Source organism: Streptomyces sp. NPDC030820, assembly GCF_055572075.1.
Genome location: NZ_JBVIEB010000006.1, coordinates 1 through 223,948, shown reverse-complemented (window position 1 = coordinate 223,948; position 223,948 = coordinate 1). Strand labels below are relative to the sequence as shown.

At 71.9% G+C, this 223,948-nt stretch carries 216 protein-coding genes, 1 tRNA gene and 13 pseudogenes (1 of these 230 cut by a window edge); 106 read left to right on the top strand and 124 right to left on the bottom strand.

Annotated elements, in window-relative coordinates:
- From ACZ418_RS18625 to betA, 8 genes are all read right to left on the bottom strand, one after another.
- On the bottom strand, nt 1-132 hold the 5' portion of the coding sequence (locus tag ACZ418_RS18625; protein WP_468363723.1) for a bifunctional methylenetetrahydrofolate dehydrogenase/methenyltetrahydrofolate cyclohydrolase. 729 nt of this gene lie to the left of the window's left edge; the window shows 132 of its 861 coding nt (coding positions 1-132); it begins with the start codon at nt 130-132; its stop codon lies beyond the left edge, outside the window.
- Between the two features lie 21 nt (nt 133-153).
- Nucleotides 154-2,592 (bottom strand): GcvT family protein, encoded by a 2,439-nt coding sequence (locus ACZ418_RS18620; protein ID WP_468363720.1) that lies wholly within the window; start codon nt 2,590-2,592, stop codon nt 154-156.
- A 207-nt stretch (nt 2,593-2,799) separates the two neighbouring features.
- On the bottom strand, nt 2,800-3,765 hold the full coding sequence (locus ACZ418_RS18615; protein WP_468363718.1) for an ABC transporter substrate-binding protein: 966 nt from the start codon (nt 3,763-3,765) through the stop codon (nt 2,800-2,802).
- A 13-nt stretch (nt 3,766-3,778) separates the two neighbouring features.
- On the bottom strand, nt 3,779-5,755 hold the full coding sequence (locus ACZ418_RS18610; protein ID WP_468363715.1) for an ABC transporter permease: 1,977 nt from the start codon (nt 5,753-5,755) through the stop codon (nt 3,779-3,781).
- Complete coding sequence (locus tag ACZ418_RS18605) at nt 5,755-6,846, bottom strand: quaternary amine ABC transporter ATP-binding protein (protein ID WP_468363712.1); 1,092 nt, start codon at nt 6,844-6,846, stop codon at nt 5,755-5,757. The genes ACZ418_RS18610 and ACZ418_RS18605 overlap by 1 nt, the downstream gene beginning before the upstream one ends.
- A gap of 19 nt (nt 6,847-6,865) precedes the next feature.
- Nucleotides 6,866-8,335 carry an aldehyde dehydrogenase family protein gene (locus ACZ418_RS18600; RefSeq protein ID WP_468363709.1) on the bottom strand — a complete coding sequence of 490 codons (1,470 nt, stop codon included), beginning with the start codon at nt 8,333-8,335 and terminating at the stop codon, nt 6,866-6,868.
- Between the two features lie 140 nt (nt 8,336-8,475).
- The gene (locus ACZ418_RS18595) at nt 8,476-9,312 is read right to left on the bottom strand and encodes a methylenetetrahydrofolate reductase (protein ID WP_468363706.1); all 837 of its coding nucleotides are present in this window, start codon (nt 9,310-9,312) and stop codon (nt 8,476-8,478) included.
- Nucleotides 9,313-9,315: 3 nt separating this feature from the next.
- Nucleotides 9,316-10,986, bottom strand: a complete 1,671-nt coding sequence (gene betA / locus ACZ418_RS18590; protein WP_468363704.1) for a choline dehydrogenase — start codon at nt 10,984-10,986, stop codon at nt 9,316-9,318.
- A gap of 150 nt (nt 10,987-11,136) precedes the next feature.
- Here betA and ACZ418_RS18585 point away from each other — a divergent pair, with 150 nt between their 5' ends.
- Nucleotides 11,137-11,934 carry an IclR family transcriptional regulator gene (locus ACZ418_RS18585; protein ID WP_468363701.1) on the top strand — a complete coding sequence of 266 codons (798 nt, stop codon included), beginning with the start codon at nt 11,137-11,139 and terminating at the stop codon, nt 11,932-11,934.
- Between the two features lie 86 nt (nt 11,935-12,020).
- Here the strand turns inward: ACZ418_RS18585 and ACZ418_RS18580 are convergent, their stop codons facing one another.
- The 9 genes from ACZ418_RS18580 to ACZ418_RS18540 form a co-directional block, all read right to left on the bottom strand.
- Nucleotides 12,021-13,154 (bottom strand): aromatic ring-hydroxylating oxygenase subunit alpha, encoded by a 1,134-nt coding sequence (locus ACZ418_RS18580; protein WP_468363698.1) that lies wholly within the window; start codon nt 13,152-13,154, stop codon nt 12,021-12,023.
- Between the two features lie 129 nt (nt 13,155-13,283).
- On the bottom strand, nt 13,284-14,447 hold the full coding sequence (locus ACZ418_RS18575) for an NAD(P)/FAD-dependent oxidoreductase (RefSeq protein ID WP_468363696.1): 1,164 nt from the start codon (nt 14,445-14,447) through the stop codon (nt 13,284-13,286).
- Nucleotides 14,444-14,806: a bifunctional 3-phenylpropionate/cinnamic acid dioxygenase ferredoxin subunit gene (locus tag ACZ418_RS18570; protein WP_351801421.1), complete on the bottom strand. Its 363-nt coding sequence runs from the start codon at nt 14,804-14,806 to the stop codon at nt 14,444-14,446. Before ACZ418_RS18570 ends, ACZ418_RS18575 begins: the two co-directional genes overlap by 4 nt.
- Nucleotides 14,807-15,063: 257 nt before the next feature.
- A complete protein-coding gene (locus tag ACZ418_RS18565) occupies nt 15,064-15,696 on the bottom strand; it encodes an MBL fold metallo-hydrolase (RefSeq protein WP_468363693.1) in 633 nt (210 codons plus the stop codon).
- Nucleotides 15,696-16,781 (bottom strand): S-(hydroxymethyl)mycothiol dehydrogenase, encoded by a 1,086-nt coding sequence (locus tag ACZ418_RS18560; RefSeq protein ID WP_468363691.1) that lies wholly within the window; start codon nt 16,779-16,781, stop codon nt 15,696-15,698. The genes ACZ418_RS18565 and ACZ418_RS18560 overlap by 1 nt, the downstream gene beginning before the upstream one ends.
- Before the next feature lie 211 nt (nt 16,782-16,992).
- Nucleotides 16,993-17,418, bottom strand: a complete 426-nt coding sequence (locus tag ACZ418_RS18555; RefSeq protein WP_468363688.1) for a CBS domain-containing protein — start codon at nt 17,416-17,418, stop codon at nt 16,993-16,995.
- A gap of 35 nt (nt 17,419-17,453) precedes the next feature.
- Entirely contained in the window at nt 17,454-17,756 is a 303-nt protein-coding gene (locus tag ACZ418_RS18550) for a DUF5133 domain-containing protein (RefSeq protein ID WP_468364383.1), read from the bottom strand.
- A gap of 146 nt (nt 17,757-17,902) precedes the next feature.
- Nucleotides 17,903-18,205, bottom strand: coding sequence for a hypothetical protein (locus ACZ418_RS18545; protein WP_468363685.1), 303 nt, complete (start codon nt 18,203-18,205; stop codon nt 17,903-17,905).
- Between the two features lie 95 nt (nt 18,206-18,300).
- Nucleotides 18,301-19,422 carry a CapA family protein gene (locus ACZ418_RS18540; protein ID WP_468363682.1) on the bottom strand — a complete coding sequence of 374 codons (1,122 nt, stop codon included), beginning with the start codon at nt 19,420-19,422 and terminating at the stop codon, nt 18,301-18,303.
- A gap of 266 nt (nt 19,423-19,688) precedes the next feature.
- Here ACZ418_RS18540 and ACZ418_RS18535 point away from each other — a divergent pair, with 266 nt between their 5' ends.
- Both ACZ418_RS18535 and ACZ418_RS18530 read left to right on the top strand, forming a co-directional pair.
- On the top strand, nt 19,689-20,723 hold the full coding sequence (locus tag ACZ418_RS18535; RefSeq protein ID WP_468363680.1) for a sphingomyelin phosphodiesterase: 1,035 nt from the start codon (nt 19,689-19,691) through the stop codon (nt 20,721-20,723).
- A gap of 123 nt (nt 20,724-20,846) precedes the next feature.
- Complete coding sequence (locus ACZ418_RS18530; protein ID WP_468363677.1) at nt 20,847-21,617, top strand: helix-turn-helix transcriptional regulator; 771 nt, start codon at nt 20,847-20,849, stop codon at nt 21,615-21,617.
- A gap of 146 nt (nt 21,618-21,763) precedes the next feature.
- Here the strand turns inward: ACZ418_RS18530 and ACZ418_RS18525 are convergent, their stop codons facing one another.
- The 4 genes from ACZ418_RS18525 to ACZ418_RS18510 form a co-directional block, all read right to left on the bottom strand.
- Nucleotides 21,764-22,627, bottom strand: a complete 864-nt coding sequence (locus tag ACZ418_RS18525) for an LLM class flavin-dependent oxidoreductase (RefSeq protein ID WP_468363675.1) — start codon at nt 22,625-22,627, stop codon at nt 21,764-21,766.
- Between the two features lie 57 nt (nt 22,628-22,684).
- Nucleotides 22,685-22,960 carry a hypothetical protein gene (locus ACZ418_RS18520; protein ID WP_468363672.1) on the bottom strand — a complete coding sequence of 92 codons (276 nt, stop codon included), beginning with the start codon at nt 22,958-22,960 and terminating at the stop codon, nt 22,685-22,687.
- A gap of 46 nt (nt 22,961-23,006) precedes the next feature.
- Complete coding sequence (locus ACZ418_RS18515) at nt 23,007-23,501, bottom strand: CBS domain-containing protein (RefSeq protein ID WP_468363669.1); 495 nt, start codon at nt 23,499-23,501, stop codon at nt 23,007-23,009.
- A 197-nt stretch (nt 23,502-23,698) separates the two neighbouring features.
- Nucleotides 23,699-24,328, bottom strand: coding sequence for an MBL fold metallo-hydrolase (locus ACZ418_RS18510; RefSeq protein WP_468363666.1), 630 nt, complete (start codon nt 24,326-24,328; stop codon nt 23,699-23,701).
- Between the two features lie 290 nt (nt 24,329-24,618).
- On the opposite strand from ACZ418_RS18510, the gene ACZ418_RS18505 reads away from it, so the two are divergent.
- Nucleotides 24,619-24,909, top strand: a complete 291-nt coding sequence (locus ACZ418_RS18505; protein WP_468363664.1) for a DUF1876 domain-containing protein — start codon at nt 24,619-24,621, stop codon at nt 24,907-24,909.
- 47 nt (nt 24,910-24,956) lie between these two features.
- Nucleotides 24,957-25,877, top strand: a complete 921-nt coding sequence (locus ACZ418_RS18500) for a pyridoxamine 5'-phosphate oxidase family protein (protein WP_468363661.1) — start codon at nt 24,957-24,959, stop codon at nt 25,875-25,877.
- Between the two features lie 198 nt (nt 25,878-26,075).
- On the opposite strand, the gene ACZ418_RS18495 is transcribed toward ACZ418_RS18500, so the two are convergent.
- Nucleotides 26,076-26,753: an ArsR/SmtB family transcription factor gene (locus ACZ418_RS18495; protein WP_468363658.1), complete on the bottom strand. Its 678-nt coding sequence runs from the start codon at nt 26,751-26,753 to the stop codon at nt 26,076-26,078.
- A gap of 75 nt (nt 26,754-26,828) precedes the next feature.
- Here ACZ418_RS18495 and ACZ418_RS18490 point away from each other — a divergent pair, with 75 nt between their 5' ends.
- A complete protein-coding gene (locus ACZ418_RS18490; RefSeq protein ID WP_468363656.1) occupies nt 26,829-28,199 on the top strand; it encodes an MBL fold metallo-hydrolase in 1,371 nt (456 codons plus the stop codon).
- Nucleotides 28,196-29,458 (top strand): MFS transporter, encoded by a 1,263-nt coding sequence (locus ACZ418_RS18485; RefSeq protein ID WP_468363654.1) that lies wholly within the window; start codon nt 28,196-28,198, stop codon nt 29,456-29,458. Before ACZ418_RS18490 ends, ACZ418_RS18485 begins: the two co-directional genes overlap by 4 nt.
- A 24-nt stretch (nt 29,459-29,482) precedes the next feature.
- Here ACZ418_RS18485 and ACZ418_RS18480 read toward each other — a convergent pair whose 3' ends face one another.
- The 5 genes from ACZ418_RS18480 to ACZ418_RS18460 form a co-directional block, all read right to left on the bottom strand.
- Nucleotides 29,483-30,880 carry an FAD-binding oxidoreductase gene (locus tag ACZ418_RS18480; protein WP_468363651.1) on the bottom strand — a complete coding sequence of 466 codons (1,398 nt, stop codon included), beginning with the start codon at nt 30,878-30,880 and terminating at the stop codon, nt 29,483-29,485.
- A 223-nt stretch (nt 30,881-31,103) separates the two neighbouring features.
- Nucleotides 31,104-33,851, bottom strand: a complete 2,748-nt coding sequence (locus tag ACZ418_RS18475) for an alkaline phosphatase family protein (protein ID WP_468363648.1) — start codon at nt 33,849-33,851, stop codon at nt 31,104-31,106.
- Between the two features lie 5 nt (nt 33,852-33,856).
- Nucleotides 33,857-35,215 carry an ABC transporter permease gene (locus ACZ418_RS18470; protein ID WP_468363646.1) on the bottom strand — a complete coding sequence of 453 codons (1,359 nt, stop codon included), beginning with the start codon at nt 35,213-35,215 and terminating at the stop codon, nt 33,857-33,859.
- The gene (locus tag ACZ418_RS18465) at nt 35,212-36,216 is read right to left on the bottom strand and encodes an ABC transporter ATP-binding protein (protein WP_468363644.1); all 1,005 of its coding nucleotides are present in this window, start codon (nt 36,214-36,216) and stop codon (nt 35,212-35,214) included. The genes ACZ418_RS18470 and ACZ418_RS18465 overlap by 4 nt, the downstream gene beginning before the upstream one ends.
- 176 nt (nt 36,217-36,392) lie before the next feature.
- The gene (locus ACZ418_RS18460) at nt 36,393-37,373 is read right to left on the bottom strand and encodes an asparaginase (protein WP_468363642.1); all 981 of its coding nucleotides are present in this window, start codon (nt 37,371-37,373) and stop codon (nt 36,393-36,395) included.
- 1,100 nt (nt 37,374-38,473) lie between these two features.
- Here ACZ418_RS18460 and ACZ418_RS18455 point away from each other — a divergent pair.
- A complete protein-coding gene (locus ACZ418_RS18455) occupies nt 38,474-38,650 on the top strand; it encodes a hypothetical protein (RefSeq protein ID WP_468363640.1) in 177 nt (58 codons plus the stop codon).
- Here the strand turns inward: ACZ418_RS18455 and ACZ418_RS18450 are convergent.
- Nucleotides 38,647-38,955 (bottom strand): hypothetical protein, encoded by a 309-nt coding sequence (locus ACZ418_RS18450; protein ID WP_468363637.1) that lies wholly within the window; start codon nt 38,953-38,955, stop codon nt 38,647-38,649. The genes ACZ418_RS18455 and ACZ418_RS18450 overlap by 4 nt on opposite strands.
- Before the next feature lie 228 nt (nt 38,956-39,183).
- Between ACZ418_RS18450 and ACZ418_RS18445 the strand changes: the two genes are divergently transcribed.
- Both ACZ418_RS18445 and ACZ418_RS18440 read left to right on the top strand, forming a co-directional pair.
- The gene (locus ACZ418_RS18445) at nt 39,184-39,663 is read left to right on the top strand and encodes an HIT family protein (protein ID WP_468363635.1); all 480 of its coding nucleotides are present in this window, start codon (nt 39,184-39,186) and stop codon (nt 39,661-39,663) included.
- A 169-nt stretch (nt 39,664-39,832) separates the two neighbouring features.
- Nucleotides 39,833-40,741: a TolB-like translocation protein gene (locus ACZ418_RS18440; RefSeq protein WP_468363633.1), complete on the top strand. Its 909-nt coding sequence runs from the start codon at nt 39,833-39,835 to the stop codon at nt 40,739-40,741.
- A gap of 48 nt (nt 40,742-40,789) precedes the next feature.
- Here ACZ418_RS18440 and ACZ418_RS18435 read toward each other — a convergent pair whose 3' ends face one another.
- A complete protein-coding gene (locus tag ACZ418_RS18435) occupies nt 40,790-41,374 on the bottom strand; it encodes a hypothetical protein (RefSeq protein ID WP_468363629.1) in 585 nt (194 codons plus the stop codon).
- A gap of 86 nt (nt 41,375-41,460) precedes the next feature.
- Between ACZ418_RS18435 and ACZ418_RS18430 the strand changes: the two genes are divergently transcribed.
- Nucleotides 41,461-42,114, top strand: coding sequence for a M15 family metallopeptidase (locus tag ACZ418_RS18430; RefSeq protein WP_468363627.1), 654 nt, complete (start codon nt 41,461-41,463; stop codon nt 42,112-42,114).
- A gap of 193 nt (nt 42,115-42,307) precedes the next feature.
- Here ACZ418_RS18430 and ACZ418_RS18425 read toward each other — a convergent pair whose 3' ends face one another.
- The 4 genes from ACZ418_RS18425 to ACZ418_RS18410 form a co-directional block, all read right to left on the bottom strand.
- Entirely contained in the window at nt 42,308-44,482 is a 2,175-nt protein-coding gene (locus ACZ418_RS18425) for an FUSC family protein (protein ID WP_468363624.1), read from the bottom strand.
- A gap of 73 nt (nt 44,483-44,555) precedes the next feature.
- A complete protein-coding gene (locus tag ACZ418_RS18420) occupies nt 44,556-45,413 on the bottom strand; it encodes a 5-oxoprolinase subunit C family protein (protein WP_468363621.1) in 858 nt (285 codons plus the stop codon).
- Entirely contained in the window at nt 45,410-46,057 is a 648-nt protein-coding gene (locus ACZ418_RS18415; protein ID WP_468363618.1) for a 5-oxoprolinase subunit B family protein, read from the bottom strand. The genes ACZ418_RS18420 and ACZ418_RS18415 overlap by 4 nt, the downstream gene beginning before the upstream one ends.
- Nucleotides 46,054-46,806 carry a LamB/YcsF family protein gene (locus ACZ418_RS18410; protein ID WP_468363615.1) on the bottom strand — a complete coding sequence of 251 codons (753 nt, stop codon included), beginning with the start codon at nt 46,804-46,806 and terminating at the stop codon, nt 46,054-46,056. The genes ACZ418_RS18415 and ACZ418_RS18410 overlap by 4 nt, the downstream gene beginning before the upstream one ends.
- Before the next feature lie 103 nt (nt 46,807-46,909).
- Between ACZ418_RS18410 and ACZ418_RS18405 the strand changes: the two genes are divergently transcribed.
- Complete coding sequence (locus ACZ418_RS18405) at nt 46,910-47,032, top strand: hypothetical protein (RefSeq protein ID WP_468363613.1); 123 nt, start codon at nt 46,910-46,912, stop codon at nt 47,030-47,032.
- A 448-nt stretch (nt 47,033-47,480) separates the two neighbouring features.
- On the opposite strand, the gene ACZ418_RS18400 is transcribed toward ACZ418_RS18405, so the two are convergent.
- Nucleotides 47,481-47,819, bottom strand: coding sequence for a GNAT family N-acetyltransferase (locus tag ACZ418_RS18400; RefSeq protein WP_468363610.1), 339 nt, complete (start codon nt 47,817-47,819; stop codon nt 47,481-47,483).
- 42 nt (nt 47,820-47,861) lie between these two features.
- Nucleotides 47,862-48,851, bottom strand: a complete 990-nt coding sequence (locus ACZ418_RS18395) for a pirin family protein (RefSeq protein WP_468363608.1) — start codon at nt 48,849-48,851, stop codon at nt 47,862-47,864.
- Between the two features lie 410 nt (nt 48,852-49,261).
- Here ACZ418_RS18395 and ACZ418_RS18390 point away from each other — a divergent pair, with 410 nt between their 5' ends.
- Nucleotides 49,262-50,440 (top strand): MFS transporter, encoded by a 1,179-nt coding sequence (locus ACZ418_RS18390; protein WP_468364380.1) that lies wholly within the window; start codon nt 49,262-49,264, stop codon nt 50,438-50,440.
- Nucleotides 50,441-50,500: 60 nt separating this feature from the next.
- Complete coding sequence (locus tag ACZ418_RS18385; protein WP_468363605.1) at nt 50,501-51,424, top strand: LysR family transcriptional regulator; 924 nt, start codon at nt 50,501-50,503, stop codon at nt 51,422-51,424.
- Here ACZ418_RS18385 and ACZ418_RS18380 read toward each other — a convergent pair.
- From ACZ418_RS18380 to ACZ418_RS18370, 3 genes and pseudogenes are all read right to left on the bottom strand, one after another.
- Nucleotides 51,417-52,412 carry an NADPH:quinone reductase gene (locus ACZ418_RS18380; RefSeq protein ID WP_468363602.1) on the bottom strand — a complete coding sequence of 332 codons (996 nt, stop codon included), beginning with the start codon at nt 52,410-52,412 and terminating at the stop codon, nt 51,417-51,419. The genes ACZ418_RS18385 and ACZ418_RS18380 overlap by 8 nt on opposite strands.
- An 89-nt stretch (nt 52,413-52,501) precedes the next feature.
- Nucleotides 52,502-52,687, bottom strand: a pseudogene (locus ACZ418_RS18375) (MBL fold metallo-hydrolase); the annotation flags it as partial.
- 93 nt (nt 52,688-52,780) lie between these two features.
- A complete protein-coding gene (locus ACZ418_RS18370; RefSeq protein ID WP_468363599.1) occupies nt 52,781-53,971 on the bottom strand; it encodes an acyl-CoA dehydrogenase family protein in 1,191 nt (396 codons plus the stop codon).
- A gap of 547 nt (nt 53,972-54,518) precedes the next feature.
- On the opposite strand from ACZ418_RS18370, the gene ACZ418_RS18365 reads away from it, so the two are divergent.
- Complete coding sequence (locus tag ACZ418_RS18365; RefSeq protein ID WP_468363596.1) at nt 54,519-54,905, top strand: DUF2267 domain-containing protein; 387 nt, start codon at nt 54,519-54,521, stop codon at nt 54,903-54,905.
- A 46-nt stretch (nt 54,906-54,951) separates the two neighbouring features.
- Here ACZ418_RS18365 and ACZ418_RS18360 read toward each other — a convergent pair whose 3' ends face one another.
- Complete coding sequence (locus ACZ418_RS18360; protein ID WP_468363594.1) at nt 54,952-55,608, bottom strand: dienelactone hydrolase family protein; 657 nt, start codon at nt 55,606-55,608, stop codon at nt 54,952-54,954.
- 134 nt (nt 55,609-55,742) lie between these two features.
- Here ACZ418_RS18360 and ACZ418_RS18355 point away from each other — a divergent pair, with 134 nt between their 5' ends.
- Entirely contained in the window at nt 55,743-56,330 is a 588-nt protein-coding gene (locus ACZ418_RS18355) for a hypothetical protein (RefSeq protein ID WP_468363591.1), read from the top strand.
- Here the strand turns inward: ACZ418_RS18355 and ACZ418_RS18350 are convergent.
- Nucleotides 56,297-56,407: pseudogene (locus ACZ418_RS18350) on the bottom strand (acyl-CoA dehydrogenase family protein); the annotation flags it as partial. The gene ACZ418_RS18355 and the pseudogene ACZ418_RS18350 sit on opposite strands and share 34 nt — an antisense overlap.
- Nucleotides 56,408-56,722: 315 nt before the next feature.
- On the opposite strand from ACZ418_RS18350, the gene ACZ418_RS18345 reads away from it, so the two are divergent.
- Nucleotides 56,723-57,832, top strand: a complete 1,110-nt coding sequence (locus ACZ418_RS18345) for a hypothetical protein (RefSeq protein WP_468363589.1) — start codon at nt 56,723-56,725, stop codon at nt 57,830-57,832.
- Here the strand turns inward: ACZ418_RS18345 and ACZ418_RS18340 are convergent.
- Nucleotides 57,752-58,000: a hypothetical protein gene (locus ACZ418_RS18340; RefSeq protein ID WP_468363586.1), complete on the bottom strand. Its 249-nt coding sequence runs from the start codon at nt 57,998-58,000 to the stop codon at nt 57,752-57,754. The genes ACZ418_RS18345 and ACZ418_RS18340 overlap by 81 nt on opposite strands.
- Between ACZ418_RS18340 and ACZ418_RS18335 the strand changes: the two genes are divergently transcribed.
- Nucleotides 57,902-58,201, top strand: a complete 300-nt coding sequence (locus ACZ418_RS18335) for a substrate-binding domain-containing protein (RefSeq protein ID WP_468364378.1) — start codon at nt 57,902-57,904, stop codon at nt 58,199-58,201. The genes ACZ418_RS18340 and ACZ418_RS18335 overlap by 99 nt on opposite strands.
- Before the next feature lie 11 nt (nt 58,202-58,212).
- On the opposite strand, the gene ACZ418_RS18330 is transcribed toward ACZ418_RS18335, so the two are convergent.
- The 4 genes and pseudogenes from ACZ418_RS18330 to ACZ418_RS18315 form a co-directional block, all read right to left on the bottom strand.
- Entirely contained in the window at nt 58,213-59,499 is a 1,287-nt protein-coding gene (locus ACZ418_RS18330; protein WP_468363584.1) for a phosphodiester glycosidase family protein, read from the bottom strand.
- Between the two features lie 136 nt (nt 59,500-59,635).
- Nucleotides 59,636-59,740, bottom strand: a pseudogene (locus tag ACZ418_RS18325) (GNAT family N-acetyltransferase); the annotation flags it as partial.
- Between the two features lie 165 nt (nt 59,741-59,905).
- Complete coding sequence (locus ACZ418_RS18320) at nt 59,906-62,098, bottom strand: MMPL family transporter (protein WP_468363581.1); 2,193 nt, start codon at nt 62,096-62,098, stop codon at nt 59,906-59,908.
- Between the two features lie 234 nt (nt 62,099-62,332).
- Entirely contained in the window at nt 62,333-62,986 is a 654-nt protein-coding gene (locus ACZ418_RS18315) for a maleylpyruvate isomerase N-terminal domain-containing protein (protein WP_468363579.1), read from the bottom strand.
- 272 nt (nt 62,987-63,258) lie between these two features.
- On the opposite strand from ACZ418_RS18315, the gene ACZ418_RS18310 reads away from it, so the two are divergent.
- The 3 genes from ACZ418_RS18310 to ACZ418_RS18300 all read left to right on the top strand — a co-directional run bounded on the left by ACZ418_RS18310 (nt 63,259) and on the right by ACZ418_RS18300 (nt 65,872).
- On the top strand, nt 63,259-63,693 hold the full coding sequence (locus ACZ418_RS18310) for a septal ring lytic transglycosylase RlpA family protein (RefSeq protein WP_468363577.1): 435 nt from the start codon (nt 63,259-63,261) through the stop codon (nt 63,691-63,693).
- A gap of 89 nt (nt 63,694-63,782) precedes the next feature.
- The gene (locus tag ACZ418_RS18305; RefSeq protein ID WP_468363575.1) at nt 63,783-64,931 is read left to right on the top strand and encodes a glycoside hydrolase family 19 protein; all 1,149 of its coding nucleotides are present in this window, start codon (nt 63,783-63,785) and stop codon (nt 64,929-64,931) included.
- Nucleotides 64,932-65,089: 158 nt separating this feature from the next.
- Complete coding sequence (locus ACZ418_RS18300) at nt 65,090-65,872, top strand: hypothetical protein (protein ID WP_468363573.1); 783 nt, start codon at nt 65,090-65,092, stop codon at nt 65,870-65,872.
- 103 nt (nt 65,873-65,975) lie between these two features.
- Here the strand turns inward: ACZ418_RS18300 and ACZ418_RS18295 are convergent, their stop codons facing one another.
- The gene (locus ACZ418_RS18295) at nt 65,976-66,827 is read right to left on the bottom strand and encodes a helix-turn-helix transcriptional regulator (RefSeq protein ID WP_468363570.1); all 852 of its coding nucleotides are present in this window, start codon (nt 66,825-66,827) and stop codon (nt 65,976-65,978) included.
- A gap of 87 nt (nt 66,828-66,914) precedes the next feature.
- On the opposite strand from ACZ418_RS18295, the gene ACZ418_RS18290 reads away from it, so the two are divergent.
- Nucleotides 66,915-67,706, top strand: a complete 792-nt coding sequence (locus ACZ418_RS18290) for an SDR family NAD(P)-dependent oxidoreductase (protein WP_468363567.1) — start codon at nt 66,915-66,917, stop codon at nt 67,704-67,706.
- A gap of 13 nt (nt 67,707-67,719) precedes the next feature.
- Here the strand turns inward: ACZ418_RS18290 and ACZ418_RS18285 are convergent, their stop codons facing one another.
- Nucleotides 67,720-68,592 (bottom strand): SGNH/GDSL hydrolase family protein, encoded by an 873-nt coding sequence (locus ACZ418_RS18285; protein WP_468363564.1) that lies wholly within the window; start codon nt 68,590-68,592, stop codon nt 67,720-67,722.
- 362 nt (nt 68,593-68,954) lie between these two features.
- Between ACZ418_RS18285 and ACZ418_RS18280 the strand changes: the two genes are divergently transcribed.
- On the top strand, nt 68,955-69,950 hold the full coding sequence (locus tag ACZ418_RS18280) for an NAD-dependent epimerase/dehydratase family protein (protein ID WP_468363561.1): 996 nt from the start codon (nt 68,955-68,957) through the stop codon (nt 69,948-69,950).
- Nucleotides 69,951-70,610: 660 nt separating this feature from the next.
- Here ACZ418_RS18280 and ACZ418_RS18275 read toward each other — a convergent pair.
- Both ACZ418_RS18275 and ACZ418_RS18270 read right to left on the bottom strand, forming a co-directional pair.
- A complete protein-coding gene (locus ACZ418_RS18275; protein ID WP_468363558.1) occupies nt 70,611-71,720 on the bottom strand; it encodes a sensor histidine kinase in 1,110 nt (369 codons plus the stop codon).
- A 2-nt stretch (nt 71,721-71,722) separates the two neighbouring features.
- Nucleotides 71,723-72,454 (bottom strand): response regulator transcription factor, encoded by a 732-nt coding sequence (locus ACZ418_RS18270; RefSeq protein WP_468363555.1) that lies wholly within the window; start codon nt 72,452-72,454, stop codon nt 71,723-71,725.
- A gap of 111 nt (nt 72,455-72,565) precedes the next feature.
- Here ACZ418_RS18270 and ACZ418_RS18265 point away from each other — a divergent pair, with 111 nt between their 5' ends.
- From ACZ418_RS18265 to ACZ418_RS18255, 3 genes are read left to right on the top strand one after another with little or no spacing between them, the layout of a single operon-like run.
- Nucleotides 72,566-73,258 (top strand): glycosyltransferase family 2 protein, encoded by a 693-nt coding sequence (locus tag ACZ418_RS18265; protein ID WP_468363552.1) that lies wholly within the window; start codon nt 72,566-72,568, stop codon nt 73,256-73,258.
- The gene (locus ACZ418_RS18260; protein ID WP_468363550.1) at nt 73,255-73,869 is read left to right on the top strand and encodes a TIGR04282 family arsenosugar biosynthesis glycosyltransferase; all 615 of its coding nucleotides are present in this window, start codon (nt 73,255-73,257) and stop codon (nt 73,867-73,869) included. The genes ACZ418_RS18265 and ACZ418_RS18260 overlap by 4 nt, the downstream gene beginning before the upstream one ends.
- Entirely contained in the window at nt 73,869-74,621 is a 753-nt protein-coding gene (locus ACZ418_RS18255; RefSeq protein ID WP_468363548.1) for a class I SAM-dependent methyltransferase, read from the top strand. Before ACZ418_RS18260 ends, ACZ418_RS18255 begins: the two co-directional genes overlap by 1 nt.
- 313 nt (nt 74,622-74,934) lie before the next feature.
- On the opposite strand, the gene ACZ418_RS18250 is transcribed toward ACZ418_RS18255, so the two are convergent.
- Nucleotides 74,935-76,167 (bottom strand): molybdopterin-dependent oxidoreductase, encoded by a 1,233-nt coding sequence (locus tag ACZ418_RS18250; protein WP_468363545.1) that lies wholly within the window; start codon nt 76,165-76,167, stop codon nt 74,935-74,937.
- Nucleotides 76,168-76,280: 113 nt separating this feature from the next.
- Here ACZ418_RS18250 and ACZ418_RS18245 point away from each other — a divergent pair, with 113 nt between their 5' ends.
- Nucleotides 76,281-77,615 carry a hypothetical protein gene (locus ACZ418_RS18245; RefSeq protein WP_468363543.1) on the top strand — a complete coding sequence of 445 codons (1,335 nt, stop codon included), beginning with the start codon at nt 76,281-76,283 and terminating at the stop codon, nt 77,613-77,615.
- Between the two features lie 221 nt (nt 77,616-77,836).
- Here the strand turns inward: ACZ418_RS18245 and ACZ418_RS18240 are convergent, their stop codons facing one another.
- On the bottom strand, nt 77,837-79,327 hold the full coding sequence (locus tag ACZ418_RS18240; RefSeq protein WP_468363540.1) for a long-chain-fatty-acid--CoA ligase: 1,491 nt from the start codon (nt 79,325-79,327) through the stop codon (nt 77,837-77,839).
- A gap of 160 nt (nt 79,328-79,487) precedes the next feature.
- On the opposite strand from ACZ418_RS18240, the gene ACZ418_RS18235 reads away from it, so the two are divergent.
- Nucleotides 79,488-80,654, top strand: coding sequence for a PucR family transcriptional regulator (locus tag ACZ418_RS18235; RefSeq protein WP_468363538.1), 1,167 nt, complete (start codon nt 79,488-79,490; stop codon nt 80,652-80,654).
- Nucleotides 80,655-80,692: 38 nt separating this feature from the next.
- Here the strand turns inward: ACZ418_RS18235 and ACZ418_RS18230 are convergent, their stop codons facing one another.
- The 3 genes from ACZ418_RS18230 to ACZ418_RS18220 all read right to left on the bottom strand — a co-directional run bounded on the left by ACZ418_RS18230 (nt 80,693) and on the right by ACZ418_RS18220 (nt 83,005).
- Nucleotides 80,693-81,436 (bottom strand): class I SAM-dependent methyltransferase, encoded by a 744-nt coding sequence (locus ACZ418_RS18230; RefSeq protein WP_468363536.1) that lies wholly within the window; start codon nt 81,434-81,436, stop codon nt 80,693-80,695.
- A gap of 268 nt (nt 81,437-81,704) precedes the next feature.
- Entirely contained in the window at nt 81,705-82,247 is a 543-nt protein-coding gene (locus ACZ418_RS18225; protein WP_468363533.1) for an NADPH-dependent FMN reductase, read from the bottom strand.
- A 92-nt stretch (nt 82,248-82,339) separates the two neighbouring features.
- Nucleotides 82,340-83,005 (bottom strand): ScbR family autoregulator-binding transcription factor, encoded by a 666-nt coding sequence (locus tag ACZ418_RS18220; protein WP_468363530.1) that lies wholly within the window; start codon nt 83,003-83,005, stop codon nt 82,340-82,342.
- Between the two features lie 161 nt (nt 83,006-83,166).
- Between ACZ418_RS18220 and ACZ418_RS18215 the strand changes: the two genes are divergently transcribed.
- The 4 genes from ACZ418_RS18215 to ACZ418_RS18200 all read left to right on the top strand — a co-directional run bounded on the left by ACZ418_RS18215 (nt 83,167) and on the right by ACZ418_RS18200 (nt 86,526).
- On the top strand, nt 83,167-84,141 hold the full coding sequence (locus ACZ418_RS18215) for a TIGR01777 family oxidoreductase (protein WP_468363529.1): 975 nt from the start codon (nt 83,167-83,169) through the stop codon (nt 84,139-84,141).
- A gap of 70 nt (nt 84,142-84,211) precedes the next feature.
- Nucleotides 84,212-85,126 carry a TIGR01777 family oxidoreductase gene (locus ACZ418_RS18210; protein ID WP_468363527.1) on the top strand — a complete coding sequence of 305 codons (915 nt, stop codon included), beginning with the start codon at nt 84,212-84,214 and terminating at the stop codon, nt 85,124-85,126.
- Between the two features lie 150 nt (nt 85,127-85,276).
- Nucleotides 85,277-86,146: a class II glutamine amidotransferase gene (locus tag ACZ418_RS18205; protein WP_468363524.1), complete on the top strand. Its 870-nt coding sequence runs from the start codon at nt 85,277-85,279 to the stop codon at nt 86,144-86,146.
- A 146-nt stretch (nt 86,147-86,292) separates the two neighbouring features.
- Nucleotides 86,293-86,526, top strand: a complete 234-nt coding sequence (locus tag ACZ418_RS18200; RefSeq protein WP_451004570.1) for a hypothetical protein — start codon at nt 86,293-86,295, stop codon at nt 86,524-86,526.
- A gap of 187 nt (nt 86,527-86,713) precedes the next feature.
- Here the strand turns inward: ACZ418_RS18200 and ACZ418_RS18195 are convergent, their stop codons facing one another.
- The 3 genes and pseudogenes from ACZ418_RS18195 to ACZ418_RS18185 all read right to left on the bottom strand — a co-directional run.
- Nucleotides 86,714-88,420 (bottom strand): LCP family protein, encoded by a 1,707-nt coding sequence (locus ACZ418_RS18195; RefSeq protein ID WP_468363521.1) that lies wholly within the window; start codon nt 88,418-88,420, stop codon nt 86,714-86,716.
- Nucleotides 88,421-88,741: 321 nt separating this feature from the next.
- Nucleotides 88,742-89,104 (bottom strand): ArsR/SmtB family transcription factor, encoded by a 363-nt coding sequence (locus tag ACZ418_RS18190; protein WP_468363517.1) that lies wholly within the window; start codon nt 89,102-89,104, stop codon nt 88,742-88,744.
- Between the two features lie 609 nt (nt 89,105-89,713).
- Nucleotides 89,714-90,271: pseudogene (locus ACZ418_RS18185) on the bottom strand (TerD family protein); the annotation flags it as partial.
- A gap of 255 nt (nt 90,272-90,526) precedes the next feature.
- On the opposite strand from ACZ418_RS18185, the gene ACZ418_RS18180 reads away from it, so the two are divergent.
- From ACZ418_RS18180 to ACZ418_RS18170, 3 genes and pseudogenes are all read left to right on the top strand, one after another.
- The gene (locus ACZ418_RS18180; protein WP_388629641.1) at nt 90,527-90,793 is read left to right on the top strand and encodes a GlsB/YeaQ/YmgE family stress response membrane protein; all 267 of its coding nucleotides are present in this window, start codon (nt 90,527-90,529) and stop codon (nt 90,791-90,793) included.
- Nucleotides 90,794-90,905: 112 nt separating this feature from the next.
- Entirely contained in the window at nt 90,906-91,289 is a 384-nt protein-coding gene (locus tag ACZ418_RS18175) for a BlaI/MecI/CopY family transcriptional regulator (RefSeq protein ID WP_468363514.1), read from the top strand.
- Nucleotides 91,290-91,763, top strand: a pseudogene (locus ACZ418_RS18170) (M48 family metalloprotease); the annotation flags it as partial.
- Nucleotides 91,764-91,890: 127 nt separating this feature from the next.
- Here the strand turns inward: ACZ418_RS18170 and ACZ418_RS18165 are convergent.
- Nucleotides 91,891-92,763, bottom strand: coding sequence for a trypsin-like serine protease (locus ACZ418_RS18165; RefSeq protein ID WP_468363512.1), 873 nt, complete (start codon nt 92,761-92,763; stop codon nt 91,891-91,893).
- 97 nt (nt 92,764-92,860) lie between these two features.
- Nucleotides 92,861-93,292: pseudogene (locus tag ACZ418_RS18160) on the bottom strand (MmyB family transcriptional regulator); the annotation flags it as partial.
- A 274-nt stretch (nt 93,293-93,566) separates the two neighbouring features.
- On the opposite strand from ACZ418_RS18160, the gene ACZ418_RS18155 reads away from it, so the two are divergent.
- Nucleotides 93,567-93,977 (top strand): hypothetical protein, encoded by a 411-nt coding sequence (locus ACZ418_RS18155; RefSeq protein ID WP_468363509.1) that lies wholly within the window; start codon nt 93,567-93,569, stop codon nt 93,975-93,977.
- A gap of 62 nt (nt 93,978-94,039) precedes the next feature.
- Here ACZ418_RS18155 and ACZ418_RS18150 read toward each other — a convergent pair whose 3' ends face one another.
- Complete coding sequence (locus ACZ418_RS18150; RefSeq protein ID WP_468363506.1) at nt 94,040-95,326, bottom strand: COG1361 family protein; 1,287 nt, start codon at nt 95,324-95,326, stop codon at nt 94,040-94,042.
- Between the two features lie 539 nt (nt 95,327-95,865).
- Nucleotides 95,866-96,468: an Rv1733c family protein gene (locus ACZ418_RS18145; RefSeq protein WP_468363503.1), complete on the bottom strand. Its 603-nt coding sequence runs from the start codon at nt 96,466-96,468 to the stop codon at nt 95,866-95,868.
- 407 nt (nt 96,469-96,875) lie between these two features.
- On the opposite strand from ACZ418_RS18145, the gene ACZ418_RS18140 reads away from it, so the two are divergent.
- Nucleotides 96,876-97,388, top strand: coding sequence for a pyridoxamine 5'-phosphate oxidase family protein (locus ACZ418_RS18140; protein WP_468363500.1), 513 nt, complete (start codon nt 96,876-96,878; stop codon nt 97,386-97,388).
- A 297-nt stretch (nt 97,389-97,685) separates the two neighbouring features.
- On the top strand, nt 97,686-98,498 hold the full coding sequence (locus tag ACZ418_RS18135; protein ID WP_468363497.1) for a serine hydrolase: 813 nt from the start codon (nt 97,686-97,688) through the stop codon (nt 98,496-98,498).
- A gap of 4 nt (nt 98,499-98,502) precedes the next feature.
- On the opposite strand, the gene ACZ418_RS18130 is transcribed toward ACZ418_RS18135, so the two are convergent.
- A complete protein-coding gene (locus ACZ418_RS18130; protein ID WP_468363494.1) occupies nt 98,503-98,625 on the bottom strand; it encodes a hypothetical protein in 123 nt (40 codons plus the stop codon).
- 456 nt (nt 98,626-99,081) lie between these two features.
- On the opposite strand from ACZ418_RS18130, the gene ACZ418_RS18125 reads away from it, so the two are divergent.
- Nucleotides 99,082-99,312: a response regulator transcription factor gene (locus ACZ418_RS18125; protein WP_388629609.1), complete on the top strand. Its 231-nt coding sequence runs from the start codon at nt 99,082-99,084 to the stop codon at nt 99,310-99,312.
- A gap of 31 nt (nt 99,313-99,343) precedes the next feature.
- Here ACZ418_RS18125 and ACZ418_RS18120 read toward each other — a convergent pair whose 3' ends face one another.
- A complete protein-coding gene (locus ACZ418_RS18120) occupies nt 99,344-101,149 on the bottom strand; it encodes an alkaline phosphatase family protein (protein WP_468363490.1) in 1,806 nt (601 codons plus the stop codon).
- 247 nt (nt 101,150-101,396) lie between these two features.
- Between ACZ418_RS18120 and ACZ418_RS18115 the strand changes: the two genes are divergently transcribed.
- Both ACZ418_RS18115 and ACZ418_RS18110 read left to right on the top strand, forming a co-directional pair.
- Complete coding sequence (locus ACZ418_RS18115) at nt 101,397-101,810, top strand: SRPBCC family protein (RefSeq protein ID WP_468363487.1); 414 nt, start codon at nt 101,397-101,399, stop codon at nt 101,808-101,810.
- A 42-nt stretch (nt 101,811-101,852) separates the two neighbouring features.
- Nucleotides 101,853-102,083, top strand: coding sequence for a hypothetical protein (locus tag ACZ418_RS18110; RefSeq protein WP_468363484.1), 231 nt, complete (start codon nt 101,853-101,855; stop codon nt 102,081-102,083).
- Nucleotides 102,084-102,137: 54 nt separating this feature from the next.
- Here the strand turns inward: ACZ418_RS18110 and ACZ418_RS18105 are convergent.
- A pseudogene (locus tag ACZ418_RS18105) lies at nt 102,138-102,450 on the bottom strand (sugar phosphate isomerase/epimerase family protein); the annotation flags it as partial.
- A gap of 327 nt (nt 102,451-102,777) precedes the next feature.
- Between ACZ418_RS18105 and ACZ418_RS18100 the strand changes: the two are divergent.
- The 8 genes from ACZ418_RS18100 (at nt 102,778) to hypA (ending at nt 109,359) form a co-directional block, all read left to right on the top strand.
- Nucleotides 102,778-104,322 (top strand): hypothetical protein, encoded by a 1,545-nt coding sequence (locus ACZ418_RS18100; protein ID WP_468363482.1) that lies wholly within the window; start codon nt 102,778-102,780, stop codon nt 104,320-104,322.
- A gap of 144 nt (nt 104,323-104,466) precedes the next feature.
- A complete protein-coding gene (locus ACZ418_RS18095) occupies nt 104,467-105,555 on the top strand; it encodes an NADH-quinone oxidoreductase subunit B family protein (RefSeq protein ID WP_468363479.1) in 1,089 nt (362 codons plus the stop codon).
- A 63-nt stretch (nt 105,556-105,618) separates the two neighbouring features.
- Nucleotides 105,619-107,412 (top strand): nickel-dependent hydrogenase large subunit, encoded by a 1,794-nt coding sequence (locus ACZ418_RS18090; protein ID WP_468363477.1) that lies wholly within the window; start codon nt 105,619-105,621, stop codon nt 107,410-107,412.
- A complete protein-coding gene (locus ACZ418_RS18085) occupies nt 107,405-107,965 on the top strand; it encodes a NifU family protein (protein WP_468363474.1) in 561 nt (186 codons plus the stop codon). The genes ACZ418_RS18090 and ACZ418_RS18085 overlap by 8 nt, the downstream gene beginning before the upstream one ends.
- Nucleotides 107,962-108,558: a DUF5947 family protein gene (locus ACZ418_RS18080; protein WP_468363471.1), complete on the top strand. Its 597-nt coding sequence runs from the start codon at nt 107,962-107,964 to the stop codon at nt 108,556-108,558. Before ACZ418_RS18085 ends, ACZ418_RS18080 begins: the two co-directional genes overlap by 4 nt.
- 21 nt (nt 108,559-108,579) lie before the next feature.
- Nucleotides 108,580-108,786 carry a hypothetical protein gene (locus tag ACZ418_RS18075; RefSeq protein WP_468363468.1) on the top strand — a complete coding sequence of 69 codons (207 nt, stop codon included), beginning with the start codon at nt 108,580-108,582 and terminating at the stop codon, nt 108,784-108,786.
- A 32-nt stretch (nt 108,787-108,818) separates the two neighbouring features.
- A complete protein-coding gene (locus ACZ418_RS18070; RefSeq protein WP_468363465.1) occupies nt 108,819-108,995 on the top strand; it encodes a hypothetical protein in 177 nt (58 codons plus the stop codon).
- A gap of 7 nt (nt 108,996-109,002) precedes the next feature.
- A complete protein-coding gene (gene hypA, locus ACZ418_RS18065; RefSeq protein ID WP_468363462.1) occupies nt 109,003-109,359 on the top strand; it encodes a hydrogenase maturation nickel metallochaperone HypA in 357 nt (118 codons plus the stop codon).
- Between the two features lie 40 nt (nt 109,360-109,399).
- Here hypA and hypE read toward each other — a convergent pair whose 3' ends face one another.
- The 9 genes from hypE to ACZ418_RS18020 all read right to left on the bottom strand — a co-directional run bounded on the left by hypE (nt 109,400) and on the right by ACZ418_RS18020 (nt 118,532).
- On the bottom strand, nt 109,400-110,473 hold the full coding sequence (hypE, locus tag ACZ418_RS18060) for a hydrogenase expression/formation protein HypE (protein WP_468363459.1): 1,074 nt from the start codon (nt 110,471-110,473) through the stop codon (nt 109,400-109,402).
- Complete coding sequence (hypD, locus tag ACZ418_RS18055) at nt 110,466-111,626, bottom strand: hydrogenase formation protein HypD (protein WP_468363456.1); 1,161 nt, start codon at nt 111,624-111,626, stop codon at nt 110,466-110,468. Before hypD ends, hypE begins: the two co-directional genes overlap by 8 nt.
- The gene (locus tag ACZ418_RS18050) at nt 111,623-111,913 is read right to left on the bottom strand and encodes a HypC/HybG/HupF family hydrogenase formation chaperone (RefSeq protein ID WP_351622536.1); all 291 of its coding nucleotides are present in this window, start codon (nt 111,911-111,913) and stop codon (nt 111,623-111,625) included. The genes hypD and ACZ418_RS18050 overlap by 4 nt, the downstream gene beginning before the upstream one ends.
- Nucleotides 111,914-111,916: 3 nt before the next feature.
- Nucleotides 111,917-114,262 carry a carbamoyltransferase HypF gene (hypF, locus tag ACZ418_RS18045; RefSeq protein ID WP_468363452.1) on the bottom strand — a complete coding sequence of 782 codons (2,346 nt, stop codon included), beginning with the start codon at nt 114,260-114,262 and terminating at the stop codon, nt 111,917-111,919.
- The gene (gene hypB, locus ACZ418_RS18040) at nt 114,259-114,981 is read right to left on the bottom strand and encodes a hydrogenase nickel incorporation protein HypB (protein ID WP_468363450.1); all 723 of its coding nucleotides are present in this window, start codon (nt 114,979-114,981) and stop codon (nt 114,259-114,261) included. Before hypB ends, hypF begins: the two co-directional genes overlap by 4 nt.
- A gap of 73 nt (nt 114,982-115,054) precedes the next feature.
- Nucleotides 115,055-115,621: a hydrogenase maturation protease gene (locus ACZ418_RS18035; RefSeq protein WP_468363447.1), complete on the bottom strand. Its 567-nt coding sequence runs from the start codon at nt 115,619-115,621 to the stop codon at nt 115,055-115,057.
- Nucleotides 115,618-117,327: an enoyl-CoA hydratase-related protein gene (locus ACZ418_RS18030; protein WP_468363445.1), complete on the bottom strand. Its 1,710-nt coding sequence runs from the start codon at nt 117,325-117,327 to the stop codon at nt 115,618-115,620. The genes ACZ418_RS18035 and ACZ418_RS18030 overlap by 4 nt, the downstream gene beginning before the upstream one ends.
- A 66-nt stretch (nt 117,328-117,393) precedes the next feature.
- On the bottom strand, nt 117,394-117,762 hold the full coding sequence (locus ACZ418_RS18025) for a hypothetical protein (RefSeq protein WP_468363442.1): 369 nt from the start codon (nt 117,760-117,762) through the stop codon (nt 117,394-117,396).
- Nucleotides 117,763-117,998: 236 nt separating this feature from the next.
- Nucleotides 117,999-118,532, bottom strand: coding sequence for a hypothetical protein (locus ACZ418_RS18020; RefSeq protein WP_468363439.1), 534 nt, complete (start codon nt 118,530-118,532; stop codon nt 117,999-118,001).
- 257 nt (nt 118,533-118,789) lie between these two features.
- Between ACZ418_RS18020 and ACZ418_RS18015 the strand changes: the two genes are divergently transcribed.
- The 3 genes from ACZ418_RS18015 (at nt 118,790) to ACZ418_RS18005 (ending at nt 120,239) form a co-directional block, all read left to right on the top strand.
- The gene (locus ACZ418_RS18015) at nt 118,790-119,254 is read left to right on the top strand and encodes a DUF1360 domain-containing protein (RefSeq protein ID WP_468363436.1); all 465 of its coding nucleotides are present in this window, start codon (nt 118,790-118,792) and stop codon (nt 119,252-119,254) included.
- Nucleotides 119,236-119,679 (top strand): DUF2267 domain-containing protein, encoded by a 444-nt coding sequence (locus ACZ418_RS18010; protein ID WP_468363433.1) that lies wholly within the window; start codon nt 119,236-119,238, stop codon nt 119,677-119,679. Before ACZ418_RS18015 ends, ACZ418_RS18010 begins: the two co-directional genes overlap by 19 nt.
- A gap of 191 nt (nt 119,680-119,870) precedes the next feature.
- Nucleotides 119,871-120,239: an ANTAR domain-containing protein gene (locus ACZ418_RS18005; RefSeq protein WP_468363430.1), complete on the top strand. Its 369-nt coding sequence runs from the start codon at nt 119,871-119,873 to the stop codon at nt 120,237-120,239.
- 18 nt (nt 120,240-120,257) lie between these two features.
- Here the strand turns inward: ACZ418_RS18005 and ACZ418_RS18000 are convergent, their stop codons facing one another.
- Nucleotides 120,258-120,407, bottom strand: coding sequence for a hypothetical protein (locus ACZ418_RS18000; RefSeq protein WP_468363428.1), 150 nt, complete (start codon nt 120,405-120,407; stop codon nt 120,258-120,260).
- Nucleotides 120,408-120,708: 301 nt separating this feature from the next.
- Between ACZ418_RS18000 and ACZ418_RS17995 the strand changes: the two genes are divergently transcribed.
- On the top strand, nt 120,709-121,875 hold the full coding sequence (locus ACZ418_RS17995) for an AI-2E family transporter (protein ID WP_468363425.1): 1,167 nt from the start codon (nt 120,709-120,711) through the stop codon (nt 121,873-121,875).
- Nucleotides 121,876-121,960: 85 nt separating this feature from the next.
- Here the strand turns inward: ACZ418_RS17995 and ACZ418_RS17990 are convergent, their stop codons facing one another.
- Nucleotides 121,961-122,518: a TetR/AcrR family transcriptional regulator gene (locus ACZ418_RS17990; RefSeq protein ID WP_468363422.1), complete on the bottom strand. Its 558-nt coding sequence runs from the start codon at nt 122,516-122,518 to the stop codon at nt 121,961-121,963.
- A gap of 114 nt (nt 122,519-122,632) precedes the next feature.
- Between ACZ418_RS17990 and ACZ418_RS17985 the strand changes: the two genes are divergently transcribed.
- The gene (locus ACZ418_RS17985; RefSeq protein ID WP_468363420.1) at nt 122,633-123,790 is read left to right on the top strand and encodes an FAD-dependent monooxygenase; all 1,158 of its coding nucleotides are present in this window, start codon (nt 122,633-122,635) and stop codon (nt 123,788-123,790) included.
- A 291-nt stretch (nt 123,791-124,081) separates the two neighbouring features.
- Here ACZ418_RS17985 and ACZ418_RS17980 read toward each other — a convergent pair whose 3' ends face one another.
- From ACZ418_RS17980 to ACZ418_RS17965, 4 genes are all read right to left on the bottom strand, one after another.
- Nucleotides 124,082-124,927, bottom strand: coding sequence for a lysozyme (locus tag ACZ418_RS17980; protein ID WP_468363417.1), 846 nt, complete (start codon nt 124,925-124,927; stop codon nt 124,082-124,084).
- A gap of 151 nt (nt 124,928-125,078) precedes the next feature.
- Nucleotides 125,079-126,935, bottom strand: a complete 1,857-nt coding sequence (locus ACZ418_RS17975) for a M1 family metallopeptidase (protein WP_468363415.1) — start codon at nt 126,933-126,935, stop codon at nt 125,079-125,081.
- A 223-nt stretch (nt 126,936-127,158) separates the two neighbouring features.
- The gene (locus ACZ418_RS17970) at nt 127,159-127,815 is read right to left on the bottom strand and encodes a maltokinase N-terminal cap-like domain-containing protein (RefSeq protein WP_468363412.1); all 657 of its coding nucleotides are present in this window, start codon (nt 127,813-127,815) and stop codon (nt 127,159-127,161) included.
- 253 nt (nt 127,816-128,068) lie between these two features.
- Nucleotides 128,069-128,689 (bottom strand): hypothetical protein, encoded by a 621-nt coding sequence (locus tag ACZ418_RS17965; protein WP_468363409.1) that lies wholly within the window; start codon nt 128,687-128,689, stop codon nt 128,069-128,071.
- A gap of 147 nt (nt 128,690-128,836) precedes the next feature.
- On the opposite strand from ACZ418_RS17965, the gene ACZ418_RS17960 reads away from it, so the two are divergent.
- Nucleotides 128,837-129,754 carry an SGNH/GDSL hydrolase family protein gene (locus ACZ418_RS17960; protein WP_468363406.1) on the top strand — a complete coding sequence of 306 codons (918 nt, stop codon included), beginning with the start codon at nt 128,837-128,839 and terminating at the stop codon, nt 129,752-129,754.
- Between the two features lie 775 nt (nt 129,755-130,529).
- Here ACZ418_RS17960 and pgm read toward each other — a convergent pair.
- Nucleotides 130,530-132,170, bottom strand: coding sequence for a phosphoglucomutase (alpha-D-glucose-1,6-bisphosphate-dependent) (pgm, locus tag ACZ418_RS17955; protein ID WP_468363404.1), 1,641 nt, complete (start codon nt 132,168-132,170; stop codon nt 130,530-130,532).
- Between the two features lie 159 nt (nt 132,171-132,329).
- On the opposite strand from pgm, the gene ACZ418_RS17950 reads away from it, so the two are divergent.
- Entirely contained in the window at nt 132,330-132,950 is a 621-nt protein-coding gene (locus tag ACZ418_RS17950; RefSeq protein ID WP_468363402.1) for a DUF4328 domain-containing protein, read from the top strand.
- 10 nt (nt 132,951-132,960) lie between these two features.
- Here ACZ418_RS17950 and ACZ418_RS17945 read toward each other — a convergent pair whose 3' ends face one another.
- Together ACZ418_RS17945 and ACZ418_RS17940 are read right to left on the bottom strand one after the other, a co-directional pair.
- Complete coding sequence (locus tag ACZ418_RS17945) at nt 132,961-133,803, bottom strand: chitosanase (RefSeq protein WP_468363399.1); 843 nt, start codon at nt 133,801-133,803, stop codon at nt 132,961-132,963.
- Between the two features lie 164 nt (nt 133,804-133,967).
- A pseudogene (locus ACZ418_RS17940) lies at nt 133,968-135,397 on the bottom strand (MFS transporter).
- Nucleotides 135,398-135,637: 240 nt separating this feature from the next.
- On the opposite strand from ACZ418_RS17940, the gene mgrA reads away from it, so the two are divergent.
- The 3 genes from mgrA to ACZ418_RS17925 all read left to right on the top strand — a co-directional run bounded on the left by mgrA (nt 135,638) and on the right by ACZ418_RS17925 (nt 137,711).
- Nucleotides 135,638-136,681 (top strand): L-glyceraldehyde 3-phosphate reductase, encoded by a 1,044-nt coding sequence (gene mgrA, locus ACZ418_RS17935; protein ID WP_468363396.1) that lies wholly within the window; start codon nt 135,638-135,640, stop codon nt 136,679-136,681.
- Between the two features lie 160 nt (nt 136,682-136,841).
- Entirely contained in the window at nt 136,842-137,024 is a 183-nt protein-coding gene (locus tag ACZ418_RS17930; RefSeq protein ID WP_468363393.1) for a hypothetical protein, read from the top strand.
- Nucleotides 137,025-137,090: 66 nt separating this feature from the next.
- The gene (locus tag ACZ418_RS17925) at nt 137,091-137,711 is read left to right on the top strand and encodes a DedA family protein (RefSeq protein WP_468363391.1); all 621 of its coding nucleotides are present in this window, start codon (nt 137,091-137,093) and stop codon (nt 137,709-137,711) included.
- 19 nt (nt 137,712-137,730) lie between these two features.
- Here the strand turns inward: ACZ418_RS17925 and ACZ418_RS17920 are convergent, their stop codons facing one another.
- Complete coding sequence (locus ACZ418_RS17920; protein WP_468363388.1) at nt 137,731-138,918, bottom strand: ANTAR domain-containing protein; 1,188 nt, start codon at nt 138,916-138,918, stop codon at nt 137,731-137,733.
- A 339-nt stretch (nt 138,919-139,257) separates the two neighbouring features.
- Between ACZ418_RS17920 and ACZ418_RS17915 the strand changes: the two genes are divergently transcribed.
- From ACZ418_RS17915 to ACZ418_RS17895, 5 genes are all read left to right on the top strand, one after another.
- Nucleotides 139,258-139,449, top strand: coding sequence for a CsbD family protein (locus tag ACZ418_RS17915; RefSeq protein WP_468364375.1), 192 nt, complete (start codon nt 139,258-139,260; stop codon nt 139,447-139,449).
- Between the two features lie 200 nt (nt 139,450-139,649).
- On the top strand, nt 139,650-140,096 hold the full coding sequence (locus tag ACZ418_RS17910; RefSeq protein ID WP_468363385.1) for an ATP-binding protein: 447 nt from the start codon (nt 139,650-139,652) through the stop codon (nt 140,094-140,096).
- 305 nt (nt 140,097-140,401) lie between these two features.
- Nucleotides 140,402-141,418 (top strand): 4Fe-4S dicluster domain-containing protein, encoded by a 1,017-nt coding sequence (locus ACZ418_RS17905; protein WP_468363382.1) that lies wholly within the window; start codon nt 140,402-140,404, stop codon nt 141,416-141,418.
- Nucleotides 141,415-142,440, top strand: coding sequence for an NrfD/PsrC family molybdoenzyme membrane anchor subunit (nrfD, locus tag ACZ418_RS17900; protein WP_468363379.1), 1,026 nt, complete (start codon nt 141,415-141,417; stop codon nt 142,438-142,440). The genes ACZ418_RS17905 and nrfD overlap by 4 nt, the downstream gene beginning before the upstream one ends.
- A gap of 179 nt (nt 142,441-142,619) precedes the next feature.
- Complete coding sequence (locus ACZ418_RS17895; RefSeq protein WP_468363377.1) at nt 142,620-144,137, top strand: MFS transporter; 1,518 nt, start codon at nt 142,620-142,622, stop codon at nt 144,135-144,137.
- Nucleotides 144,138-144,434: 297 nt separating this feature from the next.
- On the opposite strand, the gene ACZ418_RS17890 is transcribed toward ACZ418_RS17895, so the two are convergent.
- Nucleotides 144,435-145,115, bottom strand: a complete 681-nt coding sequence (locus ACZ418_RS17890) for a haloacid dehalogenase type II (protein ID WP_468363374.1) — start codon at nt 145,113-145,115, stop codon at nt 144,435-144,437.
- A gap of 259 nt (nt 145,116-145,374) precedes the next feature.
- On the opposite strand from ACZ418_RS17890, the gene fdh reads away from it, so the two are divergent.
- Entirely contained in the window at nt 145,375-148,635 is a 3,261-nt protein-coding gene (gene fdh / locus ACZ418_RS17885; protein WP_468363372.1) for a formate dehydrogenase, read from the top strand.
- Between the two features lie 5 nt (nt 148,636-148,640).
- Here fdh and selD read toward each other — a convergent pair whose 3' ends face one another.
- Entirely contained in the window at nt 148,641-149,660 is a 1,020-nt protein-coding gene (selD, locus tag ACZ418_RS17880; protein WP_468363370.1) for a selenide, water dikinase SelD, read from the bottom strand.
- A gap of 37 nt (nt 149,661-149,697) precedes the next feature.
- Here selD and ACZ418_RS17875 point away from each other — a divergent pair.
- Nucleotides 149,698-149,790, top strand: a tRNA-Sec gene (locus tag ACZ418_RS17875).
- Between the two features lie 35 nt (nt 149,791-149,825).
- Here ACZ418_RS17875 and ACZ418_RS17870 read toward each other — a convergent pair.
- The 7 genes and pseudogenes from ACZ418_RS17870 to ACZ418_RS17840 form a co-directional block, all read right to left on the bottom strand.
- Nucleotides 149,826-151,568, bottom strand: a pseudogene (locus ACZ418_RS17870) (SelB domain-containing protein); the annotation flags it as partial.
- Entirely contained in the window at nt 151,568-152,857 is a 1,290-nt protein-coding gene (gene selA, locus ACZ418_RS17865) for an L-seryl-tRNA(Sec) selenium transferase (protein ID WP_468364372.1), read from the bottom strand. The pseudogene ACZ418_RS17870 and the gene selA, both read right to left, overlap by 1 nt.
- Nucleotides 152,833-153,243, bottom strand: coding sequence for a hypothetical protein (locus ACZ418_RS17860; protein WP_468364409.1), 411 nt, complete (start codon nt 153,241-153,243; stop codon nt 152,833-152,835). Before ACZ418_RS17860 ends, selA begins: the two co-directional genes overlap by 25 nt.
- A gap of 219 nt (nt 153,244-153,462) precedes the next feature.
- Nucleotides 153,463-154,503, bottom strand: coding sequence for an MASE1 domain-containing protein (locus tag ACZ418_RS17855; RefSeq protein ID WP_468363367.1), 1,041 nt, complete (start codon nt 154,501-154,503; stop codon nt 153,463-153,465).
- A 133-nt stretch (nt 154,504-154,636) separates the two neighbouring features.
- A complete protein-coding gene (locus tag ACZ418_RS17850) occupies nt 154,637-155,467 on the bottom strand; it encodes a PP2C family protein-serine/threonine phosphatase (protein ID WP_468363364.1) in 831 nt (276 codons plus the stop codon).
- A 120-nt stretch (nt 155,468-155,587) separates the two neighbouring features.
- Nucleotides 155,588-155,908 (bottom strand): hypothetical protein, encoded by a 321-nt coding sequence (locus tag ACZ418_RS17845; RefSeq protein ID WP_468363362.1) that lies wholly within the window; start codon nt 155,906-155,908, stop codon nt 155,588-155,590.
- A gap of 402 nt (nt 155,909-156,310) precedes the next feature.
- The gene (locus tag ACZ418_RS17840; protein ID WP_468363359.1) at nt 156,311-157,531 is read right to left on the bottom strand and encodes a hypothetical protein; all 1,221 of its coding nucleotides are present in this window, start codon (nt 157,529-157,531) and stop codon (nt 156,311-156,313) included.
- Between the two features lie 184 nt (nt 157,532-157,715).
- Between ACZ418_RS17840 and ACZ418_RS17835 the strand changes: the two genes are divergently transcribed.
- The gene (locus ACZ418_RS17835; protein ID WP_468363357.1) at nt 157,716-159,161 is read left to right on the top strand and encodes a glyceraldehyde-3-phosphate dehydrogenase; all 1,446 of its coding nucleotides are present in this window, start codon (nt 157,716-157,718) and stop codon (nt 159,159-159,161) included.
- Between the two features lie 74 nt (nt 159,162-159,235).
- On the opposite strand, the gene ACZ418_RS17830 is transcribed toward ACZ418_RS17835, so the two are convergent.
- The 3 genes from ACZ418_RS17830 to proS form a co-directional block, all read right to left on the bottom strand.
- Nucleotides 159,236-161,197 carry a collagenase gene (locus ACZ418_RS17830; RefSeq protein ID WP_468363354.1) on the bottom strand — a complete coding sequence of 654 codons (1,962 nt, stop codon included), beginning with the start codon at nt 161,195-161,197 and terminating at the stop codon, nt 159,236-159,238.
- A gap of 148 nt (nt 161,198-161,345) precedes the next feature.
- Nucleotides 161,346-162,299, bottom strand: a complete 954-nt coding sequence (locus ACZ418_RS17825) for a LysR family transcriptional regulator (protein WP_468363351.1) — start codon at nt 162,297-162,299, stop codon at nt 161,346-161,348.
- Nucleotides 162,300-162,750: 451 nt separating this feature from the next.
- Nucleotides 162,751-164,163, bottom strand: coding sequence for a proline--tRNA ligase (gene proS / locus ACZ418_RS17820; protein WP_468363348.1), 1,413 nt, complete (start codon nt 164,161-164,163; stop codon nt 162,751-162,753).
- 51 nt (nt 164,164-164,214) lie between these two features.
- Between proS and ACZ418_RS17815 the strand changes: the two genes are divergently transcribed.
- From ACZ418_RS17815 to ACZ418_RS17805, 3 genes are all read left to right on the top strand, one after another.
- Nucleotides 164,215-164,502 carry a hypothetical protein gene (locus ACZ418_RS17815; RefSeq protein ID WP_468363346.1) on the top strand — a complete coding sequence of 96 codons (288 nt, stop codon included), beginning with the start codon at nt 164,215-164,217 and terminating at the stop codon, nt 164,500-164,502.
- A gap of 95 nt (nt 164,503-164,597) precedes the next feature.
- Entirely contained in the window at nt 164,598-165,167 is a 570-nt protein-coding gene (locus ACZ418_RS17810) for a TetR/AcrR family transcriptional regulator (RefSeq protein WP_468363344.1), read from the top strand.
- A gap of 24 nt (nt 165,168-165,191) precedes the next feature.
- A complete protein-coding gene (locus tag ACZ418_RS17805; protein ID WP_468363342.1) occupies nt 165,192-166,358 on the top strand; it encodes a GDSL-type esterase/lipase family protein in 1,167 nt (388 codons plus the stop codon).
- A gap of 15 nt (nt 166,359-166,373) precedes the next feature.
- On the opposite strand, the gene ACZ418_RS17800 is transcribed toward ACZ418_RS17805, so the two are convergent.
- Entirely contained in the window at nt 166,374-167,108 is a 735-nt protein-coding gene (locus ACZ418_RS17800) for a class F sortase (RefSeq protein ID WP_468363340.1), read from the bottom strand.
- Nucleotides 167,109-167,312: 204 nt separating this feature from the next.
- On the bottom strand, nt 167,313-167,438 hold the full coding sequence (locus ACZ418_RS17795) for a hypothetical protein (protein WP_468363338.1): 126 nt from the start codon (nt 167,436-167,438) through the stop codon (nt 167,313-167,315).
- A 6-nt stretch (nt 167,439-167,444) separates the two neighbouring features.
- On the opposite strand from ACZ418_RS17795, the gene ACZ418_RS17790 reads away from it, so the two are divergent.
- The gene (locus ACZ418_RS17790) at nt 167,445-168,155 is read left to right on the top strand and encodes a hypothetical protein (protein ID WP_468363336.1); all 711 of its coding nucleotides are present in this window, start codon (nt 167,445-167,447) and stop codon (nt 168,153-168,155) included.
- A gap of 340 nt (nt 168,156-168,495) precedes the next feature.
- Nucleotides 168,496-169,398, top strand: a complete 903-nt coding sequence (locus ACZ418_RS17785) for an SCO6745 family protein (RefSeq protein ID WP_468363334.1) — start codon at nt 168,496-168,498, stop codon at nt 169,396-169,398.
- Between the two features lie 226 nt (nt 169,399-169,624).
- Here the strand turns inward: ACZ418_RS17785 and ACZ418_RS17780 are convergent.
- Nucleotides 169,625-170,260, bottom strand: a pseudogene (locus tag ACZ418_RS17780) (cyclodityrosine synthase); the annotation flags it as partial.
- Between the two features lie 248 nt (nt 170,261-170,508).
- Here ACZ418_RS17780 and ACZ418_RS17775 point away from each other — a divergent pair.
- The 4 genes from ACZ418_RS17775 (at nt 170,509) to ACZ418_RS17760 (ending at nt 173,661) form a co-directional block, all read left to right on the top strand.
- Complete coding sequence (locus ACZ418_RS17775; protein ID WP_468364369.1) at nt 170,509-171,351, top strand: fructosamine kinase family protein; 843 nt, start codon at nt 170,509-170,511, stop codon at nt 171,349-171,351.
- Between the two features lie 180 nt (nt 171,352-171,531).
- Entirely contained in the window at nt 171,532-171,723 is a 192-nt protein-coding gene (gene tgmA / locus ACZ418_RS17770; protein ID WP_020938095.1) for a putative ATP-grasp-modified RiPP, read from the top strand.
- 16 nt (nt 171,724-171,739) lie between these two features.
- Complete coding sequence (tgmB, locus tag ACZ418_RS17765) at nt 171,740-172,723, top strand: ATP-grasp ribosomal peptide maturase (RefSeq protein ID WP_468363331.1); 984 nt, start codon at nt 171,740-171,742, stop codon at nt 172,721-172,723.
- Between the two features lie 35 nt (nt 172,724-172,758).
- Nucleotides 172,759-173,661, top strand: coding sequence for a Gfo/Idh/MocA family protein (locus ACZ418_RS17760; RefSeq protein ID WP_468363329.1), 903 nt, complete (start codon nt 172,759-172,761; stop codon nt 173,659-173,661).
- A gap of 34 nt (nt 173,662-173,695) precedes the next feature.
- On the opposite strand, the gene ACZ418_RS17755 is transcribed toward ACZ418_RS17760, so the two are convergent.
- Nucleotides 173,696-174,604: a GNAT family N-acetyltransferase gene (locus ACZ418_RS17755; protein WP_468363327.1), complete on the bottom strand. Its 909-nt coding sequence runs from the start codon at nt 174,602-174,604 to the stop codon at nt 173,696-173,698.
- A 263-nt stretch (nt 174,605-174,867) separates the two neighbouring features.
- Here ACZ418_RS17755 and ACZ418_RS17750 point away from each other — a divergent pair, with 263 nt between their 5' ends.
- Nucleotides 174,868-175,974 (top strand): PP2C family protein-serine/threonine phosphatase, encoded by a 1,107-nt coding sequence (locus ACZ418_RS17750; RefSeq protein ID WP_468363325.1) that lies wholly within the window; start codon nt 174,868-174,870, stop codon nt 175,972-175,974.
- Between the two features lie 27 nt (nt 175,975-176,001).
- Here the strand turns inward: ACZ418_RS17750 and ACZ418_RS17745 are convergent, their stop codons facing one another.
- On the bottom strand, nt 176,002-176,442 hold the full coding sequence (locus tag ACZ418_RS17745; protein ID WP_468363323.1) for an Lrp/AsnC family transcriptional regulator: 441 nt from the start codon (nt 176,440-176,442) through the stop codon (nt 176,002-176,004).
- Between the two features lie 37 nt (nt 176,443-176,479).
- Complete coding sequence (locus ACZ418_RS17740) at nt 176,480-177,829, bottom strand: transaminase (protein WP_468363321.1); 1,350 nt, start codon at nt 177,827-177,829, stop codon at nt 176,480-176,482.
- Between the two features lie 209 nt (nt 177,830-178,038).
- Between ACZ418_RS17740 and ACZ418_RS17735 the strand changes: the two genes are divergently transcribed.
- On the top strand, nt 178,039-178,506 hold the full coding sequence (locus ACZ418_RS17735) for a hypothetical protein (RefSeq protein ID WP_468363319.1): 468 nt from the start codon (nt 178,039-178,041) through the stop codon (nt 178,504-178,506).
- A gap of 4 nt (nt 178,507-178,510) precedes the next feature.
- Here ACZ418_RS17735 and ACZ418_RS17730 read toward each other — a convergent pair whose 3' ends face one another.
- On the bottom strand, nt 178,511-178,741 hold the full coding sequence (locus tag ACZ418_RS17730) for a hypothetical protein (RefSeq protein ID WP_468363317.1): 231 nt from the start codon (nt 178,739-178,741) through the stop codon (nt 178,511-178,513).
- A gap of 246 nt (nt 178,742-178,987) precedes the next feature.
- Between ACZ418_RS17730 and ACZ418_RS17725 the strand changes: the two genes are divergently transcribed.
- Complete coding sequence (locus ACZ418_RS17725) at nt 178,988-180,238, top strand: serine hydrolase domain-containing protein (protein ID WP_468363315.1); 1,251 nt, start codon at nt 178,988-178,990, stop codon at nt 180,236-180,238.
- Nucleotides 180,239-180,353: 115 nt separating this feature from the next.
- On the opposite strand, the gene ACZ418_RS17720 is transcribed toward ACZ418_RS17725, so the two are convergent.
- Both ACZ418_RS17720 and ACZ418_RS17715 read right to left on the bottom strand, forming a co-directional pair.
- A complete protein-coding gene (locus ACZ418_RS17720; RefSeq protein ID WP_468363313.1) occupies nt 180,354-181,910 on the bottom strand; it encodes a helix-turn-helix domain-containing protein in 1,557 nt (518 codons plus the stop codon).
- 274 nt (nt 181,911-182,184) lie between these two features.
- Nucleotides 182,185-182,364, bottom strand: coding sequence for a hypothetical protein (locus ACZ418_RS17715; protein WP_468363311.1), 180 nt, complete (start codon nt 182,362-182,364; stop codon nt 182,185-182,187).
- 30 nt (nt 182,365-182,394) lie between these two features.
- Here ACZ418_RS17715 and ACZ418_RS17710 point away from each other — a divergent pair, with 30 nt between their 5' ends.
- The 3 genes from ACZ418_RS17710 (at nt 182,395) to ACZ418_RS17700 (ending at nt 185,241) form a co-directional block, all read left to right on the top strand.
- On the top strand, nt 182,395-183,015 hold the full coding sequence (locus tag ACZ418_RS17710; protein WP_468363309.1) for an L-threonylcarbamoyladenylate synthase: 621 nt from the start codon (nt 182,395-182,397) through the stop codon (nt 183,013-183,015).
- 117 nt (nt 183,016-183,132) lie between these two features.
- Nucleotides 183,133-183,888, top strand: a complete 756-nt coding sequence (locus tag ACZ418_RS17705) for a dienelactone hydrolase family protein (protein WP_468363307.1) — start codon at nt 183,133-183,135, stop codon at nt 183,886-183,888.
- A gap of 153 nt (nt 183,889-184,041) precedes the next feature.
- A complete protein-coding gene (locus ACZ418_RS17700) occupies nt 184,042-185,241 on the top strand; it encodes a glycoside hydrolase family 64 protein (protein ID WP_468363305.1) in 1,200 nt (399 codons plus the stop codon).
- A gap of 71 nt (nt 185,242-185,312) precedes the next feature.
- Here the strand turns inward: ACZ418_RS17700 and ACZ418_RS17695 are convergent, their stop codons facing one another.
- Nucleotides 185,313-187,715 carry a M4 family metallopeptidase gene (locus tag ACZ418_RS17695; protein WP_468363304.1) on the bottom strand — a complete coding sequence of 801 codons (2,403 nt, stop codon included), beginning with the start codon at nt 187,713-187,715 and terminating at the stop codon, nt 185,313-185,315.
- Between the two features lie 356 nt (nt 187,716-188,071).
- Nucleotides 188,072-188,257, bottom strand: a complete 186-nt coding sequence (locus ACZ418_RS17690; RefSeq protein ID WP_468364366.1) for a DUF1905 domain-containing protein — start codon at nt 188,255-188,257, stop codon at nt 188,072-188,074.
- Between the two features lie 201 nt (nt 188,258-188,458).
- Here ACZ418_RS17690 and ACZ418_RS17685 point away from each other — a divergent pair.
- Nucleotides 188,459-189,488 (top strand): annotated as a pseudogene (locus ACZ418_RS17685) (LLM class flavin-dependent oxidoreductase).
- Between the two features lie 431 nt (nt 189,489-189,919).
- Here the strand turns inward: ACZ418_RS17685 and ACZ418_RS17680 are convergent.
- Nucleotides 189,920-190,165 carry a hypothetical protein gene (locus ACZ418_RS17680; RefSeq protein WP_468363302.1) on the bottom strand — a complete coding sequence of 82 codons (246 nt, stop codon included), beginning with the start codon at nt 190,163-190,165 and terminating at the stop codon, nt 189,920-189,922.
- A complete protein-coding gene (locus ACZ418_RS17675; RefSeq protein WP_468363300.1) occupies nt 190,120-190,341 on the bottom strand; it encodes a hypothetical protein in 222 nt (73 codons plus the stop codon). Before ACZ418_RS17675 ends, ACZ418_RS17680 begins: the two co-directional genes overlap by 46 nt.
- Before the next feature lie 154 nt (nt 190,342-190,495).
- Between ACZ418_RS17675 and ACZ418_RS17670 the strand changes: the two genes are divergently transcribed.
- Nucleotides 190,496-191,665 carry a helix-turn-helix domain-containing protein gene (locus ACZ418_RS17670; protein WP_468363298.1) on the top strand — a complete coding sequence of 390 codons (1,170 nt, stop codon included), beginning with the start codon at nt 190,496-190,498 and terminating at the stop codon, nt 191,663-191,665.
- A 2-nt stretch (nt 191,666-191,667) separates the two neighbouring features.
- Here the strand turns inward: ACZ418_RS17670 and ACZ418_RS17665 are convergent, their stop codons facing one another.
- Nucleotides 191,668-191,973, bottom strand: a complete 306-nt coding sequence (locus tag ACZ418_RS17665; protein ID WP_468363296.1) for a hypothetical protein — start codon at nt 191,971-191,973, stop codon at nt 191,668-191,670.
- A gap of 193 nt (nt 191,974-192,166) precedes the next feature.
- On the opposite strand from ACZ418_RS17665, the gene ACZ418_RS17660 reads away from it, so the two are divergent.
- Nucleotides 192,167-192,940 carry a TRADD-N-associated membrane domain-containing protein gene (locus tag ACZ418_RS17660; protein WP_468363294.1) on the top strand — a complete coding sequence of 258 codons (774 nt, stop codon included), beginning with the start codon at nt 192,167-192,169 and terminating at the stop codon, nt 192,938-192,940.
- A gap of 383 nt (nt 192,941-193,323) precedes the next feature.
- Here ACZ418_RS17660 and ACZ418_RS17655 read toward each other — a convergent pair whose 3' ends face one another.
- Nucleotides 193,324-194,319: a TauD/TfdA dioxygenase family protein gene (locus tag ACZ418_RS17655; protein ID WP_468363292.1), complete on the bottom strand. Its 996-nt coding sequence runs from the start codon at nt 194,317-194,319 to the stop codon at nt 193,324-193,326.
- Nucleotides 194,320-194,418: 99 nt separating this feature from the next.
- Nucleotides 194,419-194,945, bottom strand: a pseudogene (locus ACZ418_RS17650) (LacI family DNA-binding transcriptional regulator); the annotation flags it as partial.
- A 94-nt stretch (nt 194,946-195,039) separates the two neighbouring features.
- Here ACZ418_RS17650 and ACZ418_RS17645 point away from each other — a divergent pair.
- The gene (locus ACZ418_RS17645; RefSeq protein WP_468363290.1) at nt 195,040-195,870 is read left to right on the top strand and encodes an aldo/keto reductase; all 831 of its coding nucleotides are present in this window, start codon (nt 195,040-195,042) and stop codon (nt 195,868-195,870) included.
- A gap of 14 nt (nt 195,871-195,884) precedes the next feature.
- On the opposite strand, the gene ACZ418_RS17640 is transcribed toward ACZ418_RS17645, so the two are convergent.
- On the bottom strand, nt 195,885-196,760 hold the full coding sequence (locus tag ACZ418_RS17640) for a helix-turn-helix domain-containing protein (protein ID WP_468363288.1): 876 nt from the start codon (nt 196,758-196,760) through the stop codon (nt 195,885-195,887).
- 162 nt (nt 196,761-196,922) lie between these two features.
- Here ACZ418_RS17640 and ACZ418_RS17635 point away from each other — a divergent pair, with 162 nt between their 5' ends.
- From ACZ418_RS17635 to ACZ418_RS17620, 4 genes are all read left to right on the top strand, one after another.
- A complete protein-coding gene (locus tag ACZ418_RS17635) occupies nt 196,923-197,786 on the top strand; it encodes an oxidoreductase (protein WP_468363286.1) in 864 nt (287 codons plus the stop codon).
- Nucleotides 197,787-197,842: 56 nt separating this feature from the next.
- Nucleotides 197,843-198,451, top strand: a complete 609-nt coding sequence (locus ACZ418_RS17630) for a DNA polymerase ligase N-terminal domain-containing protein (protein ID WP_468363284.1) — start codon at nt 197,843-197,845, stop codon at nt 198,449-198,451.
- Nucleotides 198,452-198,457: 6 nt separating this feature from the next.
- The gene (gene ligD / locus ACZ418_RS17625) at nt 198,458-199,468 is read left to right on the top strand and encodes a non-homologous end-joining DNA ligase (protein ID WP_468363282.1); all 1,011 of its coding nucleotides are present in this window, start codon (nt 198,458-198,460) and stop codon (nt 199,466-199,468) included.
- 107 nt (nt 199,469-199,575) lie between these two features.
- On the top strand, nt 199,576-200,010 hold the full coding sequence (locus ACZ418_RS17620) for a cupin domain-containing protein (protein ID WP_468363280.1): 435 nt from the start codon (nt 199,576-199,578) through the stop codon (nt 200,008-200,010).
- A gap of 164 nt (nt 200,011-200,174) precedes the next feature.
- Here ACZ418_RS17620 and ACZ418_RS17615 read toward each other — a convergent pair whose 3' ends face one another.
- From ACZ418_RS17615 to ACZ418_RS17605, 3 genes are all read right to left on the bottom strand, one after another.
- On the bottom strand, nt 200,175-200,642 hold the full coding sequence (locus ACZ418_RS17615; RefSeq protein WP_468363278.1) for a peroxiredoxin: 468 nt from the start codon (nt 200,640-200,642) through the stop codon (nt 200,175-200,177).
- Nucleotides 200,639-201,019, bottom strand: a complete 381-nt coding sequence (locus ACZ418_RS17610; protein ID WP_468363276.1) for a DoxX family protein — start codon at nt 201,017-201,019, stop codon at nt 200,639-200,641. Before ACZ418_RS17610 ends, ACZ418_RS17615 begins: the two co-directional genes overlap by 4 nt.
- An 80-nt stretch (nt 201,020-201,099) precedes the next feature.
- Nucleotides 201,100-201,624 carry a MarR family winged helix-turn-helix transcriptional regulator gene (locus tag ACZ418_RS17605; protein WP_468363274.1) on the bottom strand — a complete coding sequence of 175 codons (525 nt, stop codon included), beginning with the start codon at nt 201,622-201,624 and terminating at the stop codon, nt 201,100-201,102.
- Between the two features lie 173 nt (nt 201,625-201,797).
- Here ACZ418_RS17605 and ACZ418_RS17600 point away from each other — a divergent pair, with 173 nt between their 5' ends.
- The 3 genes from ACZ418_RS17600 to ACZ418_RS17590 all read left to right on the top strand — a co-directional run bounded on the left by ACZ418_RS17600 (nt 201,798) and on the right by ACZ418_RS17590 (nt 203,949).
- A complete protein-coding gene (locus tag ACZ418_RS17600; protein WP_468363272.1) occupies nt 201,798-202,085 on the top strand; it encodes a putative quinol monooxygenase in 288 nt (95 codons plus the stop codon).
- Nucleotides 202,086-202,319: 234 nt separating this feature from the next.
- A complete protein-coding gene (locus ACZ418_RS17595) occupies nt 202,320-202,961 on the top strand; it encodes an SH3 domain-containing protein (RefSeq protein WP_468363270.1) in 642 nt (213 codons plus the stop codon).
- 187 nt (nt 202,962-203,148) lie between these two features.
- Entirely contained in the window at nt 203,149-203,949 is an 801-nt protein-coding gene (locus ACZ418_RS17590; protein WP_468363268.1) for an XRE family transcriptional regulator, read from the top strand.
- 135 nt (nt 203,950-204,084) lie between these two features.
- On the opposite strand, the gene ACZ418_RS17585 is transcribed toward ACZ418_RS17590, so the two are convergent.
- Complete coding sequence (locus tag ACZ418_RS17585; protein ID WP_468363266.1) at nt 204,085-204,969, bottom strand: LysR family transcriptional regulator; 885 nt, start codon at nt 204,967-204,969, stop codon at nt 204,085-204,087.
- A gap of 161 nt (nt 204,970-205,130) precedes the next feature.
- On the opposite strand from ACZ418_RS17585, the gene ACZ418_RS17580 reads away from it, so the two are divergent.
- The 3 genes from ACZ418_RS17580 to ACZ418_RS17570 all read left to right on the top strand — a co-directional run bounded on the left by ACZ418_RS17580 (nt 205,131) and on the right by ACZ418_RS17570 (nt 208,104).
- A complete protein-coding gene (locus tag ACZ418_RS17580) occupies nt 205,131-205,943 on the top strand; it encodes an EamA family transporter (protein ID WP_468364363.1) in 813 nt (270 codons plus the stop codon).
- A gap of 125 nt (nt 205,944-206,068) precedes the next feature.
- Nucleotides 206,069-206,827, top strand: a complete 759-nt coding sequence (locus tag ACZ418_RS17575; RefSeq protein ID WP_468363264.1) for an IclR family transcriptional regulator — start codon at nt 206,069-206,071, stop codon at nt 206,825-206,827.
- A 95-nt stretch (nt 206,828-206,922) separates the two neighbouring features.
- Nucleotides 206,923-208,104 carry a PP2C family protein-serine/threonine phosphatase gene (locus ACZ418_RS17570; RefSeq protein WP_468363262.1) on the top strand — a complete coding sequence of 394 codons (1,182 nt, stop codon included), beginning with the start codon at nt 206,923-206,925 and terminating at the stop codon, nt 208,102-208,104.
- Here ACZ418_RS17570 and ACZ418_RS17565 read toward each other — a convergent pair.
- Nucleotides 208,064-208,495 carry an ATP-binding protein gene (locus ACZ418_RS17565; protein WP_468363260.1) on the bottom strand — a complete coding sequence of 144 codons (432 nt, stop codon included), beginning with the start codon at nt 208,493-208,495 and terminating at the stop codon, nt 208,064-208,066. The genes ACZ418_RS17570 and ACZ418_RS17565 overlap by 41 nt on opposite strands.
- A 174-nt stretch (nt 208,496-208,669) precedes the next feature.
- On the opposite strand from ACZ418_RS17565, the gene ACZ418_RS17560 reads away from it, so the two are divergent.
- From ACZ418_RS17560 to hemC, 6 genes are all read left to right on the top strand, one after another.
- Entirely contained in the window at nt 208,670-209,437 is a 768-nt protein-coding gene (locus ACZ418_RS17560) for an IclR family transcriptional regulator (protein WP_468363258.1), read from the top strand.
- 41 nt (nt 209,438-209,478) lie between these two features.
- Nucleotides 209,479-210,993: a glycerol kinase GlpK gene (gene glpK, locus ACZ418_RS17555; RefSeq protein ID WP_468363256.1), complete on the top strand. Its 1,515-nt coding sequence runs from the start codon at nt 209,479-209,481 to the stop codon at nt 210,991-210,993.
- Nucleotides 210,994-211,338: 345 nt separating this feature from the next.
- Nucleotides 211,339-212,319: an ATP-dependent DNA ligase gene (locus ACZ418_RS17550; protein WP_468364360.1), complete on the top strand. Its 981-nt coding sequence runs from the start codon at nt 211,339-211,341 to the stop codon at nt 212,317-212,319.
- Between the two features lie 106 nt (nt 212,320-212,425).
- Nucleotides 212,426-212,944, top strand: coding sequence for a hypothetical protein (locus ACZ418_RS17545; protein ID WP_468363254.1), 519 nt, complete (start codon nt 212,426-212,428; stop codon nt 212,942-212,944).
- On the top strand, nt 212,941-213,417 hold the full coding sequence (locus tag ACZ418_RS17540; protein WP_468363252.1) for a GNAT family N-acetyltransferase: 477 nt from the start codon (nt 212,941-212,943) through the stop codon (nt 213,415-213,417). Before ACZ418_RS17545 ends, ACZ418_RS17540 begins: the two co-directional genes overlap by 4 nt.
- A 154-nt stretch (nt 213,418-213,571) precedes the next feature.
- Nucleotides 213,572-214,507, top strand: a complete 936-nt coding sequence (hemC, locus tag ACZ418_RS17535) for a hydroxymethylbilane synthase (protein WP_468363250.1) — start codon at nt 213,572-213,574, stop codon at nt 214,505-214,507.
- A 30-nt stretch (nt 214,508-214,537) separates the two neighbouring features.
- Here the strand turns inward: hemC and ACZ418_RS17530 are convergent, their stop codons facing one another.
- The 4 genes and pseudogenes from ACZ418_RS17530 to ACZ418_RS17515 form a co-directional block, all read right to left on the bottom strand.
- Complete coding sequence (locus ACZ418_RS17530; RefSeq protein WP_468363248.1) at nt 214,538-215,065, bottom strand: hypothetical protein; 528 nt, start codon at nt 215,063-215,065, stop codon at nt 214,538-214,540.
- A gap of 190 nt (nt 215,066-215,255) precedes the next feature.
- Nucleotides 215,256-216,116: an ABC transporter permease gene (locus tag ACZ418_RS17525; RefSeq protein WP_468363246.1), complete on the bottom strand. Its 861-nt coding sequence runs from the start codon at nt 216,114-216,116 to the stop codon at nt 215,256-215,258.
- Nucleotides 216,076-216,573 (bottom strand): annotated as a pseudogene (locus ACZ418_RS17520) (ATP-binding cassette domain-containing protein); the annotation flags it as partial. The pseudogene ACZ418_RS17520 and the gene ACZ418_RS17525, both read right to left, overlap by 41 nt.
- Before the next feature lie 76 nt (nt 216,574-216,649).
- Nucleotides 216,650-217,135: a MarR family winged helix-turn-helix transcriptional regulator gene (locus ACZ418_RS17515; RefSeq protein ID WP_468363244.1), complete on the bottom strand. Its 486-nt coding sequence runs from the start codon at nt 217,133-217,135 to the stop codon at nt 216,650-216,652.
- 250 nt (nt 217,136-217,385) lie between these two features.
- Between ACZ418_RS17515 and ACZ418_RS17510 the strand changes: the two genes are divergently transcribed.
- Nucleotides 217,386-218,177 carry an RNA polymerase sigma factor SigF gene (locus ACZ418_RS17510; protein WP_468363242.1) on the top strand — a complete coding sequence of 264 codons (792 nt, stop codon included), beginning with the start codon at nt 217,386-217,388 and terminating at the stop codon, nt 218,175-218,177.
- Between the two features lie 44 nt (nt 218,178-218,221).
- Here the strand turns inward: ACZ418_RS17510 and ACZ418_RS17505 are convergent, their stop codons facing one another.
- Nucleotides 218,222-218,536, bottom strand: coding sequence for an ANTAR domain-containing protein (locus ACZ418_RS17505; protein ID WP_468363240.1), 315 nt, complete (start codon nt 218,534-218,536; stop codon nt 218,222-218,224).
- Between the two features lie 128 nt (nt 218,537-218,664).
- Between ACZ418_RS17505 and ACZ418_RS17500 the strand changes: the two genes are divergently transcribed.
- Nucleotides 218,665-219,474: a VOC family protein gene (locus ACZ418_RS17500; protein WP_468363238.1), complete on the top strand. Its 810-nt coding sequence runs from the start codon at nt 218,665-218,667 to the stop codon at nt 219,472-219,474.
- Nucleotides 219,475-219,487: 13 nt separating this feature from the next.
- Here the strand turns inward: ACZ418_RS17500 and glgX are convergent, their stop codons facing one another.
- Together glgX and ACZ418_RS17490 are read right to left on the bottom strand one after the other, a co-directional pair.
- A complete protein-coding gene (gene glgX, locus ACZ418_RS17495; protein ID WP_468363236.1) occupies nt 219,488-221,632 on the bottom strand; it encodes a glycogen debranching protein GlgX in 2,145 nt (714 codons plus the stop codon).
- Nucleotides 221,629-222,183: a pep a2 gene (locus ACZ418_RS17490; RefSeq protein WP_468363234.1), complete on the bottom strand. Its 555-nt coding sequence runs from the start codon at nt 222,181-222,183 to the stop codon at nt 221,629-221,631. The genes glgX and ACZ418_RS17490 overlap by 4 nt, the downstream gene beginning before the upstream one ends.
- Before the next feature lie 327 nt (nt 222,184-222,510).
- Here ACZ418_RS17490 and ACZ418_RS17485 point away from each other — a divergent pair, with 327 nt between their 5' ends.
- Nucleotides 222,511-222,810: a DUF5133 domain-containing protein gene (locus ACZ418_RS17485; protein ID WP_468363232.1), complete on the top strand. Its 300-nt coding sequence runs from the start codon at nt 222,511-222,513 to the stop codon at nt 222,808-222,810.
- Nucleotides 222,811-222,917: 107 nt separating this feature from the next.
- Nucleotides 222,918-223,948, top strand: a 1,031-nt coding sequence (locus ACZ418_RS17480; RefSeq protein WP_468363230.1) for a maltotransferase domain-containing protein, incomplete at its 3' end; no start/stop codon positions are given.

Sequence of the window (223,948 nt, the reverse complement as noted above, 5' to 3'; positions counted from 1 at the left end):
GTCGTCGCCGACGAGGACGGTACCGAGGCCGGGCGGCCGGCCGGTCAGGGCCGTCAACTTGGCCACGCGCTCGGCGAGTTCACGACGGATGGTGGCGGCGGTCGCCTTGCCGTCGAGGAGTTGTGCGGTCACGTGCGGTACTCCCTCGAACGCTCAGCCGCGAAGGCGGGACATGGTCGGGTCGAACAACGGCTCCTCGGCGACGACCGCCTCGATCCGCTGGTCGAAGTAGCCGATGTGCACGGTCGTACCGGGTTCGGCCAGTTCCGCCGGGAGCCACGCGTAGGCGATCCCCTTGCCGATCGTGTAGCCGTACGCGGCGCTGGTGACATAGCCGACGGCACGGTCACCGTCGTACACGGGCTCCTTGCCCATGACGACCGATCGCGGGTCGTCGATGGTGAGGCAGCTCAGCCTGCGCCGCACGTCGGTCTTGCGCCGCTCCAGCGCGGCCTTGCCGACGAAGTCGCCCTTGTCGAGCTTGACGGCGAAGCCGACGCCCGCCTCGTACGGGTCGTGCTCGTAGGTCATGTCGGTGCCGAAGGAGCGGTAGCCCTTCTCCAGGCGCAGGCTGTTGAAGGCGCCGCGGCCGGCGATGATGCCGCCGAGCGGTTCGGCGGCGGCCCACAGGGTGTCCCACAGCTTCAGGCCCTGGTCGGCGGTCGTGTACAGCTCCCAGCCCAGCTCTCCGACGTACGACAGGCGCATCGCCGTGACCGGGACGCTGCCGATGTAGGCGCGCTTGGCGCGGAAGTACTTCAGGCCGTCACCCGAGAAGTCCTCGTCGGTCAGGGGCTGCAGCACCTCCCGGGCGAGCGGGCCCCACAGGCCGATGCAGCAGGTGCCGGCGGTGATGTCGCGGACCTGGACGCGGCCATCGGCGGGCAGGTGGCGGGTGAACCAGTCGAGGTCGAGGTTGCCGTTGGCGCCGACCTGGAAGAGGTCGCGGGCGAGGCGGGCGACGGTGATGTCACTGCGGATGCCGCCGTCGTGGTCGAGGAGCAGGGTGTACGTCACCGAGCCGACGGACTTGGCGACCTTGCCGGTGACCAGGCCCTCCAGGAAGTCGGCGGCTCCGGGGCCGCTGACCTCCAGGCGCTTGAGGGCGGTCATGTCGTACATCGCGACCTTCTCGCGGGTGACCTGGGCCTCGGCGCCGACGATAGGCGACCAGTAGCGGGCGGCCCAGTCGTTGGGGGTGGGGATGTCGCGGCCTTCGACCAGGGACGCGTTGGCCTCGTACCACTGGGGGCGCTCCCAGCCGTTCGCCTCCAGGAAGAACGCGCCGTGCTCCTGCTGGCGGGCGTAGAAGGGGCTGGTGCGGATCGGGCGCGGCTTCCCGGCCGGCTGGAGGGGGTGGAGGATGTCGTAGACCTCGACGAAGTTCTGGCAGTCGCGGGCCAGGACGTACTCGGGGGAGAGCTGGTGCGGCTCGAAGCGGTTGACGTCGCACTCGTGCAGGTCGAAGGAGGAGCAGTAGCCGTCGACCAGCCATTCGGCGACGGCCCGGCCGACGCCCGCGGAGTGGGTGACCCACACGGCCTCGGCGACCCAGAAGCCCTTGACGTCCGGGGACTCGCCGAGCAGCGGGTAGCCGTCGGTGGTGAAGGAGAACAGGCCGTTGATGCCCTCCTCGACCTTGGCCTCCTTGGTCGCCGGCAGCAGGGACTGGGTCTCGGTCCAGGCGTCCTCGAAGTCCTCCTCGGTGAACTTCAGGACCGAGGGCATCTCCTCGGCCTCGTCCACGGAGAGGATGTCGTCGGCGGAGACCGGCATCGGGCGGTGGCCGTAGTAGCCGATGCCGAGACCGTCGAAGCGGTCGCGGTAGTAGAGGTCGGCGTCCTGGTGGCGCAGGATCGGGCGGATGGCCTCCTCGGTCTGGCCGGCGAGCGCGGGGACCGGGCCGGTCCAGGCGAGCTGGTGGGCGAGCGGGGTGAGCGGCAGGTTCATGCCGACCATGCGGGCGATCTTCGGGCCCCAGATGCCGGCGCAGCACACGACGATGTCGGCTTCGATGTCGCCCTGGTCGGTCACCACCGCGGTGACGCGGCCCTCGCTCTGCCGCACGTCGAGGACCTCGTGGCGGGCGAGGAAGCGCACGCCGCGCTCGCCGGCCCGGCGGATCTGGGCCTCGACGGCCAGGACGGCCTTGGCGAGGCCGTCGGTGGGGACCAGGAGGCCGCCCAGGACCTTGTCGCGGTTCACCAGCGGGTGCTTCTCCACGCACTCGTCCGGGGTCAGCAGGCGCGCCTCGATGCCCCAGGCGGTGATCCAGCCGTGGCGCCGCCGGAGTTCGGCGAGCCGCTCCGGGCTGGTCGCCACCTCGAGGCCGCCGACCTGGAGGAAGCAGGGCTTGCCGTCCACCTCGAGGGAACAGAACTTCTCGACCGTGTACCGGGCCAGCTCCGTCATGGTCTTCGAGGCGTTCGTCTGGAAGACCAGGCCCGGGGCGTGCGAGCTGGAGCCCCCGGTGGCCGGGAGGGGGCCCTGGTCGACCACGGTCACCTCGGTCCAGCCGCGTGCGGAGATCTCGTCCGCCAGGGCGGCTCCCACGACGCCCGCTCCGATGATGACCACTCGGGGTCCCGCCATCGCCCAACCTCCGAACTTGAGACCGGTTCAGTTGCTTGTTGCGCAACGTGATTCAGGTTGCGCAACTCAATGTGCCTGTCGCCATGGAGGGTGTCAAGGGGTCGGTGACGTCGGAAAACGGCCCGGAACACGCCAATGCCCGGCGGGCGGTGCGCACAGGTGCACACCGCCCGCCGGGCATCCTCAGCCGGCCTTCCCGACCCCGTGCTACTTCAGCCAGGCGTCGACCTTGTCGCGGTTGGCGTCGACCCACTTCTTGGCCGCCGCGTCGTCCGACATCTTGTCCACGGCGATGTACTTGGCCACGGTGTTCTGGTCGTCGTTCGTCCACTGGAAGTTCTTCACCAGCTTGTACGCAGGGCTGCCGGACTTGGCGAACCGCGCACTGACGATCTTGTCCAGGTCGTAGACGGGATAGTCACAGGCGACCTTCGCCGCGTCGGCGTCGCAGCCCTTCGTGTACGCGGGCAGGTTGACCTTCACCAGCGGCACTTCCGACATGAACCACTGCGGTTCGTAGAAGTAGCCGATCACCCATTGCTTGTTCTTCTCGGCGGTGCGGTAGGCCTGGATGAGCGCGGTCTCGCTGCCCGCGTACACCACTTTGAAGTTCAGCTTCAGGTTCTTGACCAGGGCGGCGTCGTTGGTGACGTACGACGGGTCGCCGTCGAGCAGCTGGCCCTTGCCGCCCGACTCCGAGGTCTTGAATTTGTCGGCGTACTTGTTGAGGTTCTTCCAGTCGGTGATGTCCGGATGGGCCTTGGCCAGCCACGGCGGCACGAACCAGCCGATGACGCCCTTGTTGCCCGTGGAGCCCGCCTCCGCGGCGGTCTTCTGCTCGGTGATGTACTTCTTCTTCAGATCGTCGTGGCCCCAGTTCTCCAGGACGGCGTCGACCTCACCTGTCCCGAAGCCCTGCCAGGCGATCTCCTCCTTCAGGTCCTTCTTCTGGACCGTACAGCCGAGGTCGTGCTGCGCCACGTACGCGACGACCGCCGCGTCCGCCTCGTAGCCGACCCACGGGTTGACGGCCAGGTTGAAGGTGCCGCACTTGCCGCCCGAGGACTTCGCGCCGGCGGACGTGCTGTCGCCGACCTTCGCTCCCGAGCAGGCCGTGAGGGTGAGGCCGAGGACGGCCAGGCCGGCCGCTCCGGCTCGCCAGTGTCTTGCCATGGTGTCGTGCTCCTTATGCCCTGGTGCGTCGCGCCGCAGCCTGAGTGATCCGGTCGAACATGACTCCCAGCAGTACGATGGCGAGCCCCGCCGCCAGCCCCTTGCCGTACAGCTGTCCCTGCGAGAATCCGGCCACGACGTCGTAGCCGAGGGCGCCTGCCCCTACCAGGCCGCCCACCACAACCATCGACAGCACATAGATCAGACCCTGGTTGGTCGCGAGGGTCAGAGCACTGCGTGCCATCGGCAGTTGGACCTTGGTGATGATCTGCCAGGTGTTGCACCCGGCGGAGGTGGCCGCCTCCACGGTTGACTCGGACACGTTCCGCACACCGTCCGCGATGATCTTGATAGCGACGGGCGCCGCGTAGACGACGGCCGCGACGATCGCGGTGAACCGGGTGGCGCCGAAGAGGGCCAGGAACGGCACGAGATAGACGAACGGCGGCATGACCTGTGCGGCGTCCAGGCTGGGCCGCACTATCCGGTCCACGAGCCCGCTGCGCCCCATCCACACACCGAAGACGACGCCGAACAGCATCACCAGCACCGTGGCCACGGCGGTCGAGGCGAGGGTCGTCATGCTGTCCGACCACAGCCCGGTGCCGACGAGCAGCCCGACGCACACGGCGGCCGTCACCGCGGCAAGCCGGCCTCCGAGCACCGCGCCGAGCGCGACCAGGGTGATGCCGACGAGCCACCACGGGGAGTCCGTGAGCAGTGTCTGGAACGGGTTCAGCAGACCGTTGGTAATGACGTCCCGGATGCCGTTGGTCAGTCCCGAGAGGTGGTCCTGCAGCCAGGTGGTCGTCGTGTCGGCCGCGCTCGCGATGTGACTGCCGGTGCTGCCGTTGCCGGGGAACTCGGCCGCCCAGACGTACGTGTGCGACAGGTAGACCAGCACGGCGGCCGCGATCCCGCCCGCCACCAGCAATGGACGGCGCCACTTCCTCAGGCGGTCACCGCTGCGCCGGGCCGCGTCGGCGCGTGCTGCCGCCGCGGTGGTGACCCGGTCGAGCACGATGGCCATGACGACGATGGCCAGGCCCGCGTTGAAGGCCGTACCGACGTCGAGCGACTGCAGGGCCTGTACGACGGTCTTGCCGAGGCCGGGAGCGTCGATCAGGGCGGCGATGGTCACCATGGCCAGGGCGGCCATGATGGTCTGGTTGACGCCCATGACCACGGTGCGCTTCGACATCGGCAGCAGCACCTTCAGCAGCTGCTGCGACCGTGTGGTGCCGAGCGAGTCCGCGGCCTCGACGGTGGTCTCGGGCACCGAGCGGATGGCGTGCGCGGTGATGCGGATGGCGGGCGGTGCCGCGTAGATCACCGTGGTGATCACGGCGGAGGCACCGCCGATGAGGAAGATCAGGGTCAGTGGGGCGAGGTAGACGAAGGTCGGCATCGTCTGCATGAAGTCCAGGAAGGGCGTCATGATCCGGTTGAACCGGTCGGAGAGACCGGCCCACACGCCCAGCGGGATGCCGATGAGCAGGGCCACGAGTACCGCCGACAGGGTCAGCGCGAGGGTGTCCATGCTCTCCTGCCACAGGCCCTGCAGCCCGAAGAAGGTGAAGCCCGCGACCGCCAGCAGCGCGACCCGCCAGTTGCCCACGGCCCAGGAGACATAGCCGGTGAGTCCGACGACGCCGAGCCAGCCGATCTGCGGGACCGGGCGGGTGCCGGTGGGCTGGGAGATCAGCGACTGGACGAAGGTCACCAGGTTGTCGATGACCAGCCGGATCTCGTTGAAGAAGTACAGGAAGACCGGGTTGGAGTTGCGGTTGGCCCCGATGCTGTCGTTGACGTCGTTCAGCCAGCGGTGCAGGCCGGTGAGGTCGGCCGCGGCGAGGGTCAGCGTCTGCCGGCCGCGCAGCACGGCGAAGAGCACCAGCCAGGCCAGCAGGATCGCCGCCACCACCATGGGGCGGCTGACCTTCTCACGTATCGTCGCGACCGGCGCGGTCACGTCGGCGGCGACGGCCATCACGCACCGCCTTCCTGTCCGGCGACGACGGCGAGGATCTCCTCGTCGCCGACGATGCCGAGCAGCTTGCCGTTCTCGACGACCTTGACCGGCTTGTGGGCGGCCAGCACGGTACGGGTCGCCTCGCGCACCACGACGTCCGGCCCCAGCTCGGGCCCGTCCAGAGCGTCTTCGGGCTCCACCGGGCGCATGATCCAGCGCAGGGTGAGGACATCACCGCGCGCCACGTCCTTGACGAAGTCGCGTACGTAGTCGTCCGCCGGGGCGCCGACCAGTTCGTCACCGGTGCCGCACTGGACCATCTTGCCGTCGCGCATGATCAGGATGCGGTCGCCGAGCTTCAGGGCCTCGGAGAGGTCGTGGGTGATGAACACCATGGTCTTGCCGACCTCGTGGTGCAGACGGATGACCTCGCTCTGCATGTCGCGGCGGATCAGCGGGTCGAGCGCGGAGAACGGCTCGTCGAAGAAGAGGACGTCGGGGTCTCCGGCCAGGGCGCGGGCGAGACCGACGCGCTGCTGCATACCGCCGGAGAGCTGGTCGGGGTAGGAGTTCTCGTATCCGGCCAGGCCCACCAGTTCGACGGTCTCCAGCGCGCGCTTGGTGCGCTGGGCCTTGCTCATGCCGCGTATCTCCAGCCCGAACGCCACGTTGTCGACGACCTTGCGGTGCGGCAGCAGGCCGAAGTGCTGGAAGACCATGGAGAACTTGCTGCGCCGCAGTTCGCGCAGCCGGCGGGCGTCGGCGTCACGGATGTCCTCGCCCTCGAAGACGACTTCTCCGGCGGTGGGTTCGATCAGCCGGGTCAGACATCGCACCAGGGTGGACTTGCCCGAGCCGGACAGGCCCATGACGACGAAGACCTCGCCGGGCGACACCTCGAAGTCGACGTCACGTACGGCGGCGGTGCAGCCGGTGCGGTCCATGAGCTCGCGGCGGGTGAGTCCGCACAACTCCTCGGAGCCCGGCACCTCGTCGGCCTTCGGCCCGAACACCTTCCACAGCCGGCGCACGGAGATGACCGGGGTGCGGTCCTTGGGATGCTGGGACGTGTCGCGCCGCTGCGACACCTCGGTCTGTGCTGGGGTCATGATCGACTTCTTTCGGCGTTCAGCCGCGGAACCAGTGCTGCGGCCGGGGTTGGATGTTCTGCCAGACGTGCTTGGGCTCTCGGTACTCGTCCAGGCCGGTCGGTCCCAGCTCACGGCCCACGCCCGAGTGCCCGAAGCCACCCCATTCCGCCTGCGGCACATAGGGGTGGTAGTCGTTGATCCACACGGTGCCGTGGCGCAGCCTGCGGGCCACCCGCTGGGCCTTGCCCGCGTCCTGCGTCCAGACGGCACCGGCGAGGCCGTACTCCGTGTCGTTGGCGATGCGGACGGCGTCGTCCTCGTCGTGGAAGCGTTCGACGGTGAGCACGGGTCCGAAGGACTCCTCGTGCACCACGCGCATGTCCTGCCGGCACTCGTCGAGGACGGTGGGCGGGTAGTAGAAGCCGTCCGCGAGCGCGGGGTCGTCGGGGCGCGCACCTCCGCAGCGCAGTACGGCGCCCTCGGCCAGGCCAGCGGCGACGTACGCCTCGACCTTCTCGCGGTGCTGTGCGGAGATCAGCGGCCCGGTCTCGGCGTCGGGGTCGAAGGGTCCGCCGAGGCGGATGAGCCGGGCGCGGCGTACGACCTCGTCGACGAAGGCGTCGTGGATCGAGTCCTCGACGATCAGCCGGGCGCCGGCCGAGCAGACCTGCCCGGAGTGCAGGAAGACGGCGGTGAGCGCGAAGTCGACGGCGGTGGCGAAGTCGGCGTCGGCGAAGACCACGTTCGGGTTCTTGCCGCCGAGTTCCAGCGCGACCTTCTTCACCGTCGCCGCGGCGGTGGCCATGATGTGCCGCCCGGTCTGCAGACCTCCGGTGAACGACACCATGTCGACGGCCGGCTGCTCGGCGAGCGGCGCGCCCGCCTCGGCTCCGGCGCCGAGCACCAGATTGGCGGCGCCGGCCGGAAGGCCCGCCTCCTGAAGGGCCTTCATCAGCAGGACGGAGGTGGAGGGCGTCAGCTCGCTGGGCTTGAGGACGACGGTGTTGCCCGCGAGAAGAGCCGGGGCGACCTTCCAACTTGCCTGCAGCAGCGGGTAGTTCCAGGGCGTGATCAATCCGCACACCCCGACGGGCTCGTAGGTGACCCGGCTGAGGGCGTCGTCGCGGCCGGTGTCGACCACCCGTCCCGCGCTGGTGCCGGCGATGCCGCCGTAGTAGCGGAAGCAGGCGACGACGTCGGCGATGTCGTACTCGCTCTCGACCAGGCGCTTGCCGGTGTCGAGGGACTCGGCGCGGGCGAACTCCTTGGCGTCGCGCTCGATGATGTCGGCGGTGCGCAGCAGCAGCGCGCCGCGCTCACGCTCGGGGGTACGGGGCCAGGGGCCCTCGTCGAAGGCGCGTCGGGCGGCGGCGATCGCCGCCTCGGTGTCGGGGCGAGTCGCCTCCGGGACCGTCGCGACCAGCGTGCCGTCCGCGGGACAGCGGATCTCCCGGTGGCCACCGGCCACCGCAGCGCGCCATTCTCCGTCCACGTACAGATCTGTCACGGCCGCGCCCTTCGAAGGAATTCGTTGCGCATTGTGCACTGCATTGCTTGTGGTGGAACACCCTGGCCGAATCGGCCGAGACCCGTCAAGGGGGCGGTGTATCTCGATTTGGCCGCCGCCGCGTCGCTCGCCCGCGCGCGTCAGCCGCCCAGCCGGTCCAGTGCCGCACGGCGCCAGCCCTCCGTCTCGGCGATCTGGTTGAAGGTGAAGAGGTGCAGGCCGGCCACCGCGGCCGCGGATCCGGTGATCGCCTCCGCGCCGCGGCTGAGCAGCCGCTCGGGAGCGTATCCGCCGGGTGTGGCGAACCGCAGGAACCAGGAGGGATGCCGGGTGAGGAAGCGGGTCGACTCCCCCACCCCGATCTTCGTCGCCATCGACAGCAGCTTCGCCCGCTGGACGGGCCCGGCGACGCCCACGTACACCGGCAGGGTGATGGCGCGGCGCCGGATCCTGGTGATCCAGTCGCCGAGCACGCGCGGGTCGAAGCACAGGTTGCTGACGATGTACGTGGCGTGCGTCCGCTTGTCCCACATCGACTGGATGGTGATGTCGTCGTGGATGAGCGGATGGCTCTCCGGATAGCCGGTTATGCCCAGGTCGGCGAAGGGTCTGCCCAGGTCGCTCAGCCCGCGCAGCACCGGCAGCGCTCCGGCGTACGGCCCGGCCGGCGGATCGGCGTCACCGGCCGGCACGAAGACGTCGTCGACACCCGCCGCACGCAGCCGCTCGGCAACGTCCTTCAGGTGTACGTCGTCCCGCAGCAGCCGTGCGGGCACGTGCGGGACCACGCGGTAACCGTGTGCCGCGAGCCGCTCGGTCAGACCGAGGGTCGGCTCCAGCCCCTTGACCGGCGACGCCGTGACCGTGACCACGACGTCGCGGGGCACATGGGCGAGGACCTTCTCCTCGGTCGCCTTCGCCGGCAGCACCTCGTAGCGGACCCGGGTGAGCAGCGCCCGCAGGGCCTCGGCGCCCATGGCTCACCCGGCCTGCTTCTGGGCGTCGCGGTGCCGGTAGTACGCGGCCTTGGAGGGCTCCAGCGGCTCCTTGCCGAGGATGAGGTCGGCCGCCTTCTCGGCGATCATCATCACCGGCGCGTAGATGTTGCCGTTGGTGACGTACGGCATCACCGACGCGTCCACCACGCGCAGCCCGTCCAGTCCGTGCACCCGCATGCTCAGCGGGTCGACGACGGACATCTCGTCGGTGCCCATCTTGCAGGTGCACGACGGGTGCAGGGCGGTCTCGCCCTCCTTGGCGACCCAGGCGAGGATCTCCTCGTCGGTCTCCACGGAGGTCCCGGGCGAGATCTCGCCGGCGTTGTAGGGGGCGAGCGCGGGCTGGTTGAGGATCCTGCGGGCGACGCGGATCGCCTCGACCCACTCCCGGCGGTCCTGCTCGGTGGAGAGGTAGTTGAAGCGCAGCGCCGGCTTGACCCGCGGATCCCGGCTCTTGATCTTCACCGACCCGATGGCGTCCGAGTACATGGGCCCGACGTGCACCTGGTAGCCGTGGCCGCCGGACGGCGAGGAGCCGTCGTAGCGGACGGCGACCGGCAGGAAGTGGAACATCAGGTTGGGGTAGTCCACGTCCTCGTTGCTGCGCGCGAAGCCGCCCGCCTCGAAGTGGTTGGTGGCCGCGGGGCCCTTGCGGAACAGCCACTGCAGTCCGATGAAGGGGGCACGCCACTTCGCCATGTACGGCTGCATGGACACGGGCTGCTTGCAGCCGTACTGGACGTAGACCTCCAGGTGGTCCTGCATGTTCTCGCCGACGCCCGGCAGGTCGTGGACGACGTCGATGCCGAGGGCGGACAGCTCGGCGGCGTTGCCGACACCGGAGAGCTGCAGCAGCTGCGGGGAGTTGATCGCACCGCCGCACAGGATGACCTCGCCGGCGCGGACCTGCTGGGGCGCGCCCCTGCCGCGCCGGTACTCGACGCCGACGGCCCGCTTGCCCTCGAAGAGCACCCGGGTGACGAGGGCACGCGTCTTCACCGTGAGGTTCGGCCGCTTCATCGCGGGCTTGAGGTAGGCCTTGGAGGCCGACAGCCGACGCCCGCGGTGGACGTTGCGGTCGAACTTGGCGAACCCTTCCTGCCGGTAGCCGTTGACGTCGTCCGTCGGCGCGTAGCCCGCCTCCTGGGTGGCCTTGAGGAAGGCGGTGAAGAGCGGGTTGGTCGCGGGGCCGCGCTCCAGGACGAGGGGTCCGTCATGGCCGCGGAACTCGTCGTCCGGGTCGGCCGCCAGACAGTTCTCCATCCGGCGGAAGTACGGCAGACAGTGGGCGTAGTCCCAGGTCTCCATGCCGGCATCGGCCGCCCAGCGCTCGTAGTCCATGGGGTTGCCGCGCTGGAAGATCATGCCGTTGATGCTGCTGGAGCCGCCGAGCACCTTGCCGCGCGCATGATAGATGCGGCGGCCGCCCATGTGGGGCTCGGGCTCGGACTCGTACTTCCAGTCGTAGAAGCGGCTGCCTATGGGGTAGGTCAGCGCCGCGGGCATGTGGATGAAGACGTCCCAGGGGTAGTCCGAGCGGCCCGCCTCCAGGACGAGCACCCGGTTTGCGGGGTCGGCCGAGAGCCGGTTCGCCAGTGCGCTGCCGGCCGATCCACCGCCGACGATGACGAAGTCGTACTGCAGGGGAGCCATGGTGCCTCGTCTCGCTCGCGTCGTTGATGTGCGGGCATGCTAGTACGGGTATCGCTATACGCACTAGGTTGCGAACCACGCAACTTGTAAGAACTTTGTTCAGAGCGCGTTACTTGCAAGAACGTTGTTTACTGCGCGTATAGTTTCGCTATGAGCAACTACAGTCCGGATACCGAAACGAACGGTTCCCCGCCCGGCGGTGTGCAGTCCGTCGACCGTGCCATCAGCGTCCTGGAGATCCTGGCCCAGCGCGGCGAGGCCGGCGTGAGCGAGGTGGCCGCCGAGATCGATGTGCACAAGTCGACGGCGTTCCGGCTGCTCGGCGCCCTGGAGGCACGCGGCCTCGTGGAGCAGTCGGGCGAGCGCGGCAAGTACCGGCTGGGCTTCGGCATCGTACGCCTGGCGGGCGCCGTCACGGGACGCATCGACATCACCCAGCAGGGCCGGCCGGTGTGCGAGCGCCTGGCCGAGGAGATCGGCGAGACGGTCAACATCGCCGTGATGCAGGAGCGCTACGCGATCAACCTCTACCAGGTGCGCGGCCAGTCCGCCGTCACCGCCCACAACTGGGTCGGCCAGCTGACCCCGCTGCACGCCACCTCGAGCGGCAAGATCATGCTGGCCCACCTGCCCGCCAGGGAACGCGCTTCCCTGCTGACCGAGACCGGTCTGAAGAAGCTGACCCCGCACACGATCTCCGCGAAGGCGAAGCTGGAGAAGAACCTCGCCGAGGCCCGGGAGCGCGGTTACGCCTGGACGCTGGAGGAGCTGGAGATCGGGCTGCACGCCATGGCCGCCCCGATCCGTGACCGGGAGGGCCAGGTCATCGCGTCGATCAGCGCCTCCGGGCCCTCCTACCGGTTCACCGAGGAGCGCATGCACGAGCTGGCTCCGGTGCTGGTCAAGGGTGCGGAGGAGATCAGCCACCGGATGGGGTACCTCGGCTGAGCGCACGGAGCACCACGCCGTACGGCCCGCGTACGCCCCCCGCGCGGGCCACGGGCGCTCCTCCCTGGCGGCACACCGCCCCCGCGTCACTCCGGCTGCAGCGCGCCGAGACGCTCGTTCACCCAGTCGTGGAAGGCACCGATGTGGTGCTCACTGGGCACGAGCACCCCGCCCTTGGCGTACAGCCGTGAGCTCATCCCGGGCTGGGTGCGTTCGCAGGCGTCGAAGTCCTGGCGGTTGACCCGGTCGAACAGCTCCACGGACCGGCTGACGTCCTTGCCGCTCTCCACGACGTGCGGAAGGTAGAGCCAGTCGCACTCGACGATCGTGCGGTCTACGGCCACCGGGTACATCCGGTGGAAGATCACATGGTCGGGCACGAGGTTGATGAACACCTGCGGCTTGACGGTGATCGCGTAGTACCGGCGGTCCTGCTCCTCGGACACCCCCGGAATGCGGTCCAGGCCCTCGGAGCCGTCGACGGTGAAGCCCTGGATCTCCGCGCCGAACTCGGCGCCGTGGCCGACGTAGTACTGGGCGGCGTAGCCGTCGGCGAACTCGGGCAGCACCTCGGTGAGTTCGGGATGGATCGTGGCGCAGTGGTAGCACTCCATGAAGTTCTCGATGATGAGCTTCCAGTTCGCCTTGACGTCGTAGACGATCCGCTTGCCCACCGAGAGGTTCGCGATGTCGTAGTGGTCGATCGACGCGGTGTCGCCCAGCCGCTCGACCACCGCCCCCATCACGTCCTCCTCGAAGGAGGGCGGGTTCTCCGCCAGGCAGACCCAGACGTAGCCGAGCCATTCGCGGACGGCCACGCTCACCAGGCCGTACTCGGTGCGGCCGACATCGGGCATCTTGGTCAGGTTGGGCGCCGCGACGAGCTTGCCGTTCAGGTCGTAGGTCCAGGCGTGGTACGGGCACTGGAAGGCCCGCTTGACCTCGCCCGTCTCCTCGGTGCAGAGCTTGGCCCCGCGGTGCCGGCAGACGTTGAAGTAGGCACGGATCGCGTTGTCCCGGGCCCGGGTGACGAGGATGCTCTCGCGGCCCACGTCCACGGTGCGGAAGGCACCCGGCTTGGCCAGCTCGGAGGAGCGAGCGACGCAGAACCACATCGTCTCGAAGATGCGCTCCTGTTCCTGGGCGAAGATGCCGGGGTCCGTGTAGGCGGAGCCGGGGAGAGTGGCGATCAGGCTGTCCGGCAGGCTGGTCGAGGTCACGGTGCACTCCTCGGGAAACGTCGTGGATCGATAGGTCACGCGCCGGGAAGAGCGACTTCGGGCGGCGTTGTGTATGAAGCAACACTGCGTTTCATGTGCAACGCAGAATGAGTTGCCGCAGGGGCGGTGTCAAGACGTGGCGGCGGCGAACTGCTTGCGCCGGCGGGTGAACAGCCGCGGCTGGTTCATGCCCAGCACGGCGACCGGCCGATCGCCCCTGCGGTAGACGGCCAGAAAACTGCGGTCGTCGGTCGAGCCCTCCTCGACCGTCACGCTGTCGGCCCCGGCGGCGTGGCCGACGAACTGGATCTTCACGCCGTACTGATCGGACCAGAAGTAGGGCGGCCGGGGCACCCCCGGCTCCGTCGCACCGTGGGCGAGCAGCACGGCGACGGCGGCGTCCGGCCGTTCCAGCGCGCCGGTCCAGTGCTCGACCCTGCGGTGGGCCCCGGTGTGCGGGTCGTACCAGTTGGCGCAGTCGCCCACGGCGACCACCCCGGCCACACTCGTGCGGCCGTCGGCTCCGCACTTCACGCCGTTGTCGAGTGCGACGCCGGAGCCCTCCAGCCACTCGACACAGGGGCGCGCCCCCACACCGACGACGACGGTGTCGGCGGGGATGCTGCGGCCGTCCTCCAGCAGCACGGCGTCGACCCGGCGCTCCCCGCTCAGCCCCTTGACCCCGACGCCGCACAGCAGCCGTACGCCGTGATCTGTGTGGAGGGCGGAGACGACCTTGCCCATGGCCTCGCCGAGCGGTCCGGCCAGCGGTGTCGCAGCCGCCTCGACGACGGTCACGTCGAGGCCGAGGGCGTACGCCGTGGAGGCCACCTCGGCGCCGATGAAACCGCCGCCGATCACCACCAGCCGTCCACCCCGGGCCAGGTCGTCCCGCAGGGCGCGGGCGTCATCGAGCGTGCGCAGCACATGGACGCCGGCGAGACCCTCGGTGCCGGACAGGGTGCGGGCGGCGGCGCCGGTCGCGATGACCACGCCGTCGGCGCGTATCTCCCGGCCGTCGGCGAGCCGGATCGCCCGCTCGCTGCGGTCGAGTCCGGTGGCGCGGGTGCCGAGCACCCACTCCGCCTGGAGCTCCTCGTCGTCCCTCTCCAGCGCCAGTTCCGCTTCGCCGATGGCACCGGCCAGGAACTCCTTGGACAACGGCGGCCTGTCGTACGGGCGGTGGAGCTCGTCGCCGACGACGACCAGCCGGCCGTCGTACCCCCGTTTCCGCAGCGAGCGCGCGGCCGACAGACCGGCCAGCGACGCGCCCACCACGGCGACGGTCCTCACGCGGGGCCTCCGGCCAGGCGGGCGGCGACGCACGGCGGCAGGTTCGGTGCCTCGGTGGACAGCCGCACGTAGACCATGCCGTCCTCGACGACGACCTCGTGGGTGCGGACCGGGAGCTTGGCCGGCGGTGCGTCCACGGCTCCGGTCCTCAGGTCGAACTTGGAGGCGTGCAGGGGGCATTCCACCTCACAGCCCTCCAGCCAGCCGTCGGCGAGCGACGCGTCCTGGTGGGTGCAGGTGTCGTCGATGGCGAAGAGCTCGCCGTCGTCGGTGTGGAACACCGAGACCGGCGGGTCGATGTCGAGCCGGTGGGCCTCGCCCCGCGGAAGATCCGCGAGTCGGCACGCGGGAATCATCATGACACCTCGGTGCGTATAGCGAAACGGATTGCGATTAGCGCAACGTCAGTCTGCTGGCCGCTCCGAAGGCTTGTCAAGGCATCCACAGGGCCCTTTGCGCGGTGTCCGCCGACCGGTTTCCGGGCATGCCGGAGCGACCTCGAAGGCGCAGGTCAGCAGGAGGATGAGGGGTGGTCGAGCAGGTGCGACGACGGCCCTGCCGCCGGTGCCGTCCACGTCGGTCCGTCACCGGGGCAGGGCCGCTGTTCGCCGGGCGGTCAGAAGCCGCGCTCGATCCACTCCTGAAGGTGCGGCGCCTCGGCGCCGATGGTGGTGGTGTCGCCGTGGCCGGTGTGCACGACGGTGTCGTCCGGCAGGGCGAGGAGGCGTTCCCTGAGGGAACGGATGATGGTCGGGAAGTCGCTGTACGACCGTCCTGTGGCCCCCGGCCCGCCGGCGAACAGCGTGTCGCCGCTGAACAGCGCGGACAGGCGCGGGGCGTACAGACAGACGGCGCCCGGGGCATGTCCCGGGGTGTGCAGTACGGCCAGCTCCACTCCGGCGACGGTGAGGCGCTGCCCGTCGGTCAGCTCGCCGTCGGGCGCCCGGTCGGGATGGGTCTGTTTCCACAGCGGCAGATCGTCGGCGTGCAGCAGGACCGGGGCGCCGGTCCGGGCGGCGAGGTCGGGTGCGGCGTCGATGTGGTCGTTGTGCGCGTGGGTGCACACGATCGCCCGCAGGGTGCGACCGCCGAGGGCACGGGCGATGGCATCGGCATCATGGGCGGCGTCGATCACGACCGCCTCGGTGTCGTCGCCCACGATCCACACGTTGTTGTCGACGTCCCAGGTGCCGCCGTCCAGCGAGAACGTCCCCGAGGTGACGAGACGCTCGATACGGGCACCCGCCATCAGAAGACCACCACCGAACGCAGCACGTCGCCGCCGTGCATCCGCTCGAAGGCCTTCTCGACCTCGTCCAGCGCGATGGTCTCGGTGACGAAGGCGTCCAGGTCGAGACGTCCCTGCAGATAGAGGTCGATGAGCATCGGGAAGTCCCGGGAGGGCAGACAGTCGCCGTACCAGGACGACTTGAGGGCACCGCCCCGGCCGAAGACGTCCAGCAGGGGCAGTTCGAGCTTCATCTCGGGGGTGGGGACGCCGACGAGGACGACGGTGCCGGCGAGGTCGCGGGCGTAGAAGGCCTGCTTGTACGTCTCCGGGCGGCCGACGGCCTCGATCACGACATCGGCGCCGAAGCCACCGGTCAGCTCCCGCACCGCGTCGACCGCGTCGGCCTCCTTGGAGTTGACGGTGTGGGTCGCGCCCAGCTTCTTCGCGGTGTCCAGCTTGCGGTCGTCGATGTCCACGGCGATGATCCTCGCCGCGCCCGCCAGCTTCGAGCCGACGACCGCCGCGGCGCCGACACCGCCGCACCCGATCACGGCGACGCTGTCCCCGCGACCGACGTTCCCGGTGTTGATGGCCGCACCGATGCCCGCCATCACGCCGCAGCCGAGCAGCCCGGCGGCAGCGGGCGAGGCGGCCCGGTCGACCTTGGTGCACTGGCCGGCCGCGACGAGCGTCTTCTCGGCGAAGGCGCCGATGCCGAGCGCAGGCGAGAGCTCCGTACCGTCCGCCAGGGTCATCTTCTGCTTCGCGTTGTGCGTGTTGAAGCAGTACCAGGGCCGCCCGCGCAGACAGGCCCGGCACTGGCCGCACACGGCACGCCAGTTGAGGATCACGAAGTCACCTGGCGCCACCTCGGTGACCCCCTCGCCGACCGCCTCGACCACACCCGCGGCCTCGTGCCCCAGCAGGAAGGGGAAGTCGTCGCTGATACCGCCCTCGCGGTAGTGCAGATCGGTGTGGCAGACCCCGCAGGCCTCGATCTTGACCAGCGCCTCGCCCGGGCCGGGGTCGGGCACGACGATCGTTTCCAGACTGACAGGGGCGCCCTTGCTCCGCGCGACGACACCACGGACCTGCTGAGACATGGCCACTCCTCGGCTCACAGCGGATCGAGATGTTGCCTATTACGGCACACCTCTCACGTTTCGCAACACAGCATCGCGGAGGCCGAAGCAGCGGTCAAGGATCCGTCAGCCGTCAAAGGCTTCGCCGACGGCTCGGCCGGCCGACTCCGGTGACCGGAGTCGGCGTTCGGAGCCGAACCGTCGGCGACGGGATGTCGAGTCTCCTACACGATCAGGCGGGGGCGTACACCCGATGGACGAACTCCGCGAGCTGGTCGTCACCGAGGTGCCGGGCGATGTCGGTCTCGCTGATCATTCCGATCATGCGCTTGTTCTCGACCACCGGAAGGCGCTTGATCTGGTGCCCCTCCATCTCCCGCAGGGCCTCCGAGATGTCGGCAGCGGCATCGATCCAGCGCGGGGTGCCCTCGCACAGGTCACCACACGTCATCCGCGCGGGGTCGCGACCGGAGGCGATGCACTTCACCACGATGTCGCGGTCGGTGATGATGCCGCACATCCGGTCACCGTTGTCGGGGTCGCTGACCGGAAGTGCGCCCACCTCGTGGTCCCGCATCATCTGCGCGGCCCGGTCCAGCGTCTCGTGCCGGGGTATCCACTGGGCGCCCGGGCTCATGATGTCCTTCGCTGTCGTCATCGCTCGTCCCTTCACGGCGGTGCCGGTGCGAGCAGTCAGCCCGCCCGGGAATCCTGGGTCGTCGGAGCGGACCGACGCGAGCGCCGGCCGGCGGAGGCCGCACGCACCCGCCCTGTCCGCTCCCTCAGATAGGTGACCAGGTCGGTGCGCAGATAGCGCCGGGCGGCGGCGGCCGCCTCCCGCGGGTTGCGCTCGCCCATCAGCACGCACAGCGTGTAGCCCGAGTCCTCGAAGGCGGCACGCGACGCGAGATCGGCGGGTGCCGCCACGGCGGCGCGCTCGCACACCCGGTAGCGTCGCAGCAGGCGGCGGACTTCGGACTTCGCCGGTAGCAGCATGGTGAGTTCACCACCCAGGGGACTCGGCGGACTTCCGGTGGTGGCGCCGATGCCGCGGCGCACGAACACATCCATCGGCCGAACATGGCCTTCAGCCATGGTGCCCGAGGTGCGCGGCGCTGTCTTGTTGGCCTTTCAATCGGCGTTCAGGCCCGTGCTCCCGGTCCCGTGATGCCGCCGAGCCCGGTCGTGTCCTGCGTCCTGCGCCACCAGGGAACGCGGCGGTGACGGTGGCGGCGGGCGCCGCCCGCGACCGTCATCGCCAGGCCCAGGCAGAAGACGAGCGCCAGCGCGAGGCCCGAACTGAACAGCGCGAGGCCGTTCATCGTGGCGATGTCGTGGCCGAGGACGGAAACGGTGTAATCGGGCCCGCCGGAGAGGTTGTCGATGATCGCCAGGGCCGTGAAGGCACCCGTGCCCGCGAGCAGGAGCAGTCCGAGGAACAGCATCCGAGTCATCTCCTCAGGAAGCGTCTGCCGACCCGGGTACCCGCAACTCTCCGGCTCACCCTCACTGCACCGCGTGACGTCCGGCGCCGCGTGCTTCACCGGTCCGCGCCCGCCAACCCCGCCACGACACTGAGCGTGCCGTCGGCCTCCATGCCGATGTGCAGGCCGTGGCAGATCCGGTCGAGGGTCGAGCACAGCCACGCACGGTCCCAGTCCTCGGCCGGCTCCAGCCGCATCCGCCGCGCCTGCCAGGGGACCATCCGCAGGCCGGTCGGGCATCCCGTGTCCGCCTCCACCGAGACGAGGTAGCCGAGCCGGAGGTCGTCGCGGTACTCCTCGTAGCCCGAGATGCCCTCGTAGTCGTCGATGAAGTCGCCGCAGCCGTAGAGGATCAACCGGTCCCGGTACACCTCGACGGGGCGGGGGTGGTGGGAAGAGTGCCCGTGGACGATGTCGACGCCGCCGTCGATCAGGGCGCGCGCGAAGCGCGTCTGCTCGCGGGGGACGAGATAGCCCCAGTTGGTGCCCCAGTGCACCGACACGACCACGATGTCGCCCGGTCGTTTGTCCCGCCGCACCCGCTGGACGGCCGCCTCGGCCGCCGACGCCGACAGCTCGCGGACGTAGGCGACACCGGAACGGTCCGTTGTCGCGGCCCAGTCGGGCGGGATGCCGCTGGACAGCGCTCCGAGGGCGAAGACCAGAATGCGGCGGCCGGGACCCACAGGGACTGCCGCGGGCGCGCAGGCCTCGTCGGCGTCGCGCCCCGCGCCCACCGCTCGCAGGCCTGCACCGGCGAGTGAGTCCAGGGTTTCCTCCAGGCCCGGCCGGCCGAAGTCCAGCACATGGTTGTTGGACAGGACGCACACATCGGGCCGGGCCACCGTCAGGGCGGGCAGGTTGGCCGGGTGCATCCGGTAGTGCACCGCCTTGCCCGGCGCGAAGGCGTCGCTGCGCGTGACAGCCGTCTCCAGATTCACGATCCGGGCATCCGGCGCGACCTCCTCCAGCAGCCGCAGCACCTCGCCCCACGGCCAGGCGGGGGGAACCGGCGCGGGGATCGGACCGTTGACCGCCTCGACCAGTTCCACATACGTCCGCGCATCCGTGACGTAACCCTCGCGCAGCTCCGGGCTTCCGGGGTGCGGAAGGATCTGGTCGACGCCGCGCCCGAGCATCACGTCACCGCACAGAAACAGCGTCACCACGCGGCCCATACACCCACCCTAGGCGACCCTGGGCGGCGTCTTCCCGGACCGGCCCAACGCAGAGTCTGTGTGAACAGGCGTGACCCGAGCAGAAGGCCCTGGCCGGTCGGATTCACTCCGCCACAGGGTGAACTTGTCCAGACACCTCTTCTCCATGAGGCGATCGAAAGAAGTTCCCTCGGCCGTACCGGCAAGCACCCTAGAGTCGCACTGTCATGTACGCGACCGGACAACAGGTCGCGATCCGGGGACTTCCCACATCACCAGGAGAGCGCATGGTCTCGCGTCGTACAGCTACCGCCCTCACCTCCGCAGCGGCAACCCTGCTGCTCGGCTTCAGCGGCTATACGGCCCCCACCGCGAGCGCGGGCACCGGCACCGGCCTCTCGGTGTTCGCCTGGAACGTCGATCTCGGCACCGCGATCGTCGACAGCACCCAGAACGAGAAGGCGGCGCAGCGCACCCCGACCATCGAGTCGATCATCCGCAAGCACAGCGCGGACGTGGTGGTCCTGGACGAGGACTTCAACAACAGCTCGACCGCGGACATCACCAGCAAGCTCGCCGACCTCTACCCGTACCACACCCCCGTCGTCGGCCAGACCTGTTCCGGTGGCGGCTGGACGGGCATCAGCGGTGACTGCTCCAACTCCTGGTTCGTCATCAACGGCGGCACCATGATCCTCTCCAAGTATCCGATCGCCGCCCAGTACGCCCACGTCTTCGTCAACTCCACCTACGGCACCTGGGACTACCACGCCAACAAGGGCGCGGCGCTGGTGCAGATCGAGAAGGACGGTGTGAAGAGCTGGCTGGTCGGCACCCATCTGCAGGCCGACGAGTCCGACACCTCCACGGACACCACGCAGTCCACCCGGCTCGCCCAGCTCGGCGAGATCCGCACCTGGGTGGACGGCATCGTCGGTTCGACCGCGCCGGTGCTGATCGGGGGAGACCTGAACGTGGAGTACTACGGCGGCCGGTCGCGCGGTGACTACGCGGGCGCCCAGACCGCGGTGAACGGTGTGCTCGGCACTCCGGCCACCGACTCCGGTCAGACCCTGCGGACCATGGACTGCCCGGTCTCCGCCTGGTGCCAGTACATGTCCGGCATCGAGTCCTTCCCCAAGGACTACCGGGACGACCTCGACTACCTCGGCTATCTCAACGCCCCGGGCCGCCCGACGCCGGCCGCGATGTCCACCGTCAAGGTGGACTTCGACCCCCAGTCCGGCTGGACGACGGGCCAGACCGACACCAACGCTCCCAGCGACCACTACCCGGTCGAGGCGACGTTCCAGCTCGGCTGACCCCGCGCGAGCCCGACCGGCCGGACAGCGGAGACCCCCTGGGACACCATGCCCCGGGGGGGCTCTCCGGACAGCGGAGCAGGAGGCCCCCAGCAATAGGCATTTGGTCGATACACTGCCGGGATGGGTCTGGATCATGCTTCGCTGACCTCCCTGGCCGCCCTCGGTGACGACACGCGCCGCCGCATGTTCGAGTTCATCCGGCAGGCGCGGCAACCGGTGACACGCGAGGAGGTCGCCGACAGCCTGGGCATGTCCCGCAAACTCGCCGCCTTCCACCTGGACAAGCTGGTGACAGCGGGGCTGCTGCGGACCGGCGTCGAATCGTCCGCGGGTATCCGCAAGGTGGGCCGGCGGCCCAAGGTGTACGCACCGGTGGCCGAGGCGATCGCCGTACACATCCCCGAGCGCCGTTACGAGATGCTGGCGGACGTCCTCACCGAAGCCGTACTGACCGAGACGCGGGGGGAATCGGCCCGCGATGCCGCACTGCGGGTCGCCCGTCGGCGAGGGGAGACGCTGGGCGGTACCGAACGCGCGCGCGTACGCCCCGGGCGACTGGGCGCCGAGCGAGGACTGAGCCTGGCCGCGCAAACGCTGGAGGACTTCGGCTACGAGCCGGAGCGCACCGCACCCACCCTGGTGCGACTGCGCAACTGCCCCTTCCACCCACTGGCCGCCCGGGCGCCGGACCTGATCTGCCGCGTCAACCAGGCCTTCCTCGCCGGCTATCTGCATGGCCTGGGAAGCGACAGGACCACGGCGGTGCTGGCCCCACGGCCCGACTGGTGCTGTGTCGAACTGCGCGGGGAGGGTACGGCCGCGGACACGCCGGCAACGGAGTCCGTCCAGGAGCGGTCGGGCGACCCCACGTCACCGTCCAGCGGGGAGTAGGCCGAACTCACAGGCCAAAGCCGGTCGTTCGGACGTAGGTTGTGCGGCGTGTGATCCATGCCTTGACACGCCGGCATCGTCACCAGCGCCCGCAGCAGCCGTGCCTTCCTGCGCCGCAACATCACCTATCTGGTCCATGAGACGGCTCAGAACTGCGGCGGGCCCGCCTCGATGCGGCGCAGCACCGGTGCCAGACGGTCCAGGTCGGGGCCGGTCTGGACCTGTCGCTCGTCCCACCAGGTCGCGCCGGCGTCGTACAGCGGACCGATCACGTCCCTGGCCTTGGCCGGGTCCGGGGGCGTGGCGCCGCCGAGCACGAACTCGAAAGGGCGCCCGGTTCCGGCCGTACGCTGCTTGCGCACATAGCCGATCAGCTCCCGTACCTCCGCCGCATCCGGCACATGCCCGTGCCGGGCCGTCTCGAAGAGCGGCACCGCGCCGTCCCACCGCGCCGCTCGGCGCATGGGCGGGCGGCGCGGCCAGAACCCGCCGATCCACACCGGCGGACCGGGCCGCTGCACCGTGACGGGCAGCAGCGTCACGTCCCGCACCGCGTAGTGCGGGCCGTGGTGGTTCACCGGCTCGCCGGACCAGAACCGGCGCAACAGTTCCAGTCCCTCGTCCAGCCGCTCGGCGAGGAGGCGCGGATCGGTGGCGTCGCCGAAGCTGCCGTACTCGTCCTCGATCGGGCCTCCCAGGCCCGCGGCGAAGATCACCCGGCCGCCGCTGAGGTGGTCCAAGGTGGCCACCTGGCGGGCGAGTTGCTGCGGTCGGTAACGCGGGACCGGCGTCAGCAGGGTGCCCAGCCGGATCCGGGAGGTCGCCAGCGCGGCGGCGGTCAGCAGCATCCAGGGGTCCCCGAAGGGACGGCCCTGGTGCTGTCGGTGCAGGACGTGATCCCAGACGAACAGCCCGTCCCAGCCCGCCTCTTCGGCGGCAGCCGCCACGGTGGCGACGTTACGGGGATCGGCGAAGTCGCCGAAGTTGGGGATGTTGATGGAAAACCGCATCCCAGCAGCATGCGCACCCGGCGGCGCGGGGGCAATCGGATTTACGCCCGCGCTTCCTCAGAGTTGGGGGACGGTGGAGCCGCCGCCTGCCTTGACCGCTTCCACGGCTGCCTGGTGCAGTTGCCGGCTGTGCACCTCGGAGCGGCAGGGCACGGGACTGCCGGTGAGGGTGAACCATTCGGAGGTGCCCGTGTACTGGACCGCCACGTCGGCCTCGTTGCCGTCCCAGGTGGTGTGGACGGTCAGGTCGCCGACGAGGATCCCCGCTTCGTCGGTTCGTGCGCCCCCCTGGCCGGTGAAGACCCCGGGGGTCGTCCATGATGCCCAGACCATGACGTCAGCCTTCCTCTGCGAGTGAGCGGAGAAATGAGCGGATCCACTACGGGATGGGGATTCCGCGTTCCTGTGGTGCGCGGCGCGGCGGCAACCCGTCGAGGGTGGCCCGTGCGGGACTCCGGCTGGCGGTCTCGGCGCGGCTGTGCAGGCCCGCGGCGGCGGCCACGTAGTCCCGGGCCGTGAGCAGGCCGACCAGCCGCCCGTGCGGATCCGTGACCGGCAGGGCGTCGAGGCGTTCCTCGGTCATCACGGCTGCCGCGTGCAGAGCCGTTTCCTCGGGGTGGACCGTCACTGTCCGGCGGGCGTGCACGAGCTCGCGCACCTTGCGGCGGGACAGCGTCGCAGCCGCGGCAGCACAGGCCACGGCGAGTTCGGCGCGGTCCAGGACTCCGGCACAGCAGCCGTCCCCACGGACCACCGGGAGCTGACGCTGCTCGGACCTCTCCATGACCTCCCAGGCCATCAGCACACTCTCGTCCTCACCGATCGCGTACGGGGCGGCATCCATCAGGCTCCGCACCGCGAGTCGCTCGTTCACGATCGCCTCCTCGTGCCGGGCGTCCGGCCCCGGTGGACCCCCTCGGACGGCACCAGTGTCGCGCCCCATGCGCTTTCACGCTCGCCGGACAGGCGGCGCCTGTCATGGGGCCGTACGGCCCCTGCGCGGGCCACTGGCCCCACGGTCGGCGCCGGGGTACGGGGCCACTCGGTCGGCGCGGGGGATCATGGGCACGGTCAGCGCGCTGGGTGGCGTGTGGAGAGGACGTACGTACGGCCCTCTCGGCCCCACTCCCCGTACTCCGGGGTCAGACCGGCGTCCATCGCCCGGAGGCAGGGGCGGCCGATGTGCGCGTAGACCAGGTGTCCGACCCGGTTCCGGGCCGCTTCCGCGCCGACGTCCCGCACGGGTGCGTGCCCGCCCACTCCGCCGCGGAAGCGGATGGGACGGTCCCAGGACGAGGCTTCGGCGAACATCAGGTCCGCATCCGCCGCCCAGACCGGGAAGGTCCAGAACTCCGGCGCCCACACGACGGCCCCCGGCTCTCCCTCGATGCGGTAACCGCAGGTGGGATGGGAGGTGTGGGCAACCGGTAGCGCGCGGATGCGCAGCTCGCCGAGGTCCAGGTCCGTCATGCGCGGCACCAGCCCGCGCTCGGCGGCCAGACGCCGCAGGGCCGAGCGCAGTTCCGCGTGCTCGTCGGTCACGAGCCAGGCGTCCAGCGGGCCCGCGGGCGGCTCCGCACCGGGCCCGCCGTCGAACGCGACGCGCACGCGGCCGTAGGCGACCAGCAGGCCGGCCGGTGCGAAACGCGGGGACGCCATGGCGCCCACACCCAGCAGCGTGAGCCGGAACCGACGCGGCATACCCGTCACCTCCCGGGAACATGGCCCGTTCATCGTCTCAGGCGGGCGGCAGCCGTGAACCCGGGCCGTCCGGCGACGTGCGGGGTCGTCCGACGGCACGGTTCGCCCATGGGACCGCCGGCGGCGCAGACGGACCGAGCGGTCTTCCGGTCGGTCCGTCTGCGCCGGACGTCGGTCGCTCAGGGACGTTCGGCCCCGTGACCGACGGCCTTCGCCGGTCGATGCTGGGACGGAGGGGGGAACCGACCAGCGGCTCGCGGAGGCCGGGACGAGGGCCCAGGAGGAACGTCATGTCGCACACCGCGCAGTGGAAGGTCCGCCTCGACCTCTTCGAGGACGACGACGGAACGACGAAGGCACATGTGGTGCTGGACACCGGCACCTCCGCGCTCTCCGCCCATGGAAGCGCGCGCTGCCATCCGGCGGACGTGAACGTGCCGGAGATCGGCGACGAACTGGCGGCAGGCCGGGCCATGATCGACCTCGCCCATCAGCTGCTGAGCACCGCCGAACGGGACATGCAGGGAGTGCAGGCGCCCCGGCAGGGCACCCGACGCCAACCCTCTGCACAGCCCGTGTGAGTCCGTGGGAGCACGCACAGCACGACTGTGCGGAGAGGGCGGCGATCATGCGAGCTCACCTCGGTGACCAGCTCATCGTGGAGCGTCCGGCGACCGGTGCCGGCAGGCGCGACGGCGAGATCGTCGGACTCCACCACGAGGACGGAACACCGCCTTACGACGTGCGCTGGTCGGACACCGACGAAGTGACCCTTGTGTTCCCCGGACCCGACGCACACATCCGTCCTCTGCACCACGAGCGGACCGCGGCCACGCACGAGCCACGACAGGACACGGTTGACATGGCCGCCGGGTCCCCCGCCGCCTCACCGCGACGGGCGGCCGACCCCGGCGACATCGGGCGGCGCGTGGCCGTCGAACGCAGGAGGCAGGGCCTCAGCCGCGAGGAGACCGCCGGCCGCGCCCGGATGTCGCCCGACTATCTGGCGTACCTCGAGGAACGGCCCGCCGACCCGACCCTGGCGACGCTCGTCCGACTGGCCGACGCACTGGGCACCACGGTCGCCGCGCTGCGCGGCGGAGGCATCGATCTCCCGCCCGGTCAGGGCCGCGCACTGCTCCGTCCCGAGCTGCGCGACCTCGCCCCGGAGGAATGCCGCACGCTGCTCTCCACCCACGGCGTGGGACGCGTCTCGGTGTCGACATCCGACGGGCGCCCGGCAGTCGTCCCGGTCAACTACGACGTCGTCGACGACGCCATCGTCTTCCGGACCGCCCCCGATTCCGTGGCCGCGGCGGCCGCCGAACGGGAGGTCGCCTTCGAGGTCGATCATCTGGACGAGGCCCTGAGCCAGGGCTGGAGCGTCCTCGCCGTCGGCCCGGCGAGCGTCGTGACGGACCCGGACGCGGTGCGGCGACTCACCCGGCAGGCCCACACCACGCCATGGCCGGGTGGACACCGCGAGATGTGGGTGTCGATCCGGCCCACGAGCCTCACGGGCCGACGGATCGGTCCGGCCGAGCGGTAGACGTCCGTTCACCGGCTGCTCGCGGTGGCCGCGACGGCGGACAGGACGGCGAGCGCGAGGATGCCGCCGGTCAGGGCCAGACGGGGCGGCCGACGGCGGAGCCCCGGCCCACGCGCCGGTGCCGGGTTCGGTACGGCGACGCGTGGGCGCCGTAGGCCCGTCCGCCGGCCCACCCGGGATACGACGGTGGTGCCCCGCTCACATCGGTTCCGCCACGTGCACGGGCATCTCGGCCAGGCGCCATTCGAGCATGCCGTCGTTGAGGCGGATGGCGCGTCGCCCGCGGTCGGTCAGGAGTCGGACCGCGTCGTAGGCGAGGACGCAGTACTCGCCACGGCAGTAGACGACGATCTCGGCGTCCTCGGGCAACTCGTCGATGCGGTCGGCCAGTTCGTGGACGGGGATGGAGATCGCGCCGGGGATGTGCCCGGCCCGGTACTCCTCCACCGGCCGCACATCGAGCACCACCACATCGCCCGCTGCGACGCGGGCGCGGAGTTCCTCGCGGTTGACCTCCACGGCGCCGTCGTCGCCGAGATAGGCGTCGCGGGCGGCCGGCACGGCGGCCTGGTGGCGCTCGGCGACCTTGCGCAGCAGCGCGAACAGCCGGGCCACGTCGTCGCCGGCGAGCCGGTAGTGGATGCGCACGCCCTCCCGGCGGGTGGCGACGAATCCGGCCTGCTTGAGCGTCTGCAGATGCGCCGACGCGGTCGTCAGGTTCAGCCCGGCCGCCTTCGCGAGGGCGTCGACGGTCCGCTCGCCCTGGGCGAGCAGATCGAGCAGTTCCAGACGTTTTCCGCTGGCGAGCGCCTTGCCGCTGGCCGCGAACGCGTCGTACAGCTCCGCCTTGGAGCCGGTTGCCGTGGTCTCCGCCATGCATCCTCCATACATCCATGGAATATCGTAGAGGATGCATGGGTGATACGAGTACCCGAATTTGGAGGAACGGCCATGGGCTTCGCAGAGGACCATCTGATTCCGCTGGTGGACGAAGGACTGGGCAACAGCGCCTACCTCGTCGACCTGGGCGACGGCCGTGCCCTGGCCGTCGACGCGAGCCGCGATCTGCGCGCCCTGCACGCCGCCGCCACCCAGCGCGGACTGCGCGTCGCGTTCGCGGCCGACACCCATCTGCACGCCGACTTCCTCTCCGGTGCCGTCCAGCTCGGCCACGACCACGGCGCCGCCGTCCTCGCTTCCGCCGCCGGCCGCCGTACCTTCCCGCACCAGGGCCTCGCGGACGGCGACGAGGTGGACCTGGGCGGGCTGACGCTGCAGGCCCTGGCCACCCCCGGGCACACCGACGAACATCTGTCCTTCCTGCTGCTGGACGGCGGCCGCCCGCTCGGGGTGTTCACCGGCGGCTCGCTGATCGTGAACTCCGCCGCGCGCACCGACCTGCTCGGCGCCGAACGCACCGAGGGACTGGCCCGCGCCCAGTACCGCTCGCTGCATCGGCTGACCCTGCTGCCGGACGAGACCGCGGTATGGCCCACGCACGGAGCCGGATCGTTCTGCTCGGCCCCGCCCGGCGCCGAGCGCACCACCACCATCGGCACGGAGAAGCGGACCAACCCGCTGCTCGCCGCTCCCGACGAGGACGCCTTCGTGTCCCGGCTGATCGCGAACCTCGGCAGCTACCCCGCCTACTTCGACCGGCTCGCCGAGCTCAACCGGCGCGGCCCCGCCGTCCTGACCACCCCACCGACGCTGCCCGCGCTGGACACCGAGCAGGTGCGCACGCTGCTCGCCGACGGCGGCCATGTGGTCGACGTCCGTCCAGCCGCCCGGTACGCCGCCGCACACATACCGGGGTCGATCTCCATCCCGCTGCGTGGCCAGTTCGCCACCTGGCTGGGCTGGCTGCTGCCCGGCGAGGAGCCCATCGTCTTCGTCACCGGGGAGGGCCAGGATCTGTCGGAGATCGTCTGGCAGGCGTACAAGATCGGTTACGAGCGGCTCACCGGCCGTCTCTCGGGAGGCATGTCCGCCTGGCAGGAGGCCGGCCTGCCCACCTCGGCCACCGCGTTCGTTACCCCCGACCAGGCGCCGGCCGCCCCGTACCTCGACGTCCGGCAGACAGCCGAGTACACCGCCGGACACGTCCCCGGCGCCGTCCACCTCGAACTCGGCGCCCTCGCCGCCCACACCGACGAGGTCCCCGGGGGCGCGGTGGTGGCCTGCGGGCACGGGGAGCGCGCCATGACCGCTGCCAGTGTCCTGGAGCGCGCCGGCCACACCGACCTGACCGTGCTGAACGGCAGCCCTGGCGACTACGCCGCCGCCCACGGCCGCCGGCTCACCGCTGGCGCCGCCCGGTGAGTGCGGCCACCGAGTCCGCGGCCGGGCCTGTTCAGCTGGGACTTCGCGAGAACTGGCTGCAGTTCACGCTGCTCGTCATCGTGAACGTCTGCGTGGGCGGCCTCGTCGGCCTGGAACGCACGACCGTCCCGCTCATCGGCGCCCGCACCTTCGGCCTGACCGATGACCTGGCCGTCTTCTCCTTCATCATCGCCTTCGGACTGACGAAGGCCCTCACCAACCTCGCCGCGGGCGCGCTGACGGCCCGCTTCCGCCGCAAGCAGCTCCTGGTGACGGGCTGGCTCATCGGCATCCCCGTCCCGTTCGCCCTCGCCTGGGCACCGTCCTGGGGCTGGATCGTCGCCGCGAACGTACTGCTCGGCCTCAATCAGGGCCTGACCTGGTCGATGACGGTCAACATGAAGATCGACCTGGTCGGACCCGCCCGGCGAGGGCTGGCCATGGGCCTGAACGAGGCGGCCGGTTACACCGCCGTCGGCACCACCGCCCTGGTCACCGGCTATCTCGCCACCGCGTACGGCCTGCGCCCGGTCCCGGAACTCATCGGTGTGGTCTTCGTCGCCGCCGGGCTCGGCCTCGCCCTGATCGTGCGGGACACCGCCGCGCACGTCGCCCTCGAACTCTCCCAGCACGCCAAGCCCCTGGCCTCCGGCGAGAGCACCGCCCTGGCCGCGATCTTCGCCCGGACCTCCTGGCACCACCGGTCCCTGCGCGGCGCCAGCCAGGCCGGCCTGGTCAACAACCTCAACGACGGCCTGACCTGGGGCGTCTTCCCCCTGCTCTTCACCGACCACGGTCTCGGCCTCGCCGCTGTCGGCCTCATCAAGGGCCTGTACCCCATCCTCTGGGGCCTCGGCCAGATCCCCACCGGCCACCTGTCCGACCGGGTCGGCCGCAAGCCGCTCATCGTGGCCGGCATGCTGACCCAGGCCGGCGGATTCGTCCTCGCCCTCGTCCTGTTGGACACCCCGCTCCTGGCGGGCGTCCTCTCGGCCGTCGCGCTCGGACTCGGCACCGCCATGGTCTACCCGGCCCTGATCGCCTGCGTCTCCGACCACGCGCACCCCGTCTGGCGGACGGGCGCGCTGGGCACCTACCGCTTCTGGCGCGACATCGGCTACGCCGTGGGCGCCCTCGTCGCGGGCATCCTCGCCGACGCCCTCGGCCTGAACGCCACCGTCGTCGCCGCCGCCGCGCTCACCGCCGGCTCCGGCCTGCTCGCCGCCCGCTGGATCAGCGAACACGACGGCGCCCGCTGACGCGGCTCGCGGTGTGCGCGCCGGTCAGTCCGGAGCCGGTGGGATGTTCTGGGTGGCGTGGAACAGGTTGTCCGGGTCGTAGGCACGCTTGACCGCGGCCAGGCGGTCGTAGTGGCCGCGATAGGTGGTCCGGACCCGTTCCTGGCTCTCCCCGGGGCCGATGAAGTTGACGTAGGAGCCGCCCATGGAGTGCGGGTGCAGGTCGGTCCAGTAGTCGACGCACCACTGCCGGATCACCTCGGCGTTGGCGGGGTCCGGGTCGATGCCGGCGACGATGCCGGACCAGACGGCGTCCCGGTAGGCCCAGGCCGTGCCGTCCGCGTCGGCCTGGTGGGCGGCCCCGTCCACCGGATACAGGTGCATGGTCGACAGGCCGGTCGGAATGTTCTGGCCGTACTTGTGGTGGACGTCGATCGCGGCGTCGGAGACGGTCTGGAAGAAGTCGCCGCGCCAGTACCACTGCAGTCCCTCGGGAAGCAGCCCGTCGAACATGGTCTGCAAGGCGGGATAGGGCATCGGGGTGGCGAAGTGGAAGGCCGGCGGCGCCGGCTCGTTCACCACGGCGAACATCTCCGCCAGGCGCTCGTCGGAGAGGTCGCCCGTGTAGCACCAGATCACCGCGCACATCTTCTGCCCGTGGATCGGCTCGGGGAAGGGCGGGCCGGGCGGTACGACGAGGAGGGCGAAGAACCCGTAGAGCTCGTCCGGCGCGGCAGGCAGGAACTCCCGGTACCAGCGCAGCACTTCGGGCGTGCGGTCGACCGGCCACACCGTCACGGCGACCCCGACCGTGGACGCCGGGTGCAGCCCGAAGGCGAACGACGTCACCACCCCGAAGTTGCCGCCGCCACCGCGCAGCGCCCAGAACAGGTCCGGGTGACTCTCCCGGGAAGCGGTGACATAGCTGCCGTCGGCGAGGACGACGTCGGCCGACAACAGGCTGTCGATCGTCAGGCCGTACCTGCGGGTGAGATAACCGTGGCCGCCGCCCAGGGTGAGGCCGCTGACGCCGGTGGTCGACACGATCCCGGCCGGCACGGCACGCCCGAAGGCGTGTGTCGCATGGTCGAGGTCACCGAGCAGGCTGCCTCCGCCCACCTGGACGGTGTCCGTCTCCGGGTCCACCCTGGTCCAGCGCATCGGCGTCAGGTCGAGGACGAGTCCGTCGTCGACCAGGCACAGACCCGGGCCGCTGTGGCCGCCGCCGCGCACGGCCAGCTCGACTCCGGTGTCCCGGGCGAAGGAGATCACCGTCTGCACGTCCGCCACGTCCACGCACTGGGCGAAGGCGGCCGGCCGCCGGTCGATCATGGCGTTGTAGATGCTGCGGGCCGCGTCGTAGCCGGGGTCCTGCGGTGTGATCAGGGATCCCCGCAGTGCCTGGCGCAGACCGCCGACAGCCGTTTCGTCGATGGTGTTCATGGCCGAGTGCCTTCTGAGAGGTACGAATCCTGCCGATTGTTTCCTCCCTCACCGGTGAGCTGCGGCAAGCTTCACCGGGGGTGCGGTGGGACATCGCCGGCGAAACCACCCATTTGCCAGGCTATGCCCGAAGCGCTCACTCGGCAGACCTGCACCATCCGCCGCGGTCAGGACCCCCGGCAGGCGTACAGCCTGCCAGGGGTCCCCGACGGATCGGACTGCGTCAGCCGTCGGACTCCGACGACGGGATGTAGGCACCCGGCACGTCGTTCGGTGCGTAGATCTTCTTCTCACCGGGGTACGGCGTGCTCCAGTTGTGCGTCTGATACCACGTGAGGTGGTTCATCTGGGCGGGGTTGGCGAAGTCGGCCGTGGCGTGGGAGCCGGTCAGGCGCTGCTTCGACTTCCAGCTGTCCCACTCTGCGGCGAGCTGCTGCATGTCCGCCGGGACCTTGGCCGCCGGGACGGCCGCCGCCTTCGGGTCCTGCGCCGCCGGGGTGTCGACACCGCAGGAAGGCGGGGTCTTCAGGCCGTCGGTCAGCGAGGTCCGGTTGGGCAGCGCCTTGAACGGCGTGTAGTCCGGGCGCTGGGTGAACGCCCCGCGCATCGGGCTGGCCGCGCTGTCCTTCTGGTTCATCGGGTGGATCCCGAGGATCTGCTCGATGGTGCGGATCATCGTGATCTGCGAGTAGTAGTGGTTGTCAACGGTGCCGTGCTGGGCCCAGGGGCTGATGACCTGGATCGGGGCACGGTGGCCGTCGACGTGGTCGAGGCCGGCCTGGGAGTCGTCCTCGACGACGAAGATCGCCGAGTCCTTCCAGTACTTGCTGTGCGAGATCTCGTCGACCATCTTGCCGACCGCGAGGTCGTTGTCCGCCACTTCGGCCGCCGGGCTCGCCGGACCACCGGTGTGGTCGTTGGAGAGCCAGAACATGTTCAGGTTGGCCGGACCGTTCTTCTCGAAGTCCTGCTTCCAGATCTGGTACTTGTAGACGTCCGGGACGTCGAGGTCGAACATCGGGAAGCCGGGCACCGAGACGGAGTTGAGCGACGGAATCGCCGAACCCGTCTGGATGGGGTACGCGGTGGGCTGGCCGGTCGCGTCCATGGTCTTGGCGTCGCAGTACAGGTTCTGCCAGGTCGCGCCGGACGGCTTGTTCTCGATCGACTGGAACTCGCCGAAGTCCCGCACGGTCTTCCCGGCCGCCTGCGCACCGGTCCAGATGAAGCCGGACTTCTGGTGGCCGAGAGCGTCGTTCTCGGTGTCGTAGCTGCGCTGGTACTCACCGGCCGAGGACTCGGTGTACTCCGGGTCGTCGGCCTGCATCAGCCAGTTGTGGCCCTCGGCGGAGTTGGTGCCGATGTCGTACGTGTTGTCGTACAGGCCGAACTGCTTGGCCAGGGCGTGCTGGTTCGGCGTCACGTTCTCGCCGAACTGCGTGAGCGACGGGTCGCCGTTGCCCTGCGGCATGTCACCGAAGACCTGGTCGTAGGTCCGGTTCTCCTTGACGATCAGGAAGACGTGCTTGATCGTCGAGGGGTCGCCGAGCCGCTGCGGGACCGGCACCGGCCGCGCCTTGCTCCCGCCCGTGGTCATCGAGACCGAGCCGGGGGTCCAGCCGTTCTGCTGGAAGACCTTGGCCGTCTCGGACCTGATGACGCTGTCGTCCGGCAGAGTGAACCGCTGCACGCTCGACGTCGTGTCATGGGTGCCGTGGCCTGCGGGGTTGTTCGGGCGACGGGCGTCGATACCACGGGTGTTGGAGACCAGCACCTGGTTGCCGACGGTCGTGATCTCCGCGGGGAAGTAGTCCGTCGGGAGCAGGCCGACGTAACTCACCGGCTCCAGCGGGCTCTTGTACCGGTAGACGGCGACCGCGTTGGCGCGGCCGAGGGTCACCAGCAGGCGGCCGTCGTCGGTGAGCGTCACCGCGTTGGGCTCGTAGCCCACCGACGCCTCCGGCCACGGCCGGGTGTCGATGGTCTGCACGACCTTGTTCTTGTCGGTGTCGATGACCGACACGTTGTTGCTGGCCGTGTTGGTGACGAACAGCGCCTTGCCCTTGGCGTACAGGGCGGTCGGGTGCAGACCGACGTCGATGCTCGACGGGTCCGCGGTCGGGTTCGCCAGGTCGATGACGCTGACCGTGCCGCTGGTGGTGGCACCGGTCTTCGGGTCGGCCGGTACCTGGGTGCCGTACGAGTTGATGGTCGTGTCGCCGGCCTTGGCCGGACGGCCGCCCTCGTTGCTGACGTAGAGCTTGTCGCCGACCTGGACCATGTCACGCGGGGCGTTGCCGACGTTCCAGCTCTGCTTGACGGCGCCGGTCGCCGCGTCGAGGGCGACCACCCGGTTCTGGCCGTTGACCGCGGAGTACACGGTGGAGCCGTCGGCGGAGAACACCGCCTCGCCGACCAGGGCGCGCTTGGATCCGTCAGCCGGGATCTTGATGGAGGTCGGGTTGGCGACCGTGCCGTCCGGATTGACCGTGAACTTCGTGCAGCCGTCGGCCTGGCCCAGCCACAGCTGCTTGCCGTCGGGCGAGTACGTGGGGCCTTCCTGGCCCACGGAGTTGCTGCTGAGGCGCGGGGTCGACGAGGCGGCGGTGCCGACGACCTGCTGCACCTTCCAGTTCTTCACGTCGACGATGGCCAGCGCGCTGCCACCGTCGGTGACCGAGGCCGCTATGTGGGTGCCGTCCGGGCTGGGCGAGGACGACATGATCTTGCCGTTGTTGATGACGAGGCGGTCGCCGTACGGGGCGAGGTACTGGTCGCTGGAGATGACCTGGCCGCGATCGGTCGTCTGGCCGACCTGGTCGGTGCCGAACTGGTGGGTCTGGGCGTAACCGACGCCGGCGGTGACGGCGAGGACGACCGCTGTGGCGCCTGCGGTGAGGGCGCTCCGGCGCCCGATTCGTCTACCGCGAAACTCCGTCTCCACAGGCCGGCGGTGGCGTGTTACCTGCATGGAGGTCATCCTTTCGAGGTGCTGAGAAGTTCGACGTTGCCGTCGAACTGCCAAAGGGGGTTCGGTGCGTCGCCGGTCGGGGTCCGCACCAGGAAGTAGCCGTTCACTTCCTTCGGTCCGTCGCCGTCGGCGACGAACCGCCCGTCCGAGGTGACGTCGAGTTGGTAGACGGCCGTCCCGGTGGCCTCGACGCCAGGCAGATGCCAGGAGATGACGCAGCGCCAGTCGTTGCCGGGTCCCTCGGCGGCGACCCTGACGCTGCCCTTGTCGCAAGTCGCCGCGGCCTTCAGTTGCGCTTCGGTGACGTCCGGGCGGTTGAGCTGCTTGGTCTGAATGCGATAGAGGTGGGCGAACTCCGTGGCGAGAGAGCGCTGCACCTTGTCCTGCGAGATCCCGGAGCCCGTGGCCCCGGTCGCCGACGCGACGACGGCGACGGTCGCGCCGGCCAGTCCGACGAGCGGCAGGAGACCGACGGCGACCGCGCGACGCCCCGAGCCGTCGGCGGTGAGATTCGTGAAGTCGCGCCGCAGGAACAGCAGGTACGCCAACGTTGTCGCCAGCACGGCCCACAGCAGGCTGACCACGACGCCGATCAGGAGCGGGCCGAGCTGTGCCGGGCTGGTGAACAGGCCGTTCCAGGCGATGAAGGCGTAGCCGGGCAGGGCGAGGCGTACGGCGACCGGGAGCGGCAGCATCTGTGCGACCTGCATCGCGAGCGCGACGACCGCGGGCAGCAGCAGCCCCATCGGGGACCGCCCCAGCGCCACGGACCCGAGGAGTCCGATCGCGGCGAGGGCCAGGGTCGGGGCGAGTACGCACACCCAGGCGAGGGCGACCTTGCCCGCGGCGTCCGTCGGCGTCAACTGGTGGCCGTCGAGACCGACCAGCGGCCGGTTGCCGACGGTCACCAGACCGCCGGCCGCGCTGGAACAGGCCAGCCCGGCCACGAGCAGCAGGATGACGGTGAGGCTGGCCAGCGCCTTCGCCGCGAAGATCCGCCGCGGCGAGCGGACCGCCACCAGCAGGTGCCGCCAGGTGCCGAGCCGGTCCTCGGAGGCGAACACGTCACCGGCGACCACCGAGGTCAGCAGCGGCAGCGCCCAGGTGCCCGCGAAGCCGAGCATCACCAGCGGTCCGGCCCACCCCGTGGCGAGCATCCAGCGGCCGAAGAGGGTGTCGGAGGGGAGTGTGCTCTGCCGGCTCACCGCGGCGACGAAGAGCGCCGGGACGATCCAGCAGGCGAGCACCAGCAGGCGGATCCGCCATTGCGAGACGAGCTTGACCAGTTCGAAGCGGTAGCCGCGGGCCACCGAGACACGGCGGGCGCCGGTGGACCGGTCGGGGGCGGGGGCGGTCGCGGTCATCGGCCGGCCTCCTGCTGCTGGGCGCCGGCTTCCTGCTGCTGCTCGGCGCCGGGCCCCGTACCTTCCGTGGCGGTCTCCTGATGCTCGGTCAGGGCCAGGAACGCGGCCTCCAACGGGGACACCACGGGGGCGAGTTCCCGCAATACGGTGCCCGACTGGACGAGCCGCACCACGAGTTCGTCGAGGGCCGGCATCAGGGCGCGTACGACGAGCACCTCGTCGCTGCCGGGGCGTCCGTCGTCGACGAGGTGGATCCCGGGCGTGTCGGCGGCGAGCCGGCGGGCGGTCTGCGGATCGGAGGCGATCAGCCGGTAGTCGAGTTCACGGTTCTCGGCGGCCAGTTTGCGCAACGGACCGGAGAACACGACGCGTCCGGTGGCGAGGATGGTGACCTCGGAACACAGTGCCTCCAGGTCGTCCATGCGGTGGCTCGACAGCACGACGCTGGTGCCCTCCGCCGCGAGCCGGGCGAGGACGCCGTGGACGTGCTTCTTGCCGGCCGGGTCGAGGCCGTTGGACGGCTCGTCGAGCACGAGCAGCCGGGGCTTGGTGAGCAAGGCGGCGGCGAGCCCGAGCCGTTGCCGCATGCCCAGGGAGAAGCCCCGGATCCGGTCGTCGGCGACGTCGGTGAGTCCGACCTGGCCGATGACGTCGTCGATGCCCGCCGTGCGCGGGTCCTGACCGCGCAGAGCGGCGAGCGCGGCGAGGTTCTGCCTGGCGGTGAGCGACGGGTAGAGGCCGGGGCCGTCCACGAACCCGGCGACACCGTCGGGAGCGGCGAACGTCCTGCCCACCGGCGCACCGAGGATCTCCAGGCGGCCGCCGTCGGCAACGGCCAGCCCGAGCAGGAGCCCGAGGAGCGTCGTCTTGCCGGCGCCGTTCGGGCCGACCAGCCCGTGGATCTGTCCCTGCGCCACATCGAGGTCGATGCCGTCGAGTGCGACGACATCACCGAAGCACTTGGTGATCCCGCGAGCCCGGATCGCGAGCAGTGAGTCCATGAGCCCCTTCTTTCGAAAGCCTCATGGACCCTAGGGAGAGCACACCGTCCGCACAGGAATCGCCAGTCGAACGCTCAAGGAACGGAAGACAACAGCCGTCCGCCGCGTCCACAGACGAAAGGCCGCGCAGGCGCCCTTGCCGCCCGGCGCAGCCGACACACCGTCAGTGACACGTGTCAGAACACCGCTCGCACCTCGCCCACCTCCTGCCCCCGGCCCAGCACCGGCGTACGACCGACGCGGTCCACGACGGGTGCCGAGACGCCCAGCAGGCGCAGCGCACGGGCCAGGACGGGGCCCAGGGCTCGCACTCCACCGTCCTCGATCTTGAGGGCCAGGGCACGGCCGTCGGGCAGGGCGAGGGCCTGTACCGCTTCCGCGCCCACCTTCGACAGGACGCCCGGCATCTCCGTCATGAGCCAGGTGTCGTGGCGGTGGGTGCCGGCGACGTACTCGGGGTGGGCGCGCATGGCGTCGGCGACCCGCCGTTCGGGGGTGCCGGGTGCGGCGAGGACGAAGGAGCGGAAGGCACGGGCGAGGCCGGTCAGACTGATCGCCAGCAGCGGCGCCCCGCAGCCGTCCACACCGACGGCGGCCACCGGTTCACCGGCCGCCTCCTCCACGACCGTGCGGATGACGCGCTGGAGCGGATGGTCCGGGTCGAGGTAGGACTCCAGCGGCCAGCCCCGTAGCGCGGCGGCAGCCAGCATCGCCGTGTGTTTGCCGGAGCAGTTCATGGCCACGCGGTCACGCCGACCGCCGGCCGCCAGATAGGCCTCCTGCTCCTGCTGGTCCAGCGGGAGGGCGGGCGGGCACTGGAGGTGCTCCGGGGTCAGCCCGTGCTCGTCGAGCATCGCCCGCACCAGGTCGCGATGGAACGGCTCGCCGGAGTGGCTCGCGGCAGCCAAGGCCAGCCGTTCTCCCCGGAGGCCGAGGCCGGCCCGCAGCATGCCCGCCGCCTGCATCGGCTTGTTGGCGGAACGCGGGAAGACGGGGGACGTCACATCGCCGATCGCCCACTCCACCGAGCCGTCCGCGGCGAGGAGCACCACGCTGCCCCGGTGCCGCCCTTCGACGAATCCGGAGCGGACGACCTCGGCGAGGACCGGGGCACTCGGCGCGCTCTCGATGGGGTCGGCTATGGCGGACTGGGACATCGGCGGTCACCTTCCGGACGGGTACAGGGTTCGACCCCGCCCGGCCGTCCCGGGATCGCCGGACACGCCGGCCGGACGAGAGGGTCGCTCCGCACCGTACTCGCGCCCGAGAGGTGCGCCACAGTAGGCCTCACGCCCATGAGCATGTCCCGGCGCACCGTCGAGCTCGGGGCGACCGGCTTTCCCGTCGGCACGAAGTGCGAGAAGTGGACCTACTCCCCGCACGACACCACCACCCACGACCTGGGCTTACTCTGCCATCCGTCCTGGGTCACCGTCTGGCGGCTGCCCGGTGAACGACGGTTGGCGCGCGGGTGCGATCGAGGCAGGCCGAGTCGCTCATCCAGCGCTACGACCCGCGCGGCCGCTTCGTCCGACCGCCACGACCTGTCACCCCGTCAGGCGGACGCCCTCCTGGCCGTCGAAGGCGGCGACAAAGCCTGCGCGGCTGGGACCTGCCCCCGCACGGCGTGGAGTCTGTGGCCGTCAGCGACGACGCGGACGTGGTGGTGGTCGCGGGCATGGACGGCTCCGTGCGGGTGCCGGGTGTCACCGTCCGCACGATCAGCGAACCGTGTCGACAACTACGACCGGTGGTGGGGCGCCGCGCTGACGCTCGTCGCCGACGGGCAACGGGTGGCATCCTTCGACGGTTACTGGTGGCTGCTACGCGTCTGGGACTTGCGAACCGGGGAACTCCTGGGCGCCATGGACCGGCTGAGCCAGCGCTTCGCGTTCAGCCCGGGCGGACGGTTCGCGCTCTCCGCCTGTCCACCGACTCGAGATGCGGCCTGCAGAAGTGGCTGCTCGACGGCAACCGATGCCTGCGCACCCTCGACAGCGCCACTGGCGGCTACGCCTCGGCGAGCGCGGACGGCCGGATCGCCCTGCGCCCCGGGACCGCGTCCGGCCTCATCGCGGAGGCCCGCACAGCCACCGCCGCCTGAACCGCGCGGCCGCACTCCTCGACAGTGGCCGCAACGCCGACACCTGGGACCGGCTCCAGACCATCCGTGCCCTGCCCGGCTACCGGCGGCACCCGCGGCTGTTGCCCATGTGGCGCCGAGCCGGCGCGGCCGGCCGCCGAGGTGCGAAGGACGGTGGTGTGTGCCGACGGCCGGCACGCGGTCGCCACGGACGTACGCGGCATCCACCTGGACCAGTCGGCCCACCGGCGGTCTGCGGATGCCGTCCACGGCGTGGCCCTGTCCGCGGACGGCTGCCACGCCGTGTCGTTCGACAATGTGGGCACGGTGCTGTGCTGGGACCTTGACTAGCACTCGGCTTCGGAGAACCCCTCGTCATAGCCCGCGTAGTAATTGTCCTCGAAGTTCTCGTCGGGGAAGCTTTCGTATGCTGAAGGATCCGGATCTCGGCACGCCTTGCCATCAATGTAGCCCTCCGTCCAGCCGGGCCCCTCGTCCTTGCTCGGGCTGATGCCGACAGGTTCGCCTCGCGGCGCGGCTACCACTGTTGTCGCGGGGGAAGGGGCCGCAAACGCCTGCGCGGCCATACCTGGAGAGAATACGAGGAGCGCAAGGGTCATCGGAGCGGCCCAAATGATCGATCGCTTGGCATGCACGACTGTTCTCCTTTCTCGTGGAATTGCCGGGGCAACCACTCAGAAAGCAAGTGCTGAACATTGAACAAGCCTGCGGCGTATTTGAATTGGGGCGGCCGATCACACGCTCCGGAGGGTCACACTCGCGCCATATCTTGAATGCGCCTTTTCATCACTGTCTCACCCCCATCAGGGTTACGCCATCCGGGTGATGCCCCTGCCTGTACGGGCAGGCCGTAGGTTGGGGCCATGAGTGATGACTGGCGCACGGACCGGATCGGGGCTGCTCTGCGGGGCGAGAACCCGACGGTGCTACGGCGGCTTCGGGCGGGGTTCGCGGTGATCGGCGACGTGCAGTTCCTGCCGGGCTACTCGGTCCTGCTGGTGGACGAGCCAGGTGTTCAGCGGCTGTCCGATCTGCCCCGGGCCAAGCGGCTGGCGTTCCTGTCCGACATGGACCGGCTCGGAGAGGCCGTGGAACGGGCCTGCCGACGGCTGGATCCCGCCTTCCGCAGGGTGAACCTGGAGATCCTCGGCAACACGGACCCGTTTCTGCACGCCCACGTCTGGCCCCGGTTCGAGTGGGAGTCTCCCGAGGTGGTGGGCAAGCCCGTATGGCTGTATCCGCCGGACCGGTGGCGGGACGAGCGGTTCGGGCTCGGTCCGCAGCACGACGAACTGCGGGGTGCGATCGGGGGTGAGCTGGACTTGCTGGCGTCCATGTCCTGAGCGTGTGCGCCATGCGTGGCCACCTCGTCGGCCTTGGCCGTGCAGCTGTCGCCGCGGTCTGGCGTGTTACGCCCCTGTGACACCGAACTGACAGTTCCAAGATCAGGCCCTGTCAAGCTCGACTTCACCGAACGACCTGACCAGTCCATGTTCCTGGGGGAATCTGCTCATGACCACACGCACCCGCACCACGGCGGCCGCCATCGCCGTGGCCGCAGCCGTCACCGGCACGGCGCTGCTGGGCGTCTCCGGCGCCGCCTCGGCCGCGACGAGCGCCTCGCACGGCACCCTGACCGTCAGCAACGGCACCAAGTACGTGCTGATCGGCGGCCACAAGGTGAACTTCGGGGTGCCCGTCCGGGACCTCGCCTGGTCCCCGGACGGCAAGAAGGCCGCCTTCGTGGACGACTCCGGCAACCTGGACATCGCCAACCCGGACGGCAGCGGGCGCGTGGTCGTCGCGAAGAATCCCGGCAACCAGAACTGGTCCCACCCGACCTGGCAGGTGACCGCGAAGGACACCCGGTACAACATCCCCGCCAAGGACAACCTCATCTTCGCGGCGCGCGCGGACGGTGTGTCCCGCCTGAAGTACATCTCCGCCAAGGCCGTCCACGGCACGCCCAGGACGCTGTCCCTGAACAGCGACCCGGGTCCGGGCGGTGCGCTGCCGCAGACCGGCAACGTCTGGCCCAACGCGGCCGGTCACTACGGCACCTCGGTCTACGCCAACGACCACACCGGTGCGGTCTACATCCGTGACGACTACCTGCGCCAGCAGGGCGGCAAGCTCACCCAGGGCTCCCAGCCGGCGCTGTCCCCGAACGAGGAGGAGGTCGTCTTCGTGCGCTCGGTCGCCGGCCACGACCATGTGCTCGTGGAGGACTTCATGCACGGCAACCACATCAAGGACCTCACCCCGCACGCCACGACCGACTACACCGAGCCGGCCTGGTCCCCCGACGGCAAGACCCTCGCGGTGCGCACCCCGTCCGGCACGGTGACCCTGCCGGCCGACGGCTCGGGTCATCCGGCCAAGGTCACCTCGACGGTCGGCCTGGCGGCGTACCGCCCCTGACGTCGTACGACGGGACGGGCCGGGCGCGTCCGGGCCAGGGAGTGCGGGTCACTTCGCGGTCCGGGCGAGCTCGGCCCGCAGTTCGTCCAGGTGCGCGTCGGCGGTGTCGTGCGGCAGGAACTCCACGACGTCGAGAAACCGGAAGAGCACCCGGCTGCCGGTGACGGCGTACTCGTACTCGCCGAAGCCCACCACCGCGCCCAACGAGCCCCGGACGGCGCCCCGCACCACATGCGAGGTCATGTCGTCCGGTTCCGCCGCCGACATGCCGCGCCGGGCGTTGGGCCGGGCCAGATAGGGGCACACCATCGAGGCGTACAGCATGCACGCACGGTGGCCCGGTCCTTCGAGGGTCGGCGCAAGATTGCGGTAGGGCCGTCCGGCGGCCAGTGCCTCACCGATCGCCGCGCTCTCCGCGGCCCCCACCACACGCCACACGGGTCCCTGCGGCATGGCCTGGTTGCACACCGAGCACAGACGCTTCCGCGCGCATGCGGCACTGCGTTCGTAGTCGGTCAGCGCGAACTGCGGCTCCTCCCCTTCCCAGGGGGTGATCGCCGGGACCGGATACCCACGGGCGTCACGGGGCCGGGCCTCGACCGCCGCCGGCATGGGGACACTCTCGAATCGCACAGGCCATGACTACCAGGACCAACGGCCTTTGGCCAAGGCGGCACAGGTGGCCACCTGTTGCGGGGACGATCGGCGAGGATCAGTGCATGAAAAGGATCGTGCTGATGTCGGATCCGAGGGTCGCGGCCGTCCCCGTGACCGACTGCGGTGAACCGCTCGTCGACGTCCGGCTGCGGGACTCCCTCGCCGTGGATGCGCGCAGGGCCGAACCGTCAGGGGCGTTCGCGCATCTGCGGGAAGGGGTGCTGATCCGTCTTCTCAGGGCTCAGCAGTTGCTCCCGGGCGGCCTGCGCCTGCTGTTCGTCGAGGGATACCGGCCGCCCGCGCTGCAGCGGCGGTACTTCGAGCGGTACTCCGCCACGTTGCGGTCCGCTCACCCGGACTGGTCGGCGGAGCGGGTGCGCGAGGCCGCGAGCCGGTATGTGTCGCCGCCGGAGATCGCGCCGCACAGCGCCGGCGCCGCGGTGGACCTCACGCTCGTCGACGCCGAGGGCCGGGAACTCGACATGGGGACGCGGGTGAACGCCAACCCGGAGGAGAGCGACGGCGCTTGTTACACCGACGCGGCCACGATCGGCCCCGAAGCGCGGGCCAACCGGCGTGTGCTCGGTACGGTGCTCAGTGCCGTCGGCCTGGTCAACTATCCGACCGAATGGTGGCATTGGTCCTACGGCGACCGTTACTGGGCTCTGTCCACCGAAGCCGGCAGTGCGCTGTACGGGCCACGGGAACTCGGATGAGCCTCGGGGGTGCTGCTCCAAGGCCGACCGCGCAGCGCCATGTCCAGGTAGCTCACGGCGTTCAACGCGGTGGTGCCGGCGGCCCCGGCGGCACAGCCGCGCGCGATGGTGCTGAACATGTCGCTCCGGGTCCCCGTCGTCGACGTGGGCCAAACGGCGCCGCCCTCGGCCGCGGCGGGATCGGGCGGCCCGGTCACGGCGTGGGTGGACCTTGTCCGGGCTCCGGGCTGCCGCGTGCGATCCGGGTCAGGTCGGTCATGAGCGAGTCCAGCCAGGACACGGTCGCGTAGTACCGGCGCGGCGCGCCGGGCGGCTCTGTGACGGGCCCGACGCGCCCCGGATCGACCAGCGGAATCGGCCCGGTCGGGGTGTCCGCTCCCGGGTCCAGGGCCGCCGAGATCAGCAGCATCCGACCGGCCACCCGGTCCCCCAGCCCGCCGAGGGAATCGGCCGCCACGGGGCCGAGGCCGGTGAGCGGCGGCGCCAACAGCCGTTCGGAGCCCCACAGGGTGTGGTGTCCGGCCATCAGCGTGGCCTGCCAGTCCACGCTGCGCCGGGTGGGCCGGCGCGCCGGGCCGCCGAACGGTGTCGGCTCGCACTGGAACTGCGCGAACGCGGACTCGGCGAGGACGACCGCGCGCTGCAACGACCGGTGTCCACACGCCCCGGACGGCGCGGCCACGGCACCGCCGCCCGCCACCGAGGCGCTGGTCGCCACCACGATCTCGGCCGCCCTGCGCAGGAGTTCCGCCGCCGCGTAGCGCAGTTCGTCATGGGCGCCGCGCGGCCAGGCCAGCAGTCCGAAGACGGCGCCGATCGCGCTGCCGACCAGCACGTCCAGCATCCTGACCTCCGCCAGCCGCCAGGTCGGCGGGGCCAGCTGGGCGAAGACCAGGGCCACGAGCACGGTGAACAGGCCCTGGGCCCAGCCGACGCCCTTGACCGGCCCCACCGTGAAGGCGAACAGCATCCACACCGGCAGTACGACGGCGTAGACGGCGGTGTCGGTGCCGGCCAGGCTCAGTGCCCCTGCGGTGACGAGAGCCCCGGCCAGGGTGCCCGCGAGTGCCAGACGGATGGTGTGCCAGGTCTCGTCCATGGTGGTCCGGGTGAGGGTGAGCGTCGCCAGCATGGCCCAGAATCCATGGGGCAGCGTGTCCACTCCGGCCACGAGCCGGGCCGCGGTCAGCGCCAGGGCGATACGGACCGCGTTCTGGAAGAACACCGAGCGGCGCCCGGCGTGGCCGCGGAGGCGGTGCCACCACAGGATCGGCGCCCATGTGCCGGCGTACCAGAAGCGGCCTTGCGAGATCTCCACCGCTGCATGCCTTCCGCGTACGGCGAGATCGGCCGCTGTGGCCATGGCGAGCGCGGCGTCGGCGATCTCCAGCACGGCGGCGTGCCGGCGCAGCACGGCGGGCGGGAAGTCCGGTGCGCCGGCACATCCGGGGGCCGGGCCCGCGGACACGGCCGACAGGTGCGCGCGTGCCCTCACCAGGTCCTCGTACGGGGCCACCGGCGACGGCCCGGTCCCCAGACAGTCGGCGGTCGCAGTGGCCAGCCGGGCGACGGCCCGCAGTACGGCGGTCACCTCGGGGCCCGGCTGCCCGCCGGGCGGGACGGGCAGCTGCGCCAGGCGGCTGAGGAGGGTGCGCGTGGCGAGACCGGTGTGGGCGAGGGCGCGGTCGCGCAGGCCTGGCCCGGCCGGGCGTTCCGCCTCCGGCACGGTCAGGGACCGCAGGGACCGACTGGCCTCCCCGGCCGCCCGGATGTCGGGGTCGGTCAGGGTGTACGGCGGTGCGGCGAGGAGGGTCGCGCCGTGGGCGGCGGTCCGCACGGCGTGGGCGGCCCGTTCCCGGTACGACGGCGGGCTGGGCTCGGGGAAGATCAGCGCCTCGGCGACGATGAAGAGGACGAGTCCGGTGCTGGTCCCGATCAGGCGCTCGCCGAGCGTGTCGGGGGCGTACGGGGGGAACGACGGGAGGATGTAGAGGAGTTGCAGGCCCGGAGCCGCCCCTGCCGGCCGTGGCCCGCCCACGGCGGCGAAGGCCAGCGCGAAGCCGACCGCCAGCATGCCGACGACGGCGCTCCAGGTCCGTACGGACAGACAGGTGCCCACGACGACCAGCAACCAGCACACCGGAAGCAGGCGGAGGACCGTCGCGGCCCGCTGCCGGCCTGTGCCCGGGATCTTGGCGAGTCCGCCCAGTGCCACGGACGCGAACAGGGCGTAGGTGGCCGCCACAGGACGGTCGAGGCCGTAGCGGAAGAGGTAGAAGCCGGCCGCGGCGACCAACGTGACGCGTACCGCCCGGCGGCCCGAGACGGCGTAGTCCGCCGGATTCCGGCGGGCTGGGACACCACCCACCCCTACAGAATCACCCACCTCCGGAGTCCCGGCACTCCGCCGCCGGGCGCGGCGGAGAGCGGCAGCGGGCGGGTCACCCCAGGGTGAAGCGGATCGGCGTACCGGCCGCGGCCTGCGCGGCAGCCGCAAGGGCGGCCTCGGCGACGACGCCGATCACCGGGTAGCCGCCGGTGGTCGGGTGATCGTGCAGGAAGACCACCGGGCGCCCGTCCGGGGGCACCTGCACAGCGCCGAGGACCATGCCCTCGCTCGGCAGCTCGCCGGTCGACACGCGCTCCAGCGCCGGCCCTTCGGTGCGCAGGCCGATCCGGTTGCTGTGCTGCGACACGCGGTACGTCGCCGAGGTGAGGGTGCGCAGCGCGCCGGGGGTGAACCAGTCGGCGCGGGGGCCGAGCCGCAGCGGCAGGGTCAGTGCGGTCGGCGGCGCCGGCCAGGGAGCGCTGTCGGGAAACGCCGGCTGCCGGGCGGGAGCCCCCAGCGGGAGGACGTCCCCGTCGCGCACCGGCGCCGGGCCGAGTCCGGAGAGCAGGTCCGTCGAACGGCTGCCGAGGACCGGCTCGACGGCGATGCCGCCGGCGACGGCGACGTACGAGCGCACGCCCGCGGTCACCCCGCCCGCGTTCAGCAGGGCGCCCGCGGGCAGCCGTACGGGCACTCCCCAGGGCGCCGGCCGGCCGTCGACGGTCACCGGGCAGGGTGCGCCGCCGACCACGACGGTCACGGCGCGGTCGGGGCGCAGGGCACAGCCGGTCAGGGTGGTCTCCAGGGCGGCGGCGCCGGGGGCGTTGCCGAGCAGCAGATTGGCCAGCCTCAGGGCGCCGGCGTCGAGGGCGCCGGAGCGCGGCACCCCGAGGTGGGCGTGGCCACGCCGGCCGCCGTCCTGGACCGTGGTGAGGGCGCCGGAGCGTACGACGGTGAGCTTGGCGGTCACGGCGTGTCTTCCTCCGCCACGAACCGGACGCGCGTTCCCGGCGTGAGCAGGGCGGGTTCCTCCCGGCTGAGGTCCCACAGCGGTGTCGGGTCCGGCATGGTCCCGATCAGCTGCCAGCCGCCGGGGGTGGCGCGCGGGTACACCGCGCTGTAGGGGCCGGCGAGCGCGACCGCTCCGGCCGGGACCCGGGTGCGGGGGGTGTCGCGGCGCGGCACGTGCAGTTCGGCCGGCAGGCCGGTGAGGTAGCCGAAGCCGGGGGCGAAGCCGCAGAAGGCGACGCGGAAGGTGCAGGAGGTGTGCCGGGCGGCGACCTCGTGCACGGCGACGCCCCACAGGGCGGCCACCTGGGCCAGGTCGGGTCCGTCGTAGCGTACGGGGATCTCCACGACTCCCTTGTCGTCGGCGGCCCGGGTCGGCACGTCCCAGTGGGAGAGGTGGCGAGCCAGTTCCTCCGGGTGTGTGACGCCGTCCAGGAGCACGGTCCGCGCGCCCGGCACGATTTCCGCGACGGGCGGCAGGCTGCCCGCCGCGCGCCGCCGCAGGAGTTCGGCGTGGAAGGCTCCGGTGTGCTCGGCGTCCGGCAGCTCGACGAGCACCGCGTGCCGCCCGGCGAGGCGCACCTGCAGAGACCGGCTGTCCGTCATGCGAACGCCCCGACCTCGATCCCGGCCGCCTCCAGAGCCGTGCGCACCCGCGCCGCGATCCGGGCGGCGCCCGGGGTGTCACCGTGGACGCACAGGGAGCGGGCGGTCACCACGACCGTCGTACCGTCCACGGCCTCGACCGCACCGTCCACCGCGAACGCCAGCGCGCGCCGGACCACCAGCTCCTCGTCGGTCACGACGGCGTTCGTCTCGCGTCGCGACACGAGCGTGCCGGCCGGGGTGTAGGCGCGGTCCGCGAAGGCCTCCGGTACGGCGGGGAGGCCCGCCTCCTCGGCCGCGGCGAGCAGCTCGGACCCCGGCAGGCCGAGCACCGGCAGCGCGCCGCCCGCGAGTTTCACCCCGTCGACCACGGCCGCGGCCTGCTCGGCGTCGTGCACGGTGCGGTTGTAGAGCGCGCCGTGCGGCTTGACGTAGGCAACCTCGGCCCCGGCGGCCTGGGCGAAGACCCGCAGTGCCCCGATCTGGTAGGCCGTCTCGGCCGCCAGTTCGTCGGCGGGTACGTCCATGGCCCGGCGGCCGAAGCCGGCCAGGTCGCGGTAGGACACCTGCGCGCCGATCCGGACGCCCCGTTCGGCGGCGAGGTCGCAGACGCGGCGCATCACCGCGGGGTCGCCCGCGTGGAAGCTGCAGGCGACGTTGGCGCTGGTCACAACGGAGAGCAGGGCGTCGTCGTCGGTGAGGGTCCAGCGGCCGAAGCCTTCACCGAGGTCTGCGTTGAGGTCGATCACGTCCCGAAACGTAATCGATTGTTGAACGATCCCACAAGTGAGTGGAACGGCGGGACTTCCTGTCCCCGGCGCTGACGGAGGCCGACGCTCTCCGTTGTTGGAGGTGCCCGTCGTCTCCGACCGGGCCGACCCGCAGGACTTCACGGCCGACCACTGGCTGGCCACCTTCGCGGCACTGGCCCTCGACGGGGGATCCACTGCCACCCCGGTCGGCGTGTCCTGCTGACGGCGGACGCGAGCGGGCCCGCCGCCAGGCCCACGACCTGGCCGGCGCCGTCGGCACGGCGCAGTGCGATCGCGGCCGGGAAGTCGGGGTCTACCTCGAAGGCCGCCGCCTCCGCCGGGGTCATGGGACCGCCCTGGCAGCCGAGTGCGGGCGCGCTCCGGCGACGGCGCCAACTGCGGGTCGGCGGCTGCGAGATGGCGTCCGGCCGGGATGTGCGCGGCGACCAGGCGGGCGACCCGCGGCGGCCCCAGCAGCCCCTCGACGGCGGCCGCGGCGCGCCCGCCGTGGCCCACTTCGTTGGCAGGATGTCCACCGGGTCACCCGACCGGTCCGGGGGTGTCCCAGGCGTCCACGCAGTCGGCCAGCAGGGCCATCAGCTCGTCCACGCACGGCTGGTGCGCTGCCGTAAGGCCGACCGCCGAGATCGACGGCCGGCCGGCGAGGGCGGTCAGCCCAGTTCGGTGTCCAGCCAGTGCAGGACGTCGGGGGTCACGGGGTCGGTGATGTCGGCGAACTCCTCGTGCTTGTTCAGGAACTTGGCCACGTACGGGCAGACGGGCACGATCCGCCTGCCGGCCTCACGTACGTCGGTGAGCGCCTCCTGGACCAGCCGGGAGGCCAGGCCCTGTCCGGCGAAGGCCTCGTCGACCTCGGTGTGGAAGAAGACGCGCTGCTCACCGCGGTCGCGGTAGGCGGTCAGTCCGGCGCGCTTGCCGTCGACCAGGATTTCGTACCGGTGCTTGGCCTCATTGTGCTCGACGGTCGGAGCGGCGGAGGGCTGGCTCATGGGATGCCTTTCGGATGGGGTGCGGTGCACGCGTCGGACGGATCAGTGGCGCGGCGGATTCCTGCGCGGGGTGATGACGGCGTTGGGCAGGGCGGGGGCGAGCAGACGGTGTCCCGGGTACCCCTCGACGACGCCGAATCGATCGGAGGAGTTCTGCCAGTCCTCCCGGGCCTTGGCGATGTCCTCGTGACTGCGCCCGATGAAATTCCACCACATGACGATCTCCTCCTCGAAGGGGATTCCGCCGAGCAGCACCGTCCGCGCGAAGTCGTCCGACTCGTTCGTCAGCGTCAACGCGTCGGCGCTCGGCGGGACATAGCCCAGCTCCGAGGGTCCGACCAGGGTGTCCGCCAGGCGCACCTGCCCCTGGTCGACCAGGAGGCCGTGCTCGAAGGCGGGGTCCACGGCGAGTGTGACGGTCGCGCGCGGCCGGAGGACGATCTCGGCGCCGAGCAGGGGCGTGAAGGTCGGCACCGGGGAGACCCGGCCGGCCAGGGAGCCCAGGAAGACCCTGATCTCGGCCTCGTCGGTCAGCACCGGCTCGGGCGCGTAGTGCTGGAAGTCCCGTTCGGTGTCGCGGTGTTCCTCCGGCAGCGCCACCCACAGCTGTACGCCGTGCAGGACGGTGGTCCGCGGGGTGGAGACCTCCGAGTGGCTGATGCCGTACCCGCCCGTCATGAGGTTCAGCTCGCCGGGCCGTACGAGCGCGTGGTTGCCCATGCTGTCCCGGTGCTCGATCTCCCCGGTGAACAGCCAGCTCACCGTCTGCAGGCCGGTGTGGGGGTGCGGGGCGACGTCCATGCCACCCGTCACCGAGACGTCGTCGGGACCGTAGTGATCGGCGAAGCACCAGGCGCCGATCAGCGTCCGGGCCCGCTGCGGGAGCGTACGGCGTACGGTCATCGCCCGGGGACCGCCGAGAGGCACATCACGCGGGGTCAGTACGTCGACCCCTGCCGTCTCGGTGGACCGCTCGGCGTCCACTGTGGCACCGCACCGCAGTTCCGTGGGTTTCGTTTCGATGTTGCTCACCGTGGACCGCCTCCCGGAGGGGTAGTTCTATATTCAACTATCATGCCATGATCGTAGGCGGTCGACACGGGATCTCCACCCAGGCCGACTCCCCGGCTCGACCGGACGCTCGTAATGCTGACCAAATTACGCGTAACGACCCAAATCGTCTGCCACAGCCTTCACGGACGGGGTCGGTCATCTCCATCAGAGATGACCGGCATCGCAAGTCATCGCGATCAAGAGGGAAGCAGAGGGAGCGGCCCAGCGCTTGTGCCAGTGAGAGCGGCGAGGAAGCTGCTCGATCGTCGCCAGGCATCCCGCCGAGCCGGCCTCACCGGCTCCCGCCTCCGAAGAAGGTCAACGTGCCCCAGTCCTCCGAACTCCGGATCTCGCGTCAGGGTGCGGCCGGTGCCGAGCCCGCACACGGTGTGCCGGGCCGGCTGATCGCGCTGCTGGCCGTCGCCGCCGGCATGACGGTCGCCAACCTGTACTACGCCCAGCCCCTGCTCTCCTCGCTGCGCGAGGTCTTCCACACCAGTACGGCGGCGGCCGGCTGGCTGATCACACTCACCCAGGTCGGCTATGTGATCGGCATGCTGTTCCTGGTCCCGCTCGGCGACCGGCTGGAGAAGCGGGGCCTGATCACGGCCCTGCTGACGGTCACCACGGTCGCCCTGGTCACGGCCGGACTGGCCCCGAACTTCCCCGTGCTGCTGATCGCATCCCTGGTCAGCGGCGCCACCTCGGTCGTCGCCCAGATCCTGGTCCCGTTCGCCGCGAGCCTCGCGCCCGACCACGCCCGCGGCCGGATCGTGGGCCGGGTGATGAGCGGCCTGCTCACCGGAATCCTGCTCTCGCGCACCCTCAGCAGCCTGGTCTCGGACATCGCCGGCTGGCGCGTGGTCTACCTGGGCTCCGCCGTCCTGATGGCCGTCCTCGCCCTCGCCCTGCGCTCGGCGCTGCCCCGGCACGCCCCCACCACGAACATCCCGTACGCCCGTGTACTGCACTCCACCCTCCAGCTGGTCCGCACCCACCCCGCGCTGCTGCGCCGCGGCCTGTACCAGGCAGCGATGTTCGGCGCCTTCAGCGCCTTCTGGACCACCGTCTCCTACCTCCTGACCGGCCCCGGGTTCCACTACTCCCCCATCGGCGTCGGTGTCTTCGCCCTGGTCGGAGCCGCCGGCGCGGCCGTGGCTCCGCTGGCCGGCCGGTGGGCCGACCGCAAGCTGACCCGGCCCATGACGGGCGCCGCGTTCGTCCTCGCCGCGCTGGCCTTCGCTGTCGCCGGGTTCGGCCGCCACCACATCGTCCTGATAGCGCTCGCCGCCATCCTGCTCGACATGGCCGTCCAGGCCACGCTGATCCTCGGCCAGCACACCATCTACCAGCTCGACCCCCACGCCCGGGCCCGCCTCAACAGCGCGTTCATCGCCATCTTCTTCCTCGGCGGCGCCCTCGGCTCCCAGCTCGGTTCGCTGACCTACCACTCCGGCGGCTGGACGGCCGTGACGGCCCTCGGCGCCGCGCTCCCCGTCCTGGCGCTCCTGTACTGGCTCACCGAGCACCGGCGGGAAGACCGGAACCGTGCCCCGGGCGGCGCGTAAGGATTCCGGCGAAGGCCCAGGCCCGGCAGACGGCGTCGGCTCACCCGCCGCCTGCATACCATGCAGCGAAGATCCAAGCCCGTCGCACGGGCACTGCCTCACCGGGAGCGGATGATGGACCTGCGGCAGATGGAAGCCGTCGTCGCGGTGGCGGACGCGGGCGGGTTCACGGCCGCGGCGAGGCGGCTGCACGTGGTGCAGTCCGCCGTCTCCGGCACGGTCCGCGCCCTCGAACGCGAGCTGGGCACCGCGCTGTTCACCCGGAACACCCACCGGGTGGCGCTCACCCCGGCCGGGGAGGCCTTCGTACCCGCCGCACGTGCGGCCCTGCGCGCCGCCGAGCTGGCGCGCGAGGCGGTCCACGCGGCCAAGGGAGAACTGCGCGGGCGGGTGACCGTCGGCATCATGCAGGGTGTCTGGGCGGGCCTGCATCACGCGCTGGCCGCGCTGCGGGCGGAGCACCCGGGGGTGGTGGTCCAGCTGCGGCAGGCGGCGGTGACCGACATCCGGCAGGCCCTGCGCGAGGGCACGGTGGACCTGGCGGTGGTGGCACTGGACCGCCAGCAGCAGCGGGGGCTCGTGACCCGGTTGCTGTCCCGGGAGGAGATGGTCCTGGTCGTCTCCCCCGGCCGGGATCTCGCCGCGAGCACTCCGGAGGGCACCGTCGAACCGGACACGGTGGCGCAGCTGCCCCTGGTGGACTTCACCCCGGGCTGGGCGATCCGCCATGCCGTCGACCGGGCCTTCCGCGCCGCCGGCGTCGACCGCACCACGACCTTCGAGGTGAACGACATCGTGGCCGCGTCCGAACTGGTCCGCAACGACCTGGGCGTCTGCATCATGCCCCCGTCCATCGCCGACCGCTTCCCCGACCTGACGACTTATCGGTTCACCCGGCATGCGCCGAGCTGGAAGGTGATGGTGGTACGTCCACACGGTGAGCCGCCCGCGGCGGTCGCGGCGCTGCTGCGGCACATCACCTGACGCCGGAGACGAGGTCCGTACGCAGGACGGCCCGCCGTCCGTGCAGCTTGCCCTTCTCCATCCGGGCGTGCACATCGGCGGCCGCGCCGAGGGGGAGGACCTCGATGCTGCGCGGGCGCAGAGCACCCTGACCGAGCAGGTCGTTGATGTACGCGGCGGCTTCCGCCAGTTCGTCGGGTGTCGCGTGGGAGATCACAAACCCCACGACGGAGCGGTCGTTCATGTACAGCGCCCCGGCGGGCAGCACGGGGCGGGCCCGGGCGCCGGCCAGCAGTACCACGCGGCCCCTTCGGGCGAGCAGGTCGACCGTGGTCTCCAGGTCGTTGACGCCGGCCGTGTCCAGGTACAGGTCGACCCCCGACGGCGCGGCGGCGCGGATCCTCTGGGTCAGTTCCGGATCCCGGTAGTCGAACACCTCGGCCGCGCCCAGCTGCGCGCAGTACTGCGCGTCCCGCAGGCCGGCCGTGGCGAGGACGCGGGCGCCCGCCCGCACCGCCATCGTCACCAGGGCACTGCCTACATTGCCCGCGGCGCCGCCGACCAGCACGGTCTCGCCCACGCGGAGCCGCCCATGGACGAACAGCGCCAGATAGGCGGTCGCCGCCGGATGGAACGCCGCCACCGCCGCGTACGGATCGGCTCCCTCGGGCAGGTGGTACAGCCGGTCGGCCGCCACCACCGCCTGCTCCGCTGCCGCACCCTGCCTCCCCCCGTGCCCGAGGCTGTTGCACCACACCCGGTCACCCGCCCGGAAGCCCGCGACACCGGGGCCCGCCTCGGCGACCGTGCCGACCAGATCACGGCCCACGACGAAGGGGAAGTCGACCTGCGTGGGGAAGAGTCCCGACCGCACGAACGTGTCCACCGGGTTGACCGCGGTGGCCAGGACGTCCACCAGTACGTCGGTGGGGCCGGGCCGGGGCGCGGCGATCTCGCCGTACCGGATGACGCCGGCGGGACCCAGTTCCTCGATGTACGCAGCACGCATGGCACGACATGTTTCCACTACTCGTCCGGACACCCCGTGCACCGCCGTCACCAGCGCACCGCGGTGAAGTCGATGGGCCGGGGCCGCAGTCAGCGGCTCCCGGCCGCCAGGCGGACCGGTCGCCGGGCCATCTCTTCGGCGGGGAGGCGCCGGCGGTCACCGTGGCCCGGCAGCAGCCACCCGGTGGTTCGCGACCAATAGGAGCTGTCGCCGCTGAAGCAGTACCGGTCGTCGGCGAGAAAGAGCACGCTGCCATGACGAGTTGCAGCCGCCGGCCACCCCCCTGAAGTACCGCTTCGTGAAGTGAAAGGCCTGGCTGCACGTCAAGGCTGTCGTATCCGCCGCCGTGTCCTGTCGTATCGGCGAGGTCAACGCCTCGGCTCGGCGCTCTCCACGCCGAGTGCCCAGGCCCCGTAGGCCGTACCGGTGGTCTCGAAGGAGAAGATCATATGGGACGCGGCGGTGTTGACGTCACGCCAGAACCGCTGGACCGGGTCGGACTCGAAATGGCCCGTCGTCCCGGTGCCGCGGAAGACCCGTTCGACGGCCGACAGCGACAACTCGACCGCCAGCGCGAGGTCCCGTGGCCCGCGGACCGCCGCCTCGCCCTCCTTGGTCTCCTCGATGCCGTCGGCGACCCGAGCGGCCCGCTGGACGAGGAGCTCCGCGGCGTCCACCTCCGCGGCCGAGCGCGCGAGGTCGATCTGCACCGACGGCTTCTCCCGCAGCGGGGCGCCCCGCCGGTCGACCCGCCGGAGGTTCTGCTCCGCGGCGGCCCGCACCGCGCCCCGCGCGGCGCCCACCACGGGCACGGCGAGCGGCAGCCCGTTCACCGCGTTCACCGGCACCGTGTGGCAGCGGGCCGCCGAGGCCGTCGCCCGCCCTGCGTTGATGTCCAGCCTCGAGAGGGTCAGATGCTCGGGCACGAAGACGTCGTCCAGGACCATGGTGTCGCTGCCGGTCCCGCGCATGCCCAGCGTGAACCAGGTGTCCTTCACGGTGATGTCCGCCTGCGGCACCGCGAAGAACCGCACCTCGCCGCGCCCGTCGGGGCCCACCTTGCCGGGCACGGCGGAGCAGGCGAAGACCCAGTCGGCGAAGCGCACCCCGCTGATGTGCTTCCACTCACCGCTGAGCCGCCAGCCGCCGGAGACGGGTTCCGCCTTCCCGGCCGGCATGAGCGCGCCCGCCATGAGGGCGTCCGGCCCGTCGCCCCACAGCACCGCCTGCCCTTCGACGGGCAGGTACGCGCCGTACCGGGACGCGTGGGCGGACAGCGAGGCTGCCCAGGCAGCCGAGGCGCAGCCCTCGCCGACCAGGGCCACCGCCGAGGTCATGTCCACGAAACTGCCTTCCACGCCGCCGAAGGCCGCGGGGACGAAGTGCCGGGCGAATCCGGCCTCCCGCACCGCCTCGACCACCTCGGGCGCAAGGCACCGGGCGGCCTCCGTCTCGTCGCTGCACCCCGCCGCGATCTGCGCCACGCGCGGAGCACCGGCGACGACCGCAGCCACGCTCGGCCTGTCGACAAGGATCGTCGCTGTGCTGTCGCTGAGCATATGTTCGCCACCTCCGTTGGGATGGCCGCAGTCTCTCCGGCCGAGCCCGTGACTTGCCGCACCCAAGCCGGGACCGGCCCGCCAATCACCCGACCGGCTTCGCTTCGCCCCACCGGCGGCACCGGGAGTGCCGCCGCCGCGGGCCGCACCGAGCAGCCGATGGAAGTCGGCGCGGCCCTCCGTGCGGTGCTCGGCCGGCAGGTGCAGCGCATGCGCGGTCTCGCCGCTCTCGAAGGCGGTGACGATGCCGCCGTGCTCGACGAGGATCGTCTCGGCCCGTGCCAGGTCACCGGCGGCCGCGGCGCGGCGGTAGGACGGGGCGGGGTGCGGCTGAAGTGCCTCCCATGTCCTCGGCCGGACTCGCGCACGGCGCTCCGCTGGTGGGAGCCGATGTCGAGACCTTCCTCCGGCTCTTCCCGGCCTGAAACCGCCCGAAAACCTACAATGACGACATCGCCCAAGTCCGTCGGCCGCACCCGGACCCGGCCGCGGCGGACGGGAAGGGTGCGCTCGCCGTGATGGCCTGCGACGACCGTGGGAGGCCGCCGTGCAATTGGAAGAATTCCTGGCCCAGGTCCGCGACCGGGGCGAGTACCGCAGCCGCGAGGAGACCGAGCACGTCTGTGAGGCGGTCCTGTGGGCGCTCGCGACCCGGATCGCCCCGGAAGAGGCCGACGAACTGGCGGCCCGGCTGCCCGCCCCCCTGGACGAGGCCCTGCATCTGGACCGAGGGCGGCCCGAGACGTTCGACTGTGACGAGTTCCTCCGGCGGGTGTCCATGCAGACCGGCGCCCGGCCCCGTACGGCCGAGTGGGACGCGGACGCCGTGCTGTCCACGGTGGCCGACGCCGTGCCCGACCGGCAGATCGACCACCTCCTGTCCGGGCTGCCGGCCCGCTACGCCGAGTTCTTCGGCAGGCCGAATCCGAGCTGACGGACCATCGTGCTGCGCGGTGTCCCCGGTCAGTCGGTTGTCCGGGTCAGTCGGCCGACCCGGTCAGTCGCTCGTCGCACCACTGCCTGGCCACCTGGGCGACCTCTTCCAGGGCCCCGGGTTCTCCGAACAAGTGAGTGGCACCCGGAACGATGTGCAGGGCGCTCGGCACCCGCAGATACCTGGCCGCCTCCTCGTTCAGCTCCTGGACCTGCTGGTCCTGGCCGCCGACGATGAGCAGCACCGGAGCCTGTACCCGCCCCAGGGCGTCGCCCGCCAGATCGGGCCGGCCGCCTCGCGAGACCACGGTCAGCACCCGGTCGGGGCGCTCGGCCGCGGCCACCAGCGCCGCGGCGGCGCCCGTGCTGGCGCCGAACAGGACGACCGGGAGGCCACGGGTGTCGGGCTGCGTCTCCATCCAGTCGATCGCGGCCACGAGCCGTCGGCCGAGGAGCGGGATGTCGAAGCGGTGCTCGCCGGTCAACGCGTCGTGCCGCTCCTCCCGTTCGCTGAGCAGGTCCATCAGCAGCGTGCCGAACCCGGCGGTGCGCAGTTCGGCGGCCACCATCCGGTTGCGCGGACTGTGCCGGGAACTTCCGCTGCCGTGGGCGAAGAGCACCACGGCCCGCGCCGCCGTCGGGACCACAAGGTCACCGGAGAGTGTGGCATCACTGGTGGGCACCAGAACCATGTCGGAGATCATCGGCATCACTTCTTCCACGCCTGCCGACCCAGCGGATTGGTGTACCCCGCGTACCCACCATATCCGTGCGAAAAGCCCCCTGCCGGGTCGGCCGGCCCTCTCGGCCGTCAAGGGGTGAGGTACCTTCGGCGCATGTGGCACTTCACGGCATCGGTCCTGGTGAGGCGATGAGCGGCTGGTGGTCCTCCCTGGACGCGCAGACCCGTCGGGAGATCGACACGGAGGTGCTGCACGACCGCCCGATCATGGCGATCAAGGCCGCCTGGGACGCGCTGCGCCCGCTCGGTGCCGGCTTGCGCGAGGCGGAGGAGGTCGTCCACGCCCGCTACGACGCCCTCGGCGACCGCGTGCGACGCAGGCAGCCCGATCCGCTGGACGTCCCCTCACTCGCGGCCCGCGCGGCCGCGCACCCGGGCCGGGTGGCCGCGATCGAGGCGGTCTGGAACGGCGACACCATCCATGACTGGTTCGTGTGCCTGGTCGCGGTCCTGGAGGATCCGGACGGGGACGGACATCTGGCGACCGTCTACCAGCGCACCGACGGGCCCCGGCCGGCCACTGCCGCCACCGAGGCAGGACAGGCCCTGGCCGACCATCTCGGCGTACCGTTCCATTTCGCTTCTCCGGACGTCCCCGACGACGAGGCCCCGCGCTGGCGGACGAGTCCCAGCCCTGGCGGCAAAGGCCCTCACGCATCCAGCCCTCCTCGCTTCACCGGCTGACTCGCGATCACGTTCCGCTGGATCTCGTTGGTGCCTTCTCCGACGATCATCAGCGGCGCGTCCCGGAAGCGGCGCTGCGGTACGCGTGGGCGCGCGCGGTCGCGGTCGGCCGCTCGCCGCGTGGTCCGCTCGCCCAGTTCGCCGACGGCAGCGTCCACTGCCGTCCCTCGCCGGACACGTCATCATCAACGTGTTGTGTCGAAGCGGCGCTTCAGGCGCGCCACCGTCGCGGCGTCACCGCGAGCATCCGCCCGGGGTCCCCTCCGGGTGCGTTCCGGATTGCGCTCGGGTTTGCGGCCGCTCATGGTCGGAGGGTGAGCATGTCACCCGCGCTGCGGCCGCCCGACAGCCCTCGTGAGACCGGTCGCGGTCGGGTGGAGGGTGCCCCGGGCGTGCTCCGGGCCCTTGCCGTCTTCGCGGCCGTCCGGCTCGCCGGGGTCGTCCTGCTGATCGTGGTCGACGCCGTGGCCGGCCGCCCGTTCGGGAAGAGCCTGGCCCATGCGTGGGACTCGGTCTGGTATCTGCACATCGCCGAGCACGGCTACGGGACCCAGCTGCGCATCACCAGCACGGGCGCGGTCCAGACCGACTGGGCGTTCTTTCCGCTGTATCCGGGGCTCATCCGGGCCCTGCGCGGCTTACTCCCCTTGACCGCCGGGCAGGCGGGACTGCTGATCGCCTGGGGTTCCGCGGTGTTCGCCGTGTACGGCGTCTACACGATCAGCCATCACCTCTACGGGCGGGCGGTCGCCACCGCTGTCGTCGCCCTGTGGGCCGTACTGCCGCAGTCGGTCGCCCTCACCCTGGCCTATACCGAACCGCTGTTCACCGCATGCGCCGCCTGGTCGCTGTACGCCGTGCTGCACCGCCGCTGGCTCGCCGCGGGTTCGCTGGCGCTGCTGGCGGGCCTCGCACGGCCGAACGGGATCGCTGTCGCCGCGGCCGTCGCCGCCGCGGCCGCCCACGAGGTCGTACGGCAGCGTGGGCGCGCCTCCCCGGCGCTCCTGGTCGGCACGGTCCTGGGCCCGCTGGGCTGGGCGGGTTATGTGCTGTGGGTGGGACGGCAGACCGGTGACCTGTGGCACGGCTATCTGCAGGTGCAGAGTGCCTGGAACTCACGCCTGGACCTCTCGGTCGGGCCCCTGCGGTTTCTGGAGTCGATGCCGTTGCAGGGCAGCTTGGTGGCCTATCCGGTGTCCGTGGTCCTCGTCGTGGCCGGCATCGTGTCGTTCTGCGTGCTGTGTCTGGAGCGCGCCCCGCTGCCGCTGCTGGTCTTCGCGGGCGTGCTGCTGCTGTTGGTGGTCGCGGTGTCCGGCCCCTTCTCCTCCAAGCCGCGTTTCCTCCTTCCGGCGTTCCCCCTGCTCATCCCGCCGGCTCGCGCCCTGGTGCGGGCGTGGCGCGGGCGCCCGTCCTCCCGGGCTCTACTGGTGTGCGGCGGCCTCACGGCCGTGTCCCTGCTCTACGGCGTCTACCTGGCCGCGCTCGCCACCCAGCCGCTGTGAGCAGGTCTCATAGGGGCCGGGGTTGAGCGGGCTGCGGAAGGTGCCGGTGCTCGCCTTCGCTCCGGGCGTCTGCGGGGGCATGGCCGAGGTGGCCGCGGGTACGGCGGCGAGACCGAGCAGCAGAGCCAGGAGGACGGCACGGAGTGTGGTGCGGGGGCCTGTGCGCATGAGCGGCTCCTTGGGGGATGTCGCGAGGCCCTGAAGACGGCGGGGCTGCCTAGCCTCACCGTGGTCGCCCCCGGCAAGCAGGAGATCGCCCGGGTCGCCGTGTCACTGCTGCTGGAGCGGATCGACGACCCGGACGCCGCCCTCGTGCACGACCATGTGGCCGGGCACCGGATCATCGTGCGGGAGAGCACGGGCGGCTGAGCAAGGAGGGCTCAGCCCTCGGTGGGCCGGTACGGGCCGGGTACGAAGACCAGGGCGTCGCCCACGGACCGCTCGGTGGGCCCGCTGGGGTGGTTCACCAGTGTTCCCTGCACCGACATGGTGGTCGAGCCGCCGCCGTCGAGGTTGACGGCGGCGGTCATACCCAGGGCGTCGGCGACCGCCGCCGTCTCGTCCATCGTGGTGCCGACGCTGGTCGTCATGCGGCCGTCGATGGTCGCCAGGACGACCTTGCCCTCGCGGGTCGTACCGGCGATCGTGCGCGGGTTGCGCCCGAAGAAGCCGCCCGAGCCGGCCGGCACCACGATCCGGCCGTGCTCGGTGAGGCGATAGCGGCCGTTCACGCCGAACAGCCCCGGACGGACGGGAACTTGTCGGCCCTGCTCGTCCGTGAGCACCGAGTCGGTACGCAGGCAGCCCCCGTCGGCGGTGTGCAGCAGGGCGGCCGCGTCGGCGCCCGTGGCCTGTACCGAGGTCTGGCCGGCGGTCAGGTGCGTGCCGCGCGCCCTCTGCGTGCGTACGACGCAGCCGTGCCGGTCGAGGACCACCTCGACGCCCGCGCCCGAGGGCGTGGACTCGGCGAACTCGGGGGTGAAGCGCACCACGTCGCCGGGCACGGTGCACCGGGTCGGATCGGTCAGGTCGGCGCACGCCGCCGGGACGACGGGCGGATGGTTCACGTATTTCAGCGGAAGCACGGCTCCGGTCCGCCGGTTGTGCAGGCTGCCCGACCAGCTCAGCCGGCCCGTCAGGGCGCGGTTGTCGTGGGCGTCCACCACGAAGTCGGCCTCCGCGGGGTCGCCGGTCGGCTCGCTGAGCAGCCGTCCGTCGTAGAGGCCGAGCCCGACCGGGTCACCGGGATAGTCCTTGCTGGCGGTGAAGGTGAAGAAGGAGCCGTTGACGCCGGCCAGGGCCTCCGAGGAGCGCACCAGTTCGGTCGTCTTCTCCGTGTGGGCCAGGTCGGGGCCGTACGTCGCGCGCAGCTGCCCGCGCGCGCTGCGCGGGTCGATGGTCAGGACGTCGACCACCCAGGGGCCGCGGGTCGTGGTGTTGATCTGGTCGGCCGGGGCGGGTTCGGTGCCCCGGACGATACGGGTGAGGGTCACACCGTCGGCCAGGGTCTGTGTGGTGCGGGTCTCCGCGAGGCCGGGGTCGCCGAGCGGGAGGGTCGCCTCGGCGGCGCCGGCCCGGCCGGCGGGCGGCGCGAGCAGCAGGAGCAGGGCGGCCGCGGTGAGCGTGGCCGCGCGGGTCAAGCCCGGTCTGTACGAGGTGAATGCCATGCACGCGAGCGTGCTCGTCGAGTCGGACGTCTACTCGTGCGGCGGTTGATGCGCCGGTCCCGGTTCGGTTAATGACTGGTTACACGAGCCGAGTTGGCGGACGCAGCGGATGGGAGCGGGGCCGGTACGGACGGTGTCAGAGCGCGAGCAGCCCCGCTGCCGTTTCCGTGCACCCGCAGGCGTCGAAGTAGAACGGACGCAGGTGTTCCTCGAAGTCGACGTGCAGCCACTGGCACTTCGCGGTGTCGAACTCGCCGCGTCACTCATAGGTGATCTTCATACCGGGATCGTAGTAACGCTGCACGTGAGCGTGGGCATCGCCGACCGCACCCTCCTGACGCGCCGACGGGGAGTCCGGCCGGGCCCTCGTGGGACCTGGCCGGACTCCCCGTCCCGCCCGCTGCCGCTAGTTGCGACGCCCCGCGGGATCGTGGGCGATGGAACCCCGGTCGGCGCCGGGCGCCGATGCGGAACCGCTGACACCGGTGCCCGCGTCGGCCGTCGCGGCCTCGGCCCGGTCGCCGTGCCCCGGCCACCACGCGGCGTGGCCGATCAGCGCGGTGAGGCTCGGGGTGAAGAACATCGCCATGACGAAGGCCGCGACGGCGATGCCGAAGGAGACCGCGAAACCCATCTCCGTCAGCAGCGAGTTGCCCGCCAGCATCATCGTGGCGAAGGTCGCCGCCAGGATGAAGCCGGCCGCGGCGACCGTCGGACCGGCGTGCCGCAGTGCCAGGCCGGCCGCCTCACGCGGCTCGCGGCCCTCGCGGGCCTCCTCGCGCAGCCGCGCGATCATGAGGATGTTGTAGTCGGTACCGATGGCGACCACGAACAGATACATGATCACAGGGAGCATGAACATCAGACCCGAGTGTCCCTGCCCCTTCTGGAAGATCCACACGGTCGCGCCGAGGGTGGCGCCGAAGCCGAGGCCCACCGACGCCATCAGGTACCAGGGGGCGACGACGCTGCGCAGCAGCAGACCCAGGATCACCATGATGAGGAGGGCGGCCACCGGGAAGACCGTCTTGTAGTCGTGGTTCACCGCGGTGTTGATGTCCTTGTAGATGGAGGACATGCCGCCGACGATCGCCTCGGTGCCGGCGGGGGCGTCGGCGTGTGCCACGTCCCGCACCCGGCCGACGGTGTCGATCGCCTTGTCCGTCGACGCCTCGTACTTGAGCGTGACGGTGAAGTCCGCGGTGCTGCCGTCCTTGTTCACCTGCGTCATACGGGCGCTCGCGACCCCGTCCACGGCTCCGAGCTTGCTCGCGTACGCGTCGAAGGCACCCTTGTCCAGCGGCTTGCCGTCGGTGCTGGACAGGTAGACGTCGGTGGGGGCCGCGGCGCCCGCCGAGTACGCCTTCTGCATCTGGTCCTGGACGACCATGGACTCCTTGGTCTTCGGCATGGAGCCCGACGCCAGGTCGAACGTGGCGTGGTAGCCGAGGATACCGAGCGACAGTGCGATCAGGATGAGACCGGACACCCCGGCGGTCAGCGCCGGGCGGCGCTGCACACCGCGGCCGAGGGCGGCGAACCGGGCGTTCTCCGGCTCCTGCTGCCAGGACTTGGAGGGCCAGAAGATCTTCGGCCCGATCAGCGAGACCACGGCAGGGATGAGGGTCAGGCCCGCCACGAGCGTGGCGGCCACCGCGATCGCGAGCGCCGGGCCCATCTGCTTGAGGAAGCCCAGCGTGGACAGCACCAGTGCGAGGAACGCGATGATGACGGCGCCGGCCGCCGAGGCGATGGCCTCACCGACCCGGCCGACCGCGTTGACCATGGCCTGCTTCGGTTCGTCTCCGGCGCGCAGGCGTTCGCGGTACCGGAACATCAGGAAGAGGAAGTAGTCCGTGCCCACGCCGAAGAGCACGACGATCAGGATGGACGAGATCGAACTGTTGGCCTGCAGGTCGAACAGCTTGGTGGCGTACGCGATCAGGCCGTTGGCGATGGCCGACACCAGGCCGATCAGCACCAGGGGCAGTACGGCCAGGATCGGCGCCCGGAAGATGATCAGCAGGGTCACCAGGATGATCACGAAGGTGCCGATGCCGATCAGCGCCTGGCCACGCTTCGACGAGTCCTGCTGGTCGAGCGCCTGCGCGGCGGAACCGCCGAGCTTGACGTCGAGATGCGTGCCCTTGGCCAGTTGCTTGACGTCATCGCGCAACACCTTGGCCGCGTCCGCCTGTTTGGGCTGGCCGGCGTTCTTGCTGTCCATCTGGACCAGGGTCAGGTCATACCTGCCGTCCTTGGACGGCTGGCCGGGGACGACCTTCTGCACCTGGTCGATGTGCTTGTTGCCCAGTTCGGTGGTGATCCGGGCGACATCCTGCTTGTCGGCGGCGGTCAGTGTGCCGCCGTCGGTGCGCTGATACAGCGCGATGGCGGACGGCGTGAAGGCGCTGGGGAACGCCTTCTGCTGGAGATCCGCCGCCTTGATGGACTCGTAACTCTTGGGCAGGAAGCTGCTCTCGTCACTGTTCGAGGGCAGACTCGGAGCGGTGGCGACGATCGCCACCGCGGCAATCAGCCATGCCACAATCGTCCACACGGGATGTCGGACGACAGTGTTGCCAATACGTCGGAACATGCGGAAGGTCCTCCTGGACAGGAAGATCACCGCAGCCCGGGGAGCGGTCCCTGGCATCGGCGACCCCGAACGGCCCGCATTGAAAGGGCCGTTCGAACGGTTGTCTTGCGGTCACATGGTAGTGACGAACACGAAGATCATCTCATCATCTGGACTCGGTTCCGGCCACGCCCGAGTGCCCGGGGGCCGTTTGAGCACTCGTCAGGGGAACGAAGGACCGGCCGGTCGGGCCGGTCAGCCGAGAACGAACGGCAGCCTGTCGGCCAGGTCGCCCAGGGCGGCCTGCTCCTCCTCGGTCGGCGTACGGCGTCCGGTGCCGACAAGCAACGCGTCCTTGTCGGAGAACGAGGCGGGGAACGGGGCCCCCGCGATCTTCTCCAGCGATGTGCGCGCCGCCGCGAGCGTCTCGGTGGGCGGCTCGGCGGCCGAGGGCAGATGGGCGATCAGGTCGAGGTGGTGCAAGGTCCACTCCACGACGTAAGCGGACAGGTAATCCCCGACGGTCAGCACTTCGTCACGGGTGCCGACGCGGACGGCAGGATCGGCGAGCTCGGCGGCGCGGCCCGCCGCGGAACCGACGTCGTCCAAATGGAACTTGAGCCACCGCGGCTCGCCGTAGGCGGCGGCCAGCCGAGGGATCAGCGCGTCGAGCGGATCCTCGCCGGTCGGGGGTTCGACCAGGTTCCAGTAGGTGACCGCGTCCACGGTCGGTTCGGTTTCGGCAGGTGTCACCAGGGTGATCAGGACGTCCTGGGCGTCGATGACCAGGTGGCACACCAAGTCCCGTACCAGCCAGCCGGTACAGCCGGACGGCCGCTCGAAGTCCTCGTCCGGCAGTTCCGCGACGGCTGTGCGCAGTGCCGTCCAAGAGCGTGAGAAGAGATCCACTGGCCGCACGCTAGTGCGGGGCCGACACGGTGGACAACCGAATTCCGTGAGCCGTGTCCGGCCGACTTCCACGTGCCCGGTCGATGGTGAGGTACGGCATCAGCCAGAACTCGCTTCTCTCATGGCTTACTTCACACCTTGACCCTCAATGGTCTGCACCTCTAGCTTCACAGCTCAGCCACGCATCGGGCGCCGTGCTCACCGTTGGCCGTCCCTTCCGGAGGTGCACGCTGCCCGATGCCCACCCCCCACCCGAAAGGCCACCGTCCTCCATGGCCGGATCCCGTTATCTCACCGTCCTCACAGCCGCGCTGGGCCTCTCCGCATGCCTGCTCACCTCTTCCCCGGCCCAGGCAGGCGCGGACGCGCCCGCCCGGCGGGCATCCGACACCTGCTGGGCGACCCACTACGGTCCGCAGCCGCCCGGCGCCCTGACGGCCAGCGGCGAACTGTTCGACAACAACGCCGACACCGCGGCGACCTCGCTCAGCCGTCAGCCCCAACTGCCCTTCGGCACCCGAGTCCAGGTCACGAACACCGCCAACGGCAGATCGCTGGTGGTCCGCATCAACGACCGGGGCACGTTCGCCTGGACGCCGCAGGTACCCAAGTGCCTGGACCTGACCGACGGCGCCTTCAGCCGGCTCGGCGGAAGCCTCGATCCCGACGCCGGCCACATCGTCGTCGTGGAGACCGTCCTCGGCTGACGGCCCCGTACCCAGGCCACCAACCGGCGGCACGGCACATCCGCCGGCACCGGAACCCCAATCCCCGACCAGGACTGGAGCACCTGTCGATGCACCTTCGCCTCGCCGAACTCCCTTACAGATCCATACACTTGGGGCGCCTCGGACGCTGCTTGGCCGGCGGCGTCGTCGCCGCCCTTCTCGCCGCGCTGTTCGTCGCCGCGCCCGCCCGGGCCGCGGACGGCCAGATCACCGGACTGGCCGGCAAGTGCGTGGACGTGGCGGGAGCCAACAGCGCCAACGGCACCGCCGTACAGCTCTACGACTGCAACGGAACCAACGCCCAGAACTGGTCGAACCCGGGTGACGGCACCCTGCGGGCGCTCGGCAAGTGCCTGGACGTCGTCGACCGAAGCACCGCCGACGGCGCGGCGGTCCAGCTGTGGGACTGCTCCGGCGGCGCCAACCAGCAGTGGGTGGTCACCTCGGCCCACGACATCGTCAACCCGGCCGCGAACAAGTGCCTGGACGTGCGGGACAACAACAGCGCCAACGGAACGCGGCTGCAGATCTGGACCTGTACGGGTGGGACGAACCAGAAGTGGAACGCTCCGGCCGGCGGCGGAAGCGGCACACCGTCCGGATTCGTCGTCTCCGAAGCCCAGTTCAACCAGATGTTCCCGAACCGGAACAGCTTCTACACCTACAGCGGCCTCGTCCAGGCCCTGAGCGCCTACCCCGGCTTCGCGAACACCGGCAGCGACACGGTCAGGAAGCAGGAGGCCGCCGCCTTCCTCGCCAACGTCAGCCATGAGACCGGCGGGCTGGTGTACGTCGTCGAGCAGAACACCGCCAACTACCCCACCTACTGCGACTGGAGCCAGCCGTACGGCTGCCCCGCCGGGCAGGCCGCCTACTACGGGCGCGGCCCGCTCCAGCTCAGCTGGAACTTCAACTACAAGGCCGCCGGTGACGCACTCGGCATCGACCTCCTGAACAATCCCTGGCAGGTGCAGAACAACGCTGCCGTCGCCTGGAAGACCGGCCTGTGGTACTGGAACACCCAGTCGGGACCGGGCACGATGACCCCGCACAACGCCATGGTCAACGGCGCCGGATTCGGCCAGACCATCCGGTCCATCAACGGCTCCCTGGAGTGCGACGGCAAGAACCCGGCCCAGGTGCAGAGCCGCGTCGACGCCTACCAGCGCTTCACCCAGATCCTCGGCGTCTCGCCGGGGAACAACCTGTACTGCTGATCGCGTCTCCCAGCCTGGGGGCATGCCGCCCCCAGGCGCTTCGGCGCCCGACAAGATCAAGACGTGTTTCATCACAGGTTCACCGGCGTGTACGGCTTCGGACCGAGCATCCCAAGGGTTCGGCATCCCAGCCCGTTGACGACGGAAGGCCCCGCCTCATGGAACGACGTGCGCTCGCCGCCTACCTTGCAGCCGCTCTCGCCGCACCGGCGGTCCTCGACATGCCCCCGGCCGAGGCCGCCGAGGAGACTGGTTCCGGTGCGGGCACGGGGCTCGCCGAGCACATGCGGACGGTGCTGGACCGGGAGATCGACGACCGGGACACGGCTATCGCACTGGTGCCGGAACTGTACGACGTCGGTTTCGAGTGGCACCCGGAGACGGCGGAGCTGGAACGGTTCGACTTCATCGTCGGCTACTCCTTCGGCAACCGGCCCGCGAAGTCCGGCGATCCGGAGCGAACGCTCCCCGAACCCGGCCCGGTCAACGAGGAGTTGGCAGACACGATCGCCCGGATCCGCGAGCGGCGGAACGTGCCCGTCTACGCACAGTGGGAGATCGCCCGGTTCCTGCGGTCCACGTACGGCATGGACGACGTGACGTCGATCGAGCCCGCCGTCGCGGAGGACGGCACGATCACCTGCCTGAGCACGGACGGGGTCGCCGGACAGGTGCTGGAACACCGCAAGAAGGCGTCCGGTGGCATCGGCACCGCCTGTGTGGTCGGGTTCCGCGATCACCACAGGCGGTGTGTGCAGACCACGCAGGACCGGGGGATGACGGCGTACGCGCCGCGCGGCTTCACCATGCCGCACACCTACGACCCGCAGTCGGGACAGCCGTGGACGCGGCGCCGGGATCTGTACCTCGTGCACGACATGGCGGCCCAGTGGCAGGTGGTGCGAGCCAAGCTCGTCGCGCAGGCCTACCCCAACGGGTAAGGGCGGGCGGCGGACGGCGATCCTGCCCCAGCCGAGTGTGGTGGAGACGCCGACCGCGATCAGCACCGGGCCGGCGGTGCCGGCACCGTACGGCGGGTCCGGCTCAGCGGGCGGCGTCCATGCGCTGGGTGCCGATGACCGACAGCAGCCGCAGCGCCTCCTCGGACGGTGTGCCGGGGACGGCGGTGTAGATCACGACCTGCTGGTCCCGGTCGGTGAGGTCGAGCGCGTCGCAGTTGACGGTGACCGGCCCGACCAGCGGATGCCGGAACGTCTTGCGGAGCGTGCGTTGCCCGTCCACGTCATGGGAGTCCCACAGCCGGGCGAACTCCTCGCTTCCCGCGTGCAGTTCACGGATCAGCCCGGTCACCTCGGGATCGTCGGGGTAGCGGGCGGCGGCCGTGCGCAGCCGACGCGCCGCGTGCCGGGCGAACGCGTCCGCGTCGGACACGCCGTACAGCCGCTGTCCCCCGGCGCGCGGCCCGAGGAAGACGCGCCGCGCGAGGTTGCGCTCACGGCGCGGCAGAGCCGAGAAGTCCTCCATCAGGGCGGCGGCCAGCTCGTTCCAGGCGAGCACCTCCAGCGTGGCCGAGGTGACGAAGGCGGCGGACTGCGGCAGCCGGTGGATCAGGTCGAGGATGCTCTGCCGCACCTCGCGCGGGGGGCCGGGCGCGGGATCCGGCGGGGCGCCGGCCAGGAGGTGGAGGTGCTCGCGCTCGGCGTCCGACAGCCGCAGGGCGCGGGCCAGCCCGGCCAGTACCTCTCGGGACGGGCGCGGGCCGCGGGCCTGCTCCAGCCGGGTGTAGTACTCGGTCGAGATGAACGCCAGATGCGCCACCTCCTCACGGCGCAGCCCCGGTGTGCGGCGGCGCGGCGCGGCGGCCAGGCCCACGTCGGCAGGGCTGATCCGCTCGCGCCTGCTGCGCAGGAATCCCGCCAGTTCTGCTCTGTCCACACCCTCAGTGTGCGCAGGTGCCGCGCGACCGATCCAGGTACTCCCGGTGCCTGGATGGGTCCGGCTCCCGGGCGCAGGCTCGCAGCCATGGACAACACAGCGAACAAGGACACGCCTGCGCACGGCCTGCTGGCCGGCAAGGTCGCCTTCATCACCGGTGCCGGGCGCGGGATCGGCGCCGCCGCGGCGCGGCTCTTCGCCCGGGAAGGGGCCCGGGTCCTGCTCGCGGCCCGCACCGAGGCCCAGCTGAAGGCGGTCACCAAGGAGGTGCGGGCGGCGGGCGGTACCGCGGACCACGTCGTGTGCGACCTGGCCGACACGGCGAGCGTACGGGCCGCCGTGGACCGTACCGTCGACCTCTACGGCCGGCTCGACATCGCCTTCAACAACGGAGCGACGATCCAGCCGCCCGGCCCCATGGACCAGCTGCCGGAGGCCGAGTTCGACCATGTGTACACGGTGAACCTCAAGAGCGTCTGGCTGGCCATGGTCGCCGAGGTCGCCGCCATCCGGGCCACCGCCAAAACCGGCGCCATCGTCAACAACTCCTCCATCGGCAGTCTGCGGGGCAACCCCGAACTGCCCGCGTACGGTGCGATGAAGCGGGCGGTGAACAGCCTCACGGAGTCGGCCGCCGTGACCTACGGCCCCGAAGGCATCCGTGTCAACGCGATCGCGCCCGGCAACACCCTGACGGAGATGATCCGGGCCTGGGAAGCGGAGGCTCCCGGGCTGCAGGACCGGCTCACGGCGCTCACCCCGCTGCGCCGCGCGGCCGTTCCCGAGGAGATCGCCGAGGCCGCCGCCTGGCTGCTGAGCGACCGCTCCTCCTTCGTGACCGGCACGGTGCTGCGCGTCGACGGCGGCGCACGCGCCTGAGCGGGCGCGGGAGTCAGCCGAGACCGAGAACGCTCATGGTGCGCTCGGCCATGCGCTGCTCGCCGAGCGCGTTGGGGTGGACGGGGACGAGGTTCTGCCCGAAGAGGAGCGGCTCGATCCACCGGGTGCCTACGGCCTGGCAGGCGTCGTGGCCCTCGGACACCTGGGAGAAGTCCACGTACGTGGCCCCGGTTTCCTCGGCGGCGCGCTGCACGACGGCGTTGAGGTGGGCCTGCAGCGCGTGCAGGTACGGCACGTCGCCGGAAGCGATCGGCATTCTGGCGAAGCAGGACGGTTCTGCCTCGGCCGGCGTGATCCACGGGTAGCCGAGCACCGCCACACGGGCGTCCGGTGCCTTGGCCCGCACGGCGCGCAACGCGGTCCTCAGCGCGGGGTAGGTCTTCGCGTCGATCGCGTCGTCGAAGGAGGTGCCGTACGTGTCCTTGCAGGGGCTGCCCTGGCCTGCGCTGAGGATGCCCGCGGTGCCGCAGGCGAGCATGGCGTTGATGAAGGTGCCGTTGTCGTTGCCGCCGATCGTCAGCGTCACCAGGTCGGTGTCCGTGGTGACCGCGTCCGTCTGCGGGGCGACCCCGGGGTACTGGGGCTCGGTGAAGTCCTTGGTCTGGGCGGCGCCGCAGGTGACGTCCGTCAGCCGGGCGGCGGTGCGGGCGGCGATGACGTGGGGATAGTCGGCTGTGGAGCGCAGGCAGATCAGATTGCTCGCGTCGACCGGCAGGACCCCGGAGCCGGCGCTGTAACTGTCGCCGAGGGCGGCGAAGTTCAGGGGAGTCGTGGCGTGGGCGGGTGCGGCGGTGAGGCCGAGGGCCAGCGCGCCGGCGAGTGCGGACGTCGCGGCGATGGCACGGCGCAGGGCAGGCTTGGGCATGGGCGGGTGCTCCCTCTTCTCGGGTGGGGGACACGGAGCAGACGGGCATGGCAGTGCCCGTGTGTGTGCTGGTGCGCGAGAATGCGGCGGCTCGGAGCAAGGAGAGGTACCGGCGTGGGGTGCCGGTTCGCGGGATTACCGCGGAGTTCTACCGATAGGTAATGTGCGGGCATCCACCGGAGGAGTCAACGTTGTTGACACAGATTCTTGAAACCTCCACGACCGGGGGTGAGCTGCGGCGCCAGGGCCTCCGTAAGCGCGTCCGCCGTCACCCCGGGACTCACGGCGTCCGCCCCTTACGGAGTCATGACGTGCCGGTCGCGCCGCCCGGCCCCGGTGCCGTCCGCGTCTAGCGTGGCCGTATGCGTGTACTGGTCACCGGCGGTGCCGGGTTCATCGGGTCCCATGTCGTCGAGGCACTGCGGGCGGGCGGGCACGAGCCGCTCGTGTACGACGTCCGAGAGGATCCCGGCGCGGACGTGCGCAACCCGGCGTCCGTGGCCCGGGCGCTGGCGGGGGTGAACGCCGTCTGCCACCAGGCGGCGATGGTGGGGCTCGGCAACGGCGTCGCCGACGCGGCGGAGTACGTCTCGCGCAACGATCTCGGCACGGCCGTGCTGGTCGCGGCCATGGCGGAGGCGGGGGTGCGGCGCCTGGTGCTGGCGGGGTCGATGGTGGTGTACGGGGAGGGGCGTTACGAGTGCCCTCGGCACGGGGTCGTACGGCCGGGTCCACGGGCCGTGGCCGATCTGGACGCGGGCCGCTTCGAGCCCTCCTGCCCGCGGTGCGGCGCGGAGTTGAGCCCCGGGCTGGTGGGTGAGGACGCTCCGGCCGATCCGCGGAACGTGTACGCGGCGACCAAGCTGGCGCAGGAGCACCTGGCCGCGGCCTGGGCCCGCAGCACGGGCGGGTCGGCGGTGTCGTTGCGCTACCACAACGTGTACGGGCCGCGGATGCCGCGGGACACCCCGTACGCCGGGGTGGCGTCCTTCTTCCGCTCGGCGCTGGCCCGCGGCGAGGCCCCGCGGGTGTTCGAGGACGGCCGGCAGCGGCGGGACTTCGTGCACGTGCGGGACGTGGCCGCGGCCAATGTGGCGGCGCTGGAGGCGGAGGCGGCGCCGGGTGTCCTCGCGGCGTACAACACCGGGAGCGGTGAGCCTCGTACCGTCGGCGAGCTGGCACGGGCACTGGCCACCGCGTGCGGCGGGCCGGAGCCCGTGGTCACCGGGGAGTACCGGCTGGGGGACGTACGGCACATCACCGCCGACTCGTCGCGGCTGCGGGCCGACCTGGGCTGGAAGCCGCAGGTCGGATTCGCGTCAGGCATGCGGGAGTTCTCGGAGGCCGGGCCCGTGTAGGGCGTCCTGTGCGCCGCAGGGCGGCTGCGTGAGGGTCACTCGGCAATTCGCGGCGAGCGAGCCCGACTCAGGCCCGGCGGCCGACGAGCCCCACCGAGGCGCGGCACGGAACGCGCGCCCGCCCGGGGTGCGGGGGGGCCGTGACTGCCCAGCGCGCCACGACCACCCGGACTCGCCGGGGCGCCGCAGTCCCCGCCTGGACTTCCCAGGGTGCGGCACCCACTCAGCCTCCGCAGGATGCCGAGGCCGCCTCGGAGTCCTCGTAATGCCGCAGCCCCCGGACTCCTCGGGATGCGGCCCCCGAACCGCCGAGGAGGCGCCAGCCGCCCAGACTTCGCGGGTGGCCGCAGCCACCCGTACTCCCCGGACTGCCGCAACCCCCGGACCGCCCGGAACGCGGCAGCCGCCCAAACTCCGCACGCCCCCAGCCACCCCGACTCCCCAGACTGCCCCTCCCCCCGACCGCCCGGGAATACGGCAGCCGCCCAAACTCCGCGCGCCCCCCAGCCACCCCAACTCCTCCACCCCCCGACCGCCCGGAACGCGGCAGCCACCCAAACTCCGCACGCCCCCAGCCACCCCAACCAGACTGCCCCTCCCCCCGCCCGCCCGGAATACGGCAGCCGCCATACCCCCCAGAATGCGGCACCCCAGGACTGCCTAAGGCGCCGCAGGCAGGGTCACCTCGAAGCGGCAGCCGCCCGGGATGTTGCGGACCGTGGCCTGGCCCTGGTGGGCCTCCACGATGCCGCGGACGATGGCCAGGCCCAGGCCGGCGCCCGCCGGCGGGGTGCGCGCGTCGGTGCCGCGCCAGCCGGTGTCGAAGACGCGTGGCAGGTCCTCCTCGGGGATGCCGCCGCAGCCGTCCGTGACGGACAGCACCACGCCGTCGTCGGTGCGTTCGGCGGCGACCGCGACCGTGCCGTCGGGCGGGGTCCGGCGGATCGCGTTGACCAGGAGGTTGCCGAGGACTCTGGTCATCTCCTTGCCGTCCACCTCGACCGGTACCGGTGCCACGCGGTCGCCCACGAGGCGGACACCGTGTTCGCGGGCCAGCGGGTCGGCGCCGGCCAGTGCGTCGCCGACCAGGTCGTACAGCGAGATCCGGGAGGGGCTCAGCGGGAGGGTGCCCGCGTGGATGCGGGAGAGTTCGAAGAGGTCGCCGACCATGCCGTTGAGCCGTTCGACCTCGGTACGGATCTGCTTGAGGTAGCGGCCGGGATCGACGGCCACGCCGTCCTCCAGCGCCTCCGACATGGCGCGCAGTCCGGCGAGCGGGGTGCGCAGGTCGTGCGAGATCCAGGCGACCAGCTCGCGCCGGGACTTCTCCAACGCCCGCTCCCGCTGCCGGGATTCGGCGAGCCGTGCGCTGGTGGCGGCCAACTCACGGCTGAGAGCGTCCAGTTCGGCGGTGGCCGGGCCGTGCGGGGCGGCAAAGGCACCCGCGTCGCCGAACGAGCGGGCGGCGTCGGTGAGTTCACGGCTGCGGGCGACGACCCAGCGGCCCAGGAGCAGCGCGGTGGCCAGGGAGACCACGGCCGCCATCGCGACGACGGTGGTGACCACGGTCAGGTCGTGCGAGGACAGGAACATCGCCCAGGCGACGGCGAGCGTGCCGGCGAGCATCGCGCCGACGCCGACCGCCGCGACCACGGCGACGGAGGCGGTGAGCGAGCGGCGCCGGATCAGGCGCAGCACGCCCGCTCCCGCCACCCCCGCCGCGGCGGCACCGGCGAAGGCGTAGAGGGCGATGAGAAGGGTGGCGGGCATGGTCAGAGCACCGCCTCGCCGGGCTCGAAGCGGTAGCCGACGCCCCACACGGTCTGGATCAGGCGGGGCCTTGCCGGGTCGTCCTCGACCTTGCCGCGCAGCCGGCGGACATGGACGGTGACGGTCGACAGGTCGCCGAAGTCCCAGCCCCAGACCTCGCGCATCAGATCCTCGCGGCTGTAGGCCCGGCCGGGGTGCCGCAGGAAGAAGGCGAGCAGGTCGAACTCGCGGAGCGTGAGGGCGAGTTCGGTGCCGTTCTTGGTCGCCCGGCGGGCGTCGGGGTCGACGCTGAGTCCGGCCGCGGCGAGCCGGTGCCCGGTGCCGGCAGGGCGGCTGCGGCGCAGCACCGACTCCACGCGCAGAACCAGTTCGCGGGGACTGAAGGGCTTGGTGACGTAGTCGTCGGCGCCGACCTCCAGGCCCAGGATGCGGTCGTCCTCGTCGCCGCGGGCGGTGAGCATGATGACCGGCACGGGGCCGCCGTCCCGCATCCGCCGGCACACCTCCAGGCCGTCCATGCCGGGCAGCATCAGATCGAGCACCACGAGGTCGGGCCGGTGCGCGGCGGCGCGGGTGAGGGCGGTCGGGCCGTCGTCGGCGCGGTCGACCACATAGCCGGCGCGGTGCAGATATCCGGTGACGACCTCGGCGACGGTCGGATCGTCGTCCACGACCAGGATCCGGGCCGTCCCGCCTGCGGCTTCGGTCCCGTGGGGCTCGTACAGCGATTGCATGCCTCCAGCGTCGCACCGCGCGGCCACCGGTGTCCGGCCGCTGGCCGGGCGTCCGCGTTTCGTAAGGACCATGAGTCCGATTTGCCCGATTGGCGTTCGTAGGGTGAGACCGTGACGACCACTTCAGCGGACGTCGACGTGGTGCTCCCCTGCCTGGACGAGGCCGAGGCCCTGCCCTGGGTGCTCGGCCGGATCCCGGCCGGCTGGCGCGCCCTCGTCGTCGACAACGGTTCCACCGACGGCTCCCCCGGCATCGCCCGTGCGCTCGGCGCGACGGTGGTGCACGAGCCGCGGCGCGGTTTCGGCGCCGCCTGCCACGCCGGACTGACCGCGGCCACGGCCGACATCGTGTGCTTCTGCGACTGCGACGCCTCCCTCGATCCCGCGCTGCTCGTTCCCTTCGTACGGGAGATCCGGGACGGCGCCGCCGACCTGGTCCTCGGCCGGCGGCGTCCCGAGGGCCGGGGCGCCTGGCCGGCGCACGCCCGCGCGGGCAATCTCGCGCTGGCCCGCATGCTGCGCCGCCGCACCGGGCTGCGCCTGCACGACCTGGGCCCGCTGCGCGCCGCCCGCCGTGAGCCGCTGCTCGCGCTCGGCCTCACCGACCGGCGCAGCGGCTATCCGCTGCAGATGGTCGTCCGCGCGGCCGACGCAGGCTGGCGCATCGCCGAACACGACGTGCCCTACCGGCCGCGCACCGGCGCCTCCAAGGTGACGGGCACCTGGCGCGGCACCTGGCAGGCGGTGCGGGACATGAGCCGCGTGCTGGCGGAGACCCCGGCCGACGGGGGGCTCGCACGGTGACCACGCTGCTCGTCATCGCCAAGGAACCGCTGCCGGGGCGGGTCAAGACCCGGCTCACCCCGCCGTTCACCCCGCGGCAGGCGGCCCGTCTCGCGGAGGCGGCGCTCGCGGACACCCTGCACGCCGTGGCGGCGGCCCCCGCCACCCGGCGGGTCCTGGTGCTCGACGGGGCGCCGGGACCGTGGCTGCCGGCCGGCTTCGAGGTGCTGCCGCAGTGCGCGGGCGGGCTGGACGAGCGGCTGGCGGACGCCTTCGCGCACTGTTCGGGACCGGCGCTGCTCATCGGCATGGACACCCCGCAGGTGACACCGGAGCTGCTCACCGTGGACTTCGCGGGCTGCGACGCCTACCTCGGCCCGGCGGAGGACGGCGGCTTCTGGGCCCTGGGCCTGGCCGAGCCCGACTCCGCGCTGCTGCGGGGCGTGCCCATGTCGACGCCCGCCACCGGGGCCGCGCAGCGGGAGCGGCTGCTGGCCGCCGGGCTGCGGGTGCGCGAGCTGCCCCGGCTGCGGGACGTCGACACCGCGGCCGACGCGCACGCCGTCGCCGCGCTGGCCCCACGCGGCCGGTTCGCCGCCCAGCTGGCCCGCTGTACGCCGGTCACCCGGTGATGGGCGGCAATGTCGCCTGGGCGACTGCAGATCCCTACTCCGCCGCCCTGCGCACCGGCCGCGGGCCCCTTTTCCTGCGGCGCACCGACGGCTGGCTGCTGCCGCTGGAGGTGGAGCGCTGGTGCGGCCGAGCCGATCAGGTCGACAGGGGCGTCCTGGACCGCTGCGAGGGCGCTGTCCTGGATGTGGGCTGCGGTCCCGGCCGGCTGGTGGCGGAACTCGCCGCCCGGGGCCGTACCGTGCTCGGCATCGACGTCAGCGAGGCCGCCGTCGACCACGCCATCGAGCTCGGCGGACAGGCGCTGCGGCGCTCGGTGTTCGAGCCGTTGCCCGGAGAAGGCCGCTGGGACACCGTACTGCTCATGGACGGCAACATCGGCATCGGCGGGGAGCCGTCCGTCCTGCTGGAGCGGGTGGCCGCGCTGCTGCGCCCGGGCGGGCTGCTGATCGCCGAGACGGTGCCGGGACACGTCGACGAACGCGCCCGGGTCCAGGTGGTCGACACGGTCGGCGCCGTCCGGGCCACCGGTGCGCCGTTTCCCTGGGCGCGCCTCGGCACCCCGGCCCTGCTGCGGTACGCGCGCAGGGCCGGGTGGCGGTCCGTCGCTCAGTGGTCGGCGGGCGGCCGGTGCTTCGCCGCCCTGCGCACGCGCCATCCCAGCAGCAGCGCCGAGCCGCCGAAGAGTACGGCGCTGATCAGCAGCCAGCGGGTGAGGAAACCGTCCGGGGAGAGGCCGGTGGCCGACCGGTAGCGCCCGGCCGTCATGCCGCTGATCAGCGGGAACCAGACGAGCAGGAGCAGCCCGGACAGCAGGGCCGGGACGCGCACGTACAGCGTCCAGCCGCGCCGTCCGGTTGCCCCGAGGCCCCCGGTGACCGCCCGGTCGGCCACCGTGTACAGCGGCAGCAGGACGAGGTCGTGCAGCAGGGCGGCGCCCACGATCCACAGCGCCACCCCGAACCAGTCACCGGCGAGCAGCCGCACCCCGGCGTACGCGGCAAGGGCGAACGAGCAGGCGAGCAGCAGCAGTTGGAAGGGACTGCCCAGGCGTACGCGGCGCGGCATCACAGATCTCCGAAGGTCAGTCGGGCCACCCACTTGGTGTTGAGCACACCGGGTGCCGCCGGGACGATGATCCGCGCCGGGTGGCCGTGATCGGGGGACAGTTCCTCGCCGTTGACGAAGAGCGCGAGCAGAGAGCGTCCGTCGGCCACCTGGTTGGCGCGCAGGGCCGCACGCCGGAACGCTCCGTGCCGCTGCAGGGACTCCACGAGCACGTCCGGCGGATCGCCGTCGTACCCGACGAGTGCGGCGAGGTCGCGCAGCCGTACTCCGCGCCACCACTGGTCCGCGGTCGACCAGCCCTCCACACAGGCGATGGGCAACGAGGCGCTGTGCTGCGGCAGTCGGAGGAGTTGTGCACGGCTGAGCCGGACGGTTCCGGTGCGGCCGGTGACGACGAGCCGCCACGCGTCCTCGTGGGTGTCGGCCGCGGTGATGCCGGCGTAGGCGGCGGTCTTGTTGATCTGGAAGCCGTTCGGGCCGCCGCCGGGATCGGCGGTGCCGTGCGGCGCGAGCAGGGCCGTACGGCGGAAGGGTCCGCCCAGACTCTGCCCGACCGTGGTCAGGAACAGCAGCAGGGAACCCCCGCCGACCAGCCCCAGCGCGCCGCGCCGCGACACGGTGGGCGCCGCGGGACGCGGTGAGACCAGGTCGTTGTGCTCCTGTCGGCGCCGCCGTACGGCCCGTACCGCCGTGGGTGTCTTCAGCGCGGCGTGTGCGACGAACGCGGCGAAGAACACCCATGCCCCGTAGAAGTGCAGCGGGTAGAAGGAGCCCGGGAAGACATAGTCCAACTGGACGTTGAGGACGCCGGTGGTGAACTCGAACAGCCCTCCCCCGACCAGCAGGAGCAGGGAGATCCGCTCCAGCGCGTGCGCGAGGGAGCGGGCCGGCGGCAGGGTGAAGAGCCTCGGCACCACCGACCACAGCTTGGCCAGCAGGACGGGGATCAGGGTGATGCCGAGGGTGACGTGGATGCCTTGGGTGAGCCGGTACAGCCACACCGGGTCGGTGGGCCAGGCGAAGAGGTAGAAGCCCAGGAAGCCCTTGTCCGGGGTCATGTCGTTCACCCGGGACAGGCCCGGGTCGTAGGCGGCGTACGACACCAGGCCGGTCACGAACAGCACGGTGATGCCGACGAGCAGGACGAGGCCGAGCACCGAGGTGAACCAGGGGCCGCGCAGGGGGCTGCGCCAGAAACCTGGGGAAGTGGGGAGCCGGGAATGGTCGCGCATGTCCCGACCGTAGGCCGGGGGACCCCCGGAACCGGGTCCGTGACCGGTGACGAAACGCTGACGTCCGGTCCGCACGGCGGCCGGTCGCCGTTCCCCCGGCCTAGCGTGCCGGTGTGACCCGATCTCTCCGCCGTGACCTGTACGCCGCCGGTACCGCCGCCCTCCTTGTGACGGCGGCCGTCCTCGTCGGCCGGCACATCCAGGACACCCGCCACACCCTGTTCGTCCACTGGCCGCCGCTGTTCGCGGACTGGGACCCCCATATCGGTCCCGGCACCCCGGCGGCCCTGGCGGTGGCGGCGGCCACCGTGGCGTGCGGCCCGGCCGTAGCGGCCCGGCTGCCCTGGCGCGGGCTGCTCGCGGCGGCCTGGGCGGCCGCCCTGGCCTGGATCGTGTCCCTCGCCCTGGTCGACGGCTGGCACCAGGGCATCGCGGTCCGGCTGACCACCCGCAACGAATATCTCCGGGTCATCGGCCGCTTCCATGACATGCCGGCCACCCTCCGCGACTTCACCCACCACATCGTCAGCGGCAGCCCCGACCCCTGGCCCGCCCATATCGCCGGCCATCCGCCGGCCGCCACGCTCACCTTCGTGCTGCTGGACCGGATCGGGCTGCGGGGCGGCGGCTGGGCCGGGATGTGGTGCATCACCGTGGGGGCGACGGGCTGCGTGGCCGTGCTGATCGCGTTGCGTGCGCTGGCCGACGAGACGCTCGCGCGGCGGGCCGCGCCGTTCCTGGTGCTGGCCCCTGCCGCGGTGTGGCAGGGCACCTCCGCCGACGCGTACTTCGCGGCCGTCGCCGCCTGGTCCCCGGCACTGCTCGCCCTGGCCCTGACCCGCCGGTCCCACGGGTACGCGGCGGCCTCGGGCCTCCTCTTCGGCCTGACCTGCTACCTGTCCTACGGCCTCGCACTGTTCGCCCTGATCGGCGCGGCGGTCGTCGCGCTCGCGCGCCGCGAACTCCGGGAACGCCCGGCCCTGCTGTTGTCCCTGCTCGCCGGACTGGCCGTGTTCCCGGTGGTGTTCACGCTCGCCGGCTTCGACTGGTGGCACGCCTACCACCTTCTCGTCACGCGCTACTACCAGGGCATCGGCGGCACCCGCCCCTACGGCTACTGGGTCTGGGCCAACCTCGCCTGCACCGCCCTCATCACCGGCCCGGCCACGGCGGCGGGCCTGCGCCGGACGACCACGGCACTCCTCCCCAGGACCGGCCCGCGACGCCCCGCGGACACACACCTGGCACTCCTCGTCACCGCCGCGCTGCTCGCCCTGCTGGTCGCCGACCTGTCCGGCATGAGCAAGGCGGAGACGGAACGCATCTGGCTGCCCTTCGCCCTCTGGCTGCTCCCCGCCTGCGCCCTCCTCCCCCGCCCCCGCCCCTGGCTCACCGCCCAGTCGATCCTGGCCCTGCTCCTCAACCACCTGCTGCTGACGGGCTGGTGAGCCGGCGTACCCCGTATGACCGGGGGCATTCGGGGGGACGGCCGTACAGGTGACGGTGGCGCGGACGGGTGAGGCATCGGCGGTGACTCGGGGCCGAACACCGGACGTCAGCGTTTCGTCACCGGTCACGGACCCTGCCGACGCCGTCGCTCGTCACTCGCCGCATGCCGCTCGGCGATGCCGCTTGTCGTGAACGGGCTGTTCACGCGGCCGGGGCTGTCTCAGGGCGTCGGCGCGGTGATCTGCCGCTTGAGGATCTTGCCGCTCGGACCCAACGGCAGCGCGTCCGTCAGCCAGACCCGGCGCGGGTACTTGTAGGCGGCGACCCGGTCCCGGACGAACCGCTGCAGCTCCTCGGCGTCCGCCTGGGCTCCCGGGCGCAGAACGACCGCGGCGACCACCTCCTCGCCGAGCCGCTCGTCGGGCACCCCGAGGACCGCGGCGAGGGCGACGGCGGGATGCTCGTGCAGGACCTCCTCGATCTCGCGGGGGTAGACGTTGTAGCCGCCGCGGATGATGAGGTCCTTCTTCCGGTCGACGATGTACAGATAGCCGTCCTCGTCCTGGCGGGCCAGGTCACCGGTGCGCAGCCAGCCGTCGGGGATGGCGGCGGCCGTCTCCTCGGGGCGGTGCCAGTACTCCTTCATCACGTTGGGCCCGCGCACGGCCAGTTCACCGACCTCCCCCGGTACGACGTCCCGGCCGGAGTCGTCGAGCAGCCGGACCTCGACGTCGCGGATGGGGGTGCCGATGGAGCCGGGCTTGCGCGGGCGGTCGGGGTGGTTGAAGGAGACGACCGGGCTGGTCTCGGACATGCCGAAGCCCTCCAGCACCATGCAGCCGAAGCGCCGCTCGAACCCGTGCAGGATCTCCACCGGCAGCGAGGCACCGCCCGAGACGCACATGCGCAGGCTGGAGACGTCGGCGCCGGCGCCCGGGTGCTGGAGCAGCGCCGCGTACATGGTCGGGACGCCCTCGAAGACGGTCGCCCGGTCGCGGGCGATGGCGTCGAGCACGGTCTGCGGCTCGAAGCGGGGGACGAGGGTGAGGGACGCACCGCTGCGGACGGCGACGTTCATGGTGCAGGTCTGCCCGAAGATGTGGAACAGCGGCAGGCAGCCGACGATCACGTCGTCGGAGGTCAGCCGCTGGACCTCGGTGACGTTGACCTCGGTGTTGTGGCGGAGCCCGGCGTGGGTGAGCGCGGCGCCCTTGGGACGGCCCGTGGTGCCCGAGGTGTAGAGCAGCACGGCGATGTCGTCGCCGGCGGCGGCCGTCACCTCGTACCCCGGCTCCAGGCGGGCCAGTTCGGCGGCGAAGGCGGCCGGCTCGACCGTCAGGTGCCGTACGCCGGCGGCAGCCGCGCCCGCGGTACCCTCACCGGGCGCCTGGTGCCACTCGAAGAGCAGTACGGCGCCGGAGTCCCGCAGGTGGTACTCGGTCTCGCGCTCCTTCAGCAGCGGGTTCATCGGCACCACGATGCCGCCCGCGCGCAGCACGGCGTAGTACAGGACGACGAACTCGGGCACGTTCGGGAGCATCAGCGCGACCCGGTCGCCGGTGCGCAGGCCCTCGCTGCGCAACAGTGCGGCGGCCTGGGCGCTGAGCCGGTCGAGTTCGGCGTAGCTGGTGGCCGCCGTGCCGAGCCGCAGCGCCGGCCGCTCCGGCAGCCGCCGCGCCGTGTCCACCAGGAATTCCGCCAGATTGGCCATGATGCCTCCTCGCACGCATGCTCCCGCCGCGCTCACGGGTCCCACCGCGAGCGCTCCCGGCATGGTCGCGTGCACGATCAGGGGCGTCCATGGTGACGCCCACAGTTCGACCCTGCCGGAGTTGTTCCCCCAAACAAAATGAGCGTCGTACGCTGCGGGTATGGGTCTGTCGAACGTGGGGGCTGCGCTGCGCGGGCGCCTCCCGGAGCTGGGCGAGCGGATGGCCGAGCGCATACGCGCGGAGGTCGAGTCGTACGCGGACGACTCGCTGATCCCCTTCGCGTCGCTCAGGGAGTCCTGCCAGGGCAACGCCGATCTCCTCCTCGGAGGCTTCGCCTATGGCGCCGAACCCGATGTGGGGGCCGCCCAGCAGACCGGGCGGCTGCGCGCCGAGCAGGGCGTGCCGCTCGCGGACACGCTGCACGCCTACCGGGTCGGTTTCGAGCTGCTGTGGTCGGAAATGGTCGACGAGTCGCGCAGGCACCCTGAGGTCACGGACGCGGAGCTGGTGGCCGGCTCCTCGGAGATCTGGGCGCTGTTCGGCCGGTACGCGGAGGCGGTGGCTGCCGCCTACCGCGAGGCCAGCGCTGAGCTGGCGCTGCAGCGCGAGGCCCGACGGTCGGCCCTGGCCGAGGCGTTGTTCACGGGCGCCCTCACGGATCGTACGACGCCGTGGGAGGCGGCCCGGCAGCTCGGTCTGCCGGAGCGCGGGCCGTACGCGGTGGTGGCCGCGTCGGTGCCGGATCCCGGCCAGGAGCCGCTGCCCGGGATCGAGGCGGCCCTGCGCCGCTCCGGCGTGCCCTCGGTGTGGCGGCTGCTGCCGGACCAGCAGATCGGGCTGGTCTCGCTCGGGCACCTGGACGCGGAGACGGTGAGCCTGCGCGCGCTGCGCCGCCGGCGCGCCCGGGTCGGCGTCAGCCCCCGGTTCGACTCGCTGCGGGACACGCCGCAGGCGCTGCGGTTCGCCCGGCTGGCCCTGGCCGGCCTGCCCGGCGAGGGTTCGGGGGTCACCCGGTTCGACGACAGCCCGCTGGCGATGCTGGTGGCCGCCGCCCCGGCGGAGGCGAGCCGGCTGGTCGAGGTCTGCCTGGGCCCGCTCCTCGGACTGCCGGAGGCGGAGCGGGCGCGGCTGCTGCAGACCCTCGGTCACTGGTTCGCCTCGGGCGGGGCGGCCGCCGGTGCCGCGGAACGGCTCTTCGTCCACCCCAACACCGTGCGCTACCGGCTGCGGCGCGTCGAGGAGCTGACCGGGCGTCCGCTCACCGACCCGATGGCCCTCGCCGACCTGGGCGCCGCGCTGTACGCGCTGCGGCTGCTGCCTTGCTGATGTCGGGGCCGACCCGCGGGGTGGAGCGCTGGGACCGACTAGCGCGCCAACGGCAGCCGGTACACCGAGACATGGGAAGGCGACTCGGCGGTGAACTCGCTGCCGGACCAGTCGGCATGCCTGGACTCCCGCTCGAATCCGGCCAGTTGGCCCATGAGGTCGAGTTCGGACGGCCAGATGTAGCGGTGCGGGCTGCGGTACAGCCGGGCATCCTCGGACTCGTCGAAGCGGAAGTGGTGTGACACGACACGCTGGTTGAGGACGTCGTAGGTGTCCAGCCCGACATAGTCGGCGTCGGCGCGCCACACGGTGGCCTCCTTGCCCGGGGGAAGCGTGCGCAGCTCCGGCACCCACAGCTCGATCACGAACCGGCCGCCGGGCGCGAGATGGCGGGCGGCGTTGCGGAAGCACTCGACCTGCTCGGCCTGCGTGAGCAGATTGGAGATCGTGTTGTAGACGAGGTAGACCAGGCTGTACGTCCCCGGGGCGAGGGTCGTCGCCATGTCACCCATGACCACGGGGATCGTGGCTTCGTCGGCCTTCGTCCGCAGTTGCTCCACCATCGGCCCGGACAGCTCGATGCCGGTGACGGGCACCCCTCGCTCGGCCAGCGGGACGGCGACCCGGCCGGTCCCGATCGCGAACTCCAGTGCCGCTCCGCCGTCCGCCAGCTCGGCGAGGCGTTCCACCGTGGGCGTCAGAACCTCGGGAGCGAACATGCCGGTGCCGGGCGTGTCGTAGCGCCGGGCGACCGCCGCGTCCCAGATCTTCTCCTGCTCCATTGCACCAACGCTGGCCTTCCGCACAGGAGTTGTCCAACGAATTACCGCCCGCCGCGCGCTCCGGCCTCCCCCGCGTCATTGATGCTCACCGCGGCCGGCGCGATCGCTGCGGCCCTGAAGACGACGGACGGCCTCCCCGCCCGGGCCGCGCCCTGGCGGTGGTGCGCCCCGCGAAGACACCGGGCCGGGTCACCCTCTCCGCGATCGCTCCCGGCTGCCGCCCGGCCAGGCTCACCTTGTCGGTGCGGCGGCGGAAGGGTGAGCCTGTTCAGGTTGCTTTCCGAGTCAACAACTCCAGCACCTCGCCGAGTTGGCGGCGTACCGACGGATCTGCGACGAGTCCGTCGTCGCCGAACGCGTCCCGGCCCACCGGAATCCGCACGCAGGCCGCCTCCACGATGTCCGCGCCCGTGTACCCCAGGACCGTCCGCAGCGTGGCCTCCGCCCCCTGGCCTCGCCCGGGGGCCGCCGCGTTGATCCATGCCGACGGCTTGTCGCAGATCTCCGTGCCGCCGACCGTCCAGTCCAGCAGGTTCTTGAACGAGCCCGGCAGCGTGCCCGCGTACTCGGGGGTGCAGATCAGGATCCCGTCCGCACGGTCCAGCGCCGTCCGCAGAGCGGCCACCGGAGCCGGCAGCGGGTCGGTGTCGTCATCGGGGTTGAAGTGCGGAAGCCGGGCCAGGTCCTCGTACATGACCGTGTCCACGCCCACGGACGGCGCCACGGCCTGCGCGGTGCGCAGCACGGCCTCGTTGGTGGAACCCTTCCGCAGACTCCCGGACAGCAGCAGGATCACGGGCATCGACGTCATCCGCCCAACCTACCGGCGCGACAGGAAACCGACCCAACGGTTGGACAAGCGCTGCCGTCACTGGCGCCACCGGGCACAGTGCACGGCCGAACTCAGCCGTTGACGCCCGCCAGAGTCGCCGCCGGCCTCTGCCGGACCTCCGCGATCACCCTGGCACCCCGGTCCGGTGCGGTGTCGAGGCGGACGAGGACGGCCGGGGCGGCGATGGCAGGGAGCAGATGACTGAAGAGGGTCGACATACGGTGGTCGAGGTCGGCCCAGTGCGCGACGGCCTGTGACACGAACTGCACCCCGATCCACGCACCGAGGAAGACCTGGGCGGTCTCCTCGGGCACCACGTGCGGGAGTACCTCACCGCGTTCCTTGGCCTCCGTCAGGAGGGAGCCGGTCAGCTCGGCCCAGGCCGGCCATGCGCTGCCGAAGACATCGCGACCCTGCAGGTCGGCCGAGAGCCGGACCCCCGCGAGCAGCATCGGCTCCCGGGGCAGCCGCTCTGCCAGGGTCATGCCCGCGTCCACCCACTCCTGCAACTTCAGTTCCCGGGGGACGTGGTACTCCGTGGTTATCTGCTCCTGCAGCACGCCCTGGGCGAGCGCCGCCTTGGATTCGAAGTGGAAGTACAGGGCGCCCTTGGTCACGCCGGCCCTGGTGAGGATCTCGGCGATGGTGGCCGCCGCGTAGCCGCGCTCGGCGAACACCGCGGCGGCGGCTTCCAGAACAGCACGTCGGGTCCGGGCAGCTCGCTCCTGCTGAGCCATGGACCTCCTCAAGCTGAAAATTGAACCAAACAGCTCGTACCTTACCGCAGCACATGTCAACAGAAAGGTGCCCTTGGGTAGTTGTCGACTCCACCCTGCCCCCTCTTTTGAACGCGTTCAAATTTGCGGCTACGCTGTGAGTACCGAACCGAGGGGGCTCGATGAAGGTAGTTCTGCCTGGGGGCACCGGACAGATCGGCACGATTCTCGATCGTGCGCTGACGGCAGCCGGTCATGAGGTCACCGTGGTGACCCGGCGTCCGGCGGATGAGCGGCAGGTCGGCTGGGACGGGGCCACGCTCGGCCGCTGGGCCCAGGTGGTCGACGGCAGCGACGTCGTGATCAACCTGGCCGGGCGCAGTGTCTCCTGCCGCTACACCGCCGAGAACCTGCGGGCCATGATGGATTCGCGGGTGAACTCGGCGCGCGTGCTGGGTCAGGCGATCGCCGCCGCCGCACAACCGCCGCGGGTGTGGCTGCAGATGAGCACGGCGACCATCTACGCCCATCGCTTCGACGCGCCGAACGACGAGGCGACCGGAGTGATCGGCGGCTCGGAGACCGGAGTTCCGGACTACTGGGCCTACAGCGTCGACATCGCCAGGAACTGGGAGCGCGCCCAGGCCGAGGCGCCGACGCCGGCGACCCGGAAGGTGGCGCTGCGCTCGGCGATGGTGATGAGCCCGGACCGTGGCGGGGTCTTCGACGTGCTGCTCGGACTGGCGCGGCTGGGGCTGGGCGGGCCGGTCGCCGGTGGTGCACAGTACGTCTCCTGGATCCATGACAAGGACTTCGTACGGGCGGTGAAGTTCCTGATCGACCGGGACGACATCGACGGCCCGGTCAACCTGGCCTCCCCCGGCCCGCTCCCGCACCGGGAGTTCATGCGGGCGCTGCGCGCGGCCCGGGGCGTCCCGGTGGGGCTGCCGGCGACCCGGCGGATGGCGGAGCTGGGGGCCTTCGCGTTGCGCTCGGACACGGAGTTGCTGCTCAAGAGCCGCCGGGTGGTCCCGGGCCGGCTGGCGGCGGCCGGGTTCGAGTTCGCGTATCCGGAGTGGCAGCCGGCCGCCGTGGATCTGGTGGGCCGGGCCAGGTCGACACGGCCCCGGGCGGGCCGGCTTCGGCGGTTTACTTGAAAACACAAGTAGCAGGTGTATCGTGCGCCTGATTCAAATTTGAAGCACGAACCCCTCTCGGGAGGACGCCATGCGCGTCGCTGTCACCGGATCCACCGGACTCATCGGCTCCGCCCTCACCCGCTCCCTCCTCGCCGACGGCCATCAGGTGGTCCGACTGGTCCGCGACCGGTCCGTCGCCGCCCCTGACGACGGCAGCGAGTCCGCGCCCTGGGATCCGGTCGCGGGCCGGGTCGAGCCCGGTGCGCTGGACGGCGTCGACGCAGTCGTACACCTCGCCGGTGCGGGAGTCGGCGACAAGCGGTGGACCGCCGCCTACAAGCGGGAGATCCGCGACAGCCGGGTGCGCGGCACCGACACCGTCGCGCGAGCCTGCGCCGCGTCCGCCGACCCGCCGCGCGTCCTGGTGTCCGCGTCCGCGACCGGCTACTACGGCGACACCGGCGAACGGACCGTCGACGAGAGCGAGTCGGCCGGGGACGACTTCCTGGCCTCCGTCTGTGTCGACTGGGAGGCGGCCGCCGAGCCGGCCCGGCAGGCCGGCGTTCGCGTGGTGCACCCGCGCACCGGGTTGGTCGTCTCGGCCGAGGGCGGCGCGTTCGGCCGGCTCTTCCCGCTCTTCCGCTTCGGCCTGGGCGGCCGGCTCGGCTCCGGCGACCAGTACTGGCCGTTCGTCTCCCTGCCCGACCACATCGCAGCGCTCCGCTTCGCCCTCGACACCGAGGAGCTCTGCGGACCCGTCAACTTCACGGCCCCCGAACCGCTCACGAACCGCGAGGTGACCCGGGCACTGAGCCGCGCCCTGCACCGTCCGGCGCTCGCCGCCGTCCCGGCCTTCGCGCTGCGCGCGGCGCTCGGCGAGTTCGCCGCGAGCATCACGTGCAGCGCGCGCGTGGTACCGGCCGCCCTGCACAAGGCGGGTTTCGCCTTCGCTCATCCGTCGATCGACGCAGCGCTCGACTCGGTGCTGCGACCGGCCGCTTGAGGAAGCCGTGGGCGGACGCGGGCGCTGAGTGCGGGGCCGGATTCCGTCGGTGGCGCGAGTGCGCGGACGTACGGCGCGCGGGACCATGGTCGTCCGGGCGGGGCACCGGAGGACGGGGCTCGGCGGAAGACGGGTGACGAGGAGGATGTCGTGTGCCGACTGTTCGGGCTCATCAGCTCACCGCTGCGCACGCACGCCACGTTCTGGCTGCTGGACGCCCCTGACAGTCTCAGCGTGCAGAGCCGCCGCGAGCCCGACGGCACCGGGCTCGGGTTCTTCGACGCGGACGGCACGCCAAAGGTGCACAAGGCGGCGATCGCCGCGTACGAGGACCGAGCCTTCGCGCGGGAGGCCCGGGACGTCGAATCGGCCACCTTCCTCGCACACATCCGCTACGCCTCGACCGGCGGGCTGGACGTGCGCAACACCCACCCCTTCGAGCAGGACGGGCGGCTGTTCGCGCACAACGGTGTGATCGAGGGGCTGGACGAGCTCGACCGCCGGCTCGGCGAGGACCGTTCACTGGTGCACGGGGACACCGACTCCGAGCGCTTCTTCGCCCTCGTCACGCGGGAGACAGCGGCGCACGGCGGGGACCTGTCCGCCGGGGTCGCGTCCGCGGCCCGCTGGGTCGCCGGGAACCTGCCCCTGTACGCCCTCAACATCATTCTCGTCACCGCGCGAGAGCTCTGGGCCCTGCGCTATCCCGCCACCCACGAGCTGTACGTCCTGCGGCGCCCGGCCGGCGGTCACCACGGCTCGCGGCATCTCGACCACAGCGGCCGGCACGGTCATCTGCGGGTGCGCTCCGCGCATCTGGGTGATCGTCCGGCGGTCGTCGTGGCCAGCGAGCCCATGGACGAGAGCCCGCACTGGCAGCTCATGGCGCCGGGCGAGCTGCTCCACGTCGGCCCCGATCTGCGGGTGACCTCCCGTATCGCCGTGTCCGACCCACCGGCCCGCCCACTCACCCTGTCCGACCTGCGCCCCGAAGCGGCCGCCTCCCAACGACCTGCGTAGTCGAGCCATGAGATCGACGGGCGACGGTACGACGCCCCCGGTGAGCCCGGGCCCGTCGCCCACCGTCCGACGCGATCGCGCAGGCCCGGCGGTCCGGTGACCCGCCTCACGGGAGCGAAACTTGCGCAACCCTTAAACTTTCCGGCGTGGAGACTACCGAAGTGACGGGTTGGGAGACTGCCGTGCTCGACGGCGGGCCGGCGGACGGGCTGCGGATGAAGGTCTCCGACCGGCCGCGCGTGATCCAGGTGACGTACCCCTGCCAGGTCGAGGCCGCGCCGCCCGGCGGCGTGCGCGCCGAGGCGGTGTATCTGTACCGCCGCGACTACACCGTCACCAGCGAGCCCCTGCGATACGGCTTCGACATCGCCAGCCCCTGACCCGCACGGTGGACGCGACACTCAGCCGGCCGGCCCGCTCTCGACCGCGGGACCGGTGGTCGGCCAGGTGGCGTCGTCCTCCTGCATGGCCTTGGCCTCGCTCTTGAGGATGCGCTTGGACTTGCCCACGACTTGCAGCCTTGCGCAACTGTAGAACCAGGCCACTGCCCGGCTCGGTCGCCGCCGGTCAGGCGTCGGAGTCGGGCTTGCCGCGCGCCGCGGCGTAGGCCTGGGCCGGTGTCATGGGGACGCCGTTGAGGTTGACCGTCTTGTAGGGGCTGACCTTGGCGCAGGTCTTGGCCTGGTCGGCGGTGGAGGCGTGCGCGCCTCCGACGGCGGCCTTGGTGTCGGCCGGCGCCGGTGCGGACCTGCCGCCCGGGAAGGTGGTGCCGCTGGGCCAGTCGCTGCCGATGACCAGGGTCAGGCCGCTGCCGGTGCCCTGCTTCACGTGCGCGGAGGACAGGCCGAGCTCCTTGGCGACCGTCTCGGCCTCCGCCTTCTGACCGGTGCCGTAGGTCAGCGTGCTGGTCGTCGCGGTGCTCGGTGCGTTGGCCGTGGTCGTGCCGGAGCTGAAGCCCTGGTCGGTCAGGGCCGTCGCGACGGCGGAGGCGCGGCCGGTGACCGTGGTGCCGTTCTCGACCGTGACGGCTATCTGTGAGGCGGGCACGGCCGGGGCGGTGGCCTTCGCGGTCGCCGAGGCCGCCGCGGACTTCTGGCCGGAGCCGGTGGTCAGCGACTGGTCGTTGGCGATGGTGGAGAACAGCGTCTTGGCGCCGGCACCCACGAGTACCCGGTCCTTGTTGTTCGGGTCGGGGGCCGTCTGCATCGTCGTGAACGTCATCCGCTTGGTCGGCACCTTGTTCACGTCCGACGCGAGCGAGATCAGCTTCTTCACGCTGCCCAGGCCGTCGTCCACGGTCAGCGCCTTGGTGGCGGCGTCCGCGAGGCCGTAGACCGCGGTGGGGTCGGTGAGCGTGCCCGCGCTCTTGAACTTGCGGATCATCGCGCTGAGGAAGAGGTGCTGCGAGATCGTACGGCCGAGGTCGCTGCCGTCGCCGAAGCCGTGCCGGGAGCGGACGAACTCCAGCGCCGCCTGGCCCTGGAGGGTGTGGGTGCCCTTGGACAGTTTCAGGTGGGAGTAGGTGTCGTACACGTTGTCGCTGACACAGACGGAGACACCACCGACCGCGTCGGACATCTTCACGACTCCGGAGAAGTCGAGCTTGACGAAGTGGTCGATCGGGATGCCGGTGAGCTGGTGGACCGTGGCCACCTGACAGGCGGGACCGTACTGCAGGGCGCTGTTGATCTGGCCGTAGTAACCGGACGTGGACTGGCCCCTCTCACTGTCCTTGCAGGCCGGGACCTGGGTCATGGTGTCGCGCGGGATGCTCATCACCGTCGCGTTGGAGCGGTCGGCGGATATGTGCACCACCATCTCCACGTCCGCGTTGCTGCCGGTCTGCACCCCGGTCTTCGAGCAGCCGCCGCCGAGTTTGCAGTCGGCCGCGCTGGTCCGGCCGTCCGAGCCCATCACCAGGATGTTGATCGGGGTACGGCCGAAGGCGTCGGCCTTCTCGGTGCCGCCCTTGCCGTCGAGCGCGACGCTGTGGATGTTGCCGTTCAGGTGCTGGTAGAACCACCACCCCGCACCCGCGGTGACCACGATGACCGCCGACATGCCTACGCCGAGGATCTTCAGCGCCTTCCTGCCGCGACCCACCTGACGGCCCCGGCGCCCCCGCCTGCCGCCGTGCCCACGGGCCGCCGCCCGCGCTGCGGCCCGGCCGCCCGGCCGGGGCGACCCGTCGGGCTCGGCCGCTCGCTGTCCGGGCACTCGCGCGCCACTGCTGCGCGTGGCCTGCCCGGTGGGCCCGTCCCACGGGTCGCTCATCTCCCACTCCCATGAACGGTCGGGCCTGTCGGACCGGGCCGTGGGGTGTACGGCCCGCCCCGCGCGGCGATGTCCGGGCGGGTGAAGCGCGTCGCTCCACCCTTGCTTGCGTGGTTGCGCAATCTAACAAACCTGCCGCCCGAACTGCACAGATCCACACATGATTCACAGGTGAGGCATCTCATGAACCGCCGTGCGGACCGCCGGAACGTACGGAAGCGGGAGTCTACGCGCCTCACATAAGAAAGACATATAGACCTTGGACGAGAGAGCGCCACGGAGAAGGGACCGGCACCGGGCCGGCGGGTTTGTGTGGTGCTCTCAGTCACCGATCCTGCGCAGGCCGTGGACCGGGACGGCGGTGTGGGTCGAGCGCGCGGTCAGCTGACCCACCATCACCCGGACCAAGGTCACGACGTCGGGGTCGTCGATGTAATAGACCTGCCGCCGGCCCTCACGGCGAGCGCGGACGAGTCCGGCGAGCTTGAGCTTCGCCAGGTGCTGGCTGACCGCCGGAAGCGCTCCGCCCACCCGGTCGGCGAGATGCGTGACATCGCTCTCCCCCTGTGACAGGGCCCACATCAGATGCAGCCGGGCGGAGGAGGCGAGCAGGCCGAACGCCGCGGCGGCCTCGGCCAGCACCTCGGCGGGCGGGTCCCCGAAACCGGCGGCGCTCTCCGTCACAGCCTTCTCCCGTCCCCGCCCTCGTCACAGCCGACGCACATGCGCCCACCCAGTGTAGGCGTCCGGCTCCGGCGGTCAGTCCTCGTAGAAGTTGTTGACCACGACCTCCGGCTCGTCGTCGTCGAACGCCTCGTTGAGCAGCGCGCCGCCGATGAGGCCTGCCGCACCGGCGCCGATGAGCGCGCCCGCACCGAAGCGCCGGGCGCCGCCCTGCTGATGATGGTCGTGGTCCGCGTACGGCTCGCCGTAGCCCTGCTGGGGGTAGCCCTGTTGCGGATAGCCCTGCGGCACGGGCTGCGGATAGCCCTGCTGGGGCGGGGTGTAGAACGGCGGCACGGTGGTCTGCACACGCTGCGCACAGGCGCCGCAGACCTGGACGGGCCGGGGCACGCCCCACTGCGGCGACCAGGTCACGGTCGTCACGCCGGGGCCGTGGTTGGGGTCGAAGAAGCAGGTCACGCTGGGACTCCCAGTGGTGTGCGGGGATGTGGGCAATACCGGGGCCGGCGGGGCGGCGACCGGCGGCTTCGGTGGGGCGGGCGGCGCATACGGGCCGGTGTGCGTCTGCGGTGCGGTGACCGGGTCCGGGCTCGGGGACGTCTCCCTCAGCACGCGGACGCCGTAGTCGGTGGCGATGCCGGCGAGCCCCGAGGCGTAACCCTGCCCGACCGCGCGGAACTTCCACTCCGCGCCGTGCCGGTACAGCTCGCCGAAGACGAGCGCCGTCTCGGAAGACAGGCCGCCGGACGCCAGGTCGTAGCGGGCCAGTTCGGTGCCGGTTTCCCGGTCGAGGACGCGGATGTGCGCCCGGTGCACCTGCCCGAAGGCCTGGCCGCGGCTCGCGCCCTCGTACAGCGACACCGTGAAGACGATCTTCTCGACCTCGTCCGGGACCCTGGTCAGGTCGACCTGGATCCGCTGGTCGTCGCCGTCGACCGGGCTGCCACCGCCCAGATGGCGGACCGAACCGTCGGGACTGCTGAGGTTGTTGAAGAAGACGAAGTGCTCGTCGGACGGCACCTTGCCCGACGGGGCGCACAGCAGCGCGCCCGCGTCCAGTTCCTGCCCGGTGTTCGCCTGCCAGCCCAGCCCGACCGTCACAGCAGTCAGACCGGGGGCCTGCTTGCTCAGCGACACATTGCCGCCCTTGGTCAGGGACACACTCATCCACGCCCTCCGCAGCCGCTCGCACTTTCCGCGTCCATCATGATCAACGCCCCGGGACCACTCCGAGTTCCACGATTGCGCAATGTCTTAATCATGTAGCAGAACCTCGACGGGTCATCACCAGAGGCCCGCCGCAGGCCAACACCCCTTGTCCGGCCCACTCGACCGGCCCCTAGGCTTGCGCAAGCAGGCAAACCAAGTGTCGGCCTCCGGCGCACCCGGCGCGGATCCCGACCCGACGGGAGGAACAACTCCATGGGCATCATCGGCTGGATCATCCTGGGCCTGTTCGCCGGAGCCATCGCGAAGATCCTGCTGCCCGGCCGCGACCCGGGCGGCCTGATCGGCACCACCCTCATCGGCGTCGCGGGATCCTTCATCGGCGGCTGGCTCTCCGCCCGCTTCCTCGACCGGCCGGTGGAGAAGCACTTCTTCGACCTCTACACCTGGGGCGCGGCGATCGCCGGCTCCCTGGTGCTGCTCATCGGTTACCGCATCCTGTTCGGGAACTCGCGGGACTGATCCGCCCCCTCGGGCCCACCTCTCGGCACGTTGCCGCCCCTGGACAGCGGCACACCCATGGTTCCGTCCCTAGAATTCTCGCGGCGGAGGCGCGGCAGAAGGGAGACGGCGGGTGGCGGAGCCCGATCGGCGCCGTCGGCGCAGGGCGCAGGGAGCGCTGGAAACACGGGTGCTCGCGGCGCTGCACGAGGCCGGGGCGCCGGTGACCGCGGGCTGGGTGCAGCAGCACCTGGCGGCCGGCCTCGCCTACACGACGGTGATGACGGTCCTCGCACGTCTGCTGGCCAAGAACGCCGTCACACGCAGGCGTGACGGCCGGTCGTTCGTATGGATGCCCGCCGCCGACGAGGCGGGTCTCGCCGCGCTGAAGATGCGCAAGGTCCTGGACGGCGAACAGGACCGCCGGGCGGTGCTGGCGAGTTTCGTCACCGCGCTGCCGGAGGGCGACGAACGGCTGCTGCGCGAACTTCTGGACCGGGCCGCCGACGACGGCTGAGCGATCCCCGCGCTCCTGGCGATGGTGGCGACCTGTGGCCGTGGCCTGCTGCGGCATCTTCGGGTACGGCGGCGGGCCCATGCGGCGCTGCGGGGCTGCCGCCCACCCAGGTCGTGGTGCTGCCCGACAGCGCGCCGTACGCCTACGCCCTGCCGGGCGGCCCGTGCGTGACCGGATCGCACCTGTTGCTCGTCCAACTCGCCGCCCGGGCCGATCCGTTCCTCCGGCCGCTGCGGAGCGCTGGGCGGACGAGGAGGCGGCCCGGGCCGTCGGCAGCCGCAGGCCGTCGCCCGCGCGATCGGCACGGCGGCGCTCGTCTCCCACGCCACCCCCGCGCCGACGCTCGCGGCGCCGGCCGCGCCCGGACCTCTCCCCCGGCGTGTCGCCGCGCTCCTCGCTCCGCCACCGAGCGTGCGCGCCTCGCCGTCCGCCTTCACCACAGTGGGCCTGGCGCTGTGGACGGCGGCCACCGGGGAGCGGGCGCCGGAGCGTGCCGTCGGACCGCAGGTTCCCCCGCCGTAACGCCGGCGCTGTCGCTCCGTCGGATTGCACGCCCGCCCCCTTTTCCGTCAACGGTCCGTCGCGCGCGGGCCGTTCACCCTCAGGGCAGTTTCACGAACGGTGCCAGGAAGGCCCGGGCTTCGGGCGTGTCGAGGCGGTAGCTGACGTTGGTGGCGTAGCAGGGGGTGTCGCCGGTGATGGTCGTGGCGGCGAGGACGTTCTTTCCGCCGATGACCGCGAAGTTGGGACCGCCGGAGTCGCCGTAGCAGGCACCTCCGTTGCCCTGGGGAGCCGTCATGGCGAGCCGGACCCAGGCCGCGTTGAGGGCGTCGAAGGTCACGGGTGCCTTCATGCGGACGCCTCCGCCGGGATGGGTCTGGCCGCCCGGACCGTTGGCAGCCTCCTGGGTGCCGTACCCGGCCACGAACCAGTCGGTGGAGTTCAGGCCCTGGGGGGCGAGCGCGCCCAGTTGGTTCTCGGTGGGCAGGCGGGCCGGGGTGAAGGACCAGCGGGAGGCCACCTTGGCGGCGGGCAGTTCGATCACCGCCATGTCGTGTGGATCGGAGGCGGGGCCCGGATAGGCGGGGTGGGTGTGCGCGACGCCCTCGACGGCCACGGCGTTCGCCTGCGCTGCCGGGTCGCCCGGGTACTTCTTCGCTGCGGCGTCGAGTCCCGACTGGACGTCCTGGTCGAGCGACACATAGAACCGGACGCCGGCCGGCCAGTCGCTGGTGCAGTGCGCCGCGGTCAGGAAGGTGTTCGCGTCGATCATCGTGCCGGAACACACCCAGTCGACGCGGTCCGGGGTAGCCGGGTCGTTGTCGTCGTCCCAGGTGGCCACGAGCGCCCCGACCTCGGTGCGTTCGGGTGCGGGCGTGGCGTTGTAGGAGTTGATCGCGGAGGAGGGCAGCGCGACGGCGAGCACGGTGGCGCAGGCCGCTGCGGTGACGGCGGTGACGCGTAGAGCGGTCAAGAAGAACCCCTTCACTGGGTGTGTGGGACAGGTGTTCTCCTGTGGGAGGTAGGAGCATTGAAGTGGGTGTGGCGGCCCGGGACAAGACCGCGGCGGGCTAGGCGGGCTCCTGGTCGTCCCGGTGTGCCGCGGCCGTGGCCAGGGCCTGCTGGGTCGCGGGGTCGGCCGGCAGGAACGCCTCCAGTTTCAGCTCGGCGAGGGTGATGTCGACGGCGGTGGCGAAGGTCGTCACGGTCGTCATCAGCCGCAGCTCGCCGCACGAGGAGCGCAGGCGCAGCGGGTCCGCGAACCCGAGATGATCGGCTGACGGCTCCAACTCGGGGATGTACTCGCTGAGTTCGTCCCGCAGCTCGGGCAGGTGGCCGAGGCGGGCCAGGATGTGCCGGGACCACTCGGCGAGATTGGCGATGCGCGGGGCCAGCCCCTGCGGATGCAGTGCGAGCCGGTAGACGTTCGTGCCGGGGCCGACGAGTTCCGGGGCCGCGCCCTCGGTGAGCACGTCGAACGCCTCGTTCGCGGCGATCAGTTCACAAACGAGTCGCCGCCCTGATCCCGGCTCTGAAGGCGGCGGCCGCGGCCGCCGCGCCGGCGGTGCAGCGGGCCCGAGAGGACACGGTGGCCTGAGCGGCACCGTCTTGCACCCTTCGGACGGCCCCTGGGGACAGCCAGGCCACCTTCCATCCCTACGGGTGAATCGGCGGATGGATGTCCGGACTGCTCCCGCCCTGTGCGGTGTGCTGAGCCACGCAGCCCTGAGGCCGTCACAGGGCCCGGCCGTATCCAGGACAGGGAGAGCGGGACGTATGGGAGTCTTCGTTCTGTGCGCGTGGCTGCTGACCGCCGGGCTGGGCAGATACCTCGCCACGGTGTGGGTCCGGCACGGCGGACTGCGGCAGCGCACGCCCGGGGTGACGCGGCTGCCGCTGTGGCTCGTGCTCGGGCATGTGGCCCTCGCCGTGGCCGGACTCGCCGCCTGGACCGCCTATGTGGTGGGAGGGGTGCGGAGTTCAGCCTGGGCCGCGTGCGCGGTCGTGCTGGTCGTGGCCGCGTTCGGCTTCATGATGCTGCTGCGCCGGCTGCCCAGTTCCGGACGCCACTCCCACGGGGACGCCACGGCCGAGCGGCACTTCCCGCTCACGGCCGTGGTCGCCCATGGCACGACCGCCGGCGCCACCGTGCTGCTGGTGCTTCTCGTCGTCCTGCACAAGGCCTGAGCGGTCGGGCCGCGCGCGGCCCGGGCCGACGCACCGCAGGGGCGTGGGCGGGAGCCCGGGTGTCACTTCCCGGTGGGCCTGCGGCGTACGGCCACCAGCACGAGCCCGCCGGCCGCCGCCGCGGCCACCGCGCCGGCGGCCAGCATCGGCACACCGTCGCTGCCCGTGGCCGCGAGGCTGCCGTCGGCGCCGGTGGAACCGCTCGTTCCGGACACGCCCGACAGGGAACCGGAGCTGCCCGACGTGCCTGAGGTGGAAGACGTTCCGGAGGTACCGGACGTACCCGAGGTGCCGGTCGTGCCCGTCGTGCCGGAACCGCCGGTCGACTGGCCATGCGGGTCGTTCCCCTCACCGCCGGTGGCGGTTCCGGTGCCGCCGTCACCGGAGTTGCCACCGTCCGCGCTGCCACCGGAGGTGCCGATGCCCGGCTCGCCGTCCCGGGTCACGTCGACGTTCAGGTAGGCCGTGTCGTTCGCCGGGTTCGTGTCGAACGCCGGGTGGATGCCGTACACGGAACTGGCCGTCACCTCGCCCCGGGTGTCCTGCGCCGTCTTGCCGATCTGCAGGACGAAGGTGTAGTCGAGGGACTGGTCGACCTCGATGGTGTGGTCGCCGGGCGCGCACACGTACGCGGAGTGGCCCGGCGCGGACGGGCCGGTCGGGCCGTCGATCCCGAACGGCTCGCATTCCTGGGGCACTTCGACGGCGACGGTGCCCTGCGGGATGCGCACCATCAGGGCCGGCTGGTCGTCGCTCTCCTGGTTCCGGATCCAGCCGGGGCCGTTGTTGCGCAGCGTCGCCGTGACGGTCACCCGGCTGCCGGGCGCGCCTTCGGCCAGGTCGCCCTGCGCCTCGAGGTCGGCCGTGCTGTCCGCGGTCAGGGCCAGCCGCCGGTAACTGTCGTCGAAGCCCTCCCCGGGGGCCGCGCCGGTGGCGCCGGTGCCGTACTCGACGGCCTCCATCAGCGCCTTGGGCAGCGCCTTGAACCGTACCGGCGTGGTGAGGGAGGCACCGGGCTCGACGACCGTGTGCAGCTCGCACAGCGCCTGCCTGACCTGGTCGGCGAGGGTCGAGTAGGTGCAGCCGTCGACGTGCGCCGGGAAGTCGAGCCCTCTGGTCAGCCGGATCCGGAAGGTCACTCCGTCCGCCGCCGCCGTGCCCCTGTTGGTGATGGTGACGGAGTGGTCGTACACCTCTCCCGGCTTGGGAGCGGCGGCCGGCAGCGTGGAGACCACCAGATCGGGGGCCGGGTCCTCGGCGTGCGCCACGGGTGCGGCGAACACGGGAAGGCCGATGCCGATCGCGGCGGCGGCCACGCCGGTCACCGCGGGACGGAAGGTTGAGCGCACGACGTGTCTCTCCTCGGAGGTCCAGGCATGTCCCGGCCTGTCGGCCGGCTGATCATGTACTGGACACTCGGAAAGCCCCGGAGGTTGTACGGGGCCGCTCCGCCCGGCCCGTGGCCGCCCCGTGCCCGGCGCCGTACGACGAGCGTGCCCACCTCGAAGGACCTCTCGGTCGCCTCCGAGGTGGGTGCCGGATGGGAACGGCCCGCGCAGACCGACAAGTTGACGATGAGGCGCCCGGGAGCGGGTCGGCAGGCCTCCGTCCCTCCATGAGCGATGTCTCGCGGCTCGCGTCCGGTCATGCGACGGAGCGCCCGTGAGATGCGGGAACGCCTCTTTCGGGGGACGGGCCGGAAGCTGACCGCGCAGGGCTGCCGGGCCTGGTGGGACGGCGGTTTCCGTGGTGTGCTGGTAGTGGCGGGAAGGACCGAGAACAGACGCGGGGAAGCGGCCCACAGCCGTGCACCGCGCAATCCGGATCCGCGAGAAGTGGATGGCCCTTCCCGCCCTCTCGTCCCGTCTCGTGGCTCGGTGTCGTGTGCTCAGCCTCGTCCGCCGCTGAGGTTCCCCCACCGCGGACCGATCTGCTTCCACTCCTCGTCCCACTCAGCCATGCGCCGCTTGATCAGCCGGCTGCGGACCACCCAGCCCGCGCCCCAGACCGCCGCGCCGGCCGACGGGGCGACGAGGACGCCGGTGAGGGCCGCCTGCAGATCGGCGGCAGCGCCGGTGACCGGCGCGGAGACCACGTGCCCCGCGCGGTTGGTCCACACGGTCACCTGGGATCCGGTGGGGGCGCCCGGGACGACCTTGGCCCGGTCGGTGTGCACGGTGCCGTGGGCGTCCGTCCAGCGCACGTTGGCCCACACCCGCCCGTCGTCGTAGCCGGTCCCGGAGGCCGGGGTTCGCGCCGCGCCGTCGGTGAGCACGGCGGACACCGCGTGCACCTGGGCCTCGCGGGCGGAGAACGCCGCGCCGGCGGTCTGGGCCGCCGCGAGACCGGCGGCTGCTCCGCCGAGGACGGCGATCACCCAGGTCACAAGGACGAACCAGGCCTCGACGACGTCACTGTGCCGCCGGAGCGGATTGCGTCGCCAGCGCCACAGCCGTACCTGGGTGGCCGTCGTGGGAGGTGTCCGGTTCATCGTCACCGCCTCCTCTCGCACACCGGCGGCCTCGCCGCACCCACGCCGCGTACCCTCGCCCGGCGGAATCGTGCCGGGCGGGCGGCGAGCGGGCTCGGGGCGGTCTCCCGGACCCGGCCGTCGAGTGTCACCTCACCATCGTGCACCTCAATCCGGATGTCGGCGGGGTGAGCGCGAAAGCGGCTCCCGACGACTGCGCGCCATCCCCTGCCAGCCGGCGGAATGGGGACGTCCGGCCCTGCCGCCGTGGGCCGAAGGACACTGGGTGGACGACGTGGGTCGCGCGACAGTGGGTTCAGGAGCGGCACCGATCCCCCGTGGTGCCGCTCCGCCCCCCGGATCGCCGCCGTGCGCCGGGGCCGACGAGAGACGGGGAGAGTCACGCAGCACCCGCGAAGAAGCCTGGAATGATCGGTAACGGCGAGCCGGCGCACCGGCGCATCGACCTCGATCCCGTGGAGGCGCTGCGGCTGCTGGACAGTGTGTCCCTGGGGCGGATCGTCTTCACGCGGCAGGCGCTGCCCACCGTCCGCCCGGTCAATCATGTCCTCGACGGCGGCGACATCGTGATCCGCACCCACGAGGGCGCTGCGCTGACCGCGCACACGCAGCACGGCGGAGGCGAGGGTGTGGTGGTCGCCTACGAGGCCGACGCGATCGACCCGGACACGCATCTGGGCTGGAGCGTGGTGGTCACGGGCTATGCCCGGCTCGTCACGGATCCCGCGGACCTGGCCCGGGTCCGGACGCTGCTCACCCCCTGGGCGCCGGAGGAGGGGATGGACCACGCCGTGCGCATCCGCCCCTCTCTGGTGACGGGCGTGCTCCTCACCGACACGCCGGCCGGGTCCGCGAAGGGCTCCGTGCGGCCGGCGCCTCGGAGGCCGGGTCGGTCCGGTACGAGGGCCAGGACGGCGTGAGCGGCAGATCGTCGGTGTAGGCGTTCACCGGCTGTGCCTGGACGGTGATGGCGAGGCACACGGTGCGCCAGGACCGACGGGGACGACCGTCACGCCGTCGAACACACCGACCAGTTCATCCGCCTTTTCCATGATCACTCCGGATGCGCCCGCCACCGCCCCGCATAGACCCGCGCCTGGTGGTCGCGATGCGTCCCATTGGCGGCGTCGGTGGCTCTTCTCACAATTCGCCATGAACAGGCCCGAACGTGACCGCCGCCACGTCGGCCGGCGCACGTTTTGTCTACGTTCGACGCCATGCCGTCTCACCCCTCCCTCACCACCGCACGCACGCGGGCCGGCGCCCTGCTGGCCTCGGTCGCGGCCCTCGTCTCCGTCGGCGCGCTGCACCCGGCACCGGCCGCGGCCGCTTCCGCCTCCCCGCACGCCACGGCGGCCGTGCTCGACCTGGACGGCGCAGGCCGCACCCCCGTGATCCACGGGGAGGACACCGCCTACGACACCGCCAGCATCGTCAAGGTCGACATCCTCGCGGCGCTGCTGCTCAAGGCACAGGACGCGGGGCGGCAGCTCACCGCCGGCGAGCGTCGCCACGCCGAGCCGATGATCGAGCGCAGCGACAACACGGCGGCCAACGCGCTGTGGCGCGAGATCGGCCAGGCCTCCGGGCTGGCGGCGGCCAACAAACGGCTGGGACTGACCTCGACGACGGGCGGGCCCGGCGTCAAGTGGGGCCTGACCCGGACGACAGCGAGCGACCAGATACGGCTGCTGCGGGCCGTGTTCGACGGCGACACGAAGGCGAAGTCCGGCTCCACCAGGAAGTCGGCCCTGAACGCGCAGTCCCGGACCTACATCCGCAGCCTCATGGGCAAGGTGATCCCGGAGCAGACGTGGGGGGTCTCGGCCGTCGGCGGCTCCGGGAGCGCGCGGGCACTGAAGAACGGCTGGCTGCAGCGCAACACCACGGGCCTGTGGGACGTCAACAGCGTCGGGCAGGTCACCGTGAAGGGACACCGCTACCTTGTCGCGGTCCTGTCGAACGGCAGCGCCTCGATGAGCGACGGGATCTCCCTGGTGGAGCGAACGGCGCGCAAGGCCGTCGCGTAGCGCCTCAGCAGTCCTGCGGGCGCCGGGGCCGGACGACGGCGGAGACCGCGAGCGCGGCGAGCGCGGCCAGGCAGAGCCAGGCGAACGTGTCGCCGATGCGGTCGTAGCCCGTGATGACGCCGTGCACGGGGCGTAGGCCACCATGGCCTGCCGGCCGGTCGTGAAGTAGTACGAGGTGGCGAGGACACGGCCCCTCGGCGTCGTAGCAGATGACGCCCGCGAGCCGGCCGTACGGTGTGCGGACGACGGGGACATGGCCGTCGCCGGGCGTGCAGCGCTCGGAACCGGGAATGGAACGGGCGTTTTGGTAGGTCCAGAGCACCCCCCGATGGACATACCCATGCCGGGCACGACCGGCGTGGGGCGACCCGGCGGACCGTGCGGGAGTGGCCGGGTCCGGGGCCGGTGCCGTCGGTTCGCGCGCGCCCTCACCTGCCGCTTCGGCAGTGGTCCAAACCATTTCCGCTTCCCTGTGACGCGCCTGTGACAGTCGGCGGACACGGCCATGACGTCCGGCGAGCAATCTGAAGGAACAAGGGCAAATCACCCTAAACGGACAGATCCCTCGCCGGAGGACAGCCCCATGATCGCCACTCTCGCCACGCCGCACACCGAAGCCCCCGCCCCCGCGCTGGCTCCGCGCGAGCGGGAGACGCTCCGGCACATCGCCGCCGGCCGCACCTATCTCCAGACCGCCCGCCACATGGGACTGTCCACCCATACCGTGGACGCCTACCTGCGCCGCATCCGGGCCAAGCTCAACATCACCAACACCGCCGAGCTGACCCGCGTCGCCATCTCCCTGGGTCTGTGAGCCGTCGAGGCCGGTCAGCCGGCGGTTCCGGTCAGCCGACGGTCAGGGAGAACGGTCCGGCGAGGACCGAGTAGCCGTCGTTGGCGAGGTAGTACACGTCGTACTTCCCCGCTCCCTTCAGTTTGCCGGTCGAGAAGGTCAGGGCGCCGCTGGCGTTCGGCGCGTAAGACCAGGTCAGCGAGGACTGCTGGCCCGGGGTGACGCCCGCCGGATAGATGCCGACCCAGTTCTTGGCGTTCACCTGGGCCGCCGACGGAACCGAGTAGCGGAACGTGACGTTGCCGCCGTCGGAGACCGCGTTCAGGTCGCCGGTGAGCGTCGGCGTGCTCGTGCCGGACGGGGCGAACGCGGCGTTGAGCGGTGTCGCGTAGGTGTCGTTGGCCGTGAGGCCGGGCAGGCCGAGGGCGGCTTCGATGGTGCGGCCGATGCCGTAGTGGTCGTAGTGGAGCGGGCTGCTGGTGCCGGCCGGGACGGTGCCCTGGGAGCCGACGACGGTGGTGACCACGTGGTTGTAGGCCTCGTTCTGGCTCTCGTCCCAGGTCAGGATCAGCAGCGAGCGCTGCTGGGTCCAGGCGGGGGAGGCGAGGACCGGCGCGAGGGTCTGCTTCAGCCAGCCGTCCTGGGTCTTCAGACTGGTGGTGTTGCCGTTGCCGGAGGCCTCGCCGTCGTAGTAGTCGTCGGCGGCGATCCAGGAGAAGTTCGGGGTGGTGGCCGCGGACTTCAGGTCGGTGGTGAGCTGCGTGGTGTCGAACAGGTGGGCCGCGCAGCGCTGGGCGTCACCGCTGATGTCGGTGTAGTTGATGAAGGGCGCGTCGTCGGGCTCGTAGTAACTGTCGTTGTTGTTCTTGGTGTTGCAGGGGGTGCCCATGCCCTGCTCGTACGCCTTCCAGGACTTGCCGGCCGCCTCCAGGGTGTCGCCGAGGTTGCGCTCGGGAGAGTTGATGTTCGGGAAGTAGGTGGCGCCCTTGGCGTAGGTGTCGCCGCCGGCTATGGCGAGGTAGTTCTCGTCGCTCGGGTGGTAGACGCCGTGGTGGTCGGTGAGCGTGGCGCCCTGGGCCATGAGGCTGTGCATGTACGGCGTGTCCGCCGGGTCGTTCATGACCTCGGAGTAGTCCGTGTTCTCCATCATGACCATGAAGACGTGGTCATAGCCGGGGACTTTGGAGACGGGCGGGGCGAGCGGTGCGGGCGCGGTGACCGGGGTGTCCAGGGTGAGGGAGAGGCTGTCGAGGTAGCCGGTCTCGCTGCTCGTCGACAGGAACTGCACCTCGACCTGGATGGAGCGGGTGCCGGCCGGGACCGCGCCGGTGGTGCTGCGCGCGAGGAACTTGGTGGCCAGGCCCCGGTCGCTCGCGGACACGGTGGGCAGCTTGGCGGCGGCGCCGACGGTACGGCCGTTCGCGTCGTGGAAGTGCAGGCTGACCGCGACGTAGCCGCTGTAGGTGGTCCAGCCGCCGAGCCAGCCGGAGAGGTCGTAGTGCACTCCCCCGCCGTCGACGGCCGAGGCGGCCGAGGAGACGTCGACGGTCTGCGTCATCGCTCCGTCACCGAAGTTGCCGGGCCCGAAGAACGCCTTGCCCGGCGTCCGGCCGTCGCTCGGCAGCCCGAAGGAGGCGACGCTGTGGCACATGACGTCCGGGCCGCCAGCCTCGGTGGTCCAGCCGGGCACCGTGGTGGCGGCCGCCCAGTCGGAGGTGCAGGTGCCGCCGCTCTCGGCGTCGCCGTTGACGATCAGGTTGCCGCTGCTCCCGGCCGCCCGGGCGGGGGCGGGAGCGACGACGACCAGGGCGCCGAGAAGGGCGACAAGCCCGCCGAGGGATCTCCAGCGCAGTCGCATACGTGGTACCTCGTCCCGTTGGTGAGGATGCCGTGACGGGTATCCCCCCGCACGGCCTGACTGTGCGCAATGAACGGGATATGAGTACTGGTCGTGGCTGTCGAGAGGAAGAACCAAGCCCAAACTTGACCAGACAAGTTCGCGGCGAGCGCAGTCCGGTGGCCGCACCGGGGACAGCGGGCTTTTCGGTCGCCGCGAAAGGGGCACGCGGTCGGAGTACGACTTCTCAGCGGAGGGCGGAAGAACCATGACCGAGTACGAATGGTCCCGCACGATGCCCGCACAGCCCGAGCAGGTCTTCGACCAGGCGTCCAACCTGGGCCAGCTCGACGCATGGCTCCCGGCCGCCCTGCACGTGGAGGCCGAGGAACCGCCCGCCGTCACGGTGCACGAGGACCGCTCCGGCCAGGACATGGCCGCCCTGCTGCGGGCCCAGCCCGACCAGATGCGCCTGGAGTGGGGCACCCGGGAGCAGGGCAGCTACACCGGCTGGCTGCAGGTCTCCGGCATCGGCAGCGGGGCCAGCGAGGTGACCGTGCACCTGTCGTTCTTCGACCCCGGTGACGATCCCGGCGAGGAGGCGGTGTTCGACGCGCTGGACGGCAGTCTGCGGCGCCTGGAGGCGCAGGTGCGCATGCGCGTCGAGAACGCGGCCGGCTGAGGCGTCGACCCCGATGCCGGCCGGCCTGTTTTCCTTCGGGAAGTGCTGGGGCCCCGGGGGCTGGAGGTGATCGTCGTGCCCGAACCCGGCAGCAAGAAGTACGACACCCGCAGGGCGCGGCTGCGCAAGGAGGCGGAGCGTTCCGGTGTCTCCGACCAGGACGCGAACACCGCCGCGAACGAGTCCCTGCAGGAGGAGCCGCAGTGGCGCAGCCGGGGCCCGAAGACGGAACGTGGCCGTGGCCCGAAGAGCGAGCGCCCGAAGAACGAATAGGCGTGCGCAGGGCCTCCCCGGACGCTCCGGGGAGGCCCTGCGTGGCACAGGCCGTCAGCGGCGCAGGGCCGCCAGATTGCGGTAGCCGATGGCCGCGTGCTGCAGGGACTGCGCCGGGTCGGTGGCGCTCGGGGCGTTGTCCTGCTCGACCGTCGGGTTGTGACAGGTGCGGTGACCCACCCGGGAGAAGAACGTGGCGTAGTCGATCGCGCCGGTACCGAACGGGACCATGTCGTAGCCCATCCCATTGGTCGTGTTGACGGCGCTGTCCTCGGCGTGGAAGAGCGGGTAGCGCTTGTCGTGGCGGGTGACACTGGGCGACGTGGGCCCAGAAGACATCCATCTCCAGCCAGATCAGCTGCGGGTCGGCCGGCCGGCCCGGCAGGTTCTTCAGGGCGTCGAACACGTCCGGTTCCTCTCCGTCGGTCGCCTGCGCTGACCGGACCGTGATCCCTCGCCTGCGCTGACCGGACCGTGATCCCCACGCGTGCCGGGGCGCGGAAGGCGGATCCCGGCGGCGTTCGAAGTTTCGGGGGCGGCGGCCGCGGCGCGCGCAACCCGGGTGTTTCGCGGGACCCGTCCACTCGCCGTCCCCTGGGCGGCGCAATGGCGGTGCGTCGGACGAGCGCGGAGCCGTGACGGGTGTGACGGTGGTGAAAGGAATGCGCGAGTGAACCGGTGACGAGGAGGCGGCATGTCGGACCGGGCCGGCGTGGGCGGTGTGGGGCTCGCTGCCGTGGTGGACGAGGACGGCGTCGGTGAGTCCTGCGATCCCTTCGAGCGGGTCGGCGCGGTAGCGGACGCCGTGCTCTACGAGGGGTACCTGCTCTACCCGTACCGCCGGTCCTCGCCGAAGAACCGGGTCCGCTGGCAGTTCGGCGTGCTGCTGCCCCGCGACTGGGTCGAGCGGGACGGGCCGGTCACGCCGGGGCTCTCCGGCTCCGCGGACTCCTGGCACCAGCAGACCGAGTGCCTGGTGCGAACGACGCGCGCCGACGCGGTCGTACGGGTCCGGGTGCGCTGTCTGCAGATGCAGGACAAGCAGGTCGAGGCCGCCGGCCCGGACGGACGGTACCGCCCGGTCGAGTGGCTGCGGACGGCCGACGGTGCCACGCATCTGTCCTTCGAGGAGGCGGTGCCGCGCGAGACCGAGCTGGTGCTGCCGCTGCAGGAGTTGCTGCTCGGCGGTCGTACCGCCCTGGTGGGCGCGGCCGCCGGCACGGATGCCGAGGCGCTGCCGGACGGGGCCGGGCGGACGGTGCGGCGGCGCCGGGAGCTGCGGGCCGTGACGACGGTCGAGGCCGAGCCGCTCGCGCCGGAGCTGTACCGGTTGCGGGTGCGCACCGAGAACACCGGCGAGGTGACGGATCCACAGGCCCCGCGCACCGAGGCGCTGCGGCAGGCCCTCCTCGCCACGCACACCCTCGTCGGCGGGGACGGCCTGGAGTTCGCCTCGCTGATCGATCCGCCCGCCGCTCTGGCGCAACACGCGCGGGGCTGCCGGAACGCGTTCACCTTCCCCGTGCTCGCCGGCCCGCCCCAGCAGGGCACGACCGGCGCCGTCATGCTCTCCGCCCCCATCATCCTGCCGGACTGGCCCCAGGTGGCACCGGAGAGCCCGGGCGATCTGCACGACGCGGCGGAGATCGACGAGATCCTCACCCTGCGCACGATGCTGCTGACCGACGAGGAGAAGGCCGAGGCCCGGGCCACCGATCCACGGGCGGCGCAGATCCTCGACCGGGTCGACACCATGCCCCGGGAGGTCTTCGCCCGACTGCACGGCGCCATCCGCTCCCTGACCCCGGCGCAGACCCGGTCCGCCGCCGAGCGGCCCGCCTGGTGGCAGGAGGGCGGCGATGCCGGGCTGTCCCCGTCGACCGACACGGTGCTCGTGGACGGCGTGCCCGTCGGCGGCGGCAGCCGGGTACGGCTGCGTCCGCGCGTCCGGGGCGCCGACGCCCAGGACATGTTCCTGGAGGGACGGACCGCGCAGGTCGCCGCCGTCTTCCACGACGTGGACGCCGACGTGCACCTGGCCGTCACCGTGGACGACGATCCCGCGGCCGAACTGCACGGCTGGTACGGCCGTTTCCACTACTTCCGGCCCGACGAGGTCGAACCCCTCGGCGACTCCGGCGCACCGGGTCCGGTCACCTCACCCCGGCCGCAGCCCCCGCGGCCCCCCGAGCGTCCGGCCGACCGGCCGGAGGAGGGACGGTCCGATGGATGCCCCTGAGGCGCCGCGGCACGACCACCCGAGGGCCGAGCGGTTCTTCCGCCATCGGGCCGCCGCCCTCGGCCGCCCCCGGGCCCGGACCACCGTGGTCCCGGCCGAACCCTACGACCGACCCCGAGACCGGCAGCGACGGAGGCCGCAGCGATGACCACACAGAGCGGTACCACCGATGTCCACGGCGAGCCCAGCGGGGCCGAGGCGCGGAAGGGATTCGACGAGATCACCATCCTCTGGATCTCGGAGGGCATGAGCTGCGACGGCGACACCGTGTCGCTGACCGCGGCCGGCCAGCCGTCCATCGAGGACGTCGTGCTGGGCCTCATCCCGGGCCTGCCGAAGGTGAACCTCGTCAACAAGGTGCTCTCGCCGAGCCTGGGCGGCGAGGACTTCCTCGCTCCGTACCGGGCCGCGGCACGGGGCGAGCTGGAGCCGTTCATCCTCGTCATCGAGGGTTCGATCCCGAACCAGAACATCATCAAGGGCGACGGCTACTGGACGTCGTTCGGCAACGACCCCGACACCGGTGAGCCGCAGACCCTGAACCGGTGGATCGACCAGCTCGCACCCAGGGCCTGGGCGGTGGTGGCGGCCGGCACGTGTGCCACCTTCGGCGGTATCCACGCCATGGCCGGCAACCCGACCGGCTGCATGGGCCTCGCGGACTATCTGGGCTGGGAGTTCAAGGCGCGGTCGGGGCTCCCGGTGGTCAATGTGCCCGGCTGTCCCATCCAGCCGGAGAACTTCATGGAGACCCTGGTCTGGGTGCTCCAGCACGCGGCCGGTGCCGCTCCCCCGCCGCCGCTGGACCACATGCTGCGCCCGCAGTGGCTCTTCGGGAAGACCGTGCACGAGGGCTGCGACCGGGCCGCGTACTACGAGCAGGCCGATTTCGCGAGGGACTACAACTCCCCCAAGTGCCAGGTGAAGGTCGGCTGCTGGGGCCCGGTGGTCAACTGCAACGTGCCCAAGCGGGGCTGGATGGCCGGCATCGGCGGCTGCCCGAACGTCGGCGGCATCTGCATCGGCTGCACGATGCCCAGCTTCCCCGACGCCTTCATGCCGTTCATGGACGAACCCCCCGGCGGCACGCTGTCGACCATGCTCGTCAAGCCGTACGGAGCCGTCGTGCGCCGGCTGCGCGGCCTGACCAACGACGTGGTGAACCACGAGCCCAAGTGGCGCCACAACAAGCGCAAGCTGACCAGCGGTTACGACCCGCACTGGCGTGCCTGACGCCGTCCGTCCCCGTCCCGCCACCGAACCGCCCGACCCGAACAGCGAGGGGCAGTACCGCAGATGACCACCACCGAGTCCCGGCCCACAGAACGCAAACCCGCCCAGATCGTCGACATGTCCTGGGATCCGATCACCCGGATCATCGGCAACCTGGGCATCTACACGAAGATCGACTTCGCCAACCGGGAAGTCGTCGAGTGCCACAGCACCTCGTCGCTCTTCCGCGGCTATTCGGTGTTCATGAAGGGCAAGGACCCGCGTGACGCCGGGTTCATCACCTCGCGGATCTGCGGCATCTGCGGCGACAACCACACCACCTGCTCCAACTACGCCCAGCAGATGGCCTACGGCGTCAAGCCGCCCAAGCTGGCCGAGCACATCACCAACCTGGGCGAGGCGGCGGAGTACATCTTCGACCACACGATCTTCCAGGACAACCTGGTCTTCGTGGACTTCTGCGAGGCGATGGTCAAGGCCACCAACCCCGGCGTCATGGCCCGCGCCGAGCGCACCGACGCACCGCGCGGGGGCGTCCACGGCTACCGGACGATCGCCGACATCATGAAGGCCTTCAATCCCTTCGAGGGCGAGGTCTACAAGGAGGCGCTGAAGGTCAGCCGGATCACCCGGGAGATGTTCTGTCTGATGGAGGGGCGGCATGTGCACCCCTCCACGATGTACCCGGGCGGGGTCGGCACGATGCCGCAGCCGAACACCTTCACCGACTACCTCAGCCGCCTGATGCGGGTCATCGACTTCATCAAGAAGGCGGTGGCGATGAACGACGACGTCTTCGACTTCTTCTACGAGGCCCTGCCCGGGTACGAGGAGGTCGGCAAGCGCCGGATCCTGCTGGGCTGCTGGGGCGCCTTCCAGAACCCGGACGTCGTCGACTACCGCTATGCGTCGATGAACGAGTGGGGCCGGGCGATGTACGTCACCCCCGGCATCATCGTGGACGGCAAGCTGGTCACCAACAACCTGATCGACATCAACCTCGGGCTGCGCATCATGCTGGGCAGTTCCTTCTACGAGGACTGGGTGAACGAGGAGCCGTTCGTCACCCACGACCCGCTCGGCAACCCCGTCGACATGCGCCACCCGTGGAATCAGACCACGGTCCCGGTGCCGCAGAAGCGCGACTTCGACGGCAACTACAGCTGGGTGATGAGCCCGCGCTGGCACCACCCGCAGACCGGCGAGCACCTCGCCCTGGACACCGGCGGCGGTCCGCTGGCCCGGCTGTGGTCCACCGCGCTCAGCGGCCTGGTCGACACGCCGTACGTCAAGGCGACCGGCGGCAGCGTCCGCATCACCCTGCCCAAGGGCGAGAAGCTGCCGGAGCAGACCCTGGAGTGGCGCATCCCGAAGTGGAGCAACACCCTCGAACGGGACCGCGCCCGGCCGTACTTCATCGCCTACGCCGCCGCCATGGCCCTGCAGTTCCTGGAGGAGGCCATGGGGATGCTCAGGAGCGGCGACACGAAGGTGTTCGAGAACTTCGAGGTGCCGGAGGAGTCGATCGGCTGCGGCTTCCACGAGGCGGTGCGCGGGGTCCTCTCCCACCATCTGGTGATTCGCGACAAGAAGATCGCCAACTACCACCCGTACCCGCCGACCCCGTGGAACGCCAGTCCCCGGGACAGCTACGGCACCCCGGGCCCGTACGAGGACGCCGTCCAGGGCCAGCCGATCTTCGAGGAGAACGGGCCCGACGACTTCAAGGGCGTCGACATCATGCGCACCGTGCGCAGCTTCGACCCCTGTCTGCCGTGTGGTGTCCATATGTACATGGGCAAGGGCAGGACCCTGACCACCGTGCACTCGCCCACGTACGGAGCCAACCATGGCTGACACCGCCGTACGGCTCCCCGACCCGGCGGTGGAGGCGCGGCTCGCCCGTCTCGACGAGGTCCTGGCCGGGCTGGAGTCCGCTCCGGGCCCGGCGCTGGAGGCGGTGCGGCTGCTGACCGAGGTCTACGGCGAGGCCCTCGCCCGGGTGCTGGACCACGCGGACGAGGGGCTGCGGGAGCGGCTCGCCGAGGACGAACTGCTCGCGCATCTCCTCGTCCTGCACGACATCCATCCGGAGCCTGCGGAGCGCAGGGCCGCACGCGCGGTGGAGAAGCTGCGGCCGGCGGTGCGCGAGCGCGGCGGTGACCTGGAGTGGGCCGGTGTCGACGGACAGGTGGCGCGGGTGCGGCTGACCTCCGGCGGCGGTTGCGGTGCCGGGTGCGGCGGCGGCTCTTCGGAGGTCGGCGAGGCGGTCCGGGCGGCGGTGCTGGCCGTCGCTCCCGAGCTGACCTCGGTGGAGACGGCGCCGGGCACCGCCGAGCGGAAGACGGCGCCCGCGTTCGTACCGCTGAGCACGATCAAGCGCCGGGCCGTGCCCGAGGAGGCGCGGTGAGGATGGACGGCGCACTCGCCCGGGTCATCCGCTCCGCAGCCGACCGCGCGGCGACGGCCGAGGCCGAGGTCTGCGAGCTGTGCGCCGCCCGCCTGGCCGTCGAACATCCCCATCTCTACGACACGGGTGCCGCCGAAGTGCGGTGCGTGTGCGGTCCCTGCTCGGTGCTGTTCGCCGACGACGAGGCGAGCGAGGGCCGCTACCGGCGAGTGCCCCGGCGCCGGCTGCGGCTGCCGCCGGTCGACACGGCGGTGCTGGGCGTCCCGGTGGGTCTGGTGTTCTTCGTGCCGCACTCCGACGGCACGGTCACCGCGCAGGGGCCGAGCCCGGCCGGGGCCATGCGGTGGGAGGTGGATGCCGCGGCCTGGCAGCGGCTGGCCGCCACGGTTCCGCAGCTCGCCGCCATGACACCCGATGTGGAGGCGCTGCTGGTGAACACCGTGCGCGGCCTCGACGAGCACTGGATCGTGCCGGTCGACGACTGCTACCGGATGATCGCCCTGGTCCGCCGCGAGTGGCGGGGCCTCTCCGGTGGCGGCCGGGTCTGGCCGGCCGTAGAACAGTTCTTCAGGGAGCTGACCGAACGGTCCTGAGGACCCGGAAGGAGAACCGACATGGGCAGCATCCGCGTGGGCCGCCCCCAGGCGAAGCCCGACACCCCGAGCCACGTGCCTGGACTGCACCAGGGCAACAAGGGCCCGTACAAGCACCAGCCCGGACACCACAAGGACGGCAGCTCCGACGCGCGCCGCTCCACCGGTATCCACTGGAAGCGGCATGACGCCCTGGTGAAGGACATGCCGAACATCTCGCCGGGATGAGACAGCAGGAAGAGACCGCCATGGAGGTTGGCATGAAAAGAAGGACCGCACGGGCCGGGATGTCCGGACGTCAGCTGCTCGTCGTACAGGCGGTCATGATCGGTGGCCTGGCCATGACCCTGTTCGTCAAGGAACTCCCGGGAATCGTCCGTGAGTTGCGCATCTACCGGATGACCGGTGGCCTGCGGGCGGGCCGCCGGTACCCCTGAGCCGGCCGTGCACGAGCTGTCGATCGCGACCGCGATCGTGGAGCAGGCCGGCGAACTCGCCCGGGCGGACGGCGCGGACGCCGTCTCGGCGGTGACCGTCCGCGTGGGCGAGCTGGCGGGCGTCGTGCCCGACGCGCTGCACTTCGCCTTCGAGGTGGCCCGGGAGGGTACGGCGCTGGCGACGGCCGAGCTGGTCGTCGAACAGGTCACGGCGCAGGCCTACTGCGCGCCGTGCGCCGAGGAGTTCGCGGTGGGCATGCCGCCGTTCTTCTGGTGCCCGCGCTGCGACCGGCCCTCGCAGGAGCTGCGCAGCGGTCGGGAGCTGGAGATCACGGGGGTCGAGCCGGTCCCGGCCCCGCGCTGACGGCGGGGCCGGGGGCCGGTCCTGAACACATGTCCGGCCCTCAGCAGATGCGGGGCAACTGCTCCCCGAGCGGCAGGTCCACCACCCGGGTGCCGCCGAGTCCGGTGGCGACGACGACCATGCCCGGGTGCTCCGCCACGCACTCGCCGATGCGGGCGGCGCCGGCGCCCTGCGGGTGTGCCCGCATGGCCGCCAGGACGGCTTCCGCGTGTTCCGGGGGCACGAAGGCGACCAGTCGGCCCTCGTTGGCGACGTACAGCGGGTCCAGGCCGAGGAAGCCGCAGGCGTTCGCGACCTCGTCCGGGACCGGCACGGCACGCTCGTGCAGCCGCACTCCGGTGCCGGAGGCCCGGGCGATCTCGTTCAGAGTCGCGCCGAGGCCGCCCCGGGTCGGGTCGCGCAGGACGTGGATGTCCTGTGTGACCGCCAGCATGGCCGCCACGAGGTCCGCCAGGGGCGCGGTGTCCGAAGCGATCTCGACGCCGAACTCCAGCCCCTCCCGCACGCTCATGATGGCCACGCCGTGCAGCCCGATGGGACCGCTGACGAGAACGGCGTCACCCGGCCGGGCGCGCTGCGGGCGGATGTCGACGCCGTCGGGGACGAGGCCGACGCCGGCGGTGGTGACGTAGACGCCGTCGCCGTGTCCGGACTCCACCACCTTGGTGTCGCCGGTGGCGACGGTGACGCCCGCGGCCTTCGCCGCCGCGCCGATGGCCCGGGCGATCCGGCCGACGACGTCCAGTTCCACGCCCTCCTCCAGCACGAAGGCCGTGGACAGATAGGCGGGCCGGGCGCCGCTCATCGCCAGGTCGTTCACCGTGCCGTTGACGGCCAGGTCGCCGAGGCTGCCGCCGGGGAAGAACAGCGGCCGTACGACGTAGGAGTCGGTGGAGAAGGCCAGCCGGGCGCCGCCGAGGTCGAGGACGGCCGAGTCGGTGAGGGCGGCCAGGGTGGGGTTGCCGTAGGCGGGGGCGAAGACCTGCTCGATCAGCTCGGCGGACAGGGCACCGCCTCCGCCGTGCCCCATGACGACGACCGGCTGGTCGCGCAGGGGTGCGGGGCAGGTCCAGTTCGCGGGGTCGACCGCTGCTTCGGTGGTCAGGTCAGCCAACGGGGTTCATCTCCTCCTGCGAGACCTGCGAGACCTGCGGGATGCGCGAGCCCTGCGCCGCCGGGGTGTTCATCCGGCGGTACAGGTAGTAGGCCGCGCAGGCGCCCTCGCTGGAGACCATGGTGGCGCCGAGCGGGGTGCGCGGGGTGCAGGCCTGACCGAACGCCTCGCACTCGGTGGGCTTGATCAGCCCCTGCAGCACCTCGCCGGCGCGGCACACGGCGGGCTCCTCGGTGCGGATGCCGGTGACGTCGAAGCGGTGTTCGGCGTCGAAACCACGGTAGGCGTCGGACAGCCGCCAGCCACTGGCGGCGATGCGTCCGATGCCGCGCCAGTTGCGGTCGGTGACCTCGAAGACCTCCTCCAGCATGCGCAGGGCCGCCGGGTTGCCCTGCTCGCGCACGGCGCGCTGGTAGGCGTTCTCCACCCGGTGCTCACCGCGCTCCAGTTGATGGACGGCACGGCGGATGCCCTCGAGGATGTCCAGCGGTTCGAAGCCGGTGACGACGATCGGCACCCGGTGCTTGTCGGCCAGCTCCGGATACTCGGCCACGCCCATCACGCTGCACACGTGCCCGGCGGCGAGGAAACCCTGTACCCGGCATTCCGGTGCGGTCATGATGGCCTCGATCGCGGGTGGCACCCGGACGTGGGAGACCAGCAGGCTGAAGTTGCCGATGCCCAGGCGGCGGGCCTGGTGGACGGCCATGGCGTTGGCCGGGGCGGTCGTCTCGAAGCCGATGGCGAAGAACACGACCTGGCGGTCCGGGTTCCTGCGGGCGAGGTCGAGCGCGTCCAGCGGTGAGTAGACCACGCGTACGTCACCTCCCTCGCCCTTGACCCGGAACAGGTCCCGGTCGGTGCCGGGCACCCGCAGCATGTCGCCGAAGGAACAGAAGATCACGTCGGGGCGGGCGGCGATCTCCAGCGCCTTGTCGATGACGTCGAGCGGCGTGACGCACACCGGGCAACCGGGGCCGTGGATCAACTCGACCTCTTCCGGGAGGAGTTGGTCGATGCCGTGACGGATGATGGAGTGCGTCTGCCCGCCGCAGACCTCCATCAGCGCCCAGGGCCGGGTGACCGTGGCGCGGATCTCGTCCAGCAGCCGGCGTGCCAGCTCGGGGTCGTTGAACTCCTCGATGTACTTCACCGTGCCTCACTCCCGCTCTCCTGCCGGGCCGCCTGCTCCCAGGCGTCCCCGAACTCCTCCTCCAGCAGCCCCAGTTGCTGGAACAGCTCCAGGGACGCCCGCGCCGACTCCTCGTCCAGGCGCTGCAGGGCGAAGCCGACGTGGACGATGACGTACTCCCCCACCCGGACATCGGGCAGGTACTCCAGGCACGCCTGTTTGCGCACTCCGCCGAAGTCGATCAGCCCGGTCAGGGGGTCGGCGCTCCGGTCGATGGACACGACCTTGCCGGGCACTGCCAGACACATGGGTCACTCCGTCTCGTGGTGGGTTGCTGTGCCCGCGACCATGAGCTGACCGAGCGCCAGCCCTCCGTCGTTCGGGGGGACTTCGCCGTGCCGGAGGACCGTGAACCCGTCCCCGGTCAGCAGCGCGGTGCACTCCTCCTCCAGCAGGGCGTTGGCGAAGACGCCGCCGGTGAGGGCGACCGTGGTCAGGCCGCTCTGCGCGCGGGCGCGGTGGCAGATCTCGGCGACGGCCCGTGCGACACCCCGGTGGAAGCGGGCCGCGAGGACCGGGACAGGTGTGCCGCGCCACCGGTCCTCCAGGAGTGCGCGCAGCATCGGTGCCGGATCGATCTCCCGCTGCCGGGCGAAACCGAAGGGGTACGCCACCGAGTCCGCGTCCCTGGCCTCCAGCGCCGCCGCCTCCAGTTCCATCGCGGCCTGTGCCTCGTATCCCGCCCGGTGGCACACCCCCGCCAGCGACGACACCGCGTCGAACAGCCGCCCCGTGCTGGACGTCGGCACACAGCCCACCTGGCGGTCCAACTGACGCTCCAGCATGGCGAGTTCCGGGTCCGAGCAGGCGGTGACGCTCGGCAGATCCGGTGCCCAGGGCAGCCCGGCCGCCCACAACCGGGCCAGCGCGACCCGGCAGGGGTTGGCCACACCGGCGTCCCCGCCGGGCAGCGGGGCGGGGGTGAGGTGGGCGAAGCGCCGGTAGCCGGTGTAGTCGACGAGCAGGATCTCGCCGCCCCAGACGGTGCCGTCGTCGCCGTACCCGGTGCCGTCGAACGCGACCCCGATCACCGGCGTGGTGCCGTCCAGCCCGTGTTCGGCCATGGTGGAGGCGATGTGGGCGTGGTGGTGCTGGACCAGCCGCAGGGAGCCGTCCGCCAGTCGGGAGGCGCGGTGGCGGGCCCGGCGGGTCGAGTGGTAGCCGGGATGCCGGTCGGCCGCGACCAGGGCCGGGGTGACACCGCTCAGGCCGGCCAGGTGCCGCTCGGCACGCTCGGCCGCCTCCAGCGTGGCCAGCTCGCCCATGTCGCCGATGTGCGGCCCGAACCAGGCGTGGTCGCCCTCGCCCAGGCACAGGACGTTCTTCAGGTCGCCGCCGACCGCGAGCGTGGGGCGGACCGGGACCGGGAGGCGCAGCGGCCGCGGGACATAGCCGCGGGAACGCCTGAGGACCTGTTCGGTGCCGTCGGCGCGCACCCGCAGCAGTGAGTCGTCGCACGGCGAGGCGATGGGCCGGTCGTGGGCGAGCCAGGCGTCGGCCAGTCCGGCGAGCCGGGTCAGGGCCTCGGCGTCGTCGGTGACGATGGGTTCGCCGGAGCGGTTGCCGCTGGTCATCACCAGCACCCGGGGGCCGGGCGGATCGCCGGGCAGCCCGAACAGGAGGGTGTGCACGGGGGTGTAGGGCAGCATCACGCCCACGTGCGGGCTGCCCGGGCAGACCTGGTCGGCGAGGCGGAGGCCGTCCGGCGGAGTCCGCCTGCGGAGCAGCACGATGGGGCGCCGGGCGCCGGTCAGCGCGGCCCGTTCGGCGGCGGAGAGGACCGCGATCCGCTCGGCGGTGGCGAGGTCGGCGCACATGACCGCGAAGGCCTTGCCGCCGCGCTCCTTACGGTCACGCAGCGCGGCCACGGCCCGGTCGTCGGTGGCGTCGCAGGCCAGGTGGTAGCCGCCGACGCCCTTGACGGCGACGATCCGCCCGGCGGCCAGCAGCGCCCGTGCCGTGGCGAGGGCGTTGGCGTCCTGAGCCGGGCGCAGGCCGCCGAGACTCGGGATCAGGGTGAGCCGCGGCCCGCAGTCGGGGCAGGCGACGGGCTGGGCGTGGAAGCGCCGGTCGGCGGGATCGCCGTACTCGCGTGCGCAGGAGGGGCACATCGGGAAGCCGGCCATGGTAGTGGCCGCCCGGTCGTAGGGCATCCCGGTGGTGATGGTGAAGCGGGGGCCGCAGTGGGTGCAGGTGACGAACGGATGCCGGTGCCGGCGGTCGGCCGGGTCGGACAGTTCGCGCAGGCAGTCGGCGCAGGTAGCGGTGTCCGGCGGGAGCTGGCTGCGGCCGCCGGCCCGCTCGGTGGAGCGAATGGTGAAGGGTCCGGTGTCGCCGGTGGCGGGCAGGTCCTCACCGGCGATGCCGCTCACGGTGGCCAGCGGCGGCGGCTGTTCGGCCAGCACGGCGCAGAAGCGGTCGACCTCGTCCGCCGGGCCCTCGATCTCGACGATCACGCCGTCGCCGGTGTTGCCGACGAACCCGGCGAGCCCGAGGCCGGTGGCCAGGCGGTGCACGTACGGCCGGAAGCCGACCCCCTGCACGGTGCCGCGCACCGTGAGCCGGCGCCGGACCAGGCCGGTCGCTGGGGCCGTCATACGGCGGGGGCGGGCGTGCTGTGGTGGTGGCCGTGCGGATGCGGGGCGAGCGGTGGCCGGTGGAGGGTGCCGTGCCGGGCGGCCAGGGCGCGGTCCAGGAGGGTGCCGACACCGACGCCGGTGCGGGCACAGGACCGGACGATCTCCACGCCCGGATTGACCCGGTGCACGTTCGCCCGGAAGACGGTCTCGTCGAAGCCGGCCGGCTCGGCGAGGTCCGTCTTGGTGATCACGACCAGATGGGCGGAGCCGAACGCGGTCGGGTACTTCAGCGGTTTGTCCTCGCCCTCGGTGACCGCCATCAGCACCACCCGCAGGGTCTCGCCGAGGTCGTACGCGGCCGGGCAGACGAGGTTGCCGACATTCTCCACGAAGAGCACGGAGGTGTCCGCGGGCAGCCAGCCCGTCAGCCGCGCCCGCACCTGACGGGCCTCCAGGTGGCACAGCCCGTCGGTCAGCACCTGCTGGACGGGGGCGCCGGACCGGGCGAGCCGGACGGCGTCGTTCTCGGTGGCCAGGTCCGCGGTCAGCGCCGCCACCGGTACCTCCCGCTGCACCGCGCGGGCCAGGACCCGGCCGAGGAGTTCGGTCTTGCCGCTGCCGGGGCTGGACAGCAGATTCACGACGGTCACGCCCTGCCGGGCGAGATCGCCGCGCAGCTCCGCGGCCAGGTCGTCGTTCTTCGCCAGGACTGCCTGCTTGACGTCGGACCGGCACATGGGCGCTGCTCCTCGGATACGGCGGTGGAGCCCGGTCCGCGTCCTTGCGGCCCGGGCTCCACCGATCTTCCGCTCAGCCGCCCGCCGTGCCGGGCAGCGCAGCCGGGCAGGTGGGCCCGGATTCCACCGGGCGGCCCAACGGGGGCGCGGGCGCGCCGGGGTCGGCGAGCAGGGCCGGGATCAGGGTGTGCAGCGCGTCCACGGCCCGGCCGACGGCTTCCCGGACCGGTGCGCTGAGCCCCGGCAGGAGGTCCTCGTCGCCGGTCGGCAGCAGCTCGGGCTCGCAGGCCAGGACGAGCACACGGGGCAGGGGCTCCTCACCCAGGTGCGTGGCGAGGGCGAGCACCTTCACGGGGTCCATGCCGTGGGCCTCGGGCACGACGCTGCCGTCGGGCGGTTCGGCCTCGATCAGGGACAGGGTGCCCGGGTGGTGGCCGCGTCGCGCGGCGTCCACCAGTACGGCGGTGTCGTACCCGTCGAGCAGGTCGTAGGCGAGGTCCATGCCGCGGATGCCGTAGTCGTGGACCCGCACCCCGGGCGGCAGCGGGCGCCGGCCGAGGGCGCGGATCACCTCCGGCCCGAAGGCGTCGTCGGCGAGGAAGATGTTGCCGACTCCCGCCACCAGCAGCCGCGGCGTCACCGGACGGCTCCGGCGGGCACGGTCAGCGGCCGGGGCGAGCCGGACGCTGTCTTGCGGACGAAGGCCGAGCGCAGGGCGTGATAGGGGGCCTCGGGGTCGTGGAAGATGGTGTGCATCCGGGCCAGTTCGGCCTCGCGGTAGCCCACCAGCGGGCGTTCGTGTTCGTCCACGGCGCGGCCGGCGGCCTTGGCGGCGATCCGCGCGTCCACGAAGGGCGAGGACGCGAGTTCGGCCGCCAGCTTCCGCACCTCGGCCGGGAAGTCGCCGGGCGCGGCCGGTACGAGCCGGTTCACGAGCCCGAGCCGCTCGGCGGACGCGGCGCTCACGGGCAGGGCTTCGGTGGTCAGGCGCTGGGCGTGTTCCGCGCCGACGCGACGCGGCAGGGTGTACGTCCAGAACTCCGAGCCGTACAGGCCCATGCGCCGGTAGTGCGGGTTGAGGACGACGCCGGTGCGGCACCACACCTCGTCGGCGGCGAGGGCGAGCATGGCGCCGCCGGCCGCCGCGTTGCCGGCGAGCGCGGCCACGACCAGCCGGTCGGTGGTGCGCAGGACGGCCTCGACCAGGTCGTCCATGGCGTTGAGGTTGACCCACGACTCCCGGGCCGGGTCGGGGGCCGCCTCGATGACGTTCAGATGGATGCCGTTGGAGAAGAAGTCGCGGTCCCCGCCGAGCACGAGGACGCGGGTGGGCCGGGAGAGCGCGTGCTCGTAGGCGGCGAGCAGCCGCCGGCACTGGTCGGTGCTCATCGCGCCCCCCGGGAAGGAGAAGCCGAGGAAACCGATGTCGCCGCGCTGCCGGTAGCGGATGTCGGTCCAGGTCCGCCGGTCGGACGGCAGCTCCAACGGGACGGCCGCTTCGGGGAGTTCGAGGGAGGGCTCCCAGGCGGCGAGCACGGAGGCGGCGGGACGGCGGAAGGGCGCGGGGTCGCCGGAGTTCCTGCGGGGGCGGAGTTCCGGGATCCAGACCGCGCCGTCCCGGGTGGCCCGGCAGACGGCGCCCGCCCGCCGCGCGAGGAGTTCGCCGGGGCGGCCGCGCAGCCGGTCCTCGGGGTGCCCGCCGTGCAGGAACACCTCCCGGCCGAGGAGTTCGTCCAGGACGCCCGGCTGGGAGTCGGCACCGCGGAGTTTGCACAGAACCGTCTCGGTGTCGTCCCGCTCCCAGTCGATGCGCCGCCGCTCCTGCCGGAAGGCGTCGCGCCAGACCACGCGGACCGAGTCGCCGGTCTGCGGCCGGGGTTTGTGGGCGCCGTCGGCATAGCGCCGTACTGCGGTGAGGACGGCGGTGACGGCGGCGTCGGAGGCCTCGTTGCGGTACAGGTCGCTCTTGCCGACGGGCGGTACGGGGAACGGCTCGGCCGCCCAGATCGGGCCCGCGTCCATCGCCGCCTCGGCCTGCAGGACCGTCACGCCCCACTCCCGCGCCCCCTCGGCGATGGCCCAGTCCAGCGAGGACGGGCCGCGGTCACCGGGCGGACCCGGGTGCACGATCAGGCAGGTGTGTTCGCGCCACACGTCCTCGGGCAGCACCGTCCTGAGCATCGGCGCGATGACCAGGTCCGGCCGCAGTTCCCGGACGGCGTCCCGGACGGGTTCGGTGCCCTGTGAGGCGAGGACGACGTCCACGCGGTGCCCGTGGTCCGTCAGTTCGACGTACACGCGCTGGGTGAGGCTGTTGAACGCGCTGGCGAGGAGCAAAATGTCCATGACACGGCATCGTTGCGCTTCGCGGGGGAGTCGTGAAGCACCGCCGCGCCGTTTTGTCCGCCTCGGTCAGGTCTCTTCCTCCATCCGGATCGCGTTCCGCAGTTCCTCGAAAGCCTGGCTCCGGTCGCCCTCGTAGGCCTCCAGCAGCGCGGCGGCGATCGCGTCGAGCTTGCGCTGGATCGCGTGCTCGGCCCGCATCTCGGCGTTCTTCAGCAGGGCGAGGAGCAGCAGGGTGACCGCGGTCATGGACTCGCCCGCCAGCAGCAGCAGTTCGAGCCGCAGCTGCGCGACGTGCGCGGCGACGAAGAAGCCGACGAGGAGCAGGCAGAACAGGAAGAACACCGGTGAGCTGGTGAAGTTGGAGGCGTACTCCGCGAACTGCTCGAAGCGGCCGCGTCCTGTCCCGCCGCGGTGCACGGGGTTCTTGAAGGCCATGGCCGAGCCTCAGCTCGTGACGCTCGGAGCCGGCCGGCGGGCCGCCGGGCCGTCGTCCGGCGACCCCGGCCACCGCCCGGTCCCGGCATGGGCCGCCATGCCGTCGACTGACACAAGCATCGGCCTCTCCTCCCTGCCGCCGCCCGCAGCCGGCCGACCGCCGGCAGACCTCGGATCAGCTTCGCAGTACCCCCGCGAGGGCATACGACACCGGGCCGGGCCGGCGGATCGCGGGCTCAGGCGGCGAGGGTACGGTCCGGTCCGAGGCGGTCCAGGAGCTGGTCGAGGTGGAGCTCGGCCACGGGGGCGAGGAGGTCGGGGTGCCGCAGCAGGGCGGCGGCGCGCCGGTCGCCGTCGTCCGGTTCGAGCAGGCGCCGGAACTCGGCCGGCGAGCCGGGGCCGTGTTCGCCCTCGGCCAGTGCGGCGACGGCCAGGCCGGCCAGCTCGGGATCGGTGAGCAGACCCGCCGCCCAGCTGGCCACGACCTCGTCCACCCAGGTCCGCCAGGCCCAGTCGTCGTCCGCGTCCTCTTCTTCGCCGGTGCGCTCGGCACCCGTGATCCAGTCCAGACGGGCGGCGCCACCGGGGCCGGCCATGATGACCAGCGCCGCGTCGATCCCGGTCGGGTAGCGCAGCCACGCGGCGACGGTCACCGCCTGCCGGGCCTGCGCCTCGCACAGCGCGGAGGCCAGCGCGCCGCCGCTCGGCGGATAGGCGGCCGTCAGCCAGCGCGCCGTCGCTGCGATGAGGGGGGACAGATCAGTGAGCACAGCCGGACCGTCCGGGATGCGAGGGGAAACAGGGGCTCGCCGCAACGGTAGCCCGGCACCGGTCAGCTCAGGGAGCACGTGCGAACCAGGTCATATGTGGCATCGCCCACGCCGGCGCCGCGCGGCCCCGCCGCCCTTGGCCGCGTGTCACCCCCTACGCCCGGTCGCTACGTCTTCAAGGCCGGCGCCGGGGCGTACGCGCTCCCGGCTCGGCGCCGGGCGTCCGGCTGCCACAGGAGAGTCCGCTGTAGGACGTCGTGCTGCTGGGCGCGGCGACGTACAAGCGTCCAGGCTGCCGGCCAGGGACGGGGTCACGAGGTTTCTGCGTGCGGCGACTGCCGTCCTGCCCGTTCCGCAGCTCCGCCTGGACCGCCGGCGCCCTGGTGTGCTCCTGTGCGGCGGCACCCCGGCTCACCTGCCCGGTCTGCGGGAGCCTCGGCGCGCTGACGGTCGCGGACCGGCTGCAGTGCGCCTGGATGCTGTGCCTCCCACTCCCGGCCGATCAGGCTGGACACCGGCGCCGCAAGGCCCGCTCCCGTCATGCACACCGGCCGCGTACCGGCGGCGGCGACGGGTACTCGGCCGACTGCCACGGGAGGCCCGGCCGGCAGCGGTGGCGGCGCCGCCGGCCGGGGGCTGCTGCCCGGCCCGCGGCGGGGGAGGTATCGCACCGTCAGGACTTCGTGAGGAAGGAACCGGCCTCATGCAGCACGACGAGATGATCGGAAAGGTGCAGGCGCTGGCCCAACTGCCGGACCGCGGTTCGGCCGAACGAGCCGCGCACGCCGTCGTGAGCACGTTGTCGGAGCGGCTGCCGTCCGGGCTGGCCCGGCATGTGGCCGCACAGCTGCCGCCGGACATGGCGGCGGCGATGCGGGGGGCGGCCGACGCGTCGGCCGGGGCCGACTCCGGCGTGTCGGGCGAGCGGTTCGGACTGACCGTCTTCGCCGGACGCATCGCCGACCGGGCGGGCACCGACGAGGACACGGCACTGCGGGAGGCCGCCGCCGTGATGGAAGTGCTCGACGCCGCGCTGGCCCCGGAGCTGACCGAGCGGATGGCCGGCGCCCTGCCCCGGGACATTCGTGACCTGCTGCCGGTGGGCCGGGCTGCCGAGAGCCCCCGTCGCACCGGCGAGGAAGGGTGAACGCGCGTCGGCAGGGCCGGAATCCGGCGTACCGGAGCGGCCTGGCGGGGCTGGGCCGGTGCACGGACGGTGACGTCCTGTGGCATGGCCCGCCGGAGTGACGGTGCCGCGGGCTGCTGGTTGAATTGGTGTGCAAGCGCCCGTCGAGGGCAGGCGTGATGATGACGCTTCCCACTCCACAAAGGTGCTCCATGACCTTCTTCGCTCTCTCCCGGCAGCGGCCGCTGGTGCTGCTCTCCTCGACCGAGCTCGCGGCGGAGTACGACCGGCTGGTGACCGAGAACGAGCAGTTGCAGCGCGCGGTGTCCTCGCACGCGGTGATCGACCAGGCCATCGGAGCAGTGGTCGTCCTCGGGCAGATCGCCCCGGAAGAAGCCTGGCGGGCGCTGCGGGACGTCTCCCAGCGCACGAACACCAAACTGCGCACGGTAGCCGAGCACATCCTGGACTACGTCCAGGGCGGCACGCTCCCCGAACCGGAGCGGATCGAGCTGGGCAGGGCGATCGTCCGCTACCGGCGGTGCGCCGACCTTGACGAGGGCACGTCGACGGGCCGGTGAGCGCCCGCCGACAGGGGATCAGCGGCGGCCCATCCTCATACGACGGTGCCGGTGCGGCCTGGTGCGGCGGGTCGTCGGGGGATGCAGGATCCAGCGGTCCTCGACCTGGTCGAGGCCGAAGAGCAGGAGGGTGAGGACCGGGAGCAGCAGTACGGCGATAGTGATCACTGGAGGATCCCCTCTGCCGACGACACTCCCCGGGTGCCCCGCGCCGACCTGGCCACCCGCGACGGTTGTGAAGGTCCTGTGAACGCCTCCCCGAGCGCGTCCAGACCGTCGCCGCGCACTCACCCCAGGGCAGCGATCTCCGGCCGCGGCACGTCCATGTGCTCACCGATGCGCCGAAACGTCCCCGTCCGGGGGAAACCGCGCGCGGACGCGTTGCGCGCGCCCCTCTCGCGAGTCGCGCTTACGGTTCTTTCAAGTGACCGACCGTCATCAGGGGTGACGGAGAGGAGCCGGAGCGGTGGTGGGCGATGCGCGTCGGCGGGCGGCCGGAAGGGACGGCCGGCGCCGCAGGGGGCGGGTGCTGGGCAGCCGGCCGGCGTACACCGTGCGGCTCCCGGCCGTCCCGCGCACCGAACCGGTGCCGGCGGCCGAGCGGACGGTGCCGTGGCTGCGGGTCGGGGCGGCCTACGCCTGGCGGCTCATCCTCGTCGGGGTCGTCGTCTACGGCATCTTCAGCATCCTCGGCAGCTTCCAGCTCATCGCCGTGGCCGTGTTCCTCGCACTGGTCGTCACCACCGTCCTGCGCCCGCTGACGGACCTGCTCAACCGATTCCTGCCGCGGCCGCTGTGCGTCGCCGTGGCGCTGGTGGGCAGCATCCTGCTCCTGCTGGCCCTGCTCGCCCTGGTGGGCAACGCCGTGGCGGGTGAGTCGGCCAGACTGACGGGTGAGTTCCGGGGCGGGGTGCACCGCATCGAGCAGTGGCTCCAGCGGCCGCCGTTCCGGCTGAGTCCCCGCCGGCTGTCCGAGCTGGAGAACCAGGTGACGCATTATCTGTCCGCCCACCGGTCCAGCCTGCTCAGCCGTGCCGTCAGCGGGCTGAGCCGGGTGGTCGAGCTGGTCACCGGGGGCGCGCTCGCGCTGTTCGCCTCGGTGTTCTTCATCCACTCCGGCGAACGCCTGTGGCGCTGGATGCGCGACCAGCTGCTGCCGATCGGCGCCCGTCCGGCGTGGGACCGGGCGGGGTGGGCCGCCTGGCGGGCCTTCGCCGGGTACACGCGCGGCATCATCATCGTGGCCGCGACCAACGCCGTGCTCGTCGGTGTCGCGCTGCTCGTGCTGCGCGTGCCGCTCGCGCTGCCGCTGACGCTGCTGGAGTTCTTCGCCGCGTTCGTGCCGCTGGTGGGCTCGCCGGTCGCGCTCGCCGTCGCCACCGTCGTCGCACTGGCCGGGCGGGGACCGCTGACGGCTCTGGCCGTGCTGGCGCTGATCGTCGTGATCGGCCAGCTGGAGGGGCATGTGCTGCATCCACTGGTGATGAGCTGGGCGGTACGGCTGCATCCGCTCGTGGTCGCGGTGTCGGTGATCGCCGGCAGCATCATCGCCGGGGTGATCGGCGCCGTGGTGGCCGTGCCGCTGGTGTCGGTGGTCTGGGCGGTGCTGCGCGCCCTGCGAGCGGTGCCGCCGTGACCCCCGGGACACCATCAACTGCCGTGCGCCTCAAGGGGCATGTCCGAGCACGGTGCCACCACCGACGCCGCCGTCGGCGTACCGCTCAGCGCAGGGCCGCCGTCACCAGGCCGCGGATCTCCTCCTCCGACACGCTCCCGCCGTTCACCAGCCGGTCGAAGACCAGGCCGTCCACGCAGGTCAGCAGTGTCACCGTCCGCTCCTGCGGGGCGGCCACGCCCTGCGCGGCGAGAAAGTCGCACAACGCCCGCCGCGCCAGGTTCTCACGCGGCACCAGGATCTCGCGCAGTTCGGGATGGCGCGCGCTCTCGACGGCGCACGCGTAGCGCGCCAGGGAGCGTCTGCGCCCGTCCCCGGTGAGTCTCGCGGCCATGAAGGCGGCGAGCCCCGCCACCACTTCACCGGCGTTCCGCAACGGCGGCGTCCGCGCCCCGATCTCCTCCAGTTCGGCCTGGTCGAGCGCCACCAGGCGCCGGACCAGCGCGGTGAGCAGGGCCTGGCGGGTGCGGTAGTAGGCGGAGGTGGTGCCGGGCGGCAGCTGTGCCGCCCGGTCCACCGCGCGATGGGTCAGCCCTCGCATGCCGGTGTCGGCGAGGACGCCGATGGCCGCGTCGGCGAGGAGAGTACGTCGGTCTGTGGACACCCCCACTTTCTACACCCCCGCTTCTACAGCCGTAGAACGCCGCTGTAGGGTCTTCGCCGGTGCTTCTACATCTGTAGAAGCACCGGCGCGAACCGAGGTCGAAGGGGGTCCGGCATGGGCGGTACGGCGGTGGTGGTCGGGGGTGGCATCGGCGGGCTGGCGGCGGCGATCGGCCTGCGCCGAATCGGCTGGGACGTACGGGTCGTGGAGCGGGCCCGCACCCTCGCCGACGCGGGCGCGGGCATCTCGCTGCACGCGAACGGTCTGCGCGCCCTGGATGCCCTCGGGGTCGGCGCGGCCGTACGCGCGGCGGCACACCCGCAGTACACGGGCGGCACCCGCACGCCGGAGGGCCGGTGGCTGGCGGGGATGGACGGCGCCGCCCTCGAACGCGCGCTCGGCACGCCGATCGTCGGCATCCGGCGCGCGGTCCTGCACCGCCTGCTGCGCGAGGCCCTGCCGGCCGAGAGCCTGCTCATCGGCGTCACCGTGCCCGCACTGGACCGCTCGGCCTCGGACCGGGTGGGCGTGCCGGTCGGCGACGGGGTTCTGGACGCGGACCTGGTCGTCGCGGCCGACGGGGTGGGCAGCCGGCTGCGCGGACTGCTGTTCCCCGATCACCCCGGCCCGGTCTACGCCGGCTCGACGGTGCTGCGGGCCGTGACCGACCGGCCGATCGGCCTGCGCACCGACTTCGAACTGACCTGGGGCCAGGGCGCGGAGTTCGGGCACATCGCCTTCTGCGACGGCCGGGCCGAGTGGCACGCGGTGCTCACCGCCCCGCCGGGTGTCCGCCACGCCGACCCTCTCGGCATGCTGCGCCGGCGTTTCGGCGGCTGGCACGATCCGATCCCCGCCCTCCTGGACGCGACCCGGCCAGAGGACGTGCTCCACCACGACGTCCATGAACTGGTCACGCCCTTGCGGTCGTTCGTCGCGGGCCGGGTGGCGCTCCTCGGCGACGCCGCGCACGCCATGACACCGAATCTCGGCCAGGGCGCCTGTCAGGCCCTGGAGGACGCGGCCACGCTGGCCGCCGCGCTGGCCACGGAGCCCTCGGTCGCCTCGGCGCTGGCCCGCTACGACGCCGAGCGCCGCCCGCGCTCGCAGGCGGTGGCCCGCGCGGCCCGGCAGGCGGGCCGGATGGGCCAGCGGCTGTCCCATCCGCTGGCGGTGGCCCTGCGCAACACGGCTCTGCGGGTCACCCCGCCCCGGGTGGCGATGCGGGCGATCCTCCGCCACGCCGACTGGACGCCGCCCAGCCTGGGCTGACCTGCCCGCGGGGTGCCCAGTTGCCTGCAGATACCGCCAGGATGCCGTGCTCACGGGCCCCGGCAGGCACGAACCCGGGGTCGGCGAGCCAGCCGCGCAGGGCCTGCCGGGTCGGCGAGTGGCAGTACCCGGCGGCCCCGCCCGCTCTCCCGCCGCAGGTCTCCTCCTTCGGGAGGTGGTCAGCCGAGCGTCGGCCATGGACGGTCGACCAGCCGGCCGACTCGGTCGGGAGGTGCCCGGAGTGGCCCTCTCGGCCCGGCCTTCCCCGTGCCGGGCGCGACCGGCGCGGGGTCAGCCGGTCGCGAAGCTCTTCAGCTGGTCCAGCGAGCCGTTGAAGCGGTCGTGGTCGCCTACGGTCTTGCCGGAGGAGGTGTACTGCCACATGGCGTACGACGACCAGCCCGACGGCAACGTCCCGGCTGTCGAGGCATAGCGGGCGATCCACAGCGGGTTGTCGCCGAACCCGGCGTAGTCGCCGGTGCACTCGGTCCACCAGCTGGTCGCCGTGTAGATGACGGCGTCCCGGCCGGTGCGGGCCTTGTAGCGGTTCAGGAAGTCGCGGATCCAGTCGACCATCTGGCTCTGGGACTTGCCGTAGCAGGCGTCGCCGTACGGGTTCCACTCGATGTCGAGCGCGCCCGGCAGGGTCTTGCCGTCATCGGACCAGCCGCCGCCGTGCGCCAGGAAGTAGTCGGCCTGCGTGGCACCGCCGGCCGAGTCCGGCGTGGCGAAGTGGTACGCCCCCCGGACCATGCCCACGCTGTACGGGCCGTTGTACTGCTGAGTGAAGTAGGGGTTGGTGTAGGACGACCCCTCGGTGGCCTTCGCGTACGCCCATGTGGTGCCGTCGCCCCACAGGGTTTGCCAGTTGACGGCACGCTGGTGGCTGGAGACGTCGACTCCCTCGGGCTGGCTCCCGCGGGTGGTGGTGGCCGGGGCGTAGGGGCCGACGGCGCGTCCGTCGTGGGCGAGGACGCCCATGCCCATGTACGCGCTGCCGCGCGGAGGTATGTCCGGGGCCGAGTCGGGTAGGGCCGCGGGGCTGGACAGGGTGACGAGGAGGCCGGTCAGGGCGCCCGTGAGGGCCAGGCGTGAGCGGCCGCGCTGGAGGGATATGGAGCTTCGCACAGCATCCATCTGACCCGCGGTCGGGCCGTACCGCACTCCGGGTACCGCCCAACGAAGCCATTCTGGGCCGTGCTTGGGCCATATGGGTGGCCCCCGGGTGGCGTACGGGCCGGTCGTGGGAGTCACCCGGAGGCGCGTCCCACGACCGGCCCGCGCCCGGTCAGCCGTCGATGCGGTGCTGGGTCCAGAAGGAGGTGAGGTCGGTGCTGGTGGCGGCCTGGGCGGCGGCCTTGAACTCGGCCGTGGTCGACACGCCGTACCAGTGGGCCGTCGCGTAGTCCTTCAGCAGCCTGGCCATGGCGGAGTCACCGAGGACGCGGCGCAGGTCGTGCAGGGCGCACTTGCCATAGCCGTAGACGACGGTGGAATAGCGGGAGGAGTGCGCGTCCCAGTAGGCCATGGAGTTGGTGATCTTCTCGGCGCTGGAGGCCCAGGAGACGCTGTTCCAGCAGTTGGTGCCGGTCTTGCCGAGGGCGAGGTCGGTGGCGTAGTCCGTGAACGCCTCGTCCAGCCAGGGGCTGTTGTACTCGTCGTCGCCGACGATGCCGTACCACCACTGGTGGCCGATCTCGTGAGTGAGGGCGGTGGAGCTGACCACGTCCAGGACGAACCCGGGGTACTCCATTCCGCCGAACCAGTAGTTGTTGTCGAGCACGGCGTCCAGCTCGCCGTAGGGGTAGGCACCGAAGCGGGCCGCGTGGGCGTCCACGGCGCTCTTGGCGGTGCTGAGCATGGACTGGGCGCTGGAGGAGCTGATGCCGGACACGGAGTAGACGTTCACCGCGACGCCGGCTGCCGAGGTGCCGGAGATCCTGGTGAAGGGCCCGGCGGCCCAGGCGAAGTCACGGACCTTCGAGGCCGTCGCCGTCGTGACCGTGCGGCCGCTGGAGCCGGGTGTGTCGGTGGAGGTGCCGGTGGCCGGGACCAGCAGGCCGCTGGGATGGTCCAGGGTCACCTTGAAGTCGGCGGCCAGGGAGTAGAACGACTCGCCGTTGTCCGTGTACGGGTCGAGGTGCCAGCCGGCGCCGTCGCGGACCGCGAGGACGGGCAGGGCGTTGCCGACGAAGCTGTAGGCGCCGTCGTGGCCGAACCGGTCGGCGCCGCTGGGCACGGTGATGCCGAGGTCGAAGCCGATGGTGGCGCTCTGGCCCTGGGCGAGCGGGGCCGGCAGATCGATCTTGAGCGCGGTGCAGTCCACGGAGGGCGCGCCCGCGGTGCCGCCGGTCACGTTCGTGACGCGGATCGGCATGGCGTCACAGGTGCCGTGGTAGTTGTCCCACAGCCTCAGGTAGACCTCGTTCAGGGCGGTGGCGGAGGCGTTGCTGAAGGTCACGCTCTCGTGACCGGTCCATATGGTGCCGCTCGTGTCGCTGCTGAGGTTCACGGTGTACGAGGGCGAGGCCGGGGTGCGCGTGGAGTCGCCCGGCGGTGGCGCGGAGCCGCCGGAGGTGTCGAGCGCGATGTCGTCGAGGACGAAGCTCGTCTGGAGGCTGGAGTCCTCGGTCCCGGTGAAGGAGAGAGTGACGGTCTGCCCGGCGTAGGCCGACACGTCGACCGACTTCTGGACGTATCCGGTGTTCTCGTCGAGGTTCGAGTAGGTGGCCAGCGTCGTGCTGCCGATCTTGGCCGTGAGCTTGTCGTACGCGACGGAGGACGTCGTCTCGTCCGTGTCGATGTGCAGCCAGAAGGTGAGGGTGGCCGCGTCGCAGCCGGCCGGAATGGTGACGCTCTGGCTGAGGGTGTCCGTATGGGTGCCGCCGACTCCGTCCAGCCACGCGTAGGAGCTGCCGCCGTGGGCGGTCTCGCCGAAGCGGCTGGTGATGACGGTGGAGGAGGACGTCGACCAGGGCGATGTCCCGCTCTCGAAGCCGCCGTTGCCGACGACCTGCGCCGGGGTGCAGGCGGCGGGTGCCGCGGCCGGCCGGGCCGCGGCGGGCGTGCCGGGGAGCACGAGGGCGGCCACCACGGCGACGGTGAGCGCACCGGCGCCGAGGACCTTGTGGGGGGTCGATCTCACACGCTACTCCTTTGCGGCGGCCGGGATTCCCGGCCTGCTCGATGGCCACCGCCGGCTGGGGTACGCCGGGGCGGCCGCTGACGGGGCTTGCGCGATCGCTGCATCGAGGGAGGTGCGCCGCGCCCTTATGGGGTCAGGGCGCGGGATGCCGGACTTTCGAGAGAGTGCCAGATTTGACCGGACCATGCCAGAAGGCTGGCGGCGCTTTGCGTGAAGCCGCCGGTCAGTCGGTGCGCAGCGTCACGAAGACCGCCGTCAGCGCGGTGCCCTGCGGGTCCTGCCAGCCGCGCGCCACATGGCCGACCGCTCCCTCGGGGCACGGCGGGGGGTTCTCGGGGCTGGGGTTCAGGACCCGGTGCGCGTGGAGGATCGTGTCGTGCGGCGCGGGGATGCGGGTGCCCACCCGGTCGTCGGCCGGTTCGGGGGCGAAGCCGTCCAGCGCGAAGGGGGCGCCGGTGTAGGAGCGGATCACCTCGGGGTCGGGGGCACCGTCGATGCTCTGGGCCTGCGCCTGGGCCGTGCCCTCGATCAGCGACAGCAACTCGGCGACGAGAACCGGGTCGTGGCAGCCGTCGTACACCCAGCGCGTCCCCAGCACGCCGTGCTCCAACGTGCCCACCAGCCCGTGCTCCGCGCCTTCGAGCGGTGCGCCGCGATAGCTCAACGGCACCAGATAGGCGGTCGGTTCGGGGGTGGAGGTGTCGGTGGCCACCATGAACTCGATGCCGACCTCGCCCTCCGGATCGTCCAGCCGGAAGCCGCCGGACTTGGTCAGCACCGGGGCGTCCGGGCCGCCGCGGTACCAGGGGCGTGTGGGCAGCCAGTCGGTGAGCAGCTCGAGCTTGGTGGGCTTGAGCGTGGTGTGGTGGATGACGGCCATACCGGCAGGGCTCCTCCGTGGTGCGGATGCTGACCCGCACCAGCTTCGCACACCGTTCCCGCAGGTCACCCGCCTGCCCGTCGCCGCCGACACCAGCCCAACTCGGCCGAGGCATCGGGCACGTTCGGGTGGCACGGGCAGGCCCCCGACGGTCGGTGCCGTGCGCCGGGCAGGGGACGGACCGGGCATGCACAGGGCCGCCTCTCGCTCAACTGCCGTGTTCCGTCCGGGAGCCGGCAGGGTGGCCCGTCGCTCACCTGGTCGCCGTGGGTTCCGCCGGAAACCCGTGGATGCCCGGCCCGGAGAGGGTGTCGTCGTCCGGGATGTCGAGCGGGCAGATCCCCCAGTCCCGGGCGATGGTCATGACGTGCTGCTCGCTCGGCATGGCGGCGTGCCACTCGTCCCAGTCGGACTCCTCCCACCCCTCCCAGCCCTCCTCGAGCCAACGCGTACCGATCCCCGACTCCCGCTCGACGGGGGTGGGTTCGCCGAGATGGAGGGGTACGTCGCCGTGTGCGCCGTGATAGCAGTAGGCCCGGACGAGCCGGCCTCGCTCGACCTTGGCCCAGGCATGGCAGTCACCGACCCGGTCCGTGCTGAAGAACTGCAGGTCGCCGAGGCGGGCCGCGAGGGCGAGCAGCCAGTCGGGAAAGTCCGGTCCGGCGGGGCCGAGGCCCGGGGCGAGATCGATACGGCCATGAGCGAGGACCCAGCCGTCCACAGGGCCGTTGACGTAGACGCCCTGGCGGTAGGCGGCCGTGGTGCCTTCGGTCCAGCCGACCTCGCGCCGGCCGCCCAGCCCCAGCGCGTCGGCGACCTCCGCCATCGTGGCACCGCGCACCGCGAGCCAGGACGTCTTGTACCCGAACCCCATGACCTACTGCCCAACAGCGCCTGAACTCATTGCTTCCCGCTTCTGGTCCGCGAGACCTACCGGACGGTATACAGACCCAGTCGAACGCGCGAGGGCCGCTCTGCGGAGCCGGCACCGTGCGATGAACCGGCCTCAGGGGGAGGATCCATGGCGAACGGCACAGGCGCAGCGGGCGGGGCGAGAGGCCGGCGGGGAGCCGCCGTAGTGGGGGCGGCGCTGGGCGGCTGCGTCCTTGTCGCGGCCGCCACGGCACCGGCCTCCGCGTACTCCGCGGGGCACGGCCACGGCATCGACTACGTCGCCCTCGGCGACTCCTACACCTCGGGCCCCGGCATCCCGCAGCAGGTGGACGCCAACTGCGCCCGCTCCGACCACAATTACCCTTCGCTGGTGGCGGACCGGCGTCAGGTGAACACCTTCAAGGACGTCAGCTGTGCGGGGGCGACGACGGCCGAGATGTGGCAGGCGCAGGGCACCAACGTGCCCCAGCTCGACGCCGTGCGGCGGGACACGGACCTGGTGACGGTGCAGATCGGCGGCAACGACGTCGGCTTCGGCCCCATCATCAACACCTGCGCCCACCTGGCCGCCCAGGACCCGACGGGCAATCCCTGCGAGCGCTCGTACACGGCGTCCGGCTACGACCAGCTGGCCCTCGCGATCGCTCAGGCCGCGCCGAAGGTCGACCGGGTGCTGCGGGCCGTGCACGCGAGGGCTCCGCACGCGCGCGTGGTCGTCGTCGGCTACCCGGACCTGCTGCCCGACGACGGCAGCGGCTGCTTCCCGCAGGTGCCGTTCGCGCAGCAGGACTTCCCCTACCTCCGGGACACCGAGAAGCGGCTGAACCTGATGCTGCGCCTGGTGGCCGCGGTGAACCGGGCCGAGTACGTGGACACCTACGGCCCCACGGTCGGGCACGACATGTGCAAGGCGCCCGCGGACCGCTGGATCGAGCCGCTCCAACCGGCCGCGCCCGCCGCCCCGGCACACCCCAACGCCAAGGGAGAGGAGGCCATGGCACAGGCGGTGCTGAACAGGCTGGAGGAGGGTCGCGGCCACGACTGATCGGGCCGGGCCGGACTCTGGGCGGGGCCGGTCTCCCTGCCGGGAGTGCGGCGCTCCGTGTCCGGGCCGGACTCCGGTGCCAGGCCTGCCTCTTGGCAAGGGCCTGACCCTGTAGCAGGGCCGGACTGCCCGGGAGGGCCGGAGTCCTGGCAGGGGGGTGGTACTCGTGGCCGGGCCAGCCCCCTGAGGCCACGCCGCAACCCCGAGGCCGCGCCAAACCTTCGGGGCCGGCCCGGACCCCTGGCAGGAGTGGGACCCGTGGCCGGGCCAACCCCCGCGCGCCGCGCCGCAACCCCGAAGCCGGGCCGGACTCTGTGGCGGGGCCGGTCTCCCTGGCAGGAGTGGGGCGCTCATGGCCGGGCCGGAAGCCGGTGGCAGGGCCGCACCTGTGGCCAGGCCGGAGTCCTCGCAGGGGGTGGGGCTCGTGGCCGAGTCGGCCCCCGCGCGCCGCGCCGCAACCCCGAGGCCGCGCTGCACCCTCAGGACCGGGCCGAACTCCTTGCAGGGTCCGGACTCCGCGGCCCGGGCCGGGCCAGACCGCGGGTGCCGCCGATCCCAACGCGCCGCCATGGTCAGCGCCGCGTGCCGGGCCACTCTCAGCACCTCCCGTCGCTCCCGGCGGGGCCCCGGACCGCCCCCGGCCTCGCGGGTCCACCGCCCCACCCTCATCAACACCTCCCGTCGGCCCCGGCGGCACACCGACCCACCCTCATCAACATCTGCCGTCGGTCCCGGCGGCACACCGCGGCCGCTCGGCCCCGTCGCCGAGGCTCCCTCAGTCGCCGAGCGCGCCCAGTACCACGGCCTGGGCCTCCTCCTGCACCCGGGCGAGGTGATCGGGACCGAGGAAGGACTCGGCGTAGACCTTGTACACGTCCTCCGTGCCCGAAGGGCGGGCCGCGAACCAGGCGTTCTCCGTGGTGACCTTGATACCGCCGATCGCGGCGCCGTTGCCGGGCGCCTCGGTGAGGACGGCGGTGACGGCCTCCCCTGCGAGCGTGTCGGCGGTGACCTGGGCCGGTGACAACTTGCCGAGCAGCGCCTTCTGTTCGCGGGTCGCGGGCGCGTCGATGCGGGCGTAGGCGGGTTCACCGAAGCGGGCGGTCAGGTCGGCGTAGTGCTCCGACGGGGTGCGGTCCGTGACGGCCGTGATCTCGGAGGCGAGCAGGGCCAGGATGATGCCGTCCTTGTCGGTGGTCCACACCGAGCCGTCGCGGCGCAGGAAGGAGGCGCCGGCGGACTCCTCGCCGCCGAACCCGATGCCGCCGCCGACCAGTCCGTCCACGAACCACTTGAACCCGACGGGAACCTCGACCAGTTGGCGTCCGAGGTCGGCGGCGACCCGGTCGATCATCGTGGAGGAGACCAGTGTCTTGCCGATGCCGGCAGCGGCGGGCCACTGGTCGCGGTGCCGGTAGAGGTAGGAGATGGCGACCGCGAGGTAGTGGTTGGGGTTCATCAGGCCCGCGTCCGGGGTGACGATGCCGTGCCGGTCGGCGTCGGCGTCGTTGCCGGTGGCGATGCGGAACCGGTCGCGCCGCTCGATGAGGGAGGCCATCGCGTACGGCGAGGAGCAGTCCATGCGGATCTGGCCGTCCCAGTCCAGCGTCATGAACCGCCAGGTGGGATCGGTGTGCGGGTTGACCACGGTGAGGTCGATGCCGTGCTGTTCGGCGATGCGGCCCCAGTAGGCGACGGAGGCCCCGCCGAGCGGGTCGGCGCCGATGCGCACACCGGCCGCGCGGATCGCGTCCAGGTCCAGCACGCTCGGCAGATCGCCGACGTAGGCGCCGAGGAAGTCGTACCGCCGGGTCGTCTCCGCGGCGAGCGCCCGCGCGTACGGCACCCGGCGTACGTCCTTCAGGCCGCCGGTGATGATCTCGTTGGCGCGGTCCTGGATCCAGGAGGTGGCGTCGGAGGCCGCGGGGCCGCCGCTCGGCGGGTTGTACTTGAAGCCGCCGTCGGCAGGCGGGTTGTGGGAGGGGGTGACGACCACGCCGTCTGCGAGGCCGGACGTGCGGCCCCGGTTGTGGGTGAGGATCGCGTGCGACACGGCGGGGGTGGGCGTGTAGCCGTCGGCGCTGTCGACGAGCACGGCGACGCCGTTGGCGGCGAACACCTCCAGCGCGGTGACCCTCGCGGGCTCGGACAGGGCGTGGGTGTCGGCGCCGAGGAACAGGGGACCGTCGGTTCCCTGGTCCGCGCGGTACTCGCAGATGGCCTGGCTGGTGGCGGCGATGTGGTCCTCGTTGAACGCGCTCGCCAAGGACGAACCCCGGTGCCCGGAGGTGCCGAACGCCACCCGCTGTGCCGGGTCCGCCGGGTCCGGGTGCAGTGCGTAGTACGCCGTGACCAGCCGGGCCACGTCCACAAGGTCCTCGGGACCGGCCGGCCGGCCGGCTCGCTCGTGCGGCATGAGTCCGTTCCTCCGAGTCGTCGGATCGATCGCTCACCGCCCATCTTTCCTCGTCAGGGCCCTGACACGCGAGTGGGCACCGGCCTATGATCCAGTGCTCCGATCTTCGCGCCGATCTGCCGCCCGTACCGGGCGCCTTCCACGGACAGGTCTTCAGCCGTGACCGCATCCGCCGCCCAGGCTCCTTGGTTCCTCGCGCGTTGCGCCCAGTTCGCCGTGGCAGCGGCGGCCGGCGGCGAACTGGTCCGGGCGCTGACGGCCCGTGCTCATCTGCTGCATCCGGAGACGACCACGGCCTCCGATTTCGGGCACGTGTCGATGATCTTCGTGTACGTGGAAACGGCGGCGATCGTGTTGTTCCTATTGTGGTTCGCCCGCTGCCGGCGCAACGCCGAACTGCTCTCGCCCGGCCGGGTTCCCGGTTCCGTCACCTGGGCCGTCCTGGCCTGGCTGATACCGGTGTTCAACCTCTGGGTGCCTCGCGGGCTGGTGCAGGACGTCCACCGCGCGAGCGCGCCCGACGGCGCCGGCCCGGGCCGCTCGGACGCCCTCGTGAACGTGTGGTGGGCGGCCTGGATCGGGCACGTGGTGCTGAACCTGGCGGGCGCGCGCCTGGTCGGTGGCGCCTCGCTGCCACTGCTCGTGGAAGTCCAGACCCTCGACGTCCTGGCCGCCGTCCTGGCGATCGTCCTGATCCAGCGCATCACAGCGCGGCAGGCCGCCGGGCTGCGGTCCGTGACTCCGGTGCCCGCGCCCGCCGGCCTGCCGCACGCCTCGTAGCGGCCGCCGGTCAGCCGATGTGGTAACTGTCCCCGTACACCTTCCAGTCGAGCGGGGTGTTCAGGTCGAGGTTGCCCTTGCGCAGGAAGACCCGCTGCTCGGTGTCGACACGGCTGGTGTCACTGTGCGCCTCCTCCTGCTTCATGGCCCACACCCGGGCGTCGAGGAAGGCGTTGAGGTACGTCGTCTCGTTGCCGCCCTGCGCCGGCGGCTTGGCGCTGCGCAGGGCGCGCCTCCGGATGTTGCGGAAGCTGGTCGGGTCGTCGCCGTCGCCGTGCATGACGATGGCGTCGTAGTAGCAGAACTGGCCGAGGGTGCGCAGCCCGTCGGCCTTGCCCTGGGCGACCGCGGGGTTGAAGTAGACGCGGTCGCGCTCGTCGTTCTGGCACTGCTGGAACACGGTGTCCTGGGCGGCCTTGCGCCAGTCCCTGGGGTAGTTGGGGTCGAGGCCGTCGTGGGAGTCGGAGCCGTTGACCTTGCGCAGGGCGGGCAGGTACTTGGCGAGGACGTTGCCGGGCCTGCGGTCGGCGTACAGCTGGACCAGGTCGAGCATGTCGCCGGTACCGGAACAGAAGCCGATGATGCCGGCGGTGTAGCCGCGGCCGTCGCCGATGTCCTCGATGTACTTGTACTGGGCCTTCCAGTCGAGCGAGGAGTTCTCCGCGCTCGACACCAGTTCCATGGCGATCTCCTTCTTCGCCGGGTCGTCGAGGCCCGATGCGGCCGCCGGGGCGGCGGTCGCGCGCTGGGACACGAGCAGGGCGCCGGAGGCCACGCCGGCGCCGAGCAGGGCGACGAGGGTCCGGCGGGATATGCGGGCGGGGGCTGCTGTCTCGCGGTCTGCGTTCACCACAGGGCTCCAAGCGGGAGTGGGGGGTGGTCAGTTGGTCCGTGCCGGGCCGTGCTGAGTCATACCGAACACTGGTAGGAAAGTTTCCTATCAACTCTGGCGAAGCTCGGTAACAGGTTCACGAGAAGTTCGTAGGATCGAACGAGGCCGGGCCGGCGGGGCGCGCCTCAGATGCGCCGCACCCCGTCCCGTTGTTGCACGAATCTGTACAACTCGCGTGATGCGGTGATCAGTTCGCGCTGCTCCTCCCGCGAACCGACCATCGGCTGCGACCCCTTGAGCGGCACCTGAGCGGTCTCGGGCAGGAACTTCACCGTCAGCAGGCCGATGGCCCCGGCCAGCATCAGGTAGTAGGCCGGCATCAGGTCGTCGCCGGTGGCCGTGACCAGCGCGGCCGTCACCAGCGGGGTGGTCCCGCCGAAGGCGGAGACGGCGAAGTTGAAGCCTATGCCCATCGCCGCGTAGCGGACGGCGGTCGGGAACAGGGCCGGCAGCGTGGCCGCGCTCGGTGCGGCGAAGCAGGCCAGCAGGGTGGCCAGCAGCAGGACACCGAGGATCGGCGGCCAGGTGCCGTGCGCCTTGATCAGCAGGAAGGCGGGCACGGCCAGCACGATCATCACGGCGGCGGCCACGGCGTAGACCGGCCGCCGGCCGACATGGTCGCTGAGCCGGCCGAGGAAGGTGATCAGCACGACGATCCACAGCATGCCGACCAGCACCAGGAGATCCGCGGAGCCGCTGGAGCGGTGCAGGGTCTCGGTCTGATAGGTCGACAGATAGCCGGTGACCATGTAGTTGGTGACGTTGTACAGCAGCACCAGACCCACGCAGACGAGCAGCTCCCCCCAGTGGCTGCGGACGATGTCCTTGAACTCGCTGCGCGCCGATTCCTGCGCCAGGGCCTTCTCGTGTTCGTCCAGCTGCTGCTGGAAGGCCGGGGACTCCTCCAGTTTGAGCCGCATGTACAGACCGATCACCCCGAGCGGTCCGGCGATCAGGAACGGAATGCGCCAGCCCCAGGTGAGTATCTGACCATCGGTCAGGGACAGATTGAGCACGGTGACCAGGGCCGAGCCGAGGGCGAATCCGACGAAGGTGCCGAAGTCGAGCCAGCTGGAGAGGAAACCGCGCCGCCGGTGGAGAAGCCCTGGACCATTCGGGCCAGCAGGAGCAGCACCGGTGCGGCGATGCCGATCGTGCCGTACCCGGGGATCACACCGATGGCGAAGGTGCCGACCGCCATCATGATCATGGTGGTGGCGAGCACCTTCTGCCGGCCGATCCGGTCGCCGAGCGGTCCGAAGAACAGGCCGCCGAGCGGCCGGACGACGAAGGCGGCGGCGAAGGTCGCGAACGAGGAGATGACCTGCGCGGCCGGGGATGCGCCGGGGAAGAAGACCTTGCCGATGGTGGCGGCGAGGTAACTGTAGACACCGAAGTCGAACCACTCCATGCAGTTCCCGAGCGCGGAGGCGCCCACGGCGCGCCGGAGCAGCGGCGGCTCGACGACCTGAACGTCGTCCTTGCCGAACGCCCGTCGGTTATGGCGGAGCCTGCGGATCAGCTCCTCGCGTACCTGGCGGGGCAGCCGTGCCACCGCCTGCGGCGTCCGTGACCGGGGACGGCCCCCTCCCGCCCGTGCGACCTCGCACCGCTCACGAGCGCCTCCTCGTCTCACCTCAGCGGTCGCCGCCTGCCCCCTCGGCCGATTCAGAAACGGAACCGCTCAATCCCATCCGGTTCGGCGGTTGGACTTGTACGGCGCGCGGGCGCAGGGTGGACGGGCCCGTCCGCACACGGAGGGGCGACCCCTACGGCACCACCCGGAGAAGACCCGATGACCCACGTCGCGGACCCCGCACGCTACGACGGCGCCATGCGCTACCGGCGCACCGGCCGCTCGGGGCTGGACCTGCCCGTCCTGTCCCTGGGCTACTGGCACAACTTCGGCGACGACCGTCCCTTCGAGACCCAGCGCGAGATCGCCCTGCGCGCCTTCGACCTCGGGATCACGCACCACGACCTGGCCAACAACTACGGTCCGCCGTACGGCGCGGCCGAGCTGAACTTCGGCCGGCTGCTGAAGCGGGACCTCGCGCCGTACCGGGACGAGCTGGTGATCTCCACCAAGGCCGGCTGGGACATGTGGCCCGGCCCCTACGGGCAGGGCGGCGGCTCCCGGAAGTACGTGCTGGCCTCGCTGGACCAGTCGCTGCGCCGGATGGGCGTGGACTACGTGGACATCTTCTACTCCCACCGGCTGGACGCCACCACGCCGCTGGAGGAGACGATGGGGGCGCTCGACACGGCCGTACGCCAGGGCAAGGCGCTGTACGTCGGCATCTCCTCCTACGACGCGGAGCGCACCCGGCAGGCGGCGGCGATCCTGCGTGAGCTGGGCACCCCGCTGCTGATCCACCAGCCGTCGTACAGCATGCTCAACCGCTGGATCGAGTCCGACGGTCTGCTGGATGCGGCCGAGGAGGAGGGCTTCGGGGTCATCGGCTTCACGGCCCTCGCCCAGGGCCTGCTGACCGGCCGCTACCTGGACGGCGTGCCGCAGGACTCGCGGGCGGCCCGCGGCACGTCCTTCGACGCCTCCTGGCTGACGGACGACATGCTGCAGCGGCTGCGCGCACTGAACGACATCGCGGCGCGGCGCGGTCAGACGCTGGCACAGATGGCGCTGGCCTGGGCCTTGCGCGACGAGCGGGTGACGTCGCTCGTCATCGGCGCCTCCCGCACAGAGCAGCTGGAGCAGAACGTCGCCGCGCTGGAGAACCTGCGGTTCGACGCGGAGGAGCTGGCCGAGATCGACAAGTACGCGACCGACGGTGGCGTGGATCTGTGGCGTGAGGCGCGGCTGGGCCGGCTGGGGTGACAGGGGCGGGGCGGTACGGACGACGAGGTGGGCGCTCGGTTGGGTTCGTCACAGACAGACGGAATAAAGCTGACATAATGGACGTCGTATGGACAGCGTTGTCAACGCGGACGACAGCGCCCTCAGGTTCACTCGCGACGTCCAAGGAGCCGCTCCCCTCATGGCACACGGAGCCCACCGCAGCCCCCTTCTGCCTCCCCGTCCCGACCTGAGCCTCGCCCGCGACTGCGAGGTGTGCCTGGGCTGGGGCACCGTCGTCACCCGCGACGGGGAACACGAACTGTGCCACATGTGCCAAGGCCTCCCGGCCGACGACGGGGGCAGCGTCCGCTCCGACTCGTAGTTCCGCACCAGCCCGCTGTCCACGACGGACCCGGCACACTGATCGCGACAACGTACCGTTGGAGGCATGGCCGCCCCTCCCCTGCCCGGTCCGCTGGCGCACCTCGCGCCGCTGCTCGGCCACTACGGCTACTGGGCCGTGGGGGCCGTGGTCCTGGTCGAGGACTTCGGAGTGCCCGCGCCCGGCGAGACGATCCTGCTGGCCGCCGGGGTGTACGCGGGCGCGGGACGACTGAACGTCGCGGCCGTGGCGGCCATCGCGTTCGCCGCGGCCGTCGTCGGGGACAACATCGGCTACGGGATCGGCCGGTTCGGCGGGCGGGCCTTTGTGCACCGGTGGGGGCGGTACGTCTTCCTCACGCCGCAGCGGTTCCGGGCGGCCGAGGAGTTCTTCGGCCGGCACGGCGGCAAGATCGTGACCGTGGCCCGGTTCGTCGAGGGCCTGCGCCAGGCCAACGGCATCATCGCCGGCACCACGGGCATGCGCTGGCGCCGCTTCCTCGCCTTCAACGCGCTGGGCGCGGCCCTGTGGGTCGGTCTGTGGACGACCCTGGCGTACCTCGTGGGCAGCCACATCACGACCGTCTACGACGAGGTGTCGCGGTACCAGCTCTACGTCCTCGCCGCCACCGTGCTGATCGCGGCCCTCGTCGTACGGCACTTCCTACGGCGGCGCAGCGAGGCCTGACCCGCCCCGCTCCGGCCGCTCAGCCGCCCCCGGTGCCCTGGGCGTGCAGATGCTCCAGCGCGTCCTGCACCACGGTGCGCCGGTACCAGGACTGCCATGCGGCCAGGTCATGGGCCAGGCCCTCCAGATCGGCCTCCTGGCCGGGGGGCAACCAGGCGCCGGGTTCGACGCGGTGCAGCGTGATCACGCCGTTGCAGTCGCCGCTGTCCGTCGTCATCGGCACACTGTGCAGCGCACGGCTGCCCACCGCCAGCGCCGCCCGGCCCACCGGGTGACCGGCCAGATCGGGATCCGCGGCCACGTCCGCCACGGTCACCGGCCGGCCCTCGGCCTGGGCCCGTGCGCACACCGCGGGCGGTCCGACCACCAGCGCGAGGCAGTCGCGGTAGGCGGCGTCCAGCCCGTGGTGGGCCTCCAGCACGAGCGCCTCCTCCTGCACCTTGTCGGTCAGGTGGATCTCGGCCGCGTCGGCGTCCCCCAACGTCACCACCGCGTACAGGGCCGCCCTCAGCACCTGCCGCCGGTCCCGCGGGTCGACCGGATCGGCCTGCGGCAGTTCCAGGGCGGGCGGCGGGGCGCGCCGGCGTCCGGGGAACCACAGCTGTGCCGTCAGCGGCGGCGGCGCGGTCACCACGGCCGAGGCCACCACCCGCAGCGGCACGTTGTAGTGCTGGGAGGCCGCGCGCAGCAGGGCGAAGGCGTCAGCCGGCGCGGGCAGGGAGTAACGGGCGATGAGGATGCCCTGTGCGATGCCGATGATCCCGCTGGTACGGGCCTTGGCCCGCAGGCCGAAGACCTCGCCGGGAGTGCCCTCGGCCCGGTACGGCTCGGTCTGCGGGGTCCGGCTCGCGCGCACCCTGCTCACGGTGGCGAGGGCCCCCTCCAGCGTCGGGTACAGACGGATGCCGGGCAGGGGCGTCGTGGTGAGCACTCGGCGGACCTGAGGAGTGGCTCCGGTGACCAGGACGGGGCCGGCGGCACGGTGCCGGGTGTGGATGTCGAGGGTGTGCACCGCCGTGCTGCTCACGTGATGCACACCGGACATGTCCAGGACAAGCTGCAGGCCGCGCTCGTCGGCCCGCCGCAGCCTCAGATCCAGCTCTCGTCCGAGCACTCCGGCGCCGTGGGCGTCGAGAGTCCCCGACAGTCGCAGCACCACCGCCTGGTCGGTCACCGGCTGCACGGTGACCGTGGCTTCACCTGTCACAGGGCCTCACCCACCGACATCGGCTCGCAGCCCCCGCCGTTTCCTGTGCGCTGCTTCCTCCACCTTGTTCCCTCGCGTCACGAAAAGGCAAGCAACCCACCTTCCGCGTAGGGGCTTTGCCCTGGCGGGTTTCATGCCACGGTGGTCCGGGTCCGTGCCGACGGCGCACACTGGAGAGAAGACCGCGGCCGAGGACGATGGTCCGGGGCTCCCCCGGTTCGGAACAGTGCTGGGGGAGCTTCCCCGTGTCCGGCCGCCCGGTTGCCCACCTGCTCCGATGTCCAGGGCGAGGTGCACGTCGGCCGGGCCTTCGCCGTGTGGTCCGCCGCTGCCTGCCGGGTGTCGTCGTCGGCGCGCTCGTGGCCGCCGCGCAGGGCGGAGGCCAAGAAGGAGCAGCTCAAGGGGAGGGCCAAGGAGGCCATGGGCCGCGCCGCCGGCAACGAGCGGATGGAGGCCGAGGGCCGTATGGAAGGCGCGCGCGGCGACGCCCGGCAGGCCAAGGAGAAGGGCAAGGACACCTTGAAGCACTGAGCCGCGCCGGATCAGCGGCTCCTTCCGTTCCGCCGTATGCGCACCCGATCCGCGACCCTGCGACCAGGGGTTCGTGGGCAACCGGAGGATTCGCGGCGTACGCCCCTTGATCGACGGTTCAGCGGGTATCCGCGCAGGGACGGGAGGGTCCCGTCCGCACAGGAAGGGCCCCTGGCGCCGCACGAAAAGGGCGACGACGTATGGACATCCCGCTCGGCACGCACACGAGGACGCAGGACCGCCCCGCGCCCCTGCGTCACAGCCGCACCTGGGACGACGCCGTGGCCGGCATCGCAGACGCCAGGGACGCCGTCGCAGCGCTGCTCGCGGGCGTGCGACCCGCACCTCCGCGGCGCTCGGTGCAGGACGCCCGGCTCGTCGTCAGCGAACTCGTCACCAACGTGGCGAAACACGCCCCCGGCCCGTGCACCCTGAGCCTGGAAGTGCTGCCCGACGCCGGCGCCCTGCGCATCACGGTGTCGGACACCTCCACCGACCCGCCCCGGCGGCACCGTCCCGATCCCCGCCGGGTCGGCGGGCACGGGCTGCACCTCGTCGCGATGCTCTCGCGCGCCCTCGAAGTGACCTGGCTGCCCCACGGCAAGCGGATCACCGCCACCGTGCCGCTCACCGCCGAGGAGACGTGAGCGACCGACCGGCCGGAGGAGCAGCGCGTCCCACGCACGCAGCGGCCCGGCCGCCGTTTCGGGCGCGCGGAGCCGGGGCACCCGTGCCAGGCTCGAAACAGAGCACCGAGAGTGAGCGACCCGGCACGGACGGAAGACGAGCACGCGGCGGCGGCGTCCGAGGACCGGCGGTCGGCCACATGGGCACCCGGGCAACCAGCCGCCCCGCACCGCGCCGGGCGCGGCGGCCGTCTCGGTGGGGTGCTGCCGGCGGGCGAACCGGACGTGCCGGCCTGCCGGTTCGGCTGAGCGAGGAGGTACGGGCGATGAGGGACGGCGACGAGGTCCGCGGACATCTGTGGTACGGCCCGCAGCCGGACGTGGCCGGGGACTCCGGATACCCCGGCGCCCCGCCGAGGATGGGCTTCTTCACCGACACCTCGGTGTGCATCGGCTGCAAGGCCTGCGAGGTGGCGTGCAAGGAGTGGAACGCCATCCCGGAGGACGGTCTGGTCCTGACCGGCATGTCGTACGACAACACCCAGAGCCTGGGCGCCGACACCTGGCGGCATGTGGCCTTCATCGAGCAGCGGGGGCCGTTCGGCGGGCCGGAACCCGGGGTCGCGCACGAGGACGTCGACGTGTTCGCCGCCGCCGCCCGCCTCGGCACCGATGCCTCCTCCCCCGGCCCGGGAGCCGCCACTCCCCCGCCCGGGCAGGCCCCCGAGGGCGCGCCCGCCGGACAGATCTCCCCCCTGTCCCCGGACGGCCGCACCGAGCTGCGCTGGCTGATGTCCTCCGATGTGTGCAAGCACTGCACGCACGCCGCCTGTCTGGACGTGTGCCCCACCGGCGCACTGTTCCGCACCGAGTTCGGCACGGTCGTCGTCCAGGAGGACATCTGCAACGGCTGCGGGTACTGCGTGCCCGCCTGCCCCTACGGCGTCATCGACCAGCGCAAGGACGACGGCCGGGTGTGGAAGTGCACGCTGTGCTACGACCGGCTCGGCGTCGGCATGGAGCCCGCCTGCGCCAAGTCCTGTCCCACCGACTCCATCCAGTTCGGCCCGCTGGACGAACTGCGGGAACGGGCACAGGCCCGGGTGGCGCAGCTCCACGCGGCCGGCGTGACCGACGCACGGCTGTACGGCGAGAGCCCGGACGACGGGGTCGGCGGCGACGGCGCGTTCTTCCTGCTGCTGGACGAGCCGGAGGTCTACGGCCTCCCGCCCGACCCGGTGGTCACCACCCGGGACCTGCCCGACATGTGGCGGCACGCGGCACTGGCCGCCGGCGCGCTGCTGGCCCTGGCCCTGGGCAGCTTCGCGAGGAGGCCGCGATGAGCGAGTCGGACGTCACCCGGGACGGCGTACAGGGCGCACGGCCCGGCAGGGAGGCGCCCACGGGCGCGGGCGGGGCCAGGGGCAGGGGGCGCCGCCGACATCGGCGCGGGCGGGGCGAGCAGCCGATGGTTCCGGACGCCGCGTTCTCGTCGTACTACGGCAGGCCCGTGCTGAAAAGGCCGACGTGGAAGCCCCTGGACATCGCCGGATACCTGTATCTCGGCGGTCTGGCCGCGGCGTCCTCGCTGCTCGCGGCCGGGGGCCAGGTCACCGGGCGGCCGGGGCTCGCGGCTCCCGCGAAGCTCGGGGCCGCCGGGGCCATCTCCCTGTCGCTGGCCGCGCTCGTCCATGACCTGGGCAGGCCGGCCCGGTTCCTGAACATGCTGCGCGTCTTCAAACCCACGTCCCCCATGAGCGTGGGCTCGTGGCTGCTTGCGGGGTACGCGCCGCTGACACTGACCGCCGCGGCGACCCAGGTGGCGGGCCGGTACCGGCTGCTGGGCTCGGCCGCGACGGCGGCATCCGCCGTCCTCGCCCCGGCCGTGGCCACGTACACGGCGGTGCTGCTGTCGGACACGGCGGTGCCGTCCTGGCACGAGGGCTACCGCGAGCTGCCGTTCGTCTTCGCGGGCTCCGCCGCCACCGCGGCCTCCGGCCTGGTTCTGGTCGCGGCTCCGACCGCTCAGGCGGGGCCGGCCCGCCGGCTGGCCGTGCTCGGGGCGGCCCTGGAACTGGGCGCGTTCCGGGCGATGAAGCGCCGCATGGGCCTGACCGCGGAGCCCTTCGAACAGGGCAGGCCGCACTTGCTGCTGCGCGCGGCGCAGGCGCTGACGGCGGGCGGTACTGCCCTCGCCGTGTGCTGCGGGCGGGACCGGCGCCTGGCGGCGGCGGCCGGAGCGGCGCTGCTCACCGGCTCGGCGGCCCTGCGCTTCGGCGTGTTCCACGCCGGGGTTGCCTCCGCGGAGGATCCGAAGTACACCGTCGTACCGCAGCGGGAGCGGCTGGAGCGGCGCGGCCGCTGACGGCGTGGCCACCGGACGGTCGGCATGGACCGCGCCAGGGGCGCCGGTGGCGTGTGCGGCCTCGGGGGTTCGCGGCCTGCCGACAACACGGTGCGGTGTGTGTTGCGTGCCCCGTGGGGAACTTGGTCCGCCCCGGCGGCGCCGGTGATCCGGGGCCGGGCCTGGCGAGAGGAGCCCATGTGACAGCGTCGGGGTCAGCGGCGGACGGCCGGCACCCGGGCGCCCAGGAGGCCGGTTACGAGCCGGATCCGCAGCGGTGGCGGGCCCTGTGGGTCACCTTGGTGGCCGGCTTCATGAGCCTGCTGGACGTGACGATCGTGGCGGTCGCCCTGCCCACGATCCAGCGCGATCTGCACGCCTCCCCCGCGCAGGTGCAGTGGGTGGTGTCCGGATACGCCCTCAGCTTCGCCCTGGCCCTCGTCACCGCCGGCCGGCTCGGCGACGCCCTGGACCGGCGCCGCATCTTCCTGCTGGCCCTCAGCGGTTTCGTGGTCTTCAGCGCGGCCTGCGGAGCGGCGCCCGGCATCACCCTGCTGGTGGTGGCCCGGCTCGCCCAGGGGCTTGCGGCGGGCTTCATGGCCCCGCAGAACTCCGCGCTCATCCAGCAGATGTTCCGGGGCGCCGAACGCGGCCGTGCCTTCGGCTTCTTCGGCGCCACCGTCGGCATATCGTCCGCGACCGGACCCATCACCGGCGGCGCCATCCTCGCGCTGGCCTCCGGCGCCCAGGGCTGGCGGTGGATCTTCTACGTCAACGTCCCCATCGGGGTCCTGGCCGTCCTCCTGGGCCGCCGCCTGCTGCCCCGCACCCGGCGGTCCGGGCGGGGACGCGTGGACCTGCCCGGCGTCCTGCTGCTCGGCCTCGGCGTCCTCGCGGTGATGTTCCCGCTGGTCCAGGCGGACTCCGGCGGCATCGGGCGCGTGTGGTGGCTGTTCCTCGCCGGCGTGGCGATCCTCGCCGTCTTCGCTCAGTGGCAGCGCCACCTCGTCGCACGGGGTGCCCAGCCGCTGCTCGACCCGCGCCTGTTCACCACCGTGCGCGGATACGCCGTCGGCGCCGGAGTCGGCACGCTGTACTTCATCGGGTTCAGCGGTGTGTGGCTGGTCTTCGCGCTCTTCTACCAGCACGGTCTGGGCTTCTCCCCGCTCCGGTCCGGCCTCGCCGTGACTCCTTTCGCGCTGGGCTCGGCGGGCGCGGCCGTGGTCGCCGGCCGGCTGGTGGACCGCTTCGGCCGCCTGCTCACCGTGTGCGGCCTGACGGGCGTGATCGTCGGCCTCGGGGGCACCGCGCTGCTGCTCCGTCTCGCGCCCCTCGGCATCGCGCCCTGGGTCGCCGCCCCGGTGCTGTTCCTCGGCGGCGTCGGCGGCGGCTGCGTGGTCTCCCCCAACATCACCATGACGCTGCGGGACGTGCCCGTGCGCATGGCGGGTGCGGCGGGCGGCGCCCTGCAGACGGGTCAGCGGCTGGGCGCCGCGGTCGGCACCGCCGCCCTGCCCGGCTTCTTCTACCTGGTGCTGGGCAGGAGTCACGACTACCGAGGCGCCCTCGTCACCGCGCTGGGCGCCGCCCTCGTCGGCATGGCGGCGTCACTGGCCCTTGCGACATCCGACTGGCGACGCGACCGGCGCACGCGCCCGGCACACCGGAAATGCCCGGACGAGGTCGCCCACAGCCCCATGCACGCCCGCCAGACCTGACCAAGCCCGGAACCCGACCACGGACGCCAGCCCAGACCGCCCCTCCCCCATCGCAGCCACCAACGCAGCAACTGGCAGCACACAAAGCCAGAACCACACGAACAGCCCTGCTCACACGACCCCGAACCGGGCCACCCACAGCCCCATGCACGCCCCCAGACCCGTGCACGCCCCCCCAGGCCTGACCAAGCCCCGGACCCGACCACAGACGCCAGCCCAGACCACCCCTCCCCCATCGGCAACCACCAACGCGGCAACCGGCAGCACACAAGGCCAAGACCACACGAACAGCCCTGCTCACATGGCCGCGAGCCGGGCCGCGAGGTCCGGCAGTGCGGTGGCGGTCAGGTCGGCGGGGCGCACCGTCGTGGGGTACGGACGTGAGGTCCGGCGCAACCAGGCGGTGGCCAGGCCCGCGCGGGCGGCGCCGTCGATGTCCCACGGGTGCACCGAGACCAGCAGTGCCGCGCCGGCCGGCACACCCATGGCGTCCAGCGCGTAGGCGTAGGCCTCCCGCGCGGGCTTCCAGCGGCCCGGCCCCGCGACGTCCAGGTGTCTTTCGAAGCAGTCGGTCAGTTCGGCCCGGTCGAGCACCGCGCGGGTGGTGTCGGCGGAGCCGTTCGTCAGGGTCGCCAGTCGGTACCCCGCCGCGCGCAGGGCCCGCACTCCGCCGGGCACGTCCGGGTGCAGGGGCAGCTCCGGGAGTCCGGCGAGGACGTGTGCGGCGGCGTGTTCCGGGTCGGTGGCGCTGTCTTCGCCGGCCGCCAGCGCCCGCAGCCCGTCCCCGGCGACGGCCGCGAAGGGCGCATGGCCTCCGGCGAGGGTCAGGGCCACGCCGTCGCGCAGCACCCCGGCGAACCAGGCGGACAGCAGATGGCCGGGCGGACCGACGTGTTCCAGACGGTCGGCGAGCGGAGTCATGTCGGTGAGCGTTTCGTTGACGTCGAACACCAGGACGCGTGGGCGGTCAGCGGGCAAGGGGATCACCTCCGGGCGCGGACACGGCGATCCCCTGCGCCTCCCGTTCTTCCCGGTTCGCCCAGGACTTCGCCCAGGACCAGGCGACAGCCGCAGCGGCGATACCCGCGGGCAGCACGCCGACGATCACGACCGGGACCCACCGGATCCGTTTGGCCCCGCCCGGCCGGGGTACTCCCCACCGCCGCGAGAGATGCCGTGACCGCGCAGATGCGGGAAGATCGAGGGACCGACGACGGACCGACCGGGAGGAGTGGCTGTGGGCGTACGCACCTGGATCGACTCCTGGCCGGTCTACCGGCAGTTGACGGGCACCGATCCGCTGGGCCGGGGCGCCGCGGCGAAGAGCGGGCACAGCGAGCGGCTGGAGCCCCGGGTGGCCACGGCCGACCGGGTGGTGAAGTCCGTCTGCCCGTACTGCGCGGTGGGCTGCGGCCAGAACGTGTACGTCCAGGACGGGAAGGTCACCCAGATCGAGGGCGACCCGGACTCCCCGATCTCGCGCGGGCGGCTGTGTCCCAAGGGCGCGGCGAGCCTGCAGCTCACCACCGGGGACGCCCGCGAGCACCAGGTCCTCTACCGGCGTCCGCACGGCACCGAGTGGGAGCGCCTGGACCTCGGCACCGCGATGGACATGATCGCCGACCGGGTGATCGAGGCGCGCCGGGCGGGCTGGCAGTGGGAGGTCGACGAGACCCGCACCCGCCGCACCCTCGGCATCGCGAGCCTCGGCGGGGCCACGCTCGACAACGAAGAGAACTACCTGATCAAGAAGTTGTTCACGGCGCTCGGCGCGATCCAGATCGAGAACCAGGCGCGCGTTTGACACTCGTCCACCGTTCCCAGTCTGGGAACCTCGTTCGGACGCGGCGGCGCGACCACCTTCCAGCAGGACCTGCAGAACGCGGACTGCATCGTCATCGAGGGCTCGAACATGGCCGAGTGCCATCCGGTCGGGTTCCAGTGGGTGATGGAGGCCAAGGCGCGGGGCGCGAAGGTGATCCACGTCGATCCGCGGTTCACCCGCACCAGCGCGCTGGCCGACCTGCACGTGCCGCTGCGCGCGGGCACGGACATCGCCTTCCTCGGCGGAATCATCAACTACGTGCTGGAGCACGAGAAGTACTTCCGCGACTACATCGTGGCCTACAGCAACGCCCCGGTCATCCTGCGGGAGGACTTCCGCGACACCGAGGACCTGGCGGGTGTGTTCTCCGGCCTGGACGCCAGGAACCGCTCCTACGACAACGGCAGTTGGCAGTACGAGGGCACCGAGATCCAGGCGGCCTCCGGGGAGCGCGACCAGGAGTACGAGAAACGCACCCGCGGCGGCAGTTCGGTGACCGAGGCGGCACGCGGCGAGGCGCACGGGGCCGGCGGCGCGGTGATCCCCGAGGGTGAGCCGGAGCGCGACGAGACACTGGCCCATCCGCGCTGTGTCTTCCAGGTGCTCAAGCGGCACTACGCCCGCTACACAGCGGAGATGGTCGAGGAGATCTGCGGGGTGCCGCGGGATCTGTTCCGGCAGGTGTGCGAGCTGGTCACGGAGAACTCCGGCCGCGACCGGACGACGGCCTTCGCCTACGCGGTCGGCTGGACCCAGCACACGGTCGGCGTGCAGTACATCCGGGCGGCCTGTGTCCTGCAGACCCTGCTCGGCAACATCGGCCGGCCGGGCGGCGGCATCCTGGCCCTGCGCGGACACGCCTCCATCCAGGGCTCCACGGACATCCCGACCCTGTTCAACCTGCTGCCGGGCTACATCCCGATGCCGCACGCGCACCAGAACCAGGACCTGGACGCCTTTGTGCAGGCCGACGCGGCCCACAAGGGTTACTGGGGCAACATGCGCTCGTACCTGGTGAGTCTGCTCAAGGCCTACTGGGGTGACGCGGCGCGGGCCGACAACGACTTCTGCTTCGACTACCTGCCCAGGCTGACCGGCAGCCACTCGGCGTACGAGACGACGATGGCCCAGCTGGAGGGCACCTGCAAGGGCTATTTCCTGTACGGCGAGAACCCGGCCGTCGGCAACGCCAACTCCAAGCTGATGCGGCTCGGCATGGCGAACCTGGACTGGCTGGTCGTCCGGGACTTCTCGCTGATCGAGTCGGCTACCTGGTGGCAGGACGGGCCCGAGATCGAGACAGGTGAGCTGCGCACCGAGGACATCCGCACCGAGGTGTTCTTCCTGCCGGCCGCCGCGCACACCGAGAAGGACGGCAGCTTCACCAACACCCAGCGGCTGCTGCAGTGGCACCACCAGGCGGTCGAACCGCCCGGTGGGTCCCGCAGCGACCTGTGGTTCACCTACCACCTGGGGCGGATCATCCGGGAGAAGCTCGCCGGGTCCACCGACGAGATGGACCGGCCCGTACTCGACCTGGCCTGGGACTATCCGACGCAGGGCCGGCTCGCCGAACCGGACGCGGAGGCCGTCCTCGCCGAGATCAACGGCCATGACGCACAGGGGAATCCGCTGTCCTCCTACGAGGAGCTGAAACCGGACGGCTCGACGTCCTGCGGCTGCTGGATCTACTGCGGTGTCCGCGCCGGCGGCGTCAACCGGGCCGCCCGCCGCAAGCCCGGCCGGGAGCAGGACTGGGTGGCCGCCGAGTGGGCGTGGGCCTGGCCCGCCAACCGGCGGATCCTCTACAACCGCGCCTCCGCCGACCCGCAGGGCAGGCCCTGGAGCGAGCGCAAGGCGCTGGTGTGGTGGGACCCGGAAAAGGGCGAGTGGACCGGGCACGACGTGCCCGACTTCAAGAGGGACAAGTCGCCCGATCACGAACCGCCGCCGGACGCGACCGGTCCGGCAGCGCTGTCCGGCACGGACCCGTTCATCATGCAGGCCGACGGCAAGGCCTGGCTGTACGTGCCGTCCGGACTCACCGACGGCCCGCTGCCGGCCCACTACGAGCCGCAGGACTCGCCGTTCCCGAACCTGCTCTACGACCAACAGCGCAATCCGGTACGGCAGTTGTTGCCTGCGCTGCCCGACAACCGCTACCAGCCGAGCGGCGGTGAGCCCGGCTCGCAGGTGTTCCCGTACGTGGCCACCACGTACCGGCTCACCGAGCACCACACGGCGGGCGGCATGTCCCGCTGGCAGCCGTATCTGGCCGAGCTGCAACCGGAGTTCTTCTGCGAGGTCTCCCCGGAGCTCGCGGCCGAGCGGGGCCTGGAACACACCGGGTGGGCGACGATCGTCAGCGCTCGTGCGGTGATCGAGGCGCGGGTGCTGGTGACGGACCGGATGGCGCCGTTGACGGTGCACGGCCGCAGGCTGCACCAGGTGGGGCTGCCGTACCACTGGGGCCCCAACGGCTACAGCACCGGGGACGCGGCCAACGAGCTGCTGCATCTGTCCCTGGACCCGAACACGCACATCCAGGAGTCGAAGGCGTTCGCCGTGGACATCCGGCCGGGCCGCCGGCCCCGGGGTCCGGCGTCGGTGGAGCTGGTGCGGGCCTACCGGGCCCGGGCGGGCATCGACGAGCACACGGGAACGGAGCCGTAGCCGCCCTATCGGAGGACGATCGAGTGGGATCCGCGCGGCACCAGCTCCCCCACCACCGGCGCCCCGGGCACCTCGCCGGCGACCAGCAGCCCCCCGGAGGTCTGGGCGTCGGCCAGCAGCAGCCGGGTGTCGGCGTCGGTGTCCCCGAAGTCGGTGTGCGGGGCGACCCATTCGAGGTTGCGCCGGGTGCCGCCGCTGACGTACCCGTCCCGGACCGCCTCCCGGGCGCCGTCCAGGTACGGGACGGCGGCGGTGTCGATCACGGCGGTCACGCCGGAGGCCCGTGCCAGCTTGTGCAGATGGCCGAGGAGACCGAACCCGGTCACGTCGGTGGCGCAGCCGGCCCCGGCGGCGAGGGCGGCCTCGGCGGCGTCCCGGTTGAGCGCCGTCATGGTGGCGACGGCCTGCTCGAACCGCTCACCGGTGACCTTGTGCCGGTTGTTCAGCACGCCCACGCCGAGCGGCTTGGTCAGCGACAGCGGCAGCCCGGGCCGGCCGGCGTCGTTGCGCAGCAGCCGCTCGGGGTCGGCGAGGCCGGTGACGGCCATGCCGTACTTGGGTTCCGGGTCGTCGACGCTGTGCCCGCCGCCGACATGGCAGCCGGCCTCGGTGGCGATGTCCAGGCCGCCGCGCAGCACCTCGCGGGCCAGGTCGAAGGGGAGCCGGTCGCGCGGCCAGGCCAGCAGGTTCACGGCGAGCACCGGTCGGCCGCCCATCGCGTACACGTCGGACAGCGCGTTGGCGGCGGCGATGCGCCCCCAGTCGTAGGCGTCGTCCACGACCGGGGTGAAGAAGTCGGCCGTGCAGACGACGGCGGTCCCCCGATGTGTGACCACGGCGGCGTCGTCGCCGGTGGAGAGCCCGACGAGCAGCGGCGTGTCGCCCCCGGCGAGCTGGGGCACGGACAGCCCCGCCACCACCTCCTCCAGCTCTCCGGGCGGGATCTTGCAGGCGCAACCGCCGCCGTGCGCGTACTGGGTGAGCCGGACGGGCGCCGGGTGGATCGGCGGGGATGTCGATGTCATGGTGGCGGTCTCCTGGGGCAGTAGCCTGACGAGCGGTGGAGGCGTGTGGGTGCCTGGTGGCCCTCCCGGTCTTCAAAACCGAGGGGCCCGAGGATCTCGGGCCGGCGGGTTCGATTCCCGTCCGCCTCCGTTCACCGTTTCGGTACGGCAGCGCCGGCGCTGGTCGTCGACGCGCTCGGTGTGTCCCCGCGCGTCCAGGAACTCCAGCAGGGGTACGGCGACCCGCCGGGTGGTGTCCAGCGCGCGCCGGGCCTCGCTGAGCGTGAACGGCTGGGGCAGCGTGCGCAGCACGGCGGCGGCCTCGGCGTCGGCGCCGGGCAGCAGTACGACACCGTCGGCGATCCGCAGCAACGCACCGGCCGCGACAGCGGCGGCCAACACCTGGCGATTCAGGCCGAGTTCGGCGAGCCGGCCGGCCTCGGGGGCACGGAACGGCGTACGGGCGAGGTCCTCGCGTACGGCGTCCACGGCGGCTCGGACGGACGGGGGCAGGCCGGGGCGGTGGGCGCCGGAGGCGTACAACCGTCCTTGCCCGCTTCGGAGTCGGGGCGTGGCGTCGGCCAGGGCGGCGACGAGGGCCCGGTCCGGGAGACCGAGCAGCCGGCGGGCCGCCTCGGCGGGCAGGCCCGGCTCCAGCGGGTGTTCCCTCGCGTACCGTTCCACCTCGCGGGCCAGCCGGTCCTTGAGGGCGGTCCAGTACGTGTCGTCCGCCAGCCAGTCCCCCGTGACGGGTTCGGCGGGGGCCGGGAAGCCCATCGCCAGCAGGTCGGCGCGCCGGATCAGTCCGCGGCGGCGCAGTTCGGCGGCACCGTCGGGGCGGCCGGTCAGGGCGGCGAGTTCGGCGGCACGGGCCCGGCCGGCGCCGCGCCGGGTCAGCCGGGGCGGTCGTACGTCGAGGACGGTGGCCCCGCAGGGCATGCGGCTGCCGCCGGGTTCGCGCAGCACCGCGCGGTCGCCGACCCGCAGCGGCAGGCCCCGGGCGAGGGTGAGCCGGGCGGTGTCCTCGCCGAGCGGGCGGAAGGTGACGGGCACGGCGGCGGTGCCGATGTGCAGGGTGACCGAGCGGGGCAGGTCACGGACCGGCTCGCCGCTGACCCGTACGTCGAGCACCGCGCTGCCCAGCCAGCGGTCGGGGGTCAGCAGCACCTGCCCCCGGCGCAGTCCGTCGGCACCCCGGCCGTGCACATTGACCGCCACCCGGGCCACCCCGCTGACCGCCGTCCGCTCCTCGTGCAGGGTCTGCAGCCCGCGCACCCGGAGCACGGCCGAGCCGTCCCCGGTGACCAGCCGGTCGCCGACGCGCAGGGTGCCCGCACCGAGCGTGCCGGTCACCACCGTGCCGTGTCCGCGCACGGTGAAGGCCCGGTCGAGCCACAGCCGTACGTCGGCGTCCGGGTCGGGGTCGGTCAACTCGCTTGCCAGACATGCCAGTTCTCCGCGCAGCTCGTCCAGTCCCACACCGGTGACCGCGCTCACCGCGACCGCGGGGACCTTGCCGAGACAGGTCCTGGCCAGCCGCTCGACGGCGTCGATGCGTACGGCTTCGGGGTCGGAGAGGTCGCTGCGGGTCACGGCGAGGACGGCGTGCCGGACGCCGAGGGCGTCGAGGACGGCCAGGTGCTCCTCGGACTGGGGCTGCCAGCCCTGGTCGGCGGCGACCACGAACAGCACGGCGGGCACCGGTCCGACCCCGGCCAGCATGGTCGGCACGAAGCGTTCGTGTCCGGGCACGTCGACGAAGGCGAGGTGGTCCCCGTCCGGGCCGAGCCGCGTCCATACGAAGCCCAGGTCCAGGGTCAGCCCCCGGCGGCGTTCCTCCTCGTAGCGGTCGGGCTCCATGCCGGTGAGGGCCCGTACCAGGGCGGACTTGCCGTGGTCGACATGGCCGGCGGTGGCGAGCACCCGCATCACGTCCGCCTCTCCCCTCCCGGCCGGGCGCAGCGCACGGCATCGGCCAGCCGTGCGTCGTCCCGCTCGGGCACCGCGCGCAGATCCAGCAGGCAGCGGCCCGCCTCCAGCCGTCCGACGACGGGGACCGGGCCGGTGCGCAGCGCGGCGGCGTACGGCTCGGGCAGGGAGAGCGCCGCGCTGGGCAGGGTGACTCCGGGGGCGCCACCGCCGCCGACGGTGGCGGCGGACTCGACGGCCCGTACGTCGACGCCGTCGGCGGCGAGAGTGCCGGCGAGCCGGTCGGCACGGGCGCGCAGGACGGCCGGGTCGGCGGTGAGGGCGAGGGCGGTCGGGGTGGCCGGACCGGTGAGGGTGGCCTCCAGGGCGGCCAGGGTCAGCTTGTCGACGCGCAGGGCCCGGGCCAGTGGGTGCCGGGCGAGGGCGCGGACCAGGTCCTGCTCGCCCAGCAGCAGCCCGCACTGGGGGCCGCCGAGCAGTTTGTCGCCGCTCGCGGTGACGAGGGCGGCGCCCGCGCGGAGTTCGGTGTCGGCGTCGGGTTCCTCGGGCAGTGCCGGATGCGGGGCGAGCAGCCCGGAGCCGATGTCGACGACGACCGGGACGCCGAGACCGGTGAGTTCCGCGGTACCGGCGGACCGGGTGAAGCCGGTGATACGGAAGTTGGACGGATGCACCTTGAGCACGAACCCGGTGTCCGGGCCGATCGCCGCTGCGTAGTCGGCCGCGGTCGTGCGGTTGGTCGTGCCGACCTCGCGGAGCCGGGCGCCGGTCGAGACGAGCAGGTCAGGCAGCCGGAATCCGTCGCCGATCTCCACCATCTCGCCCCGGCTGACGACGATCTCCCGACCGGCCGCGAGGGCGGTGGCGGCGAGCACCAGGGCGGCGGCGCCGTTGTTGACGACGTGCGCGGCGCCGGCGGACGGCACGCGCGCGTGCAGGGCGGCGAGGGCGGAGCGGCCGCGGCGGGCGCGTACCCCGGTCGCCAGGTCCAGTTCGACGTCCGTGGGCCCGGCGGCCTCCTGGACGGCCTGCCGGGCGGCGGCCGACAGCGGGGCCCGGCCGAGGTTGGTGTGCAGCAGCACCCCGGTGGCGTTGATCACGGGGCGCAGTCCGCTCGCGGTACCGGGCAGCAGGGCCACGGCCGCCTCCGGCACCTGCTCGGGCAGGATGCCGCCCTCCCGGGCCCGCTCCTGCGCGGCGCGTACGGCAGCCTTCACCACACGGGCACCGAGCCGGTCCACCGCGGCCGACAGTCGGGGATCGCTCAGCAGACGGTCGGTGCGCGGGATACGACGACGGGCGTCGGTGCCCTCGGGTGGCCGTAGGGCGCGATCCGCCGGCCGTTCGACGTGTTCCGGCTGTCGTTCGGGGCGATCCGGTTGTCGGTCGGGGCGATCTGGAGGCAGTACGGCGTGATCCGCCGGCCGTCCGGCGTGATCCGGTTGTCGTTCGGGGCAATCCGGTTGTCGTTCGGCGCGATCCTCAGGCAGTACGGCGTGATCGGGTGGTCGTTCCGCGTGGTCCGGTGGTCGTTCGGTCGTGCCGTCGCGCCGTTGCGCGCCGGTGGCGCCGGACCCGGCCGCTCCGGTGTGCCGGTCCGCCGCGCTCGCCGTCCGCTGCTCCATGCCGCGCCGCTCCCTCCGGTCCGGCCCGGGCCCGTCCAGCCCCCGCCCATCGTCCCCCAGTGCCCCGGACCGGCCGTTCGACACGCCGGAGGGGTGTTGGCGGCGGCCACCGCCCGGGTAGTCGCCGTCGGGCGGGGGTCAAGGCCGCCACGCGCCATGTCTGCGAGGCCGAGGCCGCCGCGGACATGCCGCCGGGCATCCCGGGCGGCTACGGCACGACCGGCGGCGCGGCGCCGGTGGCACCGTCCGACCGGTGACACGAACCACCGCTACGGGGGTGCGGTCGGCCGGGGCCGGCCGTCCGCGCCGTCGGCATCCCCAGGGCCCTCGGTGTCCTGCTGTGCCAGGGGCGGTGGGGCCTCACCTGCGGTGAGGTGTTCCAGGACCTCGACCAGTTCCTGGCAGGCCTTCTCCACCGAGCTGCGGGTGTTGCGCTGCTCGGTGATCAGGGCGGACAGCAGGAGCGCGGTCAGGGCCATCGCGCCGTTGAACGCCTGGAGCTTCGCCATGATCTCGATCCGGCTCAGCCCCGCGAAGGCCCCGGCACGGTCCGTCGCCGCGACCGTGGCCACCACGGACATCAGCAGCGCGCACAGCATGCTGCCCACGAGCTGGAAACGCAGGGCGGCCCAAATGAGGAGCGGGTAGACCAGGTAGAGGACGCTGATCGAGCTGTAGACGGCCACGGGCACGAGCAGGAATGTGCCGGCGGCCAGCGCGGTCGCCTCCTTCCAGCGGCCCAGGCGCGGCGGTCGGCGCGCGCCGTGCAGCAACAGCAGCAGTGGGGTGACGAGCAGCACGCCCATGGCGTCGCCCACCCACCAGGCCAGCCAGACGGGCCAGAAGCTGTGCATGTTCAGCTTGTCCATGAGGACGAGGAGGCCGACGCCAATGGTCGAGCTGACCAGCATGGCGGTCAGCCCGCCCAGGAACACCAGGGCGACGCCGTCCCTCAGCCGGCCGAGATCGGTGCGGAAGCCGGCCCGGCGCAGCAGGAGAGCCGCGCACACCGGTGCGCCGGTCTGGCCGACGAGGGTGCCGAGCACCTCGATGCGGGGCGTGGTCAGGGACATCACGGCGAACAGGGCGCCGATCGTGATGCCGGGCCAGCAGCGCAGGCCGAGGATCAGCAGGGCGGCGACGGCTACTCCGGTCGGCGGCCAGACGGGGGTGACGACGGCGCCCTCGACGGAGAGTTCGCGCAGGAGTCCGAGCCGGGCCGCGGCGTAGTAGCAGGCCGCGACGGCCAGTACCTGCACGGCGTAGCCGCCCGGCCGGCGCAGATCGTCGATACCCACCACAGCAGCCATCTCACACCGGCGGCCCCGGGTCGGCGAGGCGAGAGCCGGTGTGGTCCGGCCCTATGGCTGAATCACGGGATCCGGCGCCGACCCGCCCCGTCGGCCCCCGTTCCCCGGTACCCGCCGTGGTGTGCCGCTCCGGTCACGGATGGTTTCGGGGGCCGTCCAGGCCCACGACGAGGACGGCCGCGTCGTCCTCGTGGCCGACGCTTTCGGCGCCTTTGATCACGGCGGCAGCCAGGGCGTGGGCCTCCAGACCGGCGATGGCGGCGATGCCGGCGAGGCGGACCACCTGTTCGAGGCCGTCCTCCATCTTCAGCGAGGGGCCCTCCACCACGCCGTCGGTGAGCAGCACGAAGACGCCGCCCGTGGTGAGCCGGTGCCGGCTCACCGGAAACTCCATGCCCTTGTCGATGCCGAGCGGCGGCCCGCCCTCGTCGTCGACGACGCCGGACTTGCCGTCCGCCGTGGCCCACACGAACGGGATGTGGCCGGCGCGTGCGCTCTCCAGCACTCCGCTGGCCAGGTCGAGGCGCATGAAGGTGCAGGTGGCGAACAGCTCGCTGCCCAGCGCCAGCAGTAGGTCGTTGGTGCGGGCGAGGAGTTCGCCCGGCTCGCCCGTCACGGAGGCGAGGGCGCGGAGCCCGGCCCGCACCTGGCCCATGAACGCGGCGGCCTCGATGTTGTGCCCCTGGACGTCGCCGATGGCCAGTCCGATCCGCCCGTCGGGCAGGGCGAACGCGTCGTACCAGTCGCCGCCCACGTTCAGACCGAAGTTGGCCGGCGTGTAGCGGACGGCTAGGTGCAGGCCCGGTGCGGTGGGCAGGTCACGGGGGAGCATGCCGCGCTGCAGGGCGATGGCCAGCTCCACCTGGGTGCGCTGCAGCTCCGCGCGCTCCCGTGCCTGGGCGGTGAGCGAGCCGAGTCTGGCCAGCAGCTCATCGCCGTCGTCCGTGGAGCGCTTGCGGGGCATCGATCACTTCCGGCGGGGCGGTGGCCGTCCTTGACCAGCCGCCTGACTTTTCGGCAAACGTCTAGATTTTACCTATATCGGATGATCTCGCCCTGTCAGCGGCCGCGGTACGGCTCCCCGTCAGCGCACCTCGGAGTCGATCCCGGTGACCACAGCGGGCCCCAGCGGTGCGCTCCGCTCGTCCAGGCCCGCGTCCCGGAGAGCGGAGCCGGCGAGCCGGCGAGCCTCCTGTTCGGCGTGCGGGCCGGTGTCCGCCTCGACGGTCAGCCGGAGGGTGAAGGTGTTGTCCTCGTTGACTCGGAGCACGTCCAGGCCCTCGGCGCTGCCCATCCGGGTGCCGTGCGGATCGGCGGGACTGAGCGCCTTGGCCAGGCGGGTCCGGGTGTCCGTCCCGATGTCCGCGGTGAAGGTGCCGGGGACGCTGATCACGTAGGTCGTCATGACGGTCCTTTCCTCGGGCGTCCCCCCGCCTACCCCAATTCACGGCCTTCGCACAACCCCGCTCTTCCCCATGATCGCGGGAGCCCCGCCGACGGCGTTGCTCGGCCCGCGCCGGCGCAGGCGGTGCCGCGGCCCCGGCTGCTGGTGACGCTGCGCCCCGACTCACTCGTGAACGGCGCCACTTTCTGCACCCTTACCCACCTCTCACCGCTGGTCACGGACGTGACCGGGCCGGTGCCGGACGGGTGCCGGGGGTGCGACCGCTGCCGGTTCCGGCGGCGGGCGGGGGCCGCGGTGCTCACCGGCCGCCTGCTGCTCACCGGCCGCCCGCCGCCGGCCCTGGCCGCCGGGGAACGCCATGTCAGCGAGAGCGGCAGCCGGCGTGAGGAGCAGGTGGTTGGCTCACAGCGGGGAGTGGGCCACGACCGTCACAAAGGCACCGAACAGCAGAGACGTGACGGTGAGGCCGCCATAGACGACCACGGCGTGGGCCGGCCGGACCCGCCAGGTCCGGGTCAGCGCCCGGGCCATGGGGATGAGCAACGGGAAGGCGGGCAGCAGGAACCGCGGCTTGGAGGAGAAGGAGCCGGAGCCGCCGACCACGAGCAGGACCAGTACCCCGGCGAAGACCACCAGGGCCAGCGGGGCGCGTTCCAGACACAGCAGCGCGAACAGCAGCACACCGGCCGCGACGATCACCAGGGCGGCCGGATAGACGGCGCCACCGCCGTGCAGCAGCAGGGCTTTCAGGAAGCGCGCCGAACCGACACCGAAGTCGAAGCGCGAGTCCCAGGCGCTCTGCACCTTGAAGTAGCCGCCGAGCAGGTCTCCCGTCTGGCTGCCCACCCACAGCACATACCCGAGCCAGCCCAGCGGGGCGAGCATGGCACCGGCCCACACGCTCGCCGGGGCCCGGCCGCGCTGCCGCACGACCTCGTACGCGGCCGCGATGCAGACGGCCCCCGCCACCGCGAAGCCGCTCGGCCGGGACAGGCCCGCCAGCGCGGCCAGTGCGCCGGCCCACAGCCAGCGGCCCTTGAGCACGCAGTACAGGGACCAGACGGCGAGGGCGGCGAACAGCGACTCGGTGTAGGCGATGGTCAGTTCGACGGAGTGCGGCATCACGGCCCACAGGGCGACCAGCGCGGTGGCGACCCCGCGCCCGTAGAGGAGGTGGCCGATGACGTACACGCCGTACGCCGCCACGCCCGCGGCGATCCAGGAGATGAGCAGGGCGGCCTGGCCGGGGGTGAACGGCAGGACCGTGGTCAGTGCCCTGATCAGCCCCGGGTACAGCGGGAAGAACGCCCAGTCGCTCTGGACGGCGCCCTGCGGGGTGATCCAGATCTTGTGGCCGTAGCCCTGGGCGGCGATGTGCAGATACCAGCGGGAGTCCCAGGAGTGGGCGAGGCTCTTGACGAGCGGATGCCCCCGGACGGCGTTGGTGATGATCACCAGGAGGATCCCTGCGAGCCGGACGGCCGCGAACAGGGCGAGGGCCGGGAGCGCCCCCTCGGGGATTCCACGCCGGGCGATCCAGGGCAGGGTCGGAGGGCGCAGGGGCCGGGACGGGGAAGGGGTCGGGGCGGCCGACTCGGGACGCGGTACTGAGGAGGTGCTCACTCTCTTGACCTTGGGCACGCCAGGTAAGACGGGCAATCCACGACTCGGGTTTCTTACGCACTTCCACCCTGATTCAGGAATTGGTCAAGGAATGGGTGCAAATCCCTTACTCCGCCACCCCCGGAAGGAGCACTTGAGAGGTGTGGTTACCATATGAGCGCTCCCTAGCTCGAAAGATGGATCCGTGACTGTCAACGACGACTCGTTCACCAACTGGAAGATCCGCGAGGAGATCGCGGAGTCGATGATCCCGCTCATCGGGAAGCTGCACCGCGAGCGGGACGTGACCGTCCTGCTGCACAGCCGCTCCTTGGTGAACAAGTCGGTGGTCAGCATCCTCAAGACGCACCGCTTCGCCCGGCAGATCGACGGCGAGGAGCTGTCGGTCACCGAGACCATGCCGTTCCTGGAGGCCCTGACCGCCCTCGACCTCGGGCCCTCTCAGATCGACCTCGGCATGCTCGCCACGATGTACAAGGCCGACGAGCGTGGTCTGAGTGTCGAGCAGTTCACCGCCGAGGCCGTCGCCGGTGCCACCGGTGCCAACAAGATCGAGCGCCGTGAGCCGCGCGACGTCGTCCTGTACGGCTTCGGCCGCATCGGCCGGCTCGTCGCCCGCCTGCTGATCGAGAAGTCCGGCTCCGGAAACGGCCTGCGCCTGCGCGCCATCGTGGTGCGCGGCGGCGGCGCCGAGGACATCGTCAAGCGCGCCTCGCTGCTGCGCCGCGACTCCATCCACGGCCAGTTCCAGGGCACGATCACCGTGGACGAGGCCACCAGCACGATCGTGGCCAACGGCAACGAGATCAAGGTGATCTACGCCGACGACCCGTCGCACGTGGACTACACCGAGTACGGCATCCGGGACGCCATCCTCATCGACAACACCGGCAAGTGGCGCGACCGCGAGGGCCTGTCCAAGCACCTGCGCCCCGGCATCGAGAAGGTCGTGCTGACCGCGCCGGGCAAGGGCGACGTCCCGAACATCGTGCACGGCGTCAACCACGACACCATCAAGCCGGACGAGCAGATCCTGTCCTGCGCCTCCTGCACCACCAACGCGATCGTCCCGCCGCTGAAGGCGATGGACGACGAGTACGGCGTGCTGCGCGGTCACGTGGAGACTGTCCACTCGTTCACCAACGACCAGAACCTGCTGGACAACTACCACAAGTCCGAGCGCCGTGGCCGCTCCGCTCCGCTCAACATGGTGATCACCGAGACCGGTGCCGCCTCCGCGGTCGCCAAGGCGCTGCCGGACCTGAAGGCGAAGATCAGCGGCAGCTCGATCCGCGTCCCCGTGCCGGACGTGTCGATCGCGATCCTCAACCTGCAGCTGGCCCGCGAGACCACCCGCGAGGAGGTCCACGACTACCTGCGCGAGGTGTCGCTGACCTCGCCGCTCAAGCGCCAGATCGACTTCATCACGGCGCCCGACGCGGTCTCCAGCGACTTCATCGGCTCGCGCCACGCCTCGATCGTGGACGCCGGCGCCCTCAAGGTAGACGGCGACAACGCGATCCTCTACCTCTGGTACGACAACGAGTTCGGCTACTCCTGCCAGGTGGTCCGGGTCGTCCAGCACGTGTCGGGCGTGGAGTACCCGACGTACCCGGCGACGGCGGTCTGATCCGTTTCGTCGATACGCGTACGGCCGCCGACCGGGGTTTCCGGTCGGCGGCCGCCTCGCTGGGGCGCGTGCGGTCAGGCCTTGGCGGGCCTGGCGCAGGCGCCCGCGGCACACGCGGTGAGCCACTGGTCGAAGTCGGCGTCGTAGCGGGTGCCGATGCCGTCGTGGTAGACGGCGTATCCGCCGGCGTAGTCACCGACGCGGAAGCGGGCGAGCATGCGCTGGAGGTCGTCAGGGTGCTTCTCGGCCATGTAGCGCACGGCCAGATAGCCCCACGGGTAGGTGCGGATCACGTCGCTGTTGTCGTACGTGCTCTGCCACAGGGTGCTCAGCTTGTACGTGTGCTTGCCGGCCTCCTGGGTGGCCTGGTCGTCGGCGAGACCCCGGTAGCTGTAGGAGACGTACTCGGCCAGGCCCTCGATCCACCAGATGTCCGGCACCGAGATCTGCTGGTCGAAGGCGCCCTTCATGTCGTCGCGGCCGTCGAGGAAGTGCGTGTACTCGTGGTTGAGGTTCCAGATCCGGGCCGTGAAGCCGTCGTCGTAGTTCTTCTGGTACATGATCGACGTGACGTGGTTGGCCGGGTCGGACGGGTCGCCGTCCAGGGTCATGCCGCCGTTGTCGGTGCTGATGCCGTAGATCGGGCCGGCGTAGGTCTGGTAGTCGGCGCGGCCGGCGAAGACCACGAGCTGGATGGTCGACACGTACTGGCCGGGTATCGCTCCGTCGGCCTTCACCACACCACGGAAGTAGGCGCTCTGGTTCAGCACACTGGCGCAGGCGGCGTCGAGGTCGGCGGCGGTCAGCGACTGGGCGAGGATGCTGACGTTCGCGTCGCAGTGGCGGCTGACCGGCAGGACGGCCCTGGTGAGTTTGCCGGGCAGGTCGCAGACGTCGTAGTAGGCGCAGTTGGCGCTGTCATAAGCGTTCGCCTGCGTGGCCACGGCGACCCAGAGCCCGGCCGTGGGGCCGGTCATCGCGGTTTCCTCCAGCAGGTCCTTGGTCAACGGGCGGACCAAGTCCTGCAGTTCGGGGTGCTCGACGTAACGCGCCAGGTTCATCCCGGCGTTGGAGTCCAGGAACGCCCGGTCGGTGCCGAGCAGGTCGGTGTTGGCGAGCGCGAAGTCGTCCAGGGTGTCGATGATGCCCGGGTCGGCCTCGACCGCCTTGACGTAGTCGGGGTTCCAGTTGCCGCGCCACAGCGGGGTGTAGACGTCGTTGACGGCCCTGACCATGCTGTCGACGGAGTCGTACGAGCTGTCGTAGTCGTTCAGCAGCCGCCGGTACACGGAGAGATAGCGGCCCTGCTGGTCGGCGCTGTCGGTGAGGATGACGCTCTCGCCGAGGATGTCGCCGTTGACCGCCGTGACATCACGCGAGTGCGACCGGGCGAAGAAGGCGTCCAGGCCCGCCGTGACGGCCGTGGTGAGGCGGGTGGTGTACGCGCCCACGTCCGCGGAGTGGTTGAACTGCACGTAGTAACCGGCCCGCAGGAACAGGACCAGCTGCTCCAGACCGCCCGAGTTGTCGCCGCGGTACAGCTTGGCCGTGCGGGTGTACGCGGCCGCCACGCTGAGCATCTGGGTCTGGCGGAAGACGTCGTGCGCGTCCTTGCCGGTCACCGAGAAGAGGGTGTTGACGCAGTCCGTGGACGAGGCCTTCACGAAGGACACGAGGGCGGAGCCGGTACGGCTGCCGAAGTCGGCCGGGGTGCAGGAGGCCGCCTTGGCCGGCCTTCGGGCCGGGTGGGCCGAGAGGGGCTGCAGAGGCGGGAGTTCGGCCGGGCTGAGCCGCCGGGACTGGCTCGCGGGACGCTCGGTGACGGGGGTGGTCGCACCGGTCGGCGACGGCGTGGGCACATGCTTTCGGGGCGCGGTGGCGGCAGCGGTGTGCGGCTGCTGCGGGGCCGCCATCGCGGGCGTGGACAGCAGTCCGGCCACGACGACACAGACGACCGCGGCACCGGCCGTGCGCGCGGCCGTGCGAGGGCGGCTGCGGCCGGGCATGCGTCTGGGCAGCGCGAAGCGATAGCGCATCTGGATTCCTCCACGAAGGGATGCGCCTCTGTGGGGTGTTGAGGCGTGTGAGGCACTGTCTCAGCGGGCCACCTGGCCCAACAATGCCGTGTGACATAGCACATGACACTGCGCACGCATAACATCGAGGTGCGTCTTTGACCTGCCGCTACGCTCCGGTGACGCTCCAGGTGCGCGAGGCCCAGGCCCGCAGATGGGGTGCCTGGGCGACGAGGTCGCGATAGGCGGCGGTCGCGGACTGGGACAGTGCCTCCACGGCCTCTTCGGTGACGGAGTCGGGCCGCCAGACCAGCACATAGCGGCACCACAGCGGGGAACCGGCCAACGGCTTGACCACGACATGCGGGATGGGCCGCAGCGTCGGCTGTACGAGGGACACCCCCAGGCCGTCGGCGATCATGCTCTGCAGCTGGGTCTGGTCGCCTAGGAACTCATGCACGGTGACCGGCGTGAAACCGGCCGCCGCACAGGCGTCGTAGAACACCCCGGGCCAGCCGGCGCCGTCGTCCGGGGTCACGAACCACGCGTCCTCGGCCAGATCGGCGAGCTGGACCTGGGCGCACTGCCGCAGCCGGTGCCGGGAGGGCAGGGCGACGAACGTCGGCTCGGTGACGATCCCGCGGTGCCGCACCGTGCTGGAGTGGCGCAGCTCCATGCCCGGATAATCGGCGGCGATGGCCGCGTCCACCGCGCCCTCCTCCAGCAGCTCGACGATCCGCGAGGAGGCGTAGACGCTCGTGACGGCGAGGGACACCTCCGGCAGCCGGGTACGGACGCGGGAGATCGTGCCGGACAGCATGGGCGAGTTGGTCGCCGCCACGCGCAGGGTACGGCGGGCTCGCGCGGCTGCCGGGCGGTGGCCGATGGCGTCGGCGCGGGTCAGCACGTCACGGGCCTGGGCGACCACTTCCGCGCCGTAGCGGGTGGGCCGTACTCCGCTCGTGCCGCGCTCGAAGAGCGGCTCGCCGAGGTGGCGCTCGATGCGCCGCAGCTGGGTGCTCACGGCGGGCTGCGAGTAGCCGAGCTGTGCCGCGGCGCGACCCACACTGCCGGCGTCGGCGATCGCGCACAGCACCCGCAGGTGCCGCAGCTCCAGCTCCATCGCTCCACTCCCCGTTTCGGTCCCCGGCCGGCCCGTGCTCACAGCCCTCGCCGGCCGTGGTCGCGACCGGCGGACCGAAGCGTCGCACTGTGCCGCGCCAGGCACAAGTCGCAGGTCCGCCGACCTGGGCCTGCCGGGTTGCAGAGCCGGTCCGGGCCGGACGACCGCGCCGCGGTGGGCTCGGCCACGAGCCGGGCTCGCATCGGCCGGGGCGCGCGGGGCCACTGAGAGCGGGGTGGTGGTCGCGGGCCGCACGGCGTCGCCCCGAGGGCAGAGCCACGCGGCCGCCGGCTGGAACAACTCCGCGAACGCGGAACGGCATCCTGACGCACCACCTACCGCCAGCTCGTCTCGCACTGACGCCCTGCCGGGCTGGGATGACCTGTGGTGGGGCCTCCCAGCAGCCAGGTGCGGCTTGGCGGCCGGTATGGGGAGAGAGCGCCCGCGCCGGTCAGTACGCCCGCGCCACCACCGCCACGTTCCCCGGCTGGTCCTCGCTCTCCGGCACCGAACCGTCGGCCGCGACCAGGCACCGCACGGAGACGCCCCGCTCGGCGAGCCGGGCCTCGCCCTCCGGGCCCAGCGTGGCCCAGGGGATGCGGGCCCAGCCGGTGGCGGCGGCCTCCGCGGCCTCCTCGACGGTGGTCACCTCGACCGTGCGGTCCTCGCGGTGCCGACGGGACTGCTCCAGCAGCAGCGCCTGATCGTCCTCCAGCGCCTCGGGCAGGAGCGCGGACAGCGCCTCGGTCGCGGCCGGCTCCTTGGTGCCCGGGATCCGGCGGACCAGCATGGCAGTGCCGTGCTCCAGGTCGCGGGGCCCCACCTCGATCCGTACGGGCACGCCCTTCAGCTCCCAGTCGACGGCACGTCGGCCGTAGGGCACGTCCGTGCGGTCGTCGACGTGGACGCGCACTCCCGCCTGCCTGAGCCGGTCGCCGATCGCGCGGACCGCGGCCAGCACCTCCTCGTCGCCCTTGACGGCGAGGACGACCGCCTGGACCGGGGCCAGGCGGGGCGGGACACGCAGCCCGTCGTCGTCGCCGTGTGTCATCACCAGCGCCCCGATCATGCGGGTGGTGGAGCCCCAGGAGGTCTGCCAGACATACTCCTGCCGGCCGTCCTGCGTCACGAACTGCGTGCGGAAGGCCCTGGCGAAGTTCTGGCCCAGCTCATGGCTGGTGACCATCTGAAGGGCCTTGCCGTCGCCCATCATGCTCTCCAGCGTGAGGGTGTTGAGCGCGCCGGCGAACCGCTCACGGGCCGTCTTGCGTCCGGAGACGAAGTCCATGGCGAGGACGCCGCGCAGGAACGCGCCGTAGACCTCGCTCTGGACGCGTGCCGCGAAGGCGCGGGCCTCCTCGTACGTGGCGTGCGCGGTGTGGCCCTCCTGCCACAGGAACTCGGTCGTGCGCAGGAACAGACGCGGGCGCAATTCCCAGCGCACCACGTTGGCCCACTGGTTGATCAGCAGGGGCAGATCGCGGTAGCTCTGCACCCACTCGGCGAAGTACTCGTTGACGATCGTCTCGGAGGTGGGGCGGACCACGACGGGCTCCTCCAGCTCCTTGCCGCCCGCATGGGTGACGACCGCGAGCTCGGGCGCGAAGCCCTCGACGTGCTCGGCCTCCCTCGTCAGATACGACTCCGGGATGAGCAGCGGGAAGTACGCGTTCTGGGTGCCGGTCGCCTTGATCCGGGCGTCCATCTCCTGCTGCATCCGCTCCCACAGGCCGTACCCGTACGGTCGGATGACCATGGTGCCGCGCACCGGGCCGTTGTCGGCCAGCTCCGCCTTGGTGATCAGGTCCTGGTACCAGCGCGGAAAGTCGTCCGCCCGGGGTGTGAGAACGGGTGCCTTTGCCATGCCGGGGAGAGTAGGTCCCGGTTCATGCCGTCTGCGAGTCAATTTCGGCCCGTGCCGAGCCTGTCCCCCGGCACCGACGTGTCCCTCGCCCGGCTGGACCACCTGCGGGAGCACGCCACGATGTGGCGGGTCTGCGACGACCTGTGGGACCGGTGGGAGGACGTCGAGGCCCAGTTCGCCCGGATGGCGCGCTGGGCGGCCTGGCAGGGCGAGGGCGGCTGGGCGGACGCCGACATGCTGCCGCTCGGCCGCATGGGCATCCGGGCCGAACGCGGCGAGGACCGGCTCTCCCGGCTCACCCGGCCCGAGCAGATCATCCGCGAGTCCACGGCTCGCTGATCGCTTTCGGCCTCCCCCCTGGCTACAGCGCGCCTCCATTTGCCTAAATGTTTTAGGCAATTCCATAATCAGTTATGGCAGGAGGGAGACAGCTCATGGTTCGCGCTGGTCTGACGACCGAGCGCCTGGTCCGTGCGGGTGCGGAACTCGCCGACGAGGTCGGCTTCGACCAGGTGACCGTGTCGGCGCTGGCCCGGCGGTTCGACGTCAAGGTCGCGAGTCTGTACTCGCACCTGAAGAACTCCAAGGACCTGAAGACGCGCATCGCGCTGCTCGCCCTGGAGGAGCTGGCCGACCGCGCCGCCGACGCGCTCGCCGGCCGGTCCGGCAAGGACGCCCTCGCCGCCTTCGCCGATGTGTACCGCGACTACGCCCGCCGGCACCCCGGCCGCTACGCGGCGGCCCGGCACCCGCTGGACCCCGAGACGGCCGCCGCGAGCGCCGGCCCCCGGCACGCGCAGCTGACCCGGGCGATCCTGCGCGGCTACGACCTCGCCGAACCCGACCAGACCCACGCGGTCCGCCTCCTCGGCAGTGTCTTCCACGGCTACGTCAGCCTGGAGACGGCCGGCGGATTCAGCCACAGCGCCCCCGACTCCCAGGAGTCGTGGACCCGGATCCTGGACGCCCTCGATTCCCTGCTGCGCAACTGGCCCACCCCCTGACCCCTGGAAACGCAGGCCGACACCATGCACACCACCCCGCTCACCCCAGAACTCGTGCGCGGCGCCCTCGATCTGGAACGCACTGCCAGCGGACTGCTGCCGCACCGGCTGCCGGCCCGCGCCCGCGCCCAGTGCGCCGACCCTCAGCTGGCCATGGCGGAGTCCCAGCCCTCCGGTGTACGGCTGGTCTTCCGCACCCGCGCGACCACCGTCGAGCTGGACACCCTGCCGACCAAACGGGTCTACGTCGGCGCACCGCCGCGCCCGGACGGCGTGTACGACCTGCTCGTCGACGGACGTCCGGCCGGCAGCGGCCGGGTCGCCGGCGGCCACACGCTCACCATCGACATGACCACCGGTACGGCCGAGCACCGGCCGGGCCCGGTCGGCACCGTGCGCTTCTCCGGACTGCCCGGCACCGTCAAGGTCGTGGAGATCTGGCTGCCGCACAACGAGACGACCGAACTCGTCGCCCTGCGCACCGACGCGCCCGTGCAGGCCGTACCGCACCAGGGCCGCAAGGTGTGGCTGCACCACGGCAGTTCCATCAGCCACGGCTCGGACGCCGCGAGCCCGACCACCACCTGGCCGGCGCTTTCCGCGTCCCTCGGCGGGGCCGAGCTGATCAATCTCGGGCTGGGCGGCGGCGCCCTGCTGGACCCGTTCACCGCTCGGGCACTGCGCGACACCCCGGCCGACCTGATCAGCGTCAAGCTCGGCATCAACGTGGTCAACACCGATCTGATGCGGCTGCGTGCGTTCGGTCCCGCCGTCCACGGCTTCCTCGACACCGTCCGCGACGGGCACCCCGACACGCCGCTGCTCGTCGTCTCGCCGATCCTGTGCCCCATCCATGAGGACACGCCGGGCCCCAGCCTCCCGGACTTCTCCGCGCTGAGTGAGGGAAAGCTGCGGTTCCGGGCCGCCGGGGACCCGGCGGAGAAGGCGAGCGGAAAACTCACCCTGGAAGTCATCCGGGAGGAGCTGGCCCGGATCGTGCGCGAGCGCTCGGCCGAGGACCCGCGGCTGCACCACCTCGACGGCCGTGAGCTGTACGGCGAGTCCGACTTCGGCGAACTGCCGCTGCCCGACGGCCTCCACCCGGACGCCGCCGCGCACCGCCGGATCGGCGAGCGGTTCGCGGCGCTGGCGTTCGGGCCGGGCGGCCCCTTCGCACACGGCGTCGCCTGATCCGTAAAGGCCGGCTCACACCAGGTGGGCGAAGACCACGAGGTTGTCCTTGTAGTCCTTCGCCTGGTGGTCGTACTCCCCCGCACAGGTGATCAGCCGCACCTCGGGGCGCTGGGCGTCGCCGTAGACCCGCTTGCTGGGGAAGTCGTCCTTGGCGAACGTCTCCTGGTCGTCCACCACGAACTCGGCGTCGCGTCCGTCGGCGCGCTCCACGGTGAAGTGGTCGCCACGCTTCAGCTCGTTCAGGTGGGCGAAGACGGCCGCGGAGGTCTTCGTGTCGACGTGCCCGGCGATGATCGCGGTGCCCTTCTCGCCGGGCGAGGCGCCCTCGGCGTACCACCCGACGAGGTTGGTGTCGCCTGCCGGCGGCGGGTTGAGCTGCCCCGAGGCGCCGATGGTCAGGGTGGTGAAGGGGGCGTTCACGGAGATCTTCGGGATGAGCAGACGAGTCGGTGCGGACCTGGGCAGCTCCGGGCCGGCCTGCTGTGGCTCGGTCTGACGTGGGTCGGCCTGCTGCGGATCGGCCTGCTGCGGATCGGCCTGCTGCGGGCCGGCCGGGGCGGCGACGCCCGCGCCCCCGGCATGGGACGCCTGCAGGGAGCCGTCCGAGGTGTGGTGGCCGCCGAACACGCTGACGGCGAGGAGGACGATCGCCACGCCGCACAGCGTCAGCCGCCGCCCGCCTCGGCCGGAACTCCGCCCGTCCGCCTGCGGTCTCGCGGAGGTCGGGGAGGAGGGATCTGCTGCCATCGGACACCACCTCACTCGGGCACGGCAGCACGGGGATCTGGACAAGGGCGCCGGAACATTTCCCGGCGCGCGGGGAGAGACGTACCGAGGCGCCTGCGCAAGGGGACGGTGTCCGCACAGACGGGGGGCAAGGCCTGCGGGTGCGGGCCGCCGACGCGGTGGGCGCGCCGGCGGCGGCCGCAGCCTCTGGGGGGAGTCGTTCGGTCAGGACGCCTGCTGGCCGGCCTTCTTGCGACGCAGCAGGTACATACCGCCCGCGCCCACGGCCAGCACGGCCAGGCCGCCCGCGGTGACGCCCGGAGTGGCGAGCGCGCCGCCGCCGGTGTGCATGCCACCGTGCGGCCTGCCGCCGTCACGGCCACCGTCCCAGCCGCCGCCGTCACGACCGCCGTCCCAGCCGCCGCCGTCACGACCGCCGTCCCAGCCGCCGCCGTCACGACCGCCGCCGTCACGACCGCCATACCCGCCGTCGTCGCCACCCGAGCCCCAGTCGTCACCGCGCACCGCGGCGAGCGCACCGCCACCGGTGTGGACACCGCCATGCGGCTCACGGTGTCCGCGGCCGTCGTCGTGGCCGCCTCGACCGTGGTCGTCGCCCCGGCCGTTGTCGTCGTCACGCCCATGGTCGTCATCGTTCCCATGGTCGTCGCCGCGGCCGTGGTCCTCGCCCCGACCATGGTCGTCATCGTCGCCACGGTCGTCGCCTCGGTCGTCACCCCGCACGGCGGTCAGCGCTCCGCCACCCGTGTGGATCCCGCCGCGCGGCTCCTCGTGTCCGCGTCCCCTGTCGTGGTTCTCGCCGTGATCATTCTCGCGGCCGTGGTCGTCGTCGGAACCGCGGTCGTGGTCCCGGCTGTAGGACGCGTCGTCGCGGCCTCCGTCGTCACCCGCGGGAACGGCGAAGGCGGCACCGGGCGCGCCGAAGGTCAGTGCGGCGGTGGCTGCCGCCGTGGCCAGAAGCATGCGGGCAGAACGCATATCGATGTCCTTCCGTCGTGGCCGGGCAGCGGATCCCTCATCAGCTGGATGGACCCGGCCTCGACATGAACCACCGTCAGCGAACGCGCAACCTCCCACCATCCGAGCCACCCAGCCGGGTCACCGTGCCACCCGTCTGTCCCAGTGATTCCGCGTCCGCGGTCCGCCACCCGGGCGAATCACCCGGCGTGTCGCGCCGCTCCCACTCGGTCCAGCGCCCGCGCCCCGCCCTCGCCCACCCCGGCTGCCCGCCGGGCGGGCCCCCACACGGCCTGAATACGACACCCGAGCGGCATCGCGCGCAGGCCCGACGGCCTGATCCGGTACGCCGACAGGACCGTGCTCGGGAGGCCCCGCCCCCTCTTGTTATGACCGCCGTCATACCGCAGTCTGGTGCCGGCAGCACGACATGTCGACGCGGTGGGAGGAAGCGGTGGCGGACGCGATGGCGCGGGCCCTGTGGGAGCGGTACGAACCGGTGCACGATCTCGTGTACTTCGCACCGGAGGCGCACCGGGCGGCGGACGCGCTCGGGATGCGCGGATTCTGGATGGGGTACTTCGCGCTGCGGGCCGCGCCGCTCGGTGCGGTCCCCCCGTCCGTCGTGACGAGTTGTTTCTACGTCTTCCATCCCGCCCGGGTGGCCCGGGCCCTGCCGGACGCCTGGACGTACACGACGCCGGCCGATGTGCTGGCCGCCCGTCAGGACGCCCTGGACGCGGCGATGACCGGCCTGTTCGGAGCGGACACGGTCGGCTCTGCCGAGTTCACCGAGGCTGCCGACCTCGCCTGGGAGGCCGCCGCGGCGGCGGACACCACGGGGCGGGTGCTGGCCGCGGCCAACCAGGCACTGGACCGCCCGGAACGCCCCACCGCGCGGCTGTGGCAGGGCCTGACGACCCTGCGGGAGCACCGGGGCGACTCGCATGTCGCGGTGCTGGTGAGTCAGGGACTCGGGCCGGTCGAGGCCATGGTGCTCAAGACGGCCGCCGGCGAATCCGACGGAGCGTTCCTGCGGGAGACGCGCAAGTGGGAGCACGCGGACTGGGATGCGGCCGGGGCACGCCTGCGGGAACAGGGCCTGCTCGAAGCCGACGGGTCGCTCAGTCCGGCCGGCGCGGCCGTGCGCGCGGAGGTCGAGGCGCTGACGGACGCGGCGGCCGAACGGCCCTGGACCGCCCTCGGCACCGACCGCACCTCACGCCTGGCCGACCTGCTGGATCCGCTGGCCCACATGGTCGAGACCTCGGGCCTGCTGCCACCGGGCAACCCGGTGGGCCTGACCCGGGGCACACACCCGGCCGGCCACTGACAGAGCCCCGGACCGCCCGTCGGGGATCGCCGAGATGCGCGCACCGGGTCGCCCGCCGCCCGTCCTCCCGGTCGAGCCGGTCCGCGATGGCCCAGGGCGGTGCGGAACCCATCCGGTCGACGACCACGCCCTGGCTGGTCCCCCCAGGGATTGCGCCCCAGGCTGTCCCAACGACCACCGCCCGCTCCCGGCCCGGCCACCCGGCGACCGCATGCCGACCGGCCCGCCAGGGACTGCCTTCGGGGCCGCATCCGGAGTACAACAGCTCGGCCATCGGCAGCAGTTGGTGGTAGCAGTTGAGCGAGGAGGGCACCTTGAGGATGGCGGGGGTGTCCAGGAACAGCGGCGCCTCGGCGCACACGTACTCCAGACACACCGCCCGCCGTGCCTCGGTCGGTGTCTCGCCACATGCACTGACGAAACGATTCACCAGGGCGTCGCAGACGGCCCGGAAGGCTCCGTCGGAAGCCACGCGCGCCGAGAGCTGCCGGTGGATGTCCCGGTAGGCGGGGTTGGTGCGGAACTCGGACATCGGGTGCCAGTCCATCCGCAGCCCCTCCGGGTCGGCCGCCGACACCGCGTCACGGACCTTGGCGCGCACACCGCGCAGGTTCTTCACCGCCTTGCGCCGGGCCTCGTCCGGTGGATAGCCGGATGCCTCGTACATCTCGGCGACGTACAGGTCGGTGTAGACGAAGGCGACCTTGTCGAAGTGGTCCAGTCCCCAGCGGGCGAGGTCGTGCAGGCGGCGGGCGGAGAAATAGCTGTTGCCCGGCGACACGCCGATCACGGCGTGCGCGCCCTCGCCCAGGATGACCTCGCAGTGAGAGGTGTACGGCTGGACTTCGAAGACGTCGGCCATCAGCACGGATGCTGTGGTCAAAGGGGAAATCCTCCGCCGCGCGCTAGTCCCGGCGGGGCCCAGTGCCCCTGGTGTGGCGACGCGGCGCCCTCACGCTAGCGGTACCGAATCAGCACGGGTAGTGACCGCCTGGGTTTGTCCGAAAACAGTCGTAGCAATGGTCGAAGTCGCCTGCGGGAGCCCTCTGTTGCGGGCCGTACGCTGGGGCCGTGGTCAACCGAGACGAGGATCGTGAGGATCCGGGACAGGTGGCGTCCCGGCTCACCGGACGCCCGGCCACCGGCGCACGGGCGGCCTCCGGATCGCCGGCCGAGGTGACGCTGGACGACGGCACGACGGTGATGGTCAAACGGGGTGACGCACCCGGAGCCGTACGCGCGGAGGTGGCGGGGCTGCGCTGGCTGGCCGAGGCGCGCGCCGTCCGGGTGCCGGCAGTACTCGGCCACGACCACCGCTGGATGGTGACGGAGCGGGTGCCGACCGGGCGGCCCGACGCCGATGCGGCGCATCATTTCGGCCAGGCCCTGGCCGCCCTGCACGCCGCCGGTGCCTCGGATTTCGGAGCTCCGCCGCCCGGCGGCCCCGAGGACGCGTTCATCGGCCTCGCCCCCATGCGCAACGCGCCGGGCGGCGACTGGCCCGGCTGGTACGCCGAGCACCGGGTGCTGCCGTATGTGCGCGGCGCGGTCGACCGTGGCACGCTCCGCCCGGGCGAGACGGCCGTGTTCGAGCGCGTCTGCGCGCGTCTGCCGGATCTGGCCGGGCCGGCCGAGCCGCCCGCGCGCCTGCACGGGGACCTGTGGAACGGGAACGTGCTGTGGGGCGCCGACGGCGAGGTCCGGCTCATCGACCCGGCCGCACACGGCGGACACCGCGAGACGGACCTGGCGATGCTCCAGCTCTTCGGCTGCCCCCACCTGGACCGGGTGCTCGCGGGGTACGAGGAGACGGCACCGCTCGCGCCCGGCTGGCGCGACCGGGTGGGCGTGCACCAGTTGTTCCCACTGCTGGTCCACGCCGTGCTGTTCGGGCGCGGGTACGCGGAACAGGCTTTGACGGTGGCGCAGCGCGCACTGTCGCTCGCGGGGTGACCGCTCCCTTTCCCTCGCGGAAGCGCAACGTCCTGGGCTTCTCCGGCGTCATCGGGCATACAGGCACGCCGTTCTGCGGTGCCCGTCGGCACCCCCTCCGACCCATGGTTACTCAGCGTGAGGAAACCAATCACCCGTTCGATTCGTATAAGGACGTGAAAGCCGAATCAGGGAGAGACCATGCAACCGTTCACGCTCAACTACGCGCGCCCCGCTGTGCAGTTGGACGTCACCACTCCGTACGCGTACGACTCCGGACTGCAGTTGAACGTCCTCCCGGACGGGCGGATCGCCGCCACCGACCACGCGACCCTGAGAGCACTGGGGACCACGACCTCGACGGCCGGTTCCAAGACGCACTTCGACGACTGAACGCGGGCCTTGGAAGATGACCGTGCTCATCCTGACCAGTGAAGAGGACGTGACGGCGGACATGGTGGTCCTCCGGCTGGGCGAGGCCGGTGTGCCCGTCGTCCGGCTCGACCCCGCCGATCTGACCAACGGGGTGGCGCTGTCGGGCGAGTACGTGCGGGGCGCCTGCCGTGGACATCTGTCCGTCGGCGGGCGCCTGGTGAGCATGGGCGGCCTGCGCTCCGTCTGGGTGCGCAGGCCCGGCGACGCCGCCGCCCGCGCCGCCCAGCCGTCCGCCTGGCTGACGGAGGAGTCGTCGCAGGCGCTGTACGGCATGCTGCGCACGACCGACGCCCGCTGGATGAACCACCCGGACGCGGCCCGCCGCGCCCGCCACAAGCCCTGGCAGCTGCATCTCGCCCAGGGCAGCGGCCTCGCCGTACCGGCCACGCTGATCACCACGTTCCCGCAGGCGGCCAGGGAGTTCGCGGAGCGCTTCCCGGATCTGGTGGTCAAGCCGGTGTCCGGCGCGCATCCACAGGAGCCGCCGCGTGCGGTGCCGACCAGCCGGGTCGCACCGGACACCGACTTCTCGGCGGTGGCCTTCGGTCCGACGCTGCTGCAGCGGCGGATCCCCAAACGGGCCGACATCCGGCTCACCGTCGTCGGCGACACGCTGCTGGCCGCGCGCAAGCCCGCCGACCCGGACGCCCACCCGGACGACGTGGACGTGCGTTTCGCCCCGTCGGTCTCTCCCTGGCTGCCCTCGGACGTACCTCCGCGCGTCGCCGAGGGCGTACGGCGGTACATGAGGGGCGCGGAACTGGCTTACGGCGCATTCGACTTCGCCGAGGACGCCGACGGGATCTGGTGGTTCCTGGAGTGCAACCAGTCGGGTCAGTTCGGGTTCGTCGAGATGGACACAGGTCAGCCCATCGCCGCCACGATCGCCAAGTGGCTTGCCGAGGGCCGGGATCCGGACGGCAGGTGTGCGGGGGGCGACCGGAGCGCAGGCTCTTGAAGGTGCGGGGATCGGCTCGGAGAAGGGAACGCCATATGCGTATCGGACTGCTGGGGACAGGCCCATGGGCCCAGGCGGCGTACGCCCCCGCTCTCGCCGGGCATCCCGGCGTGGAGTTCGCCGGGGTGTGGGGCCGCCGGCCGGAGGCCGCCACGGCGCTGGCCGAGCAGTACGACGTCCCCGCGTACGACGACGTGGACGCGCTGCTGGCCGGCGTGGACGCCGTCGCCGTGGCCCTGCCGCCGTCGGTGCAGGCCGAGTTGGCGGTGCGCGCGGCGAGGGCGGGCCGTCATCTGCTGCTGGACAAACCGCTCGCGGTGTCGGTGGCCGAGGGGCGGGCCGTCGTGGCCGCGGTCGAGCGGGCCGGGGTCGCCTCGGTGGTGTTCTTCACCGCGCGCTTCCAGAAGGAGCCGGACGCCTGGATCGAGGAACAGGCGGCCGTGGCGGGCTGGTTCACTGCCCGCGCGCAGTGGCTGGGGGCCGTCTTCACCTCCGAAAGCCCGTTCGCGGCGTCGCCGTGGCGGCGGGAGAAGGGCGCGCTGTGGGACGTCGGCCCGCACGCCCTGTCGGTGCTGCTGCCGGTCCTCGGCGACGTACGGCAGGTCGTGGCGGCGGCGCACGGTCCGGCGGACACCGTGCATCTGGTCCTCGACCATGCCACCGGCGCGTCGAGCACGCTCACGCTGAGCCTGACGGCGCCGCCGGCGGCGGCCGGGGCCGATGTGGAACTGAGGGGCGAGGCGGGCGTGGCGCTCATGCCGGGGAGTTCCGAAGGTGCGATCCCCGCGCTCTCCCGCGCCACCGACGCCCTGCTCACGGCCGCCCGCACGGGCCGCCCCCATGCCTGCGACGCCGCGTTCGGCCTCCGCGTCACCGAGATCCTGGCGACAGCGCAGGCCCACCTGACGGACGGCAGCGACCTGGGCCCGACCGACTGAGAGGGGACCGGGGCCGACGGACGTGCGCCGTCGGTCACCCGGCACTGACAACGCCATCGGCCCAGAAGTTGATGCGCTCGCGTACTACGGGATAGCCGGCCCTGGTGAAGTGTGCGGCCATGGGGAAGTTGGTCCGGTCGGTGGCGGCGGCGATGAAGTCCGCGCCCTGGGCCGCCAGAAAGTGGGTGCACTCGGCGAGCAGGTCGTAGGCGTAGCCGTGGCCCCGTTGTTCCGGCACGACGCCGATGAAGCCGACGCAGGGCCCGGACGGATTGCGCGCGGGGATGTGGATGCCGGCCGGCTCGCCCTCGGGGGTGCGGGCGATCTGCCACCAGGCACGCGGGGACGGAAACCAGTGGAAGAGGTCCAGTTCCTGCTGCGCGGCCAGGTCCGGGCCGCCCTGTGCGACGGCCCGGCGGGCGTGGGCGTCGAGGGTGACCGAGTGGATGCGGCGCAGCAGGTCGTGGAACACGGCGTCGTCCGGCTCGGCGGCGAAGACGAGGCGGCCGGGCCGCTCGGGCAGGCCCCGGTCCGGGGTCCAGCGGTACAGGAAGCGCTCCACCAGTGGTGCATATCCGGCCGCGCGTACGGCGGCGGCCCGGATGTCGACGGCGGCGCGCAGTCCCGGGTCGTCACGCCAGCCGGAGGGCAGGTCGAGTTCGAGTTCCTCGGTCTGCCAGGGTGCCGTCCGCAGGAGTTCCGTTCCGGCCTCCTCCTCGCCCTCGGCCACGTCCAACCAGTTGATCACCAGCGGCTCGGGGTCCTCGGGACGGCCCCACCAGGCTGCCCGGGCCACGGTGCGGCCGTCGCGGACGGCGATGCGCTGCCAGTCGGGGCGGTAGCGGGTGTTGCGGTGCTTGTCGCAGAACGCCAGCGGGTCGGACATGGTGTCGAACAGGTGCGCGGTGCTCTCGTCGAGCCCACGGATGACCAGAGTGGTCACGGATTCCTCCGGGAAGCGTGCCGCGGTGCGGCGGCGGGGATGCGCTCCCGGTCAGGCGTGGCACACCCGGGTGACGGGGAGGTGGGAGCGCAGGATGACAGTGCCCATGACGCTCGCCTCCTTCCGTCCGTCTCGGGCGTGCCCGCACAGGCTATGCGGGCCGCGCACGGGGCGTCCATCGCTTTTCGCCGACCGCGCCGGGGCGAGGGGCCGGTGCCCTCCAGCGGGAGGCCCGGGTGCGCAGGGCGGCGTAGCTTGGGGATGTGAGGTCGGTGCGCGGCGGGTCGTCGCATCAGGACCGGGAGGATCGCGGCTGGTTGCGGGGCGCGCCGCCGCCGTGGTGGGTACGGGTGCTGCCCGTGGTCCTGCTCGCGGCCGTCACGGCGGCCACGCTGATCACTCCGGACGCGCGGGACGCCGGTTTCCTGCTGGGAGCGATTCCGCCGCTGGCGGTCCTGTCGTACGGCCCGCTGGCGACCGCGGTCCTCGGTCTCGGGGTGGTCGTGGTGCTGAACGTGCCGGCCACGCATCTGAACCGCCCCGGCAACACCGATCTGCTCACCATCGTGTTCGTGGCCGCGCTGAGTGTGTTCGTGTCCTATGTGCGCAGTCGCCGGGACGCCCAGCTGGACACGGAGCGGGCGATCGGTGAGGCCGTGCAGCGGGCCGTGATGCCACTGCTGCCGGAGCGGGTCGGGAATGTGGGCTGCGCGGGCTTCTACCGGGCCGCGCAGGACGGGACGCTGGTGGGCGGTGACTTCTTCGACGTACGGGACGGGCCGTACGGTGTGCGTGCGGTGATGGGAGATGTGCAGGGGCACGGGCTGTCGGCGGTCGCGACGGTGGTGTCGCTGCTGGGCGCGTTCCGGGAGGCGGTGCTGGACGAGCCGGCCCTGGAGTCGGTCGCCGTGCGGATGGACCGCAGGCTGGCGGTGGACTCGGCGAGCGTGCGGCACGCGGAGCTGTTCGCCACGGGAGTGCTGCTGGAGTTCTCCCCCGACGGGACAGCGGTGCGGGTGGTGACCTGCGGTCATCCGGTGCCCGTGCTGCTGCACGGGGGGCGCGCCCTGGAGGTGACGGTCGTGCCGGGACCGCCGCTGGGGATCGGGCTGGTCGGGGCCGATCCGCCGAAGGAGGTCACCATGACGCTCGGGCCGGGCGACCGGCTCTTCCTGGCCTCCGACGGGGTGTGGGAGGCGCGGGACGCCGACGGCACCTTCTATCCGCTGCCCGCGCGGCTGACCGCCCTGAACGGCACGGAGTCCGCCGAGCTGCCCGGCGCGGTGTGGACGGACCTCCTGCGGCAGGGCTACGAGGTCCGGGACGACGTCACCATGCTGGTGCTGGCGCCCGCACCACCGCCCGCCTGACCGCCATGCCGGTCAGCCCACGTCCCCTCAGCCCACGTCCCACAGGAAGCGGTGGGTGTGGATGCCGAAGTACGGGAAGGACTGGATCTCGCGGACGCCTTCCAGGGGGCGTACCACGTCGTTGACGAAGTCCAGCAGGGCCTTCGGGCTGGGGGCGACCACCTCGGCGAACAGATCGAATCCGCCCGAGGTCAGCACCGAGTAGACGACCTCCGGGCGTTCGGCGAGGGCGTCGGCGACTGCGCGGGGGTCACCGTCGACGCCGATGCCGAGCAGGGCCATGGCCTGTCCGCCCATGGCCATCGGGTCGGTGACCCCGACCACCTGGACGGTCTTGGAGTCCAGCAGGCGCTGCAACCGCTGCCGCGCCGCCGAGGCGGACAGGCCGACCTTCGGGCCGAGGTCGGCGTAGGCGATACGGCCGTCGGTCTGCAGCTCGCGCAGGATGGCCCGGTCGATCTCGTCCACGCTTGTCCTTTCGTGTCTCTGCGGTCGCCCCGGTGCGTCAGGCGACCAGCTCGGCGAGGGCGGCGGCGAAGACCTCGGTGTGGGTGTCGACGTCCTGCTCGGTGGTGTCCGGGCACATGAGCGCCATGTTGTGGAACGGGGTCAGCAGGATGCCCCGGTTGGCGAGGTAGAGGTGCAGGAAGTCCTCCAGCTCCGGGTCGGAGACGGCCGCGGACTCGGTGCCGGTGCGCGGCGCCGGGCTGGTGAAACGGTACTCGGTGCGGGCGCCGAGCCGGCTCACGGACCACGGCAGCCGGTGCGCCTCGATGCCCGCCCGGACACCCGCCTCGAAGCGCTCGGAGAGCTTGCTCATCCGGTCGAACGCCTCGTCGGTGAGGACGTGTTCGAGAGTGGCCCGCATCGCGGCGACCGACAGCGCGTTGCCGGCGAGGGTGCCGCCGACGCCGCCCATGTCGACGAGGTCCAGGTCGGTGCGGGCCAGCAGCCGCTCGGCGAGTTCGGCGGACAGCCCGTAGGCTCCGGCCGGGATGCCGCCGCCGATGGCCTTGCCGATGGTCAGCAGGTCGGGCTCCAGGTCCCAGGCAGCCGTGCAGCCGCCGGGTCCTGCGGAGAAGGTGTGGGTCTCGTCGTTGATGAGCAGGCTGCCGTACCGCCGGGTCAGCTCGCGGACGCCGGCGAGATAGCCCGGCTCGGGCAGGACGATGCCGATGTTGGTGAGGGCGGGCTCCATCAGGACGGCGGCGACGTCACCGTGGGCGAGTTCGCGCTCCAGGCCGGCGAGGTCGTTGAACTCGGCCACCCGGCTGGTCAGGGTCACCTCGCAGGGGGCGCCGACGTTGCCGGGGCGGGCGGTGCCCGTGCCGTCCGGACCGACGACGATCAGCGACTCGTCGACGCTGCCGTGGTAGCAGTAGCTGTTCACGAGGATCTTCGGGCGTCCCGTGACGGCCCGGGCGAGCCGGATCGCCCAGCGGTTGGCGTCGGTCGCGGTGAGCGAGAAGCTCCAGCGTGCCAGGCCGAACCGGCGGGTCAGCTCGGCGCCGACCCACTCCGCGTCCTGCGTCGGCAGCATCGCCGTGGCCCCGCCCAGCTCGGCGAACCGCCGCTGCACGGCCTCGGTGACCGGGGCGGGCGAGTGGCCGGCCATCGCACCGGTGTCGCCGAGGCAGAAGTCGATGTACTCGTGGCCGTCCACATCGGTGACCCGGGCGCCGCGCGCACCGGCCAGATAGCGGGGAAAGGCACCGGCCGTCTTGTTCATCCAGGTCATCGGCACCCGGCCGAAGAGGTGGTCGGCCCCCGCATAGGCCGCGCGGGAGTGCGGGCCCAGGCGCTCGGCCTCGGCGCTCTCGCGGGCCAGGAGGGTGTGCAGACGCGTGCGGTCCATGGAGTACCTCGCTGGAGAGGGTGACGGATGCCGTGACTCTACGGCTGAAACATCTGTCCCTTCAACAATTCACGATTGATTCGCTTGTCGGCACGCTCGAATCGAGCGCAGGCCCAAACGCCAGGGTTCGCCACCCCTTCCGCCACGTAGAAATACCTACGAGCATGCATATGCCGAGGCCAGGCGGACGAGGACACCCGGAGCTGTGCATGACGAACAGGATGTGGATGCGGGGCGTGGAGTGGCTGGCCGCGGCGTCGGCGGACCCGCGCTCCTGCAAGTGGGAGTGGGATCACGGCGAGGGCATCGCACTGCTGGAGGCGGGCCGCTTCTGGGATGTGCTGAGCGTCCCCGAGCGGCTGGGCCTGCTCACCCTCGACCTGCTGTGGCGGCCGGGGATGCCCGTGCCGGGGCCGACACTGGTCGACACGGCGGCGGGCCGGGTCGGTTTCTTCCTGCCGCCGGACCCCTCCGGGGGCTGGGTGGGAGCCGGTCTGCGGTATGCGACCAAGGGGGCCTGGGTCGCCGTACCGCCGCCGTACCGGCCCGCGCGTTTCCTGGAGTGGCTCGTGCCGCCGGACGGCTCCGGCGCGCTCCATTTCCCCGGCGCCCTGGAGGACGCGCTGCGGCAGGCCAACGGCGCCCTCGCCGTCCTCGCGCCGCTGTGCGGGCAGTGACGGTTCAGGCGCGCTCGGGTGCGGGCCGGGCACCCGAGGCGGCCCCGGGGAGGACGGCCGACAGCGCGTCCGGTTCCGCGGGCACGGTGCGGCCCTGCGCCCGCCACTCGGCGACGAGACGGGCGTAGATCGGCTCCCGGTCCACCTGCGCCGGCCGGCCCGCCCTGCGCATCCGGTCCAGCCGGTCGATCCGGTCCAGCCAATCCAAACGGTGCGCCGGGTCCAAGCGGTTCATGCCGGGGCAACGCCCGTGACCCGCCACCGGTACGGCCCGCCCGGCAGGCTCACCGGGTCGGGTGAGGCCGTCGCCCGAAGGTGGCCTTCCGCCCGTCGGACAAGCATCCCGTCGACAGGCGACGGGCGTGGCGGCCGCCCGCTCGCCCGGCGGGCGCGGCGGGGAGTGCGCTCCTATGCTGGGACGGTCAGGGCTCCGGCGTCCCGCTCATCGCACGCTGGCCTCTCACGTGCTTGGAGTCAGCCCATGTCGCATACGTCCGCACGCCTGTTGAGGGGGGCCGCGGTCGCCGTCGCGGTGGGGACTCTGATGGCACCGGTCGCCACCGGGCCGGTATGGGCGTCGCCGGCCGCCGTGCCGGCCGCCCTCGGCGCCGACGCGCCCAGCCCGAGTTCGTCAGGAGCGGCGGTACGTGACCTCACCCCCGGCGTGGCTCGCCAACTGGACGCCGCCGTGCGGAAGGTGATGCGCGAGGCGAGCATTCCCGGCGTGACCGTCGGCATCTGGACGCCGGGACGGCCGAGTTACGTCCGCTCCTTCGGGGTCGCCGACAAGAGCACCGGCCGGAAGATGACACCGGACCTGTACATGCGCATCGGCAGCGAGACCAAGACGTTCACCGTGACCGCGCTGCTGCAGTTGGTGGACCAGAAGAAGGTGGGCCTGGACGACCCGATCGGCAAGTACATCGGCGGCGTACCCAACGAGAACCGGATCACCCTGCGTCAGCTCGCCGACATGCGCAGCGGACTGTTCAACTACTCCGAGGACCCGGACTTCGACAAGGCGCTCACCTCGAACCCGCAACGGCCCTTCAGCCCCGAGCAGTTGCTCGCCTACTCCTTCAGGCATCCGGTGATGTTCCAGCCAGGGCAGAAGTTCTCCTACAGCAACACCAACCTCATCCTGCTCGGACTGGTGGTGGAGAAGGAGAGCGGGCAGCACCTCGGTGACTACATCAAGCAGCACGTCCTCGATCCGGCCGGCATGAAGCACACGCTCTTCCCGACCGGCAACGAGTTCCCCGCCCCGCACGCGCAGGGTTACACCGTGCAGACGGCGAACGGCAAGGAGGCGGACGCGGCGGACTGGAATCCGTCCTGGGGCTGGGCGGCCGGCGCGATGATCTCCGATCTGCAGGATCTGCACACCTGGGCGCGCACGGTCGCCACGGGTCAGTTCCCGGACGGTGGGCGGATGGTGAGTGCCGCCACCCAGAAGCAGCGGCTGATCACCCCGGAGACCGGCATGATCAAGGGTGCCGGCTACGGTCTGGGCATCTTCGACGTCCAGGGCTGGATCGGCCACAACGGCTCCCTGCCGGGCTACGAGACGCTGACCGTCCATCTGCCCGAGACAGGGACGACGCTCGTCGTGCTGCTCAACACGGACACCGACTACCGGTCCCGGGAACCCAGTACGGTGCTGGGCGAGGCGATCACGAAGATCATCTCGCCGGCCCACGCGTACAACCTCCCGGTCACGCGGACCGGATGAGGCACGCGGGGCCGCGACCGGTCCCCCGTTCCGGTCGTGCCCCGCGGACTTCGAAACTACGTGCCCTGCCGGACGCGGGGTAGTGCACGCGTGCCCGGCAGGGCCCGCACGGGACTCACCACTGCACAGCCGAGTCCGGTTGGTCCGGGTTCGCCGCGCCGAGGCCGGATACGCCGAGGTCGGGCACGGGCAGCTCGCCGGTGACGAGGTGGGCGAGGACGACCTCGTACAGGTCGGTGCCGCCGGCCGTCAGCCGCCGTTCCAGGACGGCTTCGGCGGCCCGGACGTGTTCGCGCACGGTCTGGGGGTGTACGCCGAGGGCCTGGGCGGCGCGTTCGGCGTGGGCGTCGGCGCCGGTCCAGGCGCACAGGGTGGCGCGCAGATCCCGGCCGTCCTCGTCGAGGCGGCCGAGCAGCCCCTCCGCCCAGGAGCGCAGCGCGCTCGTCCCGAGCAGCTCGGTGAGGCGGGTCCGGGCGGGCGGACCGGCCGCACCGCCGGAAAGGTCGTACGAGCCCTGTGCGGCCTCGGTGTTGAGGGCGGCGTGGGCGACGGCGCGGACGGGCAGCCGGGACAGGTCGGCGCCGAGCAGCGCGGCGACCCGGTCCATCCGGGCGCGGACCGTGTTGCGGCTGACGCCGAGCACCTTGGCCGCGCTCACGGCGGTGAACTCAAGACCGAGCCGGGTGGTGGCGAGCAGTTCGGCGCGCACATGGTGCGGCAGCGTGTCGAGCGGGCGCAGCACGGCGGCGGCCCAGGCCCGCAGCGTCGCGGGGTCCATGAGCTGTGCGGGGCGGGTGCGGGCGGCGTAGACGGCGTACCGGTCGGGCCGGAAGCGGGCCACGGCGAGGGCGGTGACGGCCTGTCCGTAGGCGGTGGCGGTCAGGGCGAGGCGCTGCCGGGGGCTGCCGCCGAGGAAGGTGCCGGGCCGGTCGGCGATCAGGGCTCGCAGCCGCTCCCCCACCTGGGCGGACGGGCCTACGACGATGACGTGTTCGTCCACCGCGGGGCAGCGCACGACAAGCGCCCGGCCATGGGTGGCGTCCACGCACGCGTCGGCGAGCCGGTCGCGTTCCGCGGCGCTGTCCTCGAGGACGTAGACGCGGGCGATGTCCTGTTCCAGCAGGCCCGGCCACAGCCCGGCGGCGACCCGGCGGGCGGAGACGGTGTCCTCCACCATGAGCAGTTGCAGGATGGCCAGCCGCAGATCGGCCGTGGCCCGCCGCAGCCGCCGCTCGGACTCGGCCGACTCCCGTTCCCCGAGCAGGAGTTCCAGTACGCCGGCGGTGTGGCCGAGGATCTCGGTGCCGCGCCGGTCGAAGGGCTCCGGGCGGGCCACGGCGAGGACGGCACCCGCCGCCGGGCCGGACCCCGGATGCCGTATCCCGACCAGGCGCACGTGCCGTACCCCGTCGTCCAGGGACGCGGCGGAGACCCGGCCGGCAAGGACGTCGGCGACGACGTCGGAGTCGAGCGGCAGCCGCTCACCGGCGAGCAGGCCACCGCGGCCGTCCTGGAGGCACACCGCGGCACTCACGGTCCGGGCGAGCCAGTCGACGAGCCGGCGAAGATCGCGTCCGGCGGGCCGCAGCTGGTCCAGCAACTCCTGCGCCCAGGCGCTGTCCCCGGCGTACGGCTGCTGGAACGCCAGGCCCTCGTCCGTTCGGCCGGCCACGTTCCCCTCTCCTCGCCTCCGTGTTGACCTGGGCTTACGCATCCGCACGTTACCGGACGCGGAACGCTCCCGCCGCCGGACATGGCTCCGCCGGCGTGCCCGGGGGGTGGGCCGCCGGCGGAGACGTCGCGTCCGGGGCGGGGGGGATGCCCACGAGCGCTCAGGGGTCGCATGCCCCGTAATCCGGGAAGTACGCCACGAATTGACGGGACGGCCGGCCGGTATCGGCTCACTCCGCTGGGACGGAGGGGGAACGGGAGCCGGCGAGGTGCGGTCAGTGGGCGGCGGGGTGCAGCCGCTGCGTCGGTGAGCGGAGCGCGCCGAGGGCGGAGCCGAGCGCGTCCGTCTCGCCCTCGGTCGGCGACAGCAGGACCTCGGTGAGCGCCGAGGCGACGCTGTCGACGTCCCGCCGGGGAGCGATGCCCGGGGTGTCGATGGCACGTGAGGTGCGCATGAGGCGTCCGGTACGGCATAAGCTCGGTGAATGGCGAAGTACTTCGACGTGCACCCCGAGAACCCGCAGCCGCGCAGCATCGCCCAGATCGCCGACGCCGTGCGCTCGGAAGCGCTCATCGCATACCCGACCGACTCCTGCTACGCCCTGGGCTGCCGGCTGGGCAGCCGGGACGGCATGGACCGGATCCGTGCCATCCGCCATCTGGACGACCGGCACCACTTCACCCTGATGTGCCGGGACTTCGCGCAGCTCGGCCAGTTCGTGCTGGTGGACAAGGACGTGTTCCGGGCTGTGAAGGCGTCGACGCCGGGCAGCTACACCTTCATCCTGCCGGCCACCCGCGAGGTGCCGCGCAAGCTGCTGCACCCGAAGAAGAAGACCGTGGGCGTCCGCATCCCCGACCATGTGGTCACCCAGGCGCTGCTGGCGGAGCTGGGCGAGCCGCTGCTGTCCAGCACGCTGCTGCTGCCCGACGAGGAGGAGCCGCTGACGCAGGGCTGGGAGATCAAGGACCGGCTCGACCACGCGGTGGACGCGGTGGTCGACTCCGGCGACTGCGGCACCGAGCCGACGACGGTCGTGGACTTCTCCAGCGGCGAGGCGGAGATCGTACGGCGGGGCGCCGGGGACACCAGCCGTTTCGAGTGAGCGGGCGGCACTCCCGGTGCGGGGTTACGGATCTTGCATGACAGCATGGGCCGTAGTCGTGGCGTCGAGGGGCCATCGCCGCCCGGCGCCCATGTCCCCCAGGGAGGCCTGCCCACCATGACCGATGTCAAGACAACAGATCTCGACATCACGACCGAGGACGGCATCGCCGACGCCTACCTCGCCCATCTCGCCGACGGCCGCCCCCGCCCGGGCGTGCTGTTCTACCAGGACGCCTACGGCCTGCGGCCGCACCTGAGGTCGATGGCCGACCGGCTGGCCGCCGCCGGCTACACCGTGCTGGTCCCGAACGTCTTCTACCGCCTCGGCCGCACCCCGGTCGTCGAGCTGCCCGAGTTCATCGACCCGGCCACCGATCCGACCATCTGGGAGCGGCTCGGCCCGGTCGTGTCCTCGCTGACCCCCGACCTGACCAAGCGGGACGCGGGCGCCTATCTGCAATGGCTGGCCGACAGCCCGCTGGTCACCGACGGACCGGTCGCGGTGACCGGTTACTGCATGGGCGCCCGCCTGACCCTGTGGACGGCGGCCGCACACCCGGACCGGGTCGCGGCCGCGGCCGGCTTCCACGGCGGCGCCCTCGCCACCGACGAGCCGACGAGCCCGCACCTGGGCGCCCCGGACATCACCGCGGAGCTCTATTTCGGACACGCGGACAACGACGGGTCGCTGCCCCGGGAGCAGATCGCGCGCTTCGAGGAGGCCCTGACCGCGGCCGGGGTCCGGCACACCTGCGAGGTCTACCCGGACGCCCGGCACGGCTACACACAGGCGGACACGCCCGCGTACAACCACGAGGCCGACGAACGGCACTGGGCGGCCCTGCTCGACCTGCTCAAGCGCACCTTCTGACACCCGCTCACGGCGCCTGCCGCACGGCGGGCGCCGCAAGCCGGTCTGCACATTGCATTGACATGCACGCGGCGCAGCACCAGTCTGAGAGCGCTCTCAAACAGGTACGGACCAATATCCGTACGACCCCGACCCCACACGGAGGTAAGGAGAGTGCCTCACACACGCACGCGCCCGGCGCTGCCCCTGGCGGCCGCCGCGGCCCTGGTCGGCGGAGTGCTCGCCCTCGGTGCCCCGGACCGCGCCGGTGCCGCCGTACCGGACACCGTCCCGCTGAAGATCACCAACAATTCGGGCCGCTCCGAACCGGTCTACGTCTACGACCTCGGCACCCAGCTGTCCTCCGGGCAGCAGGGCTGGGCCGACGCGAACGGGAGCTTCCATGCCTGGCCGGCGGGCGGCAACCCGCCGACGCCCGCCCCGGACGCGGCGATCGCCGGCCCGGCCCCCGGACAGTCGACGACCATCCGGATACCGAAGTTCTCCGGCCGGATCTACTTCTCCTACGGCCAGAAGCTCGACTTCCGGCTGACCACCGGCGGCCTGGTGCAGCCGGCCGTGCAGAACCCCTCCGACCCCAACCGGAACATCCTGTTCAACTGGTCCGAGTACACCCTGAACGACTCGGGGCTATGGCTGAACAGCACCCAGGTGGACATGTTCTCCGCGCCGTACGCGGTCGGCGTGCAGCGCGCTGACGGCAGCGTGAGCACCACCGGGCACCTGAAGTCCGGTGGCTACAACGGCTTCTTCAACGCGCTGCGGACCCACTCGGGCGGCTGGTCCGGCCTGATCCAGACCCGCCCCGACGGCACGGTGCTGCGCGCCCTGTCACCGCTGTACGGCGTGGAGACCGGCGCCCTGCCGGCGAACGTGATGGACGACTACGTCAACCGGGTCTGGCAGAAGTACGCGACGTCGACGCTGACCGTGACGCCGTTCGCCGACCAGCCGAACGTCAAGTACTACGGACGGGTCTCGGGAAACGTCATGAACTTCACCAACTCCTCGGGCGCGGTCGTCACCAGCTTCCAGAAGCCGGACGCGGACAGCGTCTTCGGCTGCCACAAGCTGCTCGACGCGCCGAACGACAACGTGCGGGGCCCCATCTCCCGTACGCTGTGCGCCGGTTTCAACCGCTCGACCCTGCTGGTCAACCCGAACCAGCCGGACACCTCGACGGCCGCCTTCTACCAGGACGCGGTGACGAACCAGTACGCGCGTGCGGTGCATGCGCAGATGGCCGACGGAAAGGCCTACGCGTTCGCCTTCGACGACGTCGGCAACCAGGAGTCGCTGGTGCACGACGGCAGCCCGCGGCAGGCGTATCTGACGCTGGATCCGCTGAGCTGACACCCGAAGTGACATGCGAGGTCCCGCACCCCGGCCGGCTGCCGGGGTGCGGGACCTTCAGGTGGTGTGGCTCAGCCGGTCGTCAGGGCGGTGTCGTCCACGACGAAGCTGGTCTGCAGCGAGGAGTCCTCCACGCCGTTGAACTTCAGGGTGACCGTCTGGCCCGCCAGCGAGGACAGGTCGAAGGTCTTCTGGCTGTAGCCGGAGGCCGCGTTGAGGTTCGAGTAGGTCGCGAGGGTCTTCGAACCCGCGGTCACCGTCAGCTTGTCGTACTGGGTGCTGCTGGTGGTCTCCGAGGTGTCGATGTGCAGGTAGAAGGTCAGGGTCGCCTTGCAGCCCGCGGGGATCGTCACCGACTGGGACAGCGTGTCGGTGTGCGTGGTGCCGTAGCCGTCGAGCCAGGCCTTGTACGAGCCGCTGTGGGCCGCCTCACCGGTGTCGTTGGTGATGACACCGCTGGTGGCGCTCCAGCCGGTGCTTCCGGACTCGAAGCCCGGGTTGCTCAGCAGCTGGGTCGAGGTGCAGCCGCCACCGCCACCGGAGCTGACCGTCCAGGTGAAGGTCGCGGTGCCCGTGGCGCCGGTGGAGTCGGTCACCGTCACCGTGGTGTTGTAGGTGCCCGCCGTGGTGGGCGTACCGGTGATCAGGCCGGTGGAGCTGTTGATCGACAGGCCCGCCGGCAGGCCGGAGGCACTGTACGACAGGGCTCCGCTGTTGGTGCTGCTCGCCTGGATCTGCAGGCTCACGGCGGTGCCGACGGTCGAGGACTGGCTGCCCGGGTTGGTGACCGTCACTCCGCTGCTCGGCGGGGTGATGTGGCTGCCGACGTTGATGCCGGCGAAGGCGTTGCCGACTCCCGCGTACTGCGCGGAGTTGGTGCCGTACAGGGCGGCTGCCGCGTTCAGGGCGGCGGTGCGCGCGCCCGCGTAGTCGGTGCTCGACGTCATGTACGTCGTCAGCGCCTTGTACCAGATCTGCAGCGCGGCAGCGCGGCCGATGCCGGTGACGGCGACGCCGTCGGAGGTCGGGCTGTTGTAGGTCACGCCGTTGATGACCTTGGTGCCGCTGCCCTCGGAGAGCAGGTAGAACATGTGGTTCGCCGGACCCGAGGAGTAGTGCACGTCCAGGTTGCCGACGCCCGAGTACCAGCTGTCCGCCGAGGAGCCGTCCTTGCTCGGCTTGTCCATGTAGCGCAGCGGGGTGCCGTCGCCGTTGATGTTGATCTTCTCGCCGATGAGGTAGTCACCGGGATCGGACGAGTTGTTGGCGTAGAACTCCACGCCGGTGCCGAATATGTCGGAGGTCGCCTCGTTCAGTCCGCCCGACTCACCGGTGTAGTCGAGGCCGGCGGTGTTGGAGGTGACACCGTGGCTCATCTCGTGGCCGGCCACGTCCAGCGACGTCAGCGGGTCGTTGTTGTTCGTGCCGTCGCCGTAGGTCATGCAGAAGCAGCTGTCGTCCCAGAAGGCGTTGACGTAGCTGCTGCTGTAGTGGACGCGGCTGTAGGCGGCGACGCCGTCGTTGCGGATGCCGCTGCGGCCGAAGGTGTTCTTGTAGAAGTCCCAGGTCTCCTGCGCGCCGTAGTGCGCGTCGGCGCCCGCGGTGGCGGCGTTGGAGTTGGTGCCGTCGCCCCAGGTGTCATTGCTCTGCGAGAACAGCGTCCCGGTGCCCGAGGTGCCGTGGTTCAGGTTGTAGGTCTTGTGACCGCCGCGCGTCCCGTCGTTCAGCGTGTACGTCGAGCCCGACTGCGTCGTGGTCAGCGTCACCTGCCCGCTGTAATGGGTGTCGCCCACACCGGTCTCGATCGCCTGGTACCGGTGCAGCTCCTTGCCGGTGGCGGCGTCGGTGATGACGTGCAGCCGACTGGGCGTGCCGTCGTCCTGGAAGCCGCTGATCACCGTCTCCCAGGCGAGCTTCGGGGTGCCGGTGCCGGCCCAGATCACCTTGCGGGCACTGTCGGTGGTGGGCTTCTTGGCGAGGGACTTGGCGGTCTTCAGGGCCTTGCTCTCGGCGGCCGACTTGCTGAAGGTCGCGGTGGTGGAGGCGACCTTGATCTTGTGCTTGTTGTTGTAGGTGGTGCTCACGGTGCCCGCGGCCAGGGAGGCGGGCGGAGTGTGCACGATGAGGTCGCCGCCGAGGACGGGCAGGCCGGCGTAGGTGCGCTCGTAGCGGGTGTGCAGGGTGCCGTCGTTGTCCTTGACGACGTCCTTGACGACCAGCTTCTCCTTGGCGCCGAGCCCCAGGGTGCGGGCGGTCGCGGCGGTCCGCTGCTGGGCGCTCTGGATCAGTGCCTGGTGCTGGGCCGGGCTGAGCCTGGCCTCCAGGCCGCCGGTGCGCAGCGGGCTGGGGTGGGGAGCGGCAGGCTTGGCGACGGCCGGAGTGGCCTGCATGCCGAGGGTGAGCAAGGCCGCGGTGGAGACCAGGGCGGCTCCGACCGTGGCACGCTTGTGGGGAAGGCGTCTGTGGGGTCTCACTCGTACTCCTCCTGCTGCGGCCGCCGGGTCGCGACCGGTGACAGACGGGCAGACGGGTCTGCTGCCCGGATGAGCTGAGCTGTGCGGGACCGTGATCCGTGAACACACCGGGGATGTGCGGTGCGTGGAGGAAGGATTCCAGCCTTGTCCCGCACATGTCAGTCACCCGGAGGTCATTCGAGGGTTTTCCCTATGCCGGTGAGCATGCCGGGGAGCGCGGGTGCGTGCGCCTACCGGCCCCGGACGCCTTTCTCCGGCCCCAGCCGCAACCCAACCGTGGGGTAGCAGCACGGCTCCGCCGTCCATGCTCACGGTGAACCGACCGGGGACGCGCGGTCCGGGGTTCGCCGCAGGTCTCACAGACGTACGGTCATCGCGACGCTCACCTCGTCACCCGGTGCGAGTCCCTCCCGCCGGCGCACAGCGCTCTTGAGCGGCAGCAGATACCCGCCGTCCTTGGGGAAGAGGGACGTGGTGAACTCCGTGCCGCACGGTGCCGGACCCCGCCACTCCACGACCCGTCCGGCGAAGGCGAGTTCCACCATCTGCCCCCCTCTGCAGCGGAGGTGCCCAGCGTACCGGCGCACCTCCGGAGGCCCGGCTGTGCGGGGCTGGTGGTGAATGACCTGGCACCATCCCCCGGTCGAGGACGAGATCGTCATCCCGTCGAAGTGATCACACGGTTGTCACACCCGCCTGCCAGAATCGGAGAAGGAACCGACGTACGACCGCTGGAGGAGCCCGTGCCGCCCACCGCCCGCCCGCTGCGCAAGCTGGGCTTCCTCACCATCGGCCTGTTCGACCCGGCGGATCCGGCCCGGGGACACGAGTCCACGCTGGAGATCATCGAGCTGGGCGAGCGGCTCGGCTTCGACAGCGCCTGGCTGCGCCACCGCCATCTGCAGTACGGCATCTCCTCCCCGGTCGCCGTCCTCGCCGCCGCCTCCCAGCGCACCCGCCGTATCGAGCTGGGCACCGCCGTGACGCCGCTCGGCTGGGAGAACCCGCTGCGTCTCGCCGAGGACCTGGCGACGGTGGACGTCCTGTCCGGGGGCCGGCTGAACCCGGGCGTCAGCGTGGGCCCGCCGATGCACTTCGAGCAGGTCAAGGACGCCCTGTACCCGGACACGGCCGACGCCGAGGACTTTGGCTACGAGCGGGTGCGTCGGCTGCTGGACCTGGTGCGGGGCAAGCCCGCGAGCGACTTCAGCGGGGTCGAGGGGTTCGAGGTGTTCAGCGATGTGGTCCAGCCGCACTCCCCCGGGCTCGGCCGGCGCATGTGGTACGGCGGCGGCAGCCTCCGCTCGGCACGCTGGGCGGGCGAGCACGGCATGAACTTCCTGACCAGCAGCGTGGTCAAGGCGGAACAGCCGGACGGACCATGGGGACTTCGCCGAGATCCAGCTCTCCCTCGTCCGCGAGTTCCGCGCCCATCACCCCGACGGCGAGGCGGCCCGGGTCTCGCACGGCCTGGTCGTGATACCCACCGACTCGGCGAGCCCCAAGCAGCGCGCCAAGTACGAGGCGTACGCGGCGAAACGCCTGCCGCGTACGGCCTCCCCGCAGGGGCCGGGCCGGCTGCTGTTCGCCCCGGACCTGGTCGGCACCTCGGAGGAGATCGCCCAACGGCTGCGCGCACACGCCGCGTTCCGGGAGGTGGACGAGGTGGCGTTCGCGCTGCCGTTCACCTTCGAGCACGAGGACTACGTACAGATCCTGACGGACATGGCGACGAAGCTGGGCCCGGCACTGGGGTGGAAGCCGGCGAGCTGAGCGCCGATCCTCAGCACCGTCGCCATCCCAGCGCCGGCCCAGGGGGCGTCAGGCAGCGATGGCCAGGCGCAAGGGGATCAAGGCAGAAGCAGTACCCCCGTATCGGTACATCGTGGATCACGACAACGAAATGCTCGTCGCGCTGTCGTTGCACGCGGCGCGGCACACGTTGGTGGGACGGCCGGGTCAAGACCGTCCCACCCATGCCAAACTCCCACCGCAGTCCGGGCGCGCGACCTTCCCCCTACGGCGGCACGTCATGCACCCCCCGAACCCCCAGCAGTTGGGGCACCACACCTCCCGGTGACCCACACACAGACCGCACAGGTTCGAGAGGCCGTGCAGGATTTCGAGCAGGGAGGATGGGCCCGGATCGAACCCTCGGCGTCCAGCGCGGGGCTTCGGGGCGGTCCGCTCGGGCTGCGCGGCGGTCACTCGTGCTCTCCAAGGCGCACGAGCAGCTCATCTCCGGCAGGGAACCGGGCCGTTCCGCCCTCCGCCCAGGTGACCACCACGGCCAACCCGCCCATCGGCCCCCGTGCGGTCGTGGCCTCCTTCACGGTGCGCCACTGACCCTCGTAGCCGATCACGTCACCGATGGCGACGAGGGCGGCGCGTTTGGTGGGGGCGTTCACTCGCTCTCGACGGGCTGGATGCGGGCCAAAGGTGCCTGCCATTCGATGCCACCCCCCATCGGGCGCACGCAGGCGGTCCGGCTGAGCACGCGGCCCTCCTTGTCGACCGAGACCATCACGGCCAGCAGCTCACCCCGGCGGCCGGTCTGTGGGTCCTCGACCTCGGTGCCTCTCGGGTAAGGCAGTTCACGTTCGGGTGCGAATTCCAGCGTCGCCATGGCCCCTCGTCCCACCTGCGGATACCTGTCTCACCCAAGAGAACTGCCGCTGTGCGAAACGAACTTGCACAGAGCTTGCACAGCGCGCGAGCACGTGAGTGCTGACGGTGAGACGATGGACGTAACGGAAGTCGAGCGGGGAAGACGTCAAAGTATGAGCGCGACCAAGATTCCCGGACCCGGTACGAACGTGGCTGTCCGCCGTAAGGAACGCGGTCTCAGCCAGATGGCGCTCGCCCGACGGGCGGGCATGTCGGTCTCACTGCTCAGCAAGATCGAGGTCGGCGACCGCGCACTCACGCAGGGAATGGCCGCTGCTCTCGCCCAGGCCATGGGGCTGACGCTTGATGAACTGCTGGGCATGGCGCCCGTCACCAAAACCGACGAGGTCAGCCTCACCGCGCTGAACTACGCCATCCGGCGCTTCGACATCCCGGACGCGCCCCCGCCTCATCCAGAGGACCTGCCGCGCGAACTGGCGGAGCTGAACGAGCACCGCTACAAGACCAAGCTGGGCGCGGTCCTCCAGAAGCTGCTGGGCGCGCTCACACGGGCGACCAACTACGCCCACGCCACCCAGTCGCCAGATGCCTGGACCCGCGTGGCCGACCTGTACTCGGTGGTGTATTGGCTGGCTGCCCGGTACCGGTGGATGCAACTCGCCGAGCTGGCCGTGATGAAACAGCGGCTGGCCGCCGAGCGTGCCCACCCGATCGCCGCAACGGTGGCCGCTCGCGACGAGGCCGGGGCCTTCCTCAACTCTGGCGACTTCGCGGGAGGGCTGGCCATCGTCGACTGCGCGATCGTGGAGGCCGAGTCGACGCTTGAGGGGCGCGACCGGGCGTTCGGCCTGGGCATCCTGCACCTGCGCGGGTTGACGTTGGCCGGCCGGCTCAAGGACAAGGCGACCGCCGAGGAGCACATCCGGGCGGCGTGGCGCACCGCCGATGAGTACGGCGACGACGCCGACGAGCACGGCATCCACTTCGGGCCGGACCAGACGGCCACTCGCGTCATCTCGACATATTCGGACATGGACCAGCACCGCCGTGCGCTGGACACTGCCGACGACCTGATCCGAGAAGGCACCGCACTACCGGCGACCCGCATCGGCCCGTTGCACATGAACCTGGGCCGGTCGCACCTGGCCCTGGGTGACCGGGAATCCGCCCTCGAAGCCCTCGAAGAGGCGTGGGATGTCGCGCCCGAGATGGCCCGCGTCCACCCCACGAGCCAGGAGCTGATGCGCGTGCTGACCTCGCTGCACCGCCGCAGCAACCCCCGCCTGACCCGTCTCGCCAAGCGCGCGGGCGTGCCCTTCTGAGGTCAGCGACGGGACCAGCGCCGGCGCTGCGGTTCGGGGGCCGGCATCGGCACTTCGCGCAACGCAGCCGTTAGGCGCTCGTCGACGGCCTTCGACTCCTCGACAGCCCGAGCCGCCGCGGGTGCCGCAGCATTGATGTTGCGCTGCCTCCTTGCCCTCTCCTGCTCCCCTCTGGCTTCGGCCAAGGCCGTCTTCAACCGCTGGATGGCGAGTAGCGACTTCAGGAACGCCTCGTTCGAGTCGCGGTGCGCCGTAACCAGGTTGGGCGTGGTGTAAAGCATCAGCTTGGCGACGACCGGCCGGAACATCGTGCTGACGGGTACGGCCGGACGTCCGTCCGGCCCACGAGAGGTCGCCGGAGCCCCGCGGGAGACCGCGACGGGGGTGCCGGCCAGACAAGGCGATGCCCGCCCCGAGGGCTGGGGCCGATGTCTCTGACGGGCGCTACGCTGAAGGGAGTTGGCACGCGCGTCAGTTGGTGCGGATCAGGGGAGAGCGGGGATGGCGACGACGACCGACGATGGCGACAAAGGCCCCGAGAGGCCGCTTGATCGGGACGCTCTCGCGCGCGCGATGCAAACGGCGCGGATCGTCGCTGAGACCGTCGCGAATCAACCTGCGACGTGGGAGGCACTGAGGCGGCTCAGCGAGCGACGCCACGCCGGATCTGATCAGCCCATGGTGCAGTCCGGAGTTGACCAGCACGTGGTGCAGTCTGCGGGCGAGGTCCACAACGTCTTCATCGGGTCAGCACCCGAAACCGCGCGCGTTTATCAGGCAGGAAGAAATCAGAGCCTCGCCGAGCAGCGACAGAAGTTCCACTTCGACTTCTTGAAGCACGCTCTGAAGCAATCCGAGTGGACGTTCCGGTTGAGCGTGTACTTCATGACCGGCGGCGCGGCGGTCATCCTCGCGGGGGCCGTCCTGGCGCTGTTCCATGCGGGGAGCCCCAACCACGGTTACGTGCCGCTTGTGACAACCCTGACGGGTGTGTTGATCACTACTGGTGGCGGTGCGCTGGCCCTGCACTCGAAGCGCACCATGGCCAACCTGACGAAGGCCGCCGAGGACAACGAGGCCAAGATCGATCTCGACCATCAGCTCGAAGTTGCGACGACCTTCATCGACCGCGTAGAGGACAAGGACACCAAGGACCGTCTGAACTCGGCAGCCGCGCTCAGGGCCCTGGGGATGCAGGCGAACCCTGAGACGATGGTGAACCGCCTGCTTCCCGGCGACCGGCCCAAGGAGATCGATCCCGGCGACGGCGACTGAGCCCCGGACGCAAGCCGGCCATCAGCTGCCGTGGCTGCGCTCGACGCCTCTCGTGACAGCCGCGGAGGCCGCCCGCAGCATCGTCACGCCCCGTCACCTTGCGGTGCACGCAACGGGCTCGTGGATCCGAGGTCACGGTGGTCGTCACCAAGATCGACCGAGAGCGACGCAGTCCGTCCCTCTCCCGACGACACGGCTTGTCCGACCGCCGGTGACCCCTCCGTGTCCCGAGTCGGTTCCCCTGCACGAGCGTTACTGAGGGTCTGCCCAGCGAAGGGGAGGCACGCGCCCCAGCCCGGTGACCCTATGCGGCCACAGCGCTGGAAATGGGCGCCCCGGGGCCGCTCACCAGCACCCTGCCCGACGGCCGCCCCGGGCCCGATTCACCAGCGGCCCGGCTCCGTGCCCACCACCGCCTCCGACCGCCTCCCGTCCACCCCCACCGGTACGTCTCCCGCGAGCATCACCCGGTGCATGATCCGGGGAAAGTCCAGGTGGGCGTTGTCGCTGGGGGCGAGATGGATGGTGGCCCGGTTGTCCCAGAAGGCGACGCTGCCCGGCTCCCAGCGGAAGCGGACGGTGTACTCGGGGCGCACGGCCTGCTCCAGCAGCATCTCCAGCAGTGCCGCGCTCTCCGGGCGGGAGACGCCGGTGATCTGTTCCAGGTAGTAGCCGTTGACGAAGAGCACCCGCTCCCCCGTCTCCGGATGCACCCGGACCAGCGGATGCACCGAGGCCACCTGATGGTCGAGCAGATGCCGCAGGTACGCGTCGTCGCCGGGCCGGGGCTGGTAACCCACGCCGAGCCGGTGCTCGGCGCGCAGCCCGTCCACGAAGTCGCGGACCGGCGCGGACAGGCCGGCATAGGCGGCGGCCAGGTTGGCCCAGGTGGTGTCGCCGCCGTAGGGCGGGACGGTCTCGGCACGCAGGATGGTCGCGGCGGGCGGGTCGACCCGGGCGCCGTGGTCGCAGTGCCAGCCGCGCAGCAGGGTGTGCCGGCGGCGGCGCAGCCACTCCTCGTGCTCCATGCCGAACCGGCCGCCCAGCTCCAGCCGGTCCGCGGTGGTCTCCACCTCGGGGTGGTCGGCCGGCGAGGCGCTGCCCCGCCGACGCAGCACGACGGGTTCGCCGAACCGGCGGGCGAAGGCGACATGCCCGGCGTGGTCCAGGTCCTGCCCGCGGAAGAAGACGACCTTCCAGCGCAGCACGGTCTGCCGGATCAGGGCCACCATGGCGTCGTCCAGCGGCCCGGCGAGGTCGACACCGGTGATCTCGGCCCCGATGTGCCCGGCGACCGGACTCACCTCCACGCCTGGAACCTTCACCTCCACCCCCTCGGCCCGCTTCGTCTGATCCGCGGTGGCCCTGTGCCTCGTCATGCGCGCTCCCGTGCTCGTCCGAACCGGCTCCACCGAAGATCGTGGCACTACGGGCCCTCACCCGGCGAACTCCCGGAAGCCGGGCAGCCGTTCCACGGAGGCGATGTCGTCCTGCCCGCCGACCACGGCGAGCCGGCGGTGCCCGGCCTCCAGCAGCCGCGCGGCCGTATGTCTACGCGGCCATGTCACTGCGCCGGGTCCGGGTCCCCGAGGGCCTGCACCGCACTCACTCCGTGCTCGCCAACTGCCTGCCCGAGGACGACTCGCTGCCTGCCGTCATCCCGGCCGAGCGGGCCGGCGGGCAGGTGGTCGCCGGCCCAGGCGGTCTCCATCGCGCCGCGCAGCAGTCGCCCGGCGAACGGGGAGGCGGCGATCTCGTCGGTGACCAGCCCGATCACGGCCGTACGGCGGCGGCGCAGGCCGCGGGCGACCGGGTCGGGGCGGTAGCCGAGCCGGGCGGCGGCCTGCCGGATGCGCTCCTGGGTGGCGGGCGAGAGGTTGCCCTCGGCGCAGCCGTTGAAGACGAAGGACACGGCGGTGTGCGAGACGCCGGCGAGCCGGGCGACATCCCGTGAGGTGGGCCGTCCGCCGCCGCCCGTCCCGTTGTTGTCCGCGCCGCCGCCCATGCCGTCCGCTGCCCTCTCCCCACCCGTCCGGTTGATCACCACTCACCCTATCCGTGAGGCTGGAGGTACGACACTGTCGAGGGAAGGTCCCATCGTGAACGGCATTCCGATGCACACGCTCAACGACGGTACGACGATCCCCGCCATCGGCCTCGGCACCTGGCCACTGGACGACACGGCCGCCGAGCGGGCCGTACGCTCCGCGCTCGACCTGGGCTACCGGCTGGTGGACACCGCGACGAACTATCGCAACGAGACCGGTGTCGGGCGGGCCGTGGCGGGCAGCGGCGTGCCCCGCGAGGAGGTGGTGGTCACCACCAAGCTGCCCGGCCGGCACCACGGCTACGAGAAGACCCTCGCCTCCTTCGAGGAGTCCCGGCGGCGGCTCGGTCTGGAGTACGTGGACCTGTATCTGATCCACTGGCCGAATCCCCGGGTCGGCAGGTACGCCGACTCCTGGAAGGCGATGATCAGGCTGCGCGAAGAAGGGCTGGTCCGTTCGATCGGCGTCTCGAACTTCACGCCGGAGCACATCACGCGGCTGGAGAAGGAGACCGGGGTGCTGCCGTCGGTGAACCAGATCGAGCTGCACCCGCTGTTCCCGCAGGAGGAGCTGCGCGCCTTCCACGCGGACAAGGGCATCGTCACCGAGAGCTGGAGCCCGCTGGGCCGGGGCAGCGATCTGCTGGACGATCCCGCGGTGGCGGAGGTCGCCGAGGCGCACGGAGTGACGCCCGCGCAGGTGCTGCTGCGCTGGCACCTCCAGGTCGGCGCGCTGCCCATCCCGAAGTCGGCCGATCCGGGCCGGCAGCGCGCCAACCTGGACGTCTTCGGCTTCGAGCTGGACTCCGGCCAGCTGGCGGCGATCGCCCGGCACGCCCCGCGCCGGCTCGGCGGGGATCCCGAGCGGCACGAGGAGTTCTGAGGTGGCCGGTGACCCTACTGTTCGTCGACGGATTCGTGCGTGCTCCGGCGCCCGGCGCCCTCGCTCGGGGGCGCGGCGAGGCTGCCGAGGATGTCCAGCAGTTCGGCGCTGCGGCTGCCGGGCTCGGCGTGGAAGACGACCAGGGTGAGTCCGTCGGTGCCGTCCACGGACAGCTTGTCCGACTGCAGGTCGAGGTCGCCGACCTGCGGATGGGTCAGATGGCTCACGCGGCCGCGGCGGGGCCGTACCTCGTGCCGGGCCCACAGGGTGCGGAAGCGTTCGCTGCGCAGGGACAGCTCGCCGACCAGGTCGCGAAGCCGCGGGTCGTCGGCGTCCGCCCCCGCCTCGGAGCGCAGTACGGCCACGCCCTCCTCGGTGAGGTCCTCCCAGTCCCGGCGCAGCTCGCGCTCGGCCGGGTCGAGGAAGACGGCTCGCAGGAGGTTGACGCCGGGCCGGTAGTTGGGGGTGAGCGCGGTGGCGAGGGGGTTGGCGGCGAGGCAGTCGGTGTAGCGGTTCTGGACGTAGGCGGGGTTGCGCGGCCAGCCGTCGATGAGCTGGAGCAGGCTCGCCGGGACCTGCTGGGTGCGGCGCCCGGAGCGTACGCCTGGGCCGGGCCGGTCCTGGGCGAGGCCGACGAGGTGGGCGGTGGCGTCGGCGTCGAGCCGCAGCACGCCGGCGATGGCCTGGAGGACCTGCACGGACGGGTTGCGGTCGCGGCCCTGCTCCAGCCGCAGGTAGTAGTCGGAGCTGATGCCGGACAGCATCGCGACCTCCTCGCGGCGCAGCCCCGGAACCCGGCGCAGGCCGCCGCCGGGCAGCCCCACCTGCTCGGGCCGCACCAGCGCCCGGCGGGCGCGCAGGAACTCGCCGAGCGCGTTCGATCGGTCCATGGCCCCCACCGTACGGCGGACCGGCCGGCGGTGACTGGCCCTGTCACTCCCAGGATCGACGGGGTACTGCAACGGCGGGCCCGAGGGGCGCAGGGTGGAGAGCGAGGCCGCCGGGAGGTCCGGTGGCCCGGACGTCCTGAGCATCATCCGGAGAGGTACGACATGACTGCACAGCTCGGCGGCACCCTCACCCCGGCCGACGGCCTGACCCTGACCCGCGTCGGTTACGGCGCCATGCAGCTGGCCGGGCCGCACGTCTTCGGTCCGCCGAAGGACCGTGACCGCGCGGTGGCGGTGCTCCGTGCGGCGGTGGAGGCGGGCATCACGCACATCGACACCGCCGACTTCTACGGGCCCGTGGTCGTCAACGAGCTCATCCGGGAGGCGCTGCACCCCTACCCCGAGGAGCTGCACATCGTCACCAAGGTCGGTGCCCGCCGGGGAGCCGACGGCAGCTGGATCCTGTCCCGGCACCCGGAGGACCTGAAGGCGCAGGTCTACGACAACCTGCGGAGCCTCGGCGTGGAGTCGCTGGACGTCGTCAATCTGCGGGTCGGTGACGTGGACGCGCCGAACGAGGACTCCCTGGCCGAGCAGTTCGGCGCGCTGGCCGAGCTGCGGGAGCGGGGGCTGGTGCGGCACCTGGGGCTGAGCACGGTGACCGCGGCGCAGCTGGACGAAGCACTGGCGATCGCGCCCGTGGTGACCGTGCAGAACCTGTACAACCTGGCCAACCGGCAGGACGACGCCCTGGTGGAGCGCACGGCGGCCGGGAACATCGCCTTCGTGCCGTACTTCCCGCTCGGCGGTTTCAGCCCGCTGCAGTCCGAGACGCTGGTGAAGGTGGCCGCCCGGCTGGAGGCCTCGCCGCAGCAGGTGGCGCTGGCCTGGCTGCTGCGCCGGTCGCCGAACATCGCGCTCATCCCCGGGACCTCCTCCCCCGAGCACCTGCGGGCGAACATCGCCGCCGCGTCCCTGGTGCTGCCGGACGACGCGGTCGCCGAGCTCGACGGCATCGGGGGCTGAAGGGCTCGGTCCGGGGTACTCGGCGGCCGTGAGGGGACGCACGGAAGGAGTCGCAGGTGGCAGCGGAGGACCGGCTGCGGACGTACCGCGGCAAGCGCGACTTCGAGCGGACCCGCGAGCCGTCGGGGCAGGAGCCCCGGGCCGGGGGTGACGAACCGCATTTCGTGGTGCAGATCCATGACGCGAGCCGGATGCACTTCGACTTCCGGCTCCAGGTCGACGACGTCCTGAAGTCGTGGTCGATCCCGAAGGGCCCGTCCACGGATCCCGGGGACAAGCGGATGGCCGTGCCCACCGAGGACCATCCGCTGGAGTACGAGGAGTTCGAGGGAGTGATCCCGAAGGGCGAGTACGGCGGCGGGACCGTGATCGTCTGGGACAACGGCACGTACGAGCCGCTCAGCCACGACCGCAAGGGGCGCCCGGTGGACTTCGCGGAGTCGCTGGAGCGCGGGCACGCCACCTTCCGGCTGCACGGCAGCAAACTGCGCGGCGAGTACGCCCTGACGCGCTTCCGGGGTGACCAGGGGGAACAGGAGGCCTGGCTGCTGGTGCGCAAGGGGCCGGCGCGGTCGGCCGGGCACGGCACCCCGGATCCCCGGCGGGCCCGCTCGGTACGCACCGGACGCACCCTCGCGCAGGTCGCGGCCGACGGCGAGGAGTGAGGGGCGGTGCCGGGGCTGCTGGACGCGCTGCCGGCCGACCGGCGGGAGTTGCTGCGCCCGGCCGGGCCGGGTGCTGAACTCGCGGCGGCCCCGATGCTGGCCACGCTCAGCGACCGGCGGGACTTCGGCGAGGGCTGGCTGTTCGAGCGGAAGCTGGACGGCGTCCGGCTGCTCGCGGTGCGCGAGGGCGACTCGCTGCGGCTGCTGTCGCGCACGGGCCAGCGGCTGAACGACACCTATCCGGAGATCGTGGAGGCGCTCGCGGCGCAGGAGTGCACCGACTTCACGGTGGACGGCGAGGTCGTCGCGTTCAGCGGCGGCCGTACCGACTTCGCGCGGCTGCAGCGGCGGTTGGGGCTGACCCGGCGCCGGGAGATCGAGGCGTCCGGGGTTGCGGTGACGTACTACCTCTTCGACCTGCTGCGCCTGGAGGGCGCCGACACCCGTCAACTCCCCCTGCGGGTCCGCAAGTCGCTGCTGCGCCGGGCGCTGTCCTTTCGCGCCCCGCTGCGGCTGACCCCGCATCGCAACGCGGGTGGCGCCGAGTTGCTGGCCGAGGCCTGCGGCCGGGGCTGGGAGGGACTGATCGCCAAGCGGGCCGACGGGCCGTACCGGACGCGCCGGTCCCCGGACTGGCTGAAGCTCAAGTGCGCCCAGGGGCAGGAGTTCGTGATCGGCGGCTTCACCGAACCGGCGGGCAGCCGCGTCGGGTTGGGGGCGCTGCTGCTCGGCTTCTACGAAGGTGACCGGCTGCGGTACGCCGGGAAGGTCGGCACCGGTTTCGACCGGCGCACCCTGCTGGATCTGCGCGAGCGGCTGGACGGGCTGCGCCGGGACGCCTCGCCCTTCACCGGTGCCGTGCGCGAGGCCCGCGCCCGCTGGGTGAAACCGGAGCTGGTCGCGCAGATCGCCTTCACCGAGTGGACCCGGGACGGGATGCTGCGGCATCCCCGCTACCTGGGACTGCGCGAGGACAAACGGCCACGGGACGTGGTCCGGGAGCGCACGGGGACCTGACACCCCCGATCACCTACGCATACGGATCATCGGGTTCCGGCCCCAACTCGCCTGCGGTGCCCTTATGTTCGCGGCGACACCCCGCTCGTCTCCCGAAAGGGTCCCGTATGCGTACCGCCCTCCGTGCCGCCGTCACCGGCGCGCTGACCGTCGCCACCGTTCTGACCTGCGGCACCGCGCAGGCGACCCCGCCGGGGCCGGGGGTGACGGCCCGGATCATCAGCCAGACCACCATCGGCGATACCGACTACACCCTGCGGGAGATCACCGTCCCGCCCGGCCAGAGCACCGGCTGGCACTACCACGACGGCCCGCTGTACGGCGTGGTGAAGCAGGGCACCCTCAGCCACTTCGACTCCACGTGTGCCGCGGACGGCGTGTACCGCAGGGGGGCGACGATCCAGGAGCCGGCCGGAGCGGACCATGTCCACATCGGGCGGAACCTCGGGGACACCCCGCTCGTGCTCGACGTCCTGTACGTGCTGCCGCACGGCGCCCCGTTCTCGGAGGACGCGCCGAACCCGGGCTGCCCGTTCCAGTGATCGGTGCCGAGCGGACGGTCCGGGGCAGGGCAGCGCCTGCTCGGCCAGGGTGCTGCCGGACGGGCAGGCGGTGCGGGCCACGTCGATGCGGTGGCCGTCGCGGTGGCGCCATGCTTCATATGTCAAGCGCGGGAATTCCCGTCCGCCCCGCGGTGCGGGGGCGTTCAGCTCCGGTGGGCGCGCAGGACGGCGAGAGCCCGGTCGGCGTGGGTGTTCATGCGCAGTTCGCTGCGGACGACCTCCAGCACCGTGCGGTCCTCGGCGATCACGAAAGTGACCCGCTTGGTGGGGGCGAGGGAGAAGCCGCGCTTGACGCCGAACCGCTCGCGGACCGTGCCGTCGGCGTCCGACAGCAGCGGCATGCCGAGGCCGTGCCGGCCGGCGAACTCCTGCTGCTTGTCGACGCTGTCGCCGCTGATGCCGACGGGCCGGGCGCCGACGGCGGCGAACTCGGCGGCGAGGTCGCGGAAGTGGCAGGCCTCGGCGGTGCAGCCGGGGGTGAGGGCGGCCGGATAGAAGAAGAGGACCACCGGCCCGTCGGCCAGCAGCTCGGTGAGCCGGCGGGTGGTGCCGGTCTCGTCGGGCAGGGCGAAGTCCTCGGCCTTGTCCCCGACCTCGATGCGTTCCGTCATGAGCGTCCTTCCTCGTTCCGGGCGACTCCCTGGGCCCACAGCACCAGCGGCACCTGCAGCGGCAGCCGCGCGAGGGCGGCCGCCCGCAGCGGCGCGGGCCGGTGCCGCCAGTCCACGGCCATCTGCACGTTCGCCGGGAACACGCCGACGAAGAAGGCCGCGGCCGCCTTCGCGGCGGCCGCGCGTGTCCGGGGTGCGGCGATCCCGGCCGCCAGGGCCAGTTCCACGACGCCGCTGCCGTACGTCCACGCCCTGGGCGAGCCCGGCAGGGCGCGCGGTACGAGCGCGTCGAAGGGGCGCGGTGCGGCGAAGTGAGCGACCCCCGCCGCGGCGAGCAGGCCGGCGAGCAGCAGGGGTGAGCGTTCGGAGCGGGGCAAGGTTCCTCCTCTGGGGCCTGCCGCCGGATATTACTGGACGGTAGGCGCGGAGGTGGCCAGTTGCCGCAGGACGTCTGCCCTCACACCGTGGCGACGGCGTCGTCCGCGTCCCGGCCGGAGTCCTCCTCGGTCGTGTGCGCGAGGAAGTCGTCGACCATGCGGTGGAACAGGGTCGCCATCTGCCGCAGATCCTCCGGCCGCCAGTCGGCGAGCGCGAGCTGCATGCCCCGGGCCCCGGCCTCGCGGACCCGGTCGACGGCGTCCCGGCCCGCCTCGGTCAGCTGGATGCGCTGGGCGCGCCGGTCGACGGGGTCCGGGACACGCGTGACATATCCGGTCTTCTGCAGTTGCTGCACGGTGCGTGTGACATGGGAGGCCTCCACGCCCAGGCGCTGTGCCAGCTCGCCCGGGCGCAGCGGTTCGGAGTCGGCGATCTGCCGGAGGAGGGCCACGGCGGCCCGGTCCAGCGGCACCCCGGCCAGCGCCATCAGCCGCTCGTGCTGCCGGGCCCGGGTGCCGAGGTAGGTGATGCGCGTCAGGGCGCGCTCCATCTCGGTGACCTCCGGGGACGCGACAGGCAGGTCGGGCAGCGATTCCGTGGGCATGTCGGCAAGTTTCGCAGCTCGTTGCGTAAGTCAAGTAAGTTCCGTTCCCGGCTCTCGGGCCCCCACGATGGCCGGCCGACCGCGGACATGGCCGCGTGTCGTACGGACCGCCCCCGGGCGGAGGCGTGCTGGAATCGGCGAGTCCACCCGCCTCGGAACACCGGAGGAACGCCATGGCCTTCGCCGTCGTCGCCCAGTACCAGTGCGCCCCCGCAGACGCCGACACCGTGCGCGACGCGCTGCGCAAGATGCGCGAACTGGTCCCCTCGGAACCCGCGAACCTCGCCTACGAGGCGCACGAGGTCGTCGACCGGCCGGGGGCGTTCGTGCTGTACGAGCGCTACACGGACCGCGCCGGCTTCGAGGCGCACAAGGAGACGGACCACTTCGCGGAGCTGATCCGGGGCACGGTGTTCCCGCTGCTGAAGGAGCGGAGCATCACGTTCGCCGAGACCCTCTGACCGCCGCCGATGCCTCGGGCGTCTCTCGGGAAGCGTCACCCGGACGTACATGGAGACGCTGGGACGCCTCCCTGCGCCGGACCAGGCGGACCCACCCCTGCCGTGGGGGTTCGTCCCGCGGGACGTCCCGGCCGTCCCGGGGGACGCCGGAACGGCATTCCGGCGGCTTGTCACGGAAACCCTGGCTGTCGTGATCACTGCTCGTGGTCACGAGAACGACAGCCGGAGGCTTCCATGATCCGACGGACTCTCAAGAGCGGAGTGCTGGCCGCGGTGGCGGTGCTCGCGTTCCTGCCCACGGCGGCCGGTGCCACCACGGCGGACGCCGCCGCACCGCGCCCGGTTCCCAGCGCCACCGCGCACCACACCGGCCACCACGCCCGGCACCGCGCCCACCACGCCGGCCGGCGCGTCCACCACCGCAGGTACGTCACCCACCGCCGGCACCACCGCGTCCACCTCCGCACACACCACAGCCGCCGAGTGCACCGGATCCATCGCCTCACCGCCCGGCGGGCGGTGTACCGATTCATGCCGCAGACCGCGGCCTACCGTCTCGTCATGCACGCGGCGCCGTACCGGCTCGCCGCGCACCGGATGCAGTACCGACTCGCCGTACAGTGGGTGACGCACCGTCACGTCCAGCCCCTCACCGGCCGCGTCGCCACCCGCCACGCCCCGCTCAACGTCCGCTCCGGTCCCGGCACCGGCTACCGGGTGATCGGCCACCGGCGAACGGGCCGGATCCTGACCCTCACCTGCAGGACGCGCGGCTCCTCGGTGTACGCGAACCGCACCTGGTACCGGCTGCCGCACCACGCGGGCTACGTCTCCGCCCGCTACGTCCGTGCGGCCCGCACCCTCCCCTGGTGCTGACGGCCGTTCATCACAGCACCACCCAGCCGCCGAAGGCCCGTTCGACGACCCCCGAACGGGCCTTCGGTACGCCCACACCTCACCTTGCTCATACCTCACCGCGTGTTCCAGTCGCCGTCCTCCCGGGAAGCCATTCCGACAACAGGGGCGAAACCGCCCATAGTGGAACGGGAGTCGAGGACGCACGATGCGGCACCCCCAAGCACCGACCCCGCCGGACGAGTCACTGGTCGTGGGACTGCGCGAGCTGAAGGACCGTACGGGGCTGAGCCTGGCGGCACTGGCCGCGCGCACCCCGTACAGCAAGTCCGCGTGGCACCGCTATCTGTCCGGCGGCACGCCGCCGCCGAGGCCGGCCGTGGTGGCGCTCTGCCGGCTCGCCGACGCCGATCCCGAGGCCGTACTGGCGCTGTGGGACGCGGCCGGAACGCCCGCACCCGAGGCCGCGCCCGAGGAGCCCGTTCCTGCACGGCGGCCCGGCCGGCTTCCGCGGCGGCTTCCGCGGCGGCTCCCGTCGCGGCTTCCGCTGTCCGTGCTCGCGCTGTTCGGCACGGCTGCGGCGGTGGCCGCCGTAGCCGTCGCCCTGTCCACGCGGCCGGGGACCGCACCCGCCGCGCAGACCCTGCCAGGGGTGCCGCGCTGTCACGGCCGCTCCTGCCAGGGCGAGTTGCCCGACGCCTCGGTGTGTGCCCGGGACGCACGGACCACGAGCACGGTCACCGGTCCCGCCTACACCGTCCGGCTGCGCTGGTCACCGGCCTGCGGGACCGCCTGGTCCGAGGTGTGGCTGCGGTCGCCCAAGGCCCGCGAGGTGTCGGTGCGCGCGGGCCATGACGTGATGTCGGCCGGTTATCCGGCGGACGACTCCGCCGGGGACAGCAGCCCGATGCTCTCGGTGTCCTCACCGCGAGGCGTGGAGGCGTGTGCCGAGGTGGCCGGGGAGCTGGCCTGCACGGGCCTGGACGTGGAGCCCGACGCGCAGGGCTGACCCCGTGCAACGCGTACGGCGCCGTACTTCCTGGACGAGGTGCGGCGCCGTGCGCGGGGGCGGGTCAGCCGGCGGTGACGAGCTGCTGCCCGGTGCGATTGTCCGGGGTGGAGCGGATGGACACGGTCGCGTGGATCATCGTCTGGGCGCCGTTGAGGAACCCGCCGGTGAGCGGTACAGCTCGCTGAGCAGTTCCAGGACTGCCTGGAGTGCCGGGTGCGGGTCGTCGCGCCACCAGGCGAGCCGTACGGCGACGGGTTCGGCGTCCCGGACCGGCCGGTAGACGACGCCTGGTCGCGGGTACTGGTTCGCGGTCGACTCCGCAGTGACACCGATGCCGCGTCCGGCGGCGATGACGGTGAGCCAGTCGTCGACGTCGTGTGTCTCCTCGACGGCGGGGCGGGAGTCCGGAGGCCACAGTTCGGGAGTGGTGGTGCCGGTACGCCGGTCCACCCAGAGGGTCCGGCCGGTCAGTTCGGCGAGCCGTACGGACCGGCGGCGGGCGAGCGGATCGTCGGCGGCCATCGCGCACAGGCGCCGCTCCAGACCGACGATGGCGGTGTCGAACCGCCGGTCCTCCAGCGGCCGGCGCACCACGGCGAGGTCGCAGGCGCCTTCCGCGAGACCGGCGGACGCCGTGTTGACCCGGACGAGATGCAGATCGGTCCCGGGGTGGGCGGCGGTCCAGCGCCGCTGGAAGGCGACGGTGTGACGTCCGACGGCCGACCATGCGTAGCCGATCCGCAACCTGGTGTGCCCCGAGGTGGCCTCCTGGACCAGGACGGCGACGTCCGCCAGCACCCGCCGGGCCTGCGCCACCACCCGCAGCCCGGTCGCCGTCGGGCTCACCTCACGCGAAGTGCGCCGCAACAGGCGTACGCCCAGGGTTTGTTCGAGCCCCGCCAGGGTGCGGGAGACGGCCGCCTGGGACACCCCGAGGGCGATCGCCGCGTCGGTGAAGGTGCCCTCGTCGACGATGGCGACGAGACAGCGCAGCTGCCGGAGTTCCACCTCATGCATGCGTTCAGCGTATAGATGTCAATCCGCATGCATTTTGCGCAAGCGCCGGACGGGCGGACGCTCCTGCCATGCGACGAGCTCTCGGACATCCCACGGCGACGGCGTCCGCCGCCATCCGGAACCCCGCGTCCCAGAACCCCGCGCCGGGGCGGCTGGCCGGCGTGGCGACGATGTTCGGCAGTGGCCTGTCCAACCAGACCGGTGCGGCGATCGGCGCACTGGCCTTCCCGGTGCTCGGTCCGCTCGGCGTGGTGGCCGTGCGCCAGTACGTCGCCGCGCTCGTCCTGCTGGCCGTCGGCCGGCCGCGTCTGCGCGACTTCACCCGGCGCCAGTGGTGGCCGGTGCTGCTGCTCGCCGGGGTCTTCGGCACCATGAACCTGACCCTGTACAGCGCGATCGACCGGATCGGCCTGGGGCTGGCGGTGACCCTGGAGTTCCTGGGCCCGCTCGGCATAGCGCTGGCCGCCTCGCGCCGCCGGCTGGACGCGGGGTGCGCGGCGCTTGCGGGGGCCGGAGTCGTGGTGCTGATGCGCCCTCAGCCGTCCACCGACTACCTGGGCATGGCTCTGGGACTGGTGGCCGCCTGCTGTTGGGCCTCGTACATCCTGCTCAACCGGATCGTCGGACGGCGCATCCCGGGCGCCCAGGGGTCGGCCGCGGCCGCGTGCACGTCGGCGCTCGCCTTCCTGCCGATCGGGATCGTCGTCGCCGTACGGCATCCACCGACGGGCGGGGCCCTGCTGTGCGCGGTGGCGGCGGGTGTGCTGTCGTCGGCCGTGCCGTATCTCGCCGACCTGCTCACCCTGCGCAAGGTGCCGGCCCAGACCTTCGGCCTGTTCATGAGCGTCAATCCGGTGCTGGCGGCGGTGGTCGGCTGGGTGGTGCTGGGGCAGAGTCTGGGTGTGCCGGAGTGGGCGGGGATCGGGGCGGTGGTGGCTGCGAACGCGGTGAGCATCGCGAGCACGCTCCGCTGAGGACGACCGTCCCAGCGGTCGAGGACGGCGGTCGACGGTCCGCCCGGCCTGTGGCGGCGGGCTCGCCGCCCTGCGGGCAAGACCCGGACCTTGCCCGGGTCGGTCGTACGGCGCAGGCTGGTGCTATGGGTGCTCAGGACGGCCCCACGCTCATCACTTCCGTGCAGCGGGCCTTCCGTCTGCTGGAGGCGGTGAGCGCGCACGAGAACGGCGCACCGGCGAAACAGCTGGCACGCGAGACGGGGCTGCCGCTGGCCACCGCTTATCACCTGCTGCGCACTCTCGTGCACGACGGATACGTGCGAAAGCTGGACGACGGCGGCTTCGTCCTGGGCGACAAGCTGAACTCCCTGCACACAGCGGGCCGCACGCAGACGCTGCTCAGCCGCGTGCGCCCGACGCTGGCCGCCCTGCGGGACGAGCTGTCCTGCGCCGCCTACCTCACGTTCTACGAGGACGGCGAGATCAGGGTGGCCGAGATCGTGGACAGCCCCCGCATGCCCCGGGTGGATCTCTGGGTGGGCTTCGAGGACGCCGGACACGCCACCGCGCTGGGCAAGTCCGTGCTGCGTGAGCTGGACGAGGACGCCCGTCGGGACTATCTGTCCAGGCACCACCTCGCCGAGCTCACCCCACGGACGATCACCAGTCTTCCGGAGCTGCTCCGCAGGATCGCGGCGCCCCCTTTGGCGCCGGCCGTCACCGACCTGGAGGAGTACGCACTCGGCACCGTGTGCGTCGCCGTGCCCGTCTACCGCGGGAACACGCTCGGTTCGCTCGGCGTCTCCCTGCCGGCGGAGCGGCGGGCCCGGCTCCAGGAGATCCGGGCACGACTGCTTCCGGTCGCGAGCCGGGTGACCAGGAGCCTCTCGCTCACTATCTGAAAATCCGCTCCTTGTGGCTGCCTCGCCCAGCCCGTTTGCTTGATGAAACGGACATTTCGGATGTCACCCAGAGAGACGAGGACTGCAGGCGAGCCATGAGCGAGACCGGACCCCACGGCGCCGACGACGCACCGATTCGGCTGTTCAGGAACCCCGCCGGACTGCCCGTATGGCCGGTGCTCCCCGTGCTGGTCGTCGCCGTCGTCGCGCTCGTCGTCGCCGCCGTGGGCGGGGGGCTGGTCTGGCTGCCGCTGCTGGCGGCCGGACCCGCTCTGGCAGCCGCCACCAATGAGCCGCGCGGCGTGCTGTGTGTCGGTCTCTTCGCCGCGGCGGCGGGCGCGGCGCTGGGCATCGGGCACGGGGTACCGGTCCACGAGCCGGCGGCGGTGCTCGCCGCCGTGCTCGCCGTCACCGCGGCGAGCAGCCTGGCCAGCGCGCTGCGTGGCCGTCGTGAACAGGTCCTCGCGGCCGTACGCTCGGTCGCCGAGGCCGCCCAGCACGCCCTGCTCCAGCCGGTCCCGGACACCGTCGGCCCGTTCCAGGTGGCCGTCCGCTACAGCGCCGCGGCGGCGGAGGCGCGGATCGGCGGGGACCTCTACGCCCTGGTGCCCACGCCCTACGGCATCAGGCTGATCGTCGGTGACGTGCGCGGCAAGGGCCTGCCCGCCGTGGGGACCGCCGCACTCGTGCTCGGGGTGTTCCGTGAGGCCGCGCACGACGAGCCCGACCTGCTCGCCGTCGTCGCGAGGATCGAGCGGAGCCTGGCGCGCAACCTCGGTCCCGACGACTTCGTCACCGCCGTGGTCGCCGGACACCCCCGGTCGGAACACCTGGAGATCGTCAACTGCGGACATGCGCCGCCGCTGCTGGTGTCCGCCTCCGGAGAGGTCGGGGCGGTGGAGCCCACGCATCCCGCTCCGCCCCTCGGGCTGCGCGCCCTCTCGGGAGACACCCCCCGGCTGCAGCGGCTGCCCTTCGCGGTGGGAGACCAGCTGCTGCTCTACACCGACGGGGTCACGGAGGCGCGGGATCACGCGCGTGCCTTCTATCCGCTGGCCGACGGGGTGGCCCGCCATGTGTGCGAGGAGCCGGCGCGCACCCTGACCGCGCTCCACGACGAGCTGCTGGCGCATGTGGGCGGCCGGCTGCACGACGACGCCGCCCTGCTCCTGCTCCGGAAGACGACCACGGACGAGTCGGCGTGCGTGCCGTCACGGTGCGAGGCCGCGCCCCAGGTCAATGCATCCAGGGCAGATCGAGTTCGGCCCACCGGCTGACTCCACCCAGGTGAGTGCGTATGCCGTGGCGGGTCGCCAGGGCGTGGACGATCGTCTCGCCCCTGCCGTGCTCGTCGGGGTCCGCGCCGGGGGGCCCACCCGCCGGAAGGGCAGGTCCCGCGTCGCTGACCTCGACGCGCAGGGTGCGGCCGCCGTCGCCCTCCACCCATGACAGCCGCAGCACGGCCGGAGGCCGGGCGTGCACGATCGCGTTGGTGACGAGCTCCGACACCACGAGCAGCGCGTCCTCGACGAGGCGCGGACACACGCTCCAGTCGGCGAGGACCGCCGCCGCACGACGGCGTACGGCCGAGACGGCGCCGGCGGCGGGCGGCACCGGACACACGTGGTCGTATGCCGTCTGAAGCAGCGTCTTGAGCTGTGCCGCCATGTTCTCTCCCGATGATGTACGACCGGTGCAGCGCCACCATTCCGGCGTGTTCCGGACTGCCAAGCACGCTATGGAGACAAATGGGGCCGGTCAATGAACGTCGGTCGGCATTACCGAACGCCCGCCCGCCTTCGCCCACGGGCACGGCGTCCGTGCGGGTAATAGGCTCACTTCATGGCCGGCCCAGTCCAGTCGATCGAACGGGCGGCGGCGATTCTGCGTCTACTCGCCGGCGGGCCCCGCCGACTCGGCCTCGGCGAGGTGGCGGCCTCGCTCGGGCTGGCGAAGGGCACCGCCCACGGCATTCTGCGCACGCTCCAGCACGTGGACTTCGTGGAACAGGACGCCGCGACCGGGAAGTACCAGCTCGGAGCCGCCCTGTTGCATCTCGGCACCAGCTATCTCGACGTCAACGAGCTGCGCTCGCGCTCGCTCAACTGGGCCGACGCCCTGGCCGCCCGCAGCGGGGAAGCGGTGCGGCTGGGCACGCCTCTGGAGGGCAGCGTCCTCGTCGTCCACCATGTGTTCCGACCGGACGACACCTTCCAGACCCTGGACGTGGGCTCGCTGCTGCCGCTGCACGCCTCCTCGCTCGGCAAGGTACTGCTGGCGTACGGGACCGCGAGCGTCGAGCCGGGACAGGAGCAGGGGCTGGAGGCGTACACCCGGCACACCCTGGTCGATCCCCAGCAGCTCGCCCGGGCGCTCGCGGAGGTCAGGGAACTCGGGTGGGCGGCCGAGACCCAGGAAATGACCATGGGCGAGGCCGGCCTCGCCGCACCGATCCGCGGGCACGGCGGCCTCGTCGTCGGCGCCATCGGGCTGTCCGGGCCGGTCGAGCGGATCTGCGACAGCCAGGGCCACCCCCGCCCGAGTCTGATCACGCTGATCCGTGAAGCCGCACGGGCGATCTCCAGAGACCTGGGAGCCGCCCGCTGGTAGAGCAGCAGCCGCCCTCGATCCGTCGGAAGGCAGACCCGATCATGGCCGAACGGTACGTAATGTCCATCGATCAGGGCACCAACTCGACCCGATGCATCCTGTTCGACCACCGCGGGCGGCTGGTCTCGGTCGCGCAGAAGGAACACCGGCAGCACTTCCCGAGGCCCGGCTGGGTCGAGCACGACGCCATGGAGATCTGGCACAACCTGCGGCAGATCGTGCCGGAGGCGCTCTCCGACACCGGTGCCGGCAGGGAGCAGGTCATCGCTGTCGGCCTGGCCAACCAGCGCGAGACGACGGTGCTCTGGGACCGGCGGACCGGCGCCCCGCTGGGCCGGGCGATCGTCTGGCAGGACACCCGCACGGCACCGCTCGTCGACGACCTCATGCAGCGCCCCGGGGAGGCGTTCTTCCTGGAGCGGTGCGCCCTGCCGCCCTCGACCTACTTCTCCGCGCTGCGGATCCGGTGGCTGTTCGACCACGTCAAGGGGATCGAGCAGCGCGCCAAGGACGGCGAGGTGCTGTTCGGCACGATGGAGAGCTGGCTGATCTGGAACCTCACCGGGGGCGCCGACAGCGGCCTGCACATCACCGACGCCACCAACGCCAGCCGCACCATGCTGATGAACATCCGCACGCTCACCTGGGACGAGGAGCTGCTGGCCTTCTTCGGGGTGCCCCGCGTGATGCTGCCCGAGATCCGGTCGTCCGCGGAGACGTACGGCGAGGCCCGAGCGCTGCTGCCCGGGGTCTCGATCACGGCCGCCCTCGGCGACCAGCAGGCGGCCCTCTTCGGCCAGACCTGCTTCTCCCCCGGCGAGGCCAAGTGCACCTACGGAACGGGCAGTTTCCTGCTGCTCAACACCGGTGGCGAGCTGGTTCGGTCCCGGCATGGCCTGCTCACGACCGTCGCGTACAAGATCGGGGACCAGCAGCCGTCCTACGCCCTGGAAGGGTCGATCGCCGTCACCGGCGCACTCGTCCAGTGGTTCCGGGACCGCCTGGGGCTGATCAGCAGCGCGCCGGAGATCGAGACCCTCGCGCGGACGGTCGAGGACAACGGCGGCTGCTACATCGTTCCCGCGTTCTCTGGTCTGTTCGCGCCCCGCTGGCGCAGCGACGCACGCGGGGTCATCGTCGGCCTCACCTCGTACATCACCAAGGGCCACCTGGCGCGGGCCGTCCTGGAAGCCACCGGATGGCAGACCCGGGAGGTCGTCGACGCCATGAACGCCGACTCCTCGGTCCGCCTTCGGCAGCTCAAGGTGGACGGGGGCATGACCGCGGACAACCTGCTCATGCAGTTCGTGGCCGATGTGCTCGACGTGCCCGTGGTGCGGCCCATGGTCGCCGAGACGGTTTCCCTGGGCGCCGCCTACGCGGCGGGGCTCGCCGCCGGCTACTGGCCCGATCTGGAAGTGCTGCGCCGCAACTGGCACCGGGCCGCCCAGTGGCTGCCCGACATGGACCCCGAGCTGCGGGAGTCGGAGTACGACAACTGGCAGCGGGCCGTCGAACGGTCGCTGGGCTGGGTCAGACCGCCACGATCCCCCTGACGCCGACCCACCGGGAAGCGGACGGTGCCGGGCACAGCCCATTTGCTTGCCTGACTCAAGCAAGCCCGTTACGAGCCGGGGTGGCCATGAGCGGAGCCCACCCCGTGCGCCGCATCCCGTGGGGACGAGGAGCGGCGCCGCCTACTGGAGCCCACCGCCCCGACCCCTCGAAAGCGAGTCGTCGGCTGGAAGCCCGCTGAGCGACGGCGGACACCGCCGGAGGCCGGCGTCCCCCGCCCGTGTCCGCGGCATGCGCAGGCGGCGGCCCGGGCCCGTTCAGGGGAACCGGTGGCCGAAGGCGCGTGAGGCCGGCGGAAGCGGTCGAGATCTTCAGCCGTGACCGCCGTGCCCCTGCCGCTCATCGCGCCGATGCTCGCCACTCCCGGCACCCTGCCGCCCGCCGCCCAGGACCAGCGGTGGGCGTACGAGACCAAGCAGGACGGCCAGCGGGTGATGATCTATCTGCCCGGCGACGGCAGCCTGCTGCTGCGCGCCCGCTCGGGCGAGGACATCACCGCGGCCTACCCCGAACTGCGGCCGCTCGGCGGCGCGCTGGGCCCCACCCCCGCCGTACTGGACGGCGAGGTACTGGCCCTCGACGAACAGGGCCGGGCCGACTTCCAGCTGCTGCAGAGCCGGATGGGCCTCGCGCACGCCCCCGCGCGGGCGGCACGCCGGGCCGCCCAGGTGCCGGTGCATCTGGTGCTGTTCGACGTGCCGTACTGCGAGGAGTCCCTGCTACGGCAGCCGTACGTACGGCGGCGGGCCCGGCTGACGGAGCTGGGACTGGCCGGGCCCTACTGGTCGACTCCGGGTGCGGTGACCGGACACGGCGCCGAGGCGCTCGCGGCGACCCGGGAACACGGCCTGGAGGGCCTGGTGTGCAAACGGCTGGACTCGGTGTACGAGCCCGGGGTCCGCTCCCGTGCCTGGATCAAGATCCGCAACATGCGCGCGGAGGATGTGATCGTCGGCGGTTGGCTGCCCGGCAAAGGGCGGCTGAGCGGGCTGCCCGGCGCGGTGCTGGTCGGCCAGCGCGACCAGGGCGGCCGACTGCGGTACGTCGGCGGGGTGGGCACCGGCTGGAGCGAGGCCGAGCGGACGGAGCTCGCCGCGCTGCTGCGGGACACCGCGAGCGAGCGGTGCCCCTTCGATCCGGTGCCGCGCGTCCCGGACGCCCGCTGGGTGCTGCCCCGGCTGGTCGGCGAGGTCAGTTACAGCACCCGTACCCGGGCCGGGCTCCTGCGCCAGCCGTCCTGGCTGCGGCTCCGCCCGGACCTCACCCCGGAGGAATCCGCGGCGGACCTGCCGGAGGGCTTCGGCTGAGGAGGCACGCCGGTACGCCACCGAGCCGTACAGTGCGCCGCGCTGCCGCATGCCATGCCGTCACCTCGCCATGGACGCCTGCGCACCGAGCCCTCATCATGGCTGGATGGATCTTCACGTGGAGCTGCCCCCGGCGATCGACGCATCCGGACTGCTTGCCCTCGCCGAGGGTCATCACGGCCGTACGGCCCGGGCGCTGGGCGTCCGGGAAGCCGCCGGTCACCTCGTCAAGGTGTACGCGCTGGAGGCGCCGGGGCGCACGGTCGGTCCGTCGGCCGTGGACACGGCGCTGGACCTGGCCGCGGGCCATCTGACCCTGGGACGGGTACGCGGCTCGCTGGGCCTCGCGGTACTGATCGTGCACGCGGGCGGCGACGGCGACTATGTCCTCGTGCACAGCTGGATCGAGGGACACATGTCCGACCTGGCCGTGTTCACCGGCCCGGCGGAGCGGCCGGCCGAGCTGCGGCCGGGCCGGGCGGGGCTCGCCCCCTGCGTCTGGGAGGCCGCGCTGCTGGCGCACGAGCGGGAGGCGTTCTCCCGGCATGTGCTGGACGGCGAGGGCCCGCTCGCCGAGCGCCTGACCGCCTGGAGCGCCGACACCCTGGAGGGCGAGGTCCGGTGACCGGCACTGCCCTGGTGCGGCACGCCGACCGCGCCGATCTGCCTCGCGTGGCCGAACTGGCCGCCCAGCACGCCGAGTACGAGCGCGCCGCCCCGCCGGTCCCGGACCTCGCCACCCGGCTGGCCGGCCTGCTCTTCGACACGCCCGCCCCGCGGCTGCGCTGCCTGGTCGCCGAGGCCCCGGACGGCGAGATCGTCGGCTACGCCACCTGTGCGCCCGAACTGTCCACCTGGGACGGGCGGGAGTATCTGCACATGGACTGCCTGTTCCTGGCCCCCGGCCACCGCGGCCTCGGCCTCGGCCCCCTGCTCGTGGACGCGGTGGTCGCCGAGGCCCGGCGGCTCGGCGTCGCTCAGGTGCAGTGGCAGACGCCCGCCTGGAACGACGGGGCGGTCCGGTTCTACGACCGGCTCGGCGCCCGCGCGAAGCGGAAGCTGCGCTACAGCCTCCCGGTCGGCGCAGCCGGCGCCTGAGCCGGGAACCGGCCGCCGCCCCGGCACGATCATCGGGTCAGCAGGGAGCGGTGCCCGGCGCGCTTCACGGGTCGGGACGGTGCCGTTCGAGGAGACCGCGGTGTTCGAGCCGGGTCCTGACCGGGCGTCGGGTCCGAGGGTCTATCGTGTCCCCATGTCCGTCCCGGAATTGATCCGTATCGTCTCCCGTGACTCCCCCATGGCCCTGGCCCAAGTGGAGCGGGTCCGTGCCGAGTTGGCCGTGCTGCACCCCGGCGTGCGCACCGAGGTGGTGCCGGTGAAGACCACCGGCGACAAGTGGCTCGGCGATCTGTCCAAGGTCGAGGGCAAGGGGGCGTTCACGAAGGAGGTCGACGCGGCCCTGCTGGCCGGGGAGGCCGATCTCGCGGTGCACTGCGTCAAGGACGTGCCCGCCGACCGGCCGCTGCCCGCCGGGACGGTGTTCGCCGCCTTCCTGAAGCGGGACGACATCCGGGACGCGCTGGTCCACCCGGGCGGGCTCACCCTGGACGAACTGCCGGCCGGCACCCGGATCGGCACCTCCGCGGTGCGCCGGGTGGCCCAACTGGCCGCCACCCACCCGCATCTGGAGTGCGTGCCCTTCCGCGGCAACGCCAACCGCCGCCTGGAGAAGCTGGCCGCAGGGGACGCGGACGCCCTTCTGCTGGCGATGTCCGGTCTGGAGCGGATCGGCCGCACGGACGTGATCAGCGAGGTGCTGTCGACCGAGACGATGATGCCGCCGATCGGCGCGGGCATCCTCGCCCTGCAGTGCCGGGAGGACGACACCGCTCTGATCGACGCCGTCAGCGGGCTCGGCGACCCGGACACCTATCGTGAGGCGACGGCCGAGCGGATGTTCCTGCATGTGCTGCAGGGCCACTGCAACAGCCCGATCGCCGGCTACGCGCGCGTGGACCGCGGCGGCGAACTGTCCCTGCGGGCCTGTGTGTTCACCCCGGACGGCAAGACCCGGCTGAACGCCCACGAGTGGGCGGGCCGGCTCGATCCGGCCACGCTCGGCACCTCTGTCGCGGTGGCGCTGCTGCGGCAGGGCGCGCGGGAGATCATCGACGGCATCCCGCACTGACCGTACGGCGGCGCCGTCGGCGCCGCCGTATCAGGCGGTGGTGCCGGGCTCCGTCTGGTCCTTCAGGAACGCGCTGACCTGGTGGGCCAGGCTGCCCTGCCCGGCTGCCGCGGGGGCGGCGGCCGTGGTCGCGTCCAGGACGCCGATGCCGCCGGTCCACAGCCGGCGGTCGGCCCACTCGTCCTCCACCCGCAGCTGCACCTGCACGTCCACGTGGGTCAGGGCGGCCTCGGGGGCGGCGGCGTAGATCACGGCAGTGGCCCGGCGCAGCGGGTAGACGTCGAAGCCCTCGATGAACTGCGAGTTGCGCCAGTCGATGAACGCGCCCTCGCCGTCCGGACCGACCCGGACGTCGATCTGGCCGTCCTCCAGGTGGATGCCGTAGTGCCGGGCGCCACGGTTCTCGACCGTCACCCGGACACTGAAGTACGTCAGCCCGGCGGCGGCGTCGTCGCGTCCGCGCGGCGGCTCGGCCGCCTCCAGACGGTGGACGCGGACCCGCAGACCGGCATGCTCGTCGTACTCGTGCCAGTCCCCGACCACGTTCGGCTCGTACACAGTGCCCCTCTCGACCTTCGAGAGCTGCTGTCTATCTGTGCGCCGAGCGCACTGTCAAATGAGCGGAATGCGCTGTGGCCAGCGGGTTCGCCCGCTTTGATCGGTGATCAAGCGCTGCCCAGGAAGGATGCGTTCGCGGCGCATTCGGCGGGGGCACGGGTGCGTGCCGCACATCACGTCCGCGGCAAGATCACCGGGCCGGCCGGCCGAGCAGTGCGGAGGCCGCGGTGATGCCGAGCGCGGCGGCCACCGCGAGGACACCGAAGTCGGTGCCGAGGTGCGCGGGCGTGCCCAGCAGAAGGCCTCGCAGGGCGTCGACTTGATAGCTCAGCGGGTTGACCTTGCTGACGGCCTGGAGCCAGCCCGGCATCACCGAGAGGGGGTACAGGGCGTTGGAGCCGAAGAACAGCGGCATGGTGATCGCCTGGCCGAAGCCCATGAGGCGGTCGCGGCTGAGCACGATGCCGGCGATGGTCATCGACAGGCAGGAGAACAACGCGGAGGCGAGCACGACGGCGAGGGCGACGCCGAGCAGCTTCAGCGGGTTCCAGGTGAGGGCCACACCCAGCGCGGCGGCGATGACGATCACGACGATCGCCTGGATCAGCGACTTCACGCCGGCGGCGAACGCCTTGCCGGTGATCAGTGCCGAGCGCGGGGTCGGGGTGACGAGGAGCTTGTTCAGGATGCCCGCGTCGCGTTCCCAGATGATCTGGATGCCGTAGAGGATCGCGATGAACATCGCCGACTGGGCGATGATGCCGGGCGCCATGAAGTCGATGTACGGCACGCCGCCGGTGGGGATCGCCCGGATCCGGGTGAAGGTCTGACCGAAGATCAGCAGCCACAGGGCGGGCTGGACCGCCCGGGTGTACAGCTCGGTGCGGTCGTGCCGCAGCTTCTGCAGCTCTACGGCGCACATGGCGACGACCCGGGCGGGCAGCAGCCGCCAGCCGGCGCGCGGCACGGGCGGGCTGAGCAGCAGGGCGGTGTCGCTGCCGGGGGTGCGGTCAGCCGACTCGGCGCGCGGTGCGGCGGGTGCTGCGGACATCGCGGAAACCTCCTGCGGAGTGGTCGTCGAGGCCGCTGCCGGCGACAGCGCGGAAGACGTCCTCCAGCGTCGGCAGGGTGTCGGTGCCCAGGCGTTCGGCGAGGCCGCGGCGCAGCTCGGCCGGGGTGCCGAGGGCGCGGATGCGGCCGCGGTGCATCAGGCCGACCCGGTCGCAGTACTGGTCGGCCTCGTCCATGGAGTGGGTGGTGACGAGGACGGTCATCCCGGTCACCGCGCGGACGGCGTTGATGTGCTCCCAGACGCCGGTGCGGGCGATCGGGTCGAGGCCGATGGTCGGCTCGTCGAGGATCAGCAGCCGGGGCGCGCTGACCAGCGCCTGGGCCAGCTCCAGGCGGCGGACCATGCCGCCGGAGTAGGTTCCGGCGAGCCGGTCGGCGGCGTCCGCGAGGCCGACGGCGGCCAGCGCCTGCCTGACCCGTTCGGCACGCCGGTGGTGCCGGCGGCGTTGCCGGGGTGCTCGGTGCTGTCCCTCGCCATGGCCTCTGGGCCTCCGTCACGGTCGTCGGTCTCCGTCATGCCTCCTCGGCCTCCTCGTGCAGGCCGACCGCGAGTTTGCGCAGCGCCGGCAAGGCCGCGCGCAGGGCCTCCCGGTCGGTGTCGTCGAGGCGGGACACGTGCCGGCCGACCAGTTCGGCCCGGCGCCGCCTCCAGTCGTCCAGCCGTTTCCCGGCGGCAGCGGTCAGCTGCAGCCGGGCCGCGCGCCGGTCGTCGGGGTCGGTCTCGCGGAGCAGGTATCCGTCCCGGACGAGCTGGTTGACCAGGGTCGACACGGAGTTGCCCGCCAGGTGCAGGGCCCTCGCCGCGTCCGAGATGCCGATGCCGGGCCGGGACTCGACCAGCCGGAGCAGTTCCACCTCGGCACCGCGCAGTCGGGGCACGCTCAGCCCGCCGCGCAACCGCCGCCGGATCAGCCGCTGGATGCGCACCAGCGCGTCCGTCAGCTCCTCCGGGAAGGTCTCGGACTCCCTTGCCGCTCGCTGCGCCGTCTCGGTTCCCACGCCAGAAGATTATCTCTGTTACAGAGGTAATGCTGGCCAAGGAGAGGTCAAGGGCGACCTGACTGCATCCCATTTGTACTTAATTGTTTTGCGATGTCTGGTAGCGGGAAAACGAAGGACAGTGCTTCGGACCGGAGGCACGTCCGTGGGAGTCGGCTGCTTGCCGCACGCCACGCTGCCCCATTTCCTGGTCCGAGCGCGCCTCCCACGGTGTCTGTACATCCAGCACCTGCTGAGAGAGGTGCGCACCATGCCCGTCACCGGCAGTACGACCTCCCACCCCCACGACGACGCCCCCGACACGGTGGAGTCCTTCGAGCGGCTCGCGAAGCTGCCCGACGGTACCGAGCGGCGGGCGTTGCGTGATGAACTGGTCCGGTTGTGGCTGCCCATGGCCGAGCGGATCGCCGTGCGCTTCCGCGGCCGCGGGGAGACCCTGGAGGACCTGTACCAGGTGGCCGCGCTGGGTCTGGTGAAGGCCGTCGACCACTACGACCCCGAGCGTGGCCGCGCCTTCGAGGCGTATGCCGTGCCCACCATCACCGGTGAGATCAAGCGCCACTTCCGCGACCACATGTGGACCCTGCACGTGCCGCGCCGGGTGCAGGACCTGCGCAACCGGGTCCGCTCCGCCGCGAAGGAACTGGCCCAGAGCACCTCGGGACGCCCGCCCACCGTGACGGAGATCGCCGCCTACACGCGGCTCAGCGAGGACGAGGTGCGCACCGGCATGGAGGCGCTGGAGTGCTTCTCCGCGCTGTCCCTGGACGCCGAGGTGGCCGGCACCGACGGCTACGCCCTCGGGGACTCCCTCGGCGGCCCCGACCCCGGATTCGACCTCGTGGTCGACCGGGCCGCCGTCAAGCCCTGTCTCGCGGCACTGCCGGAACGCGAGCGCGTCATCCTCTACCTGCGGTTCTTCTGCGGGATGACGCAGAGCCGGATCGCCCAGCAGCTGGGCATCTCGCAGATGCACGTCTCCAGGCTGCTCAGCAGCTGCTTCGAGCGGCTGCGCGAGGAACTGCTCGCCGAGGCCCGCTGATCCGCCGGTCCCACAGCACGGCCGGCCGAGCCCCCGCCGGGGGTTCACTCCTCCGCGGACCCGGGCACCTGGGTCGGGCCGTACCGGTCCAGGGCGTCCTCCAGCTCGGCGCGGACATCGGGCGGGATGTCGCCCCGGCGGCCCCAGATGAGGATCAGCTCCGCGATGTTGCGCAGTTTGATGTTGGTGTGCTGGGAGACATCCCGCAGCACCTCCCAGCCCTCGTCCGGGGTCACCCTGCCCAGGGCCACCACCATCCCGATCGCCTGGTCGACGACCGCGTGGGAGACCACGGCCTCCTTCATCTGGTCGACCTCGGCCTGCAGCGCGGAGATCCTGTCGGGCTCGTTCGCTCCCATGCCCCCATCGTGCTCGCCGGGCTGCACCGCTGCCACCGGGGGTACTCGACAGGCACCCGACCCCCTTCCGGTTGGACACTGGTGCCAGAGCGGTGGCCGCCCGGCCCCGAGAGCAGGACGCGACGGACATGAACCACAACACCCCCGCCAGTGGTGGACCGCGCAGGCGAGACGTCGTCTCCACCCACTCCGTCTTCGGCGCCCCGTGCTGGGTGAGCCTGACCAGCCGTGATCTGGAGGCCACCCAGGACTTCTACGCGGCCGTCCTCGGCTGGCGCTGGCGCGGCGCGAAACTCGGCGAGCACTTCCGGATCGCACTGGCGGACGGGGTGCCGGTGGCCGGGATCGCCGCCGTCGCCGCCATGTGGCAGATGGCTGTGGCCTGGACGCCGTACTTCGCCGTGCCGGACGCCGACGTGGCGGTGTCCCGGGTCCGCGAGCGCGGCGGTACCGCGGCCGTAGGGCCGCTGTCCTTCCCGCCGGGCCGTGCCGCACTGCTCGCCGACCGGGACGGGGCCACTTTCGGCATCTGGCAGGGGGAACTGGTCGCCAACTGGGAGGCCTGGCGGCGGGCGGCACCGACGTTCATCCGGCTGCACACCCGCGACGCCTTCGACGCCGCGATGTTCTACGGCGAGATCCTCGACTGGGCGTCCGGGCTGCCGGGCTGCTGCGAGGTGGAGTACGAGGGCGGCGAGGTGGTGCTGCGCAGCCAGGGCGACATCGTGGCGCGCATCGACTCGGGCGCGGTGGAGTCGGCACCGGATCCCTCCGTCCGGCCGCACTGGCAGATCCACTTCGCCGTCGCGGACGTCACGGACTGCGCCCGGGCGGCGGAGAAGCACGGCGGCAGCGTGCTCAGGGAGGACGAGAACGAGGCGATCCTGCGGGACGCGGACGGCGCCCAGTTCACGGTGACGTCACGACGGGTGCGCTGAGCCTGACAGCCGCTCAGCTCGCGATCCGTGACGGACGCGTGAGCAGGATCAGACTGCGGGCCTCCACACGAAGCCGCGTGCCGGCCTTGCGTTCGCGCTCGTCGGGGATCCCGTCCGGGTCGGCGGTGTCGACCAGGGTCGTCCAGCGCTCACCGAAGGTGTCGTCGGGCAGGCTGAAGTCGACCGGTTCCCAGTAGCCGTTGACGAGCAGCAGGAAGGAGTCGTCGACCATCCGGCGACCGTAGGCGTCGCGTTCGGCGATGGCGTCGCCGTTGAGAAACACCCCCACCGAGTGCGCGTCCCCACGCTGCCAGTCCCGGCCGGTCATCTCACGGGCGTCGGGCCTGAGCCACATCAGGTCGGGCAGCGGTTGCTGCGCATGGGTCGCGGTCTCGCCGTGGAAGAAGCGGCGGCGCCGCAGCACGGGATGCGCGGCGCGCAGGGCGATCAGATGCCGGGTGAACTCCGTGAGGCCGCGCTGCTCGTCCGTCAGCTCCCAGTCGACCCAGGAGATTTCGTTGTCCTGGCAGTAGGCGTTGTTGTTGCCCTGCTGGGTGCGGCCGAGCTCGTCGCCGTGGCAGAGCATCGGGATGCCCTGCGAGAGCAGCAGCGTGGCCAGCAGATTGCGCTGCTGGCGGGCGCGCAGTTCGAGGACGGCCGGGTCCTTGGTGGCGCCCTCCACGCCGCAGTTCCAGGACCGGTTGTGGCTCTCGCCGTCCCGGTTGTCCTCGCCGTTGGCCTCGTTGTGCTTGTCGTTGTACGACACCAGGTCGCGCAGGGTGAAACCGTCGTGCGCGGTGACGAAGTTGACGCTCGCGCGCGGCCGGCGCCTGCTGTGCTGGTACAGGTCGGAGGAGCCGGTCAGCCGGGAGGCGAACTCGCCGAGGGAACCCGGCTCGGCCCGCCAGAAGTCCCGTACGGCGTCGCGGTACTTGCCGTTCCACTCCGACCACAGCGGCGGGAAGTTGCCCACCTGGTAGCCGCCCTCCCCCACGTCCCAGGGCTCGGCGATCAGCTTGACGCGGCTGATCACCGGGTCCTGCTGGATCAGGTCGAAGAACGCCGAGAGCCGGTCCACCTCGTGGAACTGCCGGGCCAGCGTGGCCGCCAGGTCGAAGCGGAAGCCGTCGACCCGCATCTCGGTGACCCAGTACCGCAGCGAGTCCATGATCAGCTGGAGCACGTAGGGGTGCCGCATCAGCAGGCTGTTGCCGGTGCCGGTGGTGTCGTAGTAGTGCGCCCAGTCGCCGTCGACCAGGCGGTAGTAGGAGGCGTTGTCGATGCCCCGGAAGGACAGCGTGGGGCCCATCTCGCTGCCCTCGGCGGTGTGGTTGTAGACCACGTCGAGGATCACTTCGAGGCCGGCCGCGTGCAGGGCCTTCACCATGGCCTTGAACTCGTTGACCTGCTGGCCGAGGGTGCCGAAGGCGGCGTAGGCATTGTGCGGGGCGAAGAAGCCGATGGTGTTGTAGCCCCAGTAGTTGGACAGACCCCGGTCCTGGAGCACGCCGTCCTGCACGAACTGGTGCACCGGCATCAGTTCCACCGCGGTCACGCCGAGCGAGGTCAGGTGCTCGATGACAGCGGGGTGGGCGAGGCCGGCGTAGGTGCCGCGCAGCCGCTCGGGGACGTCGGGGTGGGTGCGGGTCATACCGCGCACATGGGCCTCGTAGATCACCGAGTCCGAGTACGGCGTGCGGGGCGGGCGGTCGTCGCCCCAGTCGAAGTACGGGTCGGTGACCACGCCCAGCATGGTGTGCCCTGCGCTGTCGGCCGGTGCGGGACCGTCCGGGGCGCGCTCGTACAACGAGGGGTGGTTGTCGATCTGGCCGTCCACGGCGCGGGCGTACGGGTCGAGCAGCAGCTTCGCCGGATTGCACCGGTGGCCGAGCGAGGGCTGCCAGGGGCCGTGCACCCGGTAGCCGTAGCGCTGGCCCGGACCGATGCCGGGCAGATAGGCGTGCCAGACGAATCCGTCGACCTCGTGCAGCGGGATTGGGGTCTGCCTGCCGGCGTCGTCGACGAGGATCAGCTCGACCCGCTCGGCCACCTCGCTGAACAGCGCGAAGTTGGTGCCCTGCCCGTCGAACGCGGCACCCAACGGGTAGGGCTGCCCGCTCCACACGGGCAGCCCTTTCCTGGTTCTGCGGGCGGTCACCGGCTGCCCTCCAGGGCGTCGTCCGAAGCAGCCGCCACGGCGGCCGGCGCCGCGAGCGTGTCGTCCATGGCTCCGGCCGGTGCGGCCAGCACCGCCACCGGCGTCTCGCGCGGCACCTGCAGCCCCTGCCGCAGCGTCGGCGCGGGGGCGGTCGGCACCAGCGGGACGCGCTGACCGGCGCGGGCCCGCTGCGAGAACCAGATGATCTTGCTGCCGGTGTCCGAGGCGCAGCAGCCCCAGCCGTCGCTCATGGCGGCGATGTCCGCCAGGCAGGACCGCAGGTCCAGGTCGGGGCGCAGGTCCGGGTCGTCGTCGCCGAAGGCGGTGATGAGGTGCTGGCCGTTCCACCACATCTCGATGGACGTGTGCTTGTCCTTCGCATGCTCGTCGATCGCCCGCAGCAGCAGTTCGGCGCCGCGGCAGACGGGGACCGCGAGGTTCTCGAGGTCCCAGTAGCGGAGGTGGGCGGCCAGGATGCGGCTGACCTGTCCCACCCGTTCCGGGCTGACTTCCACGTCGAGGTGGTAGTAGCAGGGCACTGCGGTCTTCATCGTCGCTTGCTCCTCACCGGCGAAGCTCTCGCTCCCCTCGCCCGTCCGGGAGAGGTCCCGGATGCCCGTCCGGGAGGGATCCCGGACACATAGCGTGAGCGCTGATCGCTTCAGAGTCATCTCCACGGTGACCGCGCTACGCCATTCGTGCAACACGAGGGCCCGACACACATCCGTCGTTGAAGATCCAACAAGACGCTGCGTCGTCATCCGTGCACCATAAGTGAAAGCCTCGATCGCCGTAACGGTGCCGTGCCCTTCCGTGCGCGGACACCACCCGACCGTCGGGAACGCGCCCAGTCGAGAGCGTGGAAGGTGAAGAGGGCAATGCTGCTACCCGCCAAGGCCGAAGTGGCCCGGGCGTTGCGGCGTTACCGGGCGTGGGAGCGCGTCATGCTCGCCTCGCCCCACGACCGCACGGTCCGGGCCACCTTCGAGGACTCGGGCTACACGCTGTGCGTACTGATGGGCAAACGCTGCGCCCGCGAGGCCGCGGACGCCGCCGAACACTATCTGCGCACGAATCTGGTCACCTACCTGCGCGAGCAGGACGGACGGCCGCGGCCGCGCCGATCGGCCAGAAGAGCGCCGCCTTCGGAGCGGCGTTCCACGGCGCCAAGCCCCTGAGCTGGCACCGTACAAGGCGTTCCCCCCGGGGCCGGCGTGAGTCGGCCCCTCTCGGATCGCGAAGCCGGGCCGGGTGCCCGGCTTCGCGCACGGCGGAGGTGAGATACATGCGCAGGACCCCGACCATCGGCCGTGTACCGGTACGTGACGTCCGGCCGGCCGTGGAGTGCGGCAGGCGCCCGGCGAAAGCGGTGGCCGGGGAGACCTTCCAGGTCACGGCCACCGTGTTCCGTGAAGGGCACGATGCCGTGGGTGCCAATGTGGTTCTGCGCGATCCGAAGGGCCGCCGTGGCGAGTGGACGCCGATGCGGGAGCTGTCCCCCGGCAGTGACCTGTGGGGTGCGGACGTCACCCCGAACGCGACGGGCCTCTGGACCTTCCGGGTGGAGGCCTGGAGTCATCCGCTGGCGACCTGGCGGCACACCGCCTCGGTCAAGGTGCCTGCCGGGATCGACATCGGGCTGGTGCTGGAGGAGGGCGCCGAGCTGTACGAGCGTGCGGCCGCCGGAGCGCCGAAGGGGCCGGAGCGAAACGTTCTCCTCGCCGCCGCACAAGCCCTCGGCGACGACTCGCTGTCGGTGCACGAGCGCCTGAAGTCCGCCCTGTCGCCCGAGGTGGACGCGCTGCTGACCCGCTATCCGTTGCGGGAGCTGGTCACCGCCTCCGATCCCATGCCGCTGCTGGTGGAGCGCGAACGGGCCCTGTACGGCTCCTGGTACGAGTTCTTCCCGCGCTCGGAGGGCACGGCCGAGCAGCCGCACGGCACCTTCCGCACGGCCGCACGCCGGCTGGAGCCGATCGCGGAGATGGGCTTCGACGTCGTTTACCTGCCGCCCATTCATCCCATCGGTACGACCTTCCGCAAGGGGCCCAACAACACGCTCACCGCCGGTCCGGAGGACGTGGGCGTGCCCTGGGCGATCGGGTCCCCCGAGGGCGGGCACGACGCCGTCCATCCGGGCCTCGGCACCATCGAGGACTTCGACTTCTTCGTCGGCGAGGCGGAGAAGCTGGGCCTGGAGGTGGCGCTGGACTTCGCGTTGCAGTGCTCGCCCGACCATCCGTGGGTGCAGAAACACCCCGAGTGGTTCCATCACCGGCCGGACGGCACGATCGCCTACGCCGAGAACCCGCCGAA

Coding starts and splice junctions, on each gene's coding strand:
- ACZ418_RS18620 (WP_468363720.1), bottom strand. CDS start 2,592: ATGGCGGGACCCCGAGTGGTCATCATCGGAGCGGGCGTCGTGGGAGCC.
- ACZ418_RS18615 (WP_468363718.1), bottom strand. CDS start 3,765: ATGGCAAGACACTGGCGAGCCGGAGCGGCCGGCCTGGCCGTCCTCGGC.
- ACZ418_RS18610 (WP_468363715.1), bottom strand. CDS start 5,755: ATGGCCGTCGCCGCCGACGTGACCGCGCCGGTCGCGACGATACGTGAG.
- ACZ418_RS18605 (WP_468363712.1), bottom strand. CDS start 6,846: ATGACCCCAGCACAGACCGAGGTGTCGCAGCGGCGCGACACGTCCCAG.
- ACZ418_RS18595 (WP_468363706.1), bottom strand. CDS start 9,312: ATGGGCGCCGAGGCCCTGCGGGCGCTGCTCACCCGGGTCCGCTACGAG.
- betA (WP_468363704.1), bottom strand. CDS start 10,986: ATGGCTCCCCTGCAGTACGACTTCGTCATCGTCGGCGGTGGATCGGCC.
- ACZ418_RS18585 (WP_468363701.1), top strand. CDS start 11,137: ATGAGCAACTACAGTCCGGATACCGAAACGAACGGTTCCCCGCCCGGC.
- ACZ418_RS18570 (WP_351801421.1), bottom strand. CDS start 14,806: ATGATGATTCCCGCGTGCCGACTCGCGGATCTTCCGCGGGGCGAGGCC.
- ACZ418_RS18565 (WP_468363693.1), bottom strand. CDS start 15,696: ATGGCGGGTGCCCGTATCGAGCGTCTCGTCACCTCGGGGACGTTCTCG.
- ACZ418_RS18560 (WP_468363691.1), bottom strand. CDS start 16,781: ATGTCTCAGCAGGTCCGTGGTGTCGTCGCGCGGAGCAAGGGCGCCCCT.
- ACZ418_RS18555 (WP_468363688.1), bottom strand. CDS start 17,418: ATGACGACAGCGAAGGACATCATGAGCCCGGGCGCCCAGTGGATACCC.
- ACZ418_RS18550 (WP_468364383.1), bottom strand. CDS start 17,756: ATGCTGCTACCGGCGAAGTCCGAAGTCCGCCGCCTGCTGCGACGCTAC.
- ACZ418_RS18545 (WP_468363685.1), bottom strand. CDS start 18,205: ATGCTGTTCCTCGGACTGCTCCTGCTCGCGGGCACGGGTGCCTTCACG.
- ACZ418_RS18540 (WP_468363682.1), bottom strand. CDS start 19,422: ATGGGCCGCGTGGTGACGCTGTTTCTGTGCGGTGACGTGATGCTCGGG.
- ACZ418_RS18535 (WP_468363680.1), top strand. CDS start 19,689: ATGGTCTCGCGTCGTACAGCTACCGCCCTCACCTCCGCAGCGGCAACC.
- ACZ418_RS18530 (WP_468363677.1), top strand. CDS start 20,847: ATGGGTCTGGATCATGCTTCGCTGACCTCCCTGGCCGCCCTCGGTGAC.
- ACZ418_RS18525 (WP_468363675.1), bottom strand. CDS start 22,627: ATGCGGTTTTCCATCAACATCCCCAACTTCGGCGACTTCGCCGATCCC.
- ACZ418_RS18520 (WP_468363672.1), bottom strand. CDS start 22,960: ATGGTCTGGGCATCATGGACGACCCCCGGGGTCTTCACCGGCCAGGGG.
- ACZ418_RS18510 (WP_468363666.1), bottom strand. CDS start 24,328: ATGCCGCGTCGGTTCCGGCTCACGCTGCTGGGTGTGGGCGCCATGGCG.
- ACZ418_RS18505 (WP_468363664.1), top strand. CDS start 24,619: ATGTCGCACACCGCGCAGTGGAAGGTCCGCCTCGACCTCTTCGAGGAC.
- ACZ418_RS18500 (WP_468363661.1), top strand. CDS start 24,957: ATGCGAGCTCACCTCGGTGACCAGCTCATCGTGGAGCGTCCGGCGACC.
- ACZ418_RS18495 (WP_468363658.1), bottom strand. CDS start 26,753: ATGGCGGAGACCACGGCAACCGGCTCCAAGGCGGAGCTGTACGACGCG.
- ACZ418_RS18490 (WP_468363656.1), top strand. CDS start 26,829: ATGGGCTTCGCAGAGGACCATCTGATTCCGCTGGTGGACGAAGGACTG.
- ACZ418_RS18480 (WP_468363651.1), bottom strand. CDS start 30,880: ATGAACACCATCGACGAAACGGCTGTCGGCGGTCTGCGCCAGGCACTG.
- ACZ418_RS18475 (WP_468363648.1), bottom strand. CDS start 33,851: ATGCAGGTAACACGCCACCGCCGGCCTGTGGAGACGGAGTTTCGCGGT.
- ACZ418_RS18470 (WP_468363646.1), bottom strand. CDS start 35,215: ATGACCGCGACCGCCCCCGCCCCCGACCGGTCCACCGGCGCCCGCCGT.
- ACZ418_RS18465 (WP_468363644.1), bottom strand. CDS start 36,216: ATGGACTCACTGCTCGCGATCCGGGCTCGCGGGATCACCAAGTGCTTC.
- ACZ418_RS18460 (WP_468363642.1), bottom strand. CDS start 37,373: ATGTCCCAGTCCGCCATAGCCGACCCCATCGAGAGCGCGCCGAGTGCC.
- ACZ418_RS18445 (WP_468363635.1), top strand. CDS start 39,184: ATGAGTGATGACTGGCGCACGGACCGGATCGGGGCTGCTCTGCGGGGC.
- ACZ418_RS18440 (WP_468363633.1), top strand. CDS start 39,833: ATGACCACACGCACCCGCACCACGGCGGCCGCCATCGCCGTGGCCGCA.
- ACZ418_RS18430 (WP_468363627.1), top strand. CDS start 41,461: ATGAAAAGGATCGTGCTGATGTCGGATCCGAGGGTCGCGGCCGTCCCC.
- ACZ418_RS18415 (WP_468363618.1), bottom strand. CDS start 46,057: ATGACGGACAGCCGGTCTCTGCAGGTGCGCCTCGCCGGGCGGCACGCG.
- ACZ418_RS18400 (WP_468363610.1), bottom strand. CDS start 47,819: ATGAGCCAGCCCTCCGCCGCTCCGACCGTCGAGCACAATGAGGCCAAG.
- ACZ418_RS18385 (WP_468363605.1), top strand. CDS start 50,501: ATGCAGCGAAGATCCAAGCCCGTCGCACGGGCACTGCCTCACCGGGAG.
- ACZ418_RS18380 (WP_468363602.1), bottom strand. CDS start 52,412: ATGCGTGCTGCGTACATCGAGGAACTGGGTCCCGCCGGCGTCATCCGG.
- ACZ418_RS18370 (WP_468363599.1), bottom strand. CDS start 53,971: ATGCTCAGCGACAGCACAGCGACGATCCTTGTCGACAGGCCGAGCGTG.
- ACZ418_RS18360 (WP_468363594.1), bottom strand. CDS start 55,608: ATGATCTCCGACATGGTTCTGGTGCCCACCAGTGATGCCACACTCTCC.
- ACZ418_RS18340 (WP_468363586.1), bottom strand. CDS start 58,000: ATGCGCACAGGCCCCCGCACCACACTCCGTGCCGTCCTCCTGGCTCTG.
- ACZ418_RS18330 (WP_468363584.1), bottom strand. CDS start 59,499: ATGGCATTCACCTCGTACAGACCGGGCTTGACCCGCGCGGCCACGCTC.
- ACZ418_RS18320 (WP_468363581.1), bottom strand. CDS start 62,098: ATGTTCCGACGTATTGGCAACACTGTCGTCCGACATCCCGTGTGGACG.
- ACZ418_RS18310 (WP_468363577.1), top strand. CDS start 63,259: ATGGCCGGATCCCGTTATCTCACCGTCCTCACAGCCGCGCTGGGCCTC.
- ACZ418_RS18305 (WP_468363575.1), top strand. CDS start 63,783: ATGCACCTTCGCCTCGCCGAACTCCCTTACAGATCCATACACTTGGGG.
- ACZ418_RS18300 (WP_468363573.1), top strand. CDS start 65,090: ATGGAACGACGTGCGCTCGCCGCCTACCTTGCAGCCGCTCTCGCCGCA.
- ACZ418_RS18290 (WP_468363567.1), top strand. CDS start 66,915: ATGGACAACACAGCGAACAAGGACACGCCTGCGCACGGCCTGCTGGCC.
- ACZ418_RS18285 (WP_468363564.1), bottom strand. CDS start 68,592: ATGCCCAAGCCTGCCCTGCGCCGTGCCATCGCCGCGACGTCCGCACTC.
- ACZ418_RS18280 (WP_468363561.1), top strand. CDS start 68,955: ATGCGTGTACTGGTCACCGGCGGTGCCGGGTTCATCGGGTCCCATGTC.
- ACZ418_RS18275 (WP_468363558.1), bottom strand. CDS start 71,720: ATGCCCGCCACCCTTCTCATCGCCCTCTACGCCTTCGCCGGTGCCGCC.
- ACZ418_RS18270 (WP_468363555.1), bottom strand. CDS start 72,454: ATGCAATCGCTGTACGAGCCCCACGGGACCGAAGCCGCAGGCGGGACG.
- ACZ418_RS18255 (WP_468363548.1), top strand. CDS start 73,869: ATGGGCGGCAATGTCGCCTGGGCGACTGCAGATCCCTACTCCGCCGCC.
- ACZ418_RS18250 (WP_468363545.1), bottom strand. CDS start 76,167: ATGCGCGACCATTCCCGGCTCCCCACTTCCCCAGGTTTCTGGCGCAGC.
- ACZ418_RS18240 (WP_468363540.1), bottom strand. CDS start 79,327: ATGGCCAATCTGGCGGAATTCCTGGTGGACACGGCGCGGCGGCTGCCG.
- ACZ418_RS18235 (WP_468363538.1), top strand. CDS start 79,488: ATGGGTCTGTCGAACGTGGGGGCTGCGCTGCGCGGGCGCCTCCCGGAG.
- ACZ418_RS18230 (WP_468363536.1), bottom strand. CDS start 81,436: ATGGAGCAGGAGAAGATCTGGGACGCGGCGGTCGCCCGGCGCTACGAC.
- ACZ418_RS18225 (WP_468363533.1), bottom strand. CDS start 82,247: ATGACGTCGATGCCCGTGATCCTGCTGCTGTCCGGGAGTCTGCGGAAG.
- ACZ418_RS18220 (WP_468363530.1), bottom strand. CDS start 83,005: ATGGCTCAGCAGGAGCGAGCTGCCCGGACCCGACGTGCTGTTCTGGAA.
- ACZ418_RS18215 (WP_468363529.1), top strand. CDS start 83,167: ATGAAGGTAGTTCTGCCTGGGGGCACCGGACAGATCGGCACGATTCTC.
- ACZ418_RS18210 (WP_468363527.1), top strand. CDS start 84,212: ATGCGCGTCGCTGTCACCGGATCCACCGGACTCATCGGCTCCGCCCTC.
- ACZ418_RS18195 (WP_468363521.1), bottom strand. CDS start 88,420: ATGAGCGACCCGTGGGACGGGCCCACCGGGCAGGCCACGCGCAGCAGT.
- ACZ418_RS18180 (WP_388629641.1), top strand. CDS start 90,527: ATGGGCATCATCGGCTGGATCATCCTGGGCCTGTTCGCCGGAGCCATC.
- ACZ418_RS18155 (WP_468363509.1), top strand. CDS start 93,567: ATGGGAGTCTTCGTTCTGTGCGCGTGGCTGCTGACCGCCGGGCTGGGC.
- ACZ418_RS18145 (WP_468363503.1), bottom strand. CDS start 96,468: ATGAACCGGACACCTCCCACGACGGCCACCCAGGTACGGCTGTGGCGC.
- ACZ418_RS18140 (WP_468363500.1), top strand. CDS start 96,876: ATGATCGGTAACGGCGAGCCGGCGCACCGGCGCATCGACCTCGATCCC.
- ACZ418_RS18135 (WP_468363497.1), top strand. CDS start 97,686: ATGCCGTCTCACCCCTCCCTCACCACCGCACGCACGCGGGCCGGCGCC.
- ACZ418_RS18125 (WP_388629609.1), top strand. CDS start 99,082: ATGATCGCCACTCTCGCCACGCCGCACACCGAAGCCCCCGCCCCCGCG.
- ACZ418_RS18120 (WP_468363490.1), bottom strand. CDS start 101,149: ATGCGACTGCGCTGGAGATCCCTCGGCGGGCTTGTCGCCCTTCTCGGC.
- ACZ418_RS18115 (WP_468363487.1), top strand. CDS start 101,397: ATGACCGAGTACGAATGGTCCCGCACGATGCCCGCACAGCCCGAGCAG.
- ACZ418_RS18100 (WP_468363482.1), top strand. CDS start 102,778: ATGTCGGACCGGGCCGGCGTGGGCGGTGTGGGGCTCGCTGCCGTGGTG.
- ACZ418_RS18095 (WP_468363479.1), top strand. CDS start 104,467: ATGACCACACAGAGCGGTACCACCGATGTCCACGGCGAGCCCAGCGGG.
- ACZ418_RS18090 (WP_468363477.1), top strand. CDS start 105,619: ATGACCACCACCGAGTCCCGGCCCACAGAACGCAAACCCGCCCAGATC.
- ACZ418_RS18085 (WP_468363474.1), top strand. CDS start 107,405: ATGGCTGACACCGCCGTACGGCTCCCCGACCCGGCGGTGGAGGCGCGG.
- ACZ418_RS18075 (WP_468363468.1), top strand. CDS start 108,580: ATGGGCAGCATCCGCGTGGGCCGCCCCCAGGCGAAGCCCGACACCCCG.
- ACZ418_RS18070 (WP_468363465.1), top strand. CDS start 108,819: ATGAAAAGAAGGACCGCACGGGCCGGGATGTCCGGACGTCAGCTGCTC.
- ACZ418_RS18050 (WP_351622536.1), bottom strand. CDS start 111,913: ATGTGTCTGGCAGTGCCCGGCAAGGTCGTGTCCATCGACCGGAGCGCC.
- hypF (WP_468363452.1), bottom strand. CDS start 114,262: ATGACGGCCCCAGCGACCGGCCTGGTCCGGCGCCGGCTCACGGTGCGC.
- hypB (WP_468363450.1), bottom strand. CDS start 114,981: ATGTGCCGGTCCGACGTCAAGCAGGCAGTCCTGGCGAAGAACGACGAC.
- ACZ418_RS18030 (WP_468363445.1), bottom strand. CDS start 117,327: ATGGACATTTTGCTCCTCGCCAGCGCGTTCAACAGCCTCACCCAGCGC.
- ACZ418_RS18025 (WP_468363442.1), bottom strand. CDS start 117,762: ATGGCCTTCAAGAACCCCGTGCACCGCGGCGGGACAGGACGCGGCCGC.
- ACZ418_RS18010 (WP_468363433.1), top strand. CDS start 119,236: ATGCAGCACGACGAGATGATCGGAAAGGTGCAGGCGCTGGCCCAACTG.
- ACZ418_RS18005 (WP_468363430.1), top strand. CDS start 119,871: ATGACCTTCTTCGCTCTCTCCCGGCAGCGGCCGCTGGTGCTGCTCTCC.
- ACZ418_RS17985 (WP_468363420.1), top strand. CDS start 122,633: ATGGGCGGTACGGCGGTGGTGGTCGGGGGTGGCATCGGCGGGCTGGCG.
- ACZ418_RS17980 (WP_468363417.1), bottom strand. CDS start 124,927: ATGGATGCTGTGCGAAGCTCCATATCCCTCCAGCGCGGCCGCTCACGC.
- ACZ418_RS17970 (WP_468363412.1), bottom strand. CDS start 127,815: ATGGCCGTCATCCACCACACCACGCTCAAGCCCACCAAGCTCGAGCTG.
- ACZ418_RS17965 (WP_468363409.1), bottom strand. CDS start 128,689: ATGGGGTTCGGGTACAAGACGTCCTGGCTCGCGGTGCGCGGTGCCACG.
- ACZ418_RS17960 (WP_468363406.1), top strand. CDS start 128,837: ATGGCGAACGGCACAGGCGCAGCGGGCGGGGCGAGAGGCCGGCGGGGA.
- pgm (WP_468363404.1), bottom strand. CDS start 132,170: ATGCCGCACGAGCGAGCCGGCCGGCCGGCCGGTCCCGAGGACCTTGTG.
- mgrA (WP_468363396.1), top strand. CDS start 135,638: ATGACCCACGTCGCGGACCCCGCACGCTACGACGGCGCCATGCGCTAC.
- ACZ418_RS17930 (WP_468363393.1), top strand. CDS start 136,842: ATGGCACACGGAGCCCACCGCAGCCCCCTTCTGCCTCCCCGTCCCGAC.
- ACZ418_RS17925 (WP_468363391.1), top strand. CDS start 137,091: ATGGCCGCCCCTCCCCTGCCCGGTCCGCTGGCGCACCTCGCGCCGCTG.
- ACZ418_RS17910 (WP_468363385.1), top strand. CDS start 139,650: ATGGACATCCCGCTCGGCACGCACACGAGGACGCAGGACCGCCCCGCG.
- ACZ418_RS17905 (WP_468363382.1), top strand. CDS start 140,402: ATGAGGGACGGCGACGAGGTCCGCGGACATCTGTGGTACGGCCCGCAG.
- nrfD (WP_468363379.1), top strand. CDS start 141,415: ATGAGCGAGTCGGACGTCACCCGGGACGGCGTACAGGGCGCACGGCCC.
- selD (WP_468363370.1), bottom strand. CDS start 149,660: ATGACATCGACATCCCCGCCGATCCACCCGGCGCCCGTCCGGCTCACC.
- ACZ418_RS17860 (WP_468364409.1), bottom strand. CDS start 153,243: ATGGGCGGGGGCTGGACGGGCCCGGGCCGGACCGGAGGGAGCGGCGCG.
- ACZ418_RS17855 (WP_468363367.1), bottom strand. CDS start 154,503: ATGGCTGCTGTGGTGGGTATCGACGATCTGCGCCGGCCGGGCGGCTAC.
- ACZ418_RS17850 (WP_468363364.1), bottom strand. CDS start 155,467: ATGCCCCGCAAGCGCTCCACGGACGACGGCGATGAGCTGCTGGCCAGA.
- ACZ418_RS17845 (WP_468363362.1), bottom strand. CDS start 155,908: ATGACGACCTACGTGATCAGCGTCCCCGGCACCTTCACCGCGGACATC.
- ACZ418_RS17830 (WP_468363354.1), bottom strand. CDS start 161,197: ATGCGCTATCGCTTCGCGCTGCCCAGACGCATGCCCGGCCGCAGCCGC.
- ACZ418_RS17825 (WP_468363351.1), bottom strand. CDS start 162,299: ATGGAGCTGGAGCTGCGGCACCTGCGGGTGCTGTGCGCGATCGCCGAC.
- proS (WP_468363348.1), bottom strand. CDS start 164,163: ATGGCAAAGGCACCCGTTCTCACACCCCGGGCGGACGACTTTCCGCGC.
- ACZ418_RS17810 (WP_468363344.1), top strand. CDS start 164,598: ATGGTTCGCGCTGGTCTGACGACCGAGCGCCTGGTCCGTGCGGGTGCG.
- ACZ418_RS17805 (WP_468363342.1), top strand. CDS start 165,192: ATGCACACCACCCCGCTCACCCCAGAACTCGTGCGCGGCGCCCTCGAT.
- ACZ418_RS17800 (WP_468363340.1), bottom strand. CDS start 167,108: ATGGCAGCAGATCCCTCCTCCCCGACCTCCGCGAGACCGCAGGCGGAC.
- ACZ418_RS17795 (WP_468363338.1), bottom strand. CDS start 167,438: ATGCACACCGGCGGCGGCGCGCTCGCCACTCCGGGCGTCACCGCGGGC.
- ACZ418_RS17785 (WP_468363334.1), top strand. CDS start 168,496: ATGTCGACGCGGTGGGAGGAAGCGGTGGCGGACGCGATGGCGCGGGCC.
- tgmA (WP_020938095.1), top strand. CDS start 171,532: ATGCAACCGTTCACGCTCAACTACGCGCGCCCCGCTGTGCAGTTGGAC.
- tgmB (WP_468363331.1), top strand. CDS start 171,740: ATGACCGTGCTCATCCTGACCAGTGAAGAGGACGTGACGGCGGACATG.
- ACZ418_RS17760 (WP_468363329.1), top strand. CDS start 172,759: ATGCGTATCGGACTGCTGGGGACAGGCCCATGGGCCCAGGCGGCGTAC.
- ACZ418_RS17740 (WP_468363321.1), bottom strand. CDS start 177,829: ATGGACCGCACGCGTCTGCACACCCTCCTGGCCCGCGAGAGCGCCGAG.
- ACZ418_RS17735 (WP_468363319.1), top strand. CDS start 178,039: ATGACGAACAGGATGTGGATGCGGGGCGTGGAGTGGCTGGCCGCGGCG.
- ACZ418_RS17730 (WP_468363317.1), bottom strand. CDS start 178,741: ATGAACCGCTTGGACCCGGCGCACCGTTTGGATTGGCTGGACCGGATC.
- ACZ418_RS17725 (WP_468363315.1), top strand. CDS start 178,988: ATGTCGCATACGTCCGCACGCCTGTTGAGGGGGGCCGCGGTCGCCGTC.
- ACZ418_RS17715 (WP_468363311.1), bottom strand. CDS start 182,364: ATGCGCACCTCACGTGCCATCGACACCCCGGGCATCGCTCCCCGGCGG.
- ACZ418_RS17710 (WP_468363309.1), top strand. CDS start 182,395: ATGGCGAAGTACTTCGACGTGCACCCCGAGAACCCGCAGCCGCGCAGC.
- ACZ418_RS17705 (WP_468363307.1), top strand. CDS start 183,133: ATGACCGATGTCAAGACAACAGATCTCGACATCACGACCGAGGACGGC.
- ACZ418_RS17680 (WP_468363302.1), bottom strand. CDS start 190,165: ATGGCAGGCACCTTTGGCCCGCATCCAGCCCGTCGAGAGCGAGTGAAC.
- ACZ418_RS17675 (WP_468363300.1), bottom strand. CDS start 190,341: ATGGCGACGCTGGAATTCGCACCCGAACGTGAACTGCCTTACCCGAGA.
- ACZ418_RS17670 (WP_468363298.1), top strand. CDS start 190,496: ATGAGCGCGACCAAGATTCCCGGACCCGGTACGAACGTGGCTGTCCGC.
- ACZ418_RS17665 (WP_468363296.1), bottom strand. CDS start 191,973: ATGTTCCGGCCGGTCGTCGCCAAGCTGATGCTTTACACCACGCCCAAC.
- ACZ418_RS17660 (WP_468363294.1), top strand. CDS start 192,167: ATGGCGACGACGACCGACGATGGCGACAAAGGCCCCGAGAGGCCGCTT.
- ACZ418_RS17655 (WP_468363292.1), bottom strand. CDS start 194,319: ATGACGAGGCACAGGGCCACCGCGGATCAGACGAAGCGGGCCGAGGGG.
- ACZ418_RS17640 (WP_468363288.1), bottom strand. CDS start 196,760: ATGGACCGATCGAACGCGCTCGGCGAGTTCCTGCGCGCCCGCCGGGCG.
- ACZ418_RS17635 (WP_468363286.1), top strand. CDS start 196,923: ATGACTGCACAGCTCGGCGGCACCCTCACCCCGGCCGACGGCCTGACC.
- ACZ418_RS17620 (WP_468363280.1), top strand. CDS start 199,576: ATGCGTACCGCCCTCCGTGCCGCCGTCACCGGCGCGCTGACCGTCGCC.
- ACZ418_RS17615 (WP_468363278.1), bottom strand. CDS start 200,642: ATGACGGAACGCATCGAGGTCGGGGACAAGGCCGAGGACTTCGCCCTG.
- ACZ418_RS17605 (WP_468363274.1), bottom strand. CDS start 201,624: ATGCCCACGGAATCGCTGCCCGACCTGCCTGTCGCGTCCCCGGAGGTC.
- ACZ418_RS17600 (WP_468363272.1), top strand. CDS start 201,798: ATGGCCTTCGCCGTCGTCGCCCAGTACCAGTGCGCCCCCGCAGACGCC.
- ACZ418_RS17595 (WP_468363270.1), top strand. CDS start 202,320: ATGATCCGACGGACTCTCAAGAGCGGAGTGCTGGCCGCGGTGGCGGTG.
- ACZ418_RS17590 (WP_468363268.1), top strand. CDS start 203,149: ATGCGGCACCCCCAAGCACCGACCCCGCCGGACGAGTCACTGGTCGTG.
- ACZ418_RS17585 (WP_468363266.1), bottom strand. CDS start 204,969: ATGCATGAGGTGGAACTCCGGCAGCTGCGCTGTCTCGTCGCCATCGTC.
- ACZ418_RS17575 (WP_468363264.1), top strand. CDS start 206,069: ATGGGTGCTCAGGACGGCCCCACGCTCATCACTTCCGTGCAGCGGGCC.
- ACZ418_RS17570 (WP_468363262.1), top strand. CDS start 206,923: ATGAGCGAGACCGGACCCCACGGCGCCGACGACGCACCGATTCGGCTG.
- ACZ418_RS17565 (WP_468363260.1), bottom strand. CDS start 208,495: ATGGCGGCACAGCTCAAGACGCTGCTTCAGACGGCATACGACCACGTG.
- ACZ418_RS17560 (WP_468363258.1), top strand. CDS start 208,670: ATGGCCGGCCCAGTCCAGTCGATCGAACGGGCGGCGGCGATTCTGCGT.
- glpK (WP_468363256.1), top strand. CDS start 209,479: ATGGCCGAACGGTACGTAATGTCCATCGATCAGGGCACCAACTCGACC.
- ACZ418_RS17545 (WP_468363254.1), top strand. CDS start 212,426: ATGGATCTTCACGTGGAGCTGCCCCCGGCGATCGACGCATCCGGACTG.
- hemC (WP_468363250.1), top strand. CDS start 213,572: ATGTCCGTCCCGGAATTGATCCGTATCGTCTCCCGTGACTCCCCCATG.
- ACZ418_RS17525 (WP_468363246.1), bottom strand. CDS start 216,116: ATGTCCGCAGCACCCGCCGCACCGCGCGCCGAGTCGGCTGACCGCACC.
- ACZ418_RS17510 (WP_468363242.1), top strand. CDS start 217,386: ATGCCCGTCACCGGCAGTACGACCTCCCACCCCCACGACGACGCCCCC.
- ACZ418_RS17505 (WP_468363240.1), bottom strand. CDS start 218,536: ATGGGAGCGAACGAGCCCGACAGGATCTCCGCGCTGCAGGCCGAGGTC.
- ACZ418_RS17500 (WP_468363238.1), top strand. CDS start 218,665: ATGAACCACAACACCCCCGCCAGTGGTGGACCGCGCAGGCGAGACGTC.
- ACZ418_RS17490 (WP_468363234.1), bottom strand. CDS start 222,183: ATGAAGACCGCAGTGCCCTGCTACTACCACCTCGACGTGGAAGTCAGC.
- ACZ418_RS17485 (WP_468363232.1), top strand. CDS start 222,511: ATGCTGCTACCCGCCAAGGCCGAAGTGGCCCGGGCGTTGCGGCGTTAC.